Annotated in this window: 212 protein-coding genes, 1 tRNA gene and 1 riboswitch (2 of these 214 cut by a window edge); of the genes, 95 read left to right on the top strand and 118 right to left on the bottom strand. The window is 60.5% G+C overall.

Features of this window, described 5'->3' with window-relative positions; all coding sequences use genetic code 11:
• The 8 genes from MD273_RS13565 to MD273_RS13530 all read right to left on the bottom strand — a co-directional run.
• On the bottom strand, positions 1-957 hold the 5' portion of the coding sequence (locus MD273_RS13565) for an ABC transporter permease (RefSeq protein WP_239038317.1). Its footprint begins 93 nt before the window's first position; only the first 957 of its 1,050 coding nucleotides appear in the window; its start codon is at positions 955-957; the stop codon falls past the left edge of the window.
• A gap of 77 nt (positions 958-1,034) precedes the next feature.
• Positions 1,035-2,597, bottom strand: a complete 1,563-nt coding sequence (locus MD273_RS13560) for an ABC transporter substrate-binding protein (protein ID WP_239038316.1) — start codon at positions 2,595-2,597, stop codon at positions 1,035-1,037.
• A gap of 181 nt (positions 2,598-2,778) precedes the next feature.
• Positions 2,779-3,261, bottom strand: a complete 483-nt coding sequence (locus MD273_RS13555) for a response regulator (RefSeq protein WP_239038315.1) — start codon at positions 3,259-3,261, stop codon at positions 2,779-2,781.
• 33 nt (positions 3,262-3,294) lie between these two features.
• Positions 3,295-5,016: a putative bifunctional diguanylate cyclase/phosphodiesterase gene (locus MD273_RS13550; RefSeq protein WP_239038314.1), complete on the bottom strand. Its 1,722-nt coding sequence runs from the start codon at positions 5,014-5,016 to the stop codon at positions 3,295-3,297.
• The gene (locus tag MD273_RS13545; protein ID WP_239038313.1) at positions 5,009-5,446 is read right to left on the bottom strand and encodes a response regulator; all 438 of its coding nucleotides are present in this window, start codon (positions 5,444-5,446) and stop codon (positions 5,009-5,011) included. The genes MD273_RS13550 and MD273_RS13545 overlap by 8 nt, the downstream gene beginning before the upstream one ends.
• Entirely contained in the window at positions 5,443-6,729 is a 1,287-nt protein-coding gene (locus MD273_RS13540; protein WP_239038312.1) for a sensor histidine kinase, read from the bottom strand. Before MD273_RS13540 ends, MD273_RS13545 begins: the two co-directional genes overlap by 4 nt.
• Before the next feature lie 149 nt (positions 6,730-6,878).
• Entirely contained in the window at positions 6,879-7,619 is a 741-nt protein-coding gene (locus tag MD273_RS13535) for an LrgB family protein (RefSeq protein ID WP_239038494.1), read from the bottom strand.
• A complete protein-coding gene (locus MD273_RS13530) occupies positions 7,609-7,968 on the bottom strand; it encodes a CidA/LrgA family protein (protein ID WP_239038493.1) in 360 nt (119 codons plus the stop codon). The genes MD273_RS13535 and MD273_RS13530 overlap by 11 nt, the downstream gene beginning before the upstream one ends.
• Before the next feature lie 74 nt (positions 7,969-8,042).
• On the opposite strand from MD273_RS13530, the gene MD273_RS13525 reads away from it, so the two are divergent.
• The 6 genes from MD273_RS13525 to MD273_RS13500 all read left to right on the top strand — a co-directional run bounded on the left by MD273_RS13525 (position 8,043) and on the right by MD273_RS13500 (position 14,587).
• Positions 8,043-8,588 carry a YaeQ family protein gene (locus MD273_RS13525; RefSeq protein WP_239038311.1) on the top strand — a complete coding sequence of 182 codons (546 nt, stop codon included), beginning with the start codon at positions 8,043-8,045 and terminating at the stop codon, positions 8,586-8,588.
• A 179-nt stretch (positions 8,589-8,767) separates the two neighbouring features.
• Complete coding sequence (locus tag MD273_RS13520) at positions 8,768-9,952, top strand: thiamine pyrophosphate-dependent dehydrogenase E1 component subunit alpha (RefSeq protein WP_239038310.1); 1,185 nt, start codon at positions 8,768-8,770, stop codon at positions 9,950-9,952.
• Between the two features lies 1 nt (position 9,953).
• The gene (locus MD273_RS13515; protein WP_239038309.1) at positions 9,954-10,931 is read left to right on the top strand and encodes an alpha-ketoacid dehydrogenase subunit beta; all 978 of its coding nucleotides are present in this window, start codon (positions 9,954-9,956) and stop codon (positions 10,929-10,931) included.
• Between the two features lie 26 nt (positions 10,932-10,957).
• Complete coding sequence (locus MD273_RS13510) at positions 10,958-12,556, top strand: dihydrolipoyllysine-residue acetyltransferase (RefSeq protein WP_239038308.1); 1,599 nt, start codon at positions 10,958-10,960, stop codon at positions 12,554-12,556.
• Positions 12,557-12,564: 8 nt separating this feature from the next.
• The gene (locus MD273_RS13505) at positions 12,565-14,409 is read left to right on the top strand and encodes a protein kinase domain-containing protein (RefSeq protein ID WP_239038307.1); all 1,845 of its coding nucleotides are present in this window, start codon (positions 12,565-12,567) and stop codon (positions 14,407-14,409) included.
• A 101-nt stretch (positions 14,410-14,510) separates the two neighbouring features.
• Positions 14,511-14,587: transfer RNA gene (locus MD273_RS13500), tRNA-Arg, on the top strand.
• Positions 14,588-14,685: 98 nt separating this feature from the next.
• On the opposite strand, the gene MD273_RS13495 is transcribed toward MD273_RS13500, so the two are convergent.
• From MD273_RS13495 to hutG, 5 genes are read right to left on the bottom strand one after another with little or no spacing between them, the layout of a single operon-like run.
• The gene (locus tag MD273_RS13495) at positions 14,686-15,444 is read right to left on the bottom strand and encodes an IclR family transcriptional regulator (protein ID WP_239038306.1); all 759 of its coding nucleotides are present in this window, start codon (positions 15,442-15,444) and stop codon (positions 14,686-14,688) included.
• Positions 15,445-15,456: 12 nt separating this feature from the next.
• A complete protein-coding gene (locus MD273_RS13490; protein WP_239038305.1) occupies positions 15,457-17,703 on the bottom strand; it encodes a TRAP transporter permease in 2,247 nt (748 codons plus the stop codon).
• Between the two features lie 16 nt (positions 17,704-17,719).
• Entirely contained in the window at positions 17,720-18,211 is a 492-nt protein-coding gene (locus MD273_RS13485; RefSeq protein ID WP_239038304.1) for a DUF1850 domain-containing protein, read from the bottom strand.
• A complete protein-coding gene (locus MD273_RS13480) occupies positions 18,189-19,154 on the bottom strand; it encodes a TAXI family TRAP transporter solute-binding subunit (protein WP_239038303.1) in 966 nt (321 codons plus the stop codon). Before MD273_RS13480 ends, MD273_RS13485 begins: the two co-directional genes overlap by 23 nt.
• 41 nt (positions 19,155-19,195) lie before the next feature.
• Positions 19,196-20,164: a formimidoylglutamase gene (hutG, locus tag MD273_RS13475; protein ID WP_239038302.1), complete on the bottom strand. Its 969-nt coding sequence runs from the start codon at positions 20,162-20,164 to the stop codon at positions 19,196-19,198.
• A 170-nt stretch (positions 20,165-20,334) separates the two neighbouring features.
• Here hutG and MD273_RS19205 point away from each other — a divergent pair, with 170 nt between their 5' ends.
• The 3 genes from MD273_RS19205 to MD273_RS13460 all read left to right on the top strand — a co-directional run bounded on the left by MD273_RS19205 (position 20,335) and on the right by MD273_RS13460 (position 22,853).
• Positions 20,335-21,150, top strand: coding sequence for an IclR family transcriptional regulator (locus tag MD273_RS19205; protein WP_502846058.1), 816 nt, complete (start codon positions 20,335-20,337; stop codon positions 21,148-21,150).
• A 132-nt stretch (positions 21,151-21,282) separates the two neighbouring features.
• Entirely contained in the window at positions 21,283-22,446 is a 1,164-nt protein-coding gene (locus MD273_RS13465; RefSeq protein WP_239038300.1) for an NAD(P)/FAD-dependent oxidoreductase, read from the top strand.
• Positions 22,447-22,475: 29 nt separating this feature from the next.
• Positions 22,476-22,853 carry a RidA family protein gene (locus tag MD273_RS13460; protein ID WP_239038299.1) on the top strand — a complete coding sequence of 126 codons (378 nt, stop codon included), beginning with the start codon at positions 22,476-22,478 and terminating at the stop codon, positions 22,851-22,853.
• A gap of 73 nt (positions 22,854-22,926) precedes the next feature.
• Here the strand turns inward: MD273_RS13460 and MD273_RS13455 are convergent, their stop codons facing one another.
• Positions 22,927-24,051 (bottom strand): putative sulfate/molybdate transporter, encoded by a 1,125-nt coding sequence (locus MD273_RS13455; protein ID WP_239038298.1) that lies wholly within the window; start codon positions 24,049-24,051, stop codon positions 22,927-22,929.
• 89 nt (positions 24,052-24,140) lie between these two features.
• The gene (locus MD273_RS13450) at positions 24,141-25,025 is read right to left on the bottom strand and encodes a substrate-binding domain-containing protein (RefSeq protein WP_239038297.1); all 885 of its coding nucleotides are present in this window, start codon (positions 25,023-25,025) and stop codon (positions 24,141-24,143) included.
• 117 nt (positions 25,026-25,142) lie between these two features.
• On the opposite strand from MD273_RS13450, the gene MD273_RS13445 reads away from it, so the two are divergent.
• From MD273_RS13445 to MD273_RS13415, 7 genes are all read left to right on the top strand, one after another.
• Complete coding sequence (locus MD273_RS13445) at positions 25,143-25,841, top strand: ABC transporter permease (protein ID WP_239038296.1); 699 nt, start codon at positions 25,143-25,145, stop codon at positions 25,839-25,841.
• Positions 25,838-26,581, top strand: a complete 744-nt coding sequence (locus MD273_RS13440; protein ID WP_239038295.1) for an ATP-binding cassette domain-containing protein — start codon at positions 25,838-25,840, stop codon at positions 26,579-26,581. The genes MD273_RS13445 and MD273_RS13440 overlap by 4 nt, the downstream gene beginning before the upstream one ends.
• Positions 26,582-26,613: 32 nt before the next feature.
• Complete coding sequence (locus MD273_RS13435) at positions 26,614-27,420, top strand: ABC transporter substrate-binding protein (RefSeq protein WP_239038294.1); 807 nt, start codon at positions 26,614-26,616, stop codon at positions 27,418-27,420.
• A gap of 180 nt (positions 27,421-27,600) precedes the next feature.
• Positions 27,601-28,470, top strand: a complete 870-nt coding sequence (locus tag MD273_RS13430) for a formate dehydrogenase accessory sulfurtransferase FdhD (protein ID WP_239038293.1) — start codon at positions 27,601-27,603, stop codon at positions 28,468-28,470.
• Positions 28,463-29,050 (top strand): molybdenum cofactor guanylyltransferase MobA, encoded by a 588-nt coding sequence (gene mobA / locus MD273_RS13425; RefSeq protein WP_239038292.1) that lies wholly within the window; start codon positions 28,463-28,465, stop codon positions 29,048-29,050. Before MD273_RS13430 ends, mobA begins: the two co-directional genes overlap by 8 nt.
• Positions 29,047-29,538: a molybdopterin-guanine dinucleotide biosynthesis protein B gene (gene mobB / locus MD273_RS13420; RefSeq protein ID WP_239038291.1), complete on the top strand. Its 492-nt coding sequence runs from the start codon at positions 29,047-29,049 to the stop codon at positions 29,536-29,538. Before mobA ends, mobB begins: the two co-directional genes overlap by 4 nt.
• A 26-nt stretch (positions 29,539-29,564) precedes the next feature.
• Positions 29,565-30,812: a molybdopterin-binding protein gene (locus tag MD273_RS13415; protein WP_239038290.1), complete on the top strand. Its 1,248-nt coding sequence runs from the start codon at positions 29,565-29,567 to the stop codon at positions 30,810-30,812.
• Here MD273_RS13415 and MD273_RS13410 read toward each other — a convergent pair whose 3' ends face one another.
• The 4 genes from MD273_RS13410 to MD273_RS13395 are packed head-to-tail and all read right to left on the bottom strand — an operon-like array spanning position 30,813 to position 34,831.
• Positions 30,813-31,289, bottom strand: a complete 477-nt coding sequence (locus MD273_RS13410; protein ID WP_239038289.1) for a DUF6505 family protein — start codon at positions 31,287-31,289, stop codon at positions 30,813-30,815. It lies immediately after the preceding gene.
• Entirely contained in the window at positions 31,286-31,990 is a 705-nt protein-coding gene (locus MD273_RS13405; RefSeq protein WP_239038288.1) for a biotin/lipoate--protein ligase family protein, read from the bottom strand. Before MD273_RS13405 ends, MD273_RS13410 begins: the two co-directional genes overlap by 4 nt.
• The gene (locus tag MD273_RS13400) at positions 31,987-32,832 is read right to left on the bottom strand and encodes an Mrp/NBP35 family ATP-binding protein (protein WP_239038287.1); all 846 of its coding nucleotides are present in this window, start codon (positions 32,830-32,832) and stop codon (positions 31,987-31,989) included. Before MD273_RS13400 ends, MD273_RS13405 begins: the two co-directional genes overlap by 4 nt.
• 19 nt (positions 32,833-32,851) lie before the next feature.
• Complete coding sequence (locus MD273_RS13395) at positions 32,852-34,831, bottom strand: 4Fe-4S binding protein (protein ID WP_239038286.1); 1,980 nt, start codon at positions 34,829-34,831, stop codon at positions 32,852-32,854.
• Between the two features lie 142 nt (positions 34,832-34,973).
• Between MD273_RS13395 and MD273_RS13390 the strand changes: the two genes are divergently transcribed.
• The 10 genes from MD273_RS13390 to MD273_RS13350 all read left to right on the top strand — a co-directional run bounded on the left by MD273_RS13390 (position 34,974) and on the right by MD273_RS13350 (position 43,641).
• On the top strand, positions 34,974-35,552 hold the full coding sequence (locus MD273_RS13390) for a DUF3305 domain-containing protein (RefSeq protein ID WP_239038285.1): 579 nt from the start codon (positions 34,974-34,976) through the stop codon (positions 35,550-35,552).
• Positions 35,552-36,190, top strand: coding sequence for a DUF3306 domain-containing protein (locus MD273_RS13385; RefSeq protein WP_239038284.1), 639 nt, complete (start codon positions 35,552-35,554; stop codon positions 36,188-36,190). The genes MD273_RS13390 and MD273_RS13385 overlap by 1 nt, the downstream gene beginning before the upstream one ends.
• An 82-nt stretch (positions 36,191-36,272) precedes the next feature.
• Positions 36,273-36,884 (top strand): TorD/DmsD family molecular chaperone, encoded by a 612-nt coding sequence (locus tag MD273_RS13380; protein ID WP_239038283.1) that lies wholly within the window; start codon positions 36,273-36,275, stop codon positions 36,882-36,884.
• Between the two features lie 41 nt (positions 36,885-36,925).
• Positions 36,926-37,114, top strand: a complete 189-nt coding sequence (locus MD273_RS13375; protein ID WP_239038282.1) for a twin-arginine translocation signal domain-containing protein — start codon at positions 36,926-36,928, stop codon at positions 37,112-37,114.
• An 86-nt stretch (positions 37,115-37,200) separates the two neighbouring features.
• Positions 37,201-40,089 (top strand): formate dehydrogenase subunit alpha, encoded by a 2,889-nt coding sequence (locus MD273_RS13370; protein ID WP_239038281.1) that lies wholly within the window; start codon positions 37,201-37,203, stop codon positions 40,087-40,089.
• 15 nt (positions 40,090-40,104) lie between these two features.
• Complete coding sequence (gene fdh3B, locus MD273_RS13365) at positions 40,105-40,713, top strand: formate dehydrogenase FDH3 subunit beta (RefSeq protein ID WP_239038280.1); 609 nt, start codon at positions 40,105-40,107, stop codon at positions 40,711-40,713.
• Positions 40,714-40,800: 87 nt separating this feature from the next.
• Positions 40,801-41,973, top strand: a complete 1,173-nt coding sequence (locus MD273_RS13360) for a formate dehydrogenase subunit gamma (protein WP_239038279.1) — start codon at positions 40,801-40,803, stop codon at positions 41,971-41,973.
• Positions 41,970-42,095, top strand: coding sequence for a hypothetical protein (locus tag MD273_RS19100; protein WP_285229165.1), 126 nt, complete (start codon positions 41,970-41,972; stop codon positions 42,093-42,095). The genes MD273_RS13360 and MD273_RS19100 overlap by 4 nt, the downstream gene beginning before the upstream one ends.
• Positions 42,088-42,327 (top strand): sulfurtransferase TusA family protein, encoded by a 240-nt coding sequence (locus MD273_RS13355; protein ID WP_239038278.1) that lies wholly within the window; start codon positions 42,088-42,090, stop codon positions 42,325-42,327. The genes MD273_RS19100 and MD273_RS13355 overlap by 8 nt, the downstream gene beginning before the upstream one ends.
• Positions 42,328-42,543: 216 nt before the next feature.
• Positions 42,544-43,641, top strand: coding sequence for a GGDEF domain-containing protein (locus MD273_RS13350; RefSeq protein WP_239038277.1), 1,098 nt, complete (start codon positions 42,544-42,546; stop codon positions 43,639-43,641).
• An 81-nt stretch (positions 43,642-43,722) separates the two neighbouring features.
• Here MD273_RS13350 and MD273_RS13345 read toward each other — a convergent pair whose 3' ends face one another.
• Positions 43,723-44,973, bottom strand: coding sequence for an ABC transporter substrate-binding protein (locus tag MD273_RS13345; protein ID WP_239038276.1), 1,251 nt, complete (start codon positions 44,971-44,973; stop codon positions 43,723-43,725).
• 230 nt (positions 44,974-45,203) lie between these two features.
• Here MD273_RS13345 and MD273_RS13340 point away from each other — a divergent pair, with 230 nt between their 5' ends.
• The 3 genes from MD273_RS13340 (at position 45,204) to MD273_RS13330 (ending at position 49,400) form a co-directional block, all read left to right on the top strand.
• Positions 45,204-45,479, top strand: coding sequence for a YebG family protein (locus MD273_RS13340; RefSeq protein ID WP_239038275.1), 276 nt, complete (start codon positions 45,204-45,206; stop codon positions 45,477-45,479).
• A 100-nt stretch (positions 45,480-45,579) separates the two neighbouring features.
• Positions 45,580-48,348 carry a mechanosensitive ion channel domain-containing protein gene (locus tag MD273_RS13335; protein ID WP_239038274.1) on the top strand — a complete coding sequence of 923 codons (2,769 nt, stop codon included), beginning with the start codon at positions 45,580-45,582 and terminating at the stop codon, positions 48,346-48,348.
• 104 nt (positions 48,349-48,452) lie between these two features.
• Complete coding sequence (locus MD273_RS13330; protein ID WP_239038273.1) at positions 48,453-49,400, top strand: gluzincin family metallopeptidase; 948 nt, start codon at positions 48,453-48,455, stop codon at positions 49,398-49,400.
• A gap of 44 nt (positions 49,401-49,444) precedes the next feature.
• Here the strand turns inward: MD273_RS13330 and MD273_RS13325 are convergent, their stop codons facing one another.
• From MD273_RS13325 to MD273_RS13295, 7 genes are all read right to left on the bottom strand, one after another.
• Complete coding sequence (locus MD273_RS13325; protein ID WP_239038272.1) at positions 49,445-51,808, bottom strand: sensor domain-containing phosphodiesterase; 2,364 nt, start codon at positions 51,806-51,808, stop codon at positions 49,445-49,447.
• Positions 51,809-51,969: 161 nt separating this feature from the next.
• Positions 51,970-53,772, bottom strand: a complete 1,803-nt coding sequence (locus MD273_RS13320) for an AMP-dependent synthetase/ligase (protein ID WP_239038271.1) — start codon at positions 53,770-53,772, stop codon at positions 51,970-51,972.
• Positions 53,769-54,578 carry an ABC transporter ATP-binding protein gene (locus MD273_RS13315; protein ID WP_239038270.1) on the bottom strand — a complete coding sequence of 270 codons (810 nt, stop codon included), beginning with the start codon at positions 54,576-54,578 and terminating at the stop codon, positions 53,769-53,771. The genes MD273_RS13320 and MD273_RS13315 overlap by 4 nt, the downstream gene beginning before the upstream one ends.
• Positions 54,579-54,586: 8 nt before the next feature.
• A complete protein-coding gene (locus tag MD273_RS13310) occupies positions 54,587-55,795 on the bottom strand; it encodes an ABC transporter substrate-binding protein (RefSeq protein ID WP_239038269.1) in 1,209 nt (402 codons plus the stop codon).
• Between the two features lie 71 nt (positions 55,796-55,866).
• Entirely contained in the window at positions 55,867-56,910 is a 1,044-nt protein-coding gene (locus tag MD273_RS13305; protein WP_239038268.1) for a branched-chain amino acid ABC transporter permease, read from the bottom strand.
• 1 nt (position 56,911) lies between these two features.
• Positions 56,912-57,790 carry a branched-chain amino acid ABC transporter permease gene (locus MD273_RS13300; RefSeq protein WP_239038267.1) on the bottom strand — a complete coding sequence of 293 codons (879 nt, stop codon included), beginning with the start codon at positions 57,788-57,790 and terminating at the stop codon, positions 56,912-56,914.
• The gene (locus MD273_RS13295) at positions 57,790-58,605 is read right to left on the bottom strand and encodes an ABC transporter ATP-binding protein (RefSeq protein WP_239038266.1); all 816 of its coding nucleotides are present in this window, start codon (positions 58,603-58,605) and stop codon (positions 57,790-57,792) included. Before MD273_RS13295 ends, MD273_RS13300 begins: the two co-directional genes overlap by 1 nt.
• A 247-nt stretch (positions 58,606-58,852) precedes the next feature.
• On the opposite strand from MD273_RS13295, the gene MD273_RS13290 reads away from it, so the two are divergent.
• On the top strand, positions 58,853-59,647 hold the full coding sequence (locus MD273_RS13290; RefSeq protein ID WP_239038265.1) for an enoyl-CoA hydratase/isomerase family protein: 795 nt from the start codon (positions 58,853-58,855) through the stop codon (positions 59,645-59,647).
• On the opposite strand, the gene MD273_RS13285 is transcribed toward MD273_RS13290, so the two are convergent.
• The 15 genes from MD273_RS13285 to MD273_RS13215 all read right to left on the bottom strand — a co-directional run bounded on the left by MD273_RS13285 (position 59,641) and on the right by MD273_RS13215 (position 75,261).
• The gene (locus MD273_RS13285; protein ID WP_239038264.1) at positions 59,641-61,146 is read right to left on the bottom strand and encodes a hypothetical protein; all 1,506 of its coding nucleotides are present in this window, start codon (positions 61,144-61,146) and stop codon (positions 59,641-59,643) included. The two genes, MD273_RS13290 and MD273_RS13285, sit on opposite strands and share 7 nt — an antisense overlap.
• Before the next feature lie 51 nt (positions 61,147-61,197).
• The gene (locus tag MD273_RS13280; protein ID WP_239038263.1) at positions 61,198-61,869 is read right to left on the bottom strand and encodes an START domain-containing protein; all 672 of its coding nucleotides are present in this window, start codon (positions 61,867-61,869) and stop codon (positions 61,198-61,200) included.
• Between the two features lie 144 nt (positions 61,870-62,013).
• On the bottom strand, positions 62,014-63,237 hold the full coding sequence (locus tag MD273_RS13275) for a CaiB/BaiF CoA transferase family protein (RefSeq protein ID WP_239038262.1): 1,224 nt from the start codon (positions 63,235-63,237) through the stop codon (positions 62,014-62,016).
• A 24-nt stretch (positions 63,238-63,261) separates the two neighbouring features.
• A complete protein-coding gene (locus tag MD273_RS13270) occupies positions 63,262-64,725 on the bottom strand; it encodes an NAD-dependent succinate-semialdehyde dehydrogenase (protein ID WP_502846061.1) in 1,464 nt (487 codons plus the stop codon).
• 36 nt (positions 64,726-64,761) lie between these two features.
• Positions 64,762-65,445 (bottom strand): TetR/AcrR family transcriptional regulator, encoded by a 684-nt coding sequence (locus MD273_RS13265; RefSeq protein WP_239038492.1) that lies wholly within the window; start codon positions 65,443-65,445, stop codon positions 64,762-64,764.
• A 45-nt stretch (positions 65,446-65,490) separates the two neighbouring features.
• Positions 65,491-66,195: an ABC transporter ATP-binding protein gene (locus tag MD273_RS13260; RefSeq protein ID WP_239038260.1), complete on the bottom strand. Its 705-nt coding sequence runs from the start codon at positions 66,193-66,195 to the stop codon at positions 65,491-65,493.
• Positions 66,192-66,974, bottom strand: a complete 783-nt coding sequence (locus MD273_RS13255) for an ABC transporter ATP-binding protein (RefSeq protein WP_239038259.1) — start codon at positions 66,972-66,974, stop codon at positions 66,192-66,194. The genes MD273_RS13260 and MD273_RS13255 overlap by 4 nt, the downstream gene beginning before the upstream one ends.
• Positions 66,971-67,918, bottom strand: a complete 948-nt coding sequence (locus tag MD273_RS13250; protein WP_239038258.1) for a branched-chain amino acid ABC transporter permease — start codon at positions 67,916-67,918, stop codon at positions 66,971-66,973. Before MD273_RS13250 ends, MD273_RS13255 begins: the two co-directional genes overlap by 4 nt.
• On the bottom strand, positions 67,915-68,784 hold the full coding sequence (locus tag MD273_RS13245; RefSeq protein WP_239038257.1) for a branched-chain amino acid ABC transporter permease: 870 nt from the start codon (positions 68,782-68,784) through the stop codon (positions 67,915-67,917). Before MD273_RS13245 ends, MD273_RS13250 begins: the two co-directional genes overlap by 4 nt.
• A 77-nt stretch (positions 68,785-68,861) precedes the next feature.
• Entirely contained in the window at positions 68,862-70,085 is a 1,224-nt protein-coding gene (locus MD273_RS13240) for an ABC transporter substrate-binding protein (protein WP_239038256.1), read from the bottom strand.
• Positions 70,086-70,215: 130 nt separating this feature from the next.
• Positions 70,216-71,835: a long-chain-fatty-acid--CoA ligase gene (locus MD273_RS13235; RefSeq protein WP_239038255.1), complete on the bottom strand. Its 1,620-nt coding sequence runs from the start codon at positions 71,833-71,835 to the stop codon at positions 70,216-70,218.
• A gap of 25 nt (positions 71,836-71,860) precedes the next feature.
• Entirely contained in the window at positions 71,861-72,223 is a 363-nt protein-coding gene (locus MD273_RS13230) for a DUF6285 domain-containing protein (protein ID WP_239038254.1), read from the bottom strand.
• A complete protein-coding gene (locus tag MD273_RS13225) occupies positions 72,220-73,245 on the bottom strand; it encodes a phosphotransferase family protein (protein WP_239038253.1) in 1,026 nt (341 codons plus the stop codon). The genes MD273_RS13230 and MD273_RS13225 overlap by 4 nt, the downstream gene beginning before the upstream one ends.
• Positions 73,245-74,450 (bottom strand): acyl-CoA dehydrogenase family protein, encoded by a 1,206-nt coding sequence (locus MD273_RS13220; protein WP_239038252.1) that lies wholly within the window; start codon positions 74,448-74,450, stop codon positions 73,245-73,247. The genes MD273_RS13225 and MD273_RS13220 overlap by 1 nt, the downstream gene beginning before the upstream one ends.
• Positions 74,451-74,460: 10 nt before the next feature.
• Positions 74,461-75,261: an SDR family NAD(P)-dependent oxidoreductase gene (locus tag MD273_RS13215; RefSeq protein WP_239038251.1), complete on the bottom strand. Its 801-nt coding sequence runs from the start codon at positions 75,259-75,261 to the stop codon at positions 74,461-74,463.
• A gap of 665 nt (positions 75,262-75,926) precedes the next feature.
• Here MD273_RS13215 and MD273_RS13210 point away from each other — a divergent pair.
• From MD273_RS13210 to MD273_RS13145, 14 genes are all read left to right on the top strand, one after another.
• Complete coding sequence (locus MD273_RS13210; RefSeq protein ID WP_239038250.1) at positions 75,927-77,237, top strand: nucleotide sugar dehydrogenase; 1,311 nt, start codon at positions 75,927-75,929, stop codon at positions 77,235-77,237.
• A gap of 88 nt (positions 77,238-77,325) precedes the next feature.
• Positions 77,326-78,804 (top strand): glycosyltransferase family 2 protein, encoded by a 1,479-nt coding sequence (locus tag MD273_RS13205; protein WP_239038491.1) that lies wholly within the window; start codon positions 77,326-77,328, stop codon positions 78,802-78,804.
• A 62-nt stretch (positions 78,805-78,866) separates the two neighbouring features.
• Positions 78,867-80,036 (top strand): PilZ domain-containing protein, encoded by a 1,170-nt coding sequence (locus MD273_RS13200; protein ID WP_239038249.1) that lies wholly within the window; start codon positions 78,867-78,869, stop codon positions 80,034-80,036.
• Positions 80,037-80,051: 15 nt separating this feature from the next.
• Positions 80,052-81,422 (top strand): tetratricopeptide repeat protein, encoded by a 1,371-nt coding sequence (locus MD273_RS13195; RefSeq protein WP_239038248.1) that lies wholly within the window; start codon positions 80,052-80,054, stop codon positions 81,420-81,422.
• A gap of 5 nt (positions 81,423-81,427) precedes the next feature.
• Complete coding sequence (locus tag MD273_RS13190) at positions 81,428-82,852, top strand: alginate export family protein (RefSeq protein WP_239038247.1); 1,425 nt, start codon at positions 81,428-81,430, stop codon at positions 82,850-82,852.
• A 10-nt stretch (positions 82,853-82,862) separates the two neighbouring features.
• The gene (locus MD273_RS13185) at positions 82,863-84,440 is read left to right on the top strand and encodes a right-handed parallel beta-helix repeat-containing protein (protein WP_239038246.1); all 1,578 of its coding nucleotides are present in this window, start codon (positions 82,863-82,865) and stop codon (positions 84,438-84,440) included.
• Between the two features lie 2 nt (positions 84,441-84,442).
• Positions 84,443-85,861 carry an MBOAT family O-acyltransferase gene (locus MD273_RS13180; protein WP_239038245.1) on the top strand — a complete coding sequence of 473 codons (1,419 nt, stop codon included), beginning with the start codon at positions 84,443-84,445 and terminating at the stop codon, positions 85,859-85,861.
• 9 nt (positions 85,862-85,870) lie between these two features.
• The gene (locus tag MD273_RS13175) at positions 85,871-87,031 is read left to right on the top strand and encodes an alginate O-acetyltransferase (protein WP_239038244.1); all 1,161 of its coding nucleotides are present in this window, start codon (positions 85,871-85,873) and stop codon (positions 87,029-87,031) included.
• Position 87,032: 1 nt separating this feature from the next.
• A complete protein-coding gene (locus MD273_RS13170) occupies positions 87,033-87,680 on the top strand; it encodes an alginate O-acetyltransferase AlgF (protein ID WP_239038243.1) in 648 nt (215 codons plus the stop codon).
• 26 nt (positions 87,681-87,706) lie between these two features.
• A complete protein-coding gene (locus MD273_RS13165) occupies positions 87,707-89,176 on the top strand; it encodes an alginate O-acetyltransferase AlgX-related protein (protein ID WP_239038242.1) in 1,470 nt (489 codons plus the stop codon).
• 33 nt (positions 89,177-89,209) lie between these two features.
• Positions 89,210-90,403, top strand: coding sequence for an alginate lyase family protein (locus tag MD273_RS13160; RefSeq protein ID WP_239038241.1), 1,194 nt, complete (start codon positions 89,210-89,212; stop codon positions 90,401-90,403).
• A gap of 78 nt (positions 90,404-90,481) precedes the next feature.
• Positions 90,482-91,960, top strand: a complete 1,479-nt coding sequence (locus tag MD273_RS13155) for a mannose-1-phosphate guanylyltransferase/mannose-6-phosphate isomerase (protein WP_239038240.1) — start codon at positions 90,482-90,484, stop codon at positions 91,958-91,960.
• Positions 91,961-92,020: 60 nt separating this feature from the next.
• Positions 92,021-93,412 carry a phosphohexomutase domain-containing protein gene (locus tag MD273_RS13150; RefSeq protein WP_239038239.1) on the top strand — a complete coding sequence of 464 codons (1,392 nt, stop codon included), beginning with the start codon at positions 92,021-92,023 and terminating at the stop codon, positions 93,410-93,412.
• 231 nt (positions 93,413-93,643) lie between these two features.
• Positions 93,644-93,886 (top strand): hypothetical protein, encoded by a 243-nt coding sequence (locus MD273_RS13145; RefSeq protein ID WP_239038238.1) that lies wholly within the window; start codon positions 93,644-93,646, stop codon positions 93,884-93,886.
• Here the strand turns inward: MD273_RS13145 and MD273_RS13140 are convergent.
• The 5 genes from MD273_RS13140 to MD273_RS13120 form a co-directional block, all read right to left on the bottom strand.
• Complete coding sequence (locus MD273_RS13140; protein WP_239038237.1) at positions 93,871-94,836, bottom strand: ketopantoate reductase family protein; 966 nt, start codon at positions 94,834-94,836, stop codon at positions 93,871-93,873. The genes MD273_RS13145 and MD273_RS13140 overlap by 16 nt on opposite strands.
• 76 nt (positions 94,837-94,912) lie before the next feature.
• Positions 94,913-96,142, bottom strand: coding sequence for a cytosine deaminase (codA, locus tag MD273_RS13135; protein WP_239038236.1), 1,230 nt, complete (start codon positions 96,140-96,142; stop codon positions 94,913-94,915).
• Between the two features lie 30 nt (positions 96,143-96,172).
• On the bottom strand, positions 96,173-96,874 hold the full coding sequence (locus MD273_RS13130; RefSeq protein ID WP_239038235.1) for a PucR family transcriptional regulator: 702 nt from the start codon (positions 96,872-96,874) through the stop codon (positions 96,173-96,175).
• On the bottom strand, positions 96,875-98,158 hold the full coding sequence (gene codB, locus MD273_RS13125; RefSeq protein ID WP_239038234.1) for a cytosine permease: 1,284 nt from the start codon (positions 98,156-98,158) through the stop codon (positions 96,875-96,877).
• Between the two features lie 208 nt (positions 98,159-98,366).
• Positions 98,367-99,575, bottom strand: coding sequence for an MFS transporter (locus MD273_RS13120; RefSeq protein WP_239038233.1), 1,209 nt, complete (start codon positions 99,573-99,575; stop codon positions 98,367-98,369).
• A gap of 111 nt (positions 99,576-99,686) precedes the next feature.
• Here MD273_RS13120 and nfsA point away from each other — a divergent pair, with 111 nt between their 5' ends.
• Positions 99,687-100,424: an oxygen-insensitive NADPH nitroreductase gene (nfsA, locus tag MD273_RS13115; RefSeq protein WP_239038232.1), complete on the top strand. Its 738-nt coding sequence runs from the start codon at positions 99,687-99,689 to the stop codon at positions 100,422-100,424.
• An 11-nt stretch (positions 100,425-100,435) separates the two neighbouring features.
• Here the strand turns inward: nfsA and MD273_RS13110 are convergent, their stop codons facing one another.
• From MD273_RS13110 to MD273_RS13095, 4 genes are read right to left on the bottom strand one after another with little or no spacing between them, the layout of a single operon-like run.
• Positions 100,436-101,107 (bottom strand): LutC/YkgG family protein, encoded by a 672-nt coding sequence (locus tag MD273_RS13110; RefSeq protein ID WP_239038231.1) that lies wholly within the window; start codon positions 101,105-101,107, stop codon positions 100,436-100,438.
• 1 nt (position 101,108) lies between these two features.
• Positions 101,109-102,569, bottom strand: coding sequence for a LutB/LldF family L-lactate oxidation iron-sulfur protein (locus MD273_RS13105; protein ID WP_239038230.1), 1,461 nt, complete (start codon positions 102,567-102,569; stop codon positions 101,109-101,111).
• Complete coding sequence (locus MD273_RS13100) at positions 102,566-103,393, bottom strand: (Fe-S)-binding protein (protein WP_239038229.1); 828 nt, start codon at positions 103,391-103,393, stop codon at positions 102,566-102,568. The genes MD273_RS13105 and MD273_RS13100 overlap by 4 nt, the downstream gene beginning before the upstream one ends.
• Positions 103,394-103,433: 40 nt before the next feature.
• Positions 103,434-105,122 carry an L-lactate permease gene (locus MD273_RS13095; RefSeq protein WP_239038228.1) on the bottom strand — a complete coding sequence of 563 codons (1,689 nt, stop codon included), beginning with the start codon at positions 105,120-105,122 and terminating at the stop codon, positions 103,434-103,436.
• A gap of 228 nt (positions 105,123-105,350) precedes the next feature.
• Between MD273_RS13095 and MD273_RS13090 the strand changes: the two genes are divergently transcribed.
• Positions 105,351-106,127 carry a GntR family transcriptional regulator gene (locus tag MD273_RS13090; protein WP_239038227.1) on the top strand — a complete coding sequence of 259 codons (777 nt, stop codon included), beginning with the start codon at positions 105,351-105,353 and terminating at the stop codon, positions 106,125-106,127.
• Positions 106,128-106,130: 3 nt separating this feature from the next.
• Here MD273_RS13090 and MD273_RS13085 read toward each other — a convergent pair whose 3' ends face one another.
• The 3 genes from MD273_RS13085 to MD273_RS13075 are packed head-to-tail and all read right to left on the bottom strand — an operon-like array spanning position 106,131 to position 108,955.
• The gene (locus tag MD273_RS13085) at positions 106,131-106,883 is read right to left on the bottom strand and encodes a putative 4-mercaptohistidine N1-methyltransferase (protein ID WP_239038226.1); all 753 of its coding nucleotides are present in this window, start codon (positions 106,881-106,883) and stop codon (positions 106,131-106,133) included.
• Positions 106,884-106,929: 46 nt separating this feature from the next.
• On the bottom strand, positions 106,930-108,075 hold the full coding sequence (locus tag MD273_RS13080; protein ID WP_239038225.1) for a mechanosensitive ion channel family protein: 1,146 nt from the start codon (positions 108,073-108,075) through the stop codon (positions 106,930-106,932).
• Positions 108,068-108,955, bottom strand: a complete 888-nt coding sequence (locus tag MD273_RS13075; RefSeq protein WP_239038224.1) for an Nmad3 family putative nucleotide modification protein — start codon at positions 108,953-108,955, stop codon at positions 108,068-108,070. The genes MD273_RS13080 and MD273_RS13075 overlap by 8 nt, the downstream gene beginning before the upstream one ends.
• A 94-nt stretch (positions 108,956-109,049) precedes the next feature.
• On the opposite strand from MD273_RS13075, the gene MD273_RS13070 reads away from it, so the two are divergent.
• Both MD273_RS13070 and MD273_RS13065 read left to right on the top strand, forming a co-directional pair.
• On the top strand, positions 109,050-109,679 hold the full coding sequence (locus MD273_RS13070) for a metallophosphatase domain-containing protein (protein WP_239038223.1): 630 nt from the start codon (positions 109,050-109,052) through the stop codon (positions 109,677-109,679).
• Positions 109,680-109,687: 8 nt separating this feature from the next.
• Positions 109,688-110,707 (top strand): LLM class flavin-dependent oxidoreductase, encoded by a 1,020-nt coding sequence (locus MD273_RS13065; protein ID WP_239038222.1) that lies wholly within the window; start codon positions 109,688-109,690, stop codon positions 110,705-110,707.
• On the opposite strand, the gene MD273_RS13060 is transcribed toward MD273_RS13065, so the two are convergent.
• Complete coding sequence (locus MD273_RS13060) at positions 110,674-111,192, bottom strand: glutathione peroxidase (RefSeq protein WP_239038490.1); 519 nt, start codon at positions 111,190-111,192, stop codon at positions 110,674-110,676. The genes MD273_RS13065 and MD273_RS13060 overlap by 34 nt on opposite strands.
• A 145-nt stretch (positions 111,193-111,337) precedes the next feature.
• Here MD273_RS13060 and MD273_RS13055 point away from each other — a divergent pair, with 145 nt between their 5' ends.
• The 5 genes from MD273_RS13055 (at position 111,338) to MD273_RS13035 (ending at position 115,547) form a co-directional block, all read left to right on the top strand.
• The gene (locus tag MD273_RS13055) at positions 111,338-111,877 is read left to right on the top strand and encodes a YqiA/YcfP family alpha/beta fold hydrolase (protein WP_239038221.1); all 540 of its coding nucleotides are present in this window, start codon (positions 111,338-111,340) and stop codon (positions 111,875-111,877) included.
• A 141-nt stretch (positions 111,878-112,018) separates the two neighbouring features.
• Positions 112,019-113,047, top strand: a complete 1,029-nt coding sequence (locus MD273_RS13050) for a TRAP transporter substrate-binding protein (RefSeq protein ID WP_239038220.1) — start codon at positions 112,019-112,021, stop codon at positions 113,045-113,047.
• Between the two features lie 107 nt (positions 113,048-113,154).
• Positions 113,155-113,748, top strand: a complete 594-nt coding sequence (locus MD273_RS13045) for a TRAP transporter small permease (RefSeq protein ID WP_239038219.1) — start codon at positions 113,155-113,157, stop codon at positions 113,746-113,748.
• A gap of 35 nt (positions 113,749-113,783) precedes the next feature.
• Complete coding sequence (locus MD273_RS13040) at positions 113,784-115,070, top strand: TRAP transporter large permease (RefSeq protein ID WP_239038218.1); 1,287 nt, start codon at positions 113,784-113,786, stop codon at positions 115,068-115,070.
• A 33-nt stretch (positions 115,071-115,103) separates the two neighbouring features.
• Positions 115,104-115,547 carry a universal stress protein gene (locus MD273_RS13035; protein WP_239038217.1) on the top strand — a complete coding sequence of 148 codons (444 nt, stop codon included), beginning with the start codon at positions 115,104-115,106 and terminating at the stop codon, positions 115,545-115,547.
• A 59-nt stretch (positions 115,548-115,606) separates the two neighbouring features.
• Here the strand turns inward: MD273_RS13035 and MD273_RS13030 are convergent, their stop codons facing one another.
• The 5 genes from MD273_RS13030 to MD273_RS13010 all read right to left on the bottom strand — a co-directional run bounded on the left by MD273_RS13030 (position 115,607) and on the right by MD273_RS13010 (position 120,577).
• Positions 115,607-116,647: an extracellular solute-binding protein gene (locus MD273_RS13030; protein WP_239038216.1), complete on the bottom strand. Its 1,041-nt coding sequence runs from the start codon at positions 116,645-116,647 to the stop codon at positions 115,607-115,609.
• Positions 116,644-117,414, bottom strand: a complete 771-nt coding sequence (potC, locus tag MD273_RS13025) for a spermidine/putrescine ABC transporter permease PotC (protein WP_239038215.1) — start codon at positions 117,412-117,414, stop codon at positions 116,644-116,646. Before potC ends, MD273_RS13030 begins: the two co-directional genes overlap by 4 nt.
• Positions 117,411-118,271, bottom strand: coding sequence for a spermidine/putrescine ABC transporter permease PotB (gene potB / locus MD273_RS13020; RefSeq protein WP_239038214.1), 861 nt, complete (start codon positions 118,269-118,271; stop codon positions 117,411-117,413). Before potB ends, potC begins: the two co-directional genes overlap by 4 nt.
• On the bottom strand, positions 118,264-119,385 hold the full coding sequence (potA, locus tag MD273_RS13015) for a spermidine/putrescine ABC transporter ATP-binding protein PotA (RefSeq protein WP_239038213.1): 1,122 nt from the start codon (positions 119,383-119,385) through the stop codon (positions 118,264-118,266). The genes potB and potA overlap by 8 nt, the downstream gene beginning before the upstream one ends.
• A 121-nt stretch (positions 119,386-119,506) precedes the next feature.
• On the bottom strand, positions 119,507-120,577 hold the full coding sequence (locus MD273_RS13010) for a TRAP transporter substrate-binding protein (protein ID WP_239038212.1): 1,071 nt from the start codon (positions 120,575-120,577) through the stop codon (positions 119,507-119,509).
• Positions 120,578-120,745: 168 nt separating this feature from the next.
• On the opposite strand from MD273_RS13010, the gene MD273_RS13005 reads away from it, so the two are divergent.
• Together MD273_RS13005 and MD273_RS13000 are read left to right on the top strand one after the other, a co-directional pair.
• A complete protein-coding gene (locus MD273_RS13005) occupies positions 120,746-122,101 on the top strand; it encodes a CHAD domain-containing protein (protein ID WP_239038211.1) in 1,356 nt (451 codons plus the stop codon).
• A complete protein-coding gene (locus MD273_RS13000; protein WP_239038210.1) occupies positions 122,085-122,453 on the top strand; it encodes a thiol-disulfide oxidoreductase DCC family protein in 369 nt (122 codons plus the stop codon). The genes MD273_RS13005 and MD273_RS13000 overlap by 17 nt, the downstream gene beginning before the upstream one ends.
• Positions 122,454-122,470: 17 nt before the next feature.
• On the opposite strand, the gene MD273_RS12995 is transcribed toward MD273_RS13000, so the two are convergent.
• The 3 genes from MD273_RS12995 to MD273_RS12985 form a co-directional block, all read right to left on the bottom strand.
• Complete coding sequence (locus tag MD273_RS12995; protein ID WP_239038209.1) at positions 122,471-122,680, bottom strand: DUF3565 domain-containing protein; 210 nt, start codon at positions 122,678-122,680, stop codon at positions 122,471-122,473.
• Complete coding sequence (gene rarD, locus MD273_RS12990) at positions 122,677-123,567, bottom strand: EamA family transporter RarD (protein ID WP_239038208.1); 891 nt, start codon at positions 123,565-123,567, stop codon at positions 122,677-122,679. Before rarD ends, MD273_RS12995 begins: the two co-directional genes overlap by 4 nt.
• 67 nt (positions 123,568-123,634) lie before the next feature.
• Positions 123,635-124,093 carry a YchJ family protein gene (locus tag MD273_RS12985; RefSeq protein ID WP_239038207.1) on the bottom strand — a complete coding sequence of 153 codons (459 nt, stop codon included), beginning with the start codon at positions 124,091-124,093 and terminating at the stop codon, positions 123,635-123,637.
• Positions 124,094-124,159: 66 nt separating this feature from the next.
• Between MD273_RS12985 and MD273_RS12980 the strand changes: the two genes are divergently transcribed.
• On the top strand, positions 124,160-124,891 hold the full coding sequence (locus MD273_RS12980; RefSeq protein ID WP_239038206.1) for a sulfite exporter TauE/SafE family protein: 732 nt from the start codon (positions 124,160-124,162) through the stop codon (positions 124,889-124,891).
• Between the two features lie 121 nt (positions 124,892-125,012).
• Complete coding sequence (locus MD273_RS12975) at positions 125,013-126,344, top strand: cyclic di-GMP phosphodiesterase (RefSeq protein ID WP_239038205.1); 1,332 nt, start codon at positions 125,013-125,015, stop codon at positions 126,342-126,344.
• A 9-nt stretch (positions 126,345-126,353) separates the two neighbouring features.
• Here MD273_RS12975 and MD273_RS12970 read toward each other — a convergent pair whose 3' ends face one another.
• The 3 genes from MD273_RS12970 to MD273_RS12960 all read right to left on the bottom strand — a co-directional run bounded on the left by MD273_RS12970 (position 126,354) and on the right by MD273_RS12960 (position 129,017).
• Complete coding sequence (locus MD273_RS12970; RefSeq protein WP_239038204.1) at positions 126,354-126,779, bottom strand: hotdog fold thioesterase; 426 nt, start codon at positions 126,777-126,779, stop codon at positions 126,354-126,356.
• Between the two features lie 106 nt (positions 126,780-126,885).
• On the bottom strand, positions 126,886-128,268 hold the full coding sequence (locus tag MD273_RS12965; RefSeq protein WP_239038203.1) for a ribonuclease J: 1,383 nt from the start codon (positions 128,266-128,268) through the stop codon (positions 126,886-126,888).
• Positions 128,265-129,017 carry a substrate-binding periplasmic protein gene (locus tag MD273_RS12960; RefSeq protein WP_239038202.1) on the bottom strand — a complete coding sequence of 251 codons (753 nt, stop codon included), beginning with the start codon at positions 129,015-129,017 and terminating at the stop codon, positions 128,265-128,267. Before MD273_RS12960 ends, MD273_RS12965 begins: the two co-directional genes overlap by 4 nt.
• Positions 129,018-129,215: 198 nt before the next feature.
• Between MD273_RS12960 and MD273_RS12955 the strand changes: the two genes are divergently transcribed.
• Positions 129,216-129,899, top strand: coding sequence for a type 1 glutamine amidotransferase domain-containing protein (locus MD273_RS12955; RefSeq protein ID WP_239038489.1), 684 nt, complete (start codon positions 129,216-129,218; stop codon positions 129,897-129,899).
• A gap of 215 nt (positions 129,900-130,114) precedes the next feature.
• Here the strand turns inward: MD273_RS12955 and MD273_RS12950 are convergent, their stop codons facing one another.
• The 9 genes from MD273_RS12950 to MD273_RS12910 form a co-directional block, all read right to left on the bottom strand.
• Positions 130,115-131,281, bottom strand: a complete 1,167-nt coding sequence (locus MD273_RS12950; RefSeq protein ID WP_239038201.1) for a benzoate/H(+) symporter BenE family transporter — start codon at positions 131,279-131,281, stop codon at positions 130,115-130,117.
• Between the two features lie 132 nt (positions 131,282-131,413).
• Positions 131,414-132,760, bottom strand: coding sequence for an MFS transporter (locus MD273_RS12945; RefSeq protein ID WP_239038200.1), 1,347 nt, complete (start codon positions 132,758-132,760; stop codon positions 131,414-131,416).
• A gap of 108 nt (positions 132,761-132,868) precedes the next feature.
• Complete coding sequence (gene benD / locus MD273_RS12940) at positions 132,869-133,648, bottom strand: benzoate diol dehydrogenase BenD (RefSeq protein WP_239038199.1); 780 nt, start codon at positions 133,646-133,648, stop codon at positions 132,869-132,871.
• Positions 133,645-134,676 (bottom strand): benzoate 1,2-dioxygenase electron transfer component BenC, encoded by a 1,032-nt coding sequence (gene benC / locus MD273_RS12935; RefSeq protein ID WP_239038198.1) that lies wholly within the window; start codon positions 134,674-134,676, stop codon positions 133,645-133,647. The genes benD and benC overlap by 4 nt, the downstream gene beginning before the upstream one ends.
• 20 nt (positions 134,677-134,696) lie before the next feature.
• Positions 134,697-135,188, bottom strand: a complete 492-nt coding sequence (gene benB, locus MD273_RS12930; protein WP_239038197.1) for a benzoate 1,2-dioxygenase small subunit — start codon at positions 135,186-135,188, stop codon at positions 134,697-134,699.
• Positions 135,185-136,558, bottom strand: coding sequence for a Rieske 2Fe-2S domain-containing protein (locus MD273_RS12925; protein ID WP_239038196.1), 1,374 nt, complete (start codon positions 136,556-136,558; stop codon positions 135,185-135,187). Before MD273_RS12925 ends, benB begins: the two co-directional genes overlap by 4 nt.
• Positions 136,559-136,674: 116 nt before the next feature.
• The gene (catA, locus tag MD273_RS12920) at positions 136,675-137,616 is read right to left on the bottom strand and encodes a catechol 1,2-dioxygenase (protein ID WP_239038195.1); all 942 of its coding nucleotides are present in this window, start codon (positions 137,614-137,616) and stop codon (positions 136,675-136,677) included.
• A gap of 72 nt (positions 137,617-137,688) precedes the next feature.
• Entirely contained in the window at positions 137,689-137,979 is a 291-nt protein-coding gene (catC, locus tag MD273_RS12915; RefSeq protein ID WP_239038194.1) for a muconolactone Delta-isomerase, read from the bottom strand.
• Positions 137,980-138,028: 49 nt separating this feature from the next.
• Entirely contained in the window at positions 138,029-139,150 is a 1,122-nt protein-coding gene (locus MD273_RS12910) for a muconate/chloromuconate family cycloisomerase (RefSeq protein ID WP_239038193.1), read from the bottom strand.
• Between the two features lie 106 nt (positions 139,151-139,256).
• Between MD273_RS12910 and MD273_RS12905 the strand changes: the two genes are divergently transcribed.
• Positions 139,257-140,159: a LysR family transcriptional regulator gene (locus MD273_RS12905; RefSeq protein WP_239038192.1), complete on the top strand. Its 903-nt coding sequence runs from the start codon at positions 139,257-139,259 to the stop codon at positions 140,157-140,159.
• 5 nt (positions 140,160-140,164) lie between these two features.
• On the opposite strand, the gene MD273_RS12900 is transcribed toward MD273_RS12905, so the two are convergent.
• Positions 140,165-140,944 (bottom strand): IclR family transcriptional regulator domain-containing protein, encoded by a 780-nt coding sequence (locus tag MD273_RS12900; protein WP_239038191.1) that lies wholly within the window; start codon positions 140,942-140,944, stop codon positions 140,165-140,167.
• A gap of 197 nt (positions 140,945-141,141) precedes the next feature.
• Between MD273_RS12900 and MD273_RS12895 the strand changes: the two genes are divergently transcribed.
• Genes MD273_RS12895 through MD273_RS12880 form a run of 4 tightly spaced genes read left to right on the top strand, consistent with a single transcriptional unit; the run spans position 141,142 to position 144,749 of the window.
• A complete protein-coding gene (locus tag MD273_RS12895; protein WP_239038190.1) occupies positions 141,142-141,957 on the top strand; it encodes a CoA transferase subunit A in 816 nt (271 codons plus the stop codon).
• 1 nt (position 141,958) lies between these two features.
• A complete protein-coding gene (locus MD273_RS12890; protein ID WP_239038189.1) occupies positions 141,959-142,735 on the top strand; it encodes a CoA-transferase subunit beta in 777 nt (258 codons plus the stop codon).
• A gap of 8 nt (positions 142,736-142,743) precedes the next feature.
• Entirely contained in the window at positions 142,744-143,946 is a 1,203-nt protein-coding gene (gene pcaF, locus MD273_RS12885; protein ID WP_239038188.1) for a 3-oxoadipyl-CoA thiolase, read from the top strand.
• 14 nt (positions 143,947-143,960) lie between these two features.
• A complete protein-coding gene (locus MD273_RS12880; RefSeq protein WP_239038187.1) occupies positions 143,961-144,749 on the top strand; it encodes an alpha/beta fold hydrolase in 789 nt (262 codons plus the stop codon).
• A gap of 65 nt (positions 144,750-144,814) precedes the next feature.
• Here MD273_RS12880 and MD273_RS12875 read toward each other — a convergent pair whose 3' ends face one another.
• On the bottom strand, positions 144,815-145,618 hold the full coding sequence (locus MD273_RS12875; RefSeq protein ID WP_239038186.1) for a substrate-binding periplasmic protein: 804 nt from the start codon (positions 145,616-145,618) through the stop codon (positions 144,815-144,817).
• Positions 145,619-145,851: 233 nt separating this feature from the next.
• On the opposite strand from MD273_RS12875, the gene MD273_RS12870 reads away from it, so the two are divergent.
• The 7 genes from MD273_RS12870 to MD273_RS12840 all read left to right on the top strand — a co-directional run bounded on the left by MD273_RS12870 (position 145,852) and on the right by MD273_RS12840 (position 152,502).
• On the top strand, positions 145,852-147,021 hold the full coding sequence (locus tag MD273_RS12870) for an ABC transporter substrate-binding protein (protein WP_239038185.1): 1,170 nt from the start codon (positions 145,852-145,854) through the stop codon (positions 147,019-147,021).
• A gap of 107 nt (positions 147,022-147,128) precedes the next feature.
• Positions 147,129-147,992, top strand: coding sequence for a branched-chain amino acid ABC transporter permease (locus MD273_RS12865; protein ID WP_239038184.1), 864 nt, complete (start codon positions 147,129-147,131; stop codon positions 147,990-147,992).
• Positions 147,993-148,005: 13 nt separating this feature from the next.
• Entirely contained in the window at positions 148,006-148,962 is a 957-nt protein-coding gene (locus tag MD273_RS12860) for a branched-chain amino acid ABC transporter permease (RefSeq protein WP_239038183.1), read from the top strand.
• Position 148,963: 1 nt separating this feature from the next.
• Positions 148,964-149,740, top strand: coding sequence for an ABC transporter ATP-binding protein (locus MD273_RS12855; RefSeq protein ID WP_239038182.1), 777 nt, complete (start codon positions 148,964-148,966; stop codon positions 149,738-149,740).
• On the top strand, positions 149,737-150,450 hold the full coding sequence (locus tag MD273_RS12850; RefSeq protein ID WP_239038181.1) for an ABC transporter ATP-binding protein: 714 nt from the start codon (positions 149,737-149,739) through the stop codon (positions 150,448-150,450). The genes MD273_RS12855 and MD273_RS12850 overlap by 4 nt, the downstream gene beginning before the upstream one ends.
• 99 nt (positions 150,451-150,549) lie before the next feature.
• Complete coding sequence (locus MD273_RS12845) at positions 150,550-151,551, top strand: porin (RefSeq protein ID WP_239038180.1); 1,002 nt, start codon at positions 150,550-150,552, stop codon at positions 151,549-151,551.
• Between the two features lie 117 nt (positions 151,552-151,668).
• The gene (locus tag MD273_RS12840) at positions 151,669-152,502 is read left to right on the top strand and encodes an IclR family transcriptional regulator (RefSeq protein WP_239038179.1); all 834 of its coding nucleotides are present in this window, start codon (positions 151,669-151,671) and stop codon (positions 152,500-152,502) included.
• Here the strand turns inward: MD273_RS12840 and MD273_RS12835 are convergent.
• Positions 152,448-153,392 carry an AraC family transcriptional regulator gene (locus MD273_RS12835; RefSeq protein ID WP_239038178.1) on the bottom strand — a complete coding sequence of 315 codons (945 nt, stop codon included), beginning with the start codon at positions 153,390-153,392 and terminating at the stop codon, positions 152,448-152,450. The genes MD273_RS12840 and MD273_RS12835 overlap by 55 nt on opposite strands.
• A 127-nt stretch (positions 153,393-153,519) precedes the next feature.
• On the opposite strand from MD273_RS12835, the gene MD273_RS12830 reads away from it, so the two are divergent.
• Both MD273_RS12830 and MD273_RS12825 read left to right on the top strand, forming a co-directional pair.
• Positions 153,520-154,248 carry a flagellar motor protein MotA gene (locus tag MD273_RS12830; protein WP_239038177.1) on the top strand — a complete coding sequence of 243 codons (729 nt, stop codon included), beginning with the start codon at positions 153,520-153,522 and terminating at the stop codon, positions 154,246-154,248.
• Entirely contained in the window at positions 154,245-155,291 is a 1,047-nt protein-coding gene (locus MD273_RS12825) for a peptidoglycan -binding protein (RefSeq protein WP_239038176.1), read from the top strand. The genes MD273_RS12830 and MD273_RS12825 overlap by 4 nt, the downstream gene beginning before the upstream one ends.
• Positions 155,292-155,312: 21 nt before the next feature.
• Here MD273_RS12825 and MD273_RS12820 read toward each other — a convergent pair whose 3' ends face one another.
• The 16 genes from MD273_RS12820 to MD273_RS12745 all read right to left on the bottom strand — a co-directional run bounded on the left by MD273_RS12820 (position 155,313) and on the right by MD273_RS12745 (position 168,084).
• On the bottom strand, positions 155,313-155,987 hold the full coding sequence (locus tag MD273_RS12820) for a class III extradiol ring-cleavage dioxygenase family protein (RefSeq protein WP_239038175.1): 675 nt from the start codon (positions 155,985-155,987) through the stop codon (positions 155,313-155,315).
• Between the two features lie 38 nt (positions 155,988-156,025).
• Positions 156,026-156,217: a 4-oxalocrotonate tautomerase gene (locus MD273_RS12815; protein ID WP_239038174.1), complete on the bottom strand. Its 192-nt coding sequence runs from the start codon at positions 156,215-156,217 to the stop codon at positions 156,026-156,028.
• A gap of 9 nt (positions 156,218-156,226) precedes the next feature.
• Positions 156,227-157,021: a 2-oxo-3-hexenedioate decarboxylase gene (gene dmpH / locus MD273_RS12810; protein WP_113861802.1), complete on the bottom strand. Its 795-nt coding sequence runs from the start codon at positions 157,019-157,021 to the stop codon at positions 156,227-156,229.
• The gene (gene dmpG / locus MD273_RS12805; protein WP_239038173.1) at positions 157,018-158,055 is read right to left on the bottom strand and encodes a 4-hydroxy-2-oxovalerate aldolase; all 1,038 of its coding nucleotides are present in this window, start codon (positions 158,053-158,055) and stop codon (positions 157,018-157,020) included. Before dmpG ends, dmpH begins: the two co-directional genes overlap by 4 nt.
• 12 nt (positions 158,056-158,067) lie before the next feature.
• The gene (locus MD273_RS12800; protein ID WP_239038172.1) at positions 158,068-159,003 is read right to left on the bottom strand and encodes an acetaldehyde dehydrogenase (acetylating); all 936 of its coding nucleotides are present in this window, start codon (positions 159,001-159,003) and stop codon (positions 158,068-158,070) included.
• Between the two features lie 23 nt (positions 159,004-159,026).
• Entirely contained in the window at positions 159,027-159,812 is a 786-nt protein-coding gene (dmpE, locus tag MD273_RS12795) for a 2-oxopent-4-enoate hydratase (RefSeq protein WP_239038171.1), read from the bottom strand.
• The gene (locus tag MD273_RS12790; RefSeq protein WP_113861806.1) at positions 159,812-160,672 is read right to left on the bottom strand and encodes an alpha/beta fold hydrolase; all 861 of its coding nucleotides are present in this window, start codon (positions 160,670-160,672) and stop codon (positions 159,812-159,814) included. Before MD273_RS12790 ends, dmpE begins: the two co-directional genes overlap by 1 nt.
• A gap of 7 nt (positions 160,673-160,679) precedes the next feature.
• The gene (locus tag MD273_RS12785) at positions 160,680-162,140 is read right to left on the bottom strand and encodes a 2-hydroxymuconic semialdehyde dehydrogenase (protein ID WP_239038170.1); all 1,461 of its coding nucleotides are present in this window, start codon (positions 162,138-162,140) and stop codon (positions 160,680-160,682) included.
• A gap of 32 nt (positions 162,141-162,172) precedes the next feature.
• Positions 162,173-163,096 (bottom strand): catechol 2,3-dioxygenase, encoded by a 924-nt coding sequence (locus MD273_RS12780; protein WP_239038169.1) that lies wholly within the window; start codon positions 163,094-163,096, stop codon positions 162,173-162,175.
• Positions 163,097-163,101: 5 nt separating this feature from the next.
• Positions 163,102-163,431, bottom strand: a complete 330-nt coding sequence (locus MD273_RS12775) for a 2Fe-2S iron-sulfur cluster-binding protein (protein ID WP_239038168.1) — start codon at positions 163,429-163,431, stop codon at positions 163,102-163,104.
• A gap of 14 nt (positions 163,432-163,445) precedes the next feature.
• Positions 163,446-164,507 carry an NADH:ubiquinone reductase (Na(+)-transporting) subunit F gene (locus MD273_RS12770; protein ID WP_113861809.1) on the bottom strand — a complete coding sequence of 354 codons (1,062 nt, stop codon included), beginning with the start codon at positions 164,505-164,507 and terminating at the stop codon, positions 163,446-163,448.
• A gap of 10 nt (positions 164,508-164,517) precedes the next feature.
• Positions 164,518-164,877 carry a phenol hydroxylase subunit P4 gene (locus tag MD273_RS12765; RefSeq protein WP_113861810.1) on the bottom strand — a complete coding sequence of 120 codons (360 nt, stop codon included), beginning with the start codon at positions 164,875-164,877 and terminating at the stop codon, positions 164,518-164,520.
• Positions 164,878-164,943: 66 nt separating this feature from the next.
• Positions 164,944-166,491: an aromatic/alkene/methane monooxygenase hydroxylase/oxygenase subunit alpha gene (locus MD273_RS12760; RefSeq protein WP_239038167.1), complete on the bottom strand. Its 1,548-nt coding sequence runs from the start codon at positions 166,489-166,491 to the stop codon at positions 164,944-164,946.
• Between the two features lie 14 nt (positions 166,492-166,505).
• On the bottom strand, positions 166,506-166,775 hold the full coding sequence (locus MD273_RS12755; protein WP_113861812.1) for an MmoB/DmpM family protein: 270 nt from the start codon (positions 166,773-166,775) through the stop codon (positions 166,506-166,508).
• Entirely contained in the window at positions 166,772-167,773 is a 1,002-nt protein-coding gene (locus MD273_RS12750; protein WP_239038166.1) for an aromatic/alkene monooxygenase hydroxylase subunit beta, read from the bottom strand. The genes MD273_RS12755 and MD273_RS12750 overlap by 4 nt, the downstream gene beginning before the upstream one ends.
• Before the next feature lie 50 nt (positions 167,774-167,823).
• Positions 167,824-168,084, bottom strand: coding sequence for a phenol hydroxylase subunit (locus tag MD273_RS12745; protein WP_239038165.1), 261 nt, complete (start codon positions 168,082-168,084; stop codon positions 167,824-167,826).
• A gap of 366 nt (positions 168,085-168,450) precedes the next feature.
• Between MD273_RS12745 and MD273_RS12740 the strand changes: the two genes are divergently transcribed.
• The 6 genes from MD273_RS12740 (at position 168,451) to MD273_RS12715 (ending at position 177,855) form a co-directional block, all read left to right on the top strand.
• Positions 168,451-170,160 (top strand): sigma-54-dependent Fis family transcriptional regulator, encoded by a 1,710-nt coding sequence (locus MD273_RS12740; protein WP_239038164.1) that lies wholly within the window; start codon positions 168,451-168,453, stop codon positions 170,158-170,160.
• A gap of 249 nt (positions 170,161-170,409) precedes the next feature.
• Positions 170,410-171,411 (top strand): WD40/YVTN/BNR-like repeat-containing protein, encoded by a 1,002-nt coding sequence (locus MD273_RS12735; protein WP_239038163.1) that lies wholly within the window; start codon positions 170,410-170,412, stop codon positions 171,409-171,411.
• Between the two features lie 2 nt (positions 171,412-171,413).
• The gene (locus MD273_RS12730) at positions 171,414-173,879 is read left to right on the top strand and encodes an efflux RND transporter permease subunit (RefSeq protein ID WP_239038162.1); all 2,466 of its coding nucleotides are present in this window, start codon (positions 171,414-171,416) and stop codon (positions 173,877-173,879) included.
• Positions 173,880-173,918: 39 nt separating this feature from the next.
• Complete coding sequence (locus MD273_RS12725) at positions 173,919-175,838, top strand: DUF1302 family protein (protein ID WP_239038161.1); 1,920 nt, start codon at positions 173,919-173,921, stop codon at positions 175,836-175,838.
• Positions 175,839-175,852: 14 nt separating this feature from the next.
• Positions 175,853-177,181, top strand: coding sequence for a DUF1329 domain-containing protein (locus MD273_RS12720; protein WP_239038160.1), 1,329 nt, complete (start codon positions 175,853-175,855; stop codon positions 177,179-177,181).
• A 74-nt stretch (positions 177,182-177,255) separates the two neighbouring features.
• A complete protein-coding gene (locus MD273_RS12715; protein WP_239038159.1) occupies positions 177,256-177,855 on the top strand; it encodes an antibiotic biosynthesis monooxygenase in 600 nt (199 codons plus the stop codon).
• A gap of 21 nt (positions 177,856-177,876) precedes the next feature.
• Here MD273_RS12715 and MD273_RS12710 read toward each other — a convergent pair whose 3' ends face one another.
• Positions 177,877-179,955, bottom strand: coding sequence for a tetratricopeptide repeat protein (locus MD273_RS12710; RefSeq protein WP_239038158.1), 2,079 nt, complete (start codon positions 179,953-179,955; stop codon positions 177,877-177,879).
• Positions 179,956-180,156: 201 nt separating this feature from the next.
• On the opposite strand from MD273_RS12710, the gene MD273_RS12705 reads away from it, so the two are divergent.
• Complete coding sequence (locus MD273_RS12705) at positions 180,157-181,122, top strand: AraC family transcriptional regulator (protein WP_239038157.1); 966 nt, start codon at positions 180,157-180,159, stop codon at positions 181,120-181,122.
• 47 nt (positions 181,123-181,169) lie between these two features.
• Here MD273_RS12705 and MD273_RS12700 read toward each other — a convergent pair whose 3' ends face one another.
• The 3 genes from MD273_RS12700 to MD273_RS12690 form a co-directional block, all read right to left on the bottom strand.
• A complete protein-coding gene (locus tag MD273_RS12700; RefSeq protein WP_239038156.1) occupies positions 181,170-182,195 on the bottom strand; it encodes a porin in 1,026 nt (341 codons plus the stop codon).
• Between the two features lie 33 nt (positions 182,196-182,228).
• Complete coding sequence (locus tag MD273_RS12695; protein ID WP_239038155.1) at positions 182,229-183,917, bottom strand: arylsulfatase; 1,689 nt, start codon at positions 183,915-183,917, stop codon at positions 182,229-182,231.
• A 203-nt stretch (positions 183,918-184,120) separates the two neighbouring features.
• Complete coding sequence (locus tag MD273_RS12690; RefSeq protein WP_239038154.1) at positions 184,121-185,233, bottom strand: S-(hydroxymethyl)glutathione dehydrogenase/class III alcohol dehydrogenase; 1,113 nt, start codon at positions 185,231-185,233, stop codon at positions 184,121-184,123.
• Positions 185,234-185,352: 119 nt separating this feature from the next.
• On the opposite strand from MD273_RS12690, the gene MD273_RS12685 reads away from it, so the two are divergent.
• The 6 genes from MD273_RS12685 to MD273_RS12660 all read left to right on the top strand — a co-directional run bounded on the left by MD273_RS12685 (position 185,353) and on the right by MD273_RS12660 (position 191,300).
• Positions 185,353-186,678: a DASH family cryptochrome gene (locus MD273_RS12685; RefSeq protein WP_239038153.1), complete on the top strand. Its 1,326-nt coding sequence runs from the start codon at positions 185,353-185,355 to the stop codon at positions 186,676-186,678.
• A complete protein-coding gene (locus tag MD273_RS12680; protein WP_239038152.1) occupies positions 186,675-187,166 on the top strand; it encodes a DUF6231 family protein in 492 nt (163 codons plus the stop codon). The genes MD273_RS12685 and MD273_RS12680 overlap by 4 nt, the downstream gene beginning before the upstream one ends.
• Complete coding sequence (locus MD273_RS12675; protein WP_239038488.1) at positions 187,160-188,803, top strand: phytoene desaturase family protein; 1,644 nt, start codon at positions 187,160-187,162, stop codon at positions 188,801-188,803. Before MD273_RS12680 ends, MD273_RS12675 begins: the two co-directional genes overlap by 7 nt.
• A gap of 4 nt (positions 188,804-188,807) precedes the next feature.
• A complete protein-coding gene (locus MD273_RS12670) occupies positions 188,808-189,377 on the top strand; it encodes a tRNA-uridine aminocarboxypropyltransferase (RefSeq protein ID WP_353050313.1) in 570 nt (189 codons plus the stop codon).
• A 92-nt stretch (positions 189,378-189,469) separates the two neighbouring features.
• Positions 189,470-189,895 carry a YkvA family protein gene (locus MD273_RS12665; protein WP_239038151.1) on the top strand — a complete coding sequence of 142 codons (426 nt, stop codon included), beginning with the start codon at positions 189,470-189,472 and terminating at the stop codon, positions 189,893-189,895.
• A 196-nt stretch (positions 189,896-190,091) separates the two neighbouring features.
• Positions 190,092-191,300, top strand: coding sequence for an ammonium transporter (locus MD273_RS12660; protein ID WP_239038150.1), 1,209 nt, complete (start codon positions 190,092-190,094; stop codon positions 191,298-191,300).
• Positions 191,301-191,304: 4 nt separating this feature from the next.
• On the opposite strand, the gene MD273_RS12655 is transcribed toward MD273_RS12660, so the two are convergent.
• The 5 genes from MD273_RS12655 to MD273_RS12635 are packed head-to-tail and all read right to left on the bottom strand — an operon-like array spanning position 191,305 to position 199,762.
• The gene (locus MD273_RS12655) at positions 191,305-192,378 is read right to left on the bottom strand and encodes a lipocalin-like domain-containing protein (protein WP_239038149.1); all 1,074 of its coding nucleotides are present in this window, start codon (positions 192,376-192,378) and stop codon (positions 191,305-191,307) included.
• Entirely contained in the window at positions 192,375-194,654 is a 2,280-nt protein-coding gene (locus tag MD273_RS12650) for an FtsX-like permease family protein (protein WP_239038148.1), read from the bottom strand. Before MD273_RS12650 ends, MD273_RS12655 begins: the two co-directional genes overlap by 4 nt.
• Positions 194,651-195,346: an ABC transporter ATP-binding protein gene (locus tag MD273_RS12645; protein WP_239038147.1), complete on the bottom strand. Its 696-nt coding sequence runs from the start codon at positions 195,344-195,346 to the stop codon at positions 194,651-194,653. Before MD273_RS12645 ends, MD273_RS12650 begins: the two co-directional genes overlap by 4 nt.
• A 16-nt stretch (positions 195,347-195,362) precedes the next feature.
• Entirely contained in the window at positions 195,363-198,527 is a 3,165-nt protein-coding gene (locus MD273_RS12640; protein ID WP_239038146.1) for an efflux RND transporter permease subunit, read from the bottom strand.
• Positions 198,524-199,762 carry an efflux RND transporter periplasmic adaptor subunit gene (locus MD273_RS12635; RefSeq protein ID WP_239038145.1) on the bottom strand — a complete coding sequence of 413 codons (1,239 nt, stop codon included), beginning with the start codon at positions 199,760-199,762 and terminating at the stop codon, positions 198,524-198,526. Before MD273_RS12635 ends, MD273_RS12640 begins: the two co-directional genes overlap by 4 nt.
• Positions 199,763-199,897: 135 nt before the next feature.
• On the opposite strand from MD273_RS12635, the gene MD273_RS12630 reads away from it, so the two are divergent.
• Positions 199,898-200,341, top strand: coding sequence for a potassium channel family protein (locus tag MD273_RS12630; RefSeq protein WP_239038144.1), 444 nt, complete (start codon positions 199,898-199,900; stop codon positions 200,339-200,341).
• Between the two features lie 6 nt (positions 200,342-200,347).
• Here the strand turns inward: MD273_RS12630 and MD273_RS12625 are convergent, their stop codons facing one another.
• The 3 genes from MD273_RS12625 to MD273_RS12615 all read right to left on the bottom strand — a co-directional run bounded on the left by MD273_RS12625 (position 200,348) and on the right by MD273_RS12615 (position 206,862).
• Positions 200,348-203,578: an efflux RND transporter permease subunit gene (locus tag MD273_RS12625; RefSeq protein ID WP_239038143.1), complete on the bottom strand. Its 3,231-nt coding sequence runs from the start codon at positions 203,576-203,578 to the stop codon at positions 200,348-200,350.
• Positions 203,575-204,639 carry an efflux RND transporter periplasmic adaptor subunit gene (locus MD273_RS12620; RefSeq protein ID WP_239038142.1) on the bottom strand — a complete coding sequence of 355 codons (1,065 nt, stop codon included), beginning with the start codon at positions 204,637-204,639 and terminating at the stop codon, positions 203,575-203,577. Before MD273_RS12620 ends, MD273_RS12625 begins: the two co-directional genes overlap by 4 nt.
• Positions 204,640-204,849: 210 nt before the next feature.
• Complete coding sequence (locus MD273_RS12615; protein ID WP_239038141.1) at positions 204,850-206,862, bottom strand: TonB-dependent receptor domain-containing protein; 2,013 nt, start codon at positions 206,860-206,862, stop codon at positions 204,850-204,852.
• A gap of 146 nt (positions 206,863-207,008) precedes the next feature.
• Here MD273_RS12615 and MD273_RS12610 point away from each other — a divergent pair, with 146 nt between their 5' ends.
• The 3 genes from MD273_RS12610 to MD273_RS12600 all read left to right on the top strand — a co-directional run bounded on the left by MD273_RS12610 (position 207,009) and on the right by MD273_RS12600 (position 211,161).
• Complete coding sequence (locus MD273_RS12610) at positions 207,009-208,286, top strand: sensor histidine kinase (RefSeq protein WP_239038140.1); 1,278 nt, start codon at positions 207,009-207,011, stop codon at positions 208,284-208,286.
• A complete protein-coding gene (locus MD273_RS12605; protein ID WP_239038139.1) occupies positions 208,283-208,816 on the top strand; it encodes a response regulator transcription factor in 534 nt (177 codons plus the stop codon). Before MD273_RS12610 ends, MD273_RS12605 begins: the two co-directional genes overlap by 4 nt.
• A gap of 227 nt (positions 208,817-209,043) precedes the next feature.
• Positions 209,044-211,161 carry a GGDEF and EAL domain-containing protein gene (locus MD273_RS12600; protein ID WP_239038138.1) on the top strand — a complete coding sequence of 706 codons (2,118 nt, stop codon included), beginning with the start codon at positions 209,044-209,046 and terminating at the stop codon, positions 211,159-211,161.
• On the opposite strand, the gene MD273_RS12595 is transcribed toward MD273_RS12600, so the two are convergent.
• The 7 genes from MD273_RS12595 to MD273_RS12565 all read right to left on the bottom strand — a co-directional run bounded on the left by MD273_RS12595 (position 211,158) and on the right by MD273_RS12565 (position 218,928).
• Entirely contained in the window at positions 211,158-211,820 is a 663-nt protein-coding gene (locus MD273_RS12595) for an energy-coupling factor ABC transporter permease (RefSeq protein ID WP_239038137.1), read from the bottom strand. The genes MD273_RS12600 and MD273_RS12595 overlap by 4 nt on opposite strands.
• Positions 211,821-211,909: 89 nt before the next feature.
• Positions 211,910-213,646 carry a SulP family inorganic anion transporter gene (locus tag MD273_RS12590; RefSeq protein WP_239038136.1) on the bottom strand — a complete coding sequence of 579 codons (1,737 nt, stop codon included), beginning with the start codon at positions 213,644-213,646 and terminating at the stop codon, positions 211,910-211,912.
• Positions 213,647-213,653: 7 nt separating this feature from the next.
• Positions 213,654-214,520 (bottom strand): MBL fold metallo-hydrolase, encoded by an 867-nt coding sequence (locus tag MD273_RS12585; protein WP_239038135.1) that lies wholly within the window; start codon positions 214,518-214,520, stop codon positions 213,654-213,656.
• A 141-nt stretch (positions 214,521-214,661) separates the two neighbouring features.
• Positions 214,662-215,282, bottom strand: coding sequence for a tetratricopeptide repeat protein (locus MD273_RS12580; RefSeq protein WP_239038134.1), 621 nt, complete (start codon positions 215,280-215,282; stop codon positions 214,662-214,664).
• Positions 215,279-216,061, bottom strand: a complete 783-nt coding sequence (locus MD273_RS12575) for an SDR family oxidoreductase (RefSeq protein ID WP_239038133.1) — start codon at positions 216,059-216,061, stop codon at positions 215,279-215,281. The genes MD273_RS12580 and MD273_RS12575 overlap by 4 nt, the downstream gene beginning before the upstream one ends.
• Positions 216,048-218,234 (bottom strand): AMP-binding protein, encoded by a 2,187-nt coding sequence (locus MD273_RS12570; protein ID WP_239038132.1) that lies wholly within the window; start codon positions 218,232-218,234, stop codon positions 216,048-216,050. The genes MD273_RS12575 and MD273_RS12570 overlap by 14 nt, the downstream gene beginning before the upstream one ends.
• Positions 218,218-218,928 (bottom strand): thermostable hemolysin, encoded by a 711-nt coding sequence (locus MD273_RS12565; protein ID WP_239038131.1) that lies wholly within the window; start codon positions 218,926-218,928, stop codon positions 218,218-218,220. Before MD273_RS12565 ends, MD273_RS12570 begins: the two co-directional genes overlap by 17 nt.
• A gap of 161 nt (positions 218,929-219,089) precedes the next feature.
• Here MD273_RS12565 and MD273_RS12560 point away from each other — a divergent pair, with 161 nt between their 5' ends.
• The 5 genes from MD273_RS12560 (at position 219,090) to MD273_RS12540 (ending at position 224,460) form a co-directional block, all read left to right on the top strand.
• Positions 219,090-219,776 carry a response regulator transcription factor gene (locus MD273_RS12560; protein ID WP_239038130.1) on the top strand — a complete coding sequence of 229 codons (687 nt, stop codon included), beginning with the start codon at positions 219,090-219,092 and terminating at the stop codon, positions 219,774-219,776.
• Positions 219,767-221,176, top strand: coding sequence for an ATP-binding protein (locus MD273_RS12555; RefSeq protein WP_239038129.1), 1,410 nt, complete (start codon positions 219,767-219,769; stop codon positions 221,174-221,176). The genes MD273_RS12560 and MD273_RS12555 overlap by 10 nt, the downstream gene beginning before the upstream one ends.
• A gap of 94 nt (positions 221,177-221,270) precedes the next feature.
• A complete protein-coding gene (locus tag MD273_RS12550) occupies positions 221,271-222,032 on the top strand; it encodes a glycosyltransferase family 2 protein (protein ID WP_239038128.1) in 762 nt (253 codons plus the stop codon).
• Position 222,033: 1 nt separating this feature from the next.
• On the top strand, positions 222,034-222,702 hold the full coding sequence (locus tag MD273_RS12545; RefSeq protein ID WP_239038127.1) for a TVP38/TMEM64 family protein: 669 nt from the start codon (positions 222,034-222,036) through the stop codon (positions 222,700-222,702).
• Between the two features lie 9 nt (positions 222,703-222,711).
• Positions 222,712-224,460 carry an ArnT family glycosyltransferase gene (locus tag MD273_RS12540; protein WP_239038126.1) on the top strand — a complete coding sequence of 583 codons (1,749 nt, stop codon included), beginning with the start codon at positions 222,712-222,714 and terminating at the stop codon, positions 224,458-224,460.
• Between the two features lie 31 nt (positions 224,461-224,491).
• Here the strand turns inward: MD273_RS12540 and MD273_RS12535 are convergent, their stop codons facing one another.
• From MD273_RS12535 to MD273_RS12515, 5 genes are read right to left on the bottom strand one after another with little or no spacing between them, the layout of a single operon-like run.
• Positions 224,492-225,178, bottom strand: a complete 687-nt coding sequence (locus MD273_RS12535; RefSeq protein ID WP_239038125.1) for a DNA-3-methyladenine glycosylase I — start codon at positions 225,176-225,178, stop codon at positions 224,492-224,494.
• Positions 225,179-225,207: 29 nt separating this feature from the next.
• Positions 225,208-225,978, bottom strand: a complete 771-nt coding sequence (locus tag MD273_RS12530) for an ABC transporter ATP-binding protein (RefSeq protein ID WP_239038124.1) — start codon at positions 225,976-225,978, stop codon at positions 225,208-225,210.
• Positions 225,978-226,919: a FecCD family ABC transporter permease gene (locus MD273_RS12525; protein WP_353050316.1), complete on the bottom strand. Its 942-nt coding sequence runs from the start codon at positions 226,917-226,919 to the stop codon at positions 225,978-225,980. Before MD273_RS12525 ends, MD273_RS12530 begins: the two co-directional genes overlap by 1 nt.
• 19 nt (positions 226,920-226,938) lie before the next feature.
• Positions 226,939-227,832, bottom strand: coding sequence for a cobalamin-binding protein (locus MD273_RS12520; RefSeq protein WP_239038122.1), 894 nt, complete (start codon positions 227,830-227,832; stop codon positions 226,939-226,941).
• 23 nt (positions 227,833-227,855) lie between these two features.
• A complete protein-coding gene (locus MD273_RS12515) occupies positions 227,856-229,694 on the bottom strand; it encodes a TonB-dependent receptor plug domain-containing protein (RefSeq protein ID WP_239038121.1) in 1,839 nt (612 codons plus the stop codon).
• Between the two features lie 129 nt (positions 229,695-229,823).
• Positions 229,824-230,046, bottom strand: a riboswitch (cobalamin riboswitch).
• A gap of 205 nt (positions 230,047-230,251) precedes the next feature.
• Between MD273_RS12515 and MD273_RS12510 the strand changes: the two genes are divergently transcribed.
• On the top strand, positions 230,252-230,686 hold the beginning of the coding sequence (locus MD273_RS12510) for an amidohydrolase family protein (protein WP_239038120.1). It continues 2,034 nt past the right edge of the window; only the first 435 of its 2,469 coding nucleotides appear in the window; it begins with the start codon at positions 230,252-230,254; the stop codon falls past the right edge of the window.

Genomic DNA, 230,686 nt, shown 5'->3' with positions numbered 1-230,686 from the left:
CACCATCAGGTAGGCGACGATCAGCGGAATATCGCTACGGGTGATCGCCTCCAGGAACATCAGGCCCACGCCCGGCCACTGGAACACGGTTTCGGTGAGAATGGTGTACGCGACCATGATGCCGATCTGCACACCACCCACGGTGATCACCGGCAGCATGGTGTTCTTGAGCGCATGCAGGAAGTTGATGCGGCCGGCACCCAGCCCCTTTGCCCGGGCATAACGGATGTAGTCGCTTTGCAGGACTTCCATCATCTCGGCCCGGATAAGGCGAATGAACAGTGGCAGCATGATCGACGCCAGCGATACACAGGGCAGTACAAGGTGCATCAGGCCGGTGCCGGTAAAGAAACCGGACTCCCACGTCCCGAACAGATGGGTCAATTCATCACCGCGGCCATAGGAGGGCAGGCCGCCCTCGGTGGTGAAGAATCCGTTCAGCCACTGGCCCCAGCCGGTATCTGCCGGGAACCACTCTACCCTGACACCGATGGAAAACAGCTGGATCAGCACGATGGCCGTCAGAAACACCGGGATGGAGATACCCACGGTGCTGACACCCATGAAGAATTTGGACAGCCATGCCTGGGGTCGGATCGCGGCATAGACACCGATCGGGACCGAAAGAAACACAATAATCAGGCTGGCGCCGATGACCAGCTCCAGGGTCGCGGGCAGATGCTCGGCGATCACCTCCAGGGTCGGCTTGCTGTAGAAGTAGGAATTGCCCAGGTCGCCCTGCAATGCGTTACCGGCAAACCGGAGGTACTGAACCACCATCGGGTCGTTCAGGCCGAGCTCCTCGCGAATGGCTTCCCTCTCTTCTTCCGAGACGGACATGCCCACCATTTCCTGAAGCGGGTCCCCGAGACCATCCTGGATGGCAAAGGCGATCACGCTGATCACAAACATGACCAGCAATGCCTGGGAAATCCGCTGAACCAAAAACGCTAACATGGAAATTTTCCGGATAAGACTTGCAAACAAAAGGCCGGCACCGTTTCATGCCGGTGCCGGCCTGCCGTTAAAGGCGGTTACTCCACGACCAGGTCACCCAGGTACGGGAAGTTCATCACGTTGAGCACCGGCTCGATCTTCACGTTCTGCTTCGCCGCCCAGGCCAGGTCCTGCCAGTGCAGCGGGATGAAAGCAGCGTCGTCATACAGGCGTTGCTCCACGTCCTTCAGCATGGCGGCACGCTTGTCGAGGTCGGTCTCGACGTTGGCTTTCTCAACCAGCGCATCGATCTCCGGGTTGCAGTAGTTGCCGGCGTTGTACTGGCCGGCGCCACTGTCGGCATCCGGGCAGAAGGTCAGGAACTCGTAGAAGTTGGCCGAGTCCTCGGTATCCGCGTGCCAGCCAATCATCATCATGTCCGCAGCGCGGTTGTCATACTCAGGCCAGTACTGGGCCTTCGGCAGGGTCTTGAGATCCACCTTGATGTTGATGCGGGCCAGCATGGCGGCCACCGCCTGGGCGATCTTGTCATCGTTCACGTAGCGGTTGTTCGGCGCCATCATGGTAATGGTGAATCCGTCCTCATAGCCGGCCTCTTTCATCAACTCCTTGGCCCTGGCGACATCGAACCGCGGGGTAAGCGACTCGTTATGCCCCTGGTAGCCCGCCGGAGACATCTGGGCAGCCGGGGTGGCGAAGCCCTTCATGATCTTGGCGGCAATGCCCTCCTGGTTGATGGCGTAGGCAATAGCCTGACGCACCTTCGGGTTCTTGAAGGCTTCGACCCTTTCCTGGTTCATGTGGAACAGGATGATGCGGGTACCGCTCATGGTGACCAGGTTGGTGCTGTTGTCACGCTTGATCCGCTCCAGATCGTTGGGCGGTACCGGAGCGATGAAGTCGACACCGCCGGACAGCAGGGCGGACACCCGGGTGGCGTTTTCCTTGATCGGGGTGAGCACGATCTTGCCGACGTTACCCGGGGACTCGGAATCCCAGTAGTCATCAAAACGCTCGAATTCGACCCGCACGCCCTGCTTTCGCTCGGCAACGGTGTAGGGACCGGTACCGGAAAGGTTTTCGGAGGCAAAAGAGTTGCCGTGCTTGAGGATGGCGCTCTTGTCCTTGCCGTCCTCGGTCTGGCCACTGTAGAACTCGCTGTCCAGCGGGAAAATGTAAGTGGCGGTGTTCAACAGCAGCGGGTATGGCTCACTGGTCACCAGCTCGAAGGTGTAGTCATCAATCACGTTGATGCCGCTGAAAGGCTTGAAGATGGCCTTGAAGTCCTGGCTTTCCTTGAGGCGATCGAAGGTGAACTTCACATCGGCCGTGGTCAGCTCATTGCCGGAGTGGAACTTCACGCCTTCGCGAAGCTTGAAGCGCATGGTGTTCTCGTCAATACGCTCCCAGCTCTCGGCCAGGCGGGGCTCAAAGCCCAGATCCTGCGTCCAGCGCAGCAGCGGATCGAAGGTCATGTGGGACAGCTGCAGGATGCCGCCTGACAACTGCTCATGGATATCGAGGGTCACGGGGTCGGCGTCGTACGCCATCTTCAGTTCCTTGGTTGCCTCGGCGGACAAGGCCACCGGTGCCGCGGCCAGGGCCATGGAACCGACAAATGCTGCAATCAGTTTTTTCATCGCGTTTTCCGTCGCTGTTTTAGGAATTTTCACGGAACATCGGCGCACAATGGCGCCGATTGCCTGGGCAACAAGCTAGTCTCGGGAAACCCTTACGGCAATCGAAATTGCGACATGGAGTTATTCGCCAGGTGAATGACCTGATTCGGTGCTCAACGCACCAGGAAAAATTCTTTACAAATCAGAGGGGTTGAACGTGTCGTGCCCAGGCAGTACGCAAGGGCCCGTCGATAGGAGGCGGAGAAGCCACATTGAACCAGTAGGCCTCAATGGTCCTCATCACCGAAACCAGACCGTGAAACTTGATGGGCACCCGAATCACAGATGCCGCTCCAAGCGAGTAGAGGTGTTTGATATCCGGCACAATCCGCCCGGTGTGGAAAACGATGACCGGGACGTGGCGGAAGTCGGCTGAAGCCTTGAGCTTGTGGAGGAAATCCGGAGGCGCCTGCGCGCTGTCCCGAACCAGATACATCAGGAGATTGGGAAACCTGTCCGCGTCTCGGTCGATATCCCTGGCCAGGACATCGAACGCGGTCTCATCCGGGATGACGGTCAGATTGTGCCCGAGGGCATGGCCCCGCAACGCCTCTTCCAGATCAGCTCTCGACTGGCCTGACGCAATGAGCCAAACGTTGAACATCCGTCTTTTTAAAAAGGCCATGCTCTCTCCCTGTGCGATTCCGGAAGGAACCACCTATCTGGAAACCGCTTCACCGGCCAGTGCCCACTGCGTCGCTTCGTCAAAAGCGAGTGGCTCAGAGACCAGGTAACCCTGGCCCAACCGGCATCCCATAGCCCTTAAACGTGTGAGTTGGGGAATGGTTTCAATTCCCTCCGCCAAAACCTCCATGCCAAGCGAATCAGCCATGGTGACAACTGCGCGACAGATTTCCGGTTCGGAGAGAGCCTCCCCCCCATTGCCCGAAACAAAGCTCTTATCAATCTTCACGACGTCTGCCGGAAACTGACGAAGATATCGGAGCGATGAATAGCCTGTCCCAAAATCGTCAATGGCAATCTTGACCCCCAGCTCCCGGATTCGCATCAGATCCTGCTGCACCTTGGTATTCTCTTCGTGGCCGTCCAGCAGACTGTCCTCTGTAATCTCTACCTCAAGAAGCTCAGGATTTATGCCGGTCGAGTTCAACGCGGACTGCATTGTCTCTATGAAATAACCGGATTTCAGTTGCAGCGGGGACACATTTATCGCAATTCGGTATTGGGTTACCCCCAGCTCCTGCCATTTCTTGAGGTAACGACAGGCCGAGAGGAGAAGCCATTCACCGATAGGTACGATCAATCCGGTTTTCTCGGCCACCGAAATGAAGTCCGACGGTGAAACCAGATCCGAACCAAACCGCCATCGAATCAGCGCCTCAAAACCGAAAATACGGCGATCGCTGAGATTCCATTGAGGCTGGAGCATCAATTCAAAATGGTTGTGTTCCAGGGCATACCGCAGACCTTTCTCGATGTTCAGATGCTTCTCAAGCTGGGTCTGCAGGTTTGAAGTAAAACACTGAACCTTGTTCAGCCCTTTCCGCTTGGCCTCATACAAGGCGATATCCGCTTTCTGCATCAGTTTGATCGGCGCGTCTCCATTCTCGGGGAAAAGAGCCATCCCGATGCTTGCCGAGACATTCAGCTCATGCCCTCCTATTGCGGAGGGTTGGGACACGGCATGGATTATCTTGCGCGCCACGCTGAGAGCATCCTGGGCATCATGCAGATCGTCGATCAGTATGGTGAACTCGTCACCGCCGATCCGGGCAATAAAATCGGCCTCACGAATGACCGCCCGGAGTCGGTCAGCGATGAGCAGAAGCAAAAGGTCTCCGGTCGGGTGGCCGAGTGAGTCATTGATCTCCTTGAACCGATCGAGATCCATGAACAGCACAGCCAGCTTGGTGCCAGCGCGCTTGCATCTCGCCAGCGAACTCTCAAGGATCTCCTCGAACAGAAGCCGGTTTCCCAGACCTGTCAGGGGGTCTCGCTTGACCATCTTCTCCAGTTCAAGCTCTGCCCGCTTGTGCTGAATAGCATGACGAATGGTGCGTTCAAGCAGCGACGGCGTGATGTCGCTCTTGGGCAGGAAATCCGCGGCGCCAAGCTGGATCACCTCATCATCGAGCGCGCCCGACTCCACTCCGGTCAGGACGACGATTGGCGCCGGACAGTGAAGCTTGCGCGCTTCCACCAACAGGTCACGGGCCGTTTTTGCCCCAAGAAAGAAATCAAGAAGAAACACATCGCACTGTGGATCGATCAGCTCCTGACGGGCTTCACTGATATCACTGATATGATTGATCTCATACCGGAACCGCGTCGATTGCCCCAGCAATTCGTCGATGATCAGAAAATCCGCGGGGTCATCATCGACAACATGAACCCGGATACTTTTGTCATGATCAATCATCAGGCAACTCCACGATCGAACACCAGTATGTATTGAAGGCCTGGATCTGGGCCACCAGCTTTTCAAAATCAACCGGTTTGGTTATGTAGGAGTTGGCCCCCAGATCATAGCTTTGGAAGACTTCCTCCTCCCGGCTGGAAGTGGTCATGACTACGACCGGCAGGTGCTGAAGCTCCGGATCACTCCGGATTTCCCGGAGGCATTCCCGGCCATCTTTTTTGGGCATGTTGAGATCGAGCAGGACGATCCCGGGTGTCGGGTAACGTTCCTTGTCTTCGTAGGGAGACTCACGACGCAGGTAACGCATCAGCTCCAGGCCATTCTCGACAAAATACAGTGGATTGAGGGCCTTCGCCTCTTCGAAAGCCTCCCTGGTCAGGAGTTGGTCCAGCGGATCGTCGTCCGCCATGAGGATAGTGACCGGTTTCATGATTCTCCCCTCTCCCCCCGGGCCAGGGGCAGATCAAAACAGAACTCCGTGCCTTTGCCCTCCTCACTTTGTACCGAGATACGCCCCCCGTGCCGTTCCACGATCTTTCTGCAGATCGCCAGCCCCATGCCGGTCCCCTCATATTCCCCCCGGCCATGCAATCGCTTGAAGACATCAAAAATCTGATCGCTGTAGGCCATATCAAAGCCGATACCGTTATCGGCGACACACACCTTGCACCGGCCAAGGTCAGGGTCCTCTTCGCTATAGATACGAATCACCGGTGGCACACCAGGCGCACGATATTTGAGAGCGTTACCGAGCAGGTTCTGGATCAGTTGCCTCAGCTGGGCGGCATTGCCATGTACCTGACACAACTCATCGATCTGCACCGACGCACCACTCTCTTCAATTCTTAGCTGAAGGTCCCTGCATGCGTCACCGACCACCTTCCCGAGAGGGATATCCTCCTCACCTTCAGGGCTGGAACTGATACGGCTGTAATGGAGCAGACTGTTCAGCAACGCATCCATGCGGACAGCCGCCTCCCGGATGTAGCGGACAAACTGCTCGCCTTTCTCATTGAATTGACCATACTTTCCGGTCATCAGTAGTTGCGTGAAGGCCAGCAGCTTACGCAGCGGTTCTCTCAGATCATGGGAGGCGATAAACGCGAATTGCTCCAGATCCTCGTTGGATCTCCGCAAAGCCTCGGTTTTCTCGCGCTCCAGTAGCTCCAGCGCATGACGACGCTCGATTTCCTGTTCCAGACGCTCCTTGGTGAGCGTCAATTCCTCAACACGACGTTCCAACTCAACCCGAACCTTCTCCAGGTGGTTCTCCGAAAGGCTCCGGCGCGCGATTTCGCCCTGCAGTTTCTGGTTTGCGGCCTGGAGTTCTATGGGGCGAGGCAACGCTAGCGCCTTGGGTATAAGAGGCCAGATGAGTGCGGCGGTAAGCACAGAAACGACGGCTGTCAGTGCCTTCAGAATTCCGGAAACGTAATAAGCCCCGTTCCAGATGTTGTAGACGGCCATCAAATGGGTCAGGCCGCAGGAAAAAATGAAGACGGCAAAGAGCACGAACATCCATTGATATTCGATGTCCTTCCGCTTGTATATAAGCACATAGAGTGCAAGCGGAATCGTGAAATAGGCCCCGGCAATCAGACTGTCAGATATAGAGTGCAGCAGCACAAGGTCGGAGCGCCAGAGATAGCAATGGCCATGCCCCATGAACGTCAAATCAAACCAATCTGAGAGCCCCGAGAACACATCGCCCATGGCGTCCCCCTTTCCAGCGGCCCTGTATCCGTATGGATCAGCGCTTGTTATTGTTTGGTCTATTAAGGATACCCCCTTGCTGGCGATATACCAGTTTCGGGTACAGGCGTTAACGGAACGAGCCGAAAACCATGAGCAGGGGCACCGTTCTAGCCGGTATTAAAAATGCCCGATCCCACGAGCGGCAGGATCACCGCGGTGAAAACACCGGTCAGCCCCATACCCAGAGAAGCGAAGGCTCCGGCGGTGTGGCTGATGGCAAATGCCCGGGCCGTCCCGATGGCATGACCGTTCAGACCGAGGGCGAAGCCCAGGATACGTTCGTCCCTGACCGGCAGCAGACGTGCGAGCATGTCAACAAAGAGGGTGGCGACGACCCCGGTAATCAGTAGCCCACCCATCATCAGAGGCACCGCCCCTCCAAGTTGTTCGGTAATGCCAATGGCGATGGGCGCGGTCACCGACTTGGGCGCCAGCGACGCCAGCACCTCCGGTGTGGCCCCCAGCGCCCAGGCAATGACCAGGGCGTAGGCCGCAGCCAGGGTGGCGGCAATTGGCAAGGTCACCGCAATCGGGCGCCACATGGCACGGATATGGTGCATCTGCTGGTACAGCGGAATCCCGAGAGCGACCGTGGCCGGCCCCAGGAGAACCGTCAGCCAGCTTGCGCCCCGCTGGTAGGCCTGGTAATCGATGGCAAGAATGGCGATCACTCCGGACAGCAGACACGCGGACAACAACACCGGCGGCAGCCACAAAGGCCGGCCGATGCGGGCGAACAGCCAGTTACCGGCAAAAAAGGCGCCCAGAGTCAGCCCAATGGCGAGAATCGGCGTGGCAGCAAGGGTATCCGCCAAGGCCCCGAGGCGGTCGAACAGCTCACTCACGATGGCGCTCTCCCTTCACCGTTACCAGCTTCATTAATACCAGGGTCGTGAGTACGCTCAGAAAAGTACCGACCAGCAAGGCTGCGGCAACCGCCAGCCACTGGCCTGAAAACTGATCGGCGGTAAAGAACACGCCGACCACACCGGGCATGATCAGCAGCACCAGCACCGAGATCAGGCCCTGACTGGCTGACGCCAGATCATCGCTGACACTGCCTTTGACCATCAAGGTGAGTGTAATGACTACCATTCCGAGTACCCCGCCACTTACCGGCAAGGCGAACAGTACCCGCAGGGATTCACCAAGGAGAAAAAACAGCACCAATACCAGAAAACCACGCAACATCGCCATGCGTTCACGCTCAACCGGGAAGGAATGCATTACACTAGCGCAAACAGACATCTTGATACCAACACAGGACGCTCATGGCACTCAAAGCAACCGTCTTCAAGGCCACGCTCAACATCGCCGACATGGACCGGCACTACTACGCCGACCATCACCTGACCCTGGCGCGGCATCCTTCCGAGACCGACGAACGCATGATGGTCCGTCTGCTTGCCTTTGTCCTCAATGCCGACGAGCACCTTGAATTCACCCGGGGCTTGAGCACCGACGACGAACCGGAGCTCTGGCGAAAAAGCCTCAGCGGCGAGATCGAACTCTGGATTGAACTGGGCCTGCCGGACGAAAGCCGACTGCGCAAGGCATGCAACCGTGCCCAAAAGGTTGTGCTGTACACCTACGGCGGACGGGCCGTCTCCCTGTGGTGGGACAAACACCACAACAAGCTCGCTCGCTTCAACAACCTGACCGTGATCAACCTGCCCCAGGAGGGCACCGAGGCCCTGGCCGGCCTGGCCGAGCGCACCATGAACCTGCAGTGTACGATTCAGGACGGCGAGGTTGGTATTGGCGATGCCAACACTCTCGTTAACCTTTCGCCTTCCCGCCTGCAGCCACCCGAATAGCCGCCCCGATCAAGGAAACTCCGTAAGGGGTCTACCCGAATCCCGCAGTTTACGTTAAGGTAAGCATCAGATGACTCCGTCAGGTCGCACCAGACTCTGTCGGATTGTCTACACTTAAGTGATCGGCACCCCCACAAGGGGAGCCGTGTTCCTCAGGCCACTACCCCAGGAAGAGGATTATGACAACAACAAGATCCAAGGTTGTTTACTCCCCGGTTTTTACCGACGGAGCAGAGTTTCGTATTCCCACCTTTAAACTGCTCAAGCAGGACGGCTCCCTGTACAAGGGTGCCAAAGCGCCGGCACTGGACAAAGACAAAGCCCTGCGCATCTACCGGACGATGGTTACGACCCGGATCCTGGATGAGCGCATGCTCGCCGCCCAGCGACAGGGCCGACTGAGCTTCTACATGCAGTGCACCGGCGAGGAAGCCGCCGTCATCGGCAGTGCCGCAGCCCTGGATGACGCCGACATGATCATGGCGCAGTACCGGGAACAGGGTGCCCTCGCCTATCGGGGCTTCACCATTGATGAATTCATGAACCAGTTGTTCGGCAATGAACTGGACTACGGCAAGGGTCGCCAGATGCCCGTGCACTACGGCTCCAAAAAGCTGAACTACATGACCATCTCATCACCCCTGGCCACCCAGATCCCCCAGGCCACCGGTTACGCCTACGGCCAGAAACTGGCGGGCGAAGGTAACTGCACTATTACCTATTTCGGCGAAGGTGCGGCCTCGGAAGGTGATTTCCACGCTGCCCTGAACATGGCCGCCGTGCAGCGGGTCCCGGTCATTTTCCTGTGCCGCAACAATGGCTATGCCATTTCCACTCCGGCTGCCGAACAGTTCGCAGCCGACGGTGTGGCACCCCGGGCCTACGGCTACAAGATGGATGTCATCCGTGTGGACGGCAACGACGTCCTGGCCATGCACGAGGCTACCAGGGCCGCCCGCAGCCTGGCGGTGGAGCACAACCGCCCGGTACTGATCGAGGCCATGAGCTATCGCTTGGCCGCCCATTCCTCTTCTGACGACCCGTCCGGCTATCGCAGCAAGGACGAAGAGGCTGTCTGGCGCGAGAAAGACCCCATCCTGCGCATGCGACTCTGGCTCGAGCGCAAGAAGTGGTGGAGCGAAGACGATGAGAAACAGCTGCAGGAAACCATGCGCCGGGAGGTGCTGGAGACCATGAAACGGGCCCAGAAACGCCCGCCACCCCCGCTGGAATCGCTGGTGAGCGACGTCTACGACGAGGTGCCGCCGGTGCTGGCCGAGCAGTTCGAGAAACTGAAGGCGCACATCCGCCGCTATCCGGACGCCTACCCCAAGAGCGCCGAACACGCCAAGGGAGGGGCCTGAGATGACACAGATGAACATGCTTCAGGCCATTAACAACGCCCTGGACACCGCCATGGCCGCCGACGAGCGGGTGCTGTGCTTCGGTGAGGACGTCGGCGTCTTCGGTGGTGTCTTCCGGGCCACCAGCAACCTGCAACAGAAATACGGCAAGGCGCGCTGCTTCAACACGCCACTGGTGGAACAGGGCATCATCGGTTTCGCCAACGGTCTGGCTGCCCAGGGCTCCGTGCCCGTGGCCGAGATCCAGTTTGCCGACTACATCTTCCCGGCCTTCGACCAGATCGTGAACGAATCCGCCAAGTTCCGGTATCGCTCCGGCAACCTGTTCAATGTCGGCGGGCTGACCATTCGCGCGCCGTACGGTGGCGGCATCGCCGGCGGGCTTTACCACTCCCAGTCGCCGGAGGCGTACTTCGCACACACGCCCGGGCTGAAGATTGTCGTTCCGCGCAACCCTCACCAGGCCAAAGGCCTGCTGCTGGGAGCCATCCACGATCCCAACCCGACCCTGTTCTTCGAACCCAAACGGCTCTATCGTGCCTCCGTCGGCGAAGTGCCCGACGAGGACTACCGGCTGCCGCTGGGCGAAGCAGAAGTCCTCAAGGAAGGCACGGATGTGACCGTGCTGGGCTGGGGTGCGCAGATGGAGGTGATCGAACAGGCCGTCGACATGGCGGAGAAAGATGGCATTTCCTGCGAAATCATCGATCTGCGAACCATCCTGCCCTGGGACGTGGAGACCGTGGCGAACTCGGTGTTCAAGACCGGGCGCCTGGTGGTTACCCATGAAGCGCCACTGACCGGTGGTTTCGCCGGCGAAATCGCAGCGACGATCCAGGAACGCTGCTTCCTGTACCTGGAATCCCCGATCGCACGGGTCACCGGGATGGACACGCCCTTCCCGCTGGTGCTGGAGAAAGAGCACCTGCCCAATCACCTGAAGGTCTTCGAGGCCATCAGGTCGAGTGTGGACTTCTAGGTTGATATCAGGACAGGAGAGCAATCATGAGTGATTTTATACTGCCCGATATCGGCGAAGGTATCGTGGAGTGCGAACTGGTCAAATGGCTGGTCGCCGAGGGAGACATCATCGAGGAAGACCAGCCGGTGGCCGAGGTGATGACCGACAAGGCCCTGGTGGAAATCCCGGCACCGTACAAGGGCAAGGTGACCCGCCTGTACCACAAGGAAGGCGACATCGCGAAAGTCCACGCCCCTTTGTTTGAGCTGGTGGAGGTGGATGGCGAGGCCGGACAGGGCTCCGCGCCCGCAGAACAGCCGGCGGACACCGGCGACGAGGCACCGGCAGCGCCGGAGCCCGCCCCAGCAGGTGAAACTGGCGCCGGCGACGTCACCGAGGACTTCATCCTGCCGGACATCGGCGAGGGTATCGTCGAGTGCGAGGTGGTGGAATGGCGTGTGGCCGAAGGCGACGAGATCGAGGAAGACCAGCCGGTGGTCGATGTGATGACCGACAAGGCCATGGTCGAGATCACCGCCCCCAAGGCCGGCCGAGTGACCAAGCTTTACCACAAGCAACAGGAAATGGCCCGGGTGCATTCCCCGCTGTTCGCCTTCATCCCCAGAGACAGGGACGAGCCGGCCGAGGCCCGGACTGAGTCAAGACCGGCCCCGGAAAGCGCACCGGCACCGGCCAGACCGGTGGCCACCGGCAACCGTCCCCGGATTCCCGCCAGCCCGGCCGTGCGCCGCCTGGTGCGGGAGCACAACCTGGACCTGGCCGACATCGAGGGCTCCGGCAAGGATGGCCGGGTACTGAAGGCCGATGTTCTGGCCCATCTCGACCAGCCCAAGCCCGCCCCGGAACCCAGGCAACCTGCCGGTGAAGCACCGTCGGCACAGGCTGCCGGCGAGCACCGGAAACCGGAGCGCGAGCTGGAAGCACGGGTGGAACCGATCCGGGGCGTCCGGGCGGCGATGGCCCGCAGCATGGTGCAATCAGCAACCACGATTCCCCACTTCATCTACAGTGAGGACATCGATGTCACTGACCTGCTCGTCCTGCGCGAACAGCTCAAGCCCGAAGCCGAGGCTCGCGGCTCGCGGCTGACCCTGATGCCCTTCTTCATGAAGGCCATGGCCCTGGCGATCCGCGAATTCCCGGTGCTCAACAGTCGCCTCAATGACGAGGTCACGGAGATCCACTACCAGCCCCAGTGCAACATCGGCATGGCCGTGGACAGCAAGGCCGGTCTGATGGTGCCGAACGTGAAGGGCGTGGAAAGCCTGACCCTGTTGGGCGTGGCCGATGAAGTCACCCGCCTGACCGAGGCCGCGCGCTCGGGCCGTGTCAGCCAGGACGACCTCAAGGGCGGCACCATCACCATCTCCAACATTGGCGCGCTGGGTGGCACCTACGCCTCCCCCATTATCAACCCGCCGGAAGTGGCCATCGTCGCCCTGGGCCGGACCCAGAAACTTCCGCGCTTCGATGCCGATGGCAACGTGGTGGAACGTGCGATCCTGACGGTGAGCTGGGCGGGCGACCACCGCATCATCGACGGCGGCACCATTGCGCGCTTCTGCAACCGCTGGAAAGGCTACCTGGAATCGCCGCAATCCATGCTGCTGCATCTGGGCTGACGGGCGTTATGGAGCAGAAGACCGAGCTTCAGCAGTTCTATATACCTGAAGAGCAGTCGATCTATCTGCTCAGCCATGACGATGCCAAGAAGCTCAAGGACTGGGTGGCGCTGTGCGCCGCCCAGCTCCGCCAGCTGGGTTACCGGGACATCGAACTGATCGGCAAGGGCGCCTACGGCTTCGTGTTCGCCGGCAAGCTGCCGGGGAACGGTCACTCAGGCCCGGAGCACGTTTTCAAGTTCACCCGCATCAACCTGCCCCAACACCTGCAGGACCGGCTCGAGGACGAAGCCTTCATTCTCGAACAGGTCCGCCACCCACGGGTACCACGGCTGATCGCCTACCAACGGGCCCGCAACCAGCCCATCCTCGTCATGGAACGGGCCGCCGGCATCAACCTGGAGGAAGTCTCGCTGCAGGAAGGCCGCCTGAAACCGAGACTGGTGATCCGCATCGCCGACCAGCTCGCCGATATCCTGCGCAACCTGCGCAGCGGCGCCAGCGCGGGCGGACGTCCCATCGTGCATGGCGACATCAAACCCTCCAACCTGGTCTTTGACGCCAGAACCGAAAACATTGCCCTGATCGACTGGGGCTCGTCGGTATTCGCCCAGCTGGACGCCAACCAGCAGTTCATCACCGCCAATGTCATGGAGCTGATGTCCGACAACCTGCAGCAGACCAACGCCCGGCTGGGGGATGTCTATTTCATTGGCGAGGAACAACTCAACGGCGGACTCTCCTCCCCCCGCTTCGATGAACAGGGCGCCGCTGGCACCCTCTATGCACTCGCCTCCGGCCAGTCCTGCCGGTTCGGCCATCAGGCGATACCGGCCAGCTCACTGGGCCTGCCCATGGAATTCGCCCGCATGCTCGACGGCATGCTGTCACCGGATCCGGAGACCCGCCGGAAAGCCGGTGATTACTATCTCCAGGAAATGCCGAGGATGGCACACACCGTGATGATCGACCTGCCGGAGCCGCCGATCACACCGATGGTGCCGGTCTGGACCCGCGCCTCCGATCACGAGATCGACACCGTGGTATACAGCTCCCGAAAATCCTTCCTGCGCCAGGAGAACGCCCCGGAAACCCTCAGCGACGTCAACGACGTCCAGCTGGACAGGTACTACAAGAACTTCATGCAGGGCATGGGCGAGACCGAAAAGGCGTTCCTGGCCGCCGTCAGCCGGCTGGGACGCTATCCGGTGGAAGGTGGCCTGGCCGTGCGCTGGGAAAGCGACGGTGTCTACATCGACACCTCATTGAACCTGCATGATCCGGCGCTAAAGACCGCGTTCATCCGGGCCGTGAACAACATGGTCTGCCTGGCCCAGGCCATCTACCGCCAGGGCATCTTCAAGAGCTGCCTGTTCAATGCCCGCAACACCCTGCACGTGGACCGCGACGGCCCAGACCAGCCGTTCCGGATCGATCCGGGCATGCAACTGCGCTATGAGGTCAGTGCCGCACCGGAGGTGGAAGACGAATCCCGGGTACACTCCTACTTCGAGGACGGCCCCGATCCGGAGGAGTTCCTTGTACTGCCGGGGACCATGATCAAGGCCCTGGAAGCCCTGAACGACATCCACCACACCGGCATGATCATCTTCGAGTCGCTGCCCCGGCACCTCAAGATTCACAGCCACTACCGACTGCTCGACCCCGACCGGGAAGACGAGTTCGCCCGCCTGCTCGATGAAATCCTCTCGGCCGTGGACCAGATTGCCGGTCTGGGCGTTTCCGGCTACATGAAGATGCCCTACAAGGACACCCGTTTCTTTCCCCACATCGAACGCCTGCCGGAGCGTTACTATCCTAAAAACCCCAGGGCCGAAGTCGGTTCCACCTGAAACGGGGCCGATGCAATCAAGATCGCCGGAGGGCTGGACAGAGCACCCGATCACACGTAAGATTGCGCCTCGAAATTGACGCACACCGTGCCCGATTTCTTCCGCCCGTAGCTCAGCTGGATAGAGCGTCGCCCTCCGGAGGCGAAGGTCTCAGGTTCGAATCCTGACGGGCGGGCCATATTCTACAAAAAAGCCCGCCATTGAGCGGGCTTTTTTGTCGGGCAGTCCTCTAGTTGTGCGGGTGCTGGGGACGGTACTTAATGTGTGGCACCTGCATTAGACGCCGCCAACCTGACGCATAATATTGGTCGCGGTCTGCTTCAGCTCAGACACCAACGTCTCCATGACTCCCTCAGCATTCATTACCGGATCCGGCCCAGAGATATTTATTGCCGCAATTACCTGCCCAGTAAAGTTCCTTATAGGCACTGCCAACGCGGTTGAATGATCGGAGTAATGACGAGTCCAACCCTGTGCTCGCTCCTTCTCGCAAAGCGCAATTAGTTCAGGCATTGTCTGTGGTGCTGGTCGCGGGTAACCATCCAGTCGCTGACCCTGGAAAAGGCTTTGTAACTCAGTGGGTGTCATCCCCATCAAGAGCGCTCTGCCCATAGCAGTCGTATGCAAAGGGAAACGGGTACCCACAGGTACGTTGACCGAAACCCTCTGCAATGCCAGCGCCCTGAATACATAAAGCACTTCAGTGCCATCTCGAACCCCAACATGGCTAGACAGCGAAGTACTGTCCCGAAGCCGAGTAATAAACGGAGCCGCTACCTCGACAATCTCACGACTGGCAAGGTAGCTAAAACCGCGGGAAACCACTTGAGTGCCGAGCGCATAGGTGTTGGTCCCGATTTTATTCAGGTAGCCCATGGACGTCAGGGTCTGCACAATCCGGTAAATCGAGCTTGTACTCACCCCCAGACGTTCGGCCATCTCCACCTGGCTCAATGCCCGACAGTTACTGTCAAACATCTCCAGGATGCGCAAGCCCTTGTACAGGGCCGGAACGGTATAATCCTTTTCACTCAAGTGGTTTACTCCCTATCCCGTCTGAGTCGCTAGCTGGTAGTTTCCGATTCTATAGTTTCTGCCAAGTATGGCGAGAACCAGGCCGCCAGAGATCACCAGCAGCCATGGGCTGTGTGCCACCAGCGACAAACCGGCAAGGCTCAGAACGGTCTTCTCAAGTTTCGATAGCGGCGCGCTAAAGAAGCCGATATAGGCTGCCGACAGCGCCACGATACAGAGGATGCCACTGATCATGGCAATCGAGAACTCATACCAGGTGAAGTCGAGGAACAGCAGGCTCGGCGCGTAGATGAACATCAATGGCACCAGTGCCTTGCCCATGGACAGCCGGAACGCGGTAGTACCGGTCCTCATTGGATCAGAGCCGGAAATGCCCGCTCCCGCATAAGCGGCCAGAGCAACCGGTGGCGTCACATCAGCCAACACACCGTAATAGAAGATGAAGAAGTGGGAAGCCAGAAGGGCGATCCCAAACTCATCCAGTGCCGGTGCCACAATGGAGGCCAAGATGATATAGGTCGGCGTCGTCGGAATCCCCGCCCCCATAAGGATACAAGCGACGGCCACCAGCAGCAGAGCGATGAACAAGGTCAAGCTGTTTTCGGTTACCAGATCAAAGGGCACGAACGCCGAAAGCGTGCTGCCAAAGTCATGAGCCAGACCAACAATGGCTCCGGAGAACTTGAAGCCAAGCCCGGTCAGCGTGGTGACACCCAGCAGGAAACCAACGCAGGCGCAGGCAGCGGTAATCGCGATGGACTGCTTGGCGCCTTCTTCCAGGCCGTCGATCAAGCGACGAGGCGTAAGCACGCTCTCATGATCCAGCTTCTTGAATCCCAGAGGCCGCAACACCAGAGGAATGTAGGAACAGGCAATGGTCAGGATAATGCCCCAGAATGCCGCCAAAAATGGCGTGAACTGCATCAACAGCAACGTCACCATCACCACGAGCGGAATCACCTGGTGCCAATGTTTGGCGAGTACGGCTCCAAACCGGGGAATCTGGTCAGCCGGCATGCCCTTGAGGTCCAGGCGACGGGCCTCGAAATGAACCATACAGAGGGTGGCCAGGTAGTGGAACGCAGCTGGAATAATTGCAATGAGAATCAGCTCGTTGTAGGGCACACCAAGCATTTCCGACATGACAAACGCCGAGGCCCCCATGATCGGCGGGGTGATCTGCCCACCACAGGATGAGGCTGCCTCGGTAGCGGCGGCAAAACGGCCACTGAACCCGTACTTCTTCATCATCGGGATCGTAAATGCCCCGGTTGTCACGGTATTAGCGACTGGGGAACCAGAGATCATGCCAAAGAAGCCTGATGAAACGACAGACACTTTGGCTGGGCCTCCGGAATAGCGACCGGCGACCAGTGTTGCCAACTCGATGAACAGCTGGCCAAGACCGGAAGCCTGAGCCAGTACGCCAAATAAAACGAAGTGGTAAACGTAGGTGGCAACCACGCCAATGGCAATGCCATAGATACCTTCGGTGCCCAGGTACAAATGCTCTACCAAACGGATGATGTCGTACCCACGGTGCGCCATCACACCCGGTAAATAGGGACCAAACATGGCGTATAGCAATGCCAGCACACCAATGATCGACAGTGATTCCCCCATGGTCCGGCGGGCACCCTCAACCACCAACATCACGGCAATACCGCCCATGATGTAATCGAAGGCTTTCGGGAAACCAACGTTGATAATGAAGATCTCTTCGAAGAAGACGATCAGATAAGCGGAGAAACCGGCCCCTGCCAACATCAACGGCCAGTCGATCCAGCTGGGCTTATTGCGCCCACCCAGAGCAGCTACGGGCAGAGCAGACAGCGCCATTAGCCCGGCAAAGCCGTAAATCCCCCATCCCCACCAGGCTGGGATATCGCCGGCCAGCGCCTGAACCAGTTGATGAGCGATCAACAGGTAAAAAGCACCATACAGAAGGCTCAGCCCCATATTGAGCTTGAAGTGTTTAGGCGGCCGTCTGGGAAACACGATAAACAGCAGGCCCATGATGAAGGCCATATGCACGTTACGGTGGGTCACTTCATTCAATAGACCGAAACCCGCCGTGTATATATGGAAGACACTGAGGACAACGCAGGTGATGGTCACAAGCGTTTTGAGAATGCCTTTCAGGTCCCGAAAATTCGATTCGTTATCGAACTTTTTAATCAGGTTATCCAGATCAGCCTGATGCATTTCAGGCCCGCTGGATGACGAACGGTTGGCAGTCTGGCTGTTTGAATTGCTCATACCCGTTGACTCTGCGTTATTGTTGGCAGTTGGAGACCGGCGCAATCAGCAGCCCGCTGTCCGGCCATTGGTTCAAATTGATAGTGCTGTTGCCAGTGTGCAGCCTGTTTTTGAACCGCTGGTCGGTGCGCACGATCAGGCGACCAATTTTACGGTCCATCTTCAGGATGAACTGACCGTTCCGATGCTCAAACGACGTGGCGTCCGGCTCATTCACCAGGGAGGGCAAACCCTGCCCATGAGCGACAAAAACTTCTGCCGTCTGCTTGATCGTTAGATCACCAGTTGGAGATTTGATCAGGCGATAGTAGTCCGTCACTGGCGTTAACGACACGGAGTGGATGAACGAGAGTTCAAACTCCGCGTCAATCACGGGAACGCAGGTGAGCACCCTGCCCTCCCGATACTGACTGATCTCAAGGCCATCGGCCTGGAGATCACCGGCCGAGGCAAGGACCCCAGCCAGCAGCAGAAGCAGAGCAAACTTATTCAATGATGCCCTTTTCACGGAAATACTTCTCCGCACCCGGGTGCAGCGGGATGGAAACCGACTCAAGCGCAGTCTCGACCGAAATTTCCTTGCCCTTCACGTGGACCTTGCCAAGGGTTTCGGTGTTTTCATAAAGCGCCTTGGTCACGGCGTAGGCGATATCTTCCGGAAGATCCGCGTGGGTTGCCCAGATTGCACGGACAGCGATGGTCTCAACATCCTTATTCACACCCTTATAGGTACCACCCGGCAGTACTGTGGAGGTGTAGTAAGGCTGGGTTTCCCGCAGTTTCTTGATCGGCTCGCCAGTCAGCGGAATGATGTTGATGTCATGACCGTTGGCCAATTCCACGATGGATGCAGTCGGGGCGCCGGCAGTAATCAGAGAAGCGTTCAGGTTACCGTCCTTGATCTTTTCCGCAGACTGGGAGAAGGACGAGTAGTCTTCGTTCACATCGTCACGACTCATACCGTGAGCCTTGAGCAGGTCGCCCAGCAGCTGCCATTGACCGGAGCCGGGAGAACCGGAGCTAACGGATTTGTCTTCCAAGTCCTTGACCGAATCAAGCCCGGGTTGAGCCACCAACTGGACCGCTTCCGGGTAAAGGGCGCCCAAAGCGCGCAGGTTCTTCTGTGCTTTGCCATCAAACTGGTTCTTACCTTTATAGGCAGAATCGAGAATGTCGGCTGCCACAAAAGCAGACTCAATATCGCCACGTCCAAGCAGCCCCGCATTGGCTACCGACGCGTTACCGGTTTCAGCGGTGGCGGACAGCTTCTTGCCGTCGAGATCAGCATTATTGGAAATCACTTGCGCCAGCATGCCGCCGAGCGGGTAGTAAGTACCACCAGTTCCGCCAGTCGCAATGCCGAAAAACACACGCTCCTGCGCCTGAGCAGCACCAGCGGCGAGGCCGACTCCCAAGGCAGCAGACACAAGAATTGTCTTCAGTTTTCTCATTGTTGTACCTTCCTTTTCTGTTTGAGCTTAGGGGTGCCGCCTCACGGACGGCGGTTAGGACACAAAAGTGTGTCCGCCAGCAGAGCCGCTGTTTTAGCGGTCACGCCAGATTCGTCAAATTCAGGATTCAATTCGGATATTTCTACCAGAGGCATACCCTTGGGGAGCGACCGAGCAATATGCTCCACCTCATCAATCACCGCCTCGACTACTTCCAGAGCAACACCTCGTGCCGCTGGGGCGCTGACACCGGGTGCCTGGTAGTGAGGAAGCACATCAAGATCGATGGTGAGATAGAGCATGTCCATGCCCCGGCAAAAGTCGCGGACCTGTTCCAGCACCTCAGGAATATCCGAGACACGCATATCCCGATCTTCTCGGTAGCTGACACCCAACTCATCCGCACGCTTGAAAAGGGATTCTGTATTGCCAGTCTTTGCCAGGCCAAGACAACAGTAATGAAACGCCTCTCGACCAAATTGCTCAGCGATTTGCGCAAAGGGAGTACCGGACGAAGGTCCTTGTTCACCCGTCATTCGAAGGTCGAAATGGGCATCCAGGTTGATAATCCCGATTCGAGTGGTGGTCGGGTCGAAAGCACGGGCAAGACCAGAAAAGCTACCCCACGCTGTCTCATGACCTCCACCCATCACCAATAGGCGACGGACCGAAGGTAGCGCCTCAGCAACCTTTGAGGCCAACTCCTCTTGTCCCTGCTCTAACGCATCACCTTCCACCTCAACGGTGCCAAAGTCCTTCACCGACAGGTCTTCGTCACCATGCCACGCCAGATTTGCCAACTGACGGCGTAAAGCAGAAGGTCCGGCGGCGGCGCCCAGCCGCCCCTTGTTTCTCCAGACTCCGGCATCACAGGCAAATCCAAGCAAACCAACACTCGACTCAGAACCATCCATTGGCGAAGGGGACACCTTCTGGTGCCAACGGAGTGCACCCGGACCTTCCTCTGTATCTATCCGGCCTTCCCATTTTGATGCTGGTTTGAACGTCACGATATTCTCTCAACAAAATTCAATATATGATCATATAAGCACACAAAAATGACGCATGGAACACTTAAATAGCACAACTTATTTATACGTGAAGATAAATTTTATATTTGAATTTTTGTCACTAGAAGCGAAGTAACTTCTCACTTCGCGATAAGCCAAGACGCTCCGCAATGGGTACAGTGAAAGACACAAAATGGGACGAGCCGAAAAGAATGCAACGAAGCGGGATTCAGACCCTGGACAGAAGCTACTCATTGCTTCAGCTGGTGATTAGAGCAGGCTACCGAGGCCAATCAATATCTGAGCTCGTTGACGCTTCAGGACTGAGCACACCAACCGTGTATCGACTGGTCCGGGCCTTGAAGGACTTGGGGCTGCTCAGACAACCCCTTAGTCGCGGGCCAGTCTATCCCGGCCCGGAACTCCTGGGTTGGGGGGAGCTCATCCGTGACGCCCTGGACAGCATTGCGCACATGCATCTGCTGGACATGGCAGAAGCACTGGGAGACAGCTTTTTCCTGATGGTTCCAGACGGATTTCAGGTTTTGTGCCTGGATATAGTGGATGGCCAACACCCGGCACGGAGCTATACCCGTCAAAAGGGAGACCGGATTCCCTTCGGCGTCGGCCAAGCTTCTATTGCGATACTGAGTTTCATGAGCGAACACGAGCAAGCTCACATCCTCGACCACAATGAACCAGCCTTCCTTCGAACACGGGGGATTACGCGCCGTCGTGTAAGGGAGGCCATTGCAAACTGTCAGCACCTGGAAGTTAGTTGCGGTGTTGAAGACTCTGATCCTCCGGAATTCACCGGCGTGGCCGTCCCGGTCTTTGGAAAAGACCGGAAACCAATCGCCGCACTGAGCTGTTGCCTCAGGCGATCCAGATTATCTGATGATCACTACGAAAGGCTAACCAAAGCGCTCCTAACCAGTGCGAGAGCGATCAGCGATAACCTTTTCGACTCGGTGGAATCCACCTGATATGAGAGTAAAAGCACGATGAGTACAAGTGGTTCTCCCTACCCCATCTATCAACGTTCCTGTGGCTGGACCGAGGCTCTTAACCTGAGTCGAAGGCACCCAAGACTCACAAACACTCAGTCCTGCGATGCAGTGATTATTGGCGCCGGCTATACAGGCATCGCTATAGCGAGACAGCTTGCTACTCAAAACCCGGGCACGGACATCAGGATTCTCGAGGCAGAAACCGTGGGCTCGGGCTCTCCAGGTCGCAATTCAGGCTTCGTGCTTGAACACGCTTTCACCGCTGCCAACACGGCGGCCGCGGGTGCGCTTTATGAACAATACCAAGCCACGCAAAATGAGATGCGCGCAACCGCGTACCGAGACGCCCACACTCCAAAGTCCCAAATTTTCAAAGGTGCCGCAACGGAAAGGGGTGAGAAGAAGCTGGCAACCCTGGCCAAGTTCCTGGAGAAAAGTGGCCAGCCCTTCGAGTGGATGAGCTCTGACCATATGAGGTCGGTCACGGGTAGCAGCTATTATCGGGCTGGCCTGAATCTGCCAGGCAACAGTCTGGTTAACCCCTACGCCCTGATCTCCAACCTGGCCCACAGCCTGCCACCTTCAATCACGCTTTACGAGGAAAGTCCCGCCATCCATCTGTCTCAGGACTCTTCGGGCGACTGGCTAATCACAACCCCGGAAGGCTCGTTAAAGGCTCCAATGGTTTTTCTGGCGAACAACGCGTTTGCAGCCTCTCTGGGAGTCGGGAATGCATACAGCGTAAAAATCTTTACCTACGCCGGTGTCACGCCCCCACTTCCACCCGATCTGTTTGCATCTCTCGCACCGGAAGGCCATTGGGGCCTGCTGCCGGCTCATCGACTCGGTTCTACCTTAAGGACCACCGATGACGGTCGACTTCTCATACGCGGCTTCTACGGCTACGAACATGAGGGCAATGATTCTACCCGCGGCTACCTGGAGCAAAGCCTCTTTAACCGTTTTCCGGAATTACGTGATTACGGCTTGGAGAAATGGTGGGGCGGTACGACTTCACTGACAGCGAACGGCGCCCCCCTCTGGGGACAACTCAAAAAAGGCTTGTTCGCTTCCATAGGCTGCAACGGTGTTGGCATCCTCAAAGGCACCCTTCTAGGCCAACAGTTGGCCAACCTGGCGACAGGACACCCCTCCATGGACGTCCAAGGACTCATGGGTAAGCCAGGCTGGATGCCACCAGAGCCGATCCGCCATATCGGATTTAACATGGTCAGCGCCGTAGAGCGGCGACTGGCAGGTGCCGAACGTTAACCCAAGACCATTAGAGGTAATCTGACGACATGATCAAAACGGTCAAAACCGATCTCTACCAATCACCCTCACCACTTGAGTGGGCAACCATTGGTAACGGCATACTGTTCACCGCCCAGATTCCAATCGATGATCAGGGCAAGGTGGTTCCCGGGGGCATCGAGGCCCAGACGCACCAAACCATGAGGAACCTGTGCCATACAATTGACTGCGCCAACGCCAGTCTAACGGATGTCACTCAGGTGATGATTTACGTTACGGACAGGGCCTACCTGCCAACTGTGAACAAAATCTACGCGGAGTACTTCAAAGAACCTTATCCCAATCGAGCTGCTGTGGTAGTTGCTGGTCTCGCTCGAGAAGAAATATTTGTTGAACTGGTAGTTTATGCCGCAATTTCGAAATGAGACTTTCTTAATCTGTAGATAGCATTTCTCTATATTATTAGCCATTTCGATACAGGCCGGTTCCCGGCCTGCTCTACGCAATCTTTTTCCTACGTACGCACGCCGCCCGAACCGTTTCAGAAGCCACCCCGGCCAAAAGCCCGAAAAACGGATCGACCCAGACGGTAACCAGCGCTGTTATTGCGATCACCGGCCAGCACGACGGTTTAGCCATCCAAAGGCGCCTGGAGACACCAAGCTCGACCGCCGCCACCAACAACAAGGCCCCAAGCCCTGCCGTTGGAATCGCTGCAATGACTGAAAGGCCGTTCGGCATGAAGGCGACCAGAAGCAGGCCTGTTCCCAGAAGTACGGGTGCCACCCCGGTCCGGGCGCCGAAACGATAGTGGGCCGCCACACCACCGGCTCCATGACACATGGGCAAGGCTCCGAGCGGTACCAGAAACAGGTTGGCCAGGCCTGTGCTCACCGACAGCCGGGCCGGTGACACGCGATGCGATTGCTCGCCGAAATAATCCCCAACCACCAGAGACGTCAGTACGATGGCATTGGTTATCGTGAGCACCAGCTGGGGTAACACCACCGTTGAAATGGCCTGCTGCCATTCGTCTACGCCCGGTAACTGAGGCAACGTGAATGCAACGGAACCCCCCGCAGGAAGTGTGAGCCCCGGTGCCCCCAGCACTGCACCGAGCGCTAGAGACCCGCCAAGCCCCATCAGAGCTGCTGGCCAGTTCGGTAACAGCTTCAGCGTGAGGACCAAAATAGCTAAAGTGACCAGTCCCAGCGGCCACGAGGTGGCCATCAATCCCAGGCTCATGTTGGCCAGCAACACCCCCAGTCCCAGCTGGAGGCCGCTCAACACCGATCCGGGGACCAGACGGGCCACCCGGTTAATCCACCCGGTTGATCCCAGCAGCAGCAATATGGCCCCGATCAACAGGCCGCTGGCGATCAGGCTCCCGGAACTCACCTGGGTGGTCAGCAACAACGCAGCAACGGCTTTCATGGGCTGAACCGGTATCGGCAGGCGATAATACAGTCCCGTTGCGATATAGAACGCTGCGAACCCCAACAGGACCGGCACCGGTGCCAGCCCGGCAACGGCAACAGCCCCGAGACTCAGTGGCAGCAGGGTGCCCAGATCACCCAGAGCACCGCTGACCTCTTTTACTGAATCTTTATGGCTTGAATGCATACAGGCTCCCGGTTTCGCCCTGCCCCCGGGGTCAGAAGAAAGCTTTCTTCTGACCCCAATTTCATTCGCCCATTTATTGTTTGCACCGCTCAGGCGTTATACACAACCTGCCCCAATTCACCGATATCATAGCCACCCAGTGCCTCCGCGCGCTGGACGAAGCGCGCGCTACCGGCAAACGCCAGCAGCCGCTGCATGGCTGGCTCAAAGTAGTGGCGCCGGCGCATGGCCAGGTCAAAATGCTCCCGCTGCAGAGGGATAAAGGCCAGGCCCTGGCGGCGCGCCGCCGCTTCGATTCCAACCCCGACACCCGCTTCGCCCTGGCGAATCGCCAAAGCGAGATCATCCTCGCTCAGCGACGGGTGGGACGCCCACGTGAGATGCCCGGCATCGATGCGGTGGCGGGCGAGCAGGCTCTGCAGCAAATGGCTGACGCCGGCATCGGGCTGGCGGTGCGCCAGACGTATGCCAGGGCGTGCGATATCCTCAAGCCGCGCCAGTTGGTGAGGATTATCGGCAGCCACAAGAAGCCCCTGCTGGCGCTTTGCCCATCGAATCAGCACCAGATCGCGCATCCCGCTCAGCCCCAACGTGGCGGGATCATTGTAACGCTCGCTTTCCGTGTGCCAGATGTGCATGCCGGCAAGCATCGCACGCCCGTCGATCAGCCTTTGCACGCCATCGCCGCTGCCCTGGCACAGCAGCGCCAGCTCCGCGCCGCTCTCCTTCACGGCCCACTCCAGCAGGGGGTCCTGGCTGCCCGCGAGGACCGGGGGAGTCGGTGAACTGACGGCGTCGTCACCCTCCAGATGGTTCATCAACCACAGATCGATACGCTGACGCGGAAACAACAGCTTTCCCGTCACCCGCACACAGGGAATAACGCCCTGGCTGACCAGATCGTAGATCTTGCGTTCTTTCAGGCGCAGATACTCGGCGGCCTCGGCCGTGGTGAGGTAAGTGGGAAGGGGCATCGGTCTCTCCTGCTGTCCGGGAAAGCACAGGACTGTTTTTTGCTGCATAATTTTCAGCAGGCTGTGCAAAGCGTAGTCAAAGACGCCACGATGCTCAAATAACAAGGAGACGCAGCTGTGGAAAATAATGCGTTCTATGTGGCGCTATCGCTACTGTTAAACCTCGACACCTCGCTGTTTCAGATTGTGGTGCTTTCGCTGCAGGTTTCGCTTCTGGCGGTAGTGATCGCGGCTATGCTGGGGTTTCCCCTGGGGGCGGCGGTGGCGCTGTGGCGCTTTCCCGGGCGCGGAGGGGTGATTGTTGTGCTCAATGCCCTGATGGGGCTGCCGCCGGTTGTCGCCGGGCTGATGGTTTATCTGCTGCTCTCGCGCGCCGGGCCACTGGGCGAGTGGGGGCTTCTGTTTACACCGGGTGCCATGATCATTGCGCAGGTGGTGCTGGTGTTGCCGATTCTGGCTGCGCTCTCGCGTCAGAAGGTGGAGGAACTGCTGGGCGAGTACCGCGAGCAGTTCATGTCACTGGGTATGTCGCGCGGACGCATGATGCCCACCCTGCTGTGGGACGCCCGCTTTGCGCTGTTGACCATTCTGCTGGCCGGGTTTGGCCGCGCCAGTGCCGAAGTGGGCGCGGTGATGATGGTAGGCGGCAACATTGATGGGGTCACCCGGGTGATGACGACCGCCATCGTGCTTGAAACCGGCAAGGGCAACCTGCCGCTGGCACTTGGGCTGGGCATAGTGCTGCTGACGCTGGTCATGCTGATCAACGCAGGCGCCTATCTGGTCGGAGAACTGACCCGGAGACGGACAGGATGACCTCACTCAACGCGCCACTCCTTGCATCGTCGTCTCTTCTGTCACCGCCGGCACTGTGCTTTGAGAATGTGGCTTTCAACCACGAGGACAAGGTACTGCTCGGACCGTGCTCATTCACCCTGGAAGGCACCGGCCCGACCCTGGTGATGGGGCCTAACGGGGCGGGCAAGAGCCTTTTGCTGCGACTGGCTCACGGTTTGATCTTACCGACTCAGGGAAGGGTGGCGTGGTCAAGTGAAGGCACCCCCCGCCAGGCAATGGTATTCCAGCAACCGGTGCTTCTGCGCCGCTCGGCCGTGGCCAACCTTATTCACGCGCTGGCGGTGAATAACATCCCACGCAGGCAACGTTCGAAGCTCGCGTTTGACGCGCTTGAACGTTTTGGCCTGAGCGCCTGCGCCCATACGCCCGCACGCGTGCTCTCCGGAGGCCAGCAACAGCGTCTGGCTCTGGCGCGCGCCTGGGTACTTTCGCCCCAGGTGCTGTTCCTCGATGAACCCACTTCCGCACTCGACCCCGCAGCAATCAAGGCCGTAGAGGCGGCGGTGCGCGAGTTTCATCAACGGGGAACGCGCATCGTGATGACCACACACGATATCCATCAGGCCAGACGCCTGGCCGGAGATGTACTCTTTCTCTCTAGCGGAAAAGTTCGCGAACACACCCTTGCTGAAGCGTTTTTTGACGCGCCCGTCTCGAGGCAGGCACAAGCGTTTATTACCGGAGAACTGGTCGAATAATCCGGCCTCCATCTGCAAAAGGAGAAAACAATATGAACAGGATGCTAAACCTGGTACTTGCGGGCATTACCAGCTTCGGCCTGGCGTTCAGCGCTCACGCCGAGGACTACATCACCCTGGCCTCGACAACCTCGACCGAGAACTCCGGGCTGTTCGATGCCATCTTACCGAAGTTTGAAGACGCCACCGGCATCGAAGTGCGGGTGGTCGCGGTGGGCACCGGGCAGGCGTTCGAGATCGCCCGCCGCGGTGATGCCGACAGCCTTCTGGTGCACGATACCGCCGGCGAGCAACGCTTTGTCGAGAACGGCTTTGCCAGCGAGCGGGCCGACGTCATGTACAACGACTTCGTCCTGATCGGGCCAGCTGACGATCCGGCGAATATCCGTGAAGCGGAGAGTGCCGCCGAAGCATTCGCGGCTATCGCCGAGGCCGAGGCACCTTTCACCTCACGGGGCGATGATAGCGGCACCAATCGCGCCGAGCTGCGCCTCTGGAAAAGTGCAGGCGTCGAGCCGGACGGAGACTGGTACCGCGAGCTCGGCAGCGGTATGGGCCCGACACTCAACACCGCCGCCGCCATGGATGCGTACGTGATGTCGGATCGGGCAACCTGGGTGGCATTTGGAAACCCCCAGAACCTGACACTGCTTTTTGAAGGCGACGAAGTGCTGTTCAACCAGTACGGCAGCCTGTTGCTCTCCGAAGAGAAGCACCCTCACCTCAAGCATGAGCTGGCCCGGCAATGGCACAACTGGCTGATCTCCAAGGAAGGCCAGCAGGCGATTGCCGACTTCAAGGTGGATGGCCAACAGCTGTTTTTCCCGAATGCGAAGTAGCCCCTCTGAATAAGAGACCACCAAACCGCCCGCGCTTTGCCCTGGCCCCAAAAAACCTCAGCAATGCTGGGGTTTTTTATTGGCGGTAAGCAGCTGTTTTTCCCGAGTGGCAAATAGGCTAATCTCTGATAATGACCGTAAATTCTCCACCGCGGCGTCCATGAAACGGCTGTAACAAAAATGACGATTGATCCCATACTTCCCGATCCCAAGGATCCCCGGCTGTCCCGTGCTGTAGAGGGCGTTGACGAAACCGGTCAGGATAAATCAATCAGTGTGATCGAAGAGCGCCCACTGACCATCTACCTGAACAGTCAGGAGATCGTCACCGCTATGACTATTGGCGATCACCCGGAGTACCTGGCACTGGGTTTTCTTCTTAATCAGGGCATGCTCAAAGAGACCGATGAGGTCACCAGAATCGATTACGACGAAGAGCTGGAAGTCGTGGTGGTCCGCACGGCCGGCATCACGAATGTCGAGGACAAGCTGGAAAAGAAAACCCGGACGTCAGGCTGCGCCGTGGGCACGGTCTTTGGCGACATGATGGCGGGACTTGAGGGACTGGCACTGCCGGATACGCCGGTACACACAAGCACCTTTTATGATCTCTCCTACCAGATCAACCATACGCCCAGCCTGTATATGGAAACCGGTGCCATTCACGGAACTGCCCTGTGCCAGGGCCGGGAAATCCTGGCTTACATGGAGGATGTCGGACGTCACAACGCGGTCGACAAGATCGCAGGCTGGATGCACCTGAACGACATCCCGGCCGCAGACAAGGTTCTCTACACCACCGGCCGCCTGACCTCCGAAATGGTGATCAAGACCTCCCTGATGGGCATCCCGACCCTGATCAGCCGATCCGGTTTCACCGCCTGGGGCGTCGATATCGCCCGGCAGGTCGGGTTGACGCTGATCGGACGGATGCGGGGCAAGAAATTCACCTGCCTCAGTGGCCAGCACCGCCTGGTGTTCGATCAGGACCTGTCGCAGGTTCCCGATGAGGACAAGAAAATGCGTCGCAAAGGGGCAGAGCATGACTGAGTGCGCCGTCATCCTGGCCGGTGGTCAGGCAAACCGTATGGGTGGTGGTGATAAAGGACGACTGATGCTGGGCGATCGGTCATTGATCCAGCGTGTCATCGATCGCATCACGCCACAGGTGGACGCCGTGGTATTGAACGCTAACGGAGATCTGAGCCGTTTCGATGATCTGGGTTTGCCGGTGGTGGCCGACTCGATCCCCGGCTATGCCGGCCCTCTGGCGGGCGTGCTGGCCGGGATGGATTGGGCCGCCGAGCAAGGCCATGACTGGCTGATCAGCGTCGCCGCCGACACCCCGTCCTTCCCCCTGGACCTGGTCGAACGCTTCTCCGGGTACGAGACTCCTGTGGTATTGGCGGCGACGCCGGACCCGGAGCGTGGCCGGGTGCCCCAGCCGACCTTCGGCCGCTGGCAGGTCGCTTTGCGGCATGAGCTGAGAGCCGCCCTGAACGACGGTGTGCGCAAGATTCGCCAGTGGACACAAGCCCAGGGTGAGACACTGGTCATCTTTGGTGAGGACGACTTTTTCAACATCAACACGCCGGAAGATCTGGCCTGGGCGGAGCAGCATCTGAAGTGAACGTTATAGGTATCGTAGGCTGGAAAAATTCCGGAAAGACGACTCTGGCCAGCGCGTTGATTCGTGAGTTATCCAGCAGAGGATTAACCGTCAACTCGATCAAGCATGCCCATCACATGGTGGATGTGGATCAACCCGGTACCGACAGCTATAAACACCGGGAGGCCGGTGCCCGGGAAGTCATCCTGGCGGGCGGTCAGCGCTTTGCCATCATGCACGAGCTGCGCGGAGACAAGGAGCCCACACTGGACGAATTGCTGGCCCGATTGGCTCCCTGCGACTGGGTTGTGGTCGAGGGATTCAAGACCCATGCACACCCCAAGATCGAAGTGCACCGACAGGAGTCTTCCCGTGGCCCCCTTTACCGGGAAGACGCCAGTATTATTGCCCTGGCGACGGACTATGCGCCGGATTTTGCGGGCCCGGTTTTCGACGTAGACGATGTGCCCGGAATCGCTGACTTTATCCTGAACCGTGAACAACCATGAACGACACAACCAGTAACGGGGGAGCAATGAAACCGCTTCGCAACGACTGTTTTGCCCTGCCCCCCGGGGTGAACTGGACACCGGTAGACGAGGCACTGGAGCGGTTGCGCTCGCGCTTGCATCCTGTCGTGGGCGTGGATCGGGCGGTCGCATTGTCGCAGGTAAATGGCCGGATACTGGCCAGCGATGTGTACGCGCCTCGCGCCCACCCCCCCAGCAGCAACTCTGCGGTCGATGGCTATGCATTTGCCGGCCCCCTGACAGAAGTGCCCTGCACCATGCCCCTGGTGGATGGTCGCAGTGCCGCCGGCGAGCCTTACACCGGGCAGGTCCCCGAGGGCCATGCAATCCGGATCCTGACCGGGGCGGTGATGCCGGCAGGCACGGATACGGTGGTGCTCGAGGAGGATTGCGAGGTCGTCGATGGCCAGCTCCAGTTGAACGGCACATTAAAGGCGGGAGCCAATCGCCGTAAAGCCGGCGAGGACATCCAGGCGCAGGACCGGATCCTGACGGCGGGTACCCGCCTGACCCCTACCCAGATTTCGGTGCTGGCCAGTGTGGGGGTCGAGTCGGTCGACGTCTACCAGCGGCTCCGCGTCGGGGTCTTGTCGACGGGCGACGAAGTGAAACCCGTTGGTTCACCGGTTACCGACTGGCAAATCTACGATGCCAACCGCCCGATGCTGAGCGCCCTGGTATCGCAGCTGGGGTATGAGCTGGTGGACCTGGGCCATGTGCTCGACCGGGCCGATGACGTCAAGGCGGTCCTGGAACGAGGCGCCGAGCAGTGCGATCTGATCCTCACCAGTGGCGGCGTTTCCGCAGGAGACGAGGACCACGTGTCGAAAACGCTTAAAGCCCATGGCGAGATCAGCAACTGGCGTATTGCCATCAAACCCGGGCGTCCCCTGGCACTGGCCATGTTCAAAGGCACCCCGGTGGTGGGATTGCCGGGCAATCCGGTTGCCGCCTGGGTCTGCGCGCTGCGCTTTGGCGCGCCGGCCATGGCACTGCTGGCAGGAAGTGAGTGGTTCGACCCCCAGGGCTATCTCGTCCCTGCCAACTTTTCCAAGAACAAGAAGCCGGGGCGCAGTGAGATGTTGCGCGCCCGGATCCGCGATGGACAGGTTGAGGTGTTCGGTTCCGAAGGCTCGGGCCGGGTCACCGGCCTGGCCTGGTCCGAAGGCCTGGTGGATCTGGACGAGAGCGCCCGGCAGATAGAGCCAGGAACGCCCGTGCGGTTCATTCCCTACGGCAGCTTCGGGTTGTAATCACTCGTAGCTGCCGTGTACCGCAAAGGCCTCCAGCGAGGCATCCTGCGGGGCCCGGGAGCGATAGGTCTCCTCAACACCCAACTCGGTCAGCCGGCGGCTGACCATCAGCAGGGTGTTATCCTCGAAATCCTCACACATGCTGCGCATCTGATCGATTTCTTCGCAGGCGACGGGGTAGGCAGCGTCAATATCCGGCGCACCGTAGTGCTCTACAAAGGTTTGCGCCAGGGTCCGGCGGAGCTGCTCCAGTTCCGCTTCGGTGATGTCGCAGACGCCCACAAAGCTGGCGCGGCCACCCGACTCTACGCTGTACCAGCCGTTGCTGAAGGCTTGCCGGGCCTTGCCCTTCAGATCCGCCTCGGTCCAGTTGGAAAATTCAAAGCCGCCCGAGATCGCCCATTCACCGCTGGGAGCCGGCTTTTCAAATACATTGTCATCGGACACATCCAGTCGCAGGGTTCGGGCCAGTTTCATACGTGCTCCGCAAATTCAATCAAGCTCACTCTCTCGGTCATGACACCCTCGCGCAACAGCATCCGGCCTTTTTCATCAAGCCCCACGAAGAGTCCGGGCTTTGGCTGATCAATCATTTGACCCAGAGTGTCGCAGCGTGGCCGCCACTCGTTGTGCACCCGCTCGAACCCGCTGTCCATGAAGTAGGTCAGCCAGAGCAGCGTGTGTTTGGACCAGCTTTCCAGCAGCGCCATGGGGGTGATATCAACGCAACCTTCCTCGTACAGACAGGTTTGGTTCGGATTCTCGCCCGGCTCGTCACTCACGTGGAAAAAGGGCACATCAATGCCGATGACCAGCCAGTTGGGCTGCGCCCCGGGATCTGAAACATCCGCCGCAAAACGGACACTCCCGCAGAGCGCGCCATTCACCTTGATGCGATCGGGCCACTGAAAGTGGACGGGCACTTCCGGCGGGGCCAGTGCCCCCAGACTCTCGGCCAGGCCAATCTGGGCCACATAGACCGCCTGAATCGCCTCTTCCAGGGGCGTTTCCGGTGCCAGCACCAGAGCTGCGCGCAGCGTATCGATCGCCTCCGAGTAGAAGATCGTGCCCGAATCGACGCCTGCTATGGCGCGGCTGACAGCCTTGTCAAAAGGATCCGTGTGCCTGGGCACGACTTCGCCCGACAGCAGCGGCGGGAAATGGGGTGACTCGATCATCGGACAGCCCGGGCGTAGACGTCAGAGGCAATAATTTCGTCGGCGATACGCTGGAAGGCCCGGGCCTGCGGGCTATCGGGCTTTGACACCACAATGGGAACGCCGCCGTCCGATGCCACCCGGATATCGAGGTCAAGCGGGATTTCGCCGAGGAAGGGGGCGCCCAGCTTTTCGGCTTCCGCCCGGGCACCACCGGATCCAAACGGGTGGTGTTCCTTGCCACAGCCATCACAGACAAACGAAGCCATATTCTCGATCAGGCCGAACAGGGGCACATCCATCCGGTTGAACATATCAATGCCTTTGCGCGCGTCCATCAGGGCAACGTCCTGGGGTGTCGAGACCACCACGGCGCCGGCCACGAAAAACTTCTGACTCAGGGTCATCTGGACGTCACCGGTGCCCGGGGGCAGATCCACCAGCAGCACATCCAGCTTGCCCCAGTCCACCTGGTTCATCATCTGTTGCAGGGCGCCCATCAGCATCGGCCCGCGCCAGACGATGGCTTCGTCATCCGGGGCCATCAGCCCCAGGGACATCAGCGTCACCCCGTGATTGCGCAGCGGCAGGATGGTGTGCCCGTCGGGGCTGGACGGGCGACCTGATACACCCAGCATGCGGGGCTGGCTGGGCCCGTAGACATCGGCGTCCAACAGACCCACTTTCAGGCCTTTCGAGGCCAGCGCAACCGCCAGATTCGAGGCCACCGTCGACTTGCCCACGCCACCCTTGCCCGAGGCGATGGCGATGATGCGGTCAATGCCCGTGGGGTTCTTGTCCTGCGGCCGGGGCGCATCGGTACCAATCAGGTTGTCCTTTCCTACTTCGGTGTATTGAACCATGTCATATCCTGTCTGGTTTTCAGCTGTCCCGATAGTCGTCACTGGTGCGAACCCGGGGACGCTCGCCTCCCGCCATGGGAGCGTTGTCGCCGTGGTATTGGGCCTTGACCCGACAATCGTCACACATCTTGATCAGCTGGACATTGTCAGAGTTGGTGTACATCCAGTGCTGGTTTTCCAGTTTTTCAACAATCCGGTTGATGGTGCTGGCAACACCAAACGGCTTGCCACACTGGATGCACTCGAACGGTTCCTCGCCATGGAGTGCCCGGGCACTCAGCGCGTCCTTCGACAGATCCAGACGGGGCTTCAACGTGATGGCCGTCTCGGGGCAGGTGCTCTGGCAGATACCGCACTGGACGCAGGCGTTTTCCGTGAACTGAACCTCCGGCCGGTCGGGGTGGTCGCCAAGGGCGCCGGTCGGACACAGCGACACGCAAGCCAGACAGAGTGTGCATTTGTCGGAGTCGATCTCGATCGCACCGTAAGGTGCACCCACTGGCAGGGGGATGGGCGCCTCCAGGCTCTCCGCCATCGCCGTGGCGGTGACCCGGGTAATGTCGCGGCGACCGCCGACCAGCAAAACCGGCTCGCTCACCCGCCCGGCGTTGTCGCCAGCTGCGCACAGTTCGATGGCTTCGATAACCCGGACCCGGCTGGGAGAGTTCCGGGTGCCCGTGAGCATGGCCCGGGCCAGCTCCACCTCCGCAGTAACCGCCCGTCGGTCTATCTCGTTGTCTGCCAGGATCAGGACTTCGGCGTAGCCGGCCCCGAATGCAGCCATGATCTCGGCGTGGCCGATCCGGTCTATGTGCTCCAGTCCCAGCGGGATCAGATCGTCCGCCAGCCCGTCGTCGTAACGGGCCAGATAGGCAATGGCTTCCGTACCCGCATTCAGCGTGTGAAAGACCAGCCGTGGGGCTTCGTTGGCATGCTCGCGATAGACGCTGGCCATGACCTCCAGGTTTCGGGTGATGGCCTCGAAAGAGGTTTCGTTCATGGTCACGGCAGAGGTCGGGCAGACCGCCGCACAGGATCCGCACCCGGCGCAGATATCGGAATCGATCTGTATGTGGTCACCAGCGGAGAAGATGGCCTCGGTGGGACAGACATCCAGACAACGGGTACAACCGGTCTGGTTCGCCCGTGAGTGCGCACACAAGGATTCTTCCAGCCTGAAATATACGGTTTTCTCGAACTCACCCACCCGCTCCCTGGCGGTCAACGCAATGCGCTCCAACTCTCCGGTTTTGGCCGGGTCGGCCCAGAAATAGCCGTTGCGCTTCTGATGACTGGGAAACGCCGGAGCGCCGCCGCGCAGGTCGATAAATACGTCGCACTCGCTCCGGGCGGTGGCTTTCATCTCGCCATAACCGAGCTCGCCTCGGCCAGCAGGGTTCAGCATTTGCAGCCGGGCAAACTCCAGCTTGAAGTTGCCCAACGCGCCATAGGCGGCGGTCAATTGTCCTTTGGCCACGTCGTAACCCGCAGACGGCAGCTTTATCGGACCGGAATCATTGACGATACAGGTGACACCCAGCTCGTCCTGAACCAGCTCTGCCATCCGGATGGCCTGCTCGGTTGGGCCGACAATGCAGCACACACCGCTGGACTGTATGGTTTTTACCGGCGCCACGGGTGCCGGTAATCCGGCGGCGGCCATCAGCGCGGCCTGCTTGGCATGCAGACGCTTCGGGTTTGCGTCCGGCGCGCTCCAGCCAGCGCGATCCCGGATATCGATGGTGCCCAGTGGCGCGGAATGCTGGATTTCAGCCTGGATGTCCTCGCTCAAACGTTCGAACAGGGCGGCCTGCTGGCCACAGGCGATCAGCACCTCGCTACTGCCACTCAGGTGCTCGGCAGCGATCTTCATGTCCTTGCCGCACAGCTGATCCACGGCGATCACCTGCCCGGCGGAGGCAGCCGCCTTCAGTGCCTCTGGATCAAAGGACTGTGTTTTATCGCAGCTACATAACAGTAGGGTCTTGGATGCCGTCATCAGGATGTTGACTCTTTTCGTTGTTGTTATGCGTATACGTGTACATGCCGTTCTTAGAGCATGCCACAGCCTTTTGTGCTTGGACAATTGGATAATCATTTGGGTCCTGCTAGCTTTAAGCTATAACAAGAAGAGAGTCATCATGAGCAGTCGCACAGAACATTGGACACGGGAGTTGCAGGTTGGCGCGGTCGTTCGCCGGTCGCCGGGGGTAACACGGTGGGCGAAGAACGTCTGGAAGCCAGTGGCCGTTATACCGGGCGCTCCGGAGGCGTTCTGGAAAGAAATGGTCCGAGAGGGCGAGGTGATCGATTACCACGCAGGCACCGTGACAATGGAACTTTTCCGCGCCGATGTGGAAGGCTATCTCGTATCCCTGAATATGATCGTTCCCTCCGTCTGGGTCGTAATGGATAAGGACCAGACCGGCCGCTCTCCATCCGGGTGGGTAGTCAGCACCATCACCGCCAGTGCCCATGAGGCGCTGGATGCTCTGGACAGTGGCGAGAGCATCGTCGAAGCCGTCCCGATTCCGGAGTCGCTGGCAGCCTGGATCAAGGAGTTTATCGACATGCACTACATCGAAGAGCCTTTCAAGAAACGCCGCCGTGACGAAGTCCGTGTCGACGCCGTCGAGGATGGCAAGGGCGATCCTCGCATTCGCCAGGAGAGCGACGTCTACCGCGCACCTTCCAACATCAGGAAACCAAGGTTGCAGTGATGGCTGAGTCACGTTTCCAGCGTTGGTCACGAAGGAAATCCGAGGTTCGCAAACAGGCCGAGCCCACCCCTCCTCCGGGCATTGAGTCCGCACCCTACCCCGAAGAGCAGGAATCCGCCGCGCGCGAACTCGCTGTGAATGAAGCCCTGCCGGAACGTGAGGTGCTGGATAAGTACGGCCTGCCAGATCCGGATACCATCGAGTTGGGCGCGGACATTACAGGCTTCATGCGAAAAGAGATTCCTGAACTGTTGCGTCGTAAGGCCCTGCGGGCACTGTGGAAATCCAACCCGGTCCTGGCGGTGCTGGATGGCCTCAATGACTACGACGAAGACTACACGGATGCCGCTCTTGCGACGAAGAGCGTGAACACCCTCTACAAAGCGGGTCAGGGATTCATCGAGAAAAAGAACCGTGGCGTTGGGCACGAAGAGGTTCCGGCCGGGCAGCGGACCAGTGCTTCAGAGCCGATCGCTCCAGACCCGGAACCGGCTGCCCCTGCCGGCACCAACAAGGAATCAGAGCCCGAAACCGCAGCCACACCCTCCTCGACGACGCGCCCTGTAGAGTCGGCCTCCAACGAGACCGACGATGGACCAGAGCCGCGCTATCGGCCCAGGATGCGCTTTGAGTCCTAGGCTTGTTGCACCGGGCACAGGTTAGGACTATAACTTAAAATTAACTGTTCAAAAGTCAAACAACAATTCTAAGGGACAAGACTTGGCTAACACTGCTGAACTTCAGTGCCCTCGCTCGATCACTGAAGAAGATCGCGCCCGGGCTCAAATCTACCAGTTGCTGGCTGTTCTGCTGGGTGGTCCGCCTTCTGGCGAGCTGCTCAACGGGCTCGCGTCCCTCAAGGGCGACGATAGCCCCCTGGGTTCCGCCTATAAGAATCTGGCTGCGCTTGCCGAACGCACTTCACCTCATGATGCCGAGCGGGAGTTCAACAACCTTTTTGTGGGACTCGGCCGCGGTGAGCTGTTGCCGTATGCCAGTTATTACCTGACCGGTTTCCTCAACGAGAAGCCCCTTGCGGATCTGCGTACCGATCTGAGAGCCAGGGGCATCAAAGCCAGTGAGGGCGTCAAGGAACCCGAAGATCACATCAGCACGCTGTGCGAAATCATGGCGGGCATCATTACCGGCGAGTTCGCGTGCGATAGCGACTTGCCGTCACAGAAAGCCTTTTTTGACGCGCACCTGGCAAAGTGGGCGGCGTTGTTTTTTACCGATTTGGAAGAAGCGCAAAGCGCAGTCGTCTATGCGCCTGTGGGCTCGCTTGGGCGGGCTTTCATGACCGTAGAGGCTGACGCCTTTGCAATTCAATAACCGGGATCGGCCAGATCCCTTAACTCAGGTGGAGGAGTCCGATGGACAACCCGAAGCGTGAAAACAGCCGTCGCCGTTTCCTGCAAATGGCAGCAGCCGCAGCGCCCGCTGCCGTTGCGATGGCCGTTGCGCCGAACGCCGCAGCCGAGGTCGTGAAGGAGGCCCCGAAAAGCCGCGGACTGCGTGACACTGAACACACACGTAAATATTTCGAATCGGCTCGCTTTTGAGGAAGCGTGAATCATTCAAGGTTGCGTGATGCTCTTGGATGATCACACCTCCGGAAAACGAGAACAAAAAGAGAGAGGTACGTGACATGTTACGGAAGAAAACCAACGGGGTAGCGAAAGGCCCCCGTGCGGGATCTTTGCTTTCATCCCTCGCTGCCAGGACTATGGACCGTCGTGGTTTTTTGGCGGCCTCCGGTGTGACTGTGGGGGGCGGCCTGGCGGCTTTGTCCCTGACGCCAGGGCGGGTCGAAGCCGCGACCGCTTCGACCGAAGGCGGGGAAACCGTTATCAGAAAGTCCGTGTGTACCCACTGCTCGGTGGGCTGCACGGTCGAGGCCGAAGTGCAGAACGGCGTCTGGACCGGCCAGGAGCCGGGATGGGACAGCCCGTTTAACCTGGGGGCTCACTGTGCCAAAGGCGCTTCGGTGCGCGAGCACGCCCACGGCGAACGTCGCCTCAAGTCTCCGATGAAAATGGTCGATGGCCAGTGGCAGAAAATCTCGTGGGAAACCGCCATCAACGAGATCGGCGACAAGATGCTGCAGATCCGCGACGAAAGCGGCCCCGATTCGGTCTATTGGCTGGGCAGTGCCAAGTTCAACAATGAACAGGCGTACCTCTACCGGAAGTTTGCTGCCTATTGGGGCACCAACAACGTCGACCACCAGGCCCGGATCTGCCACTCAACCACAGTAGCCGGGGTAGCCAACACCTGGGGCTACGGTGCGATGACCAACTCCTACAACGACATCCACAAGTCCCAGGCGATCTTCCTGATCGGCGGCAACCCCGCCGAAGCACACCCGGTGTCGCTGCTTCATATCCTGAAGGCCAAAGAGGAAAACAACGCACCGCTTATCGTGTGTGACCCGCGTTTCACGCGCACCGCCGCTCATGCGGACGAGTTTGTGCGCTTCCGGCCGGGATCGGACGTTGCGCTGGTCTGGGGCATTCTCTGGCACATCTTCGAGAACGGCTGGGAAGACAAGGAGTTTATCCGTACCCGCGTATGGGGCATGGACGAAATCCGTGACGAGGTGAAACGCTGGAATCCGGAGGAGGTCGAGCGTGTTACCGGTGCACCGGGCGCACAGCTTGAGCGCGTCGCCCGAACCCTGGTCAACAACCGTCCCGGCACCGTCATCTGGTGTATGGGGGGTACCCAGCACACCAATGGTAACAACAACACCCGCGCTTACTGCATCCTGCAGCTGGCCCTGGGCAACATGGGGGTTTCCGGCGGCGGCACCAACATCTTCCGCGGGCACGACAACGTTCAGGGCGCCACCGACCTGGGGGTCCTGGCGGACACCCTCCCCGGCTATTACGGTCTGAGCGCCGGCGCCTGGGCACACTGGGCACGCGTCTGGGAAGAGGACCTGGACTGGCTGAAGGGCCGGTTCGCCGTGTGGGACAAGAACGGCAAGTCCAAGGCCATGATGAACGAGAAGGGCATCCCTGTTTCTCGCTGGATCGATGGTGTTCTGGAAGCCAAGGAAAACCTAGAGCAGCCCGATAACACCCGGGCGATGGTTCTGTGGGGCCACGCACCCAACTCCCAGACCCGGATGCTCGAAATGAAGGAAGCCATGGAAAAACTCGACCTGCTGGTCGTCGTGGATCCCTTCCCGACCGTCTCTGCGGTATTGCACGATCGGAAAGATGGCGCCTACCTGCTGCCAACGACCACCCAGTTCGAGACTTATGGTTCAGTAACCGCTTCGAACCGTTCGCTCCAGTGGCGTGAGAAGGTCATCGACCCGCTCTTCGACTCCAAGGTCGACCACGAAATCATGAAGCTCTTTGCGGACAAGTTCGGTTTCACCGATCGCATGTTCCGCAACATTGCAATTGAAGGCGACGAGCCGTCGATTGAGGACATCACCCGTGAATTCAACCGCGGCATGTGGACCATCGGCTATACGGGTCAGTCCCCCGAGCGTCTCAAGAAACACATGAAGTACCAGCATCACTTCGACAAGACTACCCTTCGAGCAAATGGTGGTCCCTGCGATGGCGATGTCTATGGGCTGCCATGGCCGTCCTGGGGAACAGCGGAAATGAACCATCCGGGCACGCCCAACCTGTACGACATGTCGTTGCCGGTTTCCAAGGGTGGCCTCACCTTCCGGGCCCGGTTCGGTGTCGAGCGGAACGGCGAAAACCTGCTGGCTGAAGGCGTCTACTCGAAAAATTCCGAGATCAAGGACGGCTACCCCGAGTTCACCATGCAGATGCTGATGGATCTGGGCTGGGACAAGGACCTCACCGAGGAAGAGCGCGCTACCATTGAGGCGGTTGCCGGTCCCGAGACCAACTGGAAAACCGACCTGTCAGGCGGTATCCAGCGCGTTGCCATCAAGCACGAATGCGCACCCTTCGGTAACGCCAAGGCGCGCGCTGTCGTCTGGAACTTCCCGGATCCGGTGCCGCTCCATCGCGAGCCCCTCTACACCACGCGTCGGGACTTGGTGGAGGACTACCCCACTTACGAGGACAAGACCTTCTGGCGTGTTCCAACTTTGTACGAGTCCATTCAGAAGAATGACTTCAGCAAGGACTTCCCCATCATTCTGACCTCCGGCCGTCTGGTCGAGTATGAGGGTGGTGGTGACGAGACACGCTCAAACCCCTGGCTGGCAGAACTGCAGCAGGAGATGTTCATCGAGGTGAATCCGCGCGATGCGAACAACCTGAACATTCGTGACGGCAAGGACGTCTGGGTGTCTGGCCCGGAAGGCGGACGCATCAAGGTCAAGGCAATGGTGACGGAACGCGTTGGTGAGGGCGTCGCCTTCATGCCGTTCCACTTTGGCGGAGAGCTGGAGGGCAAGAGCCTGAGGGACAAGTACCCCGAGGGCGCCGATCCAATTGTTTTGGGTGAATCCACCAACGTTGTTCAAACATACGGGTACGACTCGGTCACGCAGATGCAGGAGACCAAGGCCACCCTGTGTTCGATTATGCCGGCATAGTGAGAGGTGTAGACCATGGCACTTGAAGGACAAGCACGCGCAAAATTCCTTTGCGACGCCGAACGCTGCATCGAATGCAATGCCTGCGTAACGGCCTGTAAAAATGAGCATGAGGTCCCTTGGGGCATCAACCGTCGACGCGTGGTGACCATCGAAGATGGCACGCCCGGTGAGCGCTCGATCTCGGTCGCCTGCATGCACTGCTCGGACGCGCCCTGTATGGCCGTCTGCCCGGTGGACTGCTTCTACCAGACCGAGGACGGCATCGTGTTGCACTCCAAGGATCTGTGTATCGGTTGTGGGTACTGCTTCTATGCCTGCCCATTCGGCGCGCCCCAGTTCCCCCAGGCGGGCAACTTTGGCAGCCGGGGCAAGATGGACAAATGCACGTTCTGTGCAGGCGGTCCGGAGGAAGATAATTCCACTGCCGAATTCTCCAAGTACGGCCGCAACCGTATCGCAGAGGGCAAATTGCCACTCTGTGCGGAAATGTGCTCGACCAAAGCCCTGTTGGCCGGCGACGGCAACGAGGTGGCGGACATCTACCGCCAGCGTGTGGTGAACCGCGGGTTCGGTTCCGGCGCCTGGGGATGGGGCACAGCCTATGAGAAGAAGGCGCCATAAGCTGATCTGAGTGTTCCGGGACCCTGCGGGGTCCCGGCATTCAATGAGGCAACGATTTCTTCTTGTCGATTCCGTTGGAGTGCTTTCATGAAATCAAAACTATGTAGTGCCGCCATACTCGCGCTGGCGACACTGTTCTTCAACCCTGTCTGGGCACAAGAGACTCCGACGGTTGACAGAACGGCCACAGGGGGAGCTCAAACCCTCGAAGACATCATGCGCCGTCAGGAACAGCTGAAGATCGACGAGTCCTTTCGGTCTGAAAACCTCGGAGATCCCGCCAATGCGGCGCCCGCAAGTGGCCAACTGGGTACGCTGGGGGGGCGCTCTGACGCCGATATCTGGAGATCTGTTCGCTATAACAAGATCGACCCCACCGTTCAGTCACCCGGCCCGGCCAATACCGTGATGATTCAGGACGAAGGCATTGCCTGGTACAAGCTGCGCGAAGGACCGGTCATCACCTACGGCGGCGGCGCCCTGTTGGGCATCATCTTACTGCTCGTCGTGTTCTACTTCGTTCGCGGCAGAATCATGATCGATGGCGGCCCAGCAGGCACCACCATTGAACGGTTCAAGGCCATCGAACGGTTTGGCCACTGGCTGCTCGCCGGCTCGTTTATCGTACTCGGTCTCACGGGGCTGATCACCTTGATGGGACGCAGCTTCCTGATTCCCGTGATCGGGCTCGACGCTTTTTCCACCCTCGCTACCGGGTCCAAGTGGCTTCATAACAATGTTGCCTGGGCTTTTATGCTGGGCCTGGTCATGACCTTTGTCATGTGGGTTGCCCACAACATTCCCAATAAGCTGGATTGGCAGTGGCTGAAAGCGGGAGGAGGTATCTTTACCAAGAGCCACCCCTCCGCGAAGAAATTCAACGCCGGCCAGAAAATCATCTTCTGGACCGTGATGTTGTTGGGCGTGTCCGTCTCCCTCTCTGGTCTGTCACTACTGTTCCCGTTCCAGATGCCCATGTTTGCGGACACCTTTGGTGTCATCAACAGTGTCCTGGGGACCAGTCTCCCAACGGAACTGGCACCGCACGAAGAGATGCAATACGCCAACATCTGGCATTCGATTGTGGCCTTTGTGATGATGGTGGCCATCATTGCCCACATCTACATCGGCTCGGTCGGCATGGAAGGTGCGTTCGATGCCATGGGTAACGGTCAGGTGGACCTGGAGTGGGCGCGCCAGCATCACGATCTCTGGGTGGCCGAGGTCGAGGCTAAACAAGGCAAGGGAGAATCATCGTGAAGGTCATGATTTCCGCATTTGTCGCAGCCCTGTTGATCGCCTCACTTGCTCCGGTGGTTCTGAACCAGTTCGGCTGGTCATCTGCCGAACAAACCAGCAGTGAGAGCGTGCGTCTTGACTGATCAGTCTGAGGTATACCAGATCGATGCCGTCGGTTTGGTATGCCCTCTCCCGATTCTGCGCTTCAAAAAACGCACTCAGGACCTGCCCAGTGGGACGCAGGTCGAGTTCCTGGCCGATGACCCGAGTGGCCGCAAGGATATGCAGGCACTTTGCGAGGTCACCGGTCACCGGATTGAATGGATTAGGGAGGAGGACAAGGGCGTCCTCCGCTACCGGATCTGTCTCGCATAGTTACAGCCATCATTTTTACCGATCATTCTCTACCCGCCAGATCGCCGTTGCAGGTCCCTCAGGCATACATCCTTTTTTTTCGCAATTCATTGTTGCCGGGCAATTGAGCAAAAACCACACTATCGGGGGGCCATGCGGAGCCGCCGGGCTGGTAATATTGCATATGAAAGACTTTAAACTACAATCGTGATGCAACGAAGATGGGGAGTTTGACCATTGACGCCTATACGGGGGTTCGACCGTAATCCGCCAGACGGCGGGAAAATTGATCATCGACGAGCCACGGTAGCGTATTTCTGCCTCGTTATCCTGGCAGCAACCTCTCTTGTTCTCGGCTTGATCAACCTGATTTTCTTTCAGGCGTATTTGCTCACGGCCGTCGAATTCATCTTCCTCGTGATCACTCTCGCTGCATTATTTGATCTGCAACGCCATCAAAACGTTGAGCGAGCCGCCTGGGTCTCCGTACTCTCGGCCGGTGGATTGACTCTGTTTTTCTTTTACTACGTGCGGGGTGATTTCTCGGCGTCGGTTTGGGCGGTGTTCTTCGTAATGATCAACTTCTTCCTGCTAGGGACACGCAGGGCAGTTCCCACTTACGTTGCCTTTCTCGGCCTACTGGCCGCACTGATCTTCGCCAACCGAACCGAGTGGCCAGCCGTGCAGGGGAATGCCTCACTGGTGAACATCTTCGGTGCACTTACCGCTGGTGGTGTTGCAGCCTATTGCCAAGAGCGCTCGCGGGAAAGCGCACAGGAGAAGCTCCAGACGTTAGCAGACCGCGACTTCCTGACCGGAATATCCAACCGGCGTCATTTCATCGAGATAATGACCGACGTACAAAGGGAGATGCAGGCAACCGGCCAACTCTATTCACTCCTGCTGGTCGATATCGACAACTTCAAACAGGTCAACGACGTCCATGGGCATGCCGTCGGCGACGAGGTCATTATTGCCATGACCCGAAGACTTACGTCTGCAGTTCGGGCCGAAGATCTCGTGGGCCGGCTTGGCGGCGAGGAATTCGCTGTCTTGCTGCGGGTCGGCGATCGCCAGACTGTGCAACAGCGCGCCGAGGCCATAAGGATGGCGGTGGCAAAAGAACCCTTCACCACGGAAGCGGGCCAGCTTCCGGTGACCATCAGCGTCGGCGTTGCCACCGGGGATCCCGATTCGCAAGGCGGGAAGGAGCTGTTCGCAATTGCCGACAGACATCTGTACATGGCAAAGGCCCAGGGCCGCAACCGGGTTGTGATGCACGATAACGAAAGTCCCGGATCGATCCCTGGCACAGCATCCGCAGAGCGGGTGTGAGTCCGGAAGCTCAACCCGAGCCACCTGCAAAATGCCCTGCATCCAGCAGGGCATTTTCAAAGGCTATCCGGGCGGCCGCCTTTACAGATAGGGAGGCTTGTTCGCCGCAGCCCGCTCGGCCTTCCATTGTTCCAGGGTCTGCGCGGCTTTCTCGCCCTCCAGCGATCCGACAACTTCGAAGAAGTCACTGCGCAGCTCGTCGCTCAGCACTTGGTTGCGAGGCTTACTGCGGACCACATAAACGGTCTGCAGATTCTGGTGATCGAATGCCCGCCACTGTTGCCGGTCCTTGAGCAACGTGTACTCATGTCCTTCCAGGGCCTTGATCAACGCCTGAGTATCGGTGGTTCCGGCACGCTCCACCGCACTCTTGTACTCGTAGACAATGTCATAAGCGGTGGCCGCGGTAGAGGTCGGCCGGACCCCGTATTCTTGCGTAAACGCCTCGACAAACTCCTTGCCACGCGGGAAATCGAGCTGATATGGAATCGTCCACTCCCAGGGGGTGGTCGAGATCACGCCTTCCAGGATGGTCGCACCGACAGCCTGGGCGATACCCAGCGTGATATTGGGCAGGATAATCTGAACCTTGTCTTTCAGACCCATCTCATAGGCGACCTGAAGTGCCCGGACCAGGTCGTCACCGTAGAGCACCAGGACCAGCACGTCGGCATCGCTCGCTTCGGCGGTCTCCAGAGCCTTTCTGAAATCCCGGATGAGGGCCCGCGGGAAGGGGGTCAGCGCGTGGGGGTGCTTTTCCGTATCGGAGGTATTGGTAAATTCGCGAAGCGACGCCTCAGAGGAGTGCCCCCAGGTGTAATCGGCGGTCACATAGAAATAGTTGGCGTCGCCGAAGTTTTCCGTCAGATAGTGACCCAACGCATTCGCCGTCATCCAGGCGTTGGGGTACTCGCGAAACATATGGTCGTGCCCTTCGCTGCCGGTGGTGGCATTGGCGGAGGTTGTTGTTCCGAAATACAGACGGCCGAGCTTTTTCGCGACCTTGCCCGAGGCAATCGTCACCGCACTGGACGCGCCCCCGAAGACCATGTCCACGTTTTCTTCGCGGATCAGCTCTTCCGTATTCGCGGCGCCCCGTTCGGGCTCGCCGGCCGTATTGCGAATGACCAGCTCTACCTCCCTGCCGAGGATGCCTCCCGTTTCGTTGATTTCATTCACCGCCAGAAAGGCGGCGAGCCGCTGCTGTAAGCCAAGGTTCTTGTAACGTCCGGACTCAGGGTAATTGAAACCCAGCCGTATCGTTTCCGCCATCAGCGGGAAACTGGCGATACACAGGATCAAGCCTGCGAGCAGGGTTGCTCTCCTTTTCATTGATACAGTCCTCTGATTTGTCTTGTATTTTTTGGTGTCAGAACTATACCCGCATTTAAAAGACTGAACGGTCGTTCAACGTAAAAAGAGGGGTATTTTTGGTTACGGACTGTATCCCCGGCACCTTGACTTCGCTCAAGCGTGTTTATTCGACTCCTCAATTCCTCCGCACTCGTGTACCATTCACTACTGTACAAACATACAGTTCCCAAAGACTGCGAGGAAACCTCATGGCAGTACAAGCACTCTATTATTCGGATAAGGATGGCCTGGAAATGGCGCTGAAGAATCCCGAAACGATGCTTTTTCAATCCAAAGCCGAGGCGGATGCCCGAGACAAGATTCTGGAACTGGCCGAGAACATCCAGATGTTCCTTGAGCGCAAAGTTGAGGGCCTGGGCGAGGACCTGGCCGAACAGTGCGCCATGGCCATTGCTGAGGAAAAGGACCTGTTCCAGAAGGCCCTGAAGAAGCCACAGCTGCTGAACGCCGAGGCCGGCGAGTAAGCTGGCACCGCCATTTACACGACCGTAACGCCGTTCTTCTCCTCCCCGCACCTTATTCTGGCTACACTATCGGAAAGCCGTGCGGGGTCTCTTTCCATCCATGAATATACGCTGTCTTTTCCTATTGCTCTGCTCTCTGTCCCTGTGGACCAGCGGAGCTGTCGCCAAGCAGGTTACTGCTGCACTGGACGACCTGCTTCCTCCGGTGCAGACCCAGACTGAACAGCAGCCCCCTGTGAGTGCGGACGAAGCAAAAGACAAGGAAGAAACCGACAGCAAGAATGCCTCGGAAGAAGAGAAAGAACCCGAACCCTCTCCTACCCCGGTAAAGCCGGAGATCGAGGCACTGGAAGAGCCTCTGGAAAGCCAGCTGCCGACACCCGAGAACGAGGACATTCGCCAGCACATCCAGAAACTGGGTGAAGCGCTCGCCGCCCGCCGTAAAGCACTGGGCACCAGTCAGGAGCGACTGGCCTTTGCCGAATCCCTGCTCAAGCGACTGGACAACGAATACGAGAGCTTCCAGCTCCGGCTGGAGCGGGCCGGGCTGAATCTCACCGACGATTACGCCAATCTGCTACGTCAACGGCTGGAACGTTTGCGCAGCCAGACCATTGCCGCCGGTCTGACCCAGGGCATCACCGCCCAGCTCTCCGCAGCCCGCGAAGAGCAGCTGCGCCTGGAAGAGTTCGAAGCGGTGATCAATCCAAGCGACGACATCCGCGGCCAGCTGGAAGTCAGGCGCTCGCAGCTGCTGCGAGAATTGCACGGGGTGGTCACCGAGCACATTGAAGTGCTGAACGACTATTACAACACCGTCGCCGAGCTGCAGGACCGGCTGGAAGCCTACAAGGAACTCCTGCAGCAACGCCTGTTCTGGTTACCCAGCACCGAGGCCATTGACCTGGCTACCTTCGGAAAGCTGTTCGAGGGCGTCAGCTGGCTGGCATCGAGCCTGGAATGGACCCCTTTAGGGGAGGGCGTCAAAACCTCGCTCGATGAACACTGGCCTGAAATCGCCCTGCTTGCGGCCCTGCTGATCGTCCTCTCGGCCCGACGCAGGCCCATCCGCCGGGCATTGGCCGAGTCCGGGGAAGACGTGGGCAACGTCGGCAAGGACCACTGGAACCTGACACTGTATGCCAGCCTCCTCAGCCTGTTGCGAGCCCTTCCCGCGGTGATCGCGCTGGGTATCACGTCATTACTGCTCGATGAAGGCAACGAATTCCTGCATGCGTTGTCCCGGGGTTTCTCCAATGCCGCGTTTACCATGTTGCTGCTAAGGACGGTCTATACCGTTGCCTATCCGGGTGGTTTGGGAGAGCAGCACTTCCATTGGAATCCCAACACCCTGCAGGCTCTGCGTAAACAGATTCCGCTTCTGCTCTGGGTCCTGACGCCCATCGTCATCATCATGCCGGCCATGGCATTGCCCGAGGGATCGGTCTACAGCGACAGTCTGGGCCGCACGCTCTTCGCCATCGCATCACTGGCGCTGGCCTGGTTTGCTCACCAGTTCATGTCCGCCGTACGCCAGGATCAGCCGAGTCGACGGGCGCTAAAGGTGTTGCACGTTGTCGCCGTTGCGGTACCTCCCATGCTGGCGGCGCTCTCGGCCTGGGGCTACCACTACAGTGCCGTTCGCCTTGAAGGTCTGATGTTCATGAGCATCTGCTGGCTCGCCTTTGTCATCCTGCTGCATTACCTCGGACTGCGGGGGCTGACCGTCCGGGAACGGCGCATGGCCCTGGTACGGCGGCTCGAAGAGCGCGAGGCCGAGCGCAAGCTGGCAGAAGCCCGCGAAGCCGCAGAGTCCACCGGTGAGGCCATGCCGGCAAGCTACGACTCGCCCCGGCAGGATATGAATGACATCAGTCAGCAGAGCGAGACGCTGCTTCGCACCCTGTCCCTCGTGGTGGCCGGCATCGGCCTCTGGATGCTGTGGGACGATGTATTCCCGGCCCTGGGCATCTTCGACGCCATCACGCTCTGGAGCATCGATACCGGCGTGGAAGGGGAAACTCCGGTGCCCATCAACCTGGGCGACCTGATGCTGGCGCTTGCGGTCGGAGCAGGTACCGTGCTGGCCGCCCGCAACCTTCCTGGGACCCTGGAGGTGATGTTCCTGAGCAGGCTACGCCTGGAGCCGGGGGTCGGTTACGCCATCACCACCATGGCCACCTACATCATTGTCTTTATCGGCATCATCGCCGCGCTCGGGGTGCTGGGGCTGCAGTGGTCGAAACTGCAATGGCTGGTGGCGGCCCTCGGTGTGGGCCTGGGCTTTGGCCTGCAGGAGATTGTGGCCAACTTCGTCTCGGGTCTGATACTGCTGTTCGAGCGCCCCATCCGTGTCGGCGACACCGTCTCCATTGGCGGCATCACCGGCACCGTCTCCCGGATCCGTATCCGCGCCACCACCCTGGTGGACTGGGATCGCAAGGAACAGATCATACCCAACAAGACTTTCGTTACGCAGGACCTGACCAACTGGACCCTGACCGACGCCATTACCCGGGTCATCGTCAGGGTGGGCGTGGCCTACGGTTCCGATGTGGACAAGGTCCAGGACCTGCTGTTCCGGATTGCCACCGACAACGAGCGGGTCGTGAATGACCCGGCCCCGGCGGTGTTCTGTGTTGGCCTGGGCGACAGCAGCGTGAACTTCGAGATCCGGGTCTTTGTGCGCGAAATCGGGGACATCATGCCCCTGTCCCACGAACTGCACGCCACCATCACCCGGTCGCTGCGGGAAGCGGGAATCGAGATTCCCTTCCCGCAACGGGACATTCACATCCGCACCGCAACGGCGTCGTTTCCGGGCAGCACCACCCATACGCGCAAGGATCAGGAAACTCGTCCGGAATAGGACTGGAAGAAAGCGGCATTTACCGGATCTTTACACCGGTTGACGACATCCCGTTGCCCGCTTTGAGAAGATAACGGGTAACAACAATACCGCCGGAGGTTGGGATGGGAAGAATCACAGCAGTCGTTATGGGCCTTACCCTCACGCTGATATCTGGCTGCAAGGTGACGGTCTCCGAAGGTTTTGATGATGAACACGACCGGGATTCGTTCTCTTCGGGATTCTTCCTCTATATCGGTGACACCGGCGAAGATTTCCCGGACGATTCCTGGAGCCTGGATGTGGCGGCGGAAGCCTGCATTGATGATTCCCTGTATTTTGAGACTGACAGCGGTCGGGTCCGGGTCTATGGCTCCCCCGCCTACAGCGAGACCGACTTCCGGGCGGCGGCAACGGAGCTGGAGCGACGGATTGACGGCGTACTGAGCCGGTTCCAGTTGCGCTGGCCGGAGTTTGTCGAGGACCGCAGTACGTCCGTGCCGGATCCGGACCATCTGATTGGCTGCCTGAGCCCGACGCTGTCCAGAAGCGAGTTTGCATCCGCTTCCGTCGCCGCCGTCAGCATCATGCCCTACGCCAGCCAGTGGCCCTACGACTCAGACCGGATCATCACCCATGAACTGGCCCATTTCGTTCAGGAGAACCTGAGCCGCTATCAGGCCCGGCATTCGTTGCTGCCCCTGTGGTTTGCCGAGGGCCAGGCATCGGTGGTGGCCGGCGAGCCCATTGCGCCGGTCTACCAGCACTATGATTACGACCCGCTGATGGATGTCACGGTCTTCGATGCCACCACCGCCGATTACCGCTTCGAACATTACGCGCTGGCCTACCATTACCTGGAAGAGGCGAACGGCCCACTGGCGCTGACAGTCCTGCTGGATCTCGTGCAGTTCGCAGACTGGGAGGGCCTGGACGGCACCACGGCCTCCGGCGAATCGCTGGCCTTCGTCGAAGCCTTCAATGCCGCCGGACTGGTAGACCATCGCAACCGCTACCTGAGCCTCGAAAGGTTCAAGACCGAGTACCATGAACTGTTAAGAAACAGCTACTGATGCCGACTGTCAGGTATCGGGCAACCCGGTCGGCAACAGACTACTTATCGAGACGCTCTATCTCTGGCTGCGTGAAATTCCCGGGCCCATTCCAGCGCCTCTGCTGCAGGTAGGGGCTTGGTGTAGAAATAGCCCTGGACAAGCCGACACCCCATTTCCAGCATACGGTCCTGCGTTTCCTGATTCTCGATCCCTTCGGCAACGATGCGTTTATTGAAGTTCTTCGAGAGCCCGATGATCGCACTGACGATCAGCTCATCCTCGCCATCCTCCAGCATATCGGTCACAAAGGAGCGATCAATCTTGATTTCGTCGGTGGGCAATCGTCTGAAGTAATCCAGCGACGAATAACCTGTTCCGAAGTCGTCCAGCGACACCAGCACGCCCTGCGCCCGGCATTCAGTCAGGAGTGATATGACCCGATCCGTTTCATCCAGAGCCGTTGTTTCCAGAAGCTCAAGAATAAGCCGGGAACGAATCGACGCCTCACAGCCGGCCAATGCCGATTTCAAATCCGCAACGAAATCATCGCTGATGAAATGCGATGGGCTCAGATTAATGCTCAGCGAATAATCCAGCCCCTCTTCTTGCCATGTCTTCAACTTTTCGACCGCATCGCGGATAACAAACCGGCCCACCTCAGCAGCGTACTCCGTATATTCCAGGTGCCCCAGGAAACTGATGGGGCTCAGCAGTCCCCTCGCAGGGTGCTGCCAGCGAATCAGGGCCTCGAATCCCTCAACACGATTTTTCAACAAGTCGATCTTCGGTTGCAGAAAAAGCTCAAACTGCCCCATTTCCAGAGCCGCCGGAATCTGTTCCAGAATCTCCACCCGCTCTTTCCGGGAAACGTGGGTTTCAAGGTCAAACACCTGGTACTGATTCTTGCCGGACTCCTTTGCGGCATACATTGCCTGGTCGGCATGCCGCAGGAGTCCATCGGTATCCGAGTGATCCGCAGGATAAACCGTCACGCCCATGCTCCCTGAAAGCTGCAGAACATGGCGTCTGAACGGAATCGGGCGCCTGATCTCTTCAAGAATCCGCCGATAGATTGAGGGCTCCTGCGTGTCCCGGATGATGGCAACGAACTCATCACCCCCCAACCTCGCGATAATATCGTGTTCTCTGACTGCGCTTTTCAGGCGATCCGCCACAGTTTTCAGCACGGCATCGCCAACCGAATGACCGTGAGTGTCATTAATCTCTTTGAACCCGTCCAGATCAATAAAGCAAATCGACAGAATACCCTGCCTCTCATCGGCCTCACCAAGCTCCCGCTCGAAGAGTTCAGTCATCAGGCGACGATTGGGCAAGCCGGTCAGAGCGTCAAAATTAGCCGCCTTCTCGAGGTTTTCCTTATGATTGAGCTTTTCTTCAAACAAACGCTTACGCTCGATAAGCTGGCTGATGGTCTGCAACAAAGGACCAAGTTCACTGGCGATTTTCGGGGAATAACCGTTGTGGCGGTTCGCCAATCCGACGAGCCCAATCTGCTCATCACCTGAAAAAATCGGAATACCCATGTAGGCGGAGATTTCAGGGTGCCCCTCGGGCAAACCGCCTCGCCTGGGATCCGATTCAAACTCGTTCGAGATAATTACTTTTCCAGCGGTAATGGATACTCCGATCATGTTATCCAGGCGTTCGAACCTCATGCCTCGGCGCTGAACTTCCTGGTACAGCCCTTTTGTTTCAGGACTCCAGGCAATGTTAGTGATGGCTCCGACCTCCAGGAAAGGATTGCCATGATCGTTGTGCCGAACCTCACCAATAAAACCAAACTGGCTGTGGGTCAGGTTGAGCAGATCCTCTAACATGATCTCGAAAGCTTCGGAGTGGTCCTCATAGGTCAGGAATATGTTTTGAGCTCTTTGAATTGCACGATTCAACTCGGAAACGGTCATGAATTCCTGATGGTGATCACTCAGGTACGCGCGCTCTATCTCATCTTCGATCAGGTTCGCAAGGCTTCGGAGTACATCAAGCTCAACATCCGGAACGGTGCGGGGTTTTCTGTCGATAATGCAGAGAGTTCCAATCTTGAAGCCGGTAGGCTCCCGAACAGGCATGCCTGCATAGAACCGGATATAAGGCGGGCCAGTGACGAGCGGATTGTTACAAAACCTGGGATCCTTGGCGGCATCCTCGATGATAAACACCCTGTCCTGCTCGATCGCGCGATCACAGATTGCGTCTGAACGTGGTGTTTCCTGTGTCTCGAGACCCTGGCGGGATTTAAACCATTGCCGGTCCCGATCGATTAAGGAGAACAGAGCTATTGGCACCGAATAGAATCTCCGGGCCAGGTAAGTCAGGCGGTCAAACCTCTCCTCCTGTCGTGTATCCAGAATCCCCAGCCGTTCAAGAGCAGCAAGACGACTCTTTTCTGTCTCGGCCTTCCCCATAAATAGTCTCCAAGAGCTCCCGCAACGGTGAGCAGGTAATAACAGAGGGCTAACCCCTGAAATTTTACCCCGCAAGATTAGCTTGCTCTGTAACGTTTAGAAACCTTGGTGTCGGGAAAAGCTCAGAGGAGAAGGACCGAGCTCTGAAGTTTCTTAAGCCACTATGCGTAGAGTGACTCGATGACCTCAATGTATTTTTCGTAGATGTTGCTGCGGCGCACCTTCATGGTCGCCGTGACTTCATCATCATCGTGGTCCAGTTCCTTGGTCAGCAGGTGGAAGCGCTTGATCTGAGCCACCTGGGGCAAGGTGTCATTGCCCTTATCGATCTCGGTACGGATCAGTTCGTTGACCTGCTCGTTCTCGGCCAGGCTGCGGAAGGTGGTGTAAGGAATCCGCTCCTGCTCCGCCCACTTGGCCACGGTCTCGAAATCGATCTGGATCAGGGCCGAGACATACTTCCGCGCTTCCCCGATCACGATGCATTCCTTGATGTAGGGGCTCGCCTTGATCGTGTTCTCGATTTCCGTGGGCGAGAGGTTCTTGCCCCCGGCGGTGATCATGATGTCTTTCAGACGATCAACGATCCGCAGCTGGCCGTCACGCCACTCCCCCACGTCACCGGTGTGCAGCCAGCCGTCTTTGTAGGTCGAGGCCGTAGCCGCATCGTTCTTGTAATAGCCCTTGAACATGCTGCCGCCGCGCATCAGGATTTCGTTCCGTTCGCCCAGCTTGACCTCAACGCCTTTCACCGCAACCCCTACGGTTCCCAGCTGTATATTGTCCAGAGGCTGGGCGGTGGCCACCCCAGTGCTCTCCGTCTGACCGTAGACTTCCACCAGGGGAACGCCGATGGTCCGGAAGAACGACAGGATACCGGTGGAGATCGGTGCTGCCCCGGTCAGGGCGATGTGGCAGCGGCGCAGGCCGATGTAGTTCTGCAGGGCCCGGAAGATCAGCCAGTAGCTGAGCCCGTAGACCAGCTTCTCCCGCAAGGTCCAGCGTTCCCGGGGCTTGGTGGCCATGGGCTCGCAGGCCCGCATCGCCCGGTTGAACATGGCCTGGCGTAGTCGGCCGGTCTCCTGGATCTTGATATAAATGGCGGAGTGGAGCTTTTCCCAGATTCTGGGCACGCCCAGAAAATAAGTCGGGGCGATTTCACGGAGATCCTCCTGCACCGTCCTCAGGCTCTCCCCGAAACTTACCGTGCTGCCCACATAGACCGGGGCGATGTTGGTGAGTGCCTGCTCAGCGACATGGCATAGCGGCAGGTAGGACAGGCTGGAGGCATGCCGGTCGACACCCAGCAGTTCGATCAGCCCCGGTGCCGCCGCGTGCAGATTGCCCCAGCTGATCATGGCGCCCTTGGGTCGCCCGGTGGAGCCGGAGGTGTAGATCATCAGCGCGGTGTCGTCCATGGCCTGGCGGGCGAGCATGTTATCGATCAGGTCCGGATGTTGCTGTTCGAACTTCCGGCCCATGGCCTCCACGGCCCCGAAGGCGGTGGGAGGCGCCGGATAGCTGCGCAATCCCTTCATATCGATGGTGACACAGTGCTGCAAATGGGGCAGCTGGCCCCAGGCCTCGATAACCTTGTCGGTCTGCTCCTGATCCTCGCACACCACAATTTCGGCATCGCTGTGTTCGAGGACATAGGCCACCTCATTCCAGGGACTGGTGGGATAGACACCGACGCAGATGCCGTTCACCAGACCGATCCCCATCTGGGCTATCACCCACTCCACCCGGTTCTCGGAGATGATCGCCACGTGACCACCCTCGGACAATCCCAGGGCCCGCAACCCCAGTCCAAAGTGGCAGGCGCGCCGGTAATAGTCCTGCCAGGTGTAGGCCTGCCAGATGCCAAAGTCCTTCTGGCGCAATGCCAGATGATCGGAACGGTCGCGGGCATGGGCCCGCAGCATCTGGGGAAGGGTAAGTTCGGGTACGGTCGGTGTTGTCATGAGAGCCATCGCTTGCGACGTTTGTAATGCTTGATATCCCGGTAACTGCGGGTTTCGCCTTCGGCACCCCCCACCCCGAGGTAGAACTCCTGGACATCCTCGTTGGCGGTGAGCTTTTCCGTCGGCCCATCGATCACGATCTTGCCGTTCTCCATGATGTAACCGTAGGAGGCGATCGCTAGGGAAACCGCCGCATTCTGCTCCACCAGCAGGATGGCAGTGCCCTGCTCCCGGTTGATCCGGGCAACGATGGTGAAGATCTCCTCTACCAGCAGTGGTGCCAGCCCCAGCGAGGGTTCGTCGAGCATGATCAGGTCCGGCTGGGCAATCAGTGCGCGGCCGAGCGCCAGCATCTGCTGTTCGCCCCCCGACAGGTAGCCGGCCAGCTGCTTGCGCCGTTCCTTGAGGCGCGGAAAGTAGTTGTAGACCAGCTCGTAGCTGTCACTCAGGGAGGGTTTGTTGCCGGTAAGTGCATAGGTAGCGGCAATCAGGTTTTCCTCGACGGTCAGGTCCTCAAAGACCCGGCGCCCCTCCATCACGTGGAACAGGCCATTGCGCACCAGTTTCTCCGGCGGCACGCCCTTCACATCCTTGCCACGAAAGCGAACTTCCCCGGCGGTGACCTCCCCGTCCTCCAGGGTGAGCAGCCCCGAAACGCTTTTCAGCGTGGTGGATTTACCGGCACCGTTGGAACCGAGGAGCGCCACGATGGCGCCCTTCGGTACCCGCAGGGACAGGCCCCGAAGGACCTGCACTGCCTTGTTGTAGACCACCTCGATGTTATCGATTTCCAGTAAGGCTTCCATACAGCCCCTCAGTCGAGGTGAATCCAGTCCGACACCGGCTCGTAGCGACCGGCCTCGGCATTGACCCGCCAGATCCGTCCAACCGGGAACGACATATCCTTCACCGTCACCGGAATGCCGATGATGCCACCGGTGTCCCAGTCCTCGATGGAAGCCAGCGCCGCCGCCATGTTGTCGGCATTGAGTTCCTTGCCGGCATCCAGGGTGCGCTTGATCACCTCCGTCCAGACCATGGCGTTGAACCAGCCCTGGATGTAGCCGGTCGGGCGGTAGCCCGCGTCCGGATCACTCTTCTCGGCCTGCGCCCTCAGGGCATCCAGCATCGGGCCACTTTCCTCACTGTCGTAGTAGTTGTAAGGCATGACCCCCATGTAGCCGTCGGCATCCGCGCCCATCTTGTCGATGATCAGCTTGTCCGAGGACCAGAAGGTACCCATGAACTGGGTGTCCAGCCCCATCTGGCGCATCTGCACCATGAACTCGTTGATCGGCGACAGCACGTAGCCGTGAAACACCACGTAATCCGGGCGCACCCGGCGCAGCTTCAAGACCTCTGCAGACACATCCACGCTGCCGGGCTTGGTGACAATCTCCTCGACCACCTCGATGCCCAGCTCAGCGGCACGGGCCTTGCCGTTTTCGATCGGATCCTTGCCGAACTCGGTGTCGCTATAGACGAAGGCCACGTTCGGCATGTCTCCACCCTCGCCCTGGGAGGCAATGTATTCCAGGATGATGCCGAACATCTGACTGTAGCTGGGGCCGGGGATGAACTGGTAGGGATATTGTTCGTTATCCGTCAGCGCAGTGGCGAAGGAGGCACCGCTCATCAGCGTGGTGCCCATGCTGTTCAGCTCCGAGGCAATCGCCTTCATGAAGCCGGTACTGTCACCATAGTAGGTGGCCGGTGAACTGCTTCCGGAAATCTTCTTGAAAGCCGCCACCGAGCGGTCCACCTCGTAGGCGGTGTCCTCCATCACGTATTCCACCGGATGGCCATTGATGCCGCCCTGGCTGTTGATCCAGCTGGTGTAGTCCGTGAGTCCCGCATGGAGATGGATGCCGGCAAAGGCAAACACCCCTGAGAGCGGGATCGAACCACCGAACACGATGGGCTCCTTGTCCTGGGCCATGGCCGGTGCGGTTACGGTTAACGCAGCGACCAGGCTGCCAAGCCCGGCGAGCCGGCGCCCTTTTTTGAGGATGTCTCTGAACATGTTTCTTCTCCTTGCTGCTTCTTGTTGTTGCTGTTGCACGGGTTCCCGGTACCAGGCCCGGGGAAACACGGTTAATTCCGGAATGGCCACAGGCGGAAGAATCTGCGAATGCGGTGCCAGATTTCCGCGAGGCCATGGGGTTCAAAAATCAGGAAACCGACAATCAGGGCACCGAAGATGATCTCCAGCATCGGTGACATGAACACCGGGGCATTGGGATAAAACGGTGTCAGGGCGGCGGTCAGCAGCTTCAGGGCTTCCGGCACGAGGGTCATGAACGCGGCACCGAGGATACCGCCCAGCAGGTTACCCATGCCGCCGACGATCACCGCCGCCAGATAGAAGATGGACATGGAGAGGGGAAAACTCTCCGGGGTCACCACCCGGTAGAAATAGGCGAATAGCCCGCCGGCCACCCCGGCATAGAAGGAGCTGAGCGCGAAGGACATCAGTTTGTACCGTAACAGGTTGATACCGAGGATCTCGGCGGAAATGTCACGGTCGCGGATGGCAATAAACGCCCGGCCGACGCGGGTCCGCAATACATTGCGGGCGGCAAACACCATCAGCACTGCCAGCGGCACGATGATGAAATACATCCGGAAATCGCTCTGGAAGGTCCACCCGAACAGATGGGCCGGCTCCAGGCTCAAACCGCCCATACCACCGGTCACCGATTCCCACTCAGCGAAAATGAAATGCAGAAACACGCTGGCCGCCAGGGTGGCAATGGCCAGATACAGCCCCTTGACCCGCAGTGAGGGAAGCCCCACCAGGATGCCGACGGCGGCCGCCATGAGCCCGGCCAGCAACAGGGTGACCGGAAATGGCAGACCGGTGTTGAGAGAGAGCCAGGCCACGGTGTAGGCACCCACCCCCATGAAGCCCGCCTGCCCCAGGGAAATGAGGCCGGTGAAACCGGTCAGGATATTCAGGCCGGTGGTGCTGATCACGGCAATGCCCACCAGGCAGCCCAGGTACAGCAGATAGGAGTCGGCCATGAACGGGAACAACAGAAGAATCAGCAGCAACAGGCCGAACCAGAGCTTCTGGGTGTTGCTGGTCCAGATTGCCTCATCGGCTTCGTAGGTCTGTTTGGCGTCACCGATGCGCATCTTATACTCGCTCTATTTCGTGGGTGCCGAAGAGGCCGTAGGGACGGATCACCAGGATCACCGCCAGCACCACGAAGGTGGCCGGCATCCGGTACTCACCTCCCAGATAGGCGCCGGCCACAGTTTCGAGCCAGCCAATGAACACGCCAGCCACAAGTGCACCTAGAATGCTGTCCAGGCCACCGACGATAACCACCACCAGCACACTCAGCCCGATGATCCCGAACTGGGGGCTGAGCCCCCCGGTGGCCGCCACCAACACACCGGCCAGGGAGGCGGCCAGGGAGCCGAACACCCAGGCCAGGTTGAACACCCGGCGCACATTAATGCCCATGGAATAGGCGGCGGCCTGGTCCGAGGCCGTGGCCCTCAGCGCCACCCCGCCCCGGGAAAACCGGAAATAGAGCAGATAGACGATCAACAGGGCAGCACCGATCAGGAAGCCGTAGGCGATCTTCGGAGCCAGATAAAGCGGGCCGATAAACACCGGTTCCCGTGGCAGGAAATTGGGCAGCAACTGCGGATCCGCGGTCCAGACGAACTCCACCAGCCCCACCAGGATGCTGGCGATGCCGATGGTCACCATCACTACCGAGATCGGGGACTCCCCCAGCATCGGGCGGATCATGGTCTTCTCGATCACCCCGCCCAGAATACTGCCGCCGATCACCGCCAGTGGCAGCGCGATCCAGGCGGACAACTCCATGCCACCGGCAAACGCCAGGAACAGGTAAGCAGCGAACATCATGATTTCACCGATGGCGAAATTGATCACCCGGGTGGCCTTGTAGATCATCACGAAGCCAAGGGCAATCAGGGCGTAGAGCCCACCCATGGCCAGCCCGGCCAGGCTGATCTCACCGAAGAACAACCAGTCCATCAGGCCGCCTCCCCCTGGGGATTAAGCTTCCTGCGCAGACTGTCGATGTCGCTGTTACCCAGATACGCCTTGATCACCTCGGGGTTCTTCTGTACATCGGCCGGCTCGCCTTCGGTAATGACCTGTCCGAAATTGAGTACGGCAATGTGATCGGAAATGTCCATCACCATACCCATGTCGTGCTCCACCATCAGCACGGTGACGCCCCATTCTTCACGGATATCGAGGATGAAGCGGGCCATGTCCTCCTTCTCTTCCCGGTTCATACCCGCCACAGGCTCGTCCAGCATCAGCACCTTCGGGCGCATGGCCAGCGCGCGCGCCAGCTCGACGCGCTTTTGCAGGCCGTAGGACAGACTGGCCACCGGTTGGCGCCGGATATGGTCGATTTCCAGAAAATCGATGATCCGGTGCTCCACCTCCCGGCGCACCTCCATCTCTTCACGACGGGCCGCTCCGAAATAGAACATGGAAGCCAGCAGGCCACTGTTCATGTGTACATGGGCACCCAGCTTGATGTTGTCCAATACGGTCATACCACGGAACAGGGCAATGTTCTGGAACGTTCGGGCCAGGCCAAGCGCGGCCCGTTTCGGCGGTTTGATGCCGCTGGACAGCTCCCGCCCTTCGTAGCGGATGGTGCCCTGCTGGGGCTTGTAGAAACCGGAAATGCAGTTGAACAGCGACGTCTTGCCGGCACCGTTCGGACCGATAATGGTGGTCACGGTGTTCTCCGGCACCCGGAAACTGACGTCCTGAAGAGCCTTCACACCGCCAAAGGACAGAGACAGGTCACTGATCTCGAGGATGCTCACTTCACCTCCCGGCACCCCTGGCGCCGGGCAGCGAGGCACGTTTCCACGTGTCGTTTCTACCCAACCTACGCCCAAAGATGATTGTAATTGTTGTTTTTTCTCGTCACCGGGGTCAGCCCGGTTACAGATTCAAAGTAGTCTACCAAGGCAACATTCGCCAGATGCTCCTATTCTGTTACCTGATGACAGACATTAACGGTTACGCAGGGAACCGACCTTCAGATGCACCTTGGCTGGAAAAACAGATATGACAAACAGATTGGTAACCACCGTCTTCAACCCTGACACCGGTGTGGCAACGGTTACCTTTAACCGGCCTGAAGCATTGAACGCCATTAATGTACCCCTGGCGCAAGCCTTTCTCGCGGCAGTGCGGGAAATCAATGGCCTTTCCGGCGTTCGCTGCATAGTGCTGACAGGCGCGGGACGTGCCTTCATGGCAGGCGGAGACGTGTCCAGTATGGCCGGCACATCGGAGCAGGCAGGCGCAGCAATCAGCGCGATCCTGGATGCCGTCAAACCGGCTATCCTGCTGTTGCGCAGCCTGGATGCGCCGGTGATCGCAGCAGTGAAAGGGATCGCCGCTGGCGCCGGCCTGAGCCTGGCACTGATGGCGGACCTGGTTGTGGCCCATGAAGACACCAGATTTCTGCTGGCTTATAACGGCATCGGCGCCGTTCCCGACTGCGGCGGCAGCTGGTTTCTGGCGCAAAAGGTCGGTGCTGGCAGGGCGGCCGAGTTAATGATGCTGGGGCGGACTCTCAGCGCGCCTGAAGCGAAAGACTGGGGCATGATCACCAGCATTGCGCCTGAGGAGGACTTCGAGAAACAACTGAACGGGATCATCGGAAAAGTCGCCAACGGCCCCACACGGGCGTTTGGTGCTTTCCGCCAACTGACCGACAGAGCCAACGGCAATCAGCTTGCCGCCCATCTTGAAGCAGAGCGGGCCGCGTTTCTGGAAATGACCCGGACTGAGGATTTTGCCGAGGGTGTGACGGCGTTTCTGGCAAAACGACAACCACGCTTTCAGGGTCATTGAACCGACCGCAATGAGTCTGATACCAACCCCAACTCATCAAGTATCCGGGGGTCATCAAAGTGTCGCTGACCGATGAATGCGATGGCATGGGTACCATGAATGCGCATGGCGCCAGGACTCGGAATACCCATAGGCCAGAACAGGAAGCGTTCCGGCCGCCGGGACTCCGGCATTAGGCCCTGAGAGTTGAACGGACTGTGATACTGTCCGTCCGGGCGGGCAAGAGCTCTCAGTTCCGCGTACGGCAACACATTCAGAGGCTCTGCAGACTTTCGCATTTTAGTGGGCAGTACACCCAGCAAATAATGAGTATTGGACTCCAGCCACAAGGTAGATTGTTGCTCCGGGCGCAGCGTTTGCCCGATATTGAATGGTTCCTGAATAACCGGCAGCTCCGGCTGGGCGCTGAAACCGCTCGCGGGGAAGAACTGATACCAGCAGCCGCATTGATGCATCTTGTCATAGCCCAGAACAGTGCCTGAAGACGACACGTGGACACGCCATGTGAGGCCATCGAACTGCCCGGCGAACAAGTCCAATCGCTGATCAGGCCTGCGCTCTGCAAACCAGACGCTGTAATTCAGTTGTATCGTTATCTGTTCCTGATAGCGCCCGTAGCTGATATGAGTGTAGATTGTGGGCTGGCTGGCATCCCGGAGAATGGCTCCGGAGGCGTCGGCTATAAGCCGGATTGGGCGGTCATTTGCAGCCAGACCATTTGCTGTGTGCTGGATCGCCAGCGAAGGCATAAAGGCGTCAAGCAACTGGTCCTCTGTGGCTGGAGCCAGCATCGGAATACCCAGCGCATCCAACTCCTGCCGTCCAAGTAGCGCCAATACCTCATCAGGAGCGAGAGCAGGCACCTGCCGGTCATAATACGTCCACTGAGCTATTTTTTCGGGACTGGCATCGGCAAACTCGCGCTGTTTTTCCTGAAGGTACTCGTGCTCGTGAACAACACCTACATAGAAGGGAATGGCCGCCAAAGGGTAAAGGCCAACCCAGCGTTTCCAGGCCTGATACTGATCATCGGGCGTTATCCCGGTTAATCGGGGTAACCCGGCCTGCCATTGTACAAGCGCCTTACCACACTCCCCCAGCGCGCGCTTCACGTCTGTCTGGGTGCCCGGCCAGTACTGGCTAAGCCGCCTTTTGTTCCCCGGCGACAGCCGTTTCCACTCCATCAGCAGGCCTTCAACAGCCTTGTCATTTTGACGCATCAACCAGTGCAGGTATGCAACCTCGGACAGCTCACCCGAATCGAAACTTGCCAGGAATCGTGACGTACGCAAATAGGGGAAGCCCTGCACCCGCTGATGCCTTGCATCCACAATACCGAGCTCTCGTGCCGTTGTTTCCAGAGCGTCGTATCCGACCAGGCAATCAGCGAGGCCTTCCCGCATCAATGCCTCATTTTCTTGCATCGGCCCCTGGTCCACGGTGGCAATATTTATACTGGCGCAGCCCGCCAATACCGCGACCACGAGCGGCAGGATCATTCCTGTTCTGAAACAATGTGTGCGCAAGGTATCCGACCTGTCTCGAGAACTCTATTGAACGCCTGAATTGCGGCGATCACGGCTGCAACGGCTGACATCGGTACCGACGGCATAACTTCGTAGAGCACTCAGCAGTTCAGCCGTGCGTGCCATACCGACGCGATCAGACAACCACTGAGGCGTCCTCCCTCCCGGTTCGATACGCTGTAAGTAGTCGACACGGGTGGCGCCGGAAAGTTCGGTGCGCAGCGTCCAGCTTCCCTCGCTAAACGGAATTCTCTGATAGCCGGCCACTTCCGGCATAGCCTTCGGCCGGGACTGCATATCCAGGGTTATGGGCGGTCCTTCATGACGGGTAAACAGTGTGATGCTGTCGCGGGGGGGCATGGGCCAAGGCAGGTCCGTGGCCATATAGACCAGGGTCTGGTTCTCCCGTGGCCTGGCCAGGATTATCAACGATCCCAGGTTCGGCACCCATCGTCGCAGATGGCAAGGTTCTTCGAGAGCGGCCAGCACCTGAGTTATCGGTGCCGGAATCAATACTGTGGCGTGGATCTCGTCCGGGCCCTGGCGAGGTACGCGTTCGACTTCCACCGCCACGGCAAAACCCGACACACCGAACGCCAGGGCGGCCAGTAAAACAGGAGCAATGGCCCTCAACAGGTCTCCGTAAAACAGGGAGGTGCCACGAAGGGACCGAATCAGTATTCCGATGATAGACACTGACGATGACCCCGCGCAGGTCAGGATAAGCCCTTCACCTGAACACTTTTTAAACTACCACCTTTCTCTCTTCATGGACAAAAAGAAAAGACTTCAACCAGCAAACCGACAGACGCTGGAGGCCCTGGCAAGATCTCCTGCGACTTACCCAATAACGCCGCGATCCTTAAGGCCTTCAATGTCCTCCGAAGACAAACCGGCCACCTTCCGCAGGATCTGAACCGACTGTTCTCCCAACAACGGGGGCGCCGTGCGATAAGCCACCGGGGTCAGCTTCAGATTGATCGGATTACCCACCGTCGGCACTTCGCCCAGCCTGGGGTGAGTAACACTCTGCTTCATGCCGCGCGCCAGAATCTGGGGATCCTCAAACACCTGGTCCAAGGTGTTCACCGGGCCACAGGGCACTCCGGCCTGCTCCAGAATCCCGACCCACTCCCGGGTTGAGCGCATCACCGTGGCCTGCCTAAGTTTCGGAATCAGTTCCTTGCGGTTGGCCACCCGGGAACGGTTGGTGGCGAAGCGTTCATCGCTGGCCCATTCCGGATGCCCGAGCACCTCGCACAGCCGGGCAAACTGCTGGTCATTACCGACCGTCAGCACCATATTCCCGTCGGCCGTGGGGAAATCCTGGTAAGGCACGATGTTGGGGTGGGCATTGCCCATCCGGGCCGGTGCCTTGCCCGTGGTCAGGTAATTCAGGGCCTGGTTGGCCAGGCAGGCCACCTGCACATCCAGCAGCGCGGCCTCCACATACTGGCCTTCACCAGTCCGATCCCGATGGCTGAGGGCCGCGAGCACTCCAATGGTGGCGTATAGTCCGGTCATGATGTCCGTCAGGGCCACGCCGACTTTCACCGGGCCGCCGCCGGGCTCGCCGTCCGGCTGGCCGGTAATGCTCATCAGCCCGCCCATGGCCTGGATCAGGAAATCATACCCCGGACGGCTGGCATAGGGACCATCCTGGCCAAAGCCGGTAATCGAGCAATAGATCAGTTTCGGATTGATTTGCTTGAGGCTCTCGTAATCGAGGCCATAGCGTTTGAGGCCGCCGACCTTGAAGTTTTCCAGCACCACATCGGATTCGGCCACCAGTTTGCGGACCAGCGCCTGCCCCTCGGGATGAGCAATATCCACCGCCAGCGACTGCTTGTTCCGGTTGGCCGTCAGGAAGTAGGCGGAGAGTTCCGCGCTGCCATCGGCGCCCTTGAGGTAGGGCGGGCCCCACGCGCGGGTGTCATCGCCGGTACCCGGGCGCTCGATCTTGATCACCTCCGCGCCCAGATCCCCCAGGATCTGACCGGCCCAGGGGCCGGCCAATACCCGGGAAAGATCCAGCACACGCAGGTGCGACAGGGGAGCTGCCATCCGATTCTCCTCGTAATCGACGCGTTAGCGCATACCGCCAAGACACAGGTATTTGAGTTCCATGAACTCGTCCAGGCCATAACGGGAACCTTCCCGGCCAAGGCCGCTTTCCTTGACCCCGCCGAACGGCGCCGCTTCGGTGGAGATGATGCCCTCGTTGATCCCGATCATGCCGGTTTCCAGGGCTTCGGCTACATGCCAGATACGCCGGATGTCATTGCTGTAGAAGTACGCCGCCAGGCCGAACTCCGAATCGTTGGCCATGGCAATCGCCTGCTCCTCGGTTTCAAACCGGAACAACGGCGCCACCGGGCCAAAGGTTTCCTCGCTCGCCACCAGCATGTCCTGGGTGACGTCGGTGAGGATGGTCGGTTCGAAGAAGGTACCGCCCAGGGCGTGGACTTTGCCACCCAGAGCTACCCTGGCGCCCTTGGCGGTGGCATCGGCGATGTGCCGCTGGACCTTCTCCAGGGCGGCGGCATTGATCAACGGACCCTGCTGGGTTTCACCTTCGAGACCGGCACCCACCACCATCTTGCTGACGGCAGCCTTGAGCTTTTCGACAAACTCGTCATAGACACCGGACTGGACATAGATGCGATTGGCGCATACGCAGGTCTGGCCGGTGTTGCGATACTTGGAGGCCATCAGCCCGGCGACCGCAGCATCCAGGTCGGCGTCATCGAAGACGATAAACGGGGCATTGCCTCCGAGCTCCAGGCTCACTTTCTTGACCGTACCGCTGGCCTGGCGCATCAGCAGTTTACCCACCGGCGTGGATCCGGTGAACGACACCTTGCGAACCACCGGGTTGGTGGTCAGCTCCTCGCCCACCGCCGGCGCCCGGCTTTTCGAACAGGTCACGATGTTGAGAACCCCGGGCGGCACACCGGCCTCCTCCGCCAGCACCGCCAGGGCCAGGGCGCATAACGGGGTATCCTCCGCCGGCTTGACCACCACCGGACAGCCGGCGGCCAGGGCCGGCGCCACCTTGCGGGTGATCATGGCCACCGGGAAGTTCCAGGGTGTGATCGCCGCGACCACCCCGATGGGCTGTTTGATCACCACGATGCGCTTGTCCCGGCCGTGGCCCGGGATAACGTCGCCATAGGCCCGCTTGGCTTCCTCGGCAAACCATTCGATAAAGCTGGCGCCGTAACCCACCTCGCCCCGGGCCTCGGCCAGCGGCTTGCCCTGTTCGGCGGTCATCAGCCGTGCAAGGTCCTCCTGGTTCTGCATCACCAGATCGAACCACCGGCGCAGAATACCCGCGCGCTCCTTGGCCGGGCGAGCCCGCCATTCCGGCCAGGCTGCCTCGGCGGCCTGGATCGCCTGCCGGGCGCCGTCAGCGCCCATGTCCGGCACAGTGGCCAGATGTTCACCATTGGCCGGATTGGTCACCGGTAACACATCGCCGGAAACGGCCTGCAGCCACTCGCCATTGATATAGGCGCTCTCGCGCAGCAATCCGGAATTCGTCAAGCTGATAGTCATCACAGTCCTCACAAGAGAGAGTCAACGCCCTCAGAGCAGATAGCTTTCGATCACATCTCTGACAAAGGCGGCATAGTCGTCAACGGCCACACTCTGGTCGCGGTATTTCCGACGTTTCAGGTACCAGTCCTGCAACAGGGCCTTGATCATCGAGGCCACCAGCCGGGCATTCCTTGGCCGGTACACACCCGCCTTGATGCCGTCCTCGATGACGCCCAGGAAGATGCCCTCAATCTCCAGCTCGATAGCCACTGCATCCCGCTTCTCCGGTGCCGGCAGGCTCTTGGCTTCCATGTAGGAAAAATAGAACCAGGCCCGCATCAGTTCACTCAGGTACAGGTGCGCCTTGATCGCCGAAAACAGCTTGTCACGTACGTCATCCACCTCGCCAGTGTAGTGCAACAGGGTGCGGCGGGTGATGGTGAACCCGTGGCTCTGAATCAGGTGGATCAGGTCGTCTTTGTTGCGGATGTAAGCATAAAGCCCGCCCATGCTCATGCCCGAGTCCGAACACAGATCTCTGAGGGTCATGGCATGGAACCCCTTGGAATTGGCCAGTCTCAGGGTCGACTCGATGATCCGGATCAGGTTCTTGACCGCCGTCGCCTCCTTCTTGATGCTGATCCTGTCCTTGTTCTGGCGGTAAACCTCACGGACCACGTCCTCCTTGGACATGCTCAATTCGTTGCGAAATGCCTCGTAGTTTTCAATCATCGGTACCACGCCTGTCTGCTCCTGCGGCGGGGATTATAAGCCAGATCACGCCACCGACAGGAACCGGTCCTGGGTCGCCTGGTCGGCGCGCAACTCGTCACTGGGTGCCTCGTGCACAACCTGGCCCTTTTCAAGGATGTATGCCCTGCGGGCATGCTTGAGGGCGAACCGAACGCTCTGGTCCGTGAACAGGATGGTCGTGGTCTTGCTCAGATCATCAATCAGCTCACCAATCTGCTGCACGATCACAGGCGCCAGTCCTTCATTGGGCTCGTCCAGCAACAAAAGCCGGGGCTGAATCATCAGGGACCGCGCCACCGCCAGCATCTGTTGTTGGCCACCGGAGAGAGTAGCACCATCCTGATCTGCCCGTTCACCCAGCATCTCATACTTCTTGAGAATGCCATCCACCGTCCAACGGGCGGCACTGCCCTTGCGCTGGTAGGATGCCACCTCCAGGTTGTCCCGCACAGTCAGGCCCGGGAAAATCCGGCGGTCCTCCGGTACGTAGCCGATACCGGCCCGGGCGATCTGGTGGGCTGGCAGACCGTGAACCGGCTTGCCGTCAAAAATCACTTCCCCGGATCTCGGCGGCGTCAGGCCCATGATGCTTTTCAGTGTCGTACTCTTGCCGGCACCGTTCCGGCCCAGGATGCATACCGTCTCACCCTCGTCCAGTTGCAGCGTTACGCCCTGAAGCGCCTGGCTTTCGCCGTAGAAGGTCTGGATATCGCGAACTTCAAGAATCATGGGTTGGCCTCCTCGACCACTTCATCTTCTTCCTCGCCCAGGTAGGCGACACGCACTTCCGGATGATTCTTCACTTCCTCCGGTGTGCCGGCGAACAGCTTTTCACCGCGATGCATGACCAGGATGCGATCAGCCAGATTGAAGACCACGTCCATATCGTGCTCGGTGATCAGGAAGGTGTAGTCACCGCTGTCTGCCAGGCTCTTGACCAGCTTCGTGGTGCGCCGGGTTTCGTCCGGGGTCATGCCGGCGGTGGGTTCGTCCAGAAGCACCAGTTTGGGCTGGGTCGCCAGCACCATGGCAATTTCCAGCAAGCGCTTGTCACCGTAACTGATGACCTCGGCTCGCTGATCTTTGAGGCCGTCGATGCCCAGCCTTTTGAGATACTCCACTGCCTCCTGCTGGATCCCGGTATTGCGGGAAGCAAGGTTGAACAGCTTGCGGCTGTGGCCATGGTACGCCGAAAGCACCACTTCCACGTTCTCCTGAACGGTCATCTCCGGGAAGATGTTGTTGATCTGGAACGAACGGGAAACCCCCAGCCGGCTGATCTTGTGGGGCGGCAGTCCGGTGATGTCCTGGCCGTCGAGCATGATCTTGCCTTCGGTCGGCTGCATCCGCCCGGACACCATGTTGTAGAAGGTGGTCTTGCCGGCACCGTTGGGACCGATGATGGCGATGGTTTCCTTCGGCATGACTTCCAGGTTGATACCGTTGACCGCGGTTACACCACCAAAACGCTTAGTCAGGTTGTCTATGGTCAGGATCGGGTTGTTCATTTCTTCACCTCCATCCACCAATCAAGGGCGGTACCCAGCAGTCCCTTGCGGAAGAAAATCACCATCATGGCCAGGATGATGCCCAGAACCAGCATCCAGGACTCGGTGAAGCTGGTAATCCAGGTCTCCAGCAGCACGAACACCGCCGAACCGACAAATGGGCCAAGGAAGTAACCGGTGCCACCGAGAATGGCCATCAGGACCGGTTCGGCCGACATGGACCAATGCAACAGCTCCGGGCTGGCCACCCGCAGGAACGGGGCGATCAGGCCACCGGCCAGGCCGGCAAAGGCGCCGGCAATCACGAAGGCCACCAGGCGGTAGGTGCGTACGTTCAGACCGGCGAAGGACACCCGCTCGGGATTCTGGCGGATCGCCTTCAGAATCATGCCAAAAGAACTGCGGCAGATCAGATACAGGACCACCGCGGCGATGGCGACGATGGCGAGCACGACGTGGTAATAGACCGCCGGATTACCCAGGGTCAGATCCAGACCCAGCCCGAAGGAACCCAGGGTGAAACCCGCCAGGCCGTCACTGCCGTTGGTAACGGAGCGCCACTGGTAGGCGATGGCGAACACCATCATGCCGAACGCCAGGGTGAGCATGGCGAAGTAGACCTCGTTGAGCCGGACACTCAGGAAGCCGATCACCAGTGCCAGCAACGCCGAGGCGCCCATGGATACCAGCAGACAGGCCAGGAATGGCCACTCCAGGTGGATGAGTACCAGTGCTGTGGCGTAAGAACCGATACCGAAGAAGGCCGCGTGCCCAAAGCTGAGCATACCGGTGTAACCGAAAATCAGGTTGAAGCTGGCCGCGAACAGGCCAAGGATCAGGATCTCGGTGAGGATGAAGATATAGAAGTAGGAGGCAATCCAGGGCACCGCGATCAGCCCCGCAATCACCACGGCCAGAAGGCCCATCAGAATCCTGGTCTTCATGCGGTCGCCCCCTTGCCCATGATGCCGTTAGGTTTGAACAACAGAACCAGTGCCATGCCAAGGAACGGCAGCAGCAGGTTCACTTCCGGCAGATAGCGGCCGCCAAAGCCGTGAATCAGCCCCAGGATGATGGCGCCAAGCAAGGCTCCCGGGAAGCTGCCCAGGCCGCCAATGACCACCACAATAAAGGACTCGATGATGATCTTGTCCCCCATGCCCGGATCCAGGGCCCGCATCGGTGCCGCCACCACACCGCCAACGGCGGCCAACCAGGCACCGAAGGCAAACACGCCGGTGACCACCATACGGGTATTGATACACAGGGCTTCCGCCATGTCCCGATCCAATGCCGCGGCGCGCATGATGCGGCCCACCCGGGTGCGGTTGAACAGGTACCACAAGCCCGCCAGCAGAAGCAGACCAACGACAATCACGAACAGGCTGTAGGTGGACACGGAACTGCCCAGCAACTCCACCGAACCGGACAACAACTGCGGTGGCTGGACCACCTGGATCCCGCTGCCCCAGATGACACGGACACTCTCATTGATGATCAGCAGGATTGCGAACGTCAGTAGCAGGCTGTCAGCCACATCCCGGGAGTAGATGAATTTCAACAGTACCCGGTCGATGATGACTGCCAGGATAGCGACCCCGATGGGTGCCAGTAACAAAGCCGCCCAGAAGGGCATCCCCACAAGGTTGATCAGCGTGAAGGCCAGGTAAGCCCCCAGCATATACAGAGCCCCGTGGGCAAAGTTGATGATGTTCAGCACACCGAACACGATATTCAGACCGACTGCGATGATGAACAGCAGCAGGCCGATATCGAGACTGTTTAGCAACGCCGCTCCGATGCCAGACATGGATTACCTCATTACGTTAGGGCCGGTTTCGTGGCGCCCCCGAAAGGGCGCCACGGCAAGCTTTAAAAAGGATGGGATCAGAGCTTGCAACCGGTCTCTTCAATGGTGCGGGCTACTTTCTCGCCGTCGAAGATCTGCAGGTTGGTCAGGCTCCGGATACCGAGCTCGGAATCCATCGGGCCTGAAACGCCCCAGTTCGGGCTGACCATGGCCTGGTGATCTCCTGCCCGGAACGTCACCTTGCCGTTCGGCGCATCCATGCTCATGCCACTGAGCGCCGCGGCAACCGCAGAGCCCTCAGTCGTACCGGCCGCTTCCATAGCCTGCTTGTAGGCGTAGATCGCAGCATAGGCACCTTCGGCGTTGTAGCTGGGCGCTGTGCCATAGGCATCAACGTAGGCTTTGACGAAGCGATCATTCACCTCGTTGTCATAGGCGTCGTACCAATACCGGGTTGAAAGGTGGACCCCTTCCGGCATTTCCTCACCCAGCGCGGAGAGAACCTCCGTCGCCGCGCCGACCGTGAACATGACTTCCATATCCTTGTCGAAGAAGCCGCGGGTGTTGGCCTGGCGGATGAAGTTAACCAGATCGCCACCCCACACCGAGATAAGAACCCCCTCAGCATCGGAATTCATCACCCGGTCAATGAACGGGGTAAAGTCCTCGGCACCAAAACGTGGGAAATTGGTCTCGGACATCAGGTTTACGTCCGGCTTGATCTCCTTCAGATAATTACCGAAAAATTCCCAGGACTGGTGTCCGAACGCGTAGTCCGGGCCGATGGTGGTCCAGTTGGTGGCATCGGTCTCGGCAGCGACCAGCGCGGCAGCCTTCATGTTCTGGGCCACGTTGACACTGATGCGGTAGGTGAACGGATTACAGAGCTTGCCGGTAACATCCGGCGTAGCCGCGTGGGTAATGATGAGAGGCTTCTGAAGCTCCGGCATGGTCGGCACCATGCCCTGGGCGACACCCGAGCTGTCCAGACCCACGAGGGCATCGGCATTCTCCGAGTAGACCAGTTTCCGCGCAGCCTGGATGGCCACCGAGGCCTTGCCCTGGCTGTCCTCGTAGATCATTTCCACCTGGCGCCCGAGGATGCCGCCGGAGGCATTGATTTCACTCACTGCGAGGTCAATACCCTTCTGGGCAAACTCACCGTAGGTGGAGGCGCTGCCCGAGAGGATGTAGATACCACCAATCCGGATCGGATCCTCTGCGTAGCTGGTACCAGCAGTGCCAAGGGTCGCGGCTGCGGTCATCGCAACCAGCAGTTTCTTCATGCTTGTTGTTTTCATGGTATTGCTCCTGTGTTCTTGTCTTTGTTGTCACTGGAACTTTCAGGCCCGTTACATCGGGGCCGGTTTTCGTAGGTCTGAGTGCGTTGTTCGCGCTATCGCAACCTCCTGCTGACCATGGTCAGCCCGATCATCGGGACAGGGAGTCCCGGAGAATGTTCTTGCGGATCTTGCCGGTGGCAGTCTTGGGCAGCTCGCCCAGCACCACCTTCCGCGGCGCCTTGAAATGCGCCATGTTGTCCCGGCAAAAGGCAATGATGTCCTCGGCGGTCAGCTCCTCACCGCCATCGACAGGATTGACGAAAGCACAGGGCACCTCGCCCCATTTCTCGTCGGGCATGGCTACCACTGCCGCTTCGGAAACTTTCGGATGGCGATACAGAACCTCCTCCACCTCGAGGCTGGAGATATTCTCACCGCCGGAGATAATCACATCCTTGGCCCGATCCCGGATTTCGACGTAGCGGTCGGGGTGCATGACTGCCAGATCGCCAGTATGAAACCAGCCATCCCGGAAGGCCTTGTCGGTAGCACCCGGGTTCTTGAGATAGCCTTTCATCACCGTGTTACCCCGGATGCAGATCTCGCCCATGGTCTTGCCATCGGCCGGCACCGGCTCGCCACTGGTCATATCCAGGATGTCCACGTCGTCCAGTCCGTGGGTGGGGACCCCCTGCCGGGACATCTTCACGGCCCGCTCTTCCAGCGGCAGTTCCTGCCATTCCGGCTGAGGCACGCACAGGGTGGAGGGGCCGAAGGTTTCGGTCAGGCCATAGAGGTGGGTGATCTCGAAACCGATTTCCTCCGCCTTGCGAATCACACTGCTGGGGGGCGCCGCGCCGCCAAGGGCAAAACGGGCGCACCGTGAGAGGGTCAGATTCTCGCGACCGAGATCCTGCACCAGCATGTTCATCACCACCGGGGCGCCACACATGTGGGTTACGCCATAGTCCTCGATCCGGCGATAGATCTCCCGGGTATCCACCTCCCGCAGGCAGACGTGAGTGCCACCGACGGCGGTAATTGCCCATGTATAGGCCCAGCCGTTGCAGTGAAACATGGGCAGGGTCCACAGGTAGACGGTCTCCGCGGTCATATCGAAGGCCATGGCGTTCGACATCGCGGCCAGATAGCCCCCGCGGTGGTGATAGACCACGCCCTTGGGGTTACCGGTGGTACCGGAGGTGTAGTTCAGGGTGATGGCGTCCCACTCGTCGTCCGGCTGCGTCCAGGCTGACTCCGGGTCGCCCTCCGCCAGCAGGGACTCATAGTCCAGTTCGGCCAGGCCTTCGCTGGGACCGGCCTTGCGCTCGATGGCCACCAGCAGCGGTGGCACCTCCAGTTCGGCAATCGCGGCCCGGACCTGGTTTTCCCACTGGGTGTCGTAGAACAGGACCCGGGCCTCGCCATGGGCCAGAATAAATGACAGGGTGCCCGCGTCCAGACGGATGTTGATGGCATTCAGTACCGCCCCGGCCATAGGCACCGAGTAGTGGGACTCGAGCATCTCATGGCTATTGGGGCACAGGATCGCGACGGTATCACCAGGCGAAATGCCCCGGGCGCGCAAGGCGTCCGCCATCTGCCGGCAACGGCGATACAGGTCCCGATAGGACAGGTTCATGTCATCGTCGATGACTGCCTGCTTGTCCGGGTAGACCCGCGCGGAGCGCTGCAGCAGGGTCAGCGGTGTCAGGGCGGAATGATTGGCGGCGGTCTTGTTCAGGTTCTTGTACTTGTACTTGTTCATATCGCACCGTGTTGGACTGTCCGGATTACTTCAGAAAGCCCGGATTGTTGATTCGCAAACGGGCCTCCGTAAGGCCTCTCAGGACCGATCTCAGTTCCGGATCATCGCCATCGAGGCTGCGCTCGCGGAGGGCCCGGGCCAGGGTCTGCTCACCCTGCAAGGGGTCATCCGGCAACTGGTGGCCCGCCAGGAACTGTGACAGCACCCGGTCGGTGGCTTCGGGCTCACCCTCAGCCCGCTGCTCGATTTCCCGGATGGCCATGCCCATGGCGTTGGCGATCATCAAAGCCTGGTATTTCTGCTCACCCGCCAGTCCCGGGGCCAGCGAATCCAGGAGTACCTCGCGGGCCTCGGTCAGCAGATCTCGGGTATCCGGGTCGTTGATCATTGCCCCTCCTCCAATTCCGGAATCTGGTTCAGCAGGTCGTATTCCATCTGGGCCACCATGCGCCCGGTGAGGGCCAGTTCCAGCGAGCGCTGCTCGCCGGACATGTGCCGGCGCGCCTGCTGCAACGCGATCAGGGCCCAGCGCACCAGCGCCATGACTTCCCAGTAGCTGACCACTGCCGGATCCACATCAACACCACTCACCTCCCGGTAACTGGCCAGAAGATCCTCCTTGTCGCCGACTCCACCGACTTCCCGGTCATCAGCGCCGAAACGCCAGCTGCGGCAACAGAGCCAGCCCAGGTCCTCGCAGGGGTCGCTCCAGGACGTGAACTCCCAGTCCAGGACAGCGGTCAGCTCGTCGCCATCCACCATGTAGTTGCCGGTGCGGAAATCGCAGTGGCACAGAACGATCGGGCCCGGTTCGGGAGCGTTGTCTGCCAGCCAGTTCAGCGCCCATTCGAGTACCGGGTGCGGCTCGGCGATTTCCTCGAGGTAGCCGCGGTAAAGCGCTACCCGGCTTAACGCCGGATTGTTCGCTTCCGGCATCTCAAGAAAAGCCAGCGAATCCATTGGTGGCCGCACCGTGTGCAGCCGGGCCAGCTCGGCACCGAGGCGACGTACCAGGTGCCGGCGTTGGTCTTCGGTAAGACCGCCTTTAACCAGCTTGCGTGGTGAGGCGCTGCCGGACGCCCGGGTCATGACGTAGAACACCCGGCCGCTGACTTCCCTGTCCTCGCATAGCCACAGCGGTTCCGGAGCCGTTACGCCGGCTTTGAACGCGGCTTGCAGAACCCGGAATTCCTCGGGCCGGGACAGACTTTCCGCCACCCCGGAGGGTGCGTCCTGACGGACTACGAATGCCTGCCGGCCCGGCCGGTCACCGCCCTCCAGCTCCAGCGTTAACCCGAAGTTGTCCTGGATGGCGCCCCCGGAGAGCTTGTCGAACTCGATGACCCGCACGCTGCGGGCTCCGGTCTGCCGGGCGACAAAATTGCTGAAGGTGTCAGCCAGGGAAGACATCAGGGCTTCACTCCCCAGTGCCAGAAGTCAGTTCGCTCGGACAACAACAGCTTCGAGAACACCATCTTGTGTACTTCCGAGGCACCGTCCACCAGACGCGCCTGGCGGGCATAACGGTAGATCCACTCCAGCGGAGTGTCCTTGGAATAGCCCCGGGCGCCACACAGCTGGATCGCAGTATCGACTGACTTATGCAGGGTATCCGCCACGGCGACCTTGGCCATGGACACTTCCTTGCGGGCAAAATCGCCCTGATCCAGCTTCCACGCGGCGTGCATGGTCAGCAGACGGCCAATCTGGATCTCCATGGCGGCCTCGCCGAGCAACCACTGCACACCTTCACGCTGGGCCAGGGTCTGACCGAAGGATTCGCGCTTCTCGACATAGTCGGTGGCGATTTCCAGGGAACGACGGGCCAGCCCCAGCCAGCGCATGCAATGAGTCAGGCGGGCCGTACCCAGGCGGATCTGGGTCAGCTTGAGGCCATCGCCCACTTCCATGAGCCGGTTCTCATCGGGAATTTCCAGACCGTCGAAGCGGATCTCACAGTGACCACCGTGTTCCTCCGGCCCCATGATCGGAATACGCCGGACCACTTCCCAGCCCGGATCGTCCTTGTGGAACATGAAGGCACTGAGCCCCTTGCGGGTGTCTTCGGAGGTGCGGGCAATCAGGATGAAATGGGACGCCTCACCGGCCCCGGTAATGTAATGCTTGTGACCATGGATCACCCAGCGGTCGCCCTTGCGGGTTGCGGTGGTCTGCATCATCCCGGGGTCCGAGCCACAGCCGGGAGGTGGCTCTGTCATGGCGAAGGACGACCGGACTTTTCCCTCGATGATGGGCTTGAGCCAACGCTCCTGCTGGGCCTCGGTGGCAACCTTGGCCAGCACGATCATGTTGCCGTCGTCCGGGGCCGCTGAGTTGAACACCACCGGCCCGAAGATGGACCGGTTCATTTCCTCGTAGCAGGCTGCCATACCCTGGATATCCAGGCCCTGGCCACCGAGATGCTCCGGAATCTGCAGGCACCAAAGGCCCTGCTGCCTGGCCTTGGCGCGCATCTGCTCCAGATGTTCCGGCGCAATGTTTTCGTGCTCGTCGTACGCCTCCGGGTTCTGTTCCAGCGGCAACAGCTCCTGCTCCACAAAGTCCCGGATGCGTTTCCGGTATGACTCGTTCCTGGGGTTCAGATTAAAGTCCACAGCCTGCTCCTTACAGCGAGGATTGAAGATGTCCGCCATCCACCACGAGAGTGCTGCCGGTCATGTAGTCGGAATAGTCTGAGGCCAGCAGCAGTAAGGGGCCGCTCAGATCCCTCGCCTGCCCAAGGCGACGCTGGGGAATGCGGCGAATCATCTTCTGGCCGGGCTCACTGGCGAAAAAGTCTCGGTTCAGATCGGTCTCGATGTAGCCCGGTGCCAACGCATTTACGCGAATACCGTACCGCGCCCACTCCAGCGCGAGCGCCCGGGTCAGCTGCTCAACACCGGCCTTGGCCGCCGCATAGGGCGCTACGTTGCCAGCCACGCGATGACCGAGAATGGAAGAAATCATGATGATACTGCCGCCCTTGTTGATGGCGGACAGACGGCGGGCCGCCTCGTTACAGACCAGCCAGCAGCCCTTGAGGTTGGTGTCGACTACCCGGTCCCAGTCGGAGCCGGTCAGGTCCAGTGCTTTCTTGCTGGTGGCAACACCGGCATTGGAGACCACCACATCCGGGATGCCGACGTCATCGGCCATGGTGTCGAAGGCTTCGGTGACACTCGCCTCGTCGGTGACATCCATGGTGACCACATGGATCCGACCGGAATATTCTGGAAATTCGCTCTTCAGGGACTCCAGCGCCTCGCGGCGGCGGCCACTCACAATGACTGTGGCACCGGCCTCGAGCAGGCACCGGGTAAAGCTGTGACCCAGACCGCCGGCGGCTCCGGTGACCAGGGCGATCTTACCGTCAACGCCCAGGGACCAGTTTGTATTACCAGGGTTCGCGTTATTGGAATTGTTCATATCTCGACCTCCGGAAGGCAAAAATAGAACGAGCGCTCGAAATATTCAAGCCCCAATTTCAATCGGGGGTGCGCGGACACGACAAACCTGGAAAAAAGATCCACCCCGGAGATGACTATTAGGAAACGGTTCAGAAAGTTCCCGGAAAGAACGGAAATTTTAAGACATTTTTGAAATGATCCCGCCCGAAACCATAGATAAAAAGAATTTGCTGACACCCCATTCGTCAATTATTTGACGTTCATTTGTGCCATCAAACGCGACGCTCTCGCCTCTCACCCGACCGGAAATCAACCAGTTGGATAGCACCTGTCAACCTCGACCTCACTCACAAAAATCTACATGTAAATCGTCGCTACAAATCAAAATTATCATTGTGTAACAGGCATTTAATCATTTGTTTCTGTACGTTTTAAAACTGTTTCAGGGCCAGCGTAGAAGATTTTTCCTGGGCCCGAAACAGCAAAAGGACTGCGGAAAGCTGTTCAGAACCTGACCACCCAAAGACATAGGGACTGTTCGTTTTTTCTGCAGGAGGAACGCCAGGGCTGATCGGCTTTGGCAGACAACCTCATAAACACCATTTTTTTGACGTTTTTCGGAAAGTAACGCCGAAACCGGCAATACGGGGAAACCTTTCCGGAACAACAAGGGAGCAGATAGCCATGCGAGTAAGCATTTTTGGTCTGGGTTATGTGGGTGCCGTTTGTACGGCGAGCCTGGCCCGTCGCGGCCATGAGGTCATCGGGGTGGACGTGTCCCCGGTCAAGATCGACCTGATCAACAAGGGTAAGTCGCCGATTGTGGAACCGGGGCTTGAGGAGCTGCTGGGTGAGGGTGTTGAGGCAAACCGCATCGCGGGCACGACCGAAGGATTTGCCGCAGTCATGGACAGCGAAATGTCCATGATCTGCGTGGGCACCCCCAGCAAACCCAATGGTGACCTGGACCTGACCTTTGTTGAGAAGGTTTCCCGGGACATCGGCACAGCCTTGCGCGAGAAGGACAGCTGGCACCTGGTGGTGGTTCGTAGCACCGTACTGCCCGGCACGGTGCGGGATGTGGTCATCCCGATCCTGCAGGAAACCTCCGGCAAAATCGCTGGCCAGGACTTCGGTGTGTGCGTCAACCCGGAATTCCTCCGCGAGAGTACCGCTATCAAGGACTATGACCACCCGCCCATGACCGTCATCGGACAGCTCGACGACCGCTCCGGTGAGCTGCTCGCGGAACTCTATGGTGACCTGGACGCACCTCTGATCCGCAAGCCCATCGAAGTGGCGGAAATGATCAAGTACACCTGCAATGTCTGGCACGCCACCAAGGTCAGTTTCGCCAATGAAATCGGCAACATCGCCAAGTCCATGGGCGTCGACGGCCGTGATGTCATGGACGTGATGTGCGTGGACAACAAGCTGAACATCTCCCGTTACTACATGCGTCCCGGCTTTGCCTTCGGCGGCTCCTGCCTGCCCAAGGATGTCCGCGCCCTGACCTATCGGGCCAGCCAGATGGACGTCAAACATCCCCTGCTCAGCTCCATCATGAGCAGCAACAACGAACAGGTGGCCAAGGCCTTCAATATTGTCACCGGCTACGGCCGTCGCAAGATCAGCATGCTGGGCCTGAGCTTCAAGGCCAACACCGACGACCTTCGGGAAAGCCCCCTGGTGGAGCTTGCCGAGCTTCTTATCGGCAAGGGCTACGACCTTCGGATCTTCGATCGCAACGTGGATTACGCCCGCACTTATGGCGCCAACCGCGACTACATCAATCAGAAGATCCCCCATCTCTCGAACCTGATGGACGGTGATCTCCGGGGCGTCATCGAGCATGGCGATGTACTGGTGGTCGGCAACAATGACGAGCTGTTCGAAACCGTCATCGCCGACGTGCCCGAAGGCAAGCGGGTCGTGGACCTGGTGGGCTTCATGAAAACCACCACCAACGACGTGCTCGAAGGCATCTGTTGGTAAACCCCGGCCAGGGCCCCGGCGAGCGCAGTGCGCCGGGGCCGCGCAAACGGTCCTTATTGATGAACCCTGGAGAACCTCGGCCATGTCGATGATTCCGGACAACCCATTCTCGCGCGCCGGAGGCTGGTGCCTTTACGTGGCAGTGCTGGGATCGCTTGCGATCGCTCTGCCCAGAGAGTTTATTGTCCCCGGCGGCGCGCATTTCATCCTGCTGATCGGCGGGATCGGCCTCTGGCGTTACTCCGTGGGCATCACCCATTTTGTCCGGGGCATGTACTTCCTGCACCACGCCTATCCGATTCTGCGCCGCAAGGCACGGAAGCTCGGCGATGAGGCCGCACCGTCCCATGTATTCCTGATGGTGACCAGCTTCCGGATCGATGCCGCCACGACTGCCCAGGTCTACGAGTCCATCATCCGGGAAGCGATCGACTGCGGCTGGCCGACCACGGTGGTCGCCTCCATCGTGGAACTGTCCGATGAGATGCTGATGCGTTCGCTCTGGCGGAAACTGAACCCACCGGAGCGGGTCCAGCTGAATCTGGTCCGGATTCCCGGCACCGGCAAGCGCGACGGCCTGGCTTATGGCTTCCGGGCCATTTCCCGCGCCATTCCCGATGACGACGCCATCGTTGCGGTCGTTGACGGCGACACCGTTCTTGACCCCGGCGTGGTCCGCAAGACTGCCCCCTATTTCAAACTGATGCCGCGGGTGGGTGCACTGACCACCAACGAATTCTGTGAGGTGAAAGGCAGCTACATGATGTCCGAGTGGCACAAGCTGCGTTTCGCGCAACGGCACATCAACATGTGCTCCATGGGTCTTTCCCGGCGCGTCCTGACGCTGACCGGCCGGATGTCGGTCTTCCGCGCCAGCGTGGTGACCCGCCCCGAGTTCATCTCCGATGTCGAGTACGACTCACTCAAACACTGGCGGCTGGGGCAGTTCCGCTTCCTGACCGGCGATGACAAATCAAGCTGGTACAGCATGATGCGCCTGGGCTACGACACCTTTTACGTGCCCGATGCCTCTATCCATACCGTCGAGCATCCACCCGATCCGAGTTTTATCCGCTCGGCCAGGCAGCTCATGTTCCGGTGGTACGGCAACAACCTCCGCCAGAACAGCCGGGCCACCAAGCTGGGGCCGGGGCGTCTGGGCTGGTTCACCTGGTACGTGCTCTGGGATCAGAGGATCTCCATGTGGACCAGCATCCTGGGGCTGACCGCCGCGATCGTGGCAGCGATCAAGTACTCCGGCGTGATCCTGATTGCCTATCTGCTCTGGATCGGCCTTACCCGCCTGGTGCTGAGCGCCATGCTGTTGGCCACAGGGCACCCGGTCGGGCCGGCCTACCCGCTGATCCTGTACTTCAACCAGATCTTCGGGTCCCTGATGAAAATCTATGTGTTCTTCCGGCTCGACCGGCAGTCCTGGACTCGCCAGAAAACCAGTTACAGCACGGATTCGGCGTCGTTCCAGCAACGCATGAACCGATGGTCTTCCCGGATCATGACGTTCTCTGCCTCCAGCGTTTTCCTGGCAACCGTCATGTTCATCGTGTGACGCCAACCGCGTCACCGGGAACGAAGCATTACCAAAACAGCTAACACTCAAGGGTCAAAGTAATGAACACGGCAGCGATTGCACCGCAGTTTGTACACGAATCCGAAGCACAGAGGCAGTTCGCCAGGGTCCGCATGCCGGCGACGCTCTTCGTGAAACTCGACGGCGCCCCGGTGCGCTTTCCACTGGAAGATCTCTCTGCCGGTGGGTTCTGCATACGCCTGGGCAATGAGTCCCTGCGTCGCGGGAAGGTCTATAACGGCCGCCTGGTCTTCAAGGTCGATGGCATGGACATGGCCGTGGAAGTGGAGTTCGTGCCCCGCAACATGGGGCAGGACAGTGACCGCTGTGGCTGTGAATTCCAGAACCTGGGCCAGCGCGAAGTTTCAGTCCTGCGCTACCTGATCACTTCCTTTCTCAGTGGTGAGCTGGTCTCTGCCGGCGACGTCCTCAACACCCTGTCCCGGGAGAACTTCACCAAGGCACGCAAGAGCAAATCGAGCCAGGCGCTCGGATTCTTCGCCAGTGCCCGGGCGATGATCGTGAGCCTGGTGGTGATGGGCATTGGCCTGATCGCGGTCACCTTCATCGGCTACCAGCTCTGGCAGATCTATTTCGTCACCAAGGCAGAAACCGCCATGGTGGCCTCCGAGGATATACCGGTCAGCCTGCCCAAGGATGGCAAGGTCACTACCCTGGTCAAGCCTGGCGACAAGGTCGAGGCTGGCCAGCCCATCGCGACCTTCGATGCGCCCATGCTCGCTTACGTCAACGATCTGGTAGGTAACGGCAATTACACCGTCGAACAGATCGAGGAACTTCTGGGCCAGAGCGTCCGGGGCACCCTGACCAGTCCGTGCGACTGCAAGGTACTTAACCTGCTGCCCGCCAAGGACCAGTACATGAGCAAGGGTGAACAGATCGCGGTGATGGTCCCGACCGATGCTTCCGCCCACGTCATCGCCCGATTCAACTTCACGGAAGGGGAAAACCTCCAGGAAGGCCAGAGCGTCACCCTGCACCTGGCGGGCGGCGAGACCCGTGCGGGCACCATCGAGTCGCTCTACGTCGATGCCGAGACACCCAACCAGCCGGGCACCGCCATCAACGCCCTGGTTCAGGCGGAGAATCCCCTGCCGATCGAATCGGTGGGACGCCCTATCGGCGTGACGGTTGATGTGTTCCAGCTTTCCTCGCTGGAAGGCGTCGTCAACCAAGTATCCGGCAACTGATTGGAGCCACCGGCCATGATCCATAAGGCGTCAACAGCAATGCTCCTGATGCTGGGAATCGCTGGTTGCAGCAGCCTCCCGGATATGGAGCGCGCAGAGCGGGAAGCCGAGGCCGGTAACCTTGGCGCAGCCCGGGCGGAGCTGACCAAGCTCGCCGAGTTCGGGCTCGCCGACGCCCAGGTTGAGCTGGGCGACCTGTACTCCGATGAAGACTCGGATGAGGCCTTCCGCAAGGCTCTGCACTGGTATCAGGCAGCTGCGGAGCAAGGCAGTGACCGGGCCCTGAGTCGCCTGGGCAAGCTGTATGCCCGCGACGGCAAAAGCGTTACCCAGCGAGGAAAGGGCGAATTTTACCTGAAAAAAGCCATGGCGGCCGGCGATGACAGCGCGCTGATGCCGTTGATCGAGCTCTACCTCGATCACCCGCGGGAATTCCCCGAAGCCGACCCGGTGCAGTGGATCCAGCGCGCGCGGCAGAAAGGTGACCCGTCCGGCGACCTGGCCCTGGCGCGTTACTACATCATGAACGGCCAGCTCCAGGCACGGGCAGGCGAGATCGTGTCCCTGTGTGAGCCGATCGCCATCTCCCACCCGGACTGCCTGATCATTCTGGCCCGGGTCTACCTCGAAGAACGGCAGAACGACCGTTTCGACGCCCTGGTCACCAGGGCCCGCGAGGCCTGGGAGCAGGGCAAAATCGACGATCGTGACCTGTACGTGTTTGCCCGCTGGCTGTCGGACGACGAATCGCCCGCCAAACAGGTCGCCGTGACCAACGATCTATACCAGCTATTGATCCCGGACTATGTGCCTGCGATCACCGGCCGGGCCCGGCTGATCATGGACAACACCTACCTGGCGGACGCGGAGGAGGTCATCCGCTTACTGGAGACCTCCCGCAGTCAGGGCGACCTCAAAGCCTCTCTGACCCTCGCCCGGGTGTATGAGCGGGGACGAATCGTCCCGATCGACGCCCGCAAGGCCATCGAATACGCCCTCGAAGCAAGGGAGAAGTACCCCTCGGCAGACTACCTGCTCGGCCGGATCTACAAGCGGGGATATCTCGGCGAACCAGAGCCCCGCAAGGCCAGGGACTATTTGCTCAAGGCTGCCCGGCGCGGGTACGCCAAGGCGGATTACGTGCTGGCAGAGATGTTCTGGGAGGGCAAAGGCATCGAAGTGAACAAGCTCTACGCCTGGTCCTTTGCCCTGCTGGCCAACGAGGCCGGCTTGCCACGGGCAAGAGAACTGCTGGTGGAGATGGTGCCCCAGATGCCCCGCGCCCTGGAACAGGCTGCCGAAACACTGGCGAACCGGGAACTGGCAGCGCGCCGTGAGGCGTCCGGCGAGGCCGGGGAAACAAACAGACAAAATCAGGGGAGTTGACCAACATGGTAAACAACGGAACCACCGGAATGGCCGGACTGATAATGGTGCTCGGCTGCCTGGGTACATCAGCCAGCTGGGCGCAGGAATTACAGGACGGCGAAAGCGAAGCGTCCTATCCCAGACTGCTGGACTACAACACGCGGGCCAAGCTCAGCGTCATCAGCGAGGGTGACCGCAAACTCGGCACCAACCCCGCTTCCAGTACCAAGTCGGACGAAGTGGCACTGGACCTTAAGCCCGAATGGGTCTGGCAACTCTCACAACACTGGCGTTCCAAGCTTCGCCTGCAGGCATTCGGAGCGACGGGGCAAGTCGACGTCAGTGATGAGATTGGCGGTACGGAAACCGACGCCTTCTTCGCGCTCAGGGAGTTCTGGTTCGATTACAACGGGCTTACCGACTACCCCGGTGAATCCATCCGCTTTGGCCGCGAGCGGCTGAAGGAGGATACCGGCATGTGGTGGGACGATGACATCACCCTGACCCGCTGGATTTTCGACACCACCCTGCTGGATACCACGGTGGGCATCGCCAACAAGATTTCCGAAGCCCGCACGGACGTCACCGAACTGCCGGTGGAGGAACAGGATCTTGCCCGGGCGTTCGCCCAGACCCGCTGGCAATGGCACAAGGACCACTACCTCACGTTCCTGGTCACCCACGCCGAGCGTTACAGCGATGACCGGGACCTGCAGCAGGAAGCCGGCGACGGGCTACCCGAACGGGTCACCGATTCGCTGACCTGGGCCAATGCCCGCGCGGATAACGCCTACTTCGACTGGCACTCCGACAGCTGGTTCCAGTACCTCGCGTCCGTGGCCGCGGTTAACGGTGATCAGTCCCGCCCGGATATATCCGACACCGGCGTGCTGTCCCGGCAGGAGCAGGAAGTCAGCGGCTGGGCCGCGGATATCGGCCTCCGGGCCCAGCTTCTGGACAGTCCCCGCTGGACCGCAGGTATCCATGGCGCAATGGCCTCGGGCGGCGAGAGCACCGATGAGTCAGACGCCTTCCACCAGACCGGCCTGGAAAGCAACCGGTCCCGGTATACCGGTACCCGATCCCAGGTCGCCCGGTTCGGCGAGGCATTCCAGCCGGAGTGGAGCAACCTGAAGACGGCGACGGCGTACACCGCCCTGACCAACCGGGACGACTGGGCGGCAAACTTCATCTACCACCGGTACTGGCTTTCCGACCGGTCCGGCACCGTGACCTCTGACCTGATCGAGCCCGGATTCACCGGCAACAGCGACGATCTCGGCGAGTCCTTCGACGTGGTGCTGAATTACTTCGGCGATGACGCTTCGTCCTGGGCGACCGCGGACGTGCGACTGCGGGGAGGTGTTTTTCTCCCGGGCGACGCCTACGGACCGGACGCGGACGACGCCCGGCACCGCGTAGTTCTCGATGTTTCCAAGCGATTCTAGGTAAACGCCCATGAAACACCATCAACTGTTGCGCATGCTGCCTCTGTATACCTGTGTCCTTCTGGCACCGGTGGCAGCTGCAGCAAATATGGAGACACAGCTGGCGCCTTCGGAGTCCGCCACCCAGTATGAACTGGATGACTACCGGCTCCAGGTGGTACCGGGCGACGAAGTGGCCAGCGAGCTCCCGGAGCTGCCGGACGTATCGCAATACAACCGCGACGCGGTGGAGCAGCAGCTGGCAGAACGGCCGGACGGTGCGCCACAGGTATCCGTCCAACGCATAGGTGACATCCCGGCCCTGGGCGACTTTGTCGATCAGGGCCGGGCACGGGAGTGGGTAATCCGTCAGTACTCCCACCCGAAGGCGATTCTGGTGGATGCCGGCCGGGCAACGCTCGACGACGTCTACGAGCAGGTCGGCAACCGTCGTTACATGGAACGCAACGACGATGGCTCCTACACCATACGCCTGCCGCTGGTGGTTCAGCCGGAGGCAACGTTGGTGATCCGTGAGGAGACTCTGAGGCTGTCCGAGGAACGGGGCGCCTTCATGGCCAACGACGGCTGGCTGTTCGTCATCGACAGCACGATTACCGGCTGGCGGGAAAAGGCCAACGGGCCGGCCACGTTCGTCAAGAAATCCCAGTTCCGGCCGTTTTTCGTGGGCTGGGGTGGCAGCGAGACCTTTGTGCTCGGCTCCACGTTCAAGCACCTGGGATACAACCAGAGTAAGTCCTATGGCTTCACGGTCGCCCAGTACTCGGAATACGACAACAAGCGTCTGCAACGGTCCGCACCCGAAGGCTGGCTGATCGAATCCACGTTCTCGGACATCTATTACGGCTTCTACTGCTACGAGGCGGAGAACGTCGCCATCGTCAACAATCTCTACCACGACAACATCGTCTATGGCATCGACCCGCACGACTACTCCAGCCATCTGCTGATCGCCGGGAACGAAGTGTACGGGACCCGGGAGAAGCACGGCATCATTATCTCCCGCGAGGTGAACGACAGCTGGATCATCAACAACCACAGCTACGAGAACGGTTTGTCGGGCATTGTGCTGGACCGGCAGAGCCGCCGTAACGTGGTTGCCAAGAACCTGGTCCATGACAACCAGGGGGATGGCATCGGCCTGTACGAGTCACCGGACAACCTGCTGTGGGGCAACCGGTTGATGAACAACCTGCGCAATGGCATCCGCGTGCGCAACAGCACGAATGTCCGGGTCTACCATAACGTCGCTGCCCTCAACGGCACCTACGGCATACTCGGCCAGATCAAGGATCTGAGCGCCACCGACCGCAACTTCAAGGAAGACTATTACCACCAGGCGGTGTCGATGACCATCGTCGGCGGCAACCTGGCGTCCAACGCCAGCGGACCCCTGGCGACGGACAATCCGCAATATCTGGAAATCTACGACATCAACATGCGCTTTCCGCGCTCCGACGTCGGCATTCACTTCGAGGGTCTGCTGGGCACCTACCAGACCGAGATTTTCGATGCCCTCCTGAACGGGCGCCATGCCGTGCGGCTGACGCCGAATCCCGTTTCCAACAACGGTAACGCCGGAGGCTGACCATGGTATTTTCATCCAATATCTTTCTGTTCCTGTTCCTGCCCGCATTCCTGGGGCTCTATTACCTGACGCCGTTCCGGCACCGGTCCTGGGTCATCCTGCTGGGCAGCTACGCCTTCTACGCCTGGTGGCGGGTGGATTTCCTGCTGCTGTTCGTTGCGGTCACGCTGTGGAACTATGTGATTGGCCTCGGCATCCACCACAGTGGCATCGGCACGGCCCGGGCGCGGAAGTGGGTGGCCGTGGGCATCGCGGGCGATCTGGCCACCCTGGGCTACTTCAAGTACGCCAACTTCGGCGTGGACAGCCTGAACAGCCTGTTCGTGTCCCTCGGCTATCAGCCGCTGGAACTGGCACATATCATTCTGCCCATCGGCATCTCCTTCTATATCTTCCAGGCCATTTCCTATGTGGTGGATGTGTACCGGGGGGATACCGAGCCGACCCGGCGCTTTGTCGACTTCGCCGCGTTCATCGCATTGTTCCCGCAACTGATCGCCGGACCGGTCCTGCGCTACAAGGATCTGGCGGACCAGTTCGCGTACCGCACCCACACCCTGGAGAAGTTCGGCGAAGGCGCCATCCGCTTCATGCAGGGCTTCATCAAGAAGGTGTTCATCGCCGATTCGATCGCCCCGTTGGCGGACAGTGCCTTCGCACTCTCGGACCCGAGCACGGCTGACGCCTGGCTGGGCATCCTGGCCTACACCGCGCAGCTCTACTTCGACTTTTCCGGCTACTCGGACATGGCCATCGGGCTGGGCCTGATGATGGGCTTCCGCTTTATCGAGAACTTCAATCAGCCCTACATCAGCCAGAGCATCACCGAGTTCTGGCGGCGCTGGCACATCAGTCTGTCCAGCTGGCTGCGCGATTACCTGTACATCCCGCTCGGAGGCAACCGGGGTGGCGTGTTCAGTACCTATCGCAACCTGCTGCTGACCATGCTGCTCGGTGGTCTCTGGCACGGCGCCAACTGGACCTTTCTGCTCTGGGGCGCATGGCACGGTGGTCTGCTGGCGATTGAGCGGGCCCTGGGCGTATCCGGTGCTCCCCGCAGCTTCCGGGTCAGCCGCTGGCTCATGACCTTCCTGTTCGTGATGATCGGCTGGGTGACCTTCCGGGCCTCGACCATCGGATCGGCTTTCGAGTTCTACGGCGCCATGTTCAGTTTCTCCGGCTTTGAGCTGAGCAGCGTCTATCTGAAGGACATCCGTGGTCTGAACGTGGCAATCCTGGCCCTGGCCTACCTGATCGTCGTGGTCATGGGCATGAGGGACCGCTTCTCCTGGAGCCTCAACGGGGTGCGCAGCACGCCGTTGCGGGTGGTCCTGCCAACGCTGCTGTTGCCCGTGTTCCTGATGGCGGTGCTCAAGCTCTCTGCGGAAAGTTTCTCACCGTTCCTCTACTTCCAGTTCTGAGGTGATGCCATGACCAGGACTTCAAAAAAACTGACCGCCGGACTTTTCATCGTCACCGTCCTGACTCTGGGCGGACTGTCACTGCGCTCGCTCGCCAACTACGGGGGAGCCGAAAAGCTCGACCCGATCAACGGCGAGCTGGCGCGGGATCTGGAAAGCCACTACGACGACAGCTTTCCTGTCCGCGACCTCGGGACCAATATCTGGGCGGCCATCAATTACCTCGTGTTCGACGAGGGGCGTCCCGGCGTGACCATCGGACGCGAGAACTGGCTGTTCACCGATGAGGAGCTGTTCCCGGCCACCGACAACCCGGAGCTGATCGACACCAATCTCGAGCGCGTGGCAGAGGTCAGCCGGTTCCTGCGCGCCCAAAACATTCCCCTGGTGGTTCTGGTGGTTCCCAGTAAGGCCCGCGTGTATGCCGAGAAGCTGGGTGATCACCGCCCTGCCCCCGAGATGCAGGCGCTGTATCCCCGGTTCCTGGAACGCCTGGAGTCCGAGGGCATCGCCGCGCCGAATCTGCTGGACGATCTCGAGCAGGCCCGGGAACGGGGCACACAGGTGTTCCTGCGGACCGACACCCATTGGTCGCCCGAGGGCGCCGAGGTCTTCGCGCGGCATGCCTCGGGCTTCGTCCGACACACCCGGGAGGAGCAGTCATGGGGCGAACAGACGTTCGTCACCACGCTGGGCGAGCAGCGCACCCATGAAGGCGATCTGCTCAACTACCTGCCGCTGGATCCGTTGTTCGAGCAGCTGGCGCCGCGTCCCGACCGTTTCAACGAGCGCGAGACCGTGAAGGCCAAGAATGGAGAAAGTGCCAATGACCTCCTGTTCTCCGATCAGCAGACCGACCTGGTGCTGGTCGGCACCAGCTACAGCGCCAATCCCCTGTGGGACTTCCCCGGTGCGCTGCGCCGCTATCTGGGGAAGGACCTGATCAACGTGGCCGAGGAGGGGCAAGGTCCCTTCGAACCCATGACGGAATACCTCCAGTCCGAGGAATTCCGGTCAAACCGGCCGAGCCTGGTGCTCTGGGAATTCCCGGAGCGTTACCTGGCCCAGCCGATCGCCTCCGAGCAGGCACTGGCCTGGTTCGGAAACACCAGTCATCAACTGGCTGCTGCAACTAACCACCGTAATCAATCAACCCCTGAGGAGCACTGACATGCATCCATTATTCAAAGCCCTGAGTCTGCTGCTGGTTTTTCTGCTCACTCCCCTGGCTGCCCAGGCCGGTGAAGATGCCCTGTATGCGGCCGAAGCGCCGGACGGCGCTGCCTTCATCCGGGTCGTCAACGCGGACGTCAAGGGTACGGTGCCCGAGGCCTCCATTGGCGGGAAGTCCCTCAAAGACATCGAGCCCTTGCAGGCAAGCCCCTACATCTACTTGCCGGAAGGCGGGTACAAGCTGTCGGTCGCAGGCCGCTCCGCCCAGGTAACCATGACAAAGAACCAGTTCTACACGGCCGTGGTCATGGACTCCGGCGAGGTCATGATCCTCGAGGACGAGGAGTTCAATAACCCGCGCAAGGCACTGATTTCTTTTTACAACCTGACCCCAGACTCGCCGATTTCGCTCAAGACCGCCGACGGCAAGGTGGAAGTCATCCAGGGGGTGGACTCCATGGATGTGTCGAACCGCGAAATCAATGCGGTCAAGGTTTCTCTCGGCGCCTTCGAGGATGGCCAGGCCGTGGCCACCACACCACCGGTCAATCTGCAGCGCGGCAAGGTCTTCAGCTTCTTCATCCTTGAGGTCGAAGGCTCACCGCGGCTGATTGTCAGCGAAAACAAGGTGGACACCTCGATTTGAGCCGTGACAGGGCAAAGAGATATTCCGTGAAACAAGTGGAGACGGTATTCATGCACCGCATCAGCAAGCGTGCTCTCCGCCTTGCCTCCTGGCCGGGGTGCTTCTTGGCGACGGTACTGGCCGGGATTGCGCTCGGCCTGCCGGACGCGTCGGCGGCAGAGTTCCCGGAGTACGAGGTCGACGCAGAGCTCGACCTCTGTCCGGCAGCTTCCCGGCTTGAGTCCTACGACACCAGCTACCTGAAGAACTTCAATGTTCTGGTCGATGGCAAGGACGGCTGGCTGTTCCGGTCGGATGCCGAGCTGCCCGAGCAATTCGGTCCGAGCCCGGAAGGGCTCGTCCATCTGAGACGGCTGGCCCGTCACCTGAAACAGACCACCGGCACGGAGCTGGTCATGGTGTTCCAGCCCACCAAGGGCCTGGTCCATCCGGACAAGCTCCCCGAGTATATGCCGGTGTCTTTCTCCTGGCCCTATGCGCGGACCAACTACGTCGGCGCACTGGAGCGTTTCCGGTCCGCAGGCCTGGTCGTTCCCGACCTCAGCCCGCTGCTCCGGGAAAAGGACCGTGAGCAGGCCTACTACTTCAAGCGCGACCACCATTGGACACCCTACGGTGCCAGGCGCACGGCGAAACTGGTAGCCGAGCGGATCAAGCAGATGCCGGCCTACGAATCTTTGTCCAAACAGAGCTTCGAGACGCGCCGTACCGGCCTGATCCGCAAGAACGGCTCCCTTCAGGATGCCGCACGCAGGATCTGTGGCCAGACCTGGCCGACCCAGTATGTGGACGAGTTCCGGACCCAGGCCGCCGGCACTCTGGAATCGTCCGAGGCCAGCGCCCTGTTCGGCGATGACACGCTGCCACCCATCACCCTGGTGGGCACCAGTAACAGCAAGGGCGCCCAGGACTACAACTTTGCCGGTTACCTGCAGGAATACCTCGGCGTTGAAATCCTGAACGTCGCGGTTGCCGGAGGCAGCTACGACGGCTCCATATTCGAGTACCTGATGTCCGACAACTTCCGGCAATCGCCACCAAAGATCCTGATCTGGGAATTGCCGGCCTACCACACGGTCGACAGCGTGGAGTTCTACCGCCAGGTGGTTCCCATGGTGACCGATGGCTGCAACGGCAGTAAGCCGGTGTTGCAGAACACCGCCAGAGTCTCCGCCGGAACCACGGAAGTGCTGTTCAACGGCGGCGGTGAATTCCTGGAACTGCCGAGCGATGAATACCTCATTGAACTCCAGTTCAGCGATCCGAAAGTCAAGGAAGTCGATGCTTTCATCTGGTTCGTGTTCGGTCGCAAGGACCGGATCGACCTGGAGTACGGTTCCCGGGTCGAGACCACGGGACGTTTCATGTTCGAGTTGCCCACCGGCGAGAGCTGGAACGACGAGCTGTTCATGTCTCTCGACCTGAAGCTCGAGCCCGAACAGGTCACCGAGGACCTGACGGTCACCGCCAAGGTCTGCCGCCGTCAGGACATTTAAACAGTACACCCACAGTGACAGGAGTGTTGCGTTATGAGCACGGAAGATCCGAGACAACTACCCAGAGCCTGGCGCGCCTTGATACCAGCAACGGTGCTGGGCCTGATCGGCACCCCCGTCCTCAATGCCGCGGAGTGCCCGACCGAAGGACTCAGGGCACCTCTCGGCTACTACCAGATCCCCGAGCCCCGGGACAGCGGTAGCTACAACTGCGAGATGGTACCGCCACACACCGGCGACATGGATTTCACCAGCAAGTACGAGGGCAGCGACAGCGCCCGCAATGAACTGAACGAGGCCGCCTACCAGGAGTATCTGGCTGCGTCGGAAAAGATCCGTACTTTCGAAAAAGAGCTGATTGCCGCCGCCGATGACTATCAGGTGGACGGCGATGGCCCTGCGGCACGGGACTGCGTGCTGGCCAACCTGGAGGAGTGGGCAAATGCGGACGCCCTGCTGCCAGAGAACATCAACCACGTTGGTCAGGCGGTACGCAAATGGGCTCTGGCCGCATCGGCCAACGCCTACCTTCGGGTGAAACTGTCCTCCGGCGAAACCGCCCTGGACCAGGACCGGATGGCGCGTATCGAAGACTGGTTCTCCCGGGTCGTTGATGGCGTGCGCGGGTACTACACCGATCGGGAGCCCCGCAAAGTCAACAACCATGACTACTGGGCCGCCTGGGCAGTCATGTCCGCATCCGTGGCGACCAATAATTGCGGGGACTGGTCCTGGTCACTTGCCAAGTTCGACGAGGCGATGGGCCAGATCACCGCCGACGGCTATCTCCCGAAAGAGTTGAGCCGGGAGGACCGCGCCCTGGAGTACCTGAACTACGCCATGCAGCCACTGACCCTCCTGGCGGTATTCGCCGAGGTAAACGACACCCCGGCCTACGGGGAAAACCGGGAGCAATTCTTCAAGCTGGCCCAGAACGTCGTGGACGGTCTGGAGGACCCCAGTCTCATTGCCGAGATCAACGGGCACGAGCAGATCACCAAAGGGCTCTACACCGGCTGGGGGCTGGCGTGGCTGAGGCCCTGGACGGAAACCTGGGGGGGGCTGTCGGGCATGGCGTCCTTCCTGGACGAATACGGCCCGATGAAAAGCACCCGTCTCGGGGGCGATATCGAGTTTCTGTACGGTGTCGAGCCGCTCTGGCCAGACGGAACCGACCCTTACCCCCCGTTCGATCTCCGCATCGACGGACAGACAACCAACGGCTGACCAATGGCACCCGCCCAGGTCAGAAATCAGCCCGGGCCTGACTCCGGGCATTCAAGAAGCGAGGAAAGGAGCAGGACTATGATTCCAGTGATACTCTCAGGTGGCACAGGCTCCCGGCTTTGGCCACTGTCACGCCGGGCCTACCCCAAGCAGTTTCTTCCCCTGCTGGACGAACAAAGCATGTTCCAGCAGACCCTGGCCCGCCTGCCGGAAACGGAGGTTGAGGCTCCCGTGATTGTTGCCAACGAGGACCACCGTTTCCTGGTTCAGGAACAGCTCAGCGCCATCGGCAAAACCGCGCATTCCATCCTGTTGGAGCCTTTCGGACGCAATACCGCGCCTGCCGTGGCACTTGCCGCCATCGAAGTGGCCAGGAACGATCCGAAAGCCATCATGCTGGTCCTGCCGGCCGACCATGCCATTGACCAGTCCGAGCCTTTCCACAAGGCGATAACCGAAGGCATGAAGGCGGCCAGGGACGGTAATCTTGTGCTGTTCGGCATCACGCCGGACCGCCCGGAGACCGGCTATGGCTACGTCGCGGCCGGCAACCCCGAACTGGCGCCCAACGAGCCGCGCCCGGTTCGCAAGTTCATTGAAAAGCCGGATTCGGCGACCGCCCGGGCTCTGCTTGAGGAGGGCGGTTACTACTGGAACAGCGGCATGTTCATGTTCCGTGCCGACGTCTATCTGGCGGAGCTGAAAAAGCACAGCCGCGATATCTACGACACTGTCCTGCTGGCCGCAAAATCCCTGGAGCAGGACATGGGCTTCAAGCGGATTCCCGCCGAAATCTTCGCGCACTGCCCCGAGGATTCCATCGACTACGCGGTGATGGAAAAGACCACCCGCGCCACCCTGGTGCCGCTGGATGCGGGCTGGAGCGACGTGGGGGCCTGGTCCTCTATCTGGGACATCAGCAACAAGGATGACCAGCGCAACGCCGTCTACAGCGACGCCTGTCTGAGGGAGACCTCCGGTTGCCTGGTCCATGCCCCCGATAAACTGGTGGCCATGGTCGGCGTGGAGGATCTGGTTGTCGTGGACACCAAGGACGCCCTGATGGTCGCCCGCCGTGATCGCGTTCAGGACGTCAAACACGTCGTCAATGAGCTCAAGTCCGAGGCAAGATCGGAAACCGAAGTTCACCGCGAGGTGTTCCGGCCCTGGGGCAGCTACGACAGTATCGACAACGGTAACCGGTTCCAGGTCAAACGGATCACTGTCAAACCCGGCGAAAAGCTCTCCCTGCAGAAGCACCACCACCGGGCCGAACACTGGATCATCGTTCGCGGCACCGCGGAAGTGACCCGGGACGAGGAAACCTTCCTGCTCTCGGAGAACGAGTCCACCTACATACCCATCGGTTCGGTCCATCGCCTGTTCAATCCCGGCAAGATTCCCCTGGAACTGATCGAGGTCCAGTCCGGCGCCTATCTGGGCGAAGACGATATTGAGCGCCTCGATGACCAGTACGGGCGGACGCCGGAGGAGGCGGAGCCGGACCAAAGCGAACCGGAAGAAGAAGCAATCCCGGTGATGATGGACCGGGCCTGATGCCAACGCCCGCTCCCCTGGTGGCGGGCGTTATTCCCAGAATTTCAGAGGAGACTGATCATGGATTTCGAATGCTTTAAAGCCTATGACATCCGGGGGAAAGTACCGGAGCAACTCAATCCCGAACTGGCCGAGCGCATCGGTCGGTCCTATGTGGAAGTCACCGGTGCCCGCAAAGTGATCGTCGGCTATGACATTCGGCTGTCCAGCCCGGAGATTGCCGCCGCGCTGAGCCAGGGACTCATGGCTGCAGGCGCCAATGTGTTCGACATTGGCCAGTGTGGGACCGAGCAGGTGTATTTCGCGACCAGTCATTTTGGCATGGATGGCGGCATCATGGTGACCGCAAGCCATAACCCTAAAGACTACAATGGCATGAAGATGGTCGGCCCGGATGCCCGCCCGATCAGCTCCACCAACGGACTACTGGCCATCCGGGAAGGCTGCCGGGAACCCCTGGGCAAGGCCGCCCGCCAAATGGGGGAGCTTTTCCACATCGACGCCATGAAACCCTACATCGAACACCTTCTCGGCTACATCGACAGGGATACCCTGACGCCGCTGAACATCGTTGTGAACCCCGGCAATGGCGGCGCTGGAGAGGTCATCGATGCTCTCGAACCGCATCTGCCCTTCCAGTTCCATCGTGTTCACCATGCACCCGATGGTAACTTTCCCAACGGCGTTCCGAACCCGCTGCTCCCGGAAAACCGGACACCCACCTCCATGGCCGTCACTGCCAGCAATGCAGCCATGGGCATCGCCTGGGACGGTGATTTTGATCGCTGCTTTTTCTTTGATGAGAAGGGCCGGTTCATCGAGGGCTATTACATCGTCGGCCTGCTGGCAGACCAGTTCCTGGGCAAGACCGGCAGCGGTAAGGTGATCCATGACCCGCGCCTGACCTGGAATACCCGCGAACTCGTTGAAAAAGCGGGTGGAGAGCCCATCGAAAGCAAGACCGGTCATGCGTTCATCAAACAGCGGATGCGGGAAGAGGACGCGATCTACGGTGGCGAAATGAGTGCCCACCATTATTTCCGGGACTTCGCCTACTGCGACAGTGGCATGATCCCGTGGTTGCTGGTGGCCGAACGACTCTGTCAGTCAGGGGTGTCATTGTCGTCACTGATCGATGCCCGCATCGAGGCCTTCCCCGCCAGCGGGGAGATCAACCGCACGGTAAAAGACCCGGAGAGCATCCTGCAGGCCATCGAGCGCCGCTATCTGGAAGAGGCCCTGTCGGTAACGCACACCGATGGCCTGAGCATGGAATTCCAGCGTTGGCGCTTCAATCTGCGCATGTCCAACACCGAACCCGTGATCCGGCTGAACGTGGAGAGCCGGGGTGATATCGAACTGATGAAATCCTTTACCCGTTCCCTGCTCGATGACATCGAAGAACTCGATGGCCAGACGCGGAAGGACGCCCAGATCAGCGTCGCCATCTGAATCCGGGTAACCTGGCCCTCGCCAGCGGGGCCAGGTTACCTTCCCCCACCAGAGCCGCCACGCACTGGATAAAAAAACGCCAATCGGCGATAATCCCCGACCGTTTTGTGTCCCGAAATCCTTACTTTTCCGCTCAGTACCATGACATTTTTACAAGTAGCCCAGACACTTATCTTTGTTGTTCTTCTATTTAACACCGTACACCTGTTACCTGTGCTGGGACGCACACTGGTGGGCCCGGCCAACACTCTGCAGCCGGGATTTCATTACAGCATTCTCGGTATCCGGCTGCTGCGTAACGGCATCGGCCTGATCCTGGTGCCCGCCACCGCGGCGCCAAACCCCGAGATTCACGCCCTGGTGCCTTTCGGCATTTTCGTGTTCCTGATGCTGGCGGGCATCAACAGCCTGCTTACCCAGCTGCAGAAACGCAGCCTGATGGACTGGTCCGAGGACCGTTACGGGACCGAGTGACCGCGGCTTTCCTGAAATTGCAGTAAAGCATTCACTGTTTGGGTGTAGGGTGCAGAAACATCCAGACGTTCGCATCGCCGGAGCACCGCCCCGGCGATGCTGTCCAACTCAAGCGGCCTGCCCTTTTCCTTGTCCACCAGCATGGAAGTCTTGATCGCATTGAAGTTGCTGATCAGGTCGAACATCTCGTCCAGATCCTTCTGACCAAGGTTTGCCCCATCTGCCTTTGAAGCCTCCACCGTCTCCGACATCATGCCGTAGACGATCTTGCCGAATTCCGGGTGGTGGGTCAGGCTGCGGGTGTCGAGCCCCGTTAACGCGGATAGCGGATTGACGCCGTTGTTGATGACCAGCTTGCGCCAGAGCTCGTAGCGGATGTCGTCGGTGACGGTGGTCGGTATCCCTGCTTCGTTGAAGGCACCCTCAAGCCGATCAAGCAGCGGCAACCGGGTATCATCCGGCGCGCCTGCCTGCGGCCAGGCTCCCATAACAATCTGGGCAACTCCCTCGGCAAACACCTTTCCGGGCTCGACGATATGCCCCCCGATGCGCACAGCCAGACCACCCAGCACCCGGTTTTCCCCGACCACATCGGCAATCATTGGTTCGTTGTCCACACCGTTTTGCAGTGAAAGCACCGGCACGGATCCGGCCCGCAGCCAGTCGCCTAGCTCCTCCATCACCGGTCCGGTCGCGGTCGATTTCAAGGCAACCGCAACCAGATCAAAGTCATCCGGCTGATAATTCTGCACCAGTGTTGGGTGGTCGACCGACGGTAACTGGCAGTCGAGCCTCTCGCCCTCATAATCTACCTGAAGCCCCGCATTTTGCAGGGCCGTCAGGTGATCGCCCCGGGCCGTGAGCACAACGTCATGGCCTGCCTTGGCGAGCCGGGCCGCATAATAGGCGCCGATCCCGCCGGCACCGATCATCAACACTTTGAGGGTCATGGTGTAATTTCCTGCCGCAAGAAAGCCAACACTTTACCATGACAATCCCTGGAAATAGCGGATGTGAGAATGGCCGTTACCCCTGACGGCTGACAATCACCCGGCCATCCCGAACCGAGGCCATAACCGGAAGTTGCCCCAGCAACACCTCATAGGGGGACCGCCCCTGAAGAACCACGCAGCGTGCCGGCAACCCTTCCTCGATGCCGTACTCCTTCAAATCCAGGGCTGCGGCGCCGTTGTCCGTAATGAGTTCCAGCGACCGATCGATCCAGCCCATGCCAAGCATGTGGCAGGCGTGCAGGCCGACGTCCAGGGTGCGCAACATGTTGCCGTTCCCCAGCGGGTACCAGGGATCCCGGATGGAGTCCTGACCGAAGGCTACTTTCAGGCCCGCGTCCAGCAATTCTGGCACCCGGGTCAGGCCACGCCGTTTTGGGTAACCGTCAAATCGCCCCTGCAGGTGCAGACTCTCTGTGGGCATCGACAGGAAACGCAGGCCGGATTTCTTCAACAACCGGAACAGCCGGCTGCAGTAGTGGTCGTTATAGGAACCCATGGCACAGGTATGGCTGGCAGTGACCCGGGAGCCATAATCGAGCCTGAGGGCTTCGGCAGCCAGAACCTCCAGGAAGCGGGATTCGGGATCGTCGATCTCGTCACAATGCACGTCGACCAGGCGGTCGTGCTTGTGGGCCAGCTCCACCAGCCAACGCACCGATTCCACACCGTAATCCCGGGTGAATTCGAAATGGGGAATGCCACCAACCACATCGGCTCCCAGACGCACGGCCTCCTCCATCAATTCCCGGCCCTGGGGGAACGACCAGAGGCCCTCCTGCGGGAAAGCCACGATCTGGAGATCCACCGTTTCAGCCATGCGCTCGCGCACTTCAAGCATGGCCTTAAGGCCTGTCAGCTTGGGGTCGGTCACATCCACATGGGTGCGGACATGCTGAATACCATGATCGGCAAACAGTTTCAGCGTCTGCTCGGCCCGGCCGATCACGTCGTCGCGGGTCAGGCTGGCTTTGCGCTCGGACCAGCATTCAATACCCTCAAACAGGGTTCCGCTCTGGTTCCAGCGTGGCTCGCCGGCGGTCATGGCCGCGTCCAGGTGGATGTGCGGCTCCACGAACGGTGACGTGACCAGATTACCGCCGGCGTCCAGCTGATTCTCACCGGCATCGGCGGGTGCGGACTGGGCCTGGATGCTGCGGAACCGGCCATCGACGATGGTCAGTTGAAACAGTCCCTCACGGCCCTGCAGCCGGGCGTTGACAATGGCATTCAGGTTTTCACTCATAACATCTCCACATTCTCACTCTGGCCCGGATCATCGCTTTGACAGAAGGTGAGCCAGCACCAGGGTCTTGAAGGTTTCATCAGGGTCGGTCTGCGGAGGCATGTCCTCCGCCAACCGGTTCATCCGGTTCCGGATGGTGTTTCTGTGGCAGCCAAGCGCCTCGGCCATGGCACATTGATTGCCCCGCTCGGCCAGCCAGGCTTCGAGGAGATCCGCACTCCCGGCAAGACGGTCCTGCATCCCGGGCAGGTACTGCCCGATGAGTTTGTCCAGCTGATGACTGCCGAGGCGGCCCACCAGGGCATCGGCCAGACCGTCACCCTCGGGCGGTTGTACCTGTTCCTCGGTCAGAATGGCCCTGCCGATGGTCTCCGTCACATCCACCAGCGGCAGCGAATACGGCTGCTCGAACAACGGTATGGCAAGCTCATCCGCCAGTCGGCTCAACATAGAGGGCAACTGGCCGATGTAGGCATCGCCGGTCAGCACAACCAGCCCCGAGATGCGGCAGTCCTTGCCTTCATAGAGACACTCGGCCAGGTTCGCCGGGCTACGATGGCGACTGATCCCGGTGACAAACACCAGCTCGCCGCCCCTTACCCACTGCCGGAAAGAACGGTTCTCCGCCAGGTAAGGCCAGCGCACCGAGTTGTCCGCGCCGGAACTTCCGCCCCGGAGCTGAATCGCTCCGAGGCCGGGAAGTTGCGGAATGTCGCGGCATTGCAGGGCCATTTACGCGACTCCCAGGACCTGGGCCCGGCGCTCGCGCACCGCGTCGCTGACCAGCAGCACCAGCCCATAGCTCGCCGCCGCAACCAGTACCCCGACAATCGGAGCAATCCAGGGTGAGGTATAGGCCGCCGCAGAGCCGATGGCATAGGCCGCCAGCCCCGGCACGTTAAACGCCGGCAGGGTCGCTTCCTCAAGGGCCGGGTACTGACGCTTGTAGCCGATAAAGTAGCTGGCCATGATGACGCCACCGATGGGCGGAATGAAGGTTCCCAGCAGGACCAGGAACGGGATCAGCCACTCGTACATACCCATGACAGCCAGTGCGGTACCGATGGCGGCACCACCAATGGTCACCGACTTGCGTCGACGGGTACGCAACATGTTGCAGCCGGCGACCGCGAAGTTGTATACGGTATTATCCTGCGTGGTCCAGAGATTCAGGAACAGCATGAGGATGCCGAGCGTGGCCAGGCCCTGGGCTACCATGATGTCGACGATGTCTGCCTGCTGGTAGACCAGCGCGCCGAAGGCGCCGATCAGGGTCATCAGACCGTTACCGAGGAAAAAGGCAGCCAGGGTGGCAATCACGGCAGTCTTGCCGGACCTGGCAAAGCGGGTCCAGTTGGTGGCCTGGGTGCCGCCACTGACGAAAGTGCCAAACACCAGCGTAATCGCGGCCGCCACCGTCATGTCATCGGCCGGGGTAATGGCCAGCAGCCCGGTGAGACCTCCGGCATCGGAGGTGGCAATGGTCATGCTGACCGCCACCAGAATGATCATGGCCGGTACCGCAAAGCGGGACAGCATTTCCAGCCCCTTGTAGCCAATGAAGGCGGTGATACAGAAGCCAAATCCGAACACCACCATCAGGGGGGTGGTCCAGCTTTCCGGCAGGCCGGTCAGCTTGACCAGCAGGATGGCCATGGTGGCCGTGCCCCAGGCGTACCAGCCGATCTGGGTAAACCCGAGAATGAAGTCGGACAGCTTGCTGCCCAGCTCGCCAAAGGTGAAGCGGCTCATCAGCGCCGTGTTCAGGCCGGTCTTGGCGGCGATGTAGCCGAGTATCGCCGCGTAGGTGCCCAGCAGGAGATTACCGACGGCCAGCACCAGCAACATGGTGGAAAAATCGAAGGCGACACCGATACTGCCACCGGCCCACATGGTGGCCGTGAAGAACGTGAAGCCAAGGAGAACCAGACCCATGGACCAGATGCTGCGACGCTGATCCATGGGAACCGGGCTAAGGGGATAGTCCTGTTCCTGGGGAGATACTTGTGAAGTCATTGCCATTGTCTCTCTGTGGTGAAAACTCACCAGAAGACATGGCAACGTCTATGCCACATGGCGTTTAATTCAGCCACGCGCTAAGGAAATAAGGACCCTGCCTGTGCACTCTGCACAAAAAAAAAGGCGAAGAGACCTCTGATGAGACCTTTTCGCCTTGTTTTGGTGCAATAAAGCCGGCCAGTTTTCGTTTCAGTGCAGCCCACGATCACCTACGCCTCAATTCCTGCCTTGCCGATGCCCCCGGAGTTGAGAACCCAAAACGATATAGAGCCCCGGCAACCACCGCCACCACAATCCCCGACAGCGCAAACGACACACCAAAACCACCAACGGCCAGGATCGCACCGAACAGCAACGGGGCCAGGAAGTGGATCGCCCGGTTGGCCATCAGCCGCATACCGAGCGCTCCGGCCCGCTGGGCTTTTTCGACACTTTCCGCCAGCACCACCATCGACAGGGGCTGGCACAGACCGGACCCCACTCCCACCAGAACCGACAACAACGCCACGAGGGGCGCATTCCCGGCAAATCCCAGGCAGCCCAGGCCAACCGCAAGCGTACCGAGGGACAGATAGGTCGCGTTTTCGCGGCCGCCCACCCAAGCAATAATCCTCGGGATGAACGGGCGCGCAAGCATGGACACGCCTGCCCGAATGCTGACCAGCACCCCGATTACCGCGGCGCTCATTTCGAGGCTGTCGAGATACACCGGCAGGTAGCTGCCATAGACACCCAGTGCGAACATTCCGGCAATTGTGATCAGTACGGAAATCTGCACGCCGGTATTCGCCCGCATCAGCCGGGCCTGCGCCCGGAATCCGGTTTGTGACCGGGCCACCCGTTCGCCCCGGTTGGCTTCGCCGGTAAGCAGCAGGCCGGTGACGCCACCGGCCAGGGCGATGGCGGCCATCACCAGGAAAAGCCTGCCAACGCCGCCCGCCAACTCGATCCAGCCCCCGGCCAGCAGGGGCCCGAGCACCTGGCCGCCGGACAGCCAGGTTGCATACCATCCGAAATAGCCTTCCAGCCTGGGCCCCGTTGCCAGTGACGAGATCACGGTCTGCGCCGAGAGCACCATCTGCAGGTGGGCCAGGCCGACCAGCAACTGGCCGGCAATCAGGCCGTAAAAGCCCGGTAATGCCTGCATCAGCACCAGGCCCACCACCATGACCAGCGCCCCCGCGACCAGGGTCACCCGCCCGCCATACCGGGTGACCACGCCGCCCAGCGGAATAGCCAGCAGAAACGGGAGCAGGTACTGGGAACTCAGCACCACCCCCAGCATCAGCGGGCTCGCGCCCAGCTCCAGACTGTAGACCGGGACCGTCACCAGCAGCATCGAGTAGACGACGAAGCAGAACGTCAGCGATACGCAGACGGCCACGAAATTTCGTTTGGTCTCGTCAGCAGACAAGAGCGTAGTCTCCAGGGAAAGGAATGTTCAGTCGTTTGCCTTACGGCCATGGAACGGATTATTGTGAACTGTTTCGTATGCTACCTGAAAGCCATGTATCAGAGAGACCCCATGAATCCGACGATTGAACTCCTGAAATCCCACCGCTCCATCCGAAAGTTCAAGGACCAGAAGATCCCCCGTGAGCTGCTGGAAGAGCTGGTCAGCGCCGGTCAGTGTGCCGCCACATCGAACCACGTACAGGCTTATTCGATCATCCACGTGGTCAATCCGGAGAACCGCCGCAAGATTTCCGAACTGGCCGGTGGCCAGGCCCATGTGGTGGAAGCCTCGGATTTCCTGGTATTTTGCGCCGACATGAAACGCTCCACCGAAGCCGCAGAACGGGCCGGCGCCGACGTGGTCCGGGGCATGACCGAGCAGCTGGTGGTGGCCAGTGTCGATGCTGCCCTGATGGCCCAGAACGTGGCGGTTGCCGCCGAATCCGAGGGGCTGGGGCTGTGTTACGTGGGCGGAATCCGGAATGACCCGGCCCGGGTGGCCGAGATCCTGAAATTGCCGGAGCACGTCTACCCGGTGTTCGGCATGAGCCTTGGCTATCCGGATCAGGATCCGGAAGTTAAGCCCCGGCTGCCGCTGGAGACCATCCTCAAGGAAGATTATTACGATGACAGCAAGGATGAGGAGCAGGTCGCCGCGTTCGACGACACCATGCACCAGTATTACCTGGACCGCACCGGTGGCAACAAGGATTCCAGCTGGTCGAAGGAGCTGAAACCGCTGTTCACCACCAAGCTGCGCCCGCACATGAAGGAATTCCTCAACAAGCGCGGGTTCGGCGTCAAGTAACCCCGACGACCTCAGGCGTCCTCAAGGATGAGGACCACCAGTTCCTTCGGACCGTGGGCACCGTAGGCCAGGACCTGCTCGATGTCCGCGGTCTTGGACGGGCCGGACACCAGAAGGAGATTGGTGGGCAAGCCCGCCGACCAGTTCTGACGCTGCATCATGGCGTAGAGGTTGTCCTCGATCTCGCTGGCCTTGAGCAGGGCAATATGCAGCGGCGGCAGGAGGCTCATCAGCCTCGGCTCGTGCCGGTCCGGCCACAGGACCAGCGAGCCGGTGGCGGCAATGGCGCCAACGGTCCCGGTCAGGCTCGCATCCACTTGCCAGAACAGCTCCTCCTTCCATTCCTCCACCGGCCGGTCATAGGCCAACAGTTGCGCGGACGAGCCTGATTTCGGCCAGTATTCCGCGAGTTTCTGGCCATGGGCCGTTGCCGGGGCATGCAGCAGGTTGGATAGGTTACGCTCGGCCAGGATCGCGGCCACCTTGTCCGGCCAGTTGTCACTGTGGACCTGATGAATCTCGGTGTGCACCGCTTCCATGAGGTTGCGCAGCCGTGTGATCCGGTCCTCCGGCGCGTACTGCCAGGGTTCGGTCACCAGACGTTCGTCGAAGTCGTCCGGCCGTGGGATGGAGCCGGCCAGGCCGGTGCGAAGCTTGTTCAGGATATTGCTGCGGGCGCTCATGTTACTGCCCTCCGTTGCGGGCCAGGTGCTCCCGGGCCAGGTGCTCCCGGGCCAGGTCGTGCAGGGAACGTTTCGCCGGGACCGGCGCGGTGTGATTCTCGGTCCAGGGGCCAACGTGTTTCGGTGTCAGTTTGCGGAACCGGGTGGCGCCCCAAAGGAACAGGCGGTAGAGCACAGGACTGCTGTTGAGCGTCTGCCAGAAACGCCAGATCAGACGCTCCTTCCGGGAATACTTGGCGCCACCGTCTTTTACCTTCGGCCCTTCGGCCGGACTTTTCACATTCTCCTGGCGCAGGCGCTGGAGCAGCTCCGGAATCGGGATCTTCACCGGGCACACGTCACCGCAGGCGCCGCACAGGGAGGAGGCGCTGGGATGATCCGGTACCTGGTGCAGCCCGACCATGTGCGGCGTCACGATCTTGCCGATGGGCCCCGGATAGACCTCACCGTAGGTATGGCCACCCACCCGCGTATACACCGGGCAATGGTTCATACAGGCGCCGCATCGAATGCAGTTGAGGGTCTGACGCATCTGGGCATCGGCGAAGGCACCGCTGCGGCCGTTGTCCAGCAGCACCAGGTGTACTTCCTCCGGGCCGTCCAGCTCATCGGCCTTGCGCGGGCCGGAGATCATGTTCACATAGGTGGTGATCGGTTGCCCCAGGGCAGAACGGGTCAGCAGCGACAGCAGCGGCACCACGTCCCGCAGGTTCTCCACCACCTTCTCGATACCGGTCACGGCGACGTGGACCGGAGGTGCCGTAGTACTCATCCGGCCGTTGCCCTCATTCTCCACCAGCAACAACGTCCCGGTCTCGGCAATGGCAAAGTTCACACCGGACACTCCGACGTCCGCCTCCATGAACTTGCGGCGCAGGGTCCGGCGGCCGACCTGGATCAGTTCGTTGACGTCGTCGGTTTCCTCCACGCCCAGCTTGTCGTGGAAGAGCTTCGACACCTGGCGACGGTTCTTGTGGATGGCCGGCATGATGATATGGGAGGGTTTCTCACCGTCGAGCTGAACAATGTACTCGCCCATGTCGGATTCCAGGCACTCTACCCCGCGCTCGGCGAGGTAGTCGTTCATCTCCATTTCCTCGCTGACCATGGACTTGCCCTTCACCACCTGCGAGCCCTGACGGGCCCGGATGATGCCATGGACGATCTCGTTTGCCTGTTCGGTGGTTTCGGCCCAGTGCACTTTCACGCCGTTTTCGGTCAGCTTCGTTTCCAGCTGCTCAAGCAGGTCCGGCAGCCGGGACAGAGCCCGCGCCTTGATCCGGTTACCCAGCTCCCGCAGGCCCTCGCGCTCGTCCTCATCGGGGAAGGCATCGGCCCGTTTTTTCATCAGCGAGTCCATGGCAGTGCGGAAGTTGGTCCGCAGCTGGCCGTCCGCGAGGGCGACTTCCGCCCGGTCCCGGAAACCACCGGTCAGTTCGGTAACAGGTATGCGCTGGCTCATGCCTTGCCCTCCCCGCTAACGCGTTCCCACAGGAAACTGGCCAGGTGGCGGCCCCGGAAGGCCTGCTGCTGTTTGTCCAGGGAACCATTGATGTTCATCAGGCAGCCGCCATCAGCGGTGACCATCTCGTCCGCGCCGGAGGTCATCAGGGATTGCGTCTTGTCCTTCACCATGGCGCCGGACACTTCCGGCATGCGCACCGAGAAGGTGCCGCCGAAGCCACAGCACTCGCTCTCGTGGTCATGCTCGACCCGCTCCACCTTTGCCAGCTTACCCAACAGTTCCCGGGCGTGGAGATGGGTGTTCATCTCACGGCGGGCGGAACAGGAGGTGTGCAGGGCAATCCGGGTGGGTTCACCCAGGTCCTGCCAGTCGACCCGGCAGACGTTGAGCAGGAACTCGGTCAGTTCGAACGTGTGCTCGGCCAGGACCTCCACCCGGGCCAGGGTATCCGGCTCGTCGGCGAACAGTTCCCGGTAATGCTGGCGGAACATGCCGGCACAGGAACCCGAGGGCACCACCACCGGCATACCCGCATCGAGAATCGCCAGCTGCGCCCGGGCCACCTCGCGAGCCTCCGACGCATAGCCGGAAGTCCAGGCCGGCTGGCCACAGCAACTCTGCCCTTCGGGGAAGTGCACCCGGACGCCCTCGCGCTCAAGCAGGCGAATGGCATCCAGACCCGCTTCGGGAAAAAACAGATCCACCACACAGGTCCCGAACAGGATCACTTCCCGGGGTTTGGCGGGGTACTGCCGCGGCCCGGGTCGTTCCGGAGCAACCCGGGTCGCATTGGGGGCAGCGTCGTAAAACAGTTCGCTCATGATCGGCTCCTCCACGGAAACGGCGCTTGTGCGCTTACACTCAGACCAACGGATCCACGATGCCCAGCCCGTAGGCGGCGATCAGTGCAATCAGGCCCGTCATCAACAGGTAATACAGGGTTGGCCAGACGGTCTTGCGCAGGGTCTGCCCTTCACGGCCAAGCAGGCCGACCGTGGCAGACGCGGCCACCACGTTGTGGATCGCCACCATGTTGCCGGCCGCGGCGCCCACCGCCTGCACCGCCACGATCAAGGCAGTGGACAAGCCCAGGCTCTCGGCGACGCCGAACTGGAACTGGCTGAACATCATGTTGGAGACGGTGTTGGAACCGGCCAGGAACGCGCCCATGGCCCCAACGGCGGGGGCCAGCAGCGGATAGATGCCGCCCACGGTATCGGCCACCCAGGTCGCCATGGCAATGGGCATGCTCGGCAGGTCAGACAGGTTGACGCCGGAGTTGATCAGGATCCGCACCATGGGCACCGTGAACAGCAACACGAAGCCGGCGCTCAGCAGGACACTGCCGGATTCTTTCACGGCGGCGGTCAGCTCCCGTACCTGCATGCGGTGAATGAAGAACGTGGCCAGTACGACCATGACCAGGATGCCGCCGGGCAGGTACAGCGGCTGCACGCCGGCGTTGATGCCCGCCTCACCCAGGATGTTGGAGAAACTGACTCCGACAGAGGTAAAGGCGGTCTTGACCTCCGGGATCACCCGGCTGACCACCAGCACCACACCCACCAGTACATACGGCAGCCAGGCTCGGAAGCCGCTCATGGGCTTGGCAGCGAGGTCTTCCAGTTTCATCTCGATAAGGCCGAACCACTCGGACGGCCACCGCTCACGGGGCGCAAAATCCCAGGTGGTTTTCGGCAAAAGAAAGCCCCTGCGCGCGGCCGTGGTGACGATCGCCAGACCGATCAGGCCGCCCAGTAGGGACGGGAACTCGGGACCGAGGATCACGCCAGTCAGTGCGTAAGGCACCACAAAGGCGATACCGGCAAACAGGGCAAACGGCAGCACCTCGAGACCTTCCCGCCAGCTTCTGTTCCTGCCGAAAAAGCGGGTCATCATCATGACCATGAACAGCGGCATGAGCACACCCACGATGGCGTGGGTAATGGCCACTTCGGAGGTAATCAGCTGAAGGTACTGATCCCAGCCGGCCCCCACCTGCTCCATCCGCTCTCCGATGCTGCTGCGGTCCAGGCCGGTGGTCACCCCTACGATGATCGGCGTGCCGACCGCCCCGAACGATACCGGAGTGCTCTGTACCATCATTCCCAGCATCACTGCCGCCATGGCCGGGAAACCAACGGCTACAAGCAGGGGCGCGGCGATGGCCGCCGGGGTTCCGAAACCGGAGGCACCCTCGATAAACGATCCGAACAGCCAGACGATGATGATCGCCTGAACCCGCCGATCGGGACTGATATTGGTGAAGCCCGCGCGGATGGCGGTGATAGCCCCGGAATGTTTCAGGGTATTCAGCAACAGGATGGCGCCGAAGATGATCCACAGCAGCCCAAGGGTGATTACCAGCCCCTGTAGAGAGGAGGCCAGGATCCGATTGAAGCTCATGTCCCAGCCGGTAAAGGCGATCAGGGCCGTCACCAGGAATACCAGCGGCATGGCACGACGGGCCGGCCAGCGCAGGCCGATCAGCAGAATCCCGGCCAGGAGGATGGGCGTAAACGCCAAGAGGGCGAGCAATCCGGACGACATACAACTCTCCAAGTCTTGTTTTTGGAATCTGGATGGATAATTGGTATTACCAATTTACAAGAGCCAGGCGCTTACGTTATGGGAAGGGACTGACTGCTGTCAAAATGGCCATCTGCGACATTGGTCCAATTGCCTTTGGTGAACGCTGTCAAATCAAGTGGTAATCGAGGTATGCTGTTTTGGTAAGACCAATCTGAAATCCATCGAAACCCTCAGGTAGTAGACCCCATGGCCATCGGACACATTGCGCCACGGCGACTGGCCGACACGATCGTCGAGCAGCTGGAAACCATGATTCTGGAAGGTACCCTGCAACCGGGCGAGCGGCTGCCGCCGGAACGGGTACTGGCCGAGCAGTTCGGGGTTTCAAGGCCTTCGCTTCGGGAAGCCGTACAAAAACTGGCAGCCAGAGGCCTGCTTACCAGTCGTCAGGGCGGCGGAAATTTTGTCACCGAGAACCTGGGCTCCAGCTTCAGCGATCCGCTGTTCTCACTGCTGGAACACCGGCCCGAGGCCCAGCGCGACCTGCTGGAGTTCCGCCGGACACTCGAAGCGGATTGCGCCTATTACGCTGCGCTGAGGGCGACGGAAGTGGACCGTGAGCATCTGCAAACCGCCTACGATGAACTCCAGGCCTGCTACGGATCAGACTCCAGGCGGGATGTGGAAGCCGAGGGTGCTGCCGATGCCCGCTTTCACCTGGCCATCGCCGAGGCCAGCCACAACGTCATTCTGCTGCACACCATCCGTACCCTCTTCAACATGCTCAAGAGCAGCGTGGTGACCAACATCGGCGGCATGTACGCGAGGGAAGCGGAAACCCGGGAAGGGCTCAAGGAGCAGCATCGGCTGCTGTTCAGCGCCATCATGGAAGGGCGGGCGGATGACGCCAGGGAAATTGCCGGCACCCATATTCAGTACGTGCAACAGGTGTTGTCCGAGCGCAGCGAAAGCCACCGTCGCCTGGAGCGGGCCATCCGCAGGGACAGCCTCACGCGAGGCTGATGCTCAGAGCTTCTCCCAGACTGTCACCTCGGAAAAACTGTGCTGGAACTTGTTCCGGGTCTCACGGATCACGAACGGCACACTGTGGGGATCGACCAGCAGCCGGAAATGAGGCGCCAGCATTTCCTGCAGGCCGTCAAAAGTGGTGTAGTCCTCACCATCCTTCCGAAAGCCACCGACCCAGGCATCCCGGGGCGTGTATTCCTCAAGCCAGGTATAGGGGGAGGCAATGACCAGCAGGCCGTTGTCGGTGATGCGTTCGTGAATTGTGGTCAGGAACCGGGACGGCTGATACAGGCGGTCGATCAGGTTGGCCGCCAGCACCAGGTCGTAACCGGTAAAGCGGGGCTGGAGATCGCAGGCATCACCCTGATGGAAGCCCACTTTTCCAGCCGTACCTTCCAGTCCGAGGGACGCCAGACTCCGCTCCTGGTAACTCACCAGCTCGCCCTCTTCCGGGCGGGCGTAGCGTACCTGCCTGTGCTTCGCCATTTCCGAGGCGGCGCGGACAAAACGCTCGGAAAAGTCGATCCCGTCGACATGGTCGAAGCGGGTGGCCAACTCGAAGGTCGCCCGACCACAGGCGCAACCCAGGTCCAGCGCCTTGCCGGCATCCCGACCGTCCATCGCTTCGAAACACAGTCGCGTCAGTTCTTTGGGGAAATTCGGCTCGCCGTGCCAGGATTCACCAAAGTGAAACTCCAGGTACTGCGCCAGGGTCGTGTCACTCTCGTAGTAGCCACTCGGCTCGTTCACATGTATATCCTCGTTCCAGGGCCGAATCCAACGCGGAAACGGCGCATCACTCACCCGCCAGTTTCGGGTACAGGGGCTCCACTAGCGGCTTCAGCCCCTTGGCATCATCGATGAACAGCTGCAAATGCGGGAACGGTATCTCTATTCCGGCTGCATCCAGCGCTTCTTTGATCTGCTCGAGGATCTCGGCCATGATCGTAGGCTGAACGTCCAGGTTGTCCGGAGTAATCCACACCTGCGCTTTCAGGTTGACCGATGAATCTCCCAGGCTCTCCATCAATACTCTGGGTTCCATGCCCCGCGACTGCAATGCCTCCGGGTGCGCCCGCAATACCGGCATGATGACTTCCCTGGCGGCCCTGGCCGATTCCTTATAGGCAATGCCCACCGGAATGTTCAGTCGTGTTGCACCCTCGGCACTGTAATTGACGATGTCGGAGGACGCCACGCTGTCGTTGGGGATCATGGTAAAAATGTTATCCCGGGTCCGCAGCCACGTCGTCCGCAGGGCGATCTTCACCACCTTGCCATCCTGGCCGTTGATGGTCACCCAGTCCCCGATCCGGAACGGTCTCTCAATCAGCAGGGTGATACCGGCGATAAAATTGGAGAGGGTGGACTGGGCGGCAAATCCCACCGCAATACCCACAATCCCGAGCCCCGCCACGATGGAAACGACGTCGAATCCGAACTGGGCGAGGACAGTCACCACCGCAAAGGTCACCGCCAGCACCGAGAACAGATTCTCGACCAATTGCCGGATCGACGGATCCAGCCGATAGCGGATCATCGTTTCCCGGATCAGCCGACCAAGTAGCAGCCAGGCGACAAAAAAGCCGAGGGCCATCAAACCGGCCTTGGCCATTGCCCCCAGGAACTCGGACCCGGCCCCGAACTGGGCCAGGATCACCAGCAAGGCGCCGAGCCCCGCCAGGTAACGCAGTCCCGTGCTTACGTGACCAACCACAGGGTGGGCAGCCCGGCGTTTGCCGACCAACAGCCGGATCAGCCCCATCACCAACAGGTAGGCCCCCAGAAACAGGGCCAGGTAGAACACCGAGATCAGCAACTGGCTCAGGGCATGGACCGCAAAACTCCCCCAATCCATCCGGCCTCCGCCAAGGGCATTGACGGTGTCACCGAGGTTTTTCTTCAGTTGCTCGATCACAGCCCCGATAAATGTCTCAGCCATTCGCCATTTCCTTGTTGTCTTTATCAGCGCTACCCGACCCTATCAGCCCTGCCAGCCAGGGCAGCAACCCGGGATAGGCATCCAGGTCCAGCACAAATTCCTGGCCTCTCGCTGCACTGGTCAGGTAACACCAGGGCGGCTGCAGTCGCCATCGATCAGCATTCAGATGATAGCTTAGCGCCGGTTTGCCGGCGGTGGGAAAAAATCCGGCCGGCAACCGCCATCGCGTGGGCAGCCGCGCCTCGGGATCCGTCAGCATCAGCCGTTCCTCGAGCCTGTGGAACACACCACTCCCTGGCACGAGGGGCCGATCACCCGACAACCGCCAGCGGTCCGAGGCTATGTACAGAGTGTTGCCGGGGTCCGGTCCACGGCAGAAATGAGGATGGTAGCGGGCCCAGGACAATGCATCCGCCGGCAGATCATCAACTGCTTGCATCTGCCCCACCCGCAGCCAGCCCCAGACCGCATGAAACGGCCTGGTACCGGGCACAAACCGCCACCGACGACGTACAATCTCAGCCCTGCGGAATACGCCAAAAAACAGAAACAGATCCCCCTCACCCACGCCCTGATTCTTCAGGTGGCCCTGGGCGGATCCGGTTTGGCCAAGCAGCGGGCGCCACCCCGGTTGACGTGGAAGCGCCCCGGTCACCAGGTCGGGATCGAGGTGCGCGCCGGAACCGGCCCGTACCCGCCCGCCAGACAGGTCCCTGGCGATCTTGCCCAAACGACGCGAGCAGAACGACACATCGTCATAACGAATCTTCGAGAGCGGATCGGGAATCGGCAGAACACACAGGGAACCATCCGGCAGCACCGGACTGGGGCAGCCTCCGGCAGATGAATCGAAGCCTTTCCGGCTCAGGATCAGTCGCACAATCACTCCTGGATCAATGGGGGTTCAGCAGCTGAAAATGCTATCGTAGATCGTTGGCCAATGCGCCCCGACAGCCCGCCAATGGGAGATTTCCATGAAAATCGTCTGTATTTCCGACACCCACGGCATGCATCGCCAGGTAAAGGTCCCGGATGGCGACCTGTTGATCCACGCCGGCGACTGCCTTGGCCAGGGCACCCTGGATGACCTGGAGGATCTGAATGACTGGTTCGGCAGTCTGCCCCACCGTCACAAGATCCTGATCGCCGGCAACCATGACTGGTGCTTCCAGGACGAACCGGAAGAATCCCGCATCCTGCTTACTCACGCCCACTACCTCCAGGACAGCGGCCTGGAACTGGAGGGGCTACAGTTCTGGGGCAGTCCCTGGACCCCGGTGTTCTTCAACTGGGCGTTCAACCTGGAGCGGGGGCCGGAACTGGCCGAACGCTGGGCAAGAATACCGGACCACCTGGATGTGCTGATCACCCATGGCCCGCCTGCCGGCATCCTGGACACCGTCCCCGGCAGCCACGGGGACCAGTCCGTGGGCTGCGAAGAACTTGCCCGGGCCATTGAAACCCGGCGGCCGAGGCTCCACATTTTTGGCCACATCCATGAAAGCTATGGCCAGAAACAGGTGGGCAACTGCCTCCATGTCAACGCCAGCACCTGTACCGGCAGCTACAAGCCGCTCAATCTGCCCGTCACCCTGGACCTTTGAGGAGCACCATGTCCAACCAACCCGATTACTCCCTGCTTGAACTGGCCTCGGTGCGCGAAGGCGACTCCGTGGGCACCACCCTGGCCAACAGCGTGGCCTACGCCCGGCATGCAGAACAACTGGGGTTCAAACGGTTCTGGCTGGCCGAGCACCACAACATGGAAGGCATTTCCAGCTCGGCAACGTCGGTACTGGTTGGCCACATCGCAGGCAAGACCCACTCAATCCGTGTCGGTTCCGGAGGGATAATGCTCCCCAACCATCCACCCCTGGTGATCGCCGAACAGTTCGGAACACTCGAATCCCTGTACCCGGGCCGCATCGACCTGGGCCTGGGCCGCGCCCCGGGCACTGACCCGATAACGGCCCGCGCGCTCCGCCGGGACGGACTGGGCGCTGAACAGTTCCCGGAAGACGTTGCCCGCCTGCAAACCCTGCTGGGACCTTTGCAGCCCGGCCAGCCGGTCAAGGCCATCCCCGGTGCCGGCACCAACGTGCCCATCTGGCTGCTCGGCTCCAGTCTTTACAGCGCCCAGCTGGCTGCCATGCGCGGGCTGCCCTACGCCTTTGCGGGCCACTTTGCGCCGAGACTCTATCGAGAGGCCCTGCGGGTCTATCGGGATAATTTCCAGCCTTCGGAGCGCTTCCCCGAGCCCCGGGCGATGCTCGCGGTCCCCGCCATTCCGGCGGACACCGAAGAAGAAGCACGCTTTCTGGCCACCACCAGCTACCAACGTATTCTGGCCCTGTTCCGTGGTCAGCCTCTGTGGATGAAGCCCCCGGTGGAGACCATGGAGGGCCTCTGGAACGCCGGTGAAGAAGCCAGTGTCCGGGACTTTCTCGGGCTGCAGCTGCTGGGCGATGCAAACTCGATTGGACAGCAGATCGACAACCTGCTGGCGACAGTCGAAGTGGAAGAGCTGATGTTTACCGTGGACATCTACGAGCCCGCAAAGCGCCGCCATGCCCTCGATATCCTGGCCGCCACCCGGCGTCAGAGCACCGACTCCACCGCCTCGATCAACTGAGGGTCTTCCGGCCGGACCTGGCTCGGAAACCGCTCTACCACGGCACCATCCCGGTCCACCACGTACTTGGTGAAATTCCACCGGGGTGGCTCGCTCTGGCGGTTGAGTTCCCGGAAGACCGGATTGGCGTCGGAGCCGGTCACCGGACCCGGGGCGATCATGGTGAAGGTGACGCCGAAATTGACGAAGCAGACTTTCGCCGCTTCTTCCTCGCTGTCTGCCTCCTGCCGGAAGTCATCGCTGGCGAAGCCGACCACAACCAGCCCCTTGTCGGCGTAGCGCTGGTGTAATGCCTCAAGTCCCTCGAACTGGCCGGTATAGCCACACCGGCTTGCGGTGTTGATCACCAGCATCGGTTTGCCGCCTGCAAGCTCACAGAGGTTGACGGACTCCCGGGAATGCAGTTTGCGCTGCTCATGATCAAGAAAAGCCGGACAGCCTTTCACCTCCTCTGCCTGGGCAAAGCCGGACAGGGCGGCCAACATGAGGATGGCTATCAGTCTGGACATAGTCAGTCTCCTTGTACCTGACTCAATCTTACGCGAAACGCGATGATATGGTTCTGACCACTGGACACCCGCGGCATCAACCGCAATCATCCCCGTAAACACTCGATTCAGGAATCTTCAAATGTCCCAGGAAACCATTCACCTGTTTCTTTCCCACGGACTCGAAAGCGGCCCGGGCAGCACCAAGATCCAGGCCATGAAGCAGGCGGCCGAAGCTTTTCCCAATGTGCAGGCCGAGGCCATTGACCATCGCAGCAGCAAGGATCCGGACGTTCGCCTTCAGCAGATGCAAACCGCCATGGACCGGGCAGGGGCTGTTCCGGAGCGCACGATTCTGGCCGGGTCGAGCATGGGCGGCTGGGTCTGCGCCCAGACCAGCGCACTCACCCCGGTGCTGGGCTGTTTCCTGCTCGCCCCGGCGCTGGCATTACCCCGCTACCCCCAATCCCGGCCTGTCATTCGCGCGAGACATGCCCAGATCATCCATGGCTGGGACGACGATGTGGTACCGATAATGCCGGTTCTGGAACTGGCCCGCGAACAGCAGCTCGCCACTCTGATCCTCCCGGACGGACACCGGCTGCAAAACAGCGTGGACAGGGTGGTACGGGAGTTCACCTTCTTCCTTGAAACCTGCCTTTCCGAACTGAATCCATCCTGAATTCATGCACTTGCGATCCGGCTAAAACCTGTATCCGATGTTGGCTTATTTCCGCCATTTTCTTGCGAAAACCACTTTGTTTTGCCAGTCTTTATTAACGTAACAATGGATTAACGTAAAATAACGAGCGGAGACAACCCGATGAGCAGCAAGAGTAAATTCAGGAAACTGGCTTGCATTTCAGCGCTGGCGTTTGCCGGCCTGACCGCGGCAAATGCCGTAAACGCAGCCAACTGGCGTTACGCCCATGAAGAATACGAAGGCGACGTTCAGGACGTATTCGCTTACAAGTTCAAGGAATACATCGAAGAAAACTCGGATCACACCTTGCAGGTTTACCGTTTCGGCGAGCTGGGCGAATCCGACGACATCATGGAGCAGACCCAGGCCGGTATCCTGAACTTTGTGAACCAGTCACCGGGCTTCACCGGCTCCCTGATTCCAGAGGCCCAGATCTTCTTCATCCCCTATCTCATGCCGACTGACATGGACACGGTGATTGAGTTCTTCCGGACCAGTGAAGCGATCAACGAGGACTTCCCCGAGCTTTACGCGGAAAAAGGTCTGGAACTGCTGAAGATGTATCCGGAAGGGGAAATGGTTGTCACGGTCGACGAGCCGGTCACCAAGCCTGAGGACTTCAACAACAAGAAGATCCGGGTAATGACCAACCCGCTGCTGTCCGAAACCTATTCAGCCTTCGGTGCCACACCGACTCCGCTGCCCTGGGGTGAAGTGTACGGTGCGCTGCAGACCAACATGATCCAGGGTCAGGAAAACCCGATCTTCTGGATCGAGTCCGGCGGTCTGTATGAAGTGTCTCCGAACCTGGTATTCACCAAACATGGCTGGTTCACCACTGCCATGATGGCGAACCAGGACTTCTACGAAGGTCTGTCCGACGAGGACAAGAAGCTGGTTCAGGATGCAGCGGACTACGCCTTTGAAGAGATCATCGTTCACATCGATGGCCTGGCGGAAGAAGCCCTGACCAAGATCAAGAAAGCTTCTGACGAAGTCACCGTAACCCGTCTGAACGACGAACAGATTGAAGCCTTCAAGGCCCGTGCGCCGCAGGTGGAAGACAAGTTCATTGAAATGACTGGCGAGAGCGGTAAAGAACTGCTGAACCAGTTCAAGGAAGACCTGAAAGAAGTTCAGAACGACTGATCTGAAGGAAACAGTCCCGTCGGCTCATGCCGACGGGACTCGGTCTTAATCCCGCCCTGCCGGCATCCCCTTTCCGGTCGGGCGCAGAATGTTCTGGAGCGCACCCCATGTCCGAGAATTCCCCGGATCTTGAAGATGACACCGGCTCGTATGAGTCAGGGCTGCCCGGGTTTCTGGGAACCATTGATGTCTGGATAAGCAAGATTGAAGCGGTCATGCTTGCCCTGGGCGTCATCCTCATGGCCATCAACACCTGCGTGAACGTGATCGCCAGGTACGTCTTCGGCGAAGGCCTGTTTTTCTCGGGAGAAATCAACCGAATCCTGATCATACTGATCACCTTTGCCGGCATCGGCTACGCGGCCCGACATGGTCGCCACATCCGCATGTCCGCCGTCTACGACGCGATCCCGACGAAGGGACGCAAGGTACTGATGATCATCATTGCCCTGTTCACCTCGGTGGTGATGTTTTTCCTCTGCTACCACTCTTACGGTTACATCGAGACTCTCTACGACCGTGGCCGGATCCTGCCCGCCCTCGGGTTCGAGATCTGGTGGATCTACATCTGGGCTCCGGTTGGTTTCGCCATCACCGGTATCCAGTATTTCCTGACCGCCATCAAGAATTTCACCAGCAAGGATGTATACCTCTCAACCGGGGTTGTTGATGGCTATGCCGATACCGAATCGGAAGTATGACCCCCGCAGCTGAACTCAGGTAAGGACAAGAAATCATGGCAACTATAATGATGGTGATCATGATCGGGTTACTGCTGCTGGGCTTCCCGATGATGGTTCCGCTGATTACCGGCGCGGTAGTCGGCTTTGTAATGATGTTTGACGGCTTCGGCCAGATGGGCACCTTCATCCAGCAGATGATGGGTGGCATCCGGCCGGCGTCGCTGATTGCGGTTCCGATGTTCATCCTGGCCGCGGATATCATGACCCGGGGCCAGTCCGCGGATCGACTGATCAACATGGTCATGGCCTTTATTGGCCACGTTAAAGGCGGTCTGGCGATCAGTACCGCGACCTCCTGTACACTCTTTGGTGCCGTCTCGGGTTCCACCCAGGCCACCGTGGTCGCCGTGGGTTCGCCGCTGCGCCCGAAGATGCTGAAAGCCGGCTACTCGGACCCGTTCACGCTGGCACTCATCATCAACGCCAGTGACATCGCGTTCCTGATCCCGCCCAGCATCGGGATGATCATCTACGGGGTTATCTCGGAAACCTCCATTGCCGAGCTGTTCATTGCCGGTATCGGTCCGGGCATCCTGATCCTGTTCATGTTCTCGATCTACTGCCTGATCTACGCCTACAAGAACGACGTCCCCACCGAAGAGAAGGCGAGCTGGGGGCAGCGGGCGGTTTCCGTGCGCGACGCACTCTGGCCACTGTTCTTCCCGGTCATTATCGTGGGCGGTATCTACGGCGGCATCTTCAGTCCCACCGAAGCGGCTGCAGTATGCGTACTCTATGCGTTCCTGCTGGAGTTCGTGGTATTCCGTTCGCTGAAGCTGCCCGATGTGTGGCGCATCGCCAAGTCCACCGGCCTGATCACCGCAGTGGTCTTTATCCTGGTTGCCGTGGGTAACGGCTTCTCCTGGATCATCTCCTTTGCCCAGATCCCGCAGAGCATACTGGCAGCCGTCGGGGTCAATGAAGCCGGCCCGGTCGGCGTGTTGATCGCCATCTGCGTGGCGTTCTTCATTGCCTGTATGTTTGTGGATCCTATCGTGGTGATTCTGGTGCTGACCCCGATCTTTGCGCCGGCCATCGAGTCCACCGGCCTGGATCCGGTTCTGGTGGGTGTACTGATTACCCTCCAGGTTGCAATCGGTTCTGCCACCCCGCCCTTTGGCTGCGACATCTTCACGGCGATCGCCATCTTCAAGCGGCCCTATCTCGAAGTCATTCGCGGTACCCCACCGTTCATCTTCATCCTGGTGGCCGCAGCCGGCCTGATCATCGCCTTCCCGGACATCGCCCTGTTCCTGCGGGATCTGGCGTTCAGGGATTAACGGAGAGACTCAAGGGTCCTTAAGGAGACACTCATGTTCAAAAGAATCCTGGTCGCGGTGGATGGCTCCAAAACCTCGCTGAAGGCGCTGGACAAGGCCATCGAACTCCAGAAACTCATTCCCGAAGCCGAGATCTACATTTTGTGCGTCTACAAACACCACAGCCTGTTCGAAGCCTCATTGTCGATCGGCCGCCCGGCTGACATGGACATCCCGGATAAAGTGCTCTCCGAGTATGCGAAAGGCGTGGTCAATCATGCCAAGGAGTTGGCCAAGGAACATGGCGCGACCAAGATCCGGGGCTTTGTGAAGGCCGGCCGGCCTTCACGGGTGATCATCAAGTTTGCGGAAGACAAGGAAGCCGACCTGATTGTGGTCGGCACCAAGGGCACCAACAGTGACAAGGAAGGCATGTTCCTGGGCAGCGTGTCCCACCGGGTGGCGTCCCACGCCAAGTGCCCCGTCCTTGTTGTCTGATCTATCAAATCTGCCCGGGACAGCACCGTCAGGGCTGTCCCGGGACCTTCCCATCGGAATTACCGCCCGGACTTGAGCATCTCCCAGTACTTGGCATAGACCTGCAACGCCTCGTCTCCGATATCCACCTGGAATTCGGCGTTGGTCATGTCTTCTGCGGTGGGGTAGCTGGCGCGGTTATTGGCCACCTCGTCAGGCAGCATCTCGCGGGCCGGCAGGTTCGGTGTGGCATAGCCGATTTCCTCACTGATCAGCGCGGAGATTTCAGGCCGTAACACGAAACTGATGAACTGGTGAGCCGCCTCCGGGTTCTTGGCATTCTTTGGAATCACGAAGCTGTCCAGCCAGGCAATGATGCCCTCGTCGGGATAGACGTATTCCAGTGACGGCATGGTCTCTTCGGCCATCACCGCTTCACCGTTCCAGATCATGCCAACATCGGTCTCGCCTTCCAGGTAGGGAACCCGGGGCGCGTCGGAGTTAAAGGTGCGTACCGAGGGCATCAGCTCGGTGAGTTTCTGGTAGGCCTCCTCGATCTGCTCCGGATTCGTGCTGTTGCCGGAATAGCCCAGCACACGGAGGCCGACATGGAAGACCTCACGCATGTCGTTGGTGAGCATTACCCGGCCTTCAAAGCGCTCGTCCCACAGGTCCTCCCAGGCGGTAACCGGCTCGCCTTCAATATCGGCCGTGTCCACAGCCAGGCCAGTGGTGCCCCAGAGGTACGGAATACTGAACTTGTTGTCCGGGTCGATATCCAGGTTAACCAGCTCCGGATCCAGGTTGTCGAAGCCCTCGATCTTGCTGCGGTCGATGGGCATCAGCAGGCCTTCCTGGCGCATCTTGCTGACGTAGTAGGTGGAGGGCACCGCCAGGTCATAAGCGGCGCTGTCGTCCAGCAGTTTGAGCTTGGCGTACATGGCCTCGTTGCTGTCGTACGTGGTGTAGACCACCTGGATGCCGGTTTCTTCCTCGAAGCGAGTGAGTACTTCCTGCGGCATGTACTCGGACCAGTTATACAGGTTGAGAACCTTTGGTTCCTCGGAACTGCAGCCAGTCAGGCCCACCGCCAGCAGGCCGGCCAGTGCGAGTTTCTTCATCGTTTGCTCCTTATGAGTATCCATTGAGACAACATCAGCATAACCAGTGAAAACACCAGCAACAGTGTGCCCAGGGCGTTCACCTCAGGCTTGAGCCCCACCCGCACCATGGAATAGATGCGCAGGGGCAGAATTTCATAACTCGGGCCACTGACAAAGGTGCTGACCACCACATCATCCAGTGACAGTGTAAACCCCAGCAGCCAGCCCGCCAGCAGGGCTGGCATGATGACCGGGATCAGCACGGTCCGGGTCATGGTGAAATCGGAGGCGCCGAGATCCCGCGCGGCCTCGGGCAGGCTTTCGTCAAATCCGCTGAGCCGCGCCATCACGGTAATCACCACGAAGGGCAGGCAAAAGGTGACATGGGCCAGCAGCAGGGAAAGATAGCCGAGCTGGATGCCCACCAGCAGGAACAACGCGAGCAGCGAGATCGCCAGGACGATCTCCGGGGACATCATCACCACGAACAGCATCCCGTTGAGCACTTTCTTGGCCCGGAAACGGTAGCGGTGCAGCGCCAGCGCCGTCAGGGCACCGATAATGGTGGATACGGTGGCGGCCGAGAGCGCCAGCCACAGTGAGTTCCACATCGCTTCCACCATGGCGTTGTTGTGGAACAGGGACTGGTACCAGCGCAGGCTGAGTCCGCCCCAGGTATAGCCGCTGCGGGAATCGTTGAAAGAAAACACCACCAGTACGCCAATCGGCACGTACAGCATCAGGTACACCAGCACCAGATAGACTCTTGGCAACCATCGGGTCATCCTGCGCCCCCCTCGCCGAGGCGCTGCTTGCTCAGGCGGTGGGCCAGCATCAGGATGGCCATGGTAATGGTCAGGACAATGCTGGCAGCCGCGCCGAACGGCCAGTTGCGGGCATCCAGGAACTGGTTCTTGATGACGTTCCCCACCAGCAGGTTACGGGAGCCGCCGAGGATGTCCGGCACGAAGAACAGGCCCATGGCCGGCAACAGTACCAGCATCACACCGGCGAGAACGCCGGGCAGGGTCAGGGGCACGATCACGTGGATAAAGGTAGCTAACCGCCCGGCACCCAGATCGTGGGAGGCCATCAGCAGCTCCTGGCGCAGGTCATCGAAGACCGAATACAGCGGCAGGATCATGAAGGGCAAGAGCAGATAGACCAGGCCGATAATCACTGCGCCCTCGGTGTAGAGCATCTGGATCGGCTCATCGATCCAGCCCAGGGACATCAGGGCGCTGTTGATCAGACCGTTGGTGGCCAGCAGCATCTTCAGGGCGTAGGTGCGCACCAGCGAATTGGTCCAGAACGGCACGATCAGCAGGAAAATCAGCAGCAGCTGGCGTTGTTTCCCCAGTTTCGACAGTGCCCAGGCGAAGGGATAGCCCACCAGCAGGCAGACCAGGGTGGTCATTGCCGCCATATACAGCGAATGCAGGAACACCTCGAGATACAAGGGATCGAACAGCTGCCGGTAGGCATCCAGGTTCAGGGGCAACGCGATGAAAGTTCCCGGGTCCCGGGTCATCACGCTGGCGCCCACCACCAGCAGGTTGGGCGCCAGCACCAGGAACAGCAACCAGCCCCATACCAGCACCAGCACCGCCGTCCTGAACGGCTGCCGGGTAACGCTAGGCATCGGTCAGGGCATCCTCATGGACAGATTCATCCGCCTCCTCAGGAAGCAACCATTCCCAGCCATCGACCCAGCTCACCTTCACTGGCTCGCCCAACCGGTAATCGAAGGCGGGATCGTCCTCATCGAAAAACTCACTGGCCAGGACTTCGCTGCCGTCTTCCAGCTGGATCACCGAATCCAGGGTGCTCCCCTTGTAGTTTCGCTCAATGATCTTGCCGGCGACGCCCTGCGCATCAGCCGGGTCCAGCACGCGAATGTCCTCCGGGCGCAGCAGCACGTGCAGCGGCTGCCCTGGGCGTACCGGAAAGTCCGGGCGACGCAGGGTCCGTTTGAGACCGAACACATCCACGGTGATGGCGCTGTCATGGATTGATTCGACCTCGCCGGGGAAGAAATTGGTTTCACCGACAAAGCGCGCGGTAAAAAGGTTGGCCGGACGTTCGTACACTTCGCGGGGAGTACCGAGCTGCTGGACCTCGCCATCCTTGAGCACCACAACCCGGTCGGACATGGACAGCGCCTCTTCCTGGTCGTGGGTCACGAACACGAAGGTGATACCCAGTTCCCGCTGCAACCGCTTCAATTCGCCCTGCATGGTGCGGCGCAACTTGTAATCCAGCGCAGAGAGCGGCTCGTCCAGCAACAACAACCGGGGGCGCTTGACCACTGCCCGGGCAATGGCCACACGCTGTTGCTGGCCGCCGGACAGCTGATGGGGTTTCCGGCCTTTGAAATCCTGCAACTGCACCATCGCCAGCGCTTCGTCGACGCGCTCACGAATCTCTTCCTTCGGCCGTTTTTCCATCTTCAGACCGTAGGCGACATTGTCGAAAACGGACATGTGAGGAAACAGCGCATAATGCTGGAACACGGTATTCAGGGGCCGGTGTTCAGGTGGGGTCCCGGTCAGGTCCTGTCCGGCCAGGGTGATCGTACCGGCATCGGGATGTTCGAAGCCTGCCATCAGGCGCAGCAAGGTGGTTTTGCCGCAGCCTGACGGACCGAGGAGGGTAATGAATTCCCCGTCGTAGATGTCGAGGTTCAGGGAATCCAGAACGTTTTTGCCGTCAAACTGTTTGCTGAGGTTACTCAGAGAAAGCAGTGTCTTTTTCATCGGCCCGGTCCGGAAAGTGAGCCCGCTATTTTTTCAGAAAGCGTAGCAAACAAAAAGGGGCGTCGGGGTAATCCGAACCCCCGACGCCCCTTGTTATCAGGACCTTAACCGTGCCGGGCGATCACTCGCCGGCAACACTGTTCAGGTAGGCCTTGTCCGAGATGTTGATCCAGGGACGCACCTGCTTGAGGTAATCGCGCTGGGAAGTGATGATTTCCTTGGCCAGCGGATCCTCTTCCGCTGCTTCCTGAAGCAGGCGGTCGGTGGTTTGACGCAGCGCATCGATAACTTCCGGCGGGAACACCTTGTGGGTCACATCCGGATAGTTCTCCTTCATCTTGTTCCAGGCGACACCGCTCTCATGCACACTCTGGATGTACATGTCGTAGGCGGCCGTGCGCATGGCGACCCGGAGCACCTCCTGCAGATCGGCCGGCAGCTTGTCCCAGGTCTTCTTGTTGATCAGGAACTGTACCTCGGCACCGGGCTCCTGCCAGCCGGAGTAGTAGTACTTGGCGATCTGGTGGAAGCCCATGGGGAAGTCGAGGGCCGGGCCCACCCACTCAAGGGCGTCGATGGTGCCGCGCTCAAGCGCGGTATACAGCTCTCCCGGCGGCAGGTTGGTAACCGCCACGCCCAGTTCCGACATAACCTCGCCGGCAAAGCCCGGGGTGCGCATCTTCAGTCCCTGGAGATCTTCCACGGAGTTGATTTCCTTGCGGAACCAACCTCCCATCTGGTTCCCGGTATTACCGCCCGGGAAGGACAGCAGACCGTGCGGCTCGTAGACCTTCTGCATAAGCTCCATGCCACCGCCATGGTAGAACCAGGCGTACATTTCCGGGGCGATCAGGCCGAACGGAATGGTGGTGAAGTACATCGCGTTGGGAATGGTGCCCTTGTAATAGTAGGAGGCGGTATGACCCATGTCGTACTGGCCGGTGCGCACCAGGTCGAAAATGCCGAAAGGTGCCTTGTGCTTGTTGGATGCGTCTATCCGCACTTGCAGCCGGCCATCGGACATTTCCTCTGCCATCTTGGCAAAGTGTTCAGTGGTTTCCCCCAGAATCGGTGAGTTCGGTCCCCAGGTCTGAGCCAGGCTCAGGGTGTACGTTTCCTGCGCCAGCGCAGACACGCTGAACGCCGACGCCGCAACAGCCACCGCGGCAAAGAAAGACTTGCGTAAATTCATGGTGTTGGCTTCCGTTTTTTATAGGTATGAATAGGTATTTCGGGTCCATGTCCATCATAGCCTGCTAACGGCAATGAGCCAATCTTTGTCACAGATCGACGGCAGACTCTGCGACATCACGCCACACAGGCACTACGCTATTATCAAATTCCCCCGACTCGAGATTCCATGAAGCAACTGTTTCTCGTACGCCATGCCAAATCCAGCTGGGCCGATGAAGACCTCAGTGACCGTGAACGCCCCCTCAACGACCGGGGCGAAAGCCAGCTCGCGGCATTGGGCCGGGCACTGGCACGGAGCAGTGGTTTCGGCGGCACCATCTACGCCAGCGATGCCTCCAGGGCCCGGCAGACCCTCGGCGGCATCCTTCCGCAGGGATTTCCCGAGAACCGGATTCACATCAGCGCGGAGCTTTATACATTCGACTATCGGCGGCTCCTGCGTTGGCTCAAAGGCCTGGATGATCGAGAGGAAACGGTCACCCTCATCGGCCATAACCCGGCCTTGCTGGAGCTGTCGGAGCATCTGCTCAGACACCCGCCGGCACATCTGCCCACGGCCAGCTTTGTCCACATCCGGTTACCGGACAAGCCCTGGCGCAAAGTGGCGGCCGGCAAGGGACAGCTCGAACACTTCCTGACCCCGAAAGAGTTCAGCTACGAGCAGTTCGCCCGAAAGCAGAAGAAAAGGGCCAAAACCAGGGGCAAGGAGCCCGGACGAGACATTCCCGAGGCCCTGTCTCACCAGCTCCAGCGAATGCGGGAACTGGAACCGGGGGTCCGGGTGGGTCTGGATGACGAGTTCCTGCATCAGTTCCGGATTGCGATCCGGCGCAGCCGGGCAATCGCCGAATCGGTGGCCGAGGTCACCGGTGACAAGTCCCTGGACAAACCCGTCAAGCAACTGAAGCGCCATGCCCGTGCCACCAGCCGATTGCGGGATCTGCATGTTTTCCTGCAGGACCTTGCCGGGTGGTGCGAGCCCAACAATGAACTGCAGTCCGCGCTGGGCACCTGGATCGAAACCGAAGCCGAGCTGGAACACCACAGGCTGGTGAAACGGCTGGCAGGCAAGCGCTATCGGGACGCCATGCACCGCTGGGAGGACCAGATTCATTCCCGGGAGTTTCGCAAACTCGCGGGGCGGCTCTCGCCGGAGGACATCCGAAAGGCGGTAGAGCGACGTATAACCGAGTTCAACCGGCGTACCGCCGAGCTGCTCCACAACTCACCGGATGACGATATTCACCGGCTCAGGAAGCTGCTCAAGCGCATCCGTTACCTGATGGAACTGGATGCGAAAGGCTGGAAACGGCCGCTCAAGGCCTTGAAATACCGGCAGGAGCTGTATGGCCGGTTTCAGGACCTGCACGTACAGATTGAGCTGATCACAGCGTTCCGAGCCCGGGCCCCGGAGACGTTACCGGGGGCCGTGGACGGTCTGAAGGAGAGACTGGAACAGCAGAAAACGGACGCCCGACGCCAGATACTCGCGTTAGGAGGACTCGATGGACCCCCGCTATGACACACTTTTCCATGATGGCCAGTGCCCGCTGTGCGCACGGGAAGTCCGGGCGTTGAGGCGCTGGAATAGAGGCAACCTGGTTTTGGCGGATATCCACCAGCAGTACAATGGCAGTCCGGTACTGCCGCCTCATGAAATGCTCCTGCGCCGCCTGCACCTGATGACGTGGACCGGAGAATGGGTCACCGGGCTGCACGCCACTGTCCGCGCCTGGTCCCACACACCGTTCGGCTTTCTCTTCAAGCCCCTTCTCTGGCCGGGAATCTATCAGATGGTTTCACCGGTTTACGAACTCTGGGCGGATCGGCGCTACGAGCGCAAATACGGCTGCGCAGAGTGCGACCCGGGCTGACGGATCGAGGCCGGAACTCAGGGCTGCTCGTCCGGCGGCGCGCCCTGATCACACTTCTTGCAGTCCAGCTCGAACCCGAGCATGGAGCGTCTGCCCTGGTCCGAGATAACCCAGGGCCGATTCACCCAGGGCGGATCATGGCGCACATGCTGGTTATGACCGCAGGCAAGCTGTGCGACCCAATGGTTCTCTTCGTCCTTGTGATAACCGGTAATGGGTTGTTTCATTGTCCTGCCTTCCTCCCGCTCCAGGCCGACCAGGAATAGATAGCCAGCGCGACCCAGATCATGACAAAACTCACCAGTTTCTCCCCACTCAGGGGCTCCTCAAACACAAACAGGGCAATGAGGAACTGGATCGTCGGGTTGATGTACATGAGAAAACCAACCGTCGCCAGACGCAGGCGACGGGCGGCACCCGCGAAGGCCAGCAACGGGATGGCGGTGACGATTCCCGACGAGATCAACAAGAGCATCATGCCGGTACTTTCGGAGAAATGGGATATGCCCTCTGCGCCCAGCCAGGTCCAGGTGAGCAGGCCGACGGGCAGAAGCAGGAGAGTTTCCACAAACAGGCCGGACAGACCGTCCAGCTCCACTTTCTTCCGGAACAGGCCGTAGGTGCCGAAGCTGAAGGCGAGCAGGAGGGTAATCCAGGGCACGATGCCCAGCAGGAATAGCTGGTACAGAATGGCCACGGTAGCCAGAGCCACAGCCATGCCCTGCAGGCGGGAAATGGTCTCCCGGAGGATCAGCATTCCCATGGCGACATTCACCAGGGGCGTCAGAAAATAACCAAGACTGGCCTGAAGGACATGACGGGTCTCTACCGCGTAGATGTAGACGCCCCAGTTCAGCGCTATGAACAGGGCGCAGCCGAGCACGAAGCCCAGTTTTCGGGGGCGGGCCAGAGCCGCACGGACCGGTTGCCAGCGTTGCATGAGGGTAATCACGATGGCGAGGAACAGGCAGGACCAGATCACCCGGTGGATCAGGACCTCCCAGGCCGGCACGCCCTCGAACAGGGCGAAATACAGGGGGAAACTCCCCCACATGGTGTAGGCCGCGAGGCCGTAGAGAACGCCCTTGGTCGTCTCGGGGGTGGCTGCTTTCATAGGTTCCTCATTATCCAGCCGGACAATCTACCACAGGGCAAACAGGGAATGCGCTTGAACTAACGGCTTACCGGCAACAGGCCTTGAATTTTTTCCCGCTGCCACATGGGCAACGGTCATTGCGACCGGGCTTCAACTGCCCTTCCTCGGTTTCCCCGGACAGGTAATACCAGCGGCCCTCCTCCCGAACAAAATCCGAGTGTTCCTCGAGATAACCCCAACCGTCACCGATGCGATAAACAGCGCGAAAATGGACCACGCCCCTGTTACCCTGTCCAGTGCTGTCGAGGATCTGCAGGGATACCCAGGCAGGTGAGCCTTCCATGTCCAGCTCGGCCGGGCGGGTATCGGGGTGCCAGGTCTCAAGCAGATAGTCCACCCGTTTCTGTACAAACGCCGTATATCGGGACCGCATCAGAGCTTCCGGCGAAGGCGCCGGTTTTCCCTGGTGCCAGGGCTGGCAGCACTGCTCGTAAGCTTTACCCGAGCCGCATGGGCAATGGCCCTTAGACTGGTCAGATATCATGATGTGGGTGTGCTCCGGTTAACCTGTGGGCCCCAAAGTGTACCAAGTTCAGAAGGACCGAAAGCCTTGTTTGATGTTTCCGTGGTGCAACTCCTGCTGGCCAACCTGGCGATTATCGCCGGTGCCTGCCTGCAGGGCGTTGCCGGCTATGGCATCGGCACCCTGTCCGCGCCATTGCTGTTCCTGATCAGCCCGGCTCTGCTACCGGCTCCCCTGGTGCTGAACGCCACGCTGCTGACCATCCTGATGCTGATCCGCAACCGCGGTGCCCTGGAAATCCGTCAGGTGCGGTTCGCCATCGGGGGCGGTTTTGTCGGTATGATCCTGGCAGGCATTACCCTGGCCCTGATTTCACCGAAAGGGTTTGAACTGGTGTTCGGCGCCCTGATCCTCGCGGGCGTTGCCCTGAGCGTGGGCGGCCTGAAGCCGGGGCTCAATGCCCGGAACAGTGCCCTCGCCGGGGCCGCCTCCACCTACATGGGCACCATCACAGCAGTGGGAGGGCCTCCGATTGCCCTCATCTACCAGAATGAAAAAGGTCCGCTGGTGCGGGCCAACATGTCGGCGTTCTTTCTCGTCGCCAGTTTTTTCAGCCTGACCGCCCTGTCACTGTCCGGCTATCTGGGCGTTCGGGAGCTGGGCCTGTTCGCCGCCACCTTTCCCGGGGTGCTCATTGGCTTCCTGCTGTCCGGAAAACTGGTGAACCGCCTGCCTTTTGAGGGCCTCCGACCGATCATCCTCGGGATTGCCGCCCTGGCTGGAACCGCCGCTCTGGTGCGCGGGCTGATTTCGCTCTGAGGGCCAACTACGTCCCGAAATTCCCGCATTTCACCAGATTTTACATTCCAGATGGACAATCTTTGCCCAATCGGGGCCAAAATGGTGCAGGACAAAGGAATCAACAGAAGCGGACTCTGCCATGGCTCTTCGGCATCAGGAAGTCGTTGAAACCCGGATCGACGTCGTTGATCTGGAAATCGGCATGCACGTAATCCGGCTGGACCGGCCGTGGGAGGAAACCGACTTCCTCCTCCAGGGCTTTATCATCCAGAACACATCCGAACTTCAGGCCCTCCAGGCCCAGTGCCGGTTCGTGTTTATCGAGGGGCGGGTCGAACCGACCATGCCCGCTGCCCGGCCCGAGCAACCCGCCCGAAAAGGCTTCAGCCTGTTCGGAAAACGAAAAAAGCCCCCTGCCTCACCAGCCACATCGTCCCCGCCACGAAGCAAACTGCCCCGCAAACGGGTCAACTACATCAACAAGGTGAGTATGGCGGCAGAGATGGCGCCGGCCGTTATGCGCTTCGAGGACGCTCGGGATACCGCAAAATCCCTGATGGCGGGCCTTCGGCTTGGTCGCACCCTGGATCTGAACAATGCCCGCAAGGTGGTCAACAGCTGCGTGGACAGTGTGCTGAGAAACGAAAACGCCCTGCTGCTGCTTACCAAGATCAAGAACCAGGACGAGTACACGGCCGAGCACTGCATCAACGTCTCCATCCTCTCTGCTGCATTTGGCAAGCACCTGGGATTGCTTGAAGGGGAAATCCGCAACCTGGCCCTGTGCGGCCTGCTGCACGACGTGGGCAAGACCCGGATTCCGGACCGGGTACTGAACAAACCCGGCGCCCTGACGCCCGACGAATTCAGCATCATGCGGGAACATACCAATCACGGTCGCTCTATCCTGATGGGCACCAGCAATGCGCTGGCAACGGCGGTTGACGTGGCTTTCAGCCACCATGAGCGGATGGACGGTTCCGGTTACCCCCGCGGGCTGGAGAGTCACCAGATCCCACTGTTTGCCAAAATGGTGGGGCTGGTGGACACCTACGACGCCATCACCAGCAACCGGATCTACGACAAGGGCCGGGCATCCATGCAGGCTCTGGAGATCATCCACAACCATCGCGGCACCCAGTTCGACACGGAGCTGGCCGAGGCGTTTATCCAGATGATCGGCGTGTACCCACCCGGTTCGATCGTGGAGATGCACAACGGCGAAGTCGGCATCGTGGTGGAGACACACCCCGGACACAAGCTGAAGCCGAAGGTCCTGCTGGTGCGGGAAGCCGACAAATCACAGCTTGCGCCCTACCGGCTGATCGATCTGATGGCCTCACCCGATGACCGCGCCGGCACCACGTACCGCATCAAGAAAGAAGTGCCGGACGGCAGCTTCGACATTGTCCTTCAGGATTTCGTGGATGAGGGGCTTATCACAAGCACGCCTGCGCCGTCCGCTCGGTGAACCCTTCGGTTATGGACGTTTGGTGACAGCCATGGTCAGCCGGGAGATGCAGGTGGTTTTACCCAGCTCATTCTCGATACGGATCTCCCAGACCTGGGTGGCACTGCCAATGTGCAGGGCGGTGGCGGTACCATAAACCCAGCCTTTGCTGACCGGGCGGATATGATTGGCGTTGATGTCCAGACCCACGGCGACGGTATCCGGATCCTTCAGGCAACAGTTGGCAGCCATGCTGCCGAGGGTTTCCGCCAGCACCACCGATGCACCGCCATGCAGGATGCCAAAGGGCTGGACCGTGCGTTCATCCACCGGCATCCGTCCTTTCACGTAATCGTCACCGACTTCCAGGTACTCAATGCCCATGTGGCCAACCGCCGTTTTTCGGCTGGCTTCCATCATTTGCTCAAGATTCGGTGTTCGGGTCCAGATCGCCATGGTGTTAGGTATCTCCTGAGTTGGATGTGTGCACGAGGCTGTTATGGCCAGAGTCTATCCGGTTAGCTTGCTCAGCACCATGGCTTTTATCGTCTCGGAAAACCTTTCAGTAAACCCGCACCAGCTCGCGCTTTTCCCAACCCAGCCGGCCGGTTTCTACCACTTGCCGGCGGATGCCGGGTACCGGCCGGATCATGAACAGGTCGCCGTCCCGGCCCACCAGGGTTCGGGGCACCCCGCAGGCCCGGGCAATATCTGCGTTGGTTTCCATATGTTCCATCTCACCATGGACCGGGATCGCGAGGGCGGGCTTGACCCAACGATACATGGTTTCCAGCTCCTCCTGGGCCGGATGTCCCGAGGCGTGGATAGGAACGCCGGCGTTTTCCGCCGTGATCACCCGGACGCCCAGATCTCTGAGCCGGGAAATCAGGGCTTCGATTGCGTCCTCGTTGCCCGGGATGGCCCGGGCGCTGAAAATCACGGTATCGCCTGCCTCCAGCTCAAAGTCCGGATGGCTGCCCATCGCCAGCCGCCGAAGCGCGGTCCTGGGCTCCCCCTGGCTTCCGGTCGCGACCGCCAGGACTTCCTCCCGGGGCAGGTAACCCAGATGGGCGGGATTAATCAATTCATCGGCCCGATCCCAGATTCCCGCAGCCTTGGCCGCCCCGCTCATATTGATCAGCGACCGCCCCAGCAGGCCCATGTAGCGGCCGGTCTCCCGGGCAATCCCTGCCAGCGTGTGCAAGCGGGCAATGTTGCTGCCGAAACAGGTCACCACCACCCGGCCTTCAGCGGCACGGACAGCCTCCAGGAGTCCCTCGTGCAGTGTGGCCTCGGACAGGGAGTGGCCTTTGACTGTGGCGTTGGTGGAATCGCAAACCATGGCATCCACGCCTAGCTCAGCCAGATCCGTGAAGGTCCTCGGCGAATAACCGTGGCCAACCAGGGGGTGGGCATCCAGCTTCCAGTCGCCACTGTGGAAGATGTTCCCGCGAGGGGTTCGGATCATCAGGGCATTGGGGTCCGGGATGGAGTGTGTCAGGGCCAGCCACTGCACCCTGAACGGACCGATCTGTTTCTCTTCGCCAGTGTTGACCTCGATGATCGGCACCCGGTGCAACAGGTCGAACTCCGCCAGCTTGCGCCGGAGGATCTCTGCGGTAAACCGGCTGGTGTAGACCGGACACTGCAGCATCGGCCAGAGGTAGGGCACGGCACCGACATGGTCTTCATGGGCGTGCGTGATGACCAGACCGACCAGTTGCTCGCGACGATCGGCGATAAAGGCCGGATCGGCCATCTGCACCGGCGGCTCGCCCCGGTGATGCACGGTGCCGTCGGCGGCAACCCGGCCCGGCTTCGGGAAGGTCACGCCACAATCCACCATCAGCCAGCGGCCGTCGTGCCCGTAGAGGTTCAGGTTCATGCCGATTTCGCCGGTACCGCCAAGGGGTAAAAACCAGAGATCGTCTTGGTCCGGAGTCATTGGGGAGCATTTTCCAGGTATTTCAGCACCAGGGCCTCGTGGGTTCCGTTCATTTCGATCAGTTTCAGCGCTGCCCGGATGTCATCGGCATAGGCCAGGGCGGGCGACTCCCGGGAGACAGCAATCCAGGAACGCTCGCCGGGCACGAAGAACGGGGATACCCTGGCCGCCAGATCCAATTGGCGAACAGTGTACAGCCCCAGCAATTCCGGCGCGATCACCACATCCACCCGCTCCCTGGCCATCATCAGCATCAGGTTTTCATAGCGGGGCGCCGGCTCTTTCATCAGATTCTCGTCGTTATCGAAGCGATTGAAATAACTGGCACCCTCGAGCACGCCGATGCGCTTGCCGTACAGATCCGAGTAGCGCTCAATCCGATTCTTGTCGTTCAGGTAGAAAAACAGCCGGCGCTCCGGTGGGAAGGCCGGGGCGACAAACGCCAGGCGGTTACTTCGCTCCTCGGTGCGAACCGGGCCAAGCATGATGTCCACCTGCCCCTCGGCTGTCATTCGGAGGACACGACGGAAGGGTGCTTCACGGTAATGCACCTCCCAACCCAGCAAATCGGAGATTTCCTCGAAAATCTCGACGTAGAGACCGCTCTTTTTCCCAACGTCGATGATCCGGTACGGGGGTGCGTGATTGACTCCCACCGTCACCGAGAGGGGTTCAATGGTTTCGGTACCCTGCTGGGCCATGGCTGGTACCGCCATGATCAGCAGCAGGAAGGTCGCGATACGTCGCATCAGCAGTGCCTTTCGCTGAAGTCTCGCCGCCGGGGCTTAAGACCGGTTGATTTCGATCACCGTTCAGTATAGCTGTTCCAGATCCACCCCTTGTGAAATTACGTATGCAGGGTTGAATCCGGACCACTCCGATGCCAAGTCAGAAAGTACATCGGACAAAACGTGCCATTCATTCCGAAACGAGAGGTACCGACCTGTATGAAGATCCTGATGGTTCTGACATCACACGACCAGATGGGCGACACCGGCCACAAGACCGGCTTCTGGCTCGAAGAGTTCACCGCGCCCTACTACGTGTTCAAGGACGCCGGTGCCGAGATCACCCTCGCCTCTCCCAAGGGCGGCCAGCCGCCGGTGGACCCGAACAGTGAGGCCGAAGGCGCCCTGACCGAGACCACCGAGCGCTTCATGAAGGACGCCCACGCCAAGGAAATGCTCGCCAGCACCAAGAAGCTGAGCGACGTCGACATGAACGAGTACGACGCGATTTTCTATCCCGGCGGTCACGGCCCGCTGTGGGACCTGGCCAACGACGAGGCCTCCATCGCGCTGATCAAGAAGGCCTACGAGCAGGACAAGGTCATCGGCGCAGTGTGCCACGCCCCGGCCGTGTTCAAGAACGTGTTCATCAAGCCGGAGCAGAACATCGTCGGCGGCCGGAAGGTCACCGCCTTCACCAACACCGAGGAGGATGCGGTACAGCTGACCAACATCGTGCCGTTCCTGGTGGAGGACATGCTCAAGGACAATGCCGGGGAATACACCCGCGGCGACGATTGGGCACCGCACATCGTGGTGGACGGCAAGCTGATCACCGGGCAGAACCCGGCGTCTTCCGAGGGGGCTGCGAAGGCAGTGGTGCAGGCATTGCAGGAGGCCTGACTACTGGTGAAGATGGGGTCTGATGAAGGCGTTCATCAGACCCCGATGTGAAAGAGGGGTCAGAAGAAAGCGTTCTTCTGACCCCGGAGTTGGATTCAGACCTGAACTTGGGGTCAGATGAAGGCGTTCATCTGACCCCGACTTTAACCGCCGAAGCCTGACTGGAACCTGGGGTCTGATGAAATCCTTCATCTGACCCCGTCTTAGCCTTTGCACTACTTCCTGCCATTCAGCACCAGATAACACCCATACCCGATCACCACCCCCCAGAACGCCGAGGACAGCCCAAACAGCGACAACCCCGAGGCAGTCACCACAAAGGTGATCAACGACGCCTCCCGGTGACTGGCATCCTCCAGCGCGGCAAACAGGTTGTTGGCAATGGCACCCAGCAGCGCCAGGCCCGCCAGCACGGCTACGAACGCCGCCGGTAACGAGGTGAACAGGGCCACGATGGTGCCGGCAAACAGCCCCCCGACGAGGTAAAACACCCCGTTGAATACCCCGGCCACGTAGCGTTTATCCGGGTCTTCATGGGCATCCTTGCCGGTACAGATGGCGGCGGTAATCGCGGCGACCACGGTGGTGATGCCACCAAAGACTGCCATGGGCAGGGACACCAGGCTGGAGACCGCAATCACCGGTCTGGCCTTCACCTTGTAGCCGGCCCCCTGCAGGATGGCCATGCCTGGCAAAAACTGCCCGGTCAGGCTGACCAGCACCAGGGGTATGGCCAGGCTCAGGGTCGCTCCGAGATTCCATTCGGGCATGATGAATTGCGGCACCGCCATGCTTACCCGTACGCCAGCCAGGGACGCGCCCTCCAGCACCACTGCCAGGATCACGCCGACGATCAGCAGCAACACCAGCGTGTATTTCGGCACCAGCCGGCGGAACACCACGTAGGCCAGCAGCATGCCGATGGCCAGCGCCGGCGTGGACTCGATCGCAGTAAACGCACCGACCCCGAACTGGAACAGGATGCCGGCCATCATGCCAGCGGCGACTCCCTTGGGAATCGCCCGCACAAACGCATCAAAGGTGCCGGACACCCCGATAATGAAAATAATCACGGCGGCCGTGAGGTAGGCGCCTACCGCCTCGTTCAGGGACAGCTCCGGAAAAAGGGCGACCAGCAGCGCGGTACCGGGAGCCGACCACGCGGTCACCACCGGGGCCTTGAGCCAGAGCGACAGTACGATCCCGGAGATGGCCGCGCCCAGGGAAATGGCCCAGACCCAGGAGGTCATCATCTGCGGGGAAATATCGGCGGCGGCACCCGCCTGGAAGAAGATCGCCAGGGGGCCGGCGTAGGAAACCAGTACGGCCAGGAAACCGGCTGCAACGGCGGATAACGACATGTCTCGGAATAGCTGGGGCATGTGCACATCCTTCTTATTGGTCAGATTGTTCGGATGGTGGAAAACGAAAAAGGCCCCGGACACTTGCGTGCCGGGGCAAAAGAGGGGTTCGACTGACTCTCACCCTCAGGGTCGCATCAACGCTCCACAAAATCAGTTACTGGTTGCCAGACTGGCCTCTCCTTCAGACGACAGGCGCTTCGCACTGAAGCGGCGGCCCACCAGGGCAATGGCAACGGTGGCAATGGCGCCGGGAATGGCCAGTGCCAGGAAATTCATATGGTGCGGCAGAGCCAGGGCCAGCAGGGTACCGCCGAGCATGGGGCCGACGATAGCACCGTTACGGCCGATGCCCGACGCCCAACCCAGACCGGTCGACCGGATGCTGGTGGGATAGTACTGGGCCACATAGGCGTACAGCAGGATCTGTGAACCAATGGTGGTGGCACCGGCAATGCCCATCAGGGTGTACAGGAACCACATCGGGTTCTCATAGCCCAACATGACCAGTGATACCGAGCCGAGGATAAAGAAGCTCACCAGTACCGAACGCAGGGAGAACCGGTCTGCCAGCCAGCCGCCGCCCACGGCACCGATGATCGCACCGATGTTCAGAACCATCAGGAACATCAGGCTGGAGCTCAGGGCATAGCCGGCCATGGACATCAGCTTCGGCAGCCAGGAGCCGAGCGCATAGACCATCAGCAGGCAGCAGAAGAAAGCAACCCAGAACATGCTGGTGCTGAACGCTCGCCCGCCGCGGAACAGTTCCAGGACCGGTGCCTTGCTCTCGGTGGTGGGAGGGACTTCCAGGCGGTCCATCTCGCTGATTTCATGCAGCGGGGCCACTTTCTGCAGAATGTCCCGGGCCTCCCCTTCACGCTTCTGGGCCATCAGGAAGGCCACCGACTCCGGCAGGAACTTCATCATCAGCGGCAGCATCAGCAGGGGTACCACTGCCAGATAGAACATGATCTCCCAGCCATAATTGGGCACGATCCAGATGCCCAGACCGGCAGACATCATGCCGCCCACGGCGTAGCCGGAAAACATCAGGGCCACCAGCGTGCTACGGCTCTTCTTGGGTGAATACTCGCTCATCAGCGAGACCACGTTAGGCATGACTCCGCCGATACCCAGGCCGGCAATGAAGCGCAGAATGCCGAACTGCCAGGGCGTGCTGGCGAAGCCGTTGATGACCGTGGTGAGGCTGAACAGCACCACACACATCAGAATGGTTTTCTTGCGCCCGAGCTTGTCCGAGAGCATACCGAAGCCCATGGCGCCAAACATCATGCCGAACAGCGCACTGCTGCCGAGCAAACCGGCGACATAGGGATTGAGGTTCCACTGGTCCATCAACAGCGGCAGAACCACGCCGTAGATCACCAGGTCGTAACCGTCGAAAATTATGATCAGTGTGCACCAGAAGAGCACCTTCCAGTGAAACGAGTTGAATCGTGCGTTATCGATAACGTCGTTGACGTCTATGTTTCTCATGGTCTGTTACCCCGTTTGTTCTATTTGTACGGAGCCGGTCCGTTGGCTTGATGTCAGTGTCGTTGTGTTCGGTCAGATTGGCTTCCGGCCTGGCCGGAAGCCGTGTTCTCAGCCCAGGTCTCCGCCGGCTACCGGCAGGATGGTTCCGGTCATGTAGCTGGCCGCATCCGAGGCCAGAAACAGGATCGGCTCCGCCTGCTCATCCAGGGTGCCGTAGCGGTGCATGAAACTGGTGTCATTGGTCTGGTCGATCAGGGTCTGGTACCAGGCCTTTTCCTGTTCGCCCTGCTCCTCCGTGTTCCGCGGCGTCAGCCGGGGTGGTGCTTCGGTACCGCCCGGTGCGGTGGCGTTCACCCGGATACCATGCTCGGCATACTCGAAGGCCACGTTCACGGTCATGGCGTTGACCCCGCCCTTGGCGGCGCCGTAGGGCACCCGCATCAGGCCCCGGGTCGCGACCGAAGACACATTCACAATGGCACCGCCCTTCTGCTCCACCATGTAAGGCAGAACCGCACGGCAGCACCACAGGGTCGGGAACAGGGAACGCTGGATTTCCTTCTGGATCTGCTCCGGCTGGTAATGCTCGAACGGCTGGGCCCAGATGGTGCCGCCGACGTTGTTGATCAGGATGTCGATGCGGCCGTACTGCTCATGGGCTTTGGCCATCACAATTTCCGCGCCTTCCCAGGTTTCCAGGTTGGCCTGCACGGCCAGGGCTTCGGCGCCCCGGTCGCGCAGCTCGGCGGCAACGCCCTGCACGTAGTCAGCGATGTCCACCAGCACCAGGCGGGCACCTTCGGCGGCGGCCAGTTCGGCCACCCGCCGCCCGATACCCTGGGCAGCGCCGGTGACCACCATCACCTTGTTGGTGAAACGCGGGTTCATGCGACCTTCTCCTCCGCCGCAGACACGCTCGGGGTGAACTTCTCGTAGTGGAACGAGTTGGGCTCGATACCCTGCTCACGGAAGTAACCCAGTACCGCGTCCACCATGGGAGGCGGTCCGCACAGGTAGACATCGACATCGCCATCGTTGATGGGTGCGTCTTCCATGTGATTGGTCACATAGCCCTTGCGGGGATGATCGCTCTCATCGCTGGCCACCACGGTTTTGAAGGTGAAGTTCTCGATCTCTTCGGCGAACTTCTCGAGGGCCGCCACGCACACCAGATCGTCGTCGTTGGTCACGCCGTAGATCAGATGGGCCGGCTGGTCACAGCCCTTCTCCTTCAGACTTTCCAGCATCGCCAGGAACGGGGCCAGACCGGTACCACCGGCCAGCATCAGCACCGGGCGCTGGACCGGACGCAGGTAGAACACGCCCATCGGGCCGGTGATGGTGACCGGGTCGCCGGTCTTGGCCTTGCCCACCAGCCAGGAGCTCATCAGGCCGCCGGGCACATTGCGGATCAGGAAGCTCAGCTCGCGGCTGCCGGGACGGGAACTGAACGAGTAGGCGCGGGTTTCTTCGGTACCCGGTACCTGGATGTTCACGTACTGCCCCGGCAGGAAGCCGATGTCGGCGTCTGCGGTGATCTTCAGTTCGATGGCGGTAGGGGAGATCAGGTTGACCTCGTCCACGGTGCCGGTCACGGCTTCGTTGCCGGCCTTGCTGCATAGGGACGCGGCCGCCGGGATCTCCACCACACAGTCGCTGGAGGGCACCATCTGACAGGTCAGGACCATGCCCTGCTCGGCTTCCTCGTCGGACAGCGCCTCGTCGATGTACTCGTCGCCCATGTCGAACTCGCCCTGCTGGCAGGAACCCTTGCAGGTTCCGCAGACGCCGTCAGAGCAGTCCATCGGCAGATTGATCTGTGCCCGGTAGGCGGCGTCGAGTACCGTCTCACCCTCGTTGCAGGTGATCACGCGGGTGACGCCATCTTCAAAATTAAGCGCGATGTTGTAACTCATGATGATGCTCTCCCCATCAATTACAGGTGATAGATATCAATCACCTGATTGATGTAATCGTTTTTCAGAACCACCTTCTTCTCGGTAATCAGCGGCTGCTCGCCACTGCAGTCCAGGGTGTAGAAAGACACGCCAAAGAAGGACTGGGTCTTGTGGTAACGGTGACTGTTGGTCTGCCAGTTGAAGCGCAGCTTTACGGTGTCGCCGTCCCGCTCCAGGATTTCCAGGTTGCTGGTCAGGTGCACGGTGCGCGGCTCCGGAATGGAGCTGGCGCCGGAACGCTCGGTCTTGAGCCGGTAAACCCGATCCTCCAGGCCGTTACGGTTCGGGTAGTAGATCAGCGAGATCTCGGTCTGCGGATCCTCGGTCAGCTCGTCATTGTCGTCCCAGGACGGCATCCAGTAGGTGACATCCTCGTGGTAGCACTTGAGCCATTCGTCCCACTCCCGATCGTCCAGCAGACGGGCTTCCCGGTAGATAAACGCCTGGATCTGTTCGAAAGACATGCTCATTTGGAAGCCTCCTCTGACAGGGAAATGAAACGCGCACGCTCGGTCTCGACAGCCTTGGTCATCTCTTCCACCCAGTGCTGGTGGTGAGTCACGTACAGACCTTCATCCTCCGGCTTGGCGCCACTGAGAATCGGCTTCATGTTGATGCGCTTGGCCCAGTCGTCCGCACCTTCGATCCAGTGCTGGGCGCCACGGCTCATGTCGTTCCACTTCACGCCTTTGGCGTAGTAACCTTCCTGACAGCCACGGAATTCTTCCAGGTCGTCCGGAGTACCCATGCCGGATACGTTGAAGAAATCTTCGTACTGACGGATGCGCTTGGCGCGATCGGCCGCCGGCTCACCCTTCGGCGCCCAGCAGTAGATGGTGATCTCGGTCTTGTTGACGTCGATCGGACGCAGCACCCGGATCTGGGTGGAGAACTGGTCCATCAGGTACACGTTCGGGTACAGACACAGATTCTTGGTGGTCCGTACGATGAAATCGGCACGCTCTTCGCCCAGTTCTTTCTCCAGGCGCTCGAGGTGGTTGTAGACCGGACGCACTTCCGGGTTGGTCAGGCGGGTCCACAGCATCATGTGGCCGTTCTCGAAGGAGTAGAAACCGCCCTCGTTGGACCAGCTCTTGGCATCCACCGCCTCGGTGCCGCCCTTCTCGTAGTTACGCTGGCCCATGGTGGACAGGTAGTTCCAGTGCACGGTGCTGACGTGGTAACCGTCGGCGCCGTTCTCGGCGGTCAGCTTCCAGTTGCCCTCGTAGGTGTAGGTGGAGGCGCCCCGCAGGATCTCCAGACCGTCTACCGCCTGGTCAACGATCGCGTCGATCACCTTGGTGGTCTCGCCCAGGTACTCTTCCAGCGGCAGAACGTCCGAATTGAGGCTGCCGAACAGGAAGCCGCGGTAGTTCTCGAACTTCGGCAGCTCCTTCAGGTCGTGGGAACCGTCGACATTGAAGCTGTCCGGGTAACCGCCTTTCTTCTGGTCCTTGGCCTTCAGCAGCTTGCCGTCGTTCTTGAAGGTCCAGCCGTGGAACGGGCAGGTGAAGGAGGTCTTATTGCCGCGCTTCTTGCGGCACAGGGTTGCACCCCGGTGGGTGCAGGTGTTCAGAATCGCCTTGAGCTCGCCATCCTTGGTCCGGGTGATGATTACCGGCTGACGACCCACCGTGGTGGTGTAGTAGTCGCCCGGATTCTCGATCTGGCTCTCGTGGGCCAGGAAAATCCAGTTGCCTTCGAAGATGTGCTTCATCTCGAGCTCAAAGAGCTCCTGGTCGGTGAAGATGCTGCGGTCACAGCGGTAGTGACCGGTTTCCGCATCGGCTTCCACCGCGTTGCGGATCGTTTTCTCAAGTCGGTCGAGTTGGCGAGTCATGTTCGTCACTCCATTTTGTTGTTGTGAAAACCGTTTCTCGGGCGCGAAGGTCCCCTGGCCGGCCCGCAGCCGCAGGCCGGTCGGATCACAAGAACTTTGGGATTAAGGGTTCGGTCTTAAGCTACTTCGCCTTCCAGAGCACGCTTGCGCTCGTGGCGGTTCTGCAGCTCGGGCTTGTCGGTGGAGACCAGCTGGATGTTGAACTCCACTTCGGTGAACGGCTTGTTCAGACCGAACTGCTCAGCCTTGGCCGGATCCTCGATGCGGTTGGCTTCAACCACCAGTTCGTCACGGGTGGCGAAGGCGAAGTCATCGTAGGTGTACTCGTCACCGGCCAGGTTGATCTGGGTAGTCAGGTGCTTGTAACCCGGCTTGGAGATAAAGAAGTGGATGTGCGCCGGACGGTTACCGTGACGACCCAGCAGGTTCAACAGCGCCTGGGTGGAACCTTCGGGCGGGCAGCCGTAGCCAGCCGGAATGATGGAGCGGGCGGTATACCGGCCGTTCTCGTCGGTCTTGATGCGGCGACGCAGGTTGTACTCGCTCTGGGACTGGTCGAAGTAGGAGTAGTTGCCCATGGTGTTGGCGTGCCATACATCAACCACCGCATTGGCAACCGGCTGGCCGTTCTCGTCGGTCACCTGACCAGTCAGGATCATGGTCTCGGCGGTCTCATCGGAACCGTCGTCCATACGGGCAAAGCCTTCGCTCAGCGGTGCGCCAGCCACATACAGCGGGCCTTCGATGGTGCGCGGGGTACCGCCATTGAGGCCCGCCTGTTCATCTTCGGCGTCCATCCGGATGTCCAGGTACTTGTCCATACCCAGGCCCGGGGCCAGCAGGGCAGCCTCGCCGTTGGCGCCCAGATCACCCACGTAGTAGACGGCCTGCCAGAACTCTTCCGGCGTTACGTCGAAATCCTCGACGATCTGGAAAACATCGTGCATGAAACGGTGAACGATCTTCTTCACCCGCTCGTTGCCACCTTCCTGGTTGAAGCCGGCAACTTTCTCCAGCAGATCCTTCACTTCCGCAGTTTGCATGGTCTTGACGGTCATTGTTGGTCTCCTCGGTGCTTTTGTTGTTGTTGCTCAATTCAGCTCATCTGTTGGCAACGGTGTGTTGATTTCCTAACGGTCGTCTTCGTGGATCGAGGACGGATGCCGGCACAGCGGCGCGACAGTGATATCCATGTAGGGAAACAGAGGCAGGTTGCTGATCAGGTCCTGCAGCTCGGCGTTGTCTTCCACATCAAAGATGCTGACGTTGGCGTAGCTGCCCGCCACCCGCCACAGGTGGCGCCACTTGCCCTGCTTCTGCAGGTCCTGGGCGTAGGCTTTCTCCCGCGCCTTGATGTCCGCAGCCACTTCCGCGGGCATGTCGTGGGGGATATTCACCTTCATCTCGACTTTGAACAGCATGTGCTTTCCTCCGTTTACTGATCTTTGCGGCGTTCTCGGGGCCGGCGGCTTATGCCTTTCTGCGGTACTCGGCCAGCTTGTCTTCATCGATCTCGACACCCAGCCCCGGCCCTTCCGGCAGCTCCACGCCGTTGTCATGGAAGTTCAGCGGCTTGACCACGATGTCGTCCTTCATCAAAAGCGGACCAAACATCTCGGTGCCCCAGTGCAGGGTCTCGAGCGTGGACCAGGCGTGCAGGGAGGCGACGGTTCCGATGGTGCCTTCCAGAAGGGTGCCGCCGTACAAGCCAATCCCGGCAGCCTGAGCTACCGCGGCCTGCTCCAGGGCGCGGGCCGGACCACCGGCCTTGGCGATTTTCATGGCGACCGCACCGGCGAAACCGGCTGCGGCCAGGTTGTACATATCCTTGGCATCGGCCACGGCCTCGTCGGCCAGGATGGGCAGATGGAATTTCCCGGACAGACGCACCAGCGCGGCGTGATCTTTCATCGGGGTCGGCTGCTCGACAAGGTCGATACCGGCAGCCTGCAGCTCCGCCATGCCCTTGGCAGCGGTGGCTTCATCCCAGGCCTGGTTCACATCCACTCGCACACTGGCGCTCTCACCCACGGCTTCCTTGATAGCCGCGACGTGGCGAACGTCGTCCATCACCGAACGGGAACCGATCTTGAGTTTGAAGTCGCAGTGACGACGGGTTTCGATCAGCCCCAGGGCCTCTTCGATATCCTTTCCGGTATCACCACTGGCCAGGGTCCAGAGCACCGGAAGGTGCTGATGAATGGCTCCGCCGAGCAGATCCGAGACCGGACGGTTCAGGCGCTTGCCCTGCAGATCCAGCAGTGCGGTCTCGATGGCAGATTTGGCCAGGTTGTTACCGCGGGTTGAGCGGTTTAGCATTACCCTCAGGGTATTGATGTTGCCTGCAGGCTGGCCAATCAGTTGCGGTTTGAAATAAGTATCAATGGTAAGCTTTACGCTTTCGGGACTTTCCGGGCCGTAGGCCAGACCGCCGATAGTGGTCGCCTCGCCGAGGCCTTCAAGGCCGTCGGAGTCTTTCATCCGCACGATCACCATGCTCTGAACCCCCATGGTTGTCATGGACAGCTTGTGAGGGCGGATGGTCGGGATATCGACCAGGATCGCTTCAATGGACTGAATGGTGGCGGACATGGGCTCTCCGAATCGCAAGTAATAAATCCTGTGATTCGAACAGTACGAAGTTTCACGGATGTGAACCAATATTGATTAAGTAATAACCGATACCCTGGAGGTATGGATGGAGCTGAGACACTTGCGGTACTTCGTCGCCGTGGCGGAGGAAGGCAACCTCACCCGGGCAGCGGATAAGTTGTTCATTGCACAACCACCGCTGACCCGGGCCATCAAACAGCTGGAAGAGGAAATCGGGGTGGAGCTGTTTATCCGTAAACCGCGGGGGCTGGAACTGACAACGGGCGGGGAGTACTTCCTGGAGCAGGCGCGCCAGATTCTGGACAAGGTATCAGCAACGGTGGACGACACCCGGCGTATTGCGCAACACCGAAAGACTCTGTTCTCCATCGGCTTCGTACCATCGGTGTTCTATGGCCAGTTGCCGCTCATGGTGCGACGCCTGCGCCAGAACAAGAACCTGGAAATTGTGTTGCACGAACTGAAAACCCGGGAACAGGTGGAAGCCCTGAAGTCCGGCAAGATTGATATCGGCTTCGGCCGCCTGAGGATTGAGGACCCGGACGTGGAACAGGAAAACCTGTTTGATGAGCCCATTATTGCCGCACTCCCGGCCAAGCACCCGCTGACCCGGCACCCGCCATCCATGAAGGAGTTGTCCGAATGGCCCATGGTGGCTTTCCCCTCCGGGCCCGGCCCGAATTTCGCCGACATTACCCAGGGCCTGTTCCACCGTCGTGGCCTGAAGATTCATGTCGTCCAGCAGGTGAATGACCTGCAGACAGCGTTGTCGCTGGTAGCCTCGGACATGGGCTTTACCCTCGTACCCGAGCAGGTGCGCCGGCTACACCGGGAGGGCGTGGAGTACATGCCACTGGAGGACAGCAGCATCTCTACCCCGGTCATCGCTTCCCGGCGGCGGGGCGAGAATCCCAATGCGGTGATGCGTCTGGCCAACACCATCCTGGCGGAACTGGTGGAGAACCGGCTGACCGGCCGTTATCCGTAACGGGCTCAGCGTGCGGTCTGCCGCACCTTTTCTGCCACCGCCTGCAAGCGCGGCAGATACACCTCCAGCAGGGTGTCCATGTCTACCCGGGCGGCATTGGTGCTGATATTGAGCGCACCCAGCAATTCCCCGCTACCGGAGAACACCGGCACCGCCACGGAGCGCAAACCAAGATCCAGTTCCTGGTCCACCACCGCATAACCCTGAGTCCGCGCCTGATCGATCGCTGCGCGCAACGCATCCTTGTCCGTCACCGAGGAGACCGTGAAACGTTCCAGCCGGACCCGCGCCAGAAACGCATCGAGTTCCGCCTCCGGCAACTGCGCCAGCAACACCCGCCCCATGGACGTGTAGGCCGCCGGCAGGCGGGTACCCACCGACAGGGTAATAGCCATGAGCCGATGACGAGCCGCCGAGCGCACCACGTACACCACATCATCCCCATCCAGTACCGCCAGCGAGGAGGATTCACCCAGCTCGGCGGTGATGTCCTCCAGGTATTGCTGGATCACCGCGCGGTACTGGTTTGAGGCCTGGTAGGCGTAACCCAGTTGCAGGACCCGCGGAGTCAGCTCGAACTGGCGCCCCGTGCGCTTCACAAACCCCAGCGCATGCAGGGTGAGCAGGAAGCGGCGGGCCTTGGCCCGGTCCATCTCCGTTCTCGCCGCCACCTCACTCAGGGTCATGCGCGGGTGTTCGGCATCAAACGCCTGGAGCACGTCCAGCCCCGAGGCCAGCGCGCCCACGTAATCCCGGTCTCCGGGTTTGAGAATCTGTTCGTCCATTCCGGCTCCTTTAACCCGTCGCGCGTCGATATGAGCGCATGGTATCAGCTCGTTCGCTCTCCGAACATCGGTGCATTTTTGCCAGCTGGTGAAAATTTGTACTTGACGACACAAAACCAATCACGCCATCATGTTCGCATATTAAACTTATGTTCGTATATCGAACTTTTCAACCGAAACACGATGGAGACACTGCGATGGCTGAATTCCTCTCCCTCCAGGAAGCGGTGAGCAAACACATCAACAACGGTGACACCGTGGCGATGGAAGGCTTCACCCACCTGATCCCGTTCGCGGCGGGCCACGAAATCATTCGCCAGGAAAAGCGCGACCTGACCCTGATCCGGATGACCCCGGACCTGGTGTACGACCAGCTGATCGGGGCCGGCTGCGCGAAAAAACTGATTTTCTCCTGGGGCGGTAACCCCGGTGTCGGCTCCCTGCACAGACTGAGGGATGCCGTCGAGAAAGGCTGGCCGAACAAGCTGGAAATCCTGGAGCACAGCCACGCCGCCATGGCCTGTGCCTATGAAGCCGGCGCCGCCGGCCTGCCGCTGGCTGTCCTGCGCGGTTATGTCGGCAGCGACCTGCCCAAGGTCAACGACCAGATCAAGTTCATCGAATGCCCGTTCACCGGTGAGCGTCTGGCTGCCGTGCCGTCGGTTCGCCCGGACGTGACCGTGATCCACGCCCAGCGCGCCGATCGCAAGGGCAATGTGCTGGTGGAAGGCATCGTCGGCATCCAGAAAGAAGCCGTGCTGGCCGCCAGGCGCAGCATCGTCACCGTGGAAGAGATCGTGGACGACCTCGGCGCTTCCGTGAACGCCTGCGTACTGCCGTCCTGGGCGGTGACCGCCATTGCCGAGGCTCCGAAAGGTGCCAGGCCCTCCTATGCCCTGGGCTACTACGACCGGGACAACGCCTTCTACAAGGACTGGGACGGCATCGCCCGTGACCGCGACACCTTCCAGGCCTGGCTGAAAGACAACGTATTCGAGAAAGGAGCAGCGTGAGATGAGCCTTGAATTTACTTCCTCGGAAATGATGAGCATCACCGCCGCCCGGGCGCTGACCAACGAGATGACCTGTTTCGTGGGTATCGGCCTGCCCAGTGAGGCGGCCAACCTGGCGCGTCTGACCCACGCTCCGGATGTGACCCTGATCTACGAATCCGGCACCCTACAGACCAAGCCGGACGTGCTGCCGCTGTCCATCGGTGACGGCGAGCTGTGCGAGTCTGCCCTGACCACCGTCTCCGTACCCGAGATGTTCCGGTACTGGCTGCAAGGCGGCCACATCAGCGTCGGCTTCCTGGGTACCGCCCAGATCGACCGTTTCGCCAACCTGAACACCACCCTGATCGGCGATTACCGCGAACCGAAGGTTCGTCTGCCCGGCGGCGGTGGCGCCCCTGAGATTGCCACCAACGCGAAGGAAGTGTTCATTACCGTGAAGCACTCCAGGCGCACCTTCGTGAAGGACGTGGACTTCGTGACCACCGTCGGCTTCGGCCGTGACGGCAAGGCCCGGGACAACGTGCCGAACATCGGCCGTGGCCCCACAGTGGTCATCACCGACCTGTGCATCCTCAAGCCGGATCCGGAGACCAAGGAGCTGGTGGTCACCTCCCTGCACCCGAATGTGACCCGGGAAGACGTGATCGAGGCCACCGGCTGGGACATCCGCTTCGCGGACCAGCTGGAAACCACACCGGCGCCGACCGCCGAAGAACTGGAAGTGCTGCGAGACCTGAAAGCCCGCACCAATGCCCACCATTCCGGCCAACAGTGAGGTCTACCATGACTGACGTATTTCTCTGCCATCCCCGCCGTTCGGCCATCGGCCGCTTCGGCGGCACCCTTGCCAGCGTGCGCCCGGACGACCTGGCGGCGCATATCTTCAAGGCCGTGCTCGAGCAGGCTCCGGAGCTGGACCCCGCTGCCATCGATGAAGTCATGATGGGCAGCGCCAACCAGGCCGGTGAAGACAACCGCAACGTGGCCCGCATGTCCGCGTTGCTGGCCGGTCTGCCCACTTCCGTACCCGGTACCACCCTCAACCGGCTGTGCGGCTCCGGCATGGACGCCGTGGGCACGGCCTTCCGCGCCATCCGCGCCGGTGAAATGGATCTGGTGCTGGCCGGCGGCGTGGAATCCATGTCCCGCGCCCCGTACGTAATGGGCAAGGCCGACACCGCCTTCTCCCGCGGCCAGAAGATCGAGGACACCACCATCGGCTGGCGTTTTGTGAACCCGCTGATGAAGAAACAGTACGGCATCGACTCCATGCCGGAAACGGCGGAGAACGTCGCCGAACAGTTCAACATTTCCCGCGAAGATCAGGATCTGTTCGCCTTCCGGTCCCAGCAGAAGACCGCCCGGGCACAATTGGATGGCGTCTTCGCCGAGGAGATCGTCCCGGTCTCCATCCCGCGCCGGAAGCAGGATCCGCTGGTGTTCGACACCGACGAGCACCCCCGCAGCACCACCCTGGAGAAGCTGGCTTCCCTGCCCACGCCCTTCCGTGACAACGGCAGTGTGACCGCGGGCAATGCCTCCGGCGTCAACGACGGCGCCGCCGCGATGCTGGTGGCCAGCGAAACGGCAGTGAAACAGCAGGGCCTCAAGCCCATGGCCAAGATCATTGGTATGGCCACCGCTGGCGTGGAACCCCGCATCATGGGCATCGGCCCGGTACCGGCGGTTCAGAAGCTGCTGGAGAAGCAGAACATCAGCATCGACGACATCGACGTGATCGAGCTGAACGAAGCCTTCGCCGCCCAGGGCCTGGCCGTCCTGCGCGAGCTGGGCGTCGCCGACGACGATGCCCGGGTCAACCCGAACGGCGGTGCCATCGCCCTTGGCCACCCGCTGGGCATGTCCGGCGCCCGCCTGCTGATGACTGCCGCCCACCAGCTGCAGCGTACCGGCGGCCGTTATGCCCTGTGCACCATGTGTGTGGGTGTGGGTCAGGGTATTGCTACACTGATTGAACGGGTCTGACCGAAGGAGCGTCCATGTCATTTGTTAACCATAACGGCCGAACCATCTGCTACCGCCTGCTCGGTGACAGCGAGAAGCCCCTGCTGGTACTGGCCCACCCGCTGGGAATGACCCAGGGCGTCTGGGACGACATGCTGCCGGCCCTGCTCGGCAAATTCCGGGTGCTGACCTGGGACCTGCCCGGCCACGGTGCCAGCAGCGCCTGGCCGGAGGACGCCGGGGAAATCACCCCCGATGACCTGGCCCAGGAAGCGCTGACCCTCGCCCAGGTGGCCGGCGCCAGCGCCTTCCACTTTGCCGGGACCTCCATCGGCGGTGTGATCGGCCAGCAGCTGGTTTCCGGGTACAGCGACAGGCTGATTTCGGCCACGCTGACCAACACCGGCGCCATCATCGGCACCGTGGAAGCCTGGAATCTGCGTGCCGCCAACGTTCGCGCCAAGGGTCTGGCCGCCATGGCCGGGGAGATTGTGCCGCGCTGGTTCGGTCCGGCGGCCTGCAAGGAGCAGCCGGCCCTGCTCGACGGCTGGAAAGTGATCATGGGGCGCGGTGACGACAACAGTTATGCGCTGCTGTGCGAGATGCTGGGCAAGGCGGATTTCCGCGAGAAACTCCGCGGCCGCGATGTGCCGGTGCTGCTGATTGGCGGCGCCGACGATCTGGCTACCCCGCCGGAGTCACTGAAAGCCCTGGCACAGTTCAGCGGCGCTCCGGATCCGGTGATTCTGGATGGGATCGGCCACGTACCGTCGGTGGAATGCCCGGGAAGTCTCAGTGAGATCCTGATCAACCGTCTGGCCTGATCCTCGGGCTACCCGGACGCCGGGTCCGGACAGACGTCCGGGCCCGGTCCATTGAAAGGGCAGGCCTAATCCGTTTCCCGATCCGGCTCCGCCCGGGAGAGCTGCACCAGCGCCCCCAACTGTCCGGAGTGTCGGGCAGCATCCAGGGCCCGCTGGAGCCCGGCCACAATCTCTGGCGAGGTTTCCTTGCTCATCGACAGATACAGCGGTGTTTCCTTGAATTCGAGCACCGGCCGCAATCCTTCAATACCATACTCCGAGCGCGCCACCATCGGCCCCATGACCGCATCGGCCACCCAAAGGTCGGCCTGATCCAGTACAAGCCGTCGGGCATTGACCGCGCCGAAGGCTCCCATCGTCATGTTGAAGCCCCGCTCCAACAGGTATTCGGACATGACATCCCCCTTGTAACCGGCGATGCGCATTCCTCTGGCGTCTTCGAGGCTGGCGAGGGTAATGCTGGAACCCGGCGCTGCAAACAGAGTCCATCGCAGTGACATCAGGGGCCCGACCCACTGGAACAGATCCTCACGCTCATCCGTTCGTGCGGTGCAGAACACACCATGGTTCTCACTCCCCTGACCTCGCTCGAACGCGTAGCTCCAGGCCCGCATTTTCATCACATAGTCATACCCGGCGCGCGCCAGAATGGCCTTTACCATGTCACTGCAGACACCCTCGATGTCATCCGCGCTGTGGGCAAAACCCTTACCGGTCGTGGAGGCGTGCAGAGGCGGATAGTTCTGGGTGAACAGATAGAGACGCTCCCCGGCCATGGCGACAGAGCCGGCACCCAGGGCGAATGTGAATAATGCAACACCGGCACCCCGAACAAGGGCGCCGATGACAACAGCAGTCATGGCGTGCATTCGAAACTCCTTTTATGTTGATTCTTTTAACTATCGCCACATCGGCAACGTCACTATCGGCGAACTTCCCTGACGCCAATATCCTGATCAGGAAAAGGTTTATCCGTTTTCTGTAATCGCAGCTGCCGATACCCGTGCAAAGCACGGACACCCCTCTGCAGAAAACGGATATTGCCGGCTGCGACACACGCCTCTAATGGGACAACCGCACAACAAGAATCCGAGGTGTTGATATGTCCCGTATGAAAACCCTGGCCAGCGCTGTTCTGGCTACCACCCTTGCCGCCACGGCAACCACTTCCGCAGCCGCCACTGATCCGGTCAAGGTCGGCGTCATGCTTCCGTTCAGCGGCATCTACGCCCAGCTGGGTGAAGCGGGCCGTGATGGCCTGAAGCTGGCCCTGAAGGAGAAGGCCGCAGAACTGCACGGCGCGGACATCGAGTTCATCGAGATGGATACCGAAGCCAAGCCGGCGCGTGCCCCGGAACTGGCGTCATCCATGCTCGGCCAGCACGAAGCCGACTTTGTGATCGGTCCGGTGCACTCCGGGGTGGCCATGGGGATGATCAAGGTGCTGCGAGGCAAGGACACCGTGATGATTATTCCGAACGCCGGCGCCGCCGCAGCCACCGGCCCGCTGTGCTCACCGAACATCTTCCGCACCTCCTTCTCCTCCTGGCAGCCGTCCTACCCCATGGGCAAGGTCGCCCTGGATAAGGGCTACAAGGACGTCTACCTGATCAGCTGGAACTACGGCATGGGCCGGGAAAGCCTCGAAGCCTTCGAGGAATCCTTCAAGGCCGGCGGCGGCAACGTGGTCAAGAAGGTGCTGATGCCCTTCCCGTCCACCAATTTCCAGCCGCACATCAGTGACATCGCCGCGCAGGACCCGGACGCCGTGTTCGTCTTCTTCGCCGGTGGCGGCGCCATCAAGTTCGTGAAGGACTACGATGCCATGGGCCTGCGCGGCAAGATCCCGCTGCTGGGTTCCGGCTTCCTCACCGAAGGTACGCTGGAAGCCCAGGGTGAAGCCGCCGAAGGCGTGCTCACCGGTCTGCACTACGCCGAACAGCTGGACGTACCGCAGAACGAGAAATTCCGCGAGGCCTTCAATACCGAGTACGGCCACTACCCGGACATCTACGCGGTCCAGGGCTACGACGCCGGCCTGGCCATCGCCAACACCATCAACCAGCTCAGCGGCGATGTCAGCGACAAGCAGGCGGTGATCGACACCATGGCGAAGCTGACCATCAACAGCCCCCGTGGCGACTTCACCTTCTCCCGGGCCCATAACCCGGTGCAGAACATTTACCTGCGGGAAGTGAAAGATGGCGTGAACGTGGTGACGAGCGTCGCGGCCGAAGCACTGGAAGATCCGGCCCGAGGCTGCAAGCTCTGATCCGCCGGTAAACCCTGCCCCGGCCGGCTGGCACCGGCCGGGGTGCCCCATGCAAACCACCCTTCCGGACCCGGCCCGGGTCCGCTGCAACATCCCTGGGTACCTCTATGACGACCGAACTCTTCTTCGTACAACTCATCAACGGCGTTCAGTACGGCTTGTTGCTGTTCCTGATTGCCTCCGGACTGACGCTGGTGTTTGGCGTTATGGGCATCCTGAATCTGGCCCATGGCTCCATGTACATGGTGGGCGCCTACCTGGTTTGGTATTTCGCCACGGTGACCGGCAGTTTTACCGTTTCGGCGGTGCTCTCGGCCATCATCGCCCTCTCCCTCGGCATCCTGATCGAGCGGGTACTGATACAGCGGCTGTATAACCGCAACCACCTGGACCAGGTGCTGCTGACCATCGGCATGATCTTCGTGTTCAACTCGCTGCAGAGCATCCTGTTCGGCAACGATCCCTACGGCGTGGCCGTGCCCGGCGCCCTGGACGGCGGCATTCCGTTCACCGACAACTCCAGTTACCCCATCTACCGCATCTTCGCGGCCCTGGTCTGCGTGGCCATCGCCGGCGTGCTGTATTACGTGGTCTCCCGCACCCGCCTGGGCATGCTGATCCGCGCCGGGGAATCCAACCGGGAGATGGTGGAAGCCCTGGGCGTGAACATCAAAAGCCTCTACACCGTCGTGTTCGCCATCGGGGTCATGCTGGCCGCCGTCTCCGGCATCATCGCCGCGCCCATGCGCTCGATCGTTCCGGGTATGGGTGAGAGCGTGTTGATTACCTGTTTCGTGGTGGTGGTCATCGGTGGCATGGGCTCGATCAAGGGCGCCTTCGTCGGGGCCTTGCTGGTGGGCCTGATCAGCACCTTCTCGTCGGTGCTGATGCCGAGCATGTCCAACATGATTATCTACATCTTTATGATCCTGGTGCTGCTGGTGAAGCCCCAGGGCCTGTTCGCCAAGTAAGCGGGAGCCGATCATGATTTTCGAGAAACGCACCGAGCGCATCCTCGTCCCGATGTTCTTCATGGTGGCCCTGTTCGTGCCACTGTTCCTGGAGTCCAACTCCTTTTTCGTGGGCAAGGTGACCACCATCATCATCCTGTCCATCTTCGTCATGTCCCTGGATTTCCTGGTCGGACGGGTGGGCCTGATCACCCTGGGCCACGCGTTGTTCTATGGCCTGGGTGGCTACCTGTTCGTCATCCTGTCGCCGGAATACGAGGCCGTGAACTTCTGGGTCTACACCTTCTACATCTGCGGCATTGCCGCCCTGATCGCCCTGGTGACCGGCGCGGTGGTGCTCCGGACCACGGGTATCTACTTCATCATGATCACCCTCGCCATCTCCCAGATGATGTTCTACTACTTCTTCGACTCTCTGGAGTTTGGCGGGGACGACGGCGTGTTCATCTTCATGAAGCCCGAGACCAGCATCTTCGGCCTCAGCTTCCTGAATCTGGACGACCCGCAGCACTTCTACTACCTGGCGCTGTTCTCCCTGTTCAACACCCTGGTGTTCTTCAAGGTGGTGCTGCGTTCGCGCTTCGGCCGCATCGTCGAGGCCACCAAGCAGAACCCGGATCGCACCGAGGCCCTGGGCTACAACATCTTCGCGTTCCGCCTGACCTGCTACGTCATCGGCAGCACCCTGGGGGCCTACGCCGGCTTCCTGTTTGCGCTGCAATACGGCTTTGTGAACCCATCCTTCCTGGCCTGGGAGATGTCCGGTACGGCGCTGGTCATGTCCATCCTGGGCGGTCTGGGCACCATCTACGGCGCCATCCTCGGCACCTTTACCTACGAGGGCCTGCAGTACTTCTTCGAGCACCTGACCGAAGACTGGCTGCTGTTCATGGGCTCCGCCATCATCCTGATGGTCATCGTGCTGCGCAAAGGCATTGCCGGCTACCTGGAAAAGCTTCTGGAGAAATAACATGGCTAACGACATCGTTCTGGAAACCGAAGCCCTCAGCAAGCACTGGGGCGGCATCAAGGCCCTCAACGACATCAGCCTGCAGTTCCGGGACCGGCAGCTGCACGGCGTGGTGGGGCCCAACGGCGCCGGCAAGAGCACCCTGCTGAACATGCTCTGCGGCACCCTCAAGCCCACCTCCGGCTGCATCTTCCACAAGGGCCAGCGCATCGACACCCTGAAACCCTGGAAGTTCGTGCGCCGGGGTATCGGCCGGAGCTTCCAGAAGACCAACATCTATCCGGAAGTGACCTGCCTCGAGAACTGTGCCATCTCGGCCCAGCGACGTTTCGGCGGCAACTTCAACCTGTTTGCCTCCCGCCACAGCAACCAGATGGTGCGCAAGGCCGCCGAGCAGGCGCTGGCGCAGGTGGGCCTCGACGACCGGACCCACACCATTGCCGCCGAGATTTCCTACGGCGAGCAGCGGCAGCTGGAAATCGCCATGGTGCTGGCCACCGATCCCTGCATCCTGCTGCTGGACGAACCCATGGCCGGGATGGGTCACGAGGAGTCCCAACGCATCATCGCACTGCTCAAGGAACTCAAGAAAACCTACTGCATCGTGCTGGTGGAGCACGACATGGACGCCATTTTCGAGCTCTCGGACCAGCTCACGGTACTGGACAACGGTCGCCACCTGATTACCGGCACGGTGGATGAGGTACGGGCCGACCCGCGGGTGAAAGAAGCCTATCTGGGCGCGGAAGAGGACGACGCAGAGGAGCAAGCGGCATGAGCACGGCACTGCTGGAAATCAAGAACATCAACACCCTGTACGGGCGCAGCCACATCCTGCACGACCTGTCGTTCCGGCTCGACAAGGGCCAGTCCATGAGCCTCATGGGCCGTAACGGCATGGGCAAGACCACCACGCTGAAGTCCATCCTCGGCCTGGTGCCGCCCCGCAGCGGGCACGTGTACTTTGATGGCGAGGACATTGGCAAACTGCCCACCTGGAAGCGCATGCGCCGGGACATCGCCTACGTGCCCGAAGGGCGGGGCATGTTCCACAACCTGACCGTGAAGGAACACCTGCAGATGGCCGCCCGTCCGGGCAGCGACGGCCAGACCAGCTGGGATTACGACCGGGTGATGGAAACCTTCCCGCGCCTGCAGGAGCGACTGTCCAACCTGGGTACCGAGCTGTCCGGCGGCGAACAGCAGATGCTGGCCATCGGCCGGGCGCTGGTCACCAATCCGCGCCTGATGATCCTGGACGAGGCCACCGAAGGCCTGGCGCCGCTCATTCGCCAGGACATCTGGAACGTGATTGCCACCATCCGGGAGTCCGGTATCTCCACCCTCGTGGTGGACAAGAACATCAAGGCCCTCAAGAAGCTGTGCGACCGGCATGTGGTGCTGGTCAAGGGCAAGGTGCACTTTGACGGCAGCTCCGAGGACCTCGACCAGAACCTGGAAAAGGTCGAAACCGCACTGAGCGTATAACGCTACAAAAAACGGATAGGGATGTTCATTCACCGGATATTTGACCTCCCCGGAATAGCCGATAGTTCACTGGCCAAACAAAAAGGAGAGGGCAAAACAATGAACTATCGCAATTCCCTTCTGGCGCTGGCGATCGCTTCCGGTCTCAGCGCCGCACCCGCCGCCCAGGCGGTCGATCTCGGCACCTACAACGACACTAGCTTCAGTATCGGCGGCTACCTGAAAGCCGAGGGCATCTTCGAGGATCCCGAAACCGGCGACAGCCGCTTCTTTGGCCGGGCCAACCAGAGCCGCTTCAACCTGAAAACCGTCACCCAGAAGCAGGGTCATACCGTGGTGGGGTTCGTGGAGGGCGACTTCTACGGCGGGGACTACCCGGGCGAAGACAACGACTGGCGCCTGCGCCACGCCTTTATCAAGATTGATAATGCCACCGTCGGCCAGACCTGGACCGGCCAGTTCTGGGCCGTGGCCCACACCGACTACCTGGACTTCCTCGGTGGACCGCGCGGCACCCTGGGCGGCCTGAACTTCCGCACCACTCTCGCCAGCTACGAGTTTGCCGGGTTCCGGGTAACCGCCCAGGATCCGGTCTACAATGACGCGGACCTCCCCGACCTGGCGGTCAACTACACCCTGAACTCCGAGTCCGGGCACAAGCTGATCCTGACGGCCAGCGGCCGGGAAGTGGACAACGGGGACTTCGTCGCCGGCGGCGCCATCGGCACCCGGATCATGCTCGGTCGCCACAGCCTGAACCTCAACGCCCACCATGGTGAGGGTCTTGGCGCCTTTTCCGGTGTCGGTGTGGGCGGTTCCCTGTCCGGCGATGTGGAAAATGGCGACGCGGTCAGCCAGACCGGTGTGAACGCCGGGTTCCGCTATGTCTTCAACGACCAGTGGCGCGCCAATATCGCCTACACAAAGGTCGAGGTGGACGACCAGGCGGAAACCGATTACGAAGCCCACCGGGTCAACCTGATCCACAACATCATCCCGGAGCTTGAGGTCGGGGTTGAATGGCGCAAGTACAATCTGGCCTTCGGCCCGCTGATTCCGGAAGGACAGCAGGTCGAGGTGATGGCCAAGTACTCGTTCTGATTTGAGCGTTCAGAATTGAGCACCTTGCTGCCAATGGAAACAGACGCCGACCGTCTTCCCGGCGTCTGTTATCCTTCACCTCCAGGCTCAATCAGCAACTTCATGACGGCGACCTCCATGGCAGAAGAAAGTCCCAAACGGCAAGGGATCGGTTCCCTCGAAATCGGCCTCCACATCCTCGACTACATTTCCAATGCTGCCAGGCCGCCGACACTCAAGGAGCTGTCCGGAGCGCTGGACCTGTCCCCGAGCCGCGCCCACAAGTATCTGGTGAGCCTGCTTCGCGAGGGCTACATCAACCAGGTCAACCAGACCCAGTACACCCTGGGGAACTCCAGCCTCACCCTGGGCATCTCCGCCCTGAGACGGATCAACCCGATCCAGCTTTCCTACGAGGCGGTGGACCAGCTGAACGAGGACACCGACAAGACCGTTTCCGTGACAGTCTGGAACGGCAATGGTCCCCTGGTGATCAAATGGCTGGATTCCAGCCAGCCGATCTCGGTAAACGTGCGCCTCGGCGCGGAACTGTCAGCCCTGAACTCGGCTGCCGGCCGGATCTACCTGGCCAGCCTGCCGGAAAAACGGCGCCGGGAGTTGATCGATCAGCATTACCGCTCCACCCGCACGCTCCCGAAATACCGCGGTGAGGACATTCCACGGGAAAAACTTGCAGCGCACCTGGAGATGATCCGCGCGCAGGGCTACTGCGCCTTCTTCAGCGATTACCTGCCCGAGATCAACGTCTTGAGCATGCCGGTGCACGACCTGAACGGGAATATCGTGACTGTCATCACCCTGCTCGGCCTGGATCGGGACACCGACATCAGCGAGGGATCGGAGCTGTTCAACCAGGTGCGTCAGTGCGCGATCAAGGTCACGCGGCAGATCTGTGGTCAGCCCACCAGCCGGACCGTCTCCGAGGGCAGTTCGCCGAACAGCTTGCGGTAGTCGGAGGAAAAACGGCCCAGGTGACTGAAACCGTAATCCAGCGCCACTTCGGTGATGTTTCGGCACTGGCCACGCAGCAAGTCCTCCCGCAACTGCCGGAGCTTGGCCTGCTTCACGTAGGTTTTCGGGGTGGTTGAGAACGCCCGGGAAAAAGCGTTGTAGATGGAGCGTACGCTCATGTTGGAAATCCGCGACAGCTCGTCCACGCCGATATCCTCCTTCACGTTCTGCTCGATGTAACGGACCATACGGTCGACTCCCGGAGGAGTGGCGGCACCGGATTGCGGATCCTCAAGGTTACTGGGAAACACCCGCAGCAGCTTTTTCAGAATGATCTCGCGGTAGGACAGCGAGATTTCCGGCGCCCCATCCTCCCCGGCCTCTTCCAACTCGGCAAAGACCGCTTCCAGCACGTTGGTCAGTGATGGACACAGCGTCAGGTTCACCGGCACCCGGTCGAAGCGGACAGGCTGCCTGCAGACACTTCCGCGTGCCGAATTCAGCACCGACTCCGGCACCTTGATAATGACCTTCTCACACTCGGGGCTGTATTCCAGGTCAATCGCTTCATCCGGGTTGACCATCAGCGCCTGGCCACGGCGCATGGTCAGACAGTCACTGCCCTGGCGCCAGCGACACTCCCCGCGGGTTACGATCTGGAAATGGTAGATGTCCTCCAGGGCCGGGCTTTTCACCCGGACATGATTGCCGTAACTGACCCGGGACAGGCCAAAGCCGGCAAACTCCCGATAGCTCAGGCTCGACGCGCGGTTTTCCCCGCCCAGCAGATCCAGGCTGTGACCGCCGATATGGCGATTGACGAAGGCCGAGACGTCCTCGGGATGGGCACCATGAAAGATGGTGGCGGCGGCTAGGGACTGAGAGAACATGACTGCTCCGTTGTATTTATTGTTAACGCGTTTACTTTATATAAATCACGTTGATCAATCAACAACCACGTACCTGCGCAGCCTGTGCTATGTTTCTGTGAAACTTCCTTCAGGCTGGCCTTTCGTCATGAGCAATCCCAAACACACTCTCTTCTGGATGACGCTTTTCCTCGGCGTGGTCGTGGTTGTCGGTGTTCTGATCCACAAACCGCTGATGACCGCCTTCATGGCCAACTGGGTTTTCAACCTGCTGATCGTCGGCGTTCTGATCGTTGGTATCGCCCTGACCTACCGACAGGTGTTTGTGCTGTTTCCGGAGCTGCGTTGGATCGCCCAGTTCCGCACCGGCCATGCCGGTCTTTCGGTGGTGCAGGAGCCCCGCCTGCTCAAACCGCTGGCCCGGCAGCTTGGCGAAGAGGCCAAACGGGACCGGTTTACGCTGTCGACGCTGTCCCTTCGCACGGTGCTGGATGGCATTCATTCGCGCATGGATGAGCAAAGGGAGATCACCCGGTATTTCATCAGCCTGTTGGTATTCCTCGGCCTTTTGGGCACTTTTTGGGGGCTGTTGGGCACCATCAATGCGGTGGGGCAGGTCATCACCGGGCTGGACATGAGCCAGGAGGATTTCGGCAAGGTGTTTGGAGAGCTGCAGAACGGCCTGCTTAAACCGCTGGAAGGTATGGGCACGGCTTTCAGCTCGTCGCTTCTCGGACTCGGTGGCTCCCTGATCCTGGGCTTTCTCGACATCCAGGCCGGTCACGCCCAGAACCGTTTCTATGACGGCCTGGAGGAGTGGCTGACCGGCGTCACCAACCTGGTGGATCGGGTCGATGACGAGAAAGACCTGTCATGATCGGATCCAAACGCCGCAGCCGAAGCAGTACCAACATCTGGCCGGGCTATGTGGACGCCCTGTCGGCCCTGCTGATGCTGGTTATCTTCATGCTGCTGGTTTATGTGGTCAGTCAGCTCTATCTGTCCCAGACCCTGTCCGACCGCGATACCCAGCTCGCGCGCCTGAACGCCCAGTTGAACGAGCTGTCCGAGCTTCTGGGGCTGGAGCAGAGCAAAACCGATGCTCTTGAAGAGCAGATGATCGCCCTGCAGGAGGATTACAGCAGCAGCCTGACCCGTAACGACGAACTGGTGAGCAGCCTGGAGTCCACCCGCGAACAGCTGATGCAGCAAACGGCCACCGCCGAGGCGCAGGCCGAACGCCTGGCCAGCATGGAAGCCTCCATCGATGAAAAGGACGAAATGTCCGCGAGCCAGCAGGCCATGATCCTGCGCCTCTCCAACCAGATCGCTTCGCTGCGGGAACAACTACGGAAGATAGCCTCGGCGCTGGAACTGCAGGAACAGATGACCGCGGAGAAGGAAGAAGAGCTGGCCAAGGTCAGCCAGCGACTGAACGCCCTGCTGGCCGAACGGGTGAGTCAGTTGGAGCAGTACCAGTCCGAGTTTTTCGCCCGGCTCCGGGACATTCTCGCCAGCAACGAGAACATCCGGATCGTAGGCGACCGCTTCCTGCTGCCTTCGGAACTGCTGTTTGCCTCAGGCTCGGCGGAACTGGGCGAGGACGGCAAGCGCGAACTCGACAAGCTGGCGAGTCTGCTGCTGGATGTTGCCAGCAAGATTCCCGAAGATGTCGACTGGATCCTGCGAATTGATGGCCACACCGACATCCTGCCCATCAACACGCCGAAATTCCCCTCCAACTGGGAGCTGTCCACCGCTCGCGCGGTAGCGGTGGTGCGTTACCTGGCCGCCCAGGGGGTACCCGAGCGGCGCATGGTGGCCGCCGGTTTCGGCGAGTTCTTCCCCGTGGCCGAAGGCACCAGTCCGGAAGCGCTGCAGAAGAACCGGCGGATTGAGTTGAAACTGACAGATCGCTAACTGTGCAGGCGCTCAGGAGGGCTACCTCATCCAACCGAACCCGGAGAGCATCCGTTCGGAGTTGTCCATGCCGCTGCTGAACATCCTCTGGGGAAATTGCGAACCACCAAGACCGAAGGCCGCATTGAGCAGGCACACCGTCGGATCGTCCAGTCGCAGGGTTGGTACGATTTTCTGAGAGCCCCCCTTGAATGTCATGACGTCTCCCCATTGCTGGTTCTGGACCCAGCTGTTGATCATCTCCCGCAAGTGACGGTCATGCAGCAGCACCTGGCTATCGGTCTTATCGTCCAGGCAAATGATGAGTACGCCCTGCTCGCGCAGGACCTCCAGACACTGGCCGATACGACGATACTCCTGCTCGCTCATCCCGGTATTCAGCCGTACTTCTGAGAGATCTCCAGGCTCCTCGGACAACAGCACATGAAGCAAGCCGTCACGTGTGCTTGCAGGCTCCGACTGGATGCTGGCTTTAAAACCCTGTGAACTCAGCAGTGCCTGAATGCGCTCGGCCCGAGCAGCGCCGCCTTTGAGCGGCACGACAAGTGGCGCCTGAAGATCTGCGTCCGTACTGATCAGCACCACACTTTCGAAGTGCTTGCCCCAGATCATCCGGGCTGGCCCGGAGCCAGCTTGCTGCTGAGCCTGCAGGCTGCTCGCGTTGCAAGAGACGAATAACACCGGCAACTTGTTCACGGGTCTTTCTCCTGAAAAATCGGATCAGAAGCTGAGGCTCATCGCCCCAGCTTCTTTGCAGATTGACCACCAATACCAAAGTGTTGCTTGGGCATTTCCGTAATGATGATCCGAACGCTTTCTACGGGTGCTCCCAGGGAGCGTGAGATTGCATCGGTCACTTCTCTGATCAGCTCTTCCTTTTGCTCGTCAGTCCGACCTTCCAGAATGTTGATCTGCGCAACAGGCATGATGCCTCCTTACTCGAACCGGGCAGATACGGTGCCCAGCCCCTGGTAACGAACGGTGATGTTGTCACCCGGCTCGACCGTGATGGCCGCGGTAATACCGCCGGTCATAATGAAGGTGCCGGCCGGGATGTGCTCGCCGCGCTCTGCCAGCAGGTTGGCCAGCATGGCAACACTGGAGGCCGGATGGCCCAGCACCGCAGCACCGGCACCCACGTCCACCACTTCGCCGTTCTTTTCGACAACCACACCCAGGGTCTTCAGGTCGACGTCCGCCACATCGGCCATCTGGCCACCGGTAATGAAGCGGGTCGAGGAGGCGTTGTCCGCCACCACACTCACCAGGTCAAACTTGAAGTTCTCGTAGCGGGAGTCGATCACTTCCACCGCGGGGATCACAAAATCGGTGGCGGCCAGCACCTGGCCAATGTGACAACCCGGGCCTTTCAGCGGCTCCTTGGTGACAAAGGCAATCTCGGCCTCGATCTTCGGGTGGATCAGCTCCTTGGTGTTTACCACGCCGCCATCGGGCACGCTGAAGTAATCCGCCAGGAAACCGTAGATCGGCGTTTCCACGCCCATCTGGGCCATCTTGGCCCAGGAGGTCAGCCCCATCTTCATGCCGACCACCTTGTTGCCCCGCTCTTCCTTGCGACGGCGGATTTCCCACTGGACGTCGTAGGCGTCCTCAAAGGTCATGTCCGGATAGTCGTTGGTGACCTTGGTGATGTCATGGGCCTTCAGTTCGGCGTTCTCGACGTGCTCGGCCAGCGCCAGCACCTGCTCTCGGGTCAGTGTCTTGCTCATGCGTTTTGCTCCTTCTGTGCGGCGAGCAGATCCAGCGCCACATCCACAATCATGTCTTCCTGGCCCCCCACCATGCGGCGGCGGCCAAGCTCTACCAGAATGTCCACGGTCTTCAGGCCATACTTCTGCGCCGCCACTTCGGAGTGACGCAGGAAGCTGGAGTAGACGCCGGCATAACCCAGGGCCAGGGTCTCGCGGTCCACGCGAACCGGACGGTCCTGCAGCGGGCGCACGATGTCGTCGGCCGCGTCCATCAGGGCGTACAGGTCGGTGCCATGCTCCCAGCCCATCTTGTCGAAGGCGGCGATGCACACTTCCAGCGGGGCGTTGCCGGCACCGGCGCCCATGCCGGACAGGGAGGCATCGATACGGTCACAACCCTCTTCCACCGCCACGATGGAGTTGGCGACACCCAGGGCCAGGTTATGGTGGGCGTGCATGCCGGTCTCGGTTTCCGGCTTCAGCACGTCTTTCAGGGCCCGGAAACGGTCGCGGATGTCGTTCATGTTCATCGCGCCGCCGGAGTCGACCACGTACAGGCAGGTCGCGCCGTAGTCTTCCATCAGCTTGGCCTGCTCGGCCAGGCCCTGGGGCGTCTGCATGTGGCTCATCATCAGGAAGCCGACGGTGTCCATGCCGAGCTTGCGGGCGTGTTCGATGTGCTGCTTCGAGACATCCGCCTCGGTGCAGTGGGTGGCCACCCGGACCGTCCGGGCACCGGCCTTGTAGGCATCTTCAAGGTCTTCGACCGTGCCGATGCCGGGCAGCAGCAGGGTGGCGATCCTGGCGTGTTCGACCACTTCGGCCACCGCCTCGATCCACTCCAGGTCGGTGTGGGCGCCGAAGCCGTAGTTGAAGCTCGAGCCCTGCAGGCCGTCGCCGTGGGCCACCTCAATGGAGTCCACCTTGGCCTTGTCCAGCGCCCGTGCGATGTCCTGGACGTTCTTGATGGAGTACTGGTGGCGGATGGCGTGGCTGCCGTCGCGCAGGGTCACGTCGGAGATGTACAGTTTCTTGCCGGGGTTATAAGTCATGAGTCAGTCTCCTCACTTGACCAGCGATTCGGCGATGCGCTCGGCGGTGCCCAGCGCGGCGGAGGTCATGATGTCCAGGTTGCCGGCGTAGGCCGGCAGGTAGTGGGCGGCGCCCTCCACTTCCAGGAAGACGGAGGTCTTCAGGCCGCTGAAGCGGCCCAGGCCCGGGACGTTCATGGGCTGGTCTTCGGGGATGTCGTCGAACTGCACCTTCTGCTTCAGGCGGTAGCCCGGCACGTAGGAGGACACGGCCTTGACCATCTCCTCGACGGAGGCTTCCACCTCGGCCTTGTCGGCGGCGTCGGACAGCACATAGACGGTGTCGCGCATCAGCAGCGGCGGCTCGGCCGGGTTCAGGATGATGATGGCCTTGCCCTTCTGGGCACCGCCCACCACTTCGATGGCCTTGGAGGTGGTTTCGGTGAACTCGTCGATGTTGGCGCGGGTGCCGGGTCCGGCGGATTTACTGGAGATCGAGGCCACAATCTCGGCGTAGTGCACCTTGGCGACCCGGGACACCGCCGCCACCATCGGGATGGTGGCCTGGCCCCCGCAGGTAACCATGTTGACGTTGCCTTCCTGGAGGTTCTGCTCCAGGTTCACCACCGGCACACAGTACGGGCCGATGGCCGCCGGGGTCAGGTCGACGATCTTGATGTTTTCCTTGTGACCGCGCAGGAACACCTCGTTGTGCATGTGCGCCTTGGCGGAGGTGGCATCGAACACGATGTCGATGTCGGCGAACTCCGGCATCTTCACCAGCCCGTCCACACCCTCGTGGGTGGTGGCCACGCCCATGCGGGCGGCGCGGGCCAGGCCGTCGGATTCCGGATCGATCCCGACCATGGCGCCCATCTCGATGTGCTGGCCGTTGCGCAGGATCTTGATCATCAGGTCGGTGCCGATGTTGCCCGAGCCGATGATGGCGGCTTTCAGTTTCTTGCTCATAGTCTTGTCCTCTTCAATCCGGGTCAGGCAAAGCGCACCGACGCGCTGCCAATGCCACCGATATCCACACGCATGTAGTCCCCGGCCTTGACCGGCTCCAGCGGTACCAGCGAGCCGGAGAGAATCACCTCACCCGCCTTCAGGGGGATGCCGAATTCGCCCAGCGTGTTGGCCAGCCAGGTCACACAGTTCACCGGGGAACCCAGGGCGGCAGCACCGGCACCGGCGCTGATCACACTGCCGTTCTTCTCCACCACCATGCCGCAGGTCACCAGATCCACCTTGCGTGGGGAGACGGCCTGGTCACCCAGCACGAACAGTCCGCAGGAGGCGTTGTCGGCGATGGTGTCCTGGATGGCGATCTGCCAGTCCTGGATTCGGGAATCGACGATCTCGAAACAGGGCATCACACACTCGGTCGCGGCCAGGACATCGGCATTGGTAATCCCCGGCCCGTTCAGATCCTTTTTCAGGATGAAGGCGATCTCGCCCTCGGCACGGGGTGCGATCAGCCGGTCACTGATCGGCATGACTTCACCGCTGTTGAACACCATGTCGTCGGTGAGGTAGCCGAAATCCGGCTGGTGCACATTCAGCATGTTCTGCACCGCCTTGCTGGTAACGCCGATCTTCTTGCCGATGACCGAAGCACCGTCCGCCAGACGGCGCTCGAGCATGCGCAGGGAAATGTGGTAGGCGTCATCAATGGTGATGTCTTCGCCCCGGCTGGTCAGGGGGGACACCGCCTCCCGCTTGACCATGGCCTGGTAGAGCTCGTCGCCGAGCGCCTGGATTCGTGTTTGTTCCATCAGGAGTCTCCTGCAGCCGCTTGATCGGCTTCATTGAGAAAATCGTTGACCAACCGGGCAAACCGGTCGGCATGTTCAATCTGGGTCCAGTGGCCACAGCGGCCGAACACGTGTAGCTGGGCGCGATCAATCAGCTCAGCCAACCGGTAAGACGCTTCCAGCGGGATCACCTCATCCTCGCGGCCATGGAGAATCAGGGTCTCGTGGGGCAAGGCCCGGATATCGTCCTCGTTGCTCGCCAGGTTATCGACCCAACGCTGCCGGGGCGCCGGGAACATGGCTGCGAAGGACTCCTGGAAACCGGGTCGAATGCTTGCCTGATAGCGCATCTCCGCCAGCTCATCGGTCAGCAGGCCTTTGTTGTAGGCAAATACATCCATCAGGCGACGCATGGTTTCGAGTGACGCCTCGTAACCCCAGACCTCATCCAGGCCTTTGGTGATCGGGAAGCTGACGCCAACCGAACCCATCAAAACCAGGCGACGAACCCGGTCCGGGTGTTCGATGGCCAGAGCAAGAGCCAGACCACCGCCGAAAGAGTTGCCCACCAGATCCACCTGTTCCAGGCCCAGCTCATCCATCACGCCAAGCGCATGCCTGACCCAGCGTTCCCGGTTGTAGGTCTGGTCCTCCGGCCGTTCGCTGTAACCAAAGCCGAGCATATCCGGCGCGATCACACGGCGGTGTTTCGCCAGCTCTGGGATGACCAGGCGCCAGTTGGCCCAGGCGGTCACGCCGGGACCAGAGCCATGGATCATCATCACCGGGAAACCACCTTCACCCTGGTCATGGACGTTGGTCCGATAGCCCGCCGCGATGATTTCGCGCCCGATTTCCGGGCTGTCTACAGGTGCGTTCATGGCTACCTCACAGCTTGATGCAGACGTTCTTCATTTCGGTGTAGAACTCCAGGGAGTGCACACCACCTTCACGGCCAATACCTGACTGCTTGCTGCCACCAAAGGGTGTGCGCAAGTCACGGAGGAACCAGCTGTTGACCCAGATGATGCCGGCTTCAACCTGACCGGCCACACGGTGAGCGCGGCTCACGTTCTCGGTCCAGATTGCCGATGCCAGGCCATAGGGGAGCCTGTTGGCCAGTTCAATCGCTTCTTCCTCAGTGTCGAACGGACAGATATGACAACAGGGCCCAAAGATTTCATCGGTGACGACGGCAGAATCCTCGGAAAGACCTGTCCAGATCGTGGGCTGAACCCAGGCACCACCGGCGTATTCCTCCGGCATGTCCGGGACACCACCGCCGGTGACAACCGTTGCACCGTCCTCAACCGCTTTCTGGTAGTAGGACAGAACCTTCTCCCGGTGCTTGAGGCTGACCAGGGGGCCAAAGTTGGCCTTGTCATCATCGGGCGGGCCAATCCGCAGTTTTTCCGCCTCTTCCTTCAGGCGCGACACGAACTCATCAAAGATCGAACGCTCCACGTAGACACGCTCGGTGCCGAGGCATACCTGGCCACAGTTCACGAATGCGGAACGCATGGTGCCTTCGATCGCCTTATCCATGTCGCAGTCGGCAAAGACCAGGCCGGCGTTCTTGCCACCCAGTTCCAGGGAGATATCCCGGATTCCTTTGGCAGCGGATTTCATGATGATTTCACCGGTGGTGGTTTCACCGGTAAAGGTGAAGCCGTCTACGTCCTGGTGTTCAGTCAGGAAGGCGCCGGCGGAATCACCACCGAAGCCGTGAACGACGTTGTACACGCCGTCCGGTACGCCGGCGTCCTTCATCACCTCACCCAACAAGGCCGTGGTGCTCGGAGTTTCCTCTGAAGGCTTGACCACGACGGTGTTACCACAGGCGAGGGCTGGCCCCACTTTCCAGGTCATCAGCAGCAAAGGCAGGTTCCACGGGCTGATTACACCGATGACACCTTTGGGTCGACGCACCGCGTAGTTCAGTGCACCGGTGCCATCCGGAGTGGGCATTTCAAAGGATTCGGTGGGCACGTTCTTGATCATGTCCGCGAATACCTTGAAGTTGGCCGCACCCCGGGGGATGTCGATGTGACTGGCCATGGACTTCGGTTTCCCGGTGTCCTGGCACTCCGCCTCCAGAAACTCGTCAAAGCGGTCGTTGATGCCATCGGCCACCTTGTGCAGAATCCGGGTGCGCTCCTCCAGCGTCATCTTGCCCCAGGGACCGCGCAGAGCGGCACGGGCCGCTTTCACGGCCGCGTCCACTTCTTCCCGGCCGGCCTCGTGAACCTTGGCGATCACCTTGCCGTTCACCGGGTTGACGTTGTCAAACAGCTTTCCGCTGGCAGAACCCACGTACTCGCCGTTGATGTAGTGCTTGATCTCTTTCATTGCTGCTTAGTCCTGTTTCAATCGGTTCGGGATCAGGTCAAAACGGTCAGGAAGCGTTCGTTCAGCACACGATCGTGATAGAAGATCGCTTTGCCGAGCTGTTCAGCCTGCCAGGTCACCGGCTTGTGATCCGGGTAGAAGTAATCGCCGCCACAGAACACCTCGTTACGGTTGCCGGACGGGTCAAAGAAGTAGATGGTCTTGCCATGGGTGAGACCGTGGCGGGTCGGCCCGATATCAATGGAGGTATCGGTCATGGAGATCAGATCCGCTGCCCGCAGCACGTCTTCCCAGGTTTCCAGGAAGAACGATGCATGGTGGAACTTGCCTTTCTCTTCATGGTGAATGAAGGCAATGTCGTGTTCTTTCATCGACACGGTGAGGAACTGGGCAATGCGGGTGCCTTCAGGGTCCAGCACCTGCTCGGCAAGGTGGAAGCCCAGAACATTCACGAAGATGTCGTATACGGCGGCCAGCTCCGGGCCATAGAACAGGCAGTGGTCAAAACGAACGGCCTTCATGCCCTGCAGGCCACGGGGCCAGGCTTCCGGGTTCACGCTCGACAGGCCCCACTTTCCGGTGTACTGCTTGTCAGCAAACAACTCGAAGGTATGGCCTGAGGGCACCTGGAAGCGGACCCGACGGCCACAATCCTTCAGCTCCTCAGCCGGTACCTGCTCAACCTCGACGCCATACTCCACCAGATCCCTTTCCAGCTGGTTCAGAGCCTCTTCATTAACCACCTTGAAGGCCATGAAGTCACAGCCTGGCTCGTCGGCTTCACGCAGAACCAGAGAGAACTTGTCCACTTCAGTCCATGCTTTGAGATACACACGGCCCTGGTCGTCGCGATCGGTTTCGATCATGCCCAGCAGGTCCGTATAGTGTTTTACAGCTTCATCCATATCGAGAACACGGATCTGGACGTGGCCGGGGCGCATTACACCTTTCTTCATGACAATTACCTCAACGATTTTGTTGTTGTTTGCTTGGCAAGTGCGGCCTCAGGAAGGGGCACGCACTCTATGGTCAAATCCGTCAGGGGGTAGATCCGGCAGGCCAACACTTCCCCCTTTTCAACAGCTTCGGGGGGAACATGCACCTTGCTCATCTTTCCGCACTCGAACTCCCCCTCCAGCACTCTGATCTTGCAGTAACCGCAACCCCCACCGCGGCAACCGACAGGCACACACTTCAGGCCCAGTTGCTCCATGGCCTTGAGCACACTCTGGCCATCCTGGCAGGTGAAGCGATCTCCGGTGGTCCGGTTCAGTACATGGAATCCGGCCATGACTGCCTCCCCTGTCATATCTTCTTGAACAGGGCCGAGCGCTGGGTTTCTTCCGCGCCATCCGCCGCTGTCAGGAATTTCTCCATGAAGATGTCCCGCTCGAACAGCCGACCCTGCATCAGGGCGGTGATGGCAGCATCGATCATGGGAGGTGGCCCGCACATGTAGGCCTTGTTGCCCGAGAAACGACCGTCGTAATGCTCCTTGGCCGCTTCATGGACATAGCCCCGGAATCCCTGCCAGTCGGCATCGTCTGCTGCGTCACTCAAGGCCGGTACGTAGGTGAAGTTGTCGTGATCCCGGTCCAGGGCCTCGAACAACTCCCGGTTATAGAGTTCGGCCTGGTTCCGGGCGCCCTGGAACAGGGTGATCTTGCGCTCGTCGTTCTGCTCCAGCAGATCGAGGATCATGGATTGCGGGCTGGAGAGCCCCGAACCGCCGGCGATGAAGATCAGATCCCCTGGCTGGGAGCTGCGAACGAAGAACTGACCGTAGGGGCCGGACAGATTCAGCTTCTCGCCGTTCTTCAGTTGCTCGTGGATGTACGTGGTGGCGGCACCGCCCGGTACCAGACGCACGTGCAACTCCACTTCATCGGCCTTGCTCGGCGGATTGGCCAGCGAGAAAGCCCGCGGCCCATCCACGCCAGGCAGTTCAATGTTGATGTACTGGCCGGCCTGGAAAGTCATCGGCCGATCCAGCTTCAGGTGCACACCCTTGATGGTCGGTGACAGATCAACGATATCGGTGACCGTTGCTTCATAATCCTCGACCGGGTAGCCCTCGAAGTCCGGGTCTACATCAATGTCCGCTTCGATGGTGACGTCGCTCTCGACCGTGGCGCAGCAGGCAAGGACTTTGCCTTCGTCCCGTTCCACATCCATCAGGGCGAACGGCGATGCATCGCCAACTTCGACATCACCCTCCAGCACCTGGACCTTGCAGGTGGCACAGGTGCCATGGCCGCACGCAAAGGGCAGCCAGACGCCCTGGCGGAGAGCCGCCTGGAGAATGGTCTGGCCATCCTCCACCTCAATCTGCTCGCCAATCGGCTCGATGGTTACGGTGTGACTCATGACAGTGCCCTCAGGATGCGGTGCCGGCGATGCCGTCCAGCCCTTTGGTGGTGACGGTCAGCATGCTCTTGTGATCAATGCCGCTGTCCTTGAGGGTGGCATTGGCATCGGGGATGAATGATTCGCCATTCAACTGCCACGTGGCGCCGAGGAAATCGGCTTTCGCGGCATCCGGATGGGCCGACACCGCCGGCTTCAGCACTTCCTCGATCATCGCGCCGAAGGTCATGTCCGGCGCAACCAGAAAGGCAAAGGGGGAGCAGTACATCAGGTGATGCGGCCAGTAGACATACAGCAGCTGCATGCCGTGGAAGTTCTCGACCTTGTCTCTCGGTTCGAATTTGTAGTCGTATAAGGCATTTACACTCATGATGGTCACCTTGTTGTTTTTGTGGGTGAAGCATCCGGAGCCCTGAGGCTCCGGATGAATCCCGGATCAGGCGGCGTCCTGGCTGGAACCGCTTTCTTTGTCATCACTCTGCTTGCCCTTGATGGACAACCAGCGCTTGTGGTCCGGGGACCCGATGTACTCGAAATTGTCCTCGCCGATATTGATGTGGTAGTACTTCGACACCACGGTCTCGACGTCCCCACCTTCGCAGTTGCCCTGGTAGATCTGGTGCACGGGCAACCAGGCCTGAACGTACTTCTCCGGTTCGTCCTTGAAGATGTCGCAGCAGCCGTCCGAGCAGAAGTGATAGCGCTCGCCCTCGTGGACAATCTGGCGGTGACTCAGGACAGTCGGATCATCTTTCTCGGTGAAGATGGTCGGGATCTGGCACACCTGGCACAGCTGCGGCAGGGTGTTGTTGTAGAAACGGCGACCTTCCGCGTGTTCCTTCGCCCAGTACTCGAAGCGGGGGCGATAGTATTTGTCGAAAGTTTCCGGGTACTTCTGGGACAGCCAGTCCAGTTCGTCCTTTTCCGGCATCCAGGTGTGGAAGTTGGTCGCATGGCCGTACTGGTAGAAGGTGGCCCAGGCCTGGTGGCTGACATGGTTCTTGGCGTCATTGGCCACGTCCTGGTACTTGGGCGGACGGATGCCGTAACGCTCCAGATCCTTGAACAGGGCACCACCATTCTGCTCGTAGTACACCTCCCAGGCCTCCGCCCAGGACATGACCCGGTTCGGCAGCATGTAATCCATCATCATTCCCACCAGACTCAGCAGGCGGAAACCACGCCAGAACCACTTGTCGATCCAGCGCTGCACGATGGGTACGTTGTCCTCGTGCTGCTCCAGGATGAACTTGATGACTTCAAGCCCCAGGGTCATGTGGCGCGCTTCGTCGGACTGGGCCGAGAAACCGAAGGTCACGGTGGCCATATCACCGTTGTAGGCGGCACCTGACATGAACGGTACGAACAGCAGATTGGTCAGTACATACTCGAACGAGAACGAGATAGCGGTCAGGAACTCGAACGGGCCGGCGGTACGCGCGTCGTCAAAGAACGACTTCGGTACGGACAGGAACCACACCCGGTCGTGCATGTGAGCAGCATCATGCAGGCCGTTGAAGTGCTTGTTGTAGTGGCTCATCGCGTGCTGCTGGGTCTGCGAGTGACGCAGCTCGTCGATCGCCTGCATCTGACACGCCACCCGGGCGCCGGCGCCGCTGAAGTCCCGGCCAACGCGGGCATAGCCCTGGAACGCAGCGTGCTCCAGAGGAGATACGCCGGTCAGGAACAGTTTCAGGGCATTCACATAACGGGCATCCGAGATATTCTGGTGGCCGTTGTTCTGGGCAAACGCATCGAAGATCGCATACAGCTTCTTCTCTTTCTCGGCCTGGTATTTCCAGTAAGCATCCATGGTCAGACGGAATGGGTCTTCCCACTGGGACCAGTCGGTGATCTTGATGCCTTCGAACGATTCGTTCGGAAAGATGTCCTCTTTCTTCTGGTAGCTGGGCTCCCAGGCCATATCCCGGGTCAGGTACTGGTACTTGTCTTTGAGATTAAGCTTCTTGTTTTTAACAGGCATGGTATGTCTCCCAATCAGTTCCACTGAAGAATGAAGTGGTCGTCGTCTTCATCGACGTTGCCGCCGATACTGATCACATCGATCAGCATCTCCTGCACGTCCCAGTCGCGACCGAGCTTTTCTTCCATGGTTTCCCGGTTGATCACCAGGCGTTTCTCCGCCTGGATCCGGATCATCGCGGGCTGGTGCTGAACCTCCGCTTCCGGGTTGTCCTCGGCAATGGCGTCCACCAGGTAGCGGGCGTTGTCGTTGTCCTGGAAGGCAATGAATACGAGCTGGCTCATGCGGATACTCCCTGGCTGTTAAGACCGAATTTCTTGAGACGGGTGGCGAGTTGGGCCCGGGTTTCGTCCAGGGCTTCAATACCGGTGCTGGCTTCTGCCAGAGGCTTGAGTGCGTCGTAAACCCGCGGCTCCCAGTGATCGATCCAGGTCTGCAGCAGCTCGCGATTGGCTTCGCTGTCAGCGGCCACCGCTTTCATCATGGCGTTGGTCCAGCGCAGGGATTCCTTGTACCAGTCGCGCATGAACTCGGTGAGCATGGAGACGTCTTCGGCATCCTGTTCGCCCAGCCACTGATCCATCTTTTCGTAGACCAGCGGGTAGAGCAGGCCGTCCATCAGAACGTTCTGGACCAGGCTCAGCTCAAACCAGTCCTGCATGACCAGGGTGTCTTCCACCAGCTTGCGCAGCGGCTGCCAGAGTGCATCGTCCATCCAGTAGCCCTTGGACTCGTCCAGACTGGTACCGGTACTGCCGTCGATCATCAGCGCGATCCGGGACAGGTACTGGCCGATGCCGAGGCGGTCCATGGCCTGATAGATATGCATCTGGGCGACGGTCGTGGCGGTGGCGTCACCGGCAGCCTTGCTGTTGTTCATGTTGGCTCCGAGCTCGACGTGACGAAGCGGAACCAACAGGCGTAGCAGCTGCTTCTGGGTTTCCTCGGGCAGTCGGCCCAGCAGGTTGCGCTTTTCGCAGAAGCCAAAACTGGTCTCGGCCGCTTCCTGCATCTTGGCGCGGTTGCCCACGTAGGCGCCGTAGTAGAACTGACGTGGATCGGTCACCGCATACCAGTCTTCCATGCGGATGGCGGTGCGGTTCGGATCGTTGAGTCCGTGCTCGGAATCCCACAGCGGGCGGTAGTGGAAGTTGGTCTTGGCCTCAAGGTCGTAGCTGGCCTCCTGGTAACGCGAGGCCGGCTTGTCGCCGAAACGACGGGCAATGTGGCCGTAGGTCTGGCGGATAGGTTCCACCGAGTTGGTCTTGATTTCGATGCTCATATCAACTTAACCGTCTTGTTGTTGTGAACGTGGAGGTTGATGGGTGTTGCCTAGTAACGCTGTCCCCGCTCCCCGAACCGCCACTTGACCATGTCTTCGTCAATCTCGCGGATCATGTCGGAGTCCATGTGGACAACTTTGTTGTGCTTGCAGAAGAGTTCGAAGGCCTCGCGAGGCAGCACAAGCTCGACGAACAGTTCCGGGTAGCCAATGGCAAAGTCGAATTCAACGAACTTCTCATCCGGCTCGCTGCGGACCCGGATGTATCGGGTCAATTCGTCGAAGGTTTTGATGTCAGTCGGAGAGGTCATTGTTTGCCCCTTGTGTTTGTTGTTGGCTGCAAGGGGTGGAGCAACGGCTGTGCCAGATTGGCCTCAGGATCAGGAAAGAGTTTTCAGATCACTGTTTTTAAATGTTTTTTCTAGCAGTCTTTGGGTCGAGGGCTTTCCGGAAGGAGAGCGGGGAAGGAAAAAAGAGGCGGGCATTTTTTATCAAATAATCAATTTTCATCACTCGCGTAAGCAAATGCTGAGAAGGCCTGGACTGGCCACTTTCTGAACAAAAAATTTTATCATTTGGTTGATTTTTGACTTTCATCAGGTGTTATATAAAGAGCCAACAACCGAAAACGAGCTCCAACAGAGCCGTCCCACTACAACTACAACAGGGACATCCCCATGGCCGTTACCTACAAGCCACAGTTGAATTACGTGGATTTCCGGGATCTTACGGAACAGATCCGGTTTCAGAGCACGGAAGGCAAAATCTGGTTCGGCGAGCAACGAATGCTGCTCATGCACCTGAATGCCATGGCGGCGTTCCGCCGGGAGATGGTGAACAGCATGGGCGTGGAAAGGGCCAAGGGGTTCTTCCTCAGGCTTGGTTACCAATCCGGGGTCCGGGATGCCGAACTGGCCCGCAAACTGCGACCTCACTGTGACGAACTGGACATCTTTCTTGCCGGCCCCCAGCTCCATTCCCTCAAAGGCATGGTCAAGGTGATTCCGCTGGAAATCGATATTGACCAGGAAACCGGGGAATTCTATGGCAAGCTGGAGTGGATCGATTCCTTCGAGGTCGAGATCTGCCAGACCGAGCTTGGCCAGATGGATGAGCCCGTCTGTTGGGCACTGCTTGGCTACGCCTGTGCCTACACGTCCTCGTTCATGGGCCGGGAAATCATTTTCCGGGAGATCAGCTGCCGCGGTTGCGGTGATGAAAAGTGCATCATTGAGGGCAAACCGGCGGAACAGTGGGACGACGCCGAGGAATTTGCCCGCTATTTCAGGGCCGACCCGATCATTGAAGAACTATATGACCTGCAGGCCCAGCTGAGCTCCCTGCGCAGCAGCCTGCAGAAACAGCAAGGCCAGTACTACGGCATCGGCCAGTCCGCCGCCTACAACAAGGTCTGCAAGATGATCGACAAGGCCGCCCAGGGCAAGGTTTCCGTCCTGCTCCTGGGTGAAACCGGGGTCGGCAAGGAAGTCATTGCCCGCAGCGTCCATCTTCGGAGCGAGCGCGCGGAAAGTCCTTTCGTCGCGGTGAACTGTGCAGCCATTCCGCCGGATCTCATCGAGGCAGAACTGTTCGGGGTCGAAAAAGGCGCCTATACCGGCGCCAATCAATCCCGGGAGGGGCGTTTCGAGCGCGCCAACGGCGGCACGATTTTCCTGGATGAGGTGATCGAGCTTACGCCCAGGGCCCAGGCCACGCTCCTGAGGGTTCTGCAGGAAGGTGAACTGGAGCGGGTTGGCGACAACCGGACACGCAAGGTCAACGTCCGGGTTATTGCCGCCACCAACGAAAGCCTTGAGCAAGCTGTCGAAGAAGGCAGGTTCCGGGCCGACCTGTTCTACCGACTCAATGTCTTCCCGGTGAAGATCCCTCCGCTGCGGGAACGGCTGGAGGACCTGCCGGTATTGATCGAGCATTTCCTCGGCAAATTCCATTCAGAGTATGACAAACGGACACTTGGCCTGTCCGACAAGGCCCTGGACCTGTGTCTGAGATATCACTGGCCCGGCAACATCAGGGAGCTGGAGAATGTCATCGAGCGTGGCGTGATTCTCACCGACAACAACGAAACCATCAGCCAGGAAGCGCTGTTCGTAGTCTCCCCGCCTACGACAGAGAGTTCACCCACCGACTGCGTGGATCCGGGCGGCAAGGTCACCACCGGCGGACCGGAAAGCAGCGCCACAGGGCACTGGTCTGAACATATCCTCGGCGCAAACATCAGTCTTGAGGAAGTCGAAGAGACGCTCATGCGCGAAGCCATGGAACGGGCGAACCAGAACGTGTCCAAGGCAGCGCGCATCCTTGGGCTGACACGCCCGGCGTTGGCTTACCGACTGAAGAAATCCGGAATCCTGGCCGAAACCTGAGGCCTGAAATCCCGGGACATGGATGTCCCTCCCTCCTCCTTGATCAAATCGACAACCCCTCCACCCAGTTAACGATTTGATAAAAATCAAACCACTTTCCTGCTCCCATCAAAGCATTGATCAAATGCTCAAAACTCCGATTTAGGCATTATTTTTCAGTAGCTTGAAAGCACTTTAGCCGTCATGGCACAGCGGTTGCTGAGTCACCGTCAGTCGCTTTATCCACAAAAACAAAGACGGTGACATAACATGCCATACGCTTCGGAGTGCCCTCGCGGCATATTCCCCCCTTCGATTGCCATCGCCGGCCTGTCCGCGATGTTGCTGACCGGATGTGAAGCACCGCTGAATCTTGAAGCTGTCAGGGAGCAGTCCCAGCAGGCCATTCAGCGCACCGACTTCTTTCAATCCCTGGCGCAGAACGATCAGGTGGTTGCCATGGCCGGTAATTCCGGCGCGCTGCTGGTCAGTCGGAATGACGGTCAGGACTGGCAACGGATCTCCGTATCCACCAGCGAAAGCTTCCTGTCCCTGGATACCTGTCCGGACGGAAGTTTCATTGCACTGACCTTCGACAACCGACTCTGGCACGGGAACCCGGCCGGTACCGACTGGACACCCCACGATCTGCCCAGCCGGGAACAGATGATGACCGCGACCTGTGCGCCTGACGGTTCCTGGTGGACAGGCGGCAGCTTCACCACGCTCCAGAGTTCGTTTGACCAGGGCGCAACCTGGAATGAAACCACCCTGAACGAAGATGCCATCCTGACCAATCTCCAGTTCCTGGACACTGACACCGCCATTGCCACCGGGGAATACGGCCTGGTTCTGAGAACCCGGGACGGCGGCCAGACCTGGGATTACGCCGGCTACCTGCCGGAGGAATTCTACCCCCACTCCGCCCACTTCGAGTCTTCCGACGAGGGATGGGTGGGGGGCCTTAACGGCTTCATCTATCACACCACGGATGGCGGCGAGAGCTGGGACCGCCAGGCCACGGACACGAGCATGCCGGTGTTCGGTTTTATCGATGCTGACGGTGCCCTGTTCGCGCTCGGCGACAACGCCACGGTCCTCACACTCCAGAACGACCACTGGACAAGCCTGGAGACGCCCAATCAGCCCCTGTACCTGCGCGACGGCGTTGTCCTCAGGAACCGTCAACTACTGGTTGCCGGTGGACGAGGGCTGCTTCTTCATCTCGACATTCCCGTGGCCAACGTGGCCAGTAACAACCGAGGAAACTGATCATGGCCGGACTGCATCGCTTCACGCATTTCCTGCACCTGCTGGAACTCTGGATATTCAGGAATCCGAGGAAAGTACTGACGCTCATCGCACTGCTCACGTTGTTCTTCGCCCTGCGGATTCCGGGGCTGAAGATCTACACGGACTTCGCGGACCTGCTGCCACAGCAGCATCCCTACATCGAGCTCCACAACAGCATCAAGGACGACTTTGGCGGCGCCAATGTCCTGGTGGTCGGGGTTGAATTCGCCGAAGGCGACATCTTCTCCAACGAGAACCTGGCCACCATCGACCGGGTCACCCAGGCCGTCGACAACCTGCCCGGGGTCAACCACAACCTGGTGGCCAGTGTCACTCACCGCAACTCCCGGGAAATCTGGCTGACCGAGGTAGGCAGCATCAATTCCGAGCCCTACTACGACTCCACCCAGGGCGAATACTCCGAGCAGGCCCTGGCGGAAATGAAAGCCGCCGTTGCCGCCAACCCCCGGGTTTACGGACCACTGGTTTCTCCGGATTTCAGAATGGCACTGGTCAAGGCCCAGCTGATCGAGGGCAAGCTCGATTACGCAGAGACCTTCGCCCAGCTGCAGGAACTGCGCCAGCAGGAGGCCCACGACGGTGTCACTATCTACGCCACCGGCCAGCCGGTGCTGGTGGGCTGGGCCTATACCTACATGGACCAGATCCTGCAGATTTTCATCTTCACCGTACTTGCCATGCTCGCGCTGCTGGTCTTTCACTTCCGCAAGGCTTATGGCGTGCTCATACCGCTTGGCGGCGTCCTGATCTCCACGATCTGGGGGCTTGGGATCATCAGTCTGCTCGGGTACAACCTGGACCCACTCGGGCTGGTGATCCCCTTTTTGATCGCTGCCAGAGCCATGAGTCACGGCGTTCAACTGGTGGAGCGCTACTACGCCGAGACCCGCATCCTGGGCGAAGGTCCGAAGGCCGCCAAAGCCACCTTTGACAGTCTGTTCCGCCCGGGCTCACTGGGTGTGGTCTCCGATGCCATCGGTCTGTCACTGATCGCCATCGGTTCGATTCCGCTGAATACCCACCTGGGCATCTACGCCTCCCTGTGGGCGATCACCGTGGTCTTCACCGTGCTGATCGGTGTCCCGCTGCTGCTGTCCATCCTGCCGACTCCGAAGAACGCCGAGATGCGGGAAACCGCATTGCGTTACATCGGCAGCAGCTGCTCCCGGACCGTGACCCGCCCCGGCCGCGCCCGAGTGGTTCTCGTGGCGGCGGCCATCGTCATGGGCGCGGGAGTTCTGGCAGCCTCGAATGTCCAGATCGGCGATTCCGAACCCGGATCCCCCATTCTCTACCCCGACCACGACTACAACATCTCTTCCCGCGTGGTGAATGACCGTTTCCCCGGTTCCGAAGAACTGTATGTGATTGCGGAAACCGACGAGAAAGGCGGCCTGAAACGGCCGGAGGTCCTGAAGGCGCTGGCCGATTTCCAGGCCCATATGCTGGGTGACCCGGCCGTCGGCGGCAGCAAGGGCCTGCCGGATCTGGTCAAGCAGGTGAATCGCCTGATGCACAATGACGATCCGCGCTGGTACCAGATCCCCCACGACGAGCGCTATGTCGGCGGCCTGATGTTCACCTACATGGCGTCCAGCCCGATCCCCGGCGCCCTGGACGAGTTCAACGACACCGACGACCGTGTTGCCAACCTGGTGTTCTTCTACAAGGACCGTCAGGGGGAAACCATTCGCCGGGCCATCCACATGGCCAAGCAATGGATTGCCGAGCATGGCAACGACGTCGAAGGCCTGACCATCCGGTTGGCCGGGGGCACCCTCGGCGTCGCTGCCGCGATGAACGAGTCGGCTTTCGACACCAACCTGATCGTGCTGCCGCTGGTTTTCCTGCTCATCTTTGCCTTCGTGATGCTGTTCTACACCTCCTGGCACGCGGGCCTGATGATGCTGCTGGCGATGCTGTTCGCCACCACCCTGACCTACGCCTACATGGGGCTCTATGGCCTGAGCATCGACATCAATACGGTACCGGTCATTGCCGTCGGTATCGGTGTCGGGATCGACTATTCGATCTACATGATGGACCGGATCCGCGAGGAAATGGCCAAGTGTGGAGAGCTGCGCGAGGCCGTACGCCGGGCCATCGCCACCACCGGCATGGCGATCAGCTTCACCGCCCTGACCCTGATGGCCGGAATCATCATGTGGGTGATCTTCTCCGATCTGCGCTTCCAGTCCGACGCGGCGATGCTGCTGTGCGTGATGATCGTGATCAACGGCATCGCCGCGATGCTGCTGGTGCCATCCTGGGTGCTGGTCTTCAAGCCCCGTTTCATTACCAACGTCTACGCCGACGAAGACGGCATCCTCCATGCCGATCGTCCACGCCCTGAACCGACTCCATCGCCCGCCAGCAACACGCTGGAAGGTGACGGATACGTAGCCGGAGCGACGTCCCGGGTCTGACCCGGGCGTCCTCCACCACAACTTAAACGAGGATCTGCCATGCAAACAAAAATAAAAGGCCTGAGCCTCTGGTGTGCCGCCCTCACGGGCGCCACCGGGCTCACCCTGGCTCCGCTGTCACAGGCTGTTGCTGCAGAAGATGCCAGGATCAACGGCTTCTACGAGAACGCGACGTATGCACGCGACGGTGTCGGACTGTCGAAATTCCGCAACACCGTTCAACTGGAAGGGGAAAAGCGTTATGGCGACGTAGGCATTTTCAGCAACGTCTCCGTGAATGCCACGCTCCGGGGCACCTACGACGGTGTCTACGATCTCAACGAGGACGAATACGGCAGTGAGGCCGGCGGCCCCATCCAGCTCCAGGATCTGGCCCAGGGATCCGTACCCCATGGCGGCGGTCTGGTTGTCCCCGGTACCGAGCTGGGCTTTGACATCACCGAGAACCCCAACGACGGCATGGTGGTTCTTGGTGAGCACCTGCACCCCCAGGATAACGGCGTCGCCTTCGGTGTGCCGGTCCGCCCCTGTGATGTCGACAGCCGCGGCTGTATCGACGATTACCTGGACAAGGACGAGGACGAACTCCGGTTCCAGGAATTCAACGACCACCTGGATTTCATCCGCGAGCTCTATGTCGATTTCGACCTGAACTTCGACAGCGGTAACGTACTGAGCACCCGCCTGGGTAAACAGCAGGTGATCTGGGGCCGGACGGACCTGTTCCGGGTGCTGGATGTGATCAACCCCGTGGATTATTCCCGCAACAACATCTATGACGAACTGGAAGACATCCGGATTCCCATGTGGATCCTGAAAACGGATTACCGCATGGGCCCGACGGAAGTCTTCGAGGGATTCGCGTTTGACGATCTCAACTTCCAGGTGGTGTGGAACTTCGATGAGTTCCGGCCCCACGACATCGGCCAGTGTGGCCAGCCCAACGTGATCCTCGATGCCGGCTGTTTCTTCCGCGGCATGAACAACCTGTGGGAGAACGGCGGCACCGTGGCCAACTTTGCCGGCGCCACCCCGGACGGCGGTCTGGCAACCGACTTCGGCCCGGGCCAGATCGGTATCCGCCGGGCCAACCTGCCCAGCTGGAAACTGTCCAACACCCAGCTCGGTCTGAAACTGGAAGGCGTCTACGGCGATCTGGGCTTCTCCCTGAACGCCCTGACCTACCGGTCCCAGCTGCCGTCACTGCGTGGCGGAATCCCGGCCGAAAACGCGTTCACCAGTGAAACCGCCGTCTGGCCCTCACTGATCGCGTTCGACATCCACTTCCCAAGGGTCAACCTGGTGGGCGGCTCCCTGGATTACTACTCCCAGGGCATCGACACGGTGTTCCGGTTCGAAACCGCCTACACCTCCGGTGAGGAATTTGCCAATACCCTGCGGGAAAGACTCTATTCCGAGTCTGACGTGCTGCGTTACGTCATCGGCGCGGACAAGAACATCTTCATCCCGTTCCTGAACGAAAACCAGTCGTTCCTGTTCTCCGGCCAGATCTTTGGTCAGCACATTCTTGATCACGAACGTGAGCAGCGGACCTATGGCGAAGCCGGCATTCCCGACTGGGAACACAACTGGATTGGCACCCTGCTGATTCAGGGCTTCTACATGAACAACCGTCTGACCCCGAAACTGATCACCGCTCATGATTTCCGTGCCCAGGCCACCACGCTGGCCCCGAGCGTCGACTGGATTGTCACCGACAACCTCAAGCTGACCGCCGGCGCCAACATCAAGGTGGGTGACGGTGCCCGGAAATTCGACGACTGCCGTTCCTGTAACCCCTGGGATCCGTTCACCCAGACGCCCGGTGTCGTGAACCACCAGCCGGGTGAATCCGCGGGCCTGTCCGGCTATGAACCCCTTGGCCGCTTCCAGTCCGGACCGATTGGCATGGCCCAGGAAGAAGACGAAGTCCAGCTGACCGTTCGCTACAGCTTCTGATCACGAGGTAAACCATGAAACACAACAAGATGAATACCCTGACGCGCACACTGATCGCCGGCTGCACAGCCGGCATGATGGCCACGGCGACCTTCGCAGAGGAAGCGGTCATTACCGAGTCGTTCTATCCGTACAAGACCGAAACCCCGCAGTTCGAGGGCCTGCAACCGGGCATGGTGATCAACCAGGACAACGTTGCCCAGTTCAAGGAGGTGATCGATCCCGCCTTCTACCGGTTTATCGAGCAGGGCTGGACCACGATCACGGTCGGCGAAACAACCTCCTTCGACCTTCACCCGAATTACGTCGAAGCCACCCGCGTTTCCCTCGGTAATGTCTCGCTCGGTGACAAGGTGGGCGAGATCAACGGCTGGCAGGCCGGGCGTCCGTTCCCGCAAGAGCCCAGCGCCGATGACCCCCGCGCCGGCGAGAAACTGGCCTGGAACTACAAGTACGGCTACAACTGGGGCGACAGTGCCGCCATCTACCCGTTCTACTGGAAGTACCGGGACATGGACTCCGGCGATGTCGAGCGGACCATCAAGTTCAACTTCCACTTCCTGAACTACAAGGGCCGGGTGAACCAGGAGCCGACTCCGGAAATTACCCCGAACCCGTCTGACCTGTTCCGGGCCATCTACGTTCAGGTACTGGACCCGGCGGACGTGCGGGACACCCAGCTGCTGATTCACCGTGCTGCCGACGACCTCAAGCGCGACAACTCCTGGCTGTACCTGGGTTTCCAGCGCCGGGTCCGTCGTCTGGCCACCGGTCAGGTCACCGATGCCTTCCTCGGCTCGGACCTGATGATCGAGGACTTCGAAGGCTATAACGGCCGCATCTCGGACATGAACTGGACCTACAAGGGCACCCGGTACATGCTGATGCCGTTCTACAACCACAACGAGCTGACACTGGACAGCGAGACCCACCAGGATGATGACGGTTACCAGGTCGTGGCCTTCAGCGGCAAGGGCGGCTGTTTCCCGAACATCACCTGGCAGCTGCGCAAGGTGTATGAAGTGGAATCCGTGCCGGTCGACGAAAGCCACCCGTTGTCCAAGCGTGTGCACTTCATGGATGCACAGACCTTCACCATCCCGCGCACGGTCTCCTACGATCGCAAGGGCAGCCTGTGGAAGACCTTCACCATCGGTCAGGCCCATCCGGACCACCATCTGCCCAAGAACAAGGGTAGCGGCGTCTCCATTGACGACAGCTTCAGCATGATCGACGTCCAGGCCAGCCATTGCACCACTGGCCAGTTCAAGGGTCAGGTCGATCCGGAGCTGACGCCGACCAACATGTTCAACGTGCAATACCTGCGCGCCACCGGCAGCTGATCTGCCATTCATTGTTGCTCCTCTATTGGGCCCGCTTTCGCGGGCCCCTTTTTTGGATCATGAGGAAGAAAAACATGTCAGTAGCAGAAACCACTTCAACCGCAAGGGATCAGAGCCAGGAGCCGCTGACGGTCGTTGTGTCACGAAGGGTGAGAAAAGGAGAGCAGCGCGCATTCGAGCAGCTCAGCAGCCAGATGACCGAACGGGCAGCGAATTTCCCGGGCTACCTCGGGGCCACCATGTTCCGGCCATCCTCCCCGGACGATCCCGAGTACCGCATTGTCTTCAAGTTCCGCGACCGGGAAACGCTGACCGCCTGGGAAGAATCGGAGGAACGTGCGGAACTGCTGGAACAGATTGAAAGCTTGCTGGTACAGCCCAGCGAACGGGAAGTCACCTCGGGCATCGTTACCTGGTTCACCCTGCCAGGCCAGAACCCGGTGCAGCCACCACCCAAGTGGAAGATGACCCTGGTCAGCTGGCTGGCGCTTTATCCCGCCGTGACTCTGGTGTTCGTGCTGTTCGGAGACCTGCTGGCACAGATACCGCTTCTGGTGCGCACACTGCTTGTCACTGCAGTGGTGATGGTGTTGATGAGTTATGTATTGATGCCCAGGATGACCCGGTGGTTCAGATTCTGGCTGTTCCCGGATCACCGCCGAAACAGCCGTTGACCCCTTCGAAGGCAAGCCCAGTCACAGGTGATTCATCAGCGCCTTCAACCTTGGGTTATCCGGGAAACGCTGCAGCAGTGCGCTTGTCACCTCCCGGGCTTTGTCCCGCTGTTGAAGCTGGAACAGGGCCACGGCATAGCGGTAACCGAACAGCCACTGATCGGGCGCCAGGACCACGGCCTGTTCGAGATCCTCCAGAGCCGAGCTATAGCGTTTCAGCTTCAGATTGATCAGGCCACGTAAGTGAATGAGGCCTGCCTCCTCCGGAGTTTTCTCCAGAGTACGGTTGATGGCATCGATTGCCTCCAGGTTGCGACCGCCGGATCTCAGGATATCGGTCAGAAGAATGGTGGCAGGGGCATAGCCCGGGTCCTTGTTCAAAGCCCTCTCCAGCGCTTTTTCGGCCTTGTAGACAAAATCACGCGCAAGCAGGTAGCGGGCTTTCAGCACAAGCCCCGACGGCAGGTCGGACTGCATGTCGAGAAAGTGCTCATACTCGCCACGTGCCCTGGCCCAATCCCCGGAATCCAGTTCAACCCCGAGCCAGGTCAGGGACTCGAACGCAGCGATCCGCACCGCCAGTGACCTGTCCCTCAGCCCCGCCTCACCCAACTTCCGGGCATGATCGGCCGAACCGTGCCGGAGCACCCGGAACGCGCTTTCCCGAATGACGGCGTCGTCACTGGCCGCCAGGTTCGCAAGCAGGGCCGGCTGTTCCTGAGCCAGCCATTGGCCCCGCTGTTCCAGCAAGGTGGCCCTGCGCAGCGCGGGTTCGTTGGTATTCTGCAGGTATTCCATGATGCCCGAAGCTGGGCGCTGCTGAATCTGGTACCAGGTTTCCTGCTCATAGAGTTCCGGGAACCAGCCACTCACCGTCGCGATCGACCAGTCACGGTCTTGATCGGTATGGCAAGCCAGGCACACATCCGGGCTGCCGCTGGCTGTCGAGATATCGGGCCTCGGTAGCGTGAAACTGTGTTCGCGGCGGTCGTCGATCTTCATGAACGTGCTTTCGGGCATATGGCAGTTCACACACTGCGCCCCTTCATTGCCCGCGGTATGCCGGTGATGTTCGGGGGTGTCAAAGTCCCCGGCGTTATGACACTGGGTACAGACAGCATTGCCTTGGGCTTTGAGCTTACCGGTGTGGGGGTTGTGGCAATCGCTGCAGACCACGCCGGCCTGGAACATCTTGCTCTGCTCAAAGGAGCCCAGCACAAACACTTCTTCGCGAACCCGGCCATCGGGATAGTAAAGCGGCTGGTCCAGGCGGCTCAGGCTGTACTGATCATGGACCTGACCAGCGCCACGGTCAGTCAGGCTGGTCCGCAGTGAATGGCAACGACCACAGCTCACCACCTGACTCGGGCTGGATTCCGGTCCCTCATGCCTGGGCGGTTGTGCGCCCTGGCTGACCAGCCACGCGCCCATGGCGGCAAGCTCGACACCCGGGGCCAGAGACTCGCCTTCACGGGCTGCCTGCGCATGCTCTTCCGCGCTCTCATGGCACGCCGCACAACCGACGGAAACCTGTTGCCAGCGAGTGTCATAGCTGTCCGATTCTGCATTGTAGTTGCGCTTCAGCCCGGTGGAATGGCAATCCGCACATTGATTGTTCCAGTTCTGGTAAACACCGGTCCAATGCAGCGCATCGCCGGGATGATTCTGATCCGGGGCATCCAGCCGGAACCAGCGCTGCCCGCCTTCGGACTCCGGTCTCGTATCCCAGGCGATATTGAAGGCCTGCAGACGGCCACTACCGACAGCAACCAGATACTGCTGAAGCGGGTAAACGCCAAAGGTGTATCTGACCTGCCACTCCCGGGTGTTTCCGCCTTCGTTCACACGGATAACAAACCCGTCGTCTTCACGCCGGAAGCTTGCCTGGACATCGCTGTCTGCATACCGGCCCTTTGAAAAGTTCCCCGCCACCGTGTCCGGGGTGGCCGGTGCCATTGCTGCGGCATGCTGGGAACGGGACCACTGGCGCACCTCGGAAGCATGACAGCCCGCGCAGCCGGAGACATCGGCGAGGGCGACCTCCGTGCTGGCCAGCAATAGCGCAAAGCTTGCAAAAGCGCTCAGAAAATAGTTGACCATATCATTCAATTCCAGGCCATAATTCCAGAAATTTGACCAGATCGTAAAGCCGGTATCGCTCTTTCAGCGGGCGAAAGTGTTCTCACTGTTTTACCTGCAAGACCCGGCCCGTTTTTGCACGGTATGGCCTGGCAATTGCTTGTTTTTATCCAGGCACAGGAAGCGACTCCTGGCAATGCTGACAACAATAACGATGCTGCCATGAATCAACACAACGTTCCGTTTCTCAACAATGTCGGTGTGCAATCGCCCGATTTTGAGGAGGCCCGACACTTTATCAATTCCCGGATTGACGACCGGGAAGTTTCACCGGTCTCCGCAGGCGGCCGCACCGAGAACATCCTGACCTGGCAACCCCTGGACCGTTCCACCCTGTTCGGTGCTCGCTGGTCGGAAAAGGTACACATCCAGTCGGAACCTCAAACCACCTTTCATGCCATTCTGGTACTGGCTGGCTGCATTCACTGCAAAACCAGTAAAACCGACATTAAAGCCGGTGGACTTCTGCTGATCGCCCCGGGGCAACAGGCGGACCTGATCTGGGAAAAAACCACCCGCTCGGTGGTGATCAACCTGTCCCGTCAGGCGCTTGTGGATCACCTTGGCATTCCATGTCTGGAAGTGCTGGGAAAAACTTCCGCCGTACTGGCACCGGATGACCAGGATGCCCGCCTGATCCGCCAGGGCATTGAATGCATCGCGCAGCAACACGAAATTTGTCAGGGAAACCTGGATCCCGCCCTTCAGAAACAGTGGCAGAGCCTCTTACTGACGCATTTCTCGAACCGGATCCTGCAGGCATCCCGAATCAGCCCGACGATTCTGCCAGCCAGGGTGCGACTGGCGACCGAATGGATACAGGCCCATCTCCGGGAGCCCATCTCCGTGGCTGATCTGTTGCAGGTGTCCGGCAGCAGTCGGCGCTCGCTGGAATCCGGGTTCCGCACCTACCTCAACACCACACCGGCAAAATACATTCTGTGCCACAAGCTCAAAGGGGTTCGGGATCTGTTGCGTTCCAATGCTGACATCAGCGTGGGAGATGCAGCCTTTGCTTTCGGCTTTCAGCATCTGAGCCACTTTACCCGACACTATCAGGAGGCGTTTGGCGAGCTTCCGTCCGAGACCGTTCGCCAGCGACGTAAAAGCCGGGTTCTCTTCCAATAAAAAGGCCCGGTCTCAGGCGAACTGAGCCGGGCAAGACGCTTTCAGAGTCAGAATCTTACGTTGAAGCCCACGGCGTAGTTGGTGTCCACGACTTTCTCGCCCCCGACAACTGCCGGCTCATCATACTGGCCGGTTTCCGCCCAGACCTTCACCGCCGGGGTGACCCGCTGTTCGACTTTCAGGGTGTACACCGAATTATCGGCCGCATCGTAATCATGGTTCTTTTCCTTGAACCCGAGTGCGATCCCGGCGCCATTATCCGCCTGGTAATAGGCTGAAACACCGTAGGCGTCATAATCCGCCTTGCCCTCAGGGTCGAGGGGATAGGGCGCGTTACGGTTATTCTCCCAGGTCGCCCCGAGCGTGAGCCCGCCGATCCTGTAGCTGGCGCCCGCCGCAGTGATCAGATAATCATCGGTCGCAAAGGGCGGCAGCTGATTTTGCATCAGCAGCGTGGTCCCGATGGCCACGCCGAGGTTGCCGCTTCTGTGCACCAGCCGCATCGAACGGCCATCAACATTCTCATCGTTGCTGTCGTTCAGGGTGATCGCCGCCACCACCAGCTTGGTGTTCAGGAACCAGGGGGTGTGATAGGCGAAGGTGCCCGAGGTCCGGTCCGGCTGGGCAAAGATGCCATCCGGGTTCAGATCGGCGTGGGATTCGTTGTATTCGTAATGATTGATCGGGCCATAGATATCTCGCCACTGGCCACTGGTGCCCCGCGGCGCCACCACAAACATACCGTACCGGGTGGGCAACCAGAACTTGGCCTCTTTCACGTGGATATCGGCTTCACCGTCACGCCCGGTCGAGGGATCGTCAGCGCTGTTGGCAGCGCCGGCCAGATCCACCTCGACGGCATAGTTGAGGTTGAGTTTTTCTTCCAGAGCGACCTTGCCCTGCAGTCCGAGTTCTATTTCAAAGGCATCCGCCTCAGCATCCTCACCCTCGACTTTCAGCGCCCCGGCACTCAGGAAGCCATAGAAGTCGGGTTTGTCCAGCTCGACCGCCAGCGCCGGCGTTGCGACTGCCGCGGAAACCGCAGCAGCCAGAAAAGTTTTGATCAGTTTCATCATCGATCTCCTGCCTGGAAAGTTGGTTTTGACTTACTCGACACACTCGCCATACAGGCAGGTGGTGAAGCTGTAACCGACTTTCCGCATGTCCGCAGGATCGGCCGGAAAGACGCCATTCCGACGGATATAGTTGTCCCATTCAGCCAGCAGCTCTTTCAGCTTTTCCGGCTCTTGCTCGGACAGATCGGTGGTTTCGGTCGGGTCGTTGGCCAGGTCGAACAGTTGCCACTGGCCCGGGCCGTAGGGATCTTCCAGCAGTCGAATTTTCCAGTCACCCATGCGCACAGCAGAGCGTCCAAACAACTCCCAGCCAACCACGCGATCCTCGGGGCCATTGCCATTCAGGCCCGGCAGCATGGAAACACCCTGGATCTCGAAGATGTCGCGCCCGTTATAGGGGCTGGTCGGCTGCTCGATACCCGCCAGCTCAAGGAAGGTAGGCATGACATCCATCACATGGAAGAACTCGTGGCTGATCTCGCCACCGGCCTCGTCACCCGGCAGGTTGAGAATGGCAGGCACAACCAGCCCTCCCTGAGCCGGGTACCCTTTCCACATTGGCCAAGGCGTAGCGCTCACCTGACCCCACTGCGGGCCATACCAGATGTAGGAATCGGGCCGGCCAATGTTGTCGTAGCTGTTATCGTATTCATTGGCGATCCACTCCTTGTTCTTCGGCAGTACCTCAGGGCTGTTGCCATCAGCGCCGTTGTCAGACATGAACAGCACCACGGTATTGTCGAGTTCACCGGTTTTCTCCAGGTGGGCAAGAACGCGACCGATGTTGTCGTCCATGTTGTCGACCATGGCGGCGTAGACTTCCATCTTGCGCGCCTCGATCTTGCGCTGTTCGTCCGTCAATTCATCCCAGCTGGGCAACTCGTCAAAAGGCACGTTGGCCGCCAACTCGTGGCCCACCAAGCCCATTTCCTTCATCTTGCCGAGGCGTTGCTGACGGATGGCTTCATAGCCCTCGTCGTAACGGCCTTCGTACTTGTTGATGTAGGAGTCGGGTGCCTGCAGCGGCCAGTGCGGCGCGGTAAAGGCGAGAAAACTGAAGAAGGGTTTGTCGCCGGCAGCGTCAATGTAGGAAATCACCTTGTCGGCATAGAAATCCGAGGAGAAGAAACCTTCCGGGACCTCAACCTGCTTGCCGTCCTCAAGGTAGATCGCTTTCGGGTCTACCCCGATGATGGCGCGACCGTCATCAAAGTGGCTGGCACCCCCCTGCACAAGCACCCAGGAATGATCAAAACCGCGGGCAGCCGGGCTCAGCTCTTCGGTTCGGCCCAGGTGCCACTTACCGGCAATTGATGTGCTGTAACCATTGTCACGCAGGACTTCCGGCAGGGTGGCCACCAGATCATTCAGATAACCTTCATAGCCCGGTTTGCCTTTCTGCTCCGCCGTCAGCAATTCGGCCATGTTGCCAATGCCTGCCTGGTGGTTGTCGGTACCCGACAACAGCATGGAGCGGGTGGGAGAACAGGTCGGTGCGGTGTGGAAGTTGGTCATGCGGATGCCTTCATCCGCCAAGGCATCGAGGGTCGGCGTTTCGATTTCGCCGCCGAACGCGCCGATGTCCGAATAGCCGAGGTCATCGGCCACGATCAGAAGAAAGTTGGGTTTTTCATCCTGGCTTCCGGAAGCCAGTGTGGAGGCTGCCATCAGCCCCAGAGCCATACCCAACCGACGAAGCAGTGCATTGTTTTTGTACATACTATGCCCTCAGTCAGCTTGTTGTTGTGCCACCTGTGTGGTGGGAACCATTCTGCTGAGAGCGAGTAAGTAGGGGTTATCCCGTATGCGCAGGCTTTGTCATATTTGCGCAACAAAGTGAGGAGGGCGGGGTCGACAGTACTGGTAGGAGGCCTGTCTGTTATTCCCCGGCCGTAAACGCGACCGGGGAGTTTCCCTCAGACTCAGAAATGAATCACCGACCGGATGCTCTTACCCTCATGCATCAGGTCAAAGGCTTTGTTGATGTCTTCCAGCTTCATCTCGTGGGTAATGAAAACATCCAGCGGGATCTCGCCCTTCTCCGCCTTTTCCACGTAGGACGGCAGCTCGGTGCGGCCCTTCACGCCGCCGAAGGCGGAACCGCGCCAGACCCGGCCGGTGACCAGCTGAAACGGGCGGGTGCTGATTTCCTCGCCGGCACCGGCCACGCCGATGATGGTCGATTCACCCCAGCCCTTGTGGCAGGCCTCGAGCGCGGCGCGCATCAGCTTGACGTTGCCCACACACTCGAAGGTGTAGTCGGCACCGCCGTCGGTCATCTCGATGATCACTTCCTGGATTGGCTTGTCGTAGTCGTTAGGGTTCACCACGTCGGTGGCGCCCAGCTGTTTGGCGATGTCGAACTTGCCCGGGTTGATGTCGACACCGATGATGCGGCCGGCCTTCGCCATCTTGGCGCCGATGATCGCCGCCAGGCCGATGCCACCGAGACCGAAGATGGCCACCGTCGCGCCCTCTTCAACCTTGGCAGTGTTCAGCACCGCACCGATACCGGTGGTGACGCCACAACCAAGCAGGCAGACCTTGTCCAGCGGGGCTTCCCTGGGGATTTTGGCCAGGGAGATTTCCGGCAACACGGTGTATTCGGAGAAGGTGGAGCAGCCCATGTAGTGGTACAGCGGCTGGCCCTTGTAGGAGAAGCGGGAGGTGCCGTCGGGCATCACGCCTTTGCCCTGGGTCTCGCGTACGGCGCCGCACAGGTTGGTCTTGCCGGAGGTGCAGAATTTGCACTTGCCGCATTCGGCGGTGTAGAGCGGGATCACGTGATCACCAACCTGAAGATCCTTCACTCCTGGACCGACCGCCTCGACGATACCACCACCCTCGTGCCCCAGAATGGTCGGGAACAGGCCTTCGGGGTCGGCTCCGGACAGGGTGTATGCGTCGGTGTGGCAAACACCGGTCGCCACGATGCGCACCAGAACCTCGCCCTCTTTGGGTGGCTCGACATCCACTTCAACAATTTCAAGCGGCTTGTTGGCTTCAAAGGCCACCGCGGCGCGGGACTTGATCATTTCCGGGCTCCTTGTTCCGGTTGAGTCAACTTACTTTAGCACCATTCCTGGCAGGGCCAATCCCGTTTGACGCAGTGACCGTAATTACGGGACATTGCACCGTAAGGGAGGGAACTACGTTGCAGACACTTTACTGGTTTACGCGGGACCTGCGCCTGCATGACAACACTGCCCTGCTGGCCGCCGCCCGCTCGGACATGCTGCTGTGTGTTTATGTGGTGGACCCGCGCTGGTTTGTCACCGGGGGCCTGCAGAGCAAGGCCATGGGCAGCCATCGCTGGCGCTTCCTGTGGCAAAGCCTGATGGCGCTGGAGCGCAGTCTCCGGCCCATGGGTCAGCGCCTGCATATTGCCTTTGGGCAACCGGAACACGTGATTCCGGAACTGGTCCACGCCCATGGCATTGGCCGGGTGGTGCGTTCGCGCCTGCCGGGCACCGAGGAAGCCGCTCAGTGGCAGGCCCTCAAGGAGGCGCTGCCCGGTACGGCCTTCCAGCAGTTTGAAACCCTCTCCCTGTTCACCGAAGGGTCGTTACCGATGCCGCTGGCGGAGCTGCCCGACACCTTCTCCCAGTTCCGAAAGCAGGTGGAGAAAACCGGGCACCGGTACAGCGAGCAGATGCGCATCCGCACCCTGACGGCGCTACCACCGGCCCCCGGCTTTCCCGAGGACAACCGGGGCGAGTGCCCGCCCATTCCCGAGCCGGTCCATGCTTTGCAATTTACCGGTGGCGAGGATGCGGGCCTGAGCCGCCTCCGTGAGTTCCTGTTTATCAATCATGGCATTGCCCGCTACAAGGAAACCCGCAATGCCCTGGACAACTGGGACGCTTCCTCCAAATTGTCCCCCTGGCTTGCCAATGGCTGCCTGTCGGTGCGTGAAGTGGCGGAGAGCATTGCCGAATACGAGCGTCGGGAAACCAGCAACGAGTCCACCTATTGGCTCTGGTTCGAGTTGCTCTGGCGGGAATATTTCTTCTGGTATGCCCTCAAGCACGGCGCCAACCTGTTTCGCCGGGATGGCGTACAGCGCAAGCGCCGGCCGGCCACTTTCTATGGTCATCGCTTCAAGGCCTGGTGTGAAGGCAACACGGAATACCCGATCGTCAATGCCGCCATGAACCAGCTGCGGGAAACCGGCTACATCAGCAACCGGGCCCGGCAACTGGTGGCCAGCTGTTTTGTGAACGAGCTGGGCCTGGACTGGCGCTACGGCGCGGCGTGGTTCCAGGAGCAACTTATCGACTATGATGTAGGCAGCAATTTCGGCAACTGGCAGTATCTGGCCGGTGTCGGCGCCGATCCCCGGGGCTTGCGTCAGTTCAACCTGGAAAAACAGGCGAACCAGTACGATCCCTGCGGCACCTTCATCGATCGCTGGGGCGGCCACGCCGAGCAACCCGTGGGACTCCATACCGTTGATGCAGCTGACTGGCCCCTGTCATGACAAATCCTGAACCTAATGCCGCCGCGATCCTCGCCCGCATCCTGGACACCGCGCAGCCGGGCAGCCTGCTCTGCTGTGGTAAAACGGCCCTGGATGTGGCCAGGCTCTGGTGCGACCGAAAACCGGACACCAGCCTGCAAACCCTCGACATGTCGGATCCCAACGCCGGACTGCCACCGGATACCGTGAAGGATCTGGCCCTCGTGACCGATACCCTGGAGCACCTGCCGTTCGACGAGGGCGCACTTCTGCTCGGTCAGCTGCGCAACTACGGCACGCACCAGATAGCGGTGCTGGTGGGCGAGACACCCGGCTGGGCGTTTACCGATTTCATCGGCCTCGGCTTCCGGCGCCATGCCGAGATCGACACGCATCAGGGGCCGCTCACCCTCTACACCTACAACCTGGACACTTACAATCATAAACGGGCCTGGAACAATCCCGACAACTGGGCCAATCCGGAAATGTGGGGGAAGGCGTGGTGGTAACCAGTCCGTCATCAGACAAACTCAAACCCAGTACCATCCGTATCGGCCGACGGTACCGGGCCAACCGCCTCGAAGGTCCCTACGATGCCATCGTGATCGGCTCCGGCATCGGCGGTCTTACCACCGCCGCCTGCCTGTCCAAAGCTGGCCAGAAAGTCCTGGTCCTGGAGCAGCACTACACCGCCGGCGGCTACACCCACAGTTACGCCCGCAACGGCTATGAGTGGGACGTGGGCGTACACTACATCGGCGACATGGGCTCGCCCCACACCCTCGGCCGTCGCCTGTTTGATTACATCACCGACGGCAAGCTGCAATGGGCTCCGATGGATGAGGTCTACGATCGTTTCTATCTGGGCAACAAGGTGGTCAACCTGCGGGCCGGCAAAGAGGGCCTGCGCCAGTCCCTGCTGGAAGCCTTCCCGGACGAGCGCGAGGCGATTGACGGCTACATCCGGTTGCTGGGCAAGATCGCCGACGGCATGCAGTGGTATACCCTGTCCAAGCTGACCCCCGGCATCCTCGACCCGTTGGTTCACAAGGGGCTGGATGTCGCCCTGCCGGACTGTTTCAACCGAACCACCCGGGACGTTCTGAGCGAGCTCACGGATAATGAGGAACTGATTGGGGCCATCACCGGGCAATGGGGCGACTGCGGCGTCACGCCGAGCCATTCCAGCTTCATGGTCCACGCCCTGATCGCCAAGCACTATCTCTATGGCGGTTTCTACCCGGTCGGTGGCGCCTCGGAAATTGCCAAAACCATCATTCCGGTGATCCAGGCCTCCGGCGGTGAGGTCTTCACCTACGCCGACGTGACTGACATCCTGCTGGAGAAAGGCCGTGCCGTCGGTGTGCGCATGGCCGATGGCGAGGAGATCCGCGCACCCCGGGTAATCAGCAACGCCGGCATCATCAATACCTTCGAAAAACTGCTGCCGGAAGAAGGCCGTAACATCGCCGGCTACCGGAGCAAACGTGAACACATCACGCCGTCCATGCCCCACATTGGTCTCTACATCGGCCTGAAAGGCACACCGGAAGAGCTGGGACTGCCCCGGACCAACTACTGGATCTACCCGAGCGCCAACCACGACGATAACGTGGCGCAGTTCCTCAAGGACCCGGACCACAGCGAGTACCCCGTGGTCTACGTTTCCTTCCCCGCCGCCAAGGATCCCGATTACCAGAATCGCTGGCCCGGGACCTCCACCATCGAGATCGTGGCTCCGACGACGTGGGACATGTTCGAACCCTGGCAAGACACCATCTGGGGCAAGCGGGGCAAGGACTACGAGGCCCTGAAGGCCCGGATCACCGATCAGCTGCTGGAAATCATGTACCAGAAACTGCCTCAACTGCGTGGAAAGGTGGACTATGTGGAGACCTCCACACCGCTGTCGACGGCCTGGTTCTGCCGCTACGGCCGGGGCGAGCTCTACGGCCTCGACCACAACCCGGAGCGGTTCGAACAGGACTGGCTCAGGCCGAAAACCCCGATCCCCGGGCTCTACCTGACCGGCCAGGACGTACTGACCTGCGGTGTGGTCGGCGCCATGATCAGCGGCCTCGTTACGACCCTGGCGATCCGCGGCTGGCGCGGAGCCCGCCTGGCCAAACGGATTTTCGTGGGCTGAACCCGTGGCGAGACCGGTGTGTGAGCAGTGTGGGCAGCACCCGCGCATCTGCGTCTGCGACGTCTGCAGACCGGTGCCGAATTCGACTCCGATCACCATCGTTCAACACCCCCGTGAAGCGGGCCACAGCAAGGGCACTGTCCGATTGCTCCGGCAGACGCTCACCAATCTGTCGGTACAGGTGGCCGAGTGCCTGCCACCGGAAGCGCTACCGCAAGCAGGCGCTGCCCTGCTGTTTCCCGGCCCGGATAGCCAGCCGGTCACAAGCCGGAACGCCGCCGAAATCAGACATTGGATCGTCCTCGACGGTACCTGGCGGAAGGCTTCCAGGCTCCTGCATCTGAATCCGGAACTGGCCGGGTTGCCCGCCTACCACTTCGCCGATCCGCCGCCAGGCCGCTACCGGATCCGCCGCCGACCGGCCGAAGGCCAGCTATCGACCGCCGAGGCGGTCCGTCATCTGCTGATGATTGTCGAGCCGGATCTGGACACCCGTCCGATCGACGACGCTTTCGAGGCCCTGGTCGAACGCCTGATCAACCAGATTCCGGAGCACCTGCGGCACCGATACTGATCCTGATCGGGGACTGATCCACCCGTGACATGACCCGGAGCGATCGGCGATGATAAAGATCTTGATTCGGGAAGATAGTGTGAGGTCAGAGCATGGCGCTCTTCAGCGAGCGAAACGCCAAAGAACAGCTGGATGCAGAGGCATCGAAAGTCCACCGGCAGGATCTGGAAACCCTGCTGGACCGGCAGCGGGCGATCGAAGAGAAAGTCAAAGGCAGCGGCAAGCTCAAGCGCTTTGGCGCGGACATCAAGCTGATGTTCTCGATGATCCGGGACTACTGGTATGGCAACTACCGCTCGGTGCCCTGGAAATCCATTGCCGCAATGGCCGGTGCCCTGCTGTACGTCCTAAACCCGCTCGATTTCATTCCCGACATCATTCTCGCCTTCGGCTTCCTGGACGACGCCGGCGTGGTCGCCCTGTGCCTCAAGCTGGTGGAGTCCGACCTGCACCGCTACGCGGCCTGGAAAGAACACCAGGAATCGCTCGCGGCATCCGATCCGGACGTCACCAGATAGGTGCACACTCCCCGGAAATGCACCGTTTTCGTGCAGATAGACGGAAATTTTCGGGAAGATCCATCCCAACTATACGCTCAACCCCTTTCCCGCTCTTGATTTGCATTGTTTTGGAACACCTCTTGCTTGTTGTGCCCTCTGTCAATGCATCAGCGGTCCGCAGAGACCGATATCACAACATCAGGAGCATCAACCCGTGGACATCACGAGTGCAGTACATACCCTGACGGAGAGCGCCAACACGCTGTTCATTCTCATCGGTGCCATCATGGTGCTGGCCATGCACGCCGGCTTTGCCTTCCTGGAAGTCGGCACCGTCCGGCACAAGAACCAGGTCAACGCCCTGGTCAAGATCATGACCGATTTCGGCGTCTCCGCCGTGCTTTATTTCTTCGTCGGTTACTACATTGCCTATGGCAGCCATTTCATGACCGGTGCCAGCGAACTGACCGCCGGCAATGGCTATGAACTGGTCAAGTTCTTCTTTCTCATGACCTTCGCTGCGGCCATCCCGGCCATCATCTCCGGCGGCATTGCCGAGCGCGCGAAGTTCTACCCGATGCTGATCGGCTCCGGCCTGATCGTGGCCCTGGTCTACCCCTTCTTCGAAGGGCTGATCTGGAATGGCAACTACGGTTTCCAGGCGTGGCTGGAGAGCCAGTTTGGTGCATCGTTCCATGACTTTGCCGGCTCTGTCGTGGTGCATGCAGTCGGCGGCTGGGTTGCACTGGCGGCCATCCTGCTGCTGGGTGCCCGAAAAGGGCGCTACCGTAACGGCAGGGTCGTGGCCATTGCGCCCTCCAACATCCCGTTTCTCGCCCTGGGAGCCTGGATCCTGACCGTCGGCTGGTTCGGTTTCAACGTCATGTCGGCCCAGACCCTCGATGGCATCAGCGGTCTGGTAGCGGTCAACAGCCTCATGGCCATGGTTGGCGGTATTCTGGTCGCCATGGTGCTGGGCAAGAAGGACCCGGGCTTTATCCATAACGGCCCGCTGGCCGGACTGGTCGCCGTCTGTGCAGGTTCTGACCTGATGCACCCGGTGGGCGCGCTGATTACCGGCGGTGTCGCCGGTGCCATCTTCGTGTACCTGTTCGAATGGGCCCAGGACAAGATCGAACGCCTGGATGACGTTCTGGGTGTCTGGCCGCTCCACGGTGTCTGCGGTGTCTGGGGTGCCATTGCCTGTGGCATCTTCGGCCAGCAGTCCCTGGGCGGACTCGGCGGCGTCAGCCTGATGTCCCAGCTGGTGGGCACCCTGGCCGGCGTTGTTGTCGCCTTTGGCGGTGGTCTGATCGTCTATGGCATCGTCAAGACCGTGTCCGGACTGCGCCTGAGCGAAGAGGAAGAGTTCAACGGTGCGGACGTGAGCATCCACAAGATCGGTGCTACATCGCTGGACTGATCGATCACCTGTAGCCGGTAAGTTCCATGTACCCCTCTCCGGTATGACTGCCGGAGACATCAACGGGGCTCTCCCAGTATGGGTAGAGCCCCCGATTCATATAATCGCCTGCAGGCGCGGAAAGCTCCAGGCTCACACCCTGCTCAGGCACCTCGATCTGCCAGCGCACCGGGACACCGTCGCGTTGCTCGACCACCGACAGGGCCAATTGCCCGGACGTCAACGGCTGTATCTGGCCCGATGCCGGAATCCACGTGCCCGAGACAAAGGGCTTGCCTTCCTCGCGCAACCGGAAGGCCATGAGCCTGTCCCCCGAATCCAGGTGCAGTGCAAACCAGTCCCAGCCCTTCTGGCCGGTTTTCAGAAACTGGCTGCTCCACTCCCGGTCGAACCAGCCACGCCCCTCCACCTCGAGGGCCTGTCCCTGAAATGTGACGGTGCCGCTGATGGCGATGTCCACGAGGCTGAAGTACATGGACCCCTGACCACTGTCGGATTTGGCACTGAAACCATTGATGCCGTGAGCCACCGGCTGATCCGAGACCCTCAGGGTCAGGTCGTAAGCAAAGTTCCCGGCCGTTACCTGAAGCCGCCACCGCCGATCCGCCACGGCGTCGAGTTGCCAATGGTCCAGCCACACCGAGAACGGCCGAGCCGTTGCCCCGGCATTACCCACATCGCCGCGGGCCAGACGTTCGGCAAATTCATGCTCGCCCTGCCAGCTCACGGCGGCGTGGGCCATCCAGGCGGCCTGAAGTGGCCACGCTGAAGGATCAGGCACCGCATCCGGCTCACGCGGTTCCAGAGCCTGCCGGAACTGGGTCCATTGCAGTCCCAGCGGCTGACCGGATTCCGTTCTCAGGTTCGCGGTCAGGTACCACCATTCGATCCGGTAGCGGGGATGAGGACCCAGATCCGCCGGGAACGCCAGGCCGGTGGCCGGCCCCGGCTGCAGATAGGACTGCTCGCCGGTTTTATCCACACGCTCCCCCAGGCCGGCAAACCCGGACGGTTCCGGAGCCTCCGAGCATCCGGAAAGCCCCACCGTCAGAAGGGCAATCAGGGCCAGCCCTCTCATCGCTCACCTCCCGTCATACTGGTCGCCGATGCCGGCATCGCCACTCCGGCCCGCAGTTGCCGGCCCATCAGCAGCGCGATGCCCAGGCCGATCAACAGACTGAGTCCAACCAGTTCCACCCAGAATCCCGGGTATACCGCCATCGGCAACGACCAACCGAACGCCAGGGGATTGATCCTGTGCACCAATACCCAGGTGAGCCAGATGCCCAACGGCAGGGCAAGGAGCGCCACACGGCCAGTCAGCCCGACGGACAGGCGCGTCAGCTGCGCCGCCACCTCCCGCCGGGACAGCCCCCAGGTGGCCAGCAGCCGGAAGTACCAGGCACGGCCGGTGAAGAACACCCAGCCCATGATCAGCAAGGCCAGGCCAGCCAGCGCCAGCGTGAGGACGGTCATGGATCGGGTCAGCAGGAAGGTCTGGTCGAACACGCCCGTGGCAAGGTCACGGATTTCCTCGTTGTCGCGGAGGGTAATGTCGGAAACCTGCCACACCGATTCAAGACCGCTGCGCAGCCTGGCCCGGGACAGAGCCCCCGGACTGATGGAGAAACTCTCGAACTCCGGCTGGAATTGTTCCGGAAGCAACCTGCCGTTGATCAGTATCTCCCCGGCGGGCCGGCCATAGTCGGCATAGATCCCGGCCACCGGCAGATTCGAACGCTGTCCCGCCAACTGGAGCTCAAGCCGGTCGCCGACACTTAGGCCCAGGCGTCGGGCCAGCTGCTCGTTCACCAGCACAGCTTGCTCCCCGGCCAGGCTGGCCCAGGGATCATCGCCAGAGGCGAGCAAATCCCAACCGGTCAACAGGGAGGAAACCGGTGACAAGGCAAAAACGTCCACCGGCGTCTGGGTACCTCCGGGAACAGACACGCCGGCACGACCGCGGATCACCCGGTGCCAGGCGCCACTGGTTTTCAGTTCGGGCTGTGCCGCCAGCCACCGGGCCGCGGCCTCACCCGACCGCCCTTCCGGCACCGGAACATACAGCTCGGCCTCCAGGCGCTGCGCGAGCCAGCGGTCAAAGGTGTCCTCGAAGGTTGTGACCAGAGCCTGGATCGCCAGCACCATGGCGAAGGTGAACTGCAGAGCAACAACCGGCAACGCCAGCTGCCTGGCCATGACCGCCAGCTCCCGGTAACGCCACCGAACGAGCGGGTCGGCCCTTGCACAGGCGGCGCGTTCAGCAAGCCGGTAGATCAGGATCGGTATAAGCAGCCCTGCCCCGGCAAAGACGATGGCGACGGCGGCGAACACCCAGATCAGGGATGGGCCCAGCAGGGCCAGGAGCAGACCGAGGCCCAGAAGTATGCCGGCCAGCTTGCCGTGCCCCCGGCTGCCGACAACACGCCGGCCACCTGGCACGAGGAAATCGGCCAGACAGGCCACCAGCACCACGGCCATCATGCTGAGCGCCGGCGCCAGCCACTGTCCGGATATCGAATACAGAGGTGCGTCAAATAGACCCTGAAGGGATCGACCGAAACCCTGACCGAGCAGGCCCGCGAGCTCGCGGCCAAGCCAAAGCCCCGGAAGGATACAAAGTGCGGACAGGGTCAGGAGTTCCATAATCAGCCATCGATCGATCCGGGCCGGGGGAACACCGAAACGATGCAGCAGGGCGAAGCTTTCCCGGCGCTGGACGATGCCGAGGCGATAGACCGCACGCAACAACAAGGCGGTGATCAGCAGGACCAGGACCCCCAGGGCATCCAGGTTGAGCAGGAAGCTCTCGCCGAGTTCACCCGTCTCCGGCCCCCTGGCGAAGGTTTCAAGCCGGTACCCCCCGGGCAAGGCCCCGGCGGTGACGTTTCCGGAGGCAATCAGGACCAGAGACGGCCTCCGCTCGGCGGCCGGTGACTCGCGGGCCAGCCGGACGGCCTCACCGATATCGACAAAGGGTTCACTCTCCAGCCGGAGCGCGGCGTTGTCGAACGCCCCACCCCCGCCATCGAAACAGGCGGCCGCGAGAGGGTCAACGCCAATGACCACCCCTACCTGCCCCTGCCGTGGCACTTCCAGCCAGGGCATCACGCAGAGGCCGGCACGGCGCAGGGTAACGAAATCGCTGACGGTCAGCCCGGCACCGTCCACCCGAAGCACCTGCTGGCGCCCGGCAATGACCTGTTCGCTCTGGGACAGGCTGGCCCGTGCCTGCTCGGTGAGTTGTCGCACGCCCGACCAAAGTGTGGTCGCCACCAGTATCATCAGTGCCAGTGCCACCAGCTGAAGGGGGTGGCGTCGATAATGGCTGAACAGAGCGGCAAAGAGCGTCATGACGCGCGACCGGACCCGGCCCCGTGTGCCAGGTCGAGGGTCATCCGGCACCGCTCGGCCAGTTCCGGATCGTGGGTGGCCAGAACCAGGGCAACACCGGTCTGGGCCTGCAAACGGAACAGCTCGGCACTGACTTCTTCGGCCGTACGACGGTCCAGGCTACCGGTAGGCTCGTCTGCCAGGATCAGGTCCGGGTTCATGGCGAACACCATGGCCAGGGCCGCCCGCTGACGCTGTCCACCAGACACCTGGTCCGGATAGCGCCGGGCAAGCTCACCGATTCCGAGGCGGTCGAGCCAGGCCTGACACTGCTCCAGCGGCTGTTCCGCCAGCCGGGCCCGAAGCCGGACATTATCCAGCAGAGACAGCGCCGGCATCAGGTTGGCTTCCTGGAACATGACGCCGACCTGGCGTCGCCGGAGCCGGGCCCAGCGCTTTTCCTGCTCGCGAAAGCCTTCCACCGCCCGGCAATCAAAGCGCTCGCCCAGCAGGGTGATCACTCCGTTGTCGGGCCGCTCCAGACCACAGAAAAGATTAAGCAGGGTACTCTTTCCGGAACCCGAGCGGCCCATCAACGCCAGGGACTGCCCCGCCGCCAGTGAAACAGACACTCCGGAGAATACCGCTATCCGTTCCGCTCCGCTGGCAAAGGATTTCCCCAGATCCCTGGCGTCCAGCACCGGCTGGCTCATAATTCCTCCTGCTGCTTCACGACTGGGCCCCAAGGGGCTCGGCGTGCTCTCCGCGACGTTGTGCGCGCCATTCACGGAACTGCTCCAGCCAGGACAGCAATGCCGGGATGACAAACAGCACCAGCAACGTCGACAGCCCCAGCCCAAAAGCGATGGAGGTGGCCATGGGAATCAGGAACTGCGCCTGCAGTGACGTCTCGAACAGGAGCGGCAGCAGGCCGCCAATAGTGGTCAGGGAGGTCAATAATACCGCCCGCACCCGCTGCACCGCTGCCTCGTTCAGGGCCTCCTGGATCTCCAGGCCCTTCTGCCGCTGCTGGTTGTAGAAGGCAACAAGAATGATGGCATTGTTCACCACAATCCCGGACAGGCCAAACAGACCGAACAGGGACAGGATGGTCAGTTGTAATCCCATAAACCAATGGCCCAGCAACGCACCGACCAGGGCAAAGGGAATGATGGCCATGACGATCAGGGGCAGGCTCCAGGACGCAAACACCCAGGCCAGCACCACATACATCAGGGCCAGGCCGATCATCAGGCCGGTCCTCATATCCGCCATGGTCTCCCGTTGGTCTGCGGCCCGGCCCTCGAAGCTGTAACGCACCCCGTACCGGCTGGCAATATCGGGCAGGGCTTCAGCCTGCAGGCTGTCCAGGATCTGGTCGGTGGTGGCCACCCGGGTGTTCAGGGCGGACGTAACCTCCACCGCCAGCTTGCTGTCGGCGTGGCGCAGCGCCTGAAAGCCCTGTCGATGATCCAGATTCATCACCTGGGACAATGGCACGAAACGACCATCGGGAACCCGGATGGTCATGCGGGCCAGGGTCGACAACCGCTCCCGCTGGTCCCGTGGCAGCTGGACCCGCACTTCCACTTCATCCCGGCCGTCCTGGTAAATCTGGGCGATTCGGCCGTCAAAGGCCGCGCGCAGCTGTCGGCCCAGATCCGCGGTCGTCAGACCCAGGGCTTCACCGTAGGGACTGACCTGGTAGATAAGCTGCTCCCGCCCCCAGGGCATATCGTCCTCTACGTCGAGCACGCCGGGCAGGGTCGCCAGTGCCTGGGCCAGTTCATCGGCGGCGCGTTTGAGTCGCTCCGCATCCTCACCGGTCAGGCGGACGTTCACATCACGGCCGGGAGGACCAGCCTGGCGCTCAGAGATAGTCAGATTGTCGATGCCCGCAGGCAGCGACAGCCGGCTCCGCCAGGCCTGGATAAACTCCGGGTTGCGTACGGAACGTTGGTCCGACGACACCAGCTCCACCAGCATCGAGCCCAGTTCATCCCCGTTTCGGGACGTGCCCTCGGCGCCCTGGGTAGCACCCTGGGTGGTGACGGCATGGAGGATCAGGTCACCGCCGAACGCCTGCTCGGTCTCGTTCAACGCCTGCTGCATCTGTTTCAGGAAGCGATCGACCGTGCGCTCGTCGGTACCGGCCACGAAGCTGGCATTGGCATAGAATACCGAGGGCTCCGGGGTCGGGAAGAAGTTGAATCCGAGCCGACCACCGGCCAACAGACCCACCGTCACGATTGCCAGGGCCAGGGCGCTGGCCACGGTGACGCCCCGATACCTGAGACTGAGACGGGAGAACCGGCGGAAACGGCCCTCGCGAAAGCCATCGAATCGTTGTTCAAAGCCCTTGCGCAGGCGTGCCACCGGATTACCCTCAGGGGCATTTTCGCCGTCGGCGCCGGCTTTTCCTCGTCGAGGGATGAAGGCATGACGCAGGTGTGCCGGCAAAACGATGAAACACTCCGCCAGCGAGGCCACCAGCACACAGATCATCACCGTCGGAATATCGCCCAGGATATTGCCGATCACGCCGCCCACCACCAGCAGCGGCATGAAGGCCGCCACCGTGGTCAGGGACGAGGCCAGTACCGGCCAGACCATGCGCTTGGCCGCGCCCTCCGAGGCATAGATCGACGGTTCCCCCATGCGGGCATGGGCATCGGCGTCCTCCCCCACGACTATGGCATCGTCGACGATGACACCGAGCGCCATGATCAGGGCAAACAGGGAAATCATATTGATGGAGCCACCCGCCAGCCAGAGCACCGCCAGCGCCGCCAGGAACGCTGTGGGAATCCCTACGGCCACCCAGAAGGCCACCCGCCCCGGCAGGAACAGGTAGAGCAGGCAGATGACCAGCACCAGGCCTCCGAGGCCGTTCTTCACCAGCAGGGAAATCCGGTCGTCCAGCAACTGCCAGGTTTCGTCGTACACCTCAATGTGCACGGACGGCGGCAGCACCGGTCGGGTATCTGCCAGCCAGTCTTCCAGCACCTGGGCTGCCGCCAGGGAGTTGCCGTTCTCCGCCCGCTGGAGCTGAAGCTCAACTGCGGGCATACCGCCGTTCTCGAGCGTTGTCTGGTTATCCCTGGATTCCTGGCGGATGATGGCAATATCGCCGAGCCTCAGCCGGATGCGGTCGCCACTGAGCACGGGTATGGATTCGAAGTCCTGGGGACTGCGACGTTGCTCCACGGAACGCAGTTCCCGGGTGGCGTCCTGCTGCGCCAGCAAGCCGGCGGGAAGATCCCGCGAGATGGCGGCAACCCGATCGGCAATCTGGTCCAGCGACAGGTCCAGGGATTCCAGGCGCTCCACCGGCACATCGATGCTGATCTGCTGCTCCGGAAGCCCACGGATGTTCACGCGGTCGATGCCCCGCTCCAGCAACTCGTCCTCGTAGCGGTATACCAGCTGGCGCAACTCACCGCGATCCATATCGCCATAGACCAACAGCCGCGCCACGGGTTCGTACCGCTCCAGGCGGGTGACCTGGGGCTCTTCGGCATCGGCGGGAAAGTTGTTGAACTCGTCCACCTGCTGGCGCACGTCATCCAGCGCCTGGATCGGATTGGTACCTTCCTCGAATTCCAGGGTGATCGAGGACACCCCCTGGGCCGAGGTGGAGGTCATCTTCTTCAGGCCATTGACACTGCGCAGGCGCTGCTCCAGTGGGTCGGTGATGCCCTGCTCCACATCTTCGGCCGAGGCACCGCTCCACACCACCCGGACACTGACCACATCGAGGGCAAACGTCGGGAAGAACTGGATGTTCATTCGGGTCAGTGCCAGCGCGCCGCCGAGCAGCATGACCAACATGACCAGATTGCCCGCCACCCGGTGGTGGACAAAAAATCCGATCACACCCTTCCTGCGCTTCATTGCGCAGCCTCCCCGTCCACCGCTGCGACGGTGACTTTCAGTCCGGTAACGGCATTGGGCAGGTGTGTGGTGATCAGACGACTCCCGGGGAGCAGCCGGTCACCTGCAATCAGCAACTGACGTTCGCCATTACTGTCGCGCGCCTCACCGATCCGCTGAACCTCCACTCGCCGCATCCGGTTGTCCTCATCCATCAGGTAGACACTGCCTGCGCCATAGAGCGCACTGAACGGCACTGTTACCGTACCGGGCCTGGGAGGCCGTTGCAGAGTCACCGGCAACAGCCCGCCCGGACGCAAGCCACCCGGTTTACCGACCAGCTCCAGGATGGCCTCGGTCCCGGCCGGGTCCGCCAGGCCGGCAAACCGGACCAGCCTGAACCGGTGACCGGTCTCGGCGGTCGCCATCAGCTGGTCGCCCCTCGCCAACGCCTCCAGGAGTTCCGACCGGAACACCTCCGGTACCCGCGCCCGCAGCTCCAGCCCCTCCACCGGGTAGACCGACATCAGCCGCTCGTTACGCGCCACCTGATCACCGGCGGCCACCTCTATGCCAGTGACCACACCATCGAAGGGAGCGGCAACGCGGGCGCGTTCGGCATCCCGTTGCACCGATGCCAGGTTGGCACTGGCCTGTTCGAGCTTCGCCTGCAGGCTCTGAAGCCTGGCCGGATGTTCATCAATGGCCCGTTGCCGGCTGCTGACGGTCAGCTCCGCCCGGGCCAGGCCATCGGTGGCGGCCTCCAGATTCTCGCGGGAAGCCAGGTTGCGGTCCACCAGGGACCGGACTCGCTCATACTGCCGGCGGGCGTTCTCGAGAATCGCCTGTTCGCTCTCGAGCGCCGTGCGATCATTACGGAACCGAACCTGCTCGGACCGGATCTGGGCCCTGAGATCATCCACCTGTGCCCGGGCCTGCGCCAACACCGGGGCAATATCCTCATCCGACAGGGCCAGCAGCAGATCTCCCTGCCGGACTGCCTCACCTTCGGCGACAGGACGCTCCGCCACTCGGCCGGCCAGGGTGGCGGTGATATCCACCTGTTCCGGTGCCACGATTTCGCCATAGAGCGGCACTACCGGCGTATGAGTGCCGGGCTCCAGGGTCTGGACATCCACCTGCCAGCTACGTTCGGAGGCACTGACCTCCGCCGGATCCGGCCGGGTTGCCTTCAGGAAAACAAAGCCGGCAAATCCGATAGCGAGGATAATCAGCGGCAGAAAACGTTTAAGCATCAGTGATTGGCCTGTCTGGTTGATTACGGGGCGACACGCGAAGGCATTGAATCTACTATACAATCAGCGTCTGATTTCAGATCCCCCCTCGAGGAAAGGGACGATATTTTATTTCGACTGGTGGAGCTGCCGATTATGGAACCCCACGTTAACCTGCTACTGGTGACGTTACTGAACGTGGCAGTCGTGTGCCTGGCCGTGGTGCTCCATAACGCCGTACTGGTCCGCCTGAGCGGCTTGCTTGCCAATATGCGCCAGAGCCACCACTTTCGCCTGATTGTTGCGGTACTGGGTTGCCTGGCCGCCCATTCCCTGGAGGTATGGCTTTTTGCCGTTTCCTATTACCTCATGCACCACGCCGAGGGCTGGGGCGAACTCATCGGTAACTTTAACGGTACCCTGCTGGACTGCGCCTACTTTTCTTTCACCACCTTCACCACCGTCGGCTATGGCGATGTCGAACCCCTCGGCCCGCTTCGGTACCTGACCGGCATCGAGGGCCTGACCGGCCTGGTACTGATCACCTGGAGTGCCTCCTTCCTGTTTGTGGAGATGCAGCGCTACTGGCCCACCCGATAATCACTGTCAAAGCCATTTGCACCGGGCCAGATTGTAGTACAGCAGCGGGACCACAACGATGGTGAACAGGGTGGACATGGCCAGGCCGAACACCAGCGAGATCGCCAGACCGTTGAAGATCGGATCGCTCAGGATAAAGTAAGCGCCCACCATCGCGGAGATCGCGGTGAGGGCAATGGGCTTGATACGCACGGCGCCCGCCAGAATCACCGCCTCGCCCAGATCGACCCCCTCATCCAGAAGCTGCCGGATAAACACCACCAGCAGGATGGAGTTGCGCACGATAATGCCTGCCAGGGCAATCATGCCGATCATGCTGGTGGCGGTGAACTCCCGTCCCAGCAAAGCATGGCCCGGCATGATGCCAATCAGTGTCAGCGGTATGGGTGCCATCACCACCAGGGGCAGGACGTAGGACCGGAACTGGGCCACCAGCAACACGAAGATCATGAACACGCCCACGCTGTAGGCCGCCCCCATGTCCCGGAAGGTCTCGTAGGTAATCTGCCATTCGCCGTCCCATTTCAGGGTACCCTTCTCCGGCAACGGGGGCGGGCTGATGAAAAACTGTTCGGGCGCATCCGGATCCTGCTTGAGCCGGTCCACCATGGCAAACATGCCGTAGAGCGGTGAATCAACCTCCCCGGCCATATCGGCCGTCACGTAGGTCACCGGCAGCAGATCCTTGTGATAGATTGCGCCCATCCAGTCTGCTTCCCGGATCTCGGCGAAGCTGGCCAGCGGAACCAGCTGGCCACTCCGGCTGCGTACCTTCACCGACAACAGCGCCGAAGGCTGTGCCTTGTCGCCCTCGCCCAGAATAATCCGGATCGGTACCGGGTATTTGGCATGGTCGTCATGCAGGAAACTCACCCCCCGGCCACCGAGGGCGGTCTGCAACGCACCCACCACCTGGGCCTGGGCCACGCCGAGCCGGGCCGCACGGGCCCGGTCGACCACGACCTCCCACTGTCGGGTCGGTGCCTCGAGGGTGGTGTCGATATCCACCAGCCCCTGGATCTTGGTCATGCCCTCAGCCACCCGGGTTGCGAGTTCGGCACGGCGCTGGTTATCCACCGCGTAGATTTCGGCCACCACCGGTGAAAGAACCGGAGGGCCCGGCGGCACTTCCACAATCTTGACCTCGGCACCGTGACGGTCACCGATGGCCGTGAGCGGCCCGCGCAACGATTGGGCAATGGCATGGGACTGCCGCTCCCGGTTCTCCTCACCCACCAGATTGACCTGGACATCCCCGTGGTAGGGATCACCGCGCAGATAATACTGCCGCACGAGCCCGTTGAAATTGATTGGTGAGGCGGTGCCTGCATAGGTCTGCCAGTTGGCCACCTCGTCTACGGTCTCCAGGTAATGACCCATCTCCAGCAGCACCCGCTGGGTTTTCTCCATGGGCGTGCGTTCAGGCATATCCACCACGACCTGCAACTCCGACTTGTTGTCGAACGGCAGCATTTTCAGGATCACTGCCTGGAACGCCGGCAAGGATGCCGCCCCGACCGTTAACAGCACCACCCCCAGCGCCAGGAGCCGGCGCCGCCAGGCGTGCTCTCCGAGGAAGGGTGAAAGAACTGTCCGGAAAATCCGCAGCGACGTGGGACTGACGCCGTCGGCGGAATTCGAGGCCTCCGCGGCTTCGTCGGCGGCCTGGCCTTTCTTGTGGCGAAGCAGCCGGAAAGCCAGCCAGGGGGCCACCACAAAGGCCACGATCTGGGAAATCACCATGCCGGCCGAGGCGTTGATGGGGATCGGACTCATGTAGGGCCCCATCAGGCCACTGACAAAAGCCATGGGAATCAGAGCCGCCATGATGGTGAGGCTGGCCATGATGGTGGGAGTACCCACCTCGTCCACCGCCACCGGGATGATGTCCTTTACCGCGCGGCGCGAGTTCTGAATGCGGCGGTTGATGTTCTCGGTAATGACAATCCCGTCGTCCACCAGGATGCCGATGGAGAAAATCAGGGCAAACAGCGACACCCGATTGAGCGTGAAGCCCCAGGCCCAGGAGAACACCAGGGTCAGCAGCAGAGTGATCAGGACCGCGATTCCGACGATCAGCGCCTGGCGCCAGCCCATGGCGGCGAGCACCAGGATCATCACTGCGAGAGTAGCGGAAATGAGATCGGTGATCAGTTTGCGCGCCTTCTGGGACGCAGTCTCGCCGTAATCCCGGGTAACAAGCACCTCGACCCCCACCGGCAGGGCCCGGTTGCGCAGCAGGTCCAGACGTTGCTGGATAGCGGTGGTGATATCGATGGCGTTTTCACCCGGCTTTTTAGCCACTGCCAGGGTCACCGCCGGATAGACCTGTCCGGGCTCGCCGGCTTTGCCGGTCTGCTGGCCGGGGCCGAATCCGGTCATCACGCTCTGGTCCACGACCGTGCCACCCCGGCGAACCTCCGCGACATCTTCAAGGTGCACGGCCGCCCCGTTGTGCATGCCCACCACCAGGCTGCGGACATCCTCGACGGTTTCCAGCAGGGTACCGACCTGGACCGGAATCGACAGATTGTTACGGGTGATCCGGGATTCCTGACTACTGGTATTGGCCGACTGCAGGGCATTCCGGACATCCCCGACGGTAAGCTGGAAACCCGCCAGCAACGCAGGGTCAAACAGAACATCCACGCGATCCGGCACCCCGCCCACGGTATAGACATCCCGGGTACCGGGTACCCGTTTCAGAGCCACCTCCAGCATGTGCGCCAACCGGGCAAGCTCCTCTCCCCCGTGGCGCCCGGTGGGGTCAAACAGGGTCAGGGTCATCACCGGCACGTCGTCGATGCCCTTGGGTTTGACCACGGGCTGGGTCGCGCCCAGGTTCGGCGGCAGCCAGTCCTGGTTCGAGTAGACCTGGTTATACAGCCGCACCAGAGCGTCCTGCCGGGGCACCCCCACCTCGAACTGGACGGTGATCACCGCCTGGCCCTGGCGGGAGACCGAATAGACGTGTTCCACGTCCCGGATCTCGCTCATCACCTGTTCCGCCGGTGTGGCGATGGCGCTTTCGACCTCCCGGGCACTGGCACCGGGAAAGCCCACCATGATGTCGGCCATGGTGACGTCAATCTGGGGCTCTTCCTCCTTGGGGGTGATGATTACCGCCAGAACACCCAACACGATCGCCAGCATCGCCAGAAGTGGTGTCAGCTTGTTGTCCTGGAAAACCCTGGCAATGGCGCCGGAGGGACCGACTCGGGGCAGTTCCTCACTCACTGGCCTTCCTCCTGGCCAGGACCGGACAGATCGAGCCGGTCACTACCGAGCAGAACCCCCGGATTGCGGACAACCCGCTCGCCCTCGCTCAGTCCCGCAAGGACCTCGAGGCGGTCCCCATCCAAAGTGCCGCTCCGCACCTGTCGCAAACGGGGTCGATCCTGATCGTCCAGGACAAAGACGGCCCTCAGTTCACTGTGCCGGATCAGGCTGCTGGCCGGGATCCAGAGGGATTCCCGTTCGCCGACCGGAACACTCACTTTCACCAGCATTCCCGGAAACAGGGAGCCGTTGGGCTCGGTCAGACGCATACGCAGGCGGAAGGTATGGGTGGCCGGGTCAGCGTATGGGTAGAAAGTCATTGCGCCGGTTTCCAGTGCCCTTCCGTCGGAGAGTGTCACCGTCGCCCGACGCTCGGTGCGAGCCAGGTCCGCGTATTTCTGGGGCAGATCCACCACCACACGCAGCTGTTCAAGGGACAGCCCGCTGAGCAGCGGCTGCCCGGGATTGACCGCTTCCCCGATCTCCACATGGCGTTCGGTGAGGATTCCCCCATACGGGGCCTCGATGCGGGTATAGCTCAGTTGTTCCTCGGCCTCGGCAACGGCAGCCTGCGCCCGCTCCACCCGGGCCCGGGCCGCGGCCAGGTTGTTCCGGGCCTGATCAAACTCCTGGCGTGATACCAGGCCCCGCTCATGGACAGCTTCGATTCGCTCGAACCGCTGGCGGGCATCGGCCAGCGCTGCGGTCGCCTCCTCCAAACCGGCGCGGGCCTGGCTGAGGCGCGCCCGCTGCTCACTGTCTTCCAGCTGAACAATCAGGTCTCCCGCCGCCACTGAATCGTCCACATCGAAGGGGAGCTTCAGCACCGTGCCGCTGGTCTGGGCCGAGACGGTACTCTGCTGGACCGCCTCGATAACTCCGTCCAGGTGCACCGTCTCCTCGATCGGTGCCCGCTCCACCTCGGCAACGGCCAGCTCCTCTTGCTGGGCGAGCGCCAGCGCCGGCATCAACAGGGTGACCGCCACCAATCTGAGGCGACTGAATGGATGGGAAACCATGGGCGACAAATTCCTCTGGGTTATTTGCTAATAACATCATGGTAGCAATGCTGGCGTCACACAGGAACGTGTGTCGAAGAAAAGCATAGTCCATCAGGGTCGGAGTGCTTTGATATGACACAAAAAAAGCCCCACATGGAGGAGTTGGATCCATGCAGGGCCAAAAGTCACCCGCCGGCTATGAGAAGCGGGTAACCGCCATTGCGTGACTTACCACCGCGCGGTCAGCGCCGTCCGGAAAGTCCGGCCCGGCTCGTTCACCCGGTAGGCCTCGCCGGTAAACAGGTCTTCCCGGCTGACGTGGGGCGCCCAGGTCCTGTCAAACACGTTATCCACTGCCCAGCTCAGCGTGAGGTATTCCATCAGCGGGTGGCTGCCATTGAGGTTGAACACGCCATAGCCCGGAGACGTACTCGGGTCGAGGCCGGAGTCTTCATCAATCCGGTCCTGCCGGCGCGCCAGCATCCATTCCGCCTGGACGGTATGCCCCAGGTGGTGCCAGCCCAGGGTCTGGATGTACTGTACGGGCGGAATCTGCGGCAGCGGCTGATCGGTGTCGCGGTTGGTGCCGCGGACACTGGCCAGTTTGCCGGTGGCACTCCAGGTGCCGTTGCTCCAGCCCAGCTCGCCCTCTACACCGAGCAGGCGGGCATCGATGTTCCGGTAACGGATAACGTCCGGTGCAGGCTCGTAGCGCAGGACGAAATCGTCCACTTCATCCACCCACACTGCCGGGCGCCAGTGCCAGCCGTCATTCTGCCCGGCCAGGCTCAGCTCCAGCTTGTGGTGTTTCTCGGTCTCGAGGTCCGGATTGCCGACCCAGGCAGTGCCCTTGGTGACATAGCGCTCATTGACGCCGGGGGAGCGGACGCTGTGAGACGCGGTCAGTTCCAGGGTGTTGAGCGGCGAGACCCGCCATTCGCCGGTCATGAAACCGCTGATGTTATCGTCGGTGGCTCTGGTATCGGTTACGCCATAGACATTCTGGTAGATCGATGCCGACGACATGGGCATGGCATCGGGTTGCATGGTGAACGTCTCGTCGGCACGGTTGGCATCCATTTCAACCCGGTCATACCGGATGCCCGCGCCCAGGCGCATGTTGATCCGGATACGATGGAAGGCTTCAGCAAACACCCCGACCCGATCACGCTCCACATCGGGCCACAGGAACGACGCTTCGTTGGTCAGATCCATGCCGTTGTACATGGTGGCATCCCAGGTGTTGCTCTCCACATCCACACCGACAGCGATGTCCCTGGTGTAGTTGACGGTCTGGTCCAGCACCAGCCGCGCGCCCTGAGTCCGGGTTTCCGAGAGGGTCTGCATTTTCATGGGCATGCCCATCATCACCGGCGGCTCACGCAGACTGAAATTGTCCATCACATGATCCACATCCGCCTGCCACGCCATCAGGTTCCAGCCACCACTGGCCACCGGCGCCCCCAGTTCCAGGCGGTACATGTCGGTGTCGGTCTTCGGGGCATCCATGCCGGAGGCGTACTTGACGTCCCGCTCTTCCTGGCGACTCACGAGGCCTTTCACATAGAAGCCGCTGTCCGCCGTCCAGGCACCGTCCAGACGACCTTCGGTGTTCTTGAAGGCACTCCGGACGTCGTTGCCATCACCATCCTCGTAATCGTCCGCTTCCTCATAACCGGCAGAAAGACGCAAGAAGCTCTCCCGATCGCCCACAGCGGCACTGCCATTGACCAGCCGGCCTTCACCGTTATCAGAGCCACCGATAGTGAGATGGCCGGTGGTCCGGTTGCCGTCGGCGAAGCCCGGCGCTGCCGTCGAGGCCACCACCTGCCCGCCGGCAATGGGGCCCCAGCGCAGGGTTCGATTGCTGGTACGCACCTCCAGTACCTGGGGTAACGCCGAACTGAGCCGGCTGGTGGGCGGGTCCATCCGGTTGGGGCAGGCCCCCTCGACCCGCATGCCATCGAGTAACACATCCACCCGCTCCTGACCCTGCCCGTGAATCACCGGATCCAGACCACGACCGCCAAGACGGGAAAGCGATACCGAGGGCTCCGAATCCAGTCTCGATACGGGTTCCGGGGCCAGCGCTGCCTCGGACAACCGGGCCGCCTCGGCAGACTGGCCTTCGGTGACTCTGATCAGCAATCGATCATCATCCTGAGCCTGTACAAAGCCTGGAGCGGTGACACATCCGGCCAGCGTCAGGCCGATGATGCGCGCCATGGGTTTTACGGTCATGCTCGTGGATTCCTTACCATTACGGGAGAGGGAAAGTCGGTTAGTTGCCGGTAATGATAAGGACCGACCTGCCCACTGGCTTGGGACACAATGCCGCACCCCGAAGGGGGTATCCCTGGCGAAGGGCCGGGGATAGAATCCGTGACATGGAATGGCTCACTCACTCCCAAACCGGTATCCGCCAGGCGGCCCGTTACCTGCTCGGCATGAGACTGGCGATCGTGACGATCCAGCTGGTCGCGCTTGCTATTGTGGAAACGATGATCACCCTGGCGCACGAAACCGGGGCCCTGTTGTTGTGCCTGGGATACGGTGTACTGGCCACTCTGGGCTGGCTCTGGTTCACGCGCAGGCCTCCGGCTTCCTCACTGGCGGTGAGTGCCGGACTGCTGGCGGATATCATGCTGATTGGCGGCTGGCTGTTTCTGACCGGCGGCTACACCAATCCCCTGGTATCCCTGCTGCTGCTCCCCATTGCCGTTGCCATCATTCTGGTTCCCCTCGGCCAGAGTATCGCCATTACCGCCAGCGGCATTGCCACCTACACGGCACTGGTGCTGTGGCATACCCCGGTTACCCATGACCAACACAGCAACAACCTCGCCCAGCTTCACCTGTTCGGCATGTGGGCAACCTTTGCCCTGACTGCGGCTATCCTGTTGCTGGTGGTCGGCACTCTGGCCCGGAGGCTTCGCCGCCAGCAGCTGCAACTGGCGCAGTTCCGGGAAAACCGGCTGCGGGACGAGCAGATCATCGCCCTCGGCCTGTCCGCCGCCGCCGTGGGTCACCGGCTGGGGACGCCACTGAACACCATGACCCTCCTGCTTGACGAGATCCGCTCGGAAACCGGCCGCAACGGTTCCACTGCCGATGCCGGAGCACTGCAGGAAGACCTGGACACCATGGAACAGCAGATACACCTGTGCAGCCAGCATCTCCAGCAGCTGACCCGTGCAGCCGTGGAGGCGAAGTCTGCGAACCGGGAAATACTGACGGTGGAGGACTGGCTGTCACGTCTCCGGGAATCGGCCACACTGCTCTGGCCCTCCGGTCCGATTCACTGGCAGCGGCCGTTCCCCAAGGTACCGGTTGCGGTCGATGCCACCCTCGACCAGGCGGTACTCAATTTGCTGGCCAACGCCCTGACCGCCAGCCCGGCCTGGGTAAACGTGGCGGCCCATACCCGAACCCCGGGCCGGGTCGAGATTGTCGTGGAGGATCACGGGGAAGGCCTGGAAGCTGCCCTGGAAGGCGCCCCGGGGGAGGAAATCGTCGACTCCAGGAACGGACTCGGAGTTGGCCTGTTCCTGTCCAATGCCACCATCCAGCGCCTGGGGGGAACACTCCGGGCCAGGACCGACGAGCACGGAACCACCATGGTAATCGATCTGCCGGAAGCGGATCCCGATGGAGACAATGCATGAGCCAACACAATCTCTGGCTGATCGTGGATGATGACGCGGCCTTTCTCCAGGTACTGCAACGCTCCCTGGCCCGCCAGGACATCGAAGCGGTGCCTGCCACCACCGGAGCCGAGGCATTGACGCTGATCGAAACACGGGATTTCGGGCGTTGCGTACTCGACCTGAACCTGGCCGGTGAAAGCGGCCTGCAGCTACTCCCCGAACTTCTGGCCCGCAAGCCGGAGCTGGAAGTCCTGGTGCTGACCGGTTATGGCAGTATTGCCACGGCAGTTGAAGCCATGCGCCGGGGGGCTGCCAACTACCTGTGCAAACCGGTCACCGTGAGCCAGCTCGTTACCGGCTTCGATCCTCTGGATGCCCCCCCGGAGCTGCGCCCGGAGCCCCCCTCGGTGGAAGAAATGGAGTGGGAACACATCCAGCGGGTTCTCAATGAGCACGACGGTAATATTTCCGCCACCGCCCGCGCCCTCAACATGCACCGGCGTACGCTCCAGCGTAAACTGCAGAAACATTCCCGCTGGCGGAACTGACAACCGGGCGGGAATCGATAAAAAACTGACGTTCGTCAATTTCTGTCCGGGTCGAGACCGTGCCAACCTACCCGAGTTCGGGTAGCATCCCCGCTTTGCCCTGGAGCCTGCAATATCCGGATAGGCGTTCACACGGCTAACACCCGGTGTCGCTACCCTTGCATGCAGGTGTCACACAAGGAGGCGTGTCCGTAATCCATCAGCGAGACCAGCAGAAGCCAAACTGAATGCCGAAATTGACGGATGTTTTAGCGCCCGGTGGGGGCATTGATGCCGAACGTCTGGCCCTGGTGGCCGCCACGACCCCCAACCTTGTCCTGTTCCTTGACGAAGCCGGCACCATCGAGTGGGTGAATCCGAGTTTCGAACAGCAAACAGGCCACCTGCTGGCCGATGTCCGCGGCCGCCACCCCCGGGATGTTCTCTACGGCCCCGACACCGACCCGGAGACGGTTGCCCGGATCAACCGGCACCTGCACCGCGGAGATACCTTCGCGGAAGACATCCTGCACTATACCCGGTCCGGCACCCCCTACTGGGTTCACAGTTACTGCGTGCCCATCGGCAGGGAGCAGGGCGTTGCCCCCGGCTACATCGTCATCCAGAACAACATTTCCGACCGCAAACACAGCGAGCGCGGGCTCCGGATCGCTGCCAGCGTCTTTGACCGCAGCCACGAAGCCATCCTCATCACTGACCAGAACAACCGCATTCTGGACGTTAACCCGGCGTTCTCACGGATCACCGGTTACAGCCGCGACGAGGTCCTGGGACTGAACCCCGCCATCCTGAGCTCGGGCCGGCACTCGAAAGCCTATTACCAGTCCATGTGGCGCTCCATCGAGAAAACCGACCACTGGCGGGGCGAGATCTGGAACCGCCGGAAAAACGGCGAGGAATTCATCGAAATGCTGTCCATCAGCCGGGTGCACCTGGACGAACCCGGTCAGCATTATTTCGTGGCCGCCTTCTCGGACATTACCGCGCTGAAGAACCACGCCCGGGAGCTCGACCGTGCCGCCAACTATGATGACCTGACCGGCCTGCCCAATCGGCAGCTGCTGGAGGAACGCCTGCGCTCAGCCTGCAACCACGCCGACCGCCAGGGTCGCCGGCTGTCGGTCTGCTGCCTGGACCTGGACGGGTTCAAGGCGGTCAACAACCGGCTGGGCCACAATGCCGGGGACCAGGTGCTGCGCACCCTTGCCGAACGGCTGACGCAAACCCTGCGCAGTGGCGACACCGTTGCCCGCGCGGGAGGCGACGAATTCGTCCTGCTGCTGCAGAGCGACGACACCAGCAACGTCTACCACCGCCTGCTGTCCGTCATCGGAGAACCCATTCCCGTCGAGGGGCAGTCTGTTACGCTGACCGCGAGCCTTGGCATTACCTGCTATCCGGAGGACACCGCCGATGCCGAAGGCCTGATCAGACATGCCGACCAGGCGATGTATTCGGCCAAGGAAAAGGGCCGGAACCAGTTCCACTTCTTCGACGCGGACCTCGACCAGCATCGTCAGAGACGGCGCCAGCAACTGACAGAACTGACCCGGGCGCTCGAGAACGAGGAGTTCGAACTCTACTTCCAGCCCCAGATCCGGCTCTCGGACTGGTCGTTGGCTGGCTTTGAAGCCCTGATCCGTTGGCGACATCCGGAAACCGGGCTTCTGAGTCCCGGCGAGTTCCTGCCCTACGTGGAAAACAGCCATCTGGAAGTGCCCCTGGGCCAGTGGGTTCTCAAGGAAGCGATCCATCAGCTGAACACCTGGCAAGAAGCGGGTTCAGACCTGACGGTAAGCATCAACATCACCGCCCAGCACCTGATGGACCGAAGCTTTGCCGATTACCTGGAGAGTTACCTGCACAGCCACCCGGAGCTTGATCCGGCGCGGGTTACCCTGGAGGTCCTGGAGTCCACTGCCCTGGAGGATACCCGGCATGCCAACCAGGTCCTGACCCGATGCCGGGACCTTGGCCTGCAGGTCGCGCTGGATGACTTCGGTACCGGCTTTTCCTCGCTGACGTATCTGCGCACCCTGCCGATCGATCTGATCAAGATCGACCAGAGTTTCGTCCGCAACATGCTGGACAGCGCCAGCGACAAGGCGATCGTAGAAAGCGTGATTTTCCTGGCTCAGCGCTTCGACCACCCGGTGCTGGCCGAAGGGGTCGAGAATGGCGAACAGGCCAGATTGCTGGCCCACATGGGCTGCAACCAGATCCAGGGCTACGGCATAGCCCCGCCGATACCGGCCGGCGACGTTCTGGACTGGGCCTCCCGGTGGCACCGCCAGAGACAACCGGTCGTGGATCAGGACGGCCTCATCGAAGGCGAAGGTATCTAGGGCCGGTACCGCCGCTGGTCCAGAGTCGTCAGCCGGTCGGGGTGAAAGACCATCAGGCCGGTTACGAAGGTTCCGTTGACGAACCCTTCCGGCAGCATAATCAGGGGCAGGTAACGGATGTACTCGTGAATCAGCTCATCGAAGGTATAGACCCCGCTGGACCAGAGCAACAGGCACATCACCAGGCCGGCCGCCGCGACCGCCAGCCCCGCGCCAAAGAACCCGCAGAAGAAAATATAAGCGAAGAAATTCCGGAAGTTGCGGCGGCGTTCCCACAGCATGATGGCGTGGCTGACCAGTGCCGGCACCATCACCGAAACCAGACCGTTGGCCGCAAACATGATGGCCGGCTCCCGGCCGGTGATGACCGTGATCACCAGCGCCAGCAGGCCACTGAAGACAGCCAGCGCCCACCCCAGCATCAGGGTGATGACGGTCATCCCGAAGATATGGATGGCAAGCCCGGGCGAGATGCCCGCCCGCAGCTGCCATAAAAACCCGAGCGCCACGGCGGCCCCGAAGAAGGAGTGCTGGAGGGCATTATCTTTCCGGAAAGCCCGCCAATCGATCGTGCGGGCGGCCGCCGTCAGGATCAGCAGAAACAACACCGCAGTCACCAGCCATTGACCGGTCGATAACAGGTTTTCCGTCATCCCCATGGCACGCACATCCCCGGACGATCAATTCAGTACAGACACCGGGACAATGATAGCGGGTGAACCCGCCCTGTTACCAAGGCGGGCTTGATCTAGGCAGTCTGCATGGCGTGTTGCCGGTGATTGGTGAGCGTCTGCCAGGCATCGAAGGTGCTCAGAAAAACCTGTCCCCCAAGATGGGCAAGGAATTCCGTATCCCTCAGCCTGTCCATGACCGGGCCCTTGACCTCGGACAGGTGCAGCCGCACGCCGGCATCCTTCAACCGGTCGTTAATGGCCTCCAGACTCTCCAGGGCCGAGGCATCGATCAGGTTCACCGCCGGGCATACCAGCACCAGCTCCCGCAGTTCCGGTTCCCGGGTCACCAGATCCATCACGGTTTCCTCCAGAAACCGGGCATTGGCGAAATACAGGCTTTCGTCCACCCGCAGAAACGTCACTTTCGGGCACAGCTGCACTTCGTGACGCAGCACATTCCGGAAGTGCTCGGTGCCCGGTACACGGCCCACCACCGCACTGTGCGGGCGGCTGGTCCGGTACAGGAACAGGCCGATGGACAGGGCAACTCCGGCTATGATTCCGGCCTCAACGCTGTGCACGAGGGTCAGTACGATGGTGGCCAGCATGGCGCCGAAATCCGTGCGCGAATACCGCCAGGTGCGGGACAGCGCCGGAAGATCGATCAGGGACGAAACCGCCACAATGATGGTGGCGGCCAATGTCGCCTGGGGCAACCAGGCAATGGCCGGGGTCAGGAACAGGGTCGCCAGGGCAATGCCCACGGCAGTGTAGGCTCCTGCAGCCGGGGTTTCCGCGCCGGCATCAAAATTGACCACGGACCGGGAAAAACCGCCGGTTACCGGCATGCCCCCGGAGAAACCGGCGCCCAGGTTTGCGGTTCCCAGCCCGATCAGCTCCTGATCCGGGTCGATCCGCTGGCGGCGCTTGGCGGCCAGGGTCTGCCCTACAGACACCGACTCGACAAATCCCACAATACTGATCAGCAGGGCACTGACTGCCAGCTGGGACCAGAGGCCGGCGTCCAGCGATGGCATCGTGAATTCCGGCAACCCCGCAGGCACCTCACCGACCAGGCGCACACCTGCCTGGTCCAGCTGGAAGAACCAGGCCACCAGGGTGGTCACCACCACGGCGAGAATCGGTGCGGTCTTGGTCAGGATATCCGCCAGCCTCGGTTGCATCCCGAACTGCATCAACAGCGGCTGCAGATACTTGCGTGCCAGCATCAGGAACAGGAGCGCACCGGTCCCTATGGCCAGGGTGTAGGGATTGGTTGTCCCGATGGCCGCCAGCAGTGACTGGCCGATCTCCCACAGGTTATGGCCAGACGCCTGGATACCGAAAATATGCTTGAGCTGGCTGGCTGCAATAACAAGACCGGAGGCGGAGATAAAACCGGAGATCACCGGGTGACTCAGGAAATTCGCCAGAAAACCGAGCCTGAGCACGCCCATCACGGTCAACATCAGGCCCGACATCACCGCCAGCAAGACCGCGCCCGCCAGATACTCGGGGGTGCCTGCATCGGCAATCGGTGCCAGGGCGGCGGCGGTCATCAGTGAGGCCACGGCTACCGGCCCCACCGAAAGGGTCCGGCTGGTGCCGAACACCGCATAGATCACCAGCGGCAGAATGCTCGCATACAACCCCACCTGAGCCGGCAATCCCGCCAGCAGGGCGTACGCCAGGGATTGAGGAATGAGCATGACGGTAACAATGACCGCGGCCACCAGGTCACTGGTGGCCTGGTCACGACCGTACTCCGGCGCCCATTGCAGGACAGGCAGGTACCGTTTGATCAGGTTCATGCGCTGCTCAGAACAGGTTGATCGGGACTTTCAGGTAGACCTGCCCGTTATCCTCCGCCGGCGGCATGGCGCCGGCGCGCATGTTGACCTGAACGGACGGCAGGATCAGCCGTGGCATGTCCAGGGTGGCGTCGCGCTCGGAACGCATCTTCACGAAATCGTCCTCACTGACACCCTCGTGAACATGGACATTCGCTTTGCGCTCCTCCTCCACGGTGGTCTGGAACAGGAACTCGTCCCGGCCCGGCGCGCCATAGTCGTGGCACATGAACAGCCGGGTCTCGGGCGGGAGCGACAACACTTTCTGGATGGACCGGTACAGGGTACGGGCATCACCTCCGGGAAAGTCGCAGCGGGCGGTTCCGAAATCCGGCATGAACAGGGTATCGCCAACAAAAGCCGCGTTGCCGATCACGTAGGTGAGACAGGCCGGGGTATGGCCCGGAGTGTGCAGGACCCGGCCCTCAAGGTTGCCGATCCGGAAGGTATCGCCCTCCCGGAACAGGCTATCGAACTGGCTGCCATCGCGGGCGAAATCGGTTCCGGCGTTAAAGGCTTTGCCGAAGATTTCCTGGACATCCACGATCTTCTCGCCGATGCCGGTCTTGCCACCCAGCTTTTCATGCAGGTAGGGCGCGGCCGACAGGTGGTCGGCATGCACATGGGTCTCGAGGATCCACTCGACCGTCAGGTCGTTGTCGCGGACGTAGCGAATTATCTCATCCGCTGAACGGACGTCCGTGCGGCCGGCGGCGTAGTCAAAATCCAGGACCGAGTCCAGAATTGCGCAAGCCTGGCTATCGGGATCACGGACCACATAGCTGAACGTATTGGTAGGTTCGTCGAAGAAATGCTGGACGACGGGGTTGCTCATGACACTCACCTCGAACATCGATCCTTTTAAATTTGATTCTAAGGATATATTAAAAGGTAATATTGGGTGAAATGCCAATTTCTTCTATCCGTATCCTCCCTGATACCCGGCCGGGTATGCCCCGGCCTGTTCCTGTCAGGTTCAAAGCGATTCCAGCTTGCTCCGGATTTCCTCTCGGCGGCCTGAATCGGCAAGCGGGCGGCTCGGGCGTTCAGGCGCATCAAGCGCCTTGTTCAGGTACTTCCTGGCTCGCTCGGGCTGATCCTGCTCGATCAGGAAATCGCCATAGAAAAAATTGGGGTCAATGCCGTCCGGGTTCAACTCCAGGGCCTTGAGCAGGTAGTGCCTCGCCTTGTCGTCATCCCCGAACCCGAGAGGCCAGCCCGGCACCTGATAGTAAAGACTTCCTAACGAAGTATAGGCCGAGCCCTCAAGGGCTGCCGGATCAATTTCCAGGGCCTTTTCAAGGGCTTTCCGGGCATCCTTGACCAGGCCGAGAGCACCCAGCCCACCCTTGGCACCGGCATAGGTGCTCAGCACAATGCCCTGCCAGATCAGCGGCTCAGCGCGGCCCGGGTAGGCGGCGACGAAAGCCTCGGCCTGCCCGGCCAGTTGTTCGAACGCCTTTTCCTTCCTGTCTTCCGGCAACTGGTACTGGATCTTCGCCCAGCGGGACTGGATACCGGCCAGATCCTTCTCCAGATCACCCGCCAGGGCGGGCATCGCAAGCACGGACGCCATCAACAGAATCATCCACTTCATGACAGTACTCCCGGTTTCAGAAAACGCCGGATGACCGGCAACTGTTTCAGCATGGCCTTGTCGACGATGCGCGGCAGGATGCCGTTGATGACCACGAACAGTTTTTCCGGCCAGCCGAGGAATTTCCGGCGTTCGTCGTTTTCCATGGCCTTGAGGATCTGGGCGGCAACGAATTCCGGGGCATCCATGGTGTTGCCGAGGGCCCGGTTCAACTCGTTGACTGCTGCGGGGTTCATATCGGTAGCGGTGGCACGCGGTGCTACATAGACCACCTGGACCGGGGTGTCCGCCAGCTCCCGTCGCAGCGCCTCGGTGAAGCCGCGTAACCCGAACTTGCTGGCGCAATAGGCGGTATAGCCGGGAAAACCGATGCTGCCGAACGTCGAGCCGACAAACACCAGGGCGCCGTACCCGTTCTTCCGGAATCGGGGAACGAAGTGCCGCCCCACCAGCATGGCCGAGCGCAGGTTTACATTCAGCTGGTTGTCCAGTTCACCGACCGCCATACTGTCCAGCCCGGCAAACCGGTTCTGGCCGGCGCAGTGGATCACACCATCAATGTTGGGATAGGCCTCGCTCAGGCGCACCAGTTGCTCATCCAGATCCGCCGCCGCAAGGTCCAGGTGGGCTACCGATACCCCCTCCCGATGCCCCAGTTTCTCCGGATGCCGGGAGGCGACAATCACCCGGGCGCCGGCCCGGACCAGCGGATCCACAAGCGCCTTGCCGATACCACCGGTTCCGCCCAGCAGAAGGAACACCCGATCATGCAGCCTCATGGCGCGACTCCTTCCGATCGGTCGGCAGAGGAATGCTGTGCAGCATGTCGCCATACAGACGGTAGACCATGCGAGCGGCGGCAATGATCGCCTGCTGGTCGTCCGGATCGGTAATCTCGTTCATCAGATTGCGGAAGAACTCGAAATGCTCCTGGTCCAGCGCGCCGTGGGAGTACAGATAGCTGAACGCCGAATCCGGCAGACCCAGCTGTTTCTGAATGGCTTCGCCCAGCGGGGTGGCCAGCTCGATGGAAGTGCCTTCCAGGACCTGAACCATGCCGAAGAACGCCGCCGGATTGCCGCGGTGGATCCGGTCGTACAGATAGGCAACCATCAGTTCGATCGAGGTGTCGGGAGTGCCGTGACGGATGGCCTCCCTGTCCTCACCGCAGGCTTCCAGGTCGTCGAGGATCCACTCATGGTGGCCGTATTCTTCCTCGATATATTCCACCAGGGCCTTGCGGACGAACTCCAGGCGCTCCGGCAGACGGCCGCCGCAGGCCATCATCAGCGGGACGGTATGTTTGACGTGGTGATAGGCCTGGGTCAGGAACCAGGTGTAACCGGCGAGATCGAAGCGACCCTCGCGGATGGCCTCAATAACCGGCGCGCCCGTCACATGGGCCCGTGCTTCAGCGGTTTCGGATTGCAGACGATCGAAAAAAGCCATGATAGTGTCTCCTGGCGTGTTTGATGAGGTTGAACGGGTCACAGACAGATTCATGAAAACGGGAAAGGCGCCGGCCATCAGTGCGGGCAGGTCCGTCTGGATCCTCTGGCGCATGGGCCGACCGTTGGCGGTAACGTGTCCTTCGGCATGGGTGAGGGGCTGTCGGCGGATGTACACCGCCTCCAGCCTGGCATAGTCAGGCAGTCCCGCATTGAGTCCGGCCAGCCCGGCCCGCAACTGCTCCGGCGAGCGACCATCCCGGATCACGATCAGGGCACTGGGGTTGGGATCGCCGTCCCCGAAGACAACGGCCTGCTCGGCCCCGAGGGCCTGGATCAGTTCACTCTCGAGCCACTCGGGGCTGATGTTGCGGCCAAAACTGGTAATGAGCAGATTCTTGGCGCGGCCATTAACGGTCAGGAATCCTTCCGGATCCAGGGCGCCGAGGTCCCCGGTGTCGAGCCACCCGTCCCCCTTCGGCTCATCCCCGAGATACCCGAGGTGGGTATTGCCGCGGACCAGAATGTGCCGGTCCGCATCCACACGGACCTCAACATGGGACAACGGTTTGCCAACGGTACCTTCGCATTCGTCCCCGGGAACGTTGAGCGCGACCACAGAACTGCACTCGGACAGGCCATAGCCCTCATAGAGCGGGAGTCCGGCGGCCCGGCCCCGAGCCAGTAACTCGGATGACACCCGGCCACCGCCGACCGCGAGGAACCGGAATGCGCCGCTGTCGAGCTGCCCCCTCTCGGCCGCAGCCACCAGCGCCATGGCCAGCTCCGGAACCAGAATCAGTGATTGCGGGGCGCTTCGGTTGATCCCCGCCACCAGGCGGTCCAGGTCCAGACCACTGCTGCCGCTCATTCCCAGGCTGTGCAGTGGCATTACGTTGACCGTGGCGCCCATCAACAGGGGCAGATATACCCCGGCGATGTTCTCAAGCAGGGTCGCCAGCGGCAGGATGCATAAATGCTGCTGCAAGGGCACGCGCGCCAGCCGCTCTTTCAGGGCGCGGGTGGTGGCGGCCATCTGCGCTTCCGACAGACAGACACCTTTGGGCGTGCCGGTACTGCCGGAGGTGAAGGTAATCTTGGCGGTTGTTTCCGGCATCCACGCCCCGGCGCCGGTGACCGGCAGATGCCGCAACCACACGCCATGGCCGATGTGCTCACCGAAGTCTTCCCGCTCGCCGGAGAGCAGACAGTCCAGACTGGCACGTTCGATCAGGTGGGCGGCCTGTGATTTCGAGAAGAACACAGGCACCGGCACACACACCACGCCGGCCATCAGGCAGGCCAGATCCGCCAGAATCCAGGCCATGGAGTTATCCCCACACAGGCCGGCACGCCGGATGCCCAGGCTTCGCAACTGGCTGGCCAGTGCCCCGGCCGCCTGCATCAACTGGCGGTAGCTGAAGCCCGAATCCGGACCCTGAAGAGCCATACGGGAGGAGTGGGCCAGCGCCTGTTGCTGCAGCATGTCAGGCAAGACGGCCATACGCACCTCCCGCGAGTGTGGCTCCGGCGTCGATACCCGCAGCGACGGGCTGGATCATCCTCAACAGGCCGGCCTGACGCAGGGCGGACATGGCCTCCGCGACATTGATGGCCATCACCACCGGGTGATGATCGTAGTACCGGCCCCAACCGGCACCGCCATCGGGCAGGCGCGCCGGGTCCGCGTCTGACAGCATTGCCGTGGCAATACCCAAGCGATGAAAACTGTTACCCAACTGATCGGTACCGGTACACACCACCCAATCGAAACCGGCACCGTCCAACCAGACCGCCAGAGAGGCGAAAAGGTAGCGGCTGACACCCGCCTCAACGCCGGCCAGATGAGCGATCTCGGCGATCCCGGAGCGAGGGACTCCCGGACCCGGCATCACCGATTCCACCGGATCTGACAGATAGTCCTCGAGGAACAGTCGCTCCGCAGCTGCATTGCGCACGCCGACTGCCGCGAGCAAGGTGCCCTGCGCCGTCGAGAGGGCGAGCAACGCCGGAATGCGCAGGGATGGCTCGGCGCCATAGGCCTGCAGGAATCGCCGGCGGATAAATGCTGCCACAGTGTCAGCCATCGCCGTCCCAGGAACGATCTGGCTCAGCCAGCGACCGGCACAACGGATGACCGGAACCACCTCCCGGGACTCCGGGGGACAACAGGTGGACATCGTCAGCGGGTCTGTCATAGGCGCTCTCCAGAAACATCAGGGCGCGATGCCCATTGCACATGACTGCCAGAGTAGAGAGCGAGGCTTAATTGAGCCTTAAGCCCCTGCCGTGGAATTCTTAAGCCGGCCTTAAGGTTTCTGTGGCAGACTGACTTCCGTGTGACCATCAAGGAGCGCCCATGCGCATACTGCTCGTTGAAGATGATCATCTGCTGGCGCGGACCATGCTCGAAATGCTGCGGGACGACCAGAACACGGTGGATTGGCTGGATGATGGCCTCCAGGCGGTCAATGCCCTGGGCGAAGAGCACTTCGACCTGGTCATCCTGGATCTGACGTTGCCCCGGGTGGATGGCCTGGACATCGTCCGGCGCACCCGGCAGCAGGGCAATCAGACGCCGATTATCATTCTGACCGCCCGGTCGGATCTGGATGAGAAGTTGCAGGGCCTCGATGCCGGTGCCGATGACTACCTGACCAAGCCGTTTGCCATGGCCGAACTCAAGGCCCGGATCCGTGCCGTTACCCGGCGTGGCACTACGGGCAACTCGCCGGCCGGGCTGAGTGTCGGCCAACTCACCCTGGATACGCAGAGCGGCCACCTGGCCATCGGTGGCAATACCGTTGCCCTGCCCCGCAGCGAGTACCAGATCCTGCATTACCTCATGCGCCACCCGGACCAGGTGGCCACCCGCCGCCGGCTTGAGGAACAACTCTATGGCTGGGAACAGGGTGCGGAAAGCAATGCTCTGGAAGTGCATGTTCACCACTTGCGCCGTCGGGTGGGCAAGCAAACCATCCGCACAGTGCGGGGTGTGGGGTATCTTCTCGACAGCCAGGCGGCAGAGGAACTGGCATGTCCCTGACCCGAACCCTGACACTCCTGGTCACCTCCACGGTTCTTCTGATTGCGCTGATTGCCGCGGTCTGGAGCTACATCGAAAGCAACCATGAACTGGAAGAACTGTTCGACGCGGAACTGGCGCAAAGCACCCGGATAGTCCAGGGACTCGTCCGCCACCTGGTCGACACCCAGTCTCTGGAGCAACTGGGGCAAACACTCAGCGAGACCCTGCAGCCACCGCTCGCCGGTAATGCGACCGTTGATTTCGAAACCGACGAGGACGAGATTCTTCCAGGCGGGACCGGCCACAAATATGAAAAGAAGCTGGCCTTCGAGGTCTGGACGCCTGATCGCAAGCCACTGCTGGACACACTGAAAGCCGATGACGCGGAGGGACTGGTGCCGGGCTACGCCTGGGCCGAATCCAGCGGTTTCCGCTGGCGCACGTTCACACTCCAGGACCCGGCTACCGGTTTCTGGATCCGTACCGCCCAGCGTGAAGATATCCGCGAGGAACTGAGCCAGGAACTGGCCCTGGGCAATGTCCTGCCCCTGCTGATCGCGCTTCCCCTGCTCCTCGTTGCCGCAAGTGCAGCGATTCAGGTGGGATTCCGTCCGTTACGGCGACTGGAACGTCCCATTCGCCACATGGCTCCGGAACGCATTCACCCACTGGATGACCGGCAAGCCCCCAGGGAAGTGGCGGGCCTGGTTCACGCTGTCAACGGCTTGCTGAAACGCCTTAATCAGGCCCTGGAGCGGGAGCGACGCTTCTCCGCCGATGCCGCCCATGAGCTCCGGACGCCGCTGGCGGCGCTGCGCCTTAATCTCGAGAAAGCCTGTGGAGATGACCCGGATCGGTTTGCAGACCTGATATTTTCCGTGGACAGGATGGTGCATCTGGTGGAGCAGATGCTGTTGCTGAACCGGGTCGATTCCGGCACGGACTTCACGCCGGAGTATCATAACCTGTCGGAAATTCTGGAGCAGAGCATTGCCGATGTGGCACCACTGGCACTCAGGAAGGATATCGACCCGGTCCTGGAAGATGAAACGGTCCAGGCTCTGGCATGCTGCCATGGGGCGCTGATCAATACCCTCATGCGGTCGCTGCTCGCCAATGCCATCCAATACAGCCCCGAGCACACCACCATTACAACCCGCCTCGCAGCCTCCGGCGAGGGCTACCACATTTCCGTCTGCGACCAGGGGCCGGGTATCCCCGCAGCTGAGCGAGAACGGGCCCTCAGCCGTTTCGTCCGGCTGGACCAGCGCCTCGGAGGCGGGGCCGGGCTTGGCCTGGCTATCGCTCGACGCATTGCCGAACTCCACGGCGGCCAGCTTACCCTGAGCGACCGCCCGGACGGGCAATCCGGCCTCTGTGTGAATATCTGGCTGCCCGCCCGAACCTCTGCCGCTTAAGGTTGAATTAAGGTTTAGGGACGATACTGCGGCGACTAACAACAGGAGTCGCGAGCCGGCCCTGTGGAGTTCATGCGGTCGGAGGTGAGTCTTTATGGGTCATGGAAAAACGCTGTCAGTAGTCATTCCCGCCAGGGATGAGCAGGAGAATATCGGGGGCCTTCTGACCGAAACCTTCAGGGTGATGCGAACCTATCCCGGCTTCGAGGTGGTTCTGGTGGATGATGGCAGCACCGACCAGACACGTGACGCCGCTGAACGCGCAGCCCGGGCCGTGGGAGGACGTCTGGTGACTATCCGCCACGACCAGAGCATCGGCCAGAGTGGTGCACTGGCTACCGGTGTCCGGCAGGCCCGGGGCCAGTTGATCGTCACCATGGATGGCGATGGCCAGAACGACCCCGCAGACATCCCTGCCCTGCTGCAAAAAGCCAACAGCATGCGGGCCGAGCATTTCTGCATTGCCGGCTATCGCAAGACCCGCAAGGACACCGCCTGGAAGCGCTTCCAGTCCAAACTGGCCAATCGGGTACGCGATGCCCTGTTGCACGATGGTGTTCCGGATACCGGTTGCGGGCTCAAGCTGTTTCCCCGGCAAACCTTTCTGATGCTGCCCTGGTTTGATCATGCCCATCGCTTCATTCCGGCACTGGTCAAAGCCATTGACGGCGAAGTTGCGGTGGTTGAAGTCCACCACCGGCCACGCACCGCCGGGACTTCCAAATACAATGCGTGGAACCGCGCCTGGGCCGGGATACTGGACCTGCTGGGCGTGCTCTGGCTACTGCACCGAACCCGGGTTCCCGCCATTTCCGGAACACAGGAGTCCGAAGCGACGGCCGCGGAGCACTCCTGACATGCACCGGAACGTTCGCGGACTGGCAATCGCGGTACTGGCACTGGCCGGCTACCTGGCTACCCAGCAGGGCTGGCTCGATTTTCTGGCAGATCAGAATCGGGTGGCCACTTACCTCCACGGGCATGGTGGCACCGGATTCCTGGCAGTCACCCTTGCCGGAGCCCTGTTCACGGGGCTCGGTGCACCCCGGCAGTTGCTGGCTTTTGTGCTGGGATTTGCGCTGGGAGGCCTCAACGGCACCCTGCTGTCGACATTGGCAACGGCTATGGGCGCTGCCGGTGGCTTCTTCACGGCGAGATGGTTGCTTCGGGGACCCGTGGCGCGGAGATTTGGTCAGCACATGGAGAAGTTTGACGGCCTGTTCCGGGACCGGGCCATGGCGAAAGTTCTGCTGATTCGCCTTTTGCCCGTGGGCAGCAATCTGGTTACCAATCTTGTTGCCGGTTGCACCACTGTACGATTTGCGCCGTTTCTGGCGGGCAGTGTCCTGGGCTACCTCCCGCAGATGCTGGTATTTGCACTGGCAGGGGCAGGCATTGGCAGTGCCGATAAATACCAGCTGCTGCTGAGTGTAGCCCTGCTTATTCCCGCCTCGCTGCTGGGCGTTTTTCTCTATCGCAATCACAGGACCAGAGGACTGGTCACTGCCATTTCCGAGCATTCCTGAGACCAGACCATGCCCTCGTCACCACTTGTTCGCCGGCTCCCGGAGCTTCTGTTCGGTTTGCCCCGCAACCAGTTACTGCTGGTACTGCTGGCCTTTTCAGCGGTCTTCATTTTCACCGGCATCGGCCTCCGCTCGCCCTGGCCCGCCGACGAACCCCGGTTTGCCGAAGTTGCCCGGGAGATGGTGGCGTCCGGGCAATGGCTCATCCCCATGCGCGGCGGTGAGTTCTATCCGGACAAGCCACCGGTGTTCATGTGGAGTATTGCTCTGTTCTACTGGCTCACCGGCAACCTGAAAGTCGCCTTTCTCTTGCCGAACGCCCTGTGCAGCCTGCTCACTCTCGGGCTGGTCTTTGACATCGGCACCCGCCTCTGGAACCAGCGCACCGGCGCCGTCGCTCTCTTGCTGGTGCTGCTTGCGCCACAATTCCTGCTCCAGGCCCAGAAAGCACAGATCGATGCCATGGTCGCCTGCTGGATCATGGTGGCGTGCTATGGCCTGCTCCGGCACTTTTTCACCGGTCCGTCCTGGGGCTGGTATTTCACCGCCTGGGCCTTCATGGGCCTCGGGATTATCACCAAGGGCGTCGGATTCCTGCCGGCGCTGATGCTTATTCCCATTGCGGCGATGAAGTTCCGTGACCGGACCCTGTTTACCGATACGCTGACCTGGCGAAGCGCGCTGGGGCCGCTGGCCATGCTCGCGGTCGTTGCCGCCTGGCTGGTTCCGATGGTGTTGTACGTCAATGCGCTGGGCACCGACGAGGCGCTGGCCTACCGGAACAACATCCTGTCCAAGCAGACCGGGGAGCGCTACGCCGATTCCTGGGGGCATCTCCAGCCCTGGTATTACTACCTCACCAGCGTGATTCCGTCGCTGTGGTTTCCGCTGCCCCTGCTGTTAATTGCGCTATGGCGGCCACTTGCCGACAGCGTCCGCCAACGTCCTGTGATTCCCGTGCTATTGATCTGGATTGCCCTGGTGATTGTGTTCTTCAGTCTGAGTCCGGGCAAACGGGGCGTGTATCTGTTACCGGCCCTGCCCATGCTCGCGTTGAGCCTGGCGCCCCTGCTGAGCACCCAACGGCCCGCGGGCTGGTTTCCGCCCTTACTGACCGGGGTGCACCTGATACTGGCCATGGTCCTGATCACGGTCGGTGTATTGGCCTGGACCGATCACCCCAAACTGGTGGAAAAGGTCAGCGACTACAGTCGCGATCCCGCCCGTCTGCACGAAGCCGGCACACTGGTGCTCACGGTCGGGCTGGTCTGGCTGGTCACCCTGTTCGGATTCTGGCGTTCCCGGGCATTGGGGCGCCTGTTCGTGGCGCTGATGGTCACGTGGCTGCTGCTGAGCACCTGGGGCTACCGGATCCTTGAACCCCTTCGCACCCCACGCAACATTCTGGCTGCGGCCGAGCAGCAAGTTCCGGCCGACGCCCAACTCGGCATGATCGACTTCCGGGAACAGTTCATCCTGTTCTCCAGACTGGATTTTGTGCATTTCAGCTTCTTCAGCGGGCTGCGTGAGGAAGAGCGCAATGCCTGGAAATGGATGAGCGAGGGCGACAACCGGTACATCCTGGCCGCCGACAACCTGGACCTGGAGTGCTTTACGCTGGACGGAGGCAGAGAACTGGGTGTTGCCCACCGTGAACGCTGGCTGCTGCTCGGACCGGATCAGATGGCACCGGACTGCAGCCCGCCGGCGAAGGTCCGCCAGTTCACGACGGAAAGGCCCGGACGCTGGATGGACTGACGGAAACCGACAAAGTGCCTTCCTGACAGGTTCAGTTGTCCACGGTAAAGGACACAATCCGGGACAGATGACTCACCGGCAGACCGGTCTCCCGATGCCACTGGTTGAAAGCCTCCTGCGCCTGTCTCAGGCCCTTCCCGCTGGTTGGCGAGGCATCGAGGATGCCCGCCCGGGTCAGCGCCGTGACCACATCCCGGGACAGTACGAAGCCGTCCCAGCCAACCCGGCGCAGGAAGTACTGGGCGGTGTTGCCACCGAGGCGCGCGCCGTTGCGCTTGAGCCACATCAGCAGGCCCGCCTGATCATCCTGCGGCCACTGGGCGAGGAAGTTGCCGAAGCTGCCACACTCCCGTGCGGCGTCCATGATCATCCGGGCGTTTTCCGGCACGGTCCGGATTTTCTGCATATTGCGGACAATGCGCTCATCGGCGGCCAGTTCTTCCAACACTTCCGGCGGCACCTGCTGCCAATAGGCGGGCACGAAGCCGTGAAATGCTGCCTCGAAGTCCGGCCACTTGTTCTCGATGACCCGCCAGACAAAGCCGGCCTTGAAGACGCACCGGGTCACTTCTGACAGGTAGCGATCATCACTGGTAGCCTCCAGCACGCCCGGCTCCGGGCGCTTTGGCAGCAATGCCTGCAGGGCCTGTTCACCGCCTTTACGGATCAGGGCCTGGTCATGAAATTCGGAGAAGGCCGGAATCTTTGCCGTACTCATGATGGTCACACCACTCTCGGGAATGAAGGTCAGGAACGAACCGGTACAAAGACCGGGGCACCATCGGCCTCGACAGTCACCAGGGTCTGGTTATACAGGCGTTCCAGGGCTGAGGGTACCAGCATCTGCTGTGCCGGTCCCCAGCAGGCCTCACCGGAGGGATACAGCAGCAACAGGTGATCGCACCACCGGGCCGCCAGATTCAGGTCGTGCAGACACATAAATACCGACCGGCCTGATGCCGCCTGTCCGGCAAGCAGGCGCATCACCGCCACCTGATGGTGCAGATCCAGGTGGTTGCTGGGTTCGTCCAGCAACCAGATATCCGGTGCCTGGGTCATCAGGGTGGCAATCGCCACCCGCTGGCGTTCACCGCCGGACAGGGTACTGACCAGCCGGTCCCTGAGGTGCCCGACATCCAGCGCGTGCAGCGCCCGCTCGGCAGTCGCGACATCGTCGCCGGTTTCCATCTGCCAGGCGGAAAGCCAGGGGTGGCGACCGATCAGAGCGGTCTCCAGTACCGTCGCCGGGAAACCATCCTGACGGTCCTGGAACACCAGTCCCAGCTGCTGTGACACCGCCTTCCGTTTCAGCGAGGCCAGCGCGTGGTTATCCAGCAGCACCCTGCCGCCATGGGCGGCGCGCAGTCCCGCCAGCGTGTGTAAGAGTGTTGTCTTGCCCACGCCATTGGGGCCCAGAACTCCCCAGACCTGACCGGGCCGAACCTCGAGGTTCAGGGGCGATCCCGGCGCGCGTCCGGGGATGTCGATTATGAGATTGTCGGTGGTCAGCGTGGTCATTACCGGCTCCGGTACAGCAGGAACAGAAACGTGGGAACGCCAATCAGGGCGGTGATTACCCCTACCGGCAGCTGTTCCGGGGCAATCACCACCCGCGCCAGGGTATCCGCCAGTACCAGCAAGGTCCCGCCGGCCAGGGCAGAGGCCGGCAGGATCAGCCGCTGATCGTTACCCAGAGCCAGCCGGAGCATGTGTGGGACCACCAGCCCGACAAAGCCGACGGCACCGGCCAGGGTCACGGCGGTCGCAGTCAGCAGGCTGGCCACCAGGTAGATCAGCCACTCCAGCGACCGGACCGACACTCCCAGGGCCGCCGCCTGCAGCGACCCGCGGGCGAGGACGTTGAGGCTTCGGCCGAGCGGAAACACCAGCAGGCAGACCAGAACCAGCACCGCCAGGCCCGGCCAGGGATGGCCGGCGTGGGAAAGATCCCCCATCAACCAGTACAGCATACCCGGCAACCGACTGGCTGGTGACATGGCCAGGATCAGGGTAATCAGTGCCCCCCAACCGGCGGCTACCACCACACCGGTGAGCAACAGGCGCGAGGGTGTCCAGCTACCACTGCCGTGGGCCAGACCGAATACCAGCAGGGTGGCGAGCACGGCGCCGGCAAAGGCCGAGCCGGAGATCAGGAAACCGGCGGCGCCGGTCAGCATGGCCAACAACGCCCCCACGGCAGCGCCTCCGGAGAGCCCGAGTACGTAGGGATCCGCCAGGGGGTTGCGGAGCAGGACCTGCATCAGGGCACCGGCCACGGCCAGCAGGCCACCGGTGGCGAAGGCGCTGAAAGATCGCGGTAACCTGAGGTCAAGAATCAGGGTTCGGTGCAGCTCGCTGCCGCCGCCGGCCAGCACGGACAAAGTCTCGCCCACGCCAAGATCGGCACTGCCAACACTCACCGACACCAGCATGGCGGCCAGCCCCGCCAGCGCCAGCATGGCCAGTGGCCGGAAGATATCAGAGACGGGCACGGGCCCGCTCCAGAATGGCGCACAACTCCCGTGCACCCTCGAGCATACGGAAGGTGGGGCGTTGCAGAAGTGACGGGGAAACGCGGTAGAGGTTCCCGCTGGCCACCGCGGCAAGGGCCGGATACGCCTTCCAGCTTGCCAGCCAGTCGTGGCCAGGGTCGCCGCGCCCGGCGGTAACAATCACTTCCGGATCGGCAGCCAGCACCGTTTCCACGGAAATCCGGGGCACCAGCCTGGGCAGGTCGGCAAACACATTGGTGCCACCGCACAGGGCGATGGCCTTGCTGATCAGTTCCTCGGCATTAATCGTCATCAGGGGCTGGTCCCAGACCTGATAGAACACCCGCAGCCCGGGGACGTCCCGATACCGGGCCTCCAACGCCTCGATGCCTGACCGGAACGCCTGCGCCTCACGATCCGCAATGGTTGTGTAGCCGGTCAGCCGGCCCAGGCTCTCCACCGACCGCGCGATGTCCCCGAAGGTCCGGGGAGCAAGCCAGAAAACCGGTACGCCCAGATCCGCCAGCCGGTCCAGCTGGGCCCTCGAATTGCCGTCGGTCCAGGCCACCACCAGATCCGGCGCCAGACTGACTATGGCTTCGAGGTCGAGGCGGTTGGCGTCGCCGACCTGCGGCAGAGCTGCCGCCTGCGGTGGGAAGTCACTCCAGGCACTGACCGCCACCACCGAGTTGCCGGCGCCGGCAGAAAACAGCAGTTCGGTGGCACCCGGGGAGAGCGAGACAACACGGCGGGCAGGCTCAGACAGGCATACGTCACGCTCGAGGGCATCGGTTGCGCACAGGTCAGCAGCGGATACTGACGCAGTCAGCGCCAGTACCATCGCCATAGTGCCCCAGACCCGAAATGCCCTCGTCGTCAAATCACGCGGCTCCTGTCAGACCGTTATTGGCGGAAATCATAGCGCACGGATGCCATGTAAGTCCGGCCCGCCGCCAGGTACTCGAACGGCTCGAAGCTTGTACTGTCGTACCCGAGGCTGGTGGAATACCGTCGATCAAACACGTTGGCCACTTTCAGCCCCGCAGACCACCCCGGAAGGAATTCCCAGGCCGCCCGGACATCCATGGTGCCATAACCGGACAGCAGACTGGTGTTGGCGGCATCGTTGTAGCGATCGCTTTCGGCGATGATGCTGGCCCCCAGCGACCAGGTGTCGAACAGCCGGTCGACATCCAGCCGGACGTTCTTCTCGGCGCGGCGGGGCAACCGTTTGCCGGTGTCCCGGTTTTCAGTGTCGGCGTAAGTGACCGCTGCATTGATGTCCCAGTCCGTGGTCTGGAATCCGGAGGACAGTTCGATCCCGCGGATTCTGGCGGTCTCGACATTCTCCATGGTGCCTTCGAAAGTCGCCGGATCGGACACATAGGTAATCAGGTCTTCCACATCGTTCTGGTAGACCGCCACATCCCAGAACCAGGTGTCGTACCGGCCGGAGAAACCGACCTCCACCATCTCGCCTTTTTCCGGATCCAGGTCCGGGTTACCGGAATAAAAGGGTACCTGCAGATAGAGATCATTGAACGTGGGGGCCCTGAAGGAAGTTGCATAGCTCAGGCGCAGACGGTGGGAGCGATCGAACTGCTGACCCAGCGCAATGCCACCGGTCTCTTCCTTGCCGTAGGCTTCGTTGTCATCCAGGCGCAGGCTGAACATCACATCGGTGGCGTCGAAGTTAAGGCGGGCCTGTCCGAAAACGGCGGAGTTGGTCCGGCTGTCCTCGGCAAACTCACTGCTGCCATCCACTTCATCAACCATGAACTCGGAACCGAGTACCAGCTCATGGACCCCGGCCGTCAGGGTGTTTTCCCAGCGGGCCGAGCGGGACAGGGTGTCGAACACGCTCGGATAATCACCAAAGGTATCCTGCTCGTCCCTTGCTTCCGAAAACTGGATGCGGGTCCGCCAGTAGTCGCTGGCGACCGCTTCCAGATACAGTCCGGTCGCCCGGATCATGTAATCGGTGTCGCCGCCCTCGAATTCGGTGTTGCCCTGGGACTGGAACATGGTGACACCCACGCCGCCACCCTGGTCAAAATCATGGCTGACTTTCGCCAGACCGGCCGCGTTGCGGAAGCCCCGGTCCTCGCCCCCCTCGCGCAATTCGGTGCCCTCGGTATCCGAGTACAGACCACCTGCCAGGACAGAGGAGTTGCCCTCCCGGCCGGCCACCCCGGCCGAGGTTCCCAGGGTGTCGTGGGAACCGCCGGACACCTCAGCCCAGCCCTGTCGGCCAGCCTCCGGTTCCAGGGTAAACGCCTGGATGACACCACCTACCGCATCGGCGCCGTAGAGCGAACTCTTGGCGCCGCGTACCACCTCGACTTTGCCCATCAGGTCCGGCGGCAGAAACTGCCAGGGCGGGATGCCGGCGGTCGCAGAGCGCAGACGGATACCATCCAGCAGCAGGACGGTCCCGGAGCTTCCGGCACCGCGCAGGAAGACACTGGTGGTCTTACCGAAGCTGCCGTCAGAGACTACGTTGACGCCTGGCTGCGCCTGGAGCAGGTCACGGAACTCGGCCGGCTGCTGCCGCTCGATGTCGTCCTGCTCAATGACAGTTACCGACGACAGGCTCTCACCAACCGTGTCCGGACCCAGGGTGGCCGTCACGACAATCGGATCAAGGGCATCATTCTGCGCTTCGGACTGGGCGGCAACCGCCAGCGGTAAAGCTGCCAGGGAAACGCCTGCCATCACAGCAGGAAAAGGAAACTTCAACATATCACGTTCTCCGCAAACCGCGCGCACCCGCACGGGAACCAGGTTTTGGTTGCGGAAGAGTCAGGGGGCAGGCGGAAACGGATGGAGATGGAGATACCGGAATACGCCCACCCATGCCGCCCACCGCAACTCCGGGTGTTTTTCCAGGCCGGTCTCCGGGCTTGCAGGCGGAACCCTGGCGGTTCCCGGACAATCACCTTCCCATGCCAGAGGCACAGTGGCGCGTTTGATTGTCGTTTTCCTGCTTACCGTTGCGGGGGCAGCATCGGAATTGCGCTGGCGTACCAGGCTCACCGATTTCCCGTTTCACCCGTCGCGCTTTGCGACGGACACCTGGAAAAAGTGCGGCAAGGCTAGCAACCCTCTGCAAAGTGGTCAACGAAATCCGTCAATTGTGCAGCTGGTCAAAAAATGGCCCGATGTGATGCCCATCACATTTCTACCCATATGTTACAACCTCTCACGTTTGGTCACGGCGCCCGGTGCCGACCAACCACCGCGAACAATAACAACGAGTTGCCGGCCCACCCGGCAACAGAATGGAATGAGAGGTCCCCATGTATAACAAGCAATGGCCCACCGGAATGGCATGGGCATTTGCCGGTGCCCTGTTGATCAGTGGCTGTGGTGGCTCGGACGAAGGTGCAGGCGCACCTCCCGGAGAGTCAACAACCTCGGCCCGAGATCCCGTCGTTGCTCCCGACAACGACACGTTCAAGGAGGCGGTCACGGTCGATCGCTACAGCGTCGCCAACGGCTGTTACACCCTCGAAGCAGAAGGTCGGTATGTGCACGCCGATCCCGGCTCCGGCCGGTATTCGATCACCTCCGATGCAGCCCGGGCCACCGCTTTCCGGCTCCGCCCCACGCGCCTGGGTGCTTACCTGCTAATGTCGGATTATCAGCGCAATGCCGGTGAAGTCGGTCGTTTCGAACTGCTTGGCATCAGTGATCCGGCGGGGGAATTTCTGGATGAGACCGGCAATTTTGTT

Source organism: Marinobacter sp. C7 (assembly GCF_022343555.1).
GTDB lineage: Bacteria > Pseudomonadota > Gammaproteobacteria > Pseudomonadales > Oleiphilaceae > Marinobacter.
Note: the sequence above shows the minus strand (reverse complement) of the source record. Positions and strands in the feature narration are given on the sequence as shown.

Coding starts and splice junctions, on each gene's coding strand:
- MD273_RS13010 (WP_239038212.1), bottom strand. CDS start 120,577: ATGAATTTACGCAAGTCTTTCTTTGCCGCGGTGGCTGTTGCGGCGTCG.
- MD273_RS13370 (WP_239038281.1), top strand. CDS start 37,201: ATGTTACGGAAGAAAACCAACGGGGTAGCGAAAGGCCCCCGTGCGGGA.
- MD273_RS13065 (WP_239038222.1), top strand. CDS start 109,688: ATGTCCAACCAACCCGATTACTCCCTGCTTGAACTGGCCTCGGTGCGC.
- MD273_RS12710 (WP_239038158.1), bottom strand. CDS start 179,955: ATGGTCAACTATTTTCTGAGCGCTTTTGCAAGCTTTGCGCTATTGCTG.
- MD273_RS13105 (WP_239038230.1), bottom strand. CDS start 102,569: ATGAGCCAGCGCATACCTGTTACCGAACTGACCGGTGGTTTCCGGGAC.
- MD273_RS12530 (WP_239038124.1), bottom strand. CDS start 225,978: ATGACCACGCTGACCACCGACAATCTCATAATCGACATCCCCGGACGC.
- MD273_RS13265 (WP_239038492.1), bottom strand. CDS start 65,445: ATGATTGAAAACTACGAGGCATTTCGCAACGAATTGAGCATGTCCAAG.
- MD273_RS13325 (WP_239038272.1), bottom strand. CDS start 51,808: ATGGGGAAGGCCGAGACAGAAAAGAGTCGTCTTGCTGCTCTTGAACGG.
- MD273_RS13235 (WP_239038255.1), bottom strand. CDS start 71,835: ATGAACAAGTACAAGTACAAGAACCTGAACAAGACCGCCGCCAATCAT.
- MD273_RS12815 (WP_239038174.1), bottom strand. CDS start 156,217: ATGCCTGTTGCGCAGATCAACATTCTGGAAGGTCGGACTGACGAGCAA.
- MD273_RS13050 (WP_239038220.1), top strand. CDS start 112,019: ATGAGCAGCAAGAGTAAATTCAGGAAACTGGCTTGCATTTCAGCGCTG.
- MD273_RS12800 (WP_239038172.1), bottom strand. CDS start 159,003: ATGAGCAAGAAACTGAAAGCCGCCATCATCGGCTCGGGCAACATCGGC.
- MD273_RS13385 (WP_239038284.1), top strand. CDS start 35,552: ATGGCTGAGTCACGTTTCCAGCGTTGGTCACGAAGGAAATCCGAGGTT.
- MD273_RS13450 (WP_239038297.1), bottom strand. CDS start 25,025: ATGCCCCTTCCCACTTACCTCACCACGGCCGAGGCCGCCGAGTATCTG.
- MD273_RS13510 (WP_239038308.1), top strand. CDS start 10,958: ATGAGTGATTTTATACTGCCCGATATCGGCGAAGGTATCGTGGAGTGC.
- MD273_RS12620 (WP_239038142.1), bottom strand. CDS start 204,639: ATGGTTTCCCATCCATTCAGTCGCCTCAGATTGGTGGCGGTCACCCTG.
- MD273_RS12605 (WP_239038139.1), top strand. CDS start 208,283: ATGAGCCAACACAATCTCTGGCTGATCGTGGATGATGACGCGGCCTTT.
- MD273_RS12580 (WP_239038134.1), bottom strand. CDS start 215,282: ATGAAGTGGATGATTCTGTTGATGGCGTCCGTGCTTGCGATGCCCGCC.
- MD273_RS13290 (WP_239038265.1), top strand. CDS start 58,853: ATGACAAACAGATTGGTAACCACCGTCTTCAACCCTGACACCGGTGTG.
- MD273_RS12830 (WP_239038177.1), top strand. CDS start 153,520: ATGAGCAATCCCAAACACACTCTCTTCTGGATGACGCTTTTCCTCGGC.
- MD273_RS13415 (WP_239038290.1), top strand. CDS start 29,565: ATGAAACCGCTTCGCAACGACTGTTTTGCCCTGCCCCCCGGGGTGAAC.
- MD273_RS13540 (WP_239038312.1), bottom strand. CDS start 6,729: ATGGGCGATGTGTTCTCGGGGCTCTCAGATTGGTTTGATTTGACGTTC.
- fdh3B (WP_239038280.1), top strand. CDS start 40,105: ATGGCACTTGAAGGACAAGCACGCGCAAAATTCCTTTGCGACGCCGAA.
- potA (WP_239038213.1), bottom strand. CDS start 119,385: ATGAAAAAGACACTGCTTTCTCTGAGTAACCTCAGCAAACAGTTTGAC.
- catC (WP_239038194.1), bottom strand. CDS start 137,979: ATGCTGTTCAAAGTCGAGATGAAGGTGAATATCCCCCACGACATGCCC.
- MD273_RS12945 (WP_239038200.1), bottom strand. CDS start 132,760: ATGAGAAACATAGACGTCAACGACGTTATCGATAACGCACGATTCAAC.
- MD273_RS12610 (WP_239038140.1), top strand. CDS start 207,009: ATGGAATGGCTCACTCACTCCCAAACCGGTATCCGCCAGGCGGCCCGT.
- mobA (WP_239038292.1), top strand. CDS start 28,463: ATGACTGAGTGCGCCGTCATCCTGGCCGGTGGTCAGGCAAACCGTATG.
- MD273_RS12665 (WP_239038151.1), top strand. CDS start 189,470: ATGGCGCTCTTCAGCGAGCGAAACGCCAAAGAACAGCTGGATGCAGAG.
- MD273_RS12735 (WP_239038163.1), top strand. CDS start 170,410: ATGCCATACGCTTCGGAGTGCCCTCGCGGCATATTCCCCCCTTCGATT.
- MD273_RS12770 (WP_113861809.1), bottom strand. CDS start 164,507: ATGAGTCACACCGTAACCATCGAGCCGATTGGCGAGCAGATTGAGGTG.
- MD273_RS13410 (WP_239038289.1), bottom strand. CDS start 31,289: ATGAAACTGGCCCGAACCCTGCGACTGGATGTGTCCGATGACAATGTA.
- MD273_RS12900 (WP_239038191.1), bottom strand. CDS start 140,944: ATGGACGAACAGATTCTCAAACCCGGAGACCGGGATTACGTGGGCGCG.
- MD273_RS13315 (WP_239038270.1), bottom strand. CDS start 54,578: ATGGAAGCCTTACTGGAAATCGATAACATCGAGGTGGTCTACAACAAG.
- MD273_RS13200 (WP_239038249.1), top strand. CDS start 78,867: ATGAACACGGCAGCGATTGCACCGCAGTTTGTACACGAATCCGAAGCA.
- MD273_RS12905 (WP_239038192.1), top strand. CDS start 139,257: ATGGAGCTGAGACACTTGCGGTACTTCGTCGCCGTGGCGGAGGAAGGC.
- MD273_RS13455 (WP_239038298.1), bottom strand. CDS start 24,051: ATGCATTCAAGCCATAAAGATTCAGTAAAAGAGGTCAGCGGTGCTCTG.
- MD273_RS12965 (WP_239038203.1), bottom strand. CDS start 128,268: ATGACTCCGGACCAAGACGATCTCTGGTTTTTACCCCTTGGCGGTACC.
- MD273_RS12585 (WP_239038135.1), bottom strand. CDS start 214,520: ATGAGCAACCCCGTCGTCCAGCATTTCTTCGACGAACCTACCAATACG.
- MD273_RS12975 (WP_239038205.1), top strand. CDS start 125,013: ATGGCTCTTCGGCATCAGGAAGTCGTTGAAACCCGGATCGACGTCGTT.
- MD273_RS12960 (WP_239038202.1), bottom strand. CDS start 129,017: ATGCGACGTATCGCGACCTTCCTGCTGCTGATCATGGCGGTACCAGCC.
- MD273_RS12740 (WP_239038164.1), top strand. CDS start 168,451: ATGGCCGTTACCTACAAGCCACAGTTGAATTACGTGGATTTCCGGGAT.
- dmpE (WP_239038171.1), bottom strand. CDS start 159,812: ATGGAACAAACACGAATCCAGGCGCTCGGCGACGAGCTCTACCAGGCC.
- MD273_RS13430 (WP_239038293.1), top strand. CDS start 27,601: ATGACGATTGATCCCATACTTCCCGATCCCAAGGATCCCCGGCTGTCC.
- MD273_RS13520 (WP_239038310.1), top strand. CDS start 8,768: ATGACAACAACAAGATCCAAGGTTGTTTACTCCCCGGTTTTTACCGAC.
- MD273_RS13170 (WP_239038243.1), top strand. CDS start 87,033: ATGCATCCATTATTCAAAGCCCTGAGTCTGCTGCTGGTTTTTCTGCTC.
- MD273_RS12540 (WP_239038126.1), top strand. CDS start 222,712: ATGCCCTCGTCACCACTTGTTCGCCGGCTCCCGGAGCTTCTGTTCGGT.
- MD273_RS12570 (WP_239038132.1), bottom strand. CDS start 218,234: ATGGCCGTCTTGCCTGACATGCTGCAGCAACAGGCGCTGGCCCACTCC.
- MD273_RS12595 (WP_239038137.1), bottom strand. CDS start 211,820: ATGGGGATGACGGAAAACCTGTTATCGACCGGTCAATGGCTGGTGACT.
- MD273_RS12910 (WP_239038193.1), bottom strand. CDS start 139,150: ATGTCCGCCACCATTCAGTCCATTGAAGCGATCCTGGTCGATATCCCG.
- MD273_RS13205 (WP_239038491.1), top strand. CDS start 77,326: ATGATTCCGGACAACCCATTCTCGCGCGCCGGAGGCTGGTGCCTTTAC.
- MD273_RS13030 (WP_239038216.1), bottom strand. CDS start 116,647: ATGAAGAAACTCGCACTGGCCGGCCTGCTGGCGGTGGGCCTGACTGGC.
- MD273_RS12785 (WP_239038170.1), bottom strand. CDS start 162,140: ATGAAAGAGATCAAGCACTACATCAACGGCGAGTACGTGGGTTCTGCC.
- MD273_RS13215 (WP_239038251.1), bottom strand. CDS start 75,261: ATGAACAATTCCAATAACGCGAACCCTGGTAATACAAACTGGTCCCTG.
- MD273_RS12995 (WP_239038209.1), bottom strand. CDS start 122,680: ATGAAACAACCCATTACCGGTTATCACAAGGACGAAGAGAACCATTGG.
- MD273_RS12790 (WP_113861806.1), bottom strand. CDS start 160,672: ATGAACGCACCTGTAGACAGCCCGGAAATCGGGCGCGAAATCATCGCG.
- MD273_RS13405 (WP_239038288.1), bottom strand. CDS start 31,990: ATGATCGAGTCACCCCATTTCCCGCCGCTGCTGTCGGGCGAAGTCGTG.
- MD273_RS12860 (WP_239038183.1), top strand. CDS start 148,006: ATGATTTTCGAGAAACGCACCGAGCGCATCCTCGTCCCGATGTTCTTC.
- MD273_RS12745 (WP_239038165.1), bottom strand. CDS start 168,084: ATGACCTCTCCGACTGACATCAAAACCTTCGACGAATTGACCCGATAC.
- MD273_RS12600 (WP_239038138.1), top strand. CDS start 209,044: ATGCCGAAATTGACGGATGTTTTAGCGCCCGGTGGGGGCATTGATGCC.
- MD273_RS12590 (WP_239038136.1), bottom strand. CDS start 213,646: ATGAACCTGATCAAACGGTACCTGCCTGTCCTGCAATGGGCGCCGGAG.
- MD273_RS12895 (WP_239038190.1), top strand. CDS start 141,142: ATGGCTGAATTCCTCTCCCTCCAGGAAGCGGTGAGCAAACACATCAAC.
- MD273_RS13300 (WP_239038267.1), bottom strand. CDS start 57,790: ATGGACTGGTTGTTCTTCGGTGAGATCAGCCTGGCCGGGCTGGCCATG.
- MD273_RS12655 (WP_239038149.1), bottom strand. CDS start 192,378: ATGAGAGGGCTGGCCCTGATTGCCCTTCTGACGGTGGGGCTTTCCGGA.
- catA (WP_239038195.1), bottom strand. CDS start 137,616: ATGACCGTCAAGACCATGCAAACTGCGGAAGTGAAGGATCTGCTGGAG.
- MD273_RS13305 (WP_239038268.1), bottom strand. CDS start 56,910: ATGCGCATCGGTGACGCCAAACAGACCTACGAAGCCGATGAGGCAATC.
- MD273_RS13230 (WP_239038254.1), bottom strand. CDS start 72,223: ATGATCAACGACCCGGATACCCGAGATCTGCTGACCGAGGCCCGCGAG.
- MD273_RS12715 (WP_239038159.1), top strand. CDS start 177,256: ATGTCAGTAGCAGAAACCACTTCAACCGCAAGGGATCAGAGCCAGGAG.
- MD273_RS12955 (WP_239038489.1), top strand. CDS start 129,216: ATGAAGATCCTGATGGTTCTGACATCACACGACCAGATGGGCGACACC.
- MD273_RS13090 (WP_239038227.1), top strand. CDS start 105,351: ATGGCCATCGGACACATTGCGCCACGGCGACTGGCCGACACGATCGTC.
- MD273_RS12615 (WP_239038141.1), bottom strand. CDS start 206,862: ATGACCGTAAAACCCATGGCGCGCATCATCGGCCTGACGCTGGCCGGA.
- dmpG (WP_239038173.1), bottom strand. CDS start 158,055: ATGACTTATAACCCCGGCAAGAAACTGTACATCTCCGACGTGACCCTG.
- MD273_RS12850 (WP_239038181.1), top strand. CDS start 149,737: ATGAGCACGGCACTGCTGGAAATCAAGAACATCAACACCCTGTACGGG.
- MD273_RS13340 (WP_239038275.1), top strand. CDS start 45,204: ATGGCAGTACAAGCACTCTATTATTCGGATAAGGATGGCCTGGAAATG.
- MD273_RS12760 (WP_239038167.1), bottom strand. CDS start 166,491: ATGCCTGTTAAAAACAAGAAGCTTAATCTCAAAGACAAGTACCAGTAC.
- MD273_RS13545 (WP_239038313.1), bottom strand. CDS start 5,446: ATGAAACCGGTCACTATCCTCATGGCGGACGACGATCCGCTGGACCAA.
- MD273_RS13110 (WP_239038231.1), bottom strand. CDS start 101,107: ATGAGCGCCCGCAGCAATATCCTGAACAAGCTTCGCACCGGCCTGGCC.
- MD273_RS12750 (WP_239038166.1), bottom strand. CDS start 167,773: ATGAGCATCGAAATCAAGACCAACTCGGTGGAACCTATCCGCCAGACC.
- MD273_RS13260 (WP_239038260.1), bottom strand. CDS start 66,195: ATGATTCTTGAAGTTCGCGATATCCAGACCTTCTACGGCGAAAGCCAG.
- MD273_RS13490 (WP_239038305.1), bottom strand. CDS start 17,703: ATGAGCAATTCAAACAGCCAGACTGCCAACCGTTCGTCATCCAGCGGG.
- MD273_RS12755 (WP_113861812.1), bottom strand. CDS start 166,775: ATGAGCCAGCTCGTATTCATTGCCTTCCAGGACAACGACAACGCCCGC.
- MD273_RS13155 (WP_239038240.1), top strand. CDS start 90,482: ATGATTCCAGTGATACTCTCAGGTGGCACAGGCTCCCGGCTTTGGCCA.
- MD273_RS12575 (WP_239038133.1), bottom strand. CDS start 216,061: ATGAGGCTGCATGATCGGGTGTTCCTTCTGCTGGGCGGAACCGGTGGT.
- MD273_RS12840 (WP_239038179.1), top strand. CDS start 151,669: ATGGCAGAAGAAAGTCCCAAACGGCAAGGGATCGGTTCCCTCGAAATC.
- MD273_RS13555 (WP_239038315.1), bottom strand. CDS start 3,261: ATGGCCTTTTTAAAAAGACGGATGTTCAACGTTTGGCTCATTGCGTCA.
- MD273_RS12865 (WP_239038184.1), top strand. CDS start 147,129: ATGACGACCGAACTCTTCTTCGTACAACTCATCAACGGCGTTCAGTAC.
- MD273_RS13530 (WP_239038493.1), bottom strand. CDS start 7,968: ATGGCGATGTTGCGTGGTTTTCTGGTATTGGTGCTGTTTTTTCTCCTT.
- MD273_RS12880 (WP_239038187.1), top strand. CDS start 143,961: ATGTCATTTGTTAACCATAACGGCCGAACCATCTGCTACCGCCTGCTC.
- MD273_RS13150 (WP_239038239.1), top strand. CDS start 92,021: ATGGATTTCGAATGCTTTAAAGCCTATGACATCCGGGGGAAAGTACCG.
- nfsA (WP_239038232.1), top strand. CDS start 99,687: ATGAATCCGACGATTGAACTCCTGAAATCCCACCGCTCCATCCGAAAG.
- MD273_RS13460 (WP_239038299.1), top strand. CDS start 22,476: ATGATCAAAACGGTCAAAACCGATCTCTACCAATCACCCTCACCACTT.
- MD273_RS12950 (WP_239038201.1), bottom strand. CDS start 131,281: ATGCCCCAGCTATTCCGAGACATGTCGTTATCCGCCGTTGCAGCCGGT.
- MD273_RS12700 (WP_239038156.1), bottom strand. CDS start 182,195: ATGAAACTGATCAAAACTTTTCTGGCTGCTGCGGTTTCCGCGGCAGTC.
- MD273_RS13255 (WP_239038259.1), bottom strand. CDS start 66,974: ATGAACAACCCGATCCTGACCATAGACAACCTGACTAAGCGTTTTGGT.
- MD273_RS12720 (WP_239038160.1), top strand. CDS start 175,853: ATGAAACACAACAAGATGAATACCCTGACGCGCACACTGATCGCCGGC.
- MD273_RS13375 (WP_239038282.1), top strand. CDS start 36,926: ATGGACAACCCGAAGCGTGAAAACAGCCGTCGCCGTTTCCTGCAAATG.
- MD273_RS12890 (WP_239038189.1), top strand. CDS start 141,959: ATGAGCCTTGAATTTACTTCCTCGGAAATGATGAGCATCACCGCCGCC.
- MD273_RS12855 (WP_239038182.1), top strand. CDS start 148,964: ATGGCTAACGACATCGTTCTGGAAACCGAAGCCCTCAGCAAGCACTGG.
- MD273_RS13480 (WP_239038303.1), bottom strand. CDS start 19,154: ATGAGAAAACTGAAGACAATTCTTGTGTCTGCTGCCTTGGGAGTCGGC.
- MD273_RS12925 (WP_239038196.1), bottom strand. CDS start 136,558: ATGACTCGCCAACTCGACCGACTTGAGAAAACGATCCGCAACGCGGTG.
- codA (WP_239038236.1), bottom strand. CDS start 96,142: ATGAGTGAAAACCTGAATGCCATTGTCAACGCCCGGCTGCAGGGCCGT.
- MD273_RS12650 (WP_239038148.1), bottom strand. CDS start 194,654: ATGACGCTCTTTGCCGCTCTGTTCAGCCATTATCGACGCCACCCCCTT.
- MD273_RS13390 (WP_239038285.1), top strand. CDS start 34,974: ATGAGCAGTCGCACAGAACATTGGACACGGGAGTTGCAGGTTGGCGCG.
- MD273_RS13130 (WP_239038235.1), bottom strand. CDS start 96,874: ATGGCCCTGCAATGCCGCGACATTCCGCAACTTCCCGGCCTCGGAGCG.
- MD273_RS12765 (WP_113861810.1), bottom strand. CDS start 164,877: ATGAGTGTAAATGCCTTATACGACTACAAATTCGAACCGAGAGACAAG.
- MD273_RS13310 (WP_239038269.1), bottom strand. CDS start 55,795: ATGTTCAGAGACATCCTCAAAAAAGGGCGCCGGCTCGCCGGGCTTGGC.
- MD273_RS13240 (WP_239038256.1), bottom strand. CDS start 70,085: ATGAAAACAACAAGCATGAAGAAACTGCTGGTTGCGATGACCGCAGCC.
- MD273_RS12560 (WP_239038130.1), top strand. CDS start 219,090: ATGCGCATACTGCTCGTTGAAGATGATCATCTGCTGGCGCGGACCATG.
- potC (WP_239038215.1), bottom strand. CDS start 117,414: ATGACCCGATGGTTGCCAAGAGTCTATCTGGTGCTGGTGTACCTGATG.
- MD273_RS13100 (WP_239038229.1), bottom strand. CDS start 103,393: ATGAGCGAACTGTTTTACGACGCTGCCCCCAATGCGACCCGGGTTGCT.
- MD273_RS12515 (WP_239038121.1), bottom strand. CDS start 229,694: ATGTTGAAGTTTCCTTTTCCTGCTGTGATGGCAGGCGTTTCCCTGGCA.
- MD273_RS13045 (WP_239038219.1), top strand. CDS start 113,155: ATGTCCGAGAATTCCCCGGATCTTGAAGATGACACCGGCTCGTATGAG.
- benD (WP_239038199.1), bottom strand. CDS start 133,648: ATGAACCCGCGTTTCACCAACAAGGTGATGGTGGTCACCGGCGCTGCC.
- MD273_RS13185 (WP_239038246.1), top strand. CDS start 82,863: ATGAAACACCATCAACTGTTGCGCATGCTGCCTCTGTATACCTGTGTC.
- MD273_RS12635 (WP_239038145.1), bottom strand. CDS start 199,762: ATGCTTAAACGTTTTCTGCCGCTGATTATCCTCGCTATCGGATTTGCC.
- MD273_RS13360 (WP_239038279.1), top strand. CDS start 40,801: ATGAAATCAAAACTATGTAGTGCCGCCATACTCGCGCTGGCGACACTG.
- codB (WP_239038234.1), bottom strand. CDS start 98,158: ATGACTTCACAAGTATCTCCCCAGGAACAGGACTATCCCCTTAGCCCG.
- MD273_RS13330 (WP_239038273.1), top strand. CDS start 48,453: ATGGGAAGAATCACAGCAGTCGTTATGGGCCTTACCCTCACGCTGATA.
- MD273_RS13040 (WP_239038218.1), top strand. CDS start 113,784: ATGGCAACTATAATGATGGTGATCATGATCGGGTTACTGCTGCTGGGC.
- MD273_RS13440 (WP_239038295.1), top strand. CDS start 25,838: ATGACCTCACTCAACGCGCCACTCCTTGCATCGTCGTCTCTTCTGTCA.
- MD273_RS12870 (WP_239038185.1), top strand. CDS start 145,852: ATGTCCCGTATGAAAACCCTGGCCAGCGCTGTTCTGGCTACCACCCTT.
- MD273_RS13060 (WP_239038490.1), bottom strand. CDS start 111,192: ATGTTGGCCGCCCTGTCCGGCTTTGCCCAGGCAGAGGAGGTGAAAGGC.
- MD273_RS13435 (WP_239038294.1), top strand. CDS start 26,614: ATGAACAGGATGCTAAACCTGGTACTTGCGGGCATTACCAGCTTCGGC.
- MD273_RS13005 (WP_239038211.1), top strand. CDS start 120,746: ATGAAGCAACTGTTTCTCGTACGCCATGCCAAATCCAGCTGGGCCGAT.
- MD273_RS12640 (WP_239038146.1), bottom strand. CDS start 198,527: ATGAAGCGCAGGAAGGGTGTGATCGGATTTTTTGTCCACCACCGGGTG.
- benC (WP_239038198.1), bottom strand. CDS start 134,676: ATGAGTTACAACATCGCGCTTAATTTTGAAGATGGCGTCACCCGCGTG.
- MD273_RS13070 (WP_239038223.1), top strand. CDS start 109,050: ATGAAAATCGTCTGTATTTCCGACACCCACGGCATGCATCGCCAGGTA.
- MD273_RS13400 (WP_239038287.1), bottom strand. CDS start 32,832: ATGGTTCAATACACCGAAGTAGGAAAGGACAACCTGATTGGTACCGAT.
- MD273_RS13560 (WP_239038316.1), bottom strand. CDS start 2,597: ATGAAAAAACTGATTGCAGCATTTGTCGGTTCCATGGCCCTGGCCGCG.
- MD273_RS13245 (WP_239038257.1), bottom strand. CDS start 68,784: ATGTCTGGCATCGGAGCGGCGTTGCTAAACAGTCTCGATATCGGCCTG.
- MD273_RS12555 (WP_239038129.1), top strand. CDS start 219,767: ATGTCCCTGACCCGAACCCTGACACTCCTGGTCACCTCCACGGTTCTT.
- MD273_RS12775 (WP_239038168.1), bottom strand. CDS start 163,431: ATGGCCGGATTCCATGTACTGAACCGGACCACCGGAGATCGCTTCACC.
- MD273_RS13335 (WP_239038274.1), top strand. CDS start 45,580: ATGAATATACGCTGTCTTTTCCTATTGCTCTGCTCTCTGTCCCTGTGG.
- MD273_RS13160 (WP_239038241.1), top strand. CDS start 89,210: ATGAGCACGGAAGATCCGAGACAACTACCCAGAGCCTGGCGCGCCTTG.
- MD273_RS12545 (WP_239038127.1), top strand. CDS start 222,034: ATGCACCGGAACGTTCGCGGACTGGCAATCGCGGTACTGGCACTGGCC.
- MD273_RS13345 (WP_239038276.1), bottom strand. CDS start 44,973: ATGAAAAGGAGAGCAACCCTGCTCGCAGGCTTGATCCTGTGTATCGCC.
- MD273_RS12845 (WP_239038180.1), top strand. CDS start 150,550: ATGAACTATCGCAATTCCCTTCTGGCGCTGGCGATCGCTTCCGGTCTC.
- MD273_RS12970 (WP_239038204.1), bottom strand. CDS start 126,779: ATGGCGATCTGGACCCGAACACCGAATCTTGAGCAAATGATGGAAGCC.
- MD273_RS13000 (WP_239038210.1), top strand. CDS start 122,085: ATGGACCCCCGCTATGACACACTTTTCCATGATGGCCAGTGCCCGCTG.
- dmpH (WP_113861802.1), bottom strand. CDS start 157,021: ATGAGCAAGACACTGACCCGAGAGCAGGTGCTGGCGCTGGCCGAGCAC.
- MD273_RS13515 (WP_239038309.1), top strand. CDS start 9,954: ATGACACAGATGAACATGCTTCAGGCCATTAACAACGCCCTGGACACC.
- MD273_RS12645 (WP_239038147.1), bottom strand. CDS start 195,346: ATGAGCCAGCCGGTGCTGGACGCCAGGGATCTGGGGAAATCCTTTGCC.
- MD273_RS12695 (WP_239038155.1), bottom strand. CDS start 183,917: ATGTACAAAAACAATGCACTGCTTCGTCGGTTGGGTATGGCTCTGGGG.
- MD273_RS12565 (WP_239038131.1), bottom strand. CDS start 218,928: ATGACAGACCCGCTGACGATGTCCACCTGTTGTCCCCCGGAGTCCCGG.
- MD273_RS12535 (WP_239038125.1), bottom strand. CDS start 225,178: ATGAGTACGGCAAAGATTCCGGCCTTCTCCGAATTTCATGACCAGGCC.
- potB (WP_239038214.1), bottom strand. CDS start 118,271: ATGCCTAGCGTTACCCGGCAGCCGTTCAGGACGGCGGTGCTGGTGCTG.
- MD273_RS12725 (WP_239038161.1), top strand. CDS start 173,919: ATGCAAACAAAAATAAAAGGCCTGAGCCTCTGGTGTGCCGCCCTCACG.
- MD273_RS13190 (WP_239038247.1), top strand. CDS start 81,428: ATGGTAAACAACGGAACCACCGGAATGGCCGGACTGATAATGGTGCTC.
- MD273_RS12875 (WP_239038186.1), bottom strand. CDS start 145,618: ATGCACGCCATGACTGCTGTTGTCATCGGCGCCCTTGTTCGGGGTGCC.
- MD273_RS13225 (WP_239038253.1), bottom strand. CDS start 73,245: ATGTCTTCCCTGGCTGACACCTTCAGCAATTTTGTCGCCCGGCAGACC.
- MD273_RS13320 (WP_239038271.1), bottom strand. CDS start 53,772: ATGACAACACCGACCGTACCCGAACTTACCCTTCCCCAGATGCTGCGG.
- MD273_RS13080 (WP_239038225.1), bottom strand. CDS start 108,075: ATGGCTGAGACATTTATCGGGGCTGTGATCGAGCAACTGAAGAAAAAC.
- MD273_RS13180 (WP_239038245.1), top strand. CDS start 84,443: ATGGTATTTTCATCCAATATCTTTCTGTTCCTGTTCCTGCCCGCATTC.
- MD273_RS13055 (WP_239038221.1), top strand. CDS start 111,338: ATGTCCCAGGAAACCATTCACCTGTTTCTTTCCCACGGACTCGAAAGC.
- MD273_RS13250 (WP_239038258.1), bottom strand. CDS start 67,918: ATGAAGACCAGGATTCTGATGGGCCTTCTGGCCGTGGTGATTGCGGGG.
- MD273_RS13175 (WP_239038244.1), top strand. CDS start 85,871: ATGACCAGGACTTCAAAAAAACTGACCGCCGGACTTTTCATCGTCACC.
- benB (WP_239038197.1), bottom strand. CDS start 135,188: ATGAGCATGTCTTTCGAACAGATCCAGGCGTTTATCTACCGGGAAGCC.
- MD273_RS13210 (WP_239038250.1), top strand. CDS start 75,927: ATGCGAGTAAGCATTTTTGGTCTGGGTTATGTGGGTGCCGTTTGTACG.
- MD273_RS13550 (WP_239038314.1), bottom strand. CDS start 5,016: ATGATTGATCATGACAAAAGTATCCGGGTTCATGTTGTCGATGATGAC.
- MD273_RS12550 (WP_239038128.1), top strand. CDS start 221,271: ATGGGTCATGGAAAAACGCTGTCAGTAGTCATTCCCGCCAGGGATGAG.
- MD273_RS13525 (WP_239038311.1), top strand. CDS start 8,043: ATGGCACTCAAAGCAACCGTCTTCAAGGCCACGCTCAACATCGCCGAC.
- MD273_RS12705 (WP_239038157.1), top strand. CDS start 180,157: ATGAATCAACACAACGTTCCGTTTCTCAACAATGTCGGTGTGCAATCG.
- MD273_RS13285 (WP_239038264.1), bottom strand. CDS start 61,146: ATGATCCTGCCGCTCGTGGTCGCGGTATTGGCGGGCTGCGCCAGTATA.
- pcaF (WP_239038188.1), top strand. CDS start 142,744: ATGACTGACGTATTTCTCTGCCATCCCCGCCGTTCGGCCATCGGCCGC.
- MD273_RS13505 (WP_239038307.1), top strand. CDS start 12,565: ATGGAGCAGAAGACCGAGCTTCAGCAGTTCTATATACCTGAAGAGCAG.
- rarD (WP_239038208.1), bottom strand. CDS start 123,567: ATGAAAGCAGCCACCCCCGAGACGACCAAGGGCGTTCTCTACGGCCTC.
- MD273_RS12985 (WP_239038207.1), bottom strand. CDS start 124,093: ATGATATCTGACCAGTCTAAGGGCCATTGCCCATGCGGCTCGGGTAAA.
- MD273_RS13395 (WP_239038286.1), bottom strand. CDS start 34,831: ATGACGGCATCCAAGACCCTACTGTTATGTAGCTGCGATAAAACACAG.
- MD273_RS13035 (WP_239038217.1), top strand. CDS start 115,104: ATGTTCAAAAGAATCCTGGTCGCGGTGGATGGCTCCAAAACCTCGCTG.
- MD273_RS13140 (WP_239038237.1), bottom strand. CDS start 94,836: ATGACCCTCAAAGTGTTGATGATCGGTGCCGGCGGGATCGGCGCCTAT.
- MD273_RS12780 (WP_239038169.1), bottom strand. CDS start 163,096: ATGAAGAAAGGTGTAATGCGCCCCGGCCACGTCCAGATCCGTGTTCTC.
- MD273_RS12835 (WP_239038178.1), bottom strand. CDS start 153,392: ATGTTCTCTCAGTCCCTAGCCGCCGCCACCATCTTTCATGGTGCCCAT.
- MD273_RS19205 (WP_502846058.1), top strand. CDS start 20,335: ATGGGTACAGTGAAAGACACAAAATGGGACGAGCCGAAAAGAATGCAA.
- MD273_RS12680 (WP_239038152.1), top strand. CDS start 186,675: ATGACAAATCCTGAACCTAATGCCGCCGCGATCCTCGCCCGCATCCTG.
- MD273_RS12730 (WP_239038162.1), top strand. CDS start 171,414: ATGGCCGGACTGCATCGCTTCACGCATTTCCTGCACCTGCTGGAACTC.
- MD273_RS12825 (WP_239038176.1), top strand. CDS start 154,245: ATGATCGGATCCAAACGCCGCAGCCGAAGCAGTACCAACATCTGGCCG.
- MD273_RS13275 (WP_239038262.1), bottom strand. CDS start 63,237: ATGGCAGCTCCCCTGTCGCACCTGCGTGTGCTGGATCTTTCCCGGGTA.
- MD273_RS13095 (WP_239038228.1), bottom strand. CDS start 105,122: ATGTCGTCCGGATTGCTCGCCCTCTTGGCGTTTACGCCCATCCTCCTG.
- MD273_RS12690 (WP_239038154.1), bottom strand. CDS start 185,233: ATGATCAAGTCCCGCGCCGCGGTGGCCTTTGAAGCCAACAAGCCGCTT.
- MD273_RS12630 (WP_239038144.1), top strand. CDS start 199,898: ATGGAACCCCACGTTAACCTGCTACTGGTGACGTTACTGAACGTGGCA.
- MD273_RS12525 (WP_353050316.1), bottom strand. CDS start 226,919: ATGCTGGCGCTGGCGGGGCTGGCCGCCATGCTGGTGTCGGTGAGTGTT.
- MD273_RS13195 (WP_239038248.1), top strand. CDS start 80,052: ATGATCCATAAGGCGTCAACAGCAATGCTCCTGATGCTGGGAATCGCT.